Origin of the sequence: Acidiphilium iwatense, assembly GCF_021556475.1 — a bacterium.
Lineage (GTDB): Bacteria > Pseudomonadota > Alphaproteobacteria > Acetobacterales > Acetobacteraceae > Acidiphilium > Acidiphilium iwatense.
The window spans coordinates 1-169,102 of record NZ_JAKGBZ010000003.1; the positions used below are offsets into that span (position 1 = coordinate 1).

Genomic DNA, 169,102 nt, shown 5'->3' on the forward strand with positions numbered 1-169,102 from the left:
TCGAGGCTGAGCTTCACCACATACTTCTTTACGGCACTTTGTTTCGCGGTCACGAACCATCTCCGTCGTTGCGGAGTCATCGAATCGAAGGTCCGCCGCAAAATCAATGACGGAGGGTACTAGGGTGTGTATCCAATGGCGGCGTGAGCCACCATTGGATACACACCCTAACGGAGCGAAACGATGGCCAGCACCAGGGTCAGTCCCGCGATCGCCGCGGTTGCATGAGCGGCGACCACAAACCCGGCTGGCCGACGACCGCGCCACGCCATGCCGGCCATACTCAAGCCGAGGCACAGGGCAACGCCGAGCAGGATTTCGGCTCCGATGCCAAAACCTCCGAGCCCCATGGACGCGATCGGTCGGTGCCGACCAAGGACGACGATGAGTGCTGCAAAACCCGCGGCACCGATCGCACCATGGATCATTTTGGCGATCCAGACCCAGGCGAAGCCGCTCCCGGCCATTTCCGTCCCGCGCAAATGACCGATCGCCAGACACCCCCCGAACAGGGCGGCGACCGTCAGGGTAGCGAACACAATGGTCATCATCGGGGCAGAATGCCGTCCTTGCCGTTCGGATCAAGACACGAGATCGCGCGTTTCGCTTCGCAACACTTCGCAACCGGCGAAACGGCTATGGGTCGCACATGGACAGCGAAACCGCCCACGCCATGATCCGCTTCGGATTCGGCACTGCGCCAGACCAGCCGCCACCTGCCGATGCGAAAGCGTGGCTCCATGCGCAGCTCAAAGATCCCGATCCGGCCCTTGCCGACCCGAGCTTCGCCGGCCTGCCCGGTGGTGCGTCAGCCCTCGCCGCGCGGCGCGACGATTTCAGGGAACGCAAGCGCATCCTCGCGGAGGGTAAACCGCTCAAGGGCAATTTCAAGCCGCGATCCCGCGCGATTTTTCTGCGCGAGGCCAAAACCCAGCTTGATTGGACGGTCAGCACCTCCGCACCGTTCCGCGAGCGGCTCGTGTGGTTCTGGGCCAATCATTTCACCACCTCGATCCGCCAGGGCGGCATCCAGCCGCTGGTCGGCGCCTTCATGCGCGAGGCGATCCGCCCGCACGTGACCGGAAAATTCACCGACATGGTGCTCGCCGCCGAGCGCCATCCGGCGATGCTGCTCTATCTGTCCAACGCGTTCTCGGTGGGGCCGGACAGCCAGGTCGGGCTGCACACCCGTCGCGGGCTGAACGAGAATCTCGGCCGCGAATGCATGGAACTCCACACCGTCAGCCTGCGCGCGCATTACACCCAGGTGGACGTGACCAGCATGGCCAAGCTGCTCACCGGCTGGTCGATCAACCCGGCGAAACAGCCGACCGGCTTCATGTTCCGCCCGTTCGCCCATGAACCCGGCCCGCAGACCGTGCTGGGCCGGCGCTTCCCGCCCGGCGAGCAGGGCGGGTTCGATGCGCTGAAATTCCTGTCCACCCATCCCTCGACCTGGCAATCGCTCGCGACCAAGCTCGCCCGGCATTTCTGCTCCGATAACCCGCCGCAGAGTGCGGTTGACAAATTGACATCGGTGCTGGCCGACACGCAGGGCGATCTCGGCACCACATCGGCCGCGTTAGTGGACATGCCGGAAGCCTGGACGCCATTGACCAAGGTGAAAACCCCATTCGATTACGTTATTTCACTCCTGCGCGCTTCCAGCATGACGACCATGCCGGCCGGATTCTATCTCGGCAGCCTGCGCAAGCTCGGCCAGCCGCTCTGGGCGGCCCCTTTGCCCAATGGTTGGTCCGATTACGGTGCGGACTGGACCGGATCGGATGCGGTGCTCGCCCGTATCGATTTCGGCTATACGATCGCCGCGCGCAATCATCGCGCCGCGCCGATGGATATCGCCCAAGCTGCGCTCGGACCGCTGCTGCGCCCGGCGACCGCGACCGCGATCGGCACCGCCGGCTCGCCGCGCGAAGCCCTGGCGATGCTGTTCTCAGCACCCGAATTCCAACGGAGATAAGGTGATGCCGATCGCGCTGACCCGCCGTGCAAGCCTGCTGGGGCTCGCCACCATCGCCGCCGCCGGACGCGCCCGGCTTGCCCTTGCGTCGGCGCCGACCGAGCAGCGCTTCGTCGTCGTCCTGCTGCGCGGCGCGCTGGACGGCATGGCCGCGGTGGTGCCCTATGGCGATGCCAATCTTGCGCGCCTGCGCGCGCCGCTGATTCCGGCAAAGGATGCACTGCTCGATCTCGGTGGATTCTTCGCGTTTCATTCGGCTCTCACGAACCTGCACAGGCTATATCGGAAGGGCGATGTGCTGCCGGTCCATGCGATCGCCGGGCCGTACCGCACGCGCAGCCATTTCGAGGCGCAGGATTTACTGCAAACCGGCGTCGATCAGGCCGGCATCACCTCGGGTTGGCTGAACCGGCTGATTGCCGAATTGCCGGCGGGCGGTGTCGCCGGGCGCGGGCTCGCCATCGGCATGGGAATGCCGCTTCTGCTGCGCGGGGCGGCGCGTGTCGGCTCCTACGCGCCCGCCGGTTTCGCCAAGCCCTCGCCCGATCTCTATGCGCATATCGCCGCGCTGAACCGGCCCGATCCGGTATTCGGCCCGGCGATTGTCGAAGGGCTGCGCTCGGCGCATCTCGACCACGCGACCCTCGATAACGCGACGATGGATGAATCGGGCAGCGTGCCGCACGGCTACGGGTTTCCCGTGCTCGCCCGCGCCACCGGCGCGCTGCTCGCGGCCAAGGGCGGTCCGCGCATCGCCGCGTTCCAGCTCGAAGGCTGGGACACCCACGGCAATCAAGTGGCGCTGCTGCACGAACCGCTCGCAGATCTCGATGCCGGAATCGCCGCCCTGCGCATCTCCCTCGGCCCGGCTTGGCAAACCACCACAATCCTGATCATCACCGAATTCGGCCGCACAGCGCGGATCAATGGCACACAAGGCACCGACCACGGCACCGCGACAGTGGCCTTCCTCGCCGGCGGGCTTGTCGCGGGCGGCCGCGTGCGCGCGACCTGGCCCGGTCTTGCCGATCGGCAATTGTTCCAGAACCGCGACCTCGCCCCCACCGCCGATATCCGCAGCCTCGCCAAGGGCGTGATCGCAGCCCAGTTCGGCCTTGATGCGGCGGCGCTGGCACGGGTGTTCCCGAACAGCGCCGACGCCGCACCGATGACAGGACTGCTCCGGGCTTAACGATCCCGCCTTCGCCGCTGCTGGGCCGTGATCGCGCGCCAGTGCCTGTGCTGGGCGGCTTCGGCACGCTTGCGTGGGCCGCTGGTTCCGCGATTTCTCATCCCGACGGATATTCGGAGCCGGCGGTGGCCAAGACCAGCCATTCCAACCCTAAATTGCGCAATAGGCCTTGCCTTGAGCCGAGCGTACATTCTACCGATGCAAAAAAATCGCTTCCAAATCGACCTTTCGAAGACTACCCTCCTCCAACCGGGCGGATTGCAGTTCTGACCGGAAAATGCCGGATGTTTTGCTGGCACGCTGCCGCCCCCCGAGACAGTTGCCCACAACCCAGAAGGGAGGCGTTCTCATGCGATTTCTGGTCAAGATTTCGTTTCCGGTCGAGACGGCCAATGCAGCCATAAAGAAGAATGGCTTGGCGGTGATCCGGCAGATTCTCGAACAGCAGAAACCGGAAGCCGCCTACTTCATCGCCGATGGCGGCCAGCGTACCGCCGTCCTGATCGTCGACATCGCCGCCGCCTCGGACATCCCGGCACTCGCCGAGCCATGGTTTCTGGCGCTGAACGCCAGCATCGAAGCAGTGCCAGCGATGACGCCCGAGGATCTCGAAAAGGCCGGACCGGCGATCGAGCAGGCGGTGAAGACGTACGGATAAGCCCCCGGCGCCGACGCCGCACCGATGACAGGACTTCTTCGCGCTTAACGATCCCGCTTTCGCCGCTGGGAAACCGCGATCGACCTCCAATGGCGGCGCCGTGCCGCCTCGGCGCGTTTGTCGCCGCGGCGTTCCAGCCATGCCAGTTCCCGGTTCAGCTTGGCGAAATCGCGCAACCGCCGCTCGCCGAGCGTGCCAGCCCCGATCGCGGCCTGCACCGCACATCCCGGCTCGTTTTCGTGCCGGCAATCGGTAAACCGGCAGGATTGTGCCAGTTCCGCGATATCGGCGAAGGCGTCGTCCAGTCCCTCGGCCTGCCATTGGGTGATCGCGCGGATGCCGGGCGTATCCAGCACCATGCCGCCGCCGGAGAGCAAAATCAGGTCGCGGCTGGTGGTGGTGTGCCGGCCGCGCCCGTTGATGTCGGTGATCTGGGTCGCCTGACGGTCCGTGCCCAACAAGCGGTTGGCCAAACTCGATTTGCCCACCCCTGACGAGCCGACCAGAAGTGCCGTCTGCCCCGGCGCGATCAGCACGCGCAAGGCATCGATGCCCTCGCCGGTCGCGTTCGACACCGGATGCACGGTAACGCCGGGCGCTTCGACGGCAAGTTGGTCGATCATCGGGCCGGCCATGCCGAGATCGGTCTTGGTCAGCACCACGAACGGCACCGCGCCGCTGCCCCAGGCGGCACCGAGCAGCCGTTCGAGCCGGCGCACACTGAAATCGGCATCCGCCCCGGTGACGATGAACACGTAATCCATGTTGGCGGCGACGATCTGCTCGCCCTTCGCGACATCGATGCGGGTGAGATCGCCCACCGCGCGGGCGAACTTGGTGCGGCGCGGCAGCACCGCATCGATCGTGGCAGCACCGCCCACGATACGCGCGGCGACGAAATCGCCGGTTATCGGCAGGCCTGACTCGTCCGCCTGATGGCGCAGCCGGCCGGAGACGGTGGCGGAGACAACACCGCCGGCCCAGGCCATTCGGTAATGGTCGCGATGATGGGCGACGATGCGTCCGGGGATGGTTTCAGAGTCGAAATTGGTCGTAAAATGCCGGGCGAGCGCGTCGCTCCACCCGAGATGGCCGAGTTCGTCCATGACGATTCAGGCTCCGTTCGAGAGCTATGGAAAACGGGCCTGAAAACTCTGCGGCGAAAACCGGTGAAAAATCAGGCGCGTGCGGATGCGACGGCAAATCCGTCGCCGGGGTGATGCACAATCGCTGTCATGGTCACCTCCATCGGCCTGAGTGCGAGAATTCTATACTGGAGGATTCCGATGGTATTGTCGAGATCATTCGATAATCTGATGGAACTGCGTGTAGTCGATCGCAAAACTGCCATCTGGTGCGCGGTCGAAAATATCGGCGAAATGCACGCCGAATCGGACATCGCCGGCGCCATAGGCATTGCGCGCGACCACGGTGGCCAGCAGCGTGTCGTCGAGGCCGGTCAGCACGCAGAGAAAAATCATATTGCCCTGCTGCATCGCCGCGAGATCGACCCCGAACAGTGGGCTTGCCTCGGTGATCCGGTGCATCACCGTCCACGACAAGGCGAAAGCGGGCGAATACGCGCGTTCCAGCGCGAGGTCGATCAGCCGGCGCATGGTGTTGCCGTCCTCGTCCTCCTCGTCGCGCAGCAGCGTCACGCTGATCCGCGCATCGGTGAGCAGGTTGCGCCGCTGGTTGGCGACGCGGAACATCAGGGTCGGCACGCCCTGATAGGGATGCACGACGGCGATGCGCGAGAAGATCACCCGCGCCTGCGGGCGCGACAGGCGCGCGAACAACAGGCCGGTGGCAAGCGCCGTGGCCAGCAGGCCGAAAATGATCTCGATACTCGCAACGGAATTGGCGAGGACCGATTTCGGATACAGCGCGCCATAACCGGTCGTCGAAAACGTCTGCACCGAAAAGAATACGCCGTCGCCGAAATCGCCCGGCCGCGCGCCGGCGACGCCGCCGATGATGGTATAGATCGTGCCGAAAACCAGGTTGATCAGAACGATGGTCGCGGCCATCAGCCCGAGCAGGGCCGAAAGCCGCATCGTCATCAGCACGTGGAACAGGTCGCCGAAGCCCTGGCGCGCCAGGCCGCGCCGCTCGATACGCCGAAGCTGTTCGGCGGAAAACGGCGCCAGAGGCTTGCTCCGGCGCCGCCGTCTTGGTTTCGCTGTCAGGATTGCTGCCGGCGGAGGAAAGCCGGAATGTCGATCCCGATTTCCTCGTTTTGCGCGAGACGCACCGCCGGGCGCGGCTCGGGCTGCTGGATATGCGCGGGCTGCGTGTGCGGCATCGGCGCCTGCTGGTGCTGATGCATCGCCGGCGCGGGTGGCTGATAATGCGGCGCCGCCGGCTCCTGCGGCATAACATAGGCCGGTTGGGCGACCGCGCGCGGCTGCGGCTGCGGTTCGACCGGCTGCGGCGCCGCGGCATTGCGGAACCCCTGGGTCATCCGGCTGAACAGGCTGCCCTTGCGCGCGGGTTCGGCGGCCGGGGCGCGCACCGGCTCGCGATACGCCGCCGGCGCGGAGATCGGCGTGCGCATCACCGGTTCGGCCGGCGCCGTCACCGGTCCCTGCTGCAGCGGTTGTTGCAGCAGACCCTGGGGCGGCATCGGGTGATGCGATACCACATTGAGCATCGGCGGCTGTTGCGGCGCCTGTGCTGTGCTCATGCCGGCCACCGCGTCGATCATCGCATTGCCGCCGCCCACCGCGACCAGCTTCGGCCGCTCGGCCTGTGCCGGGCTCGCCGTGTCGATGCCGGTCGCGACGACGGAGATTCGCACACGGCCGCCCAGATTGTCATCGAGCGCCATGCCGACCATGATGTTCGCGTCCTCGTCCACTTCCTCACGGATGCGGTTCGCCGCCTGATCCAGTTCGAACAGCGTGAGGTCCGAGCCGCCGGTGATGTTGATCAGCAGCCCGCGCGCGCCCTTCATGTTGGTGTCTTCGAGCAGTGGGTTGGAAATCGCCGCCTCGGCGGCGCGGATCGCGCGATCCTCGCCATCGGCCTCGCCGGTGCCCATCATCGCCTTGCCCATTTCGGACATCACCGAGCGGATATCGGCGTAGTCGAGATTGACCATGCCCGGCACCACCATCAGGTCGGTCACGCCGCGCACCCCCATGTAGAGCACATGGTCGGCCATCTCGAAGGCTTCCTTCCAGCCGGTGCGCTCGTTCGCCACCTTGAACAGGTTCTGGTTCGGAATGACGATCAGGGTATCGACGTAGCTCTGCAATTCGTTGATGCCGTCCTCGGCCGATTTCAGCCGGCGCTTGCCTTCGAAGGCGAACGGCTTGGTGACCACACCGACGGTCAGGATGCCGCGTTCGCGCGCCATCCGCGCGATCACCGGCGCCGCCCCCGTGCCGGTGCCGCCGCCCATGCCGGCGGTGATGAACACCATGTGCGCGCCGTCGAGATGCCGGGCGAGATCGTCGGCGGCTTCCTCGGCCGAGGCCTTGCCGATTTCCGGCCGCCCGCCCGCGCCATTGCCCTGGGTGATGTGCGGCCCGAGCTGGATGCGCCGCTCGGCGCGCGAGAGCAGCAATTGCTGCGCATCGGTGTTGGCGACGACAAAATCCACCCCCGGAAGGTTGAGCGCGATCATGTTATTGACCGCGTTCGTGCCGCCGCCGCCCACGCCGATCACGGTGATCCTTGGGGTGAAGTCGGTATGGCTGGTCTTCTGGATCGTCAGGTTGAGGGTCATGACAGCGTCTCCTTGCAGGCGAGCGTGAAGCGTTTCGTGGATTTGCGGGGGCTGGGGCGCGCCATCACACGCGCTCCTTGAGGTAATTGAGAACGCGGCCGAACACGCCGCGCGGCGCCTCGGCGGTGAAGTCGATGTCGTGCATGGTCTGGCCATCGCCGCTGGCGAAGGCAAGCAGCCCGATCAGCGTCGCGAAATTCGATCCGGTCGCGGCATCCGGCAGGCCGATCACGCCGAACGGACGACCGAGTCGGACCTGACGGTTCAGGATATGCGCGGCCAGCTCCCGCGCGCCGACCAGTTGCGCGGCGCCACCGGTCAGCACCACGCGCGCCCCGGCGGCGCGGCCGAGGCCGGAGGTTTCGATCCGGTCGCGCACCAGTTCGAAAATCTCCTCAAGACGCGGGCGAATGATCGAGACCAGCGCGCTGCGCGGTACTTTCGCGATCTGATGCTCCGCCTCGCCCACCAGCGGCACCGGCAGCAATTCGCGCGCATCGTCCGGGCTTTCCTGGCAGGTGCCGTAAAGCGTCTTCAGCCGCTCGGCGTGAGCAACCTGGGTCGAAAGCAGCCGCGCGACATCGTTGGTGACGTGAATCCCGCCCACCGGCAACTGGGCGGTGTGCAGCACCTGGCCCTCGGCGAACACCGCGATCGTGGTGGTACCGCCGCCCATGTCGATCACCGTCGCACCCAGCTCGCGCTCGTCCTCCACCAGGGTGGCGAGACCCGAAGCAAACGGTGCCGACGCCATCGACGCGATATCGAGTTCGCAGCGCCCGAGGCAGGCGGTGATGCTCTTGATCGCGGTGGTCGCGGCATCGACCACGTGGAGCTGCGCGGTCAGCGTGTCGCAAAAGAGTCCGCGCGGATCGGCGATGCCCACGGTCTCGTCGGTCGCGAAATTGAGCGGCAGCGCGTGGATCGTGCCCCGCCCTTCCGAGGCCGCGCGCGCGCGCGCCTCGCGCACCACGCGGCGAATGTCGTCCTCGGTGACGGCGCGGCCGTCGATCGGCCATTGCACGTTGAACAGCCGGCTCTCCGGCTGACCACAGGACAGATTCACCACCACCGATTTGAGCCGCATATCGGCTTGGTCCTCGGCCGCGCCGACGGCGGCGCGAATCGCGCGCTCCGCCTCATCGAGATCGACGATGCCGCCGGATTTCACGCCCCTGCCCTTCTGCCAGCCGAAGCCGAGCGCGCGCAGCCGGCCGTCGCTTTCGGCGCGGCCGATCAGGCAGGCGATCTTGGTCGAGCCGATATCCAGCACGCCGAACGGGCCGGAGCGCGCCGGCCGGGGTCGCGCCTCGGCGGGCCTTGCCATGCCGTTCTGCGGCGGAAGCGCCCCGCGCCGCGACAAATCGTTCATGCCGCGCTCCTTTTCATGATTTATGCCCCGATGGCTTGGACTCCGCCCCGGTGACGAACCCGTTGGGATAGGGACGCACCACCAGTCGGTCGGCGAGTCGGAGGTCGATCGTTCTAACTGGGCGTTCGAGCAGCTTGATTCTGTCCTCCGCGCGCATCAGCGTGGCCATTGCCGCCGCGACATGCCGGTCCGGCAGTTTGATGGTGGCGTGGTCGCGCAGCAGAAGATTCCAGCGCAGATCGTCGATCCGCTCGGCGGCGACGACGCGTTTGCCGATCGTGGGAAACCGCGCGAGCAATGCGAGCAGCACCTTGGCATGGACGGGAACGCCGGCACCGACCAGCAACGGCAGTCCGGGGTCGCGCGCGCGCGCCGCCGCCGCGTCATGATCGGTCAGCACCGCGCCGTTCGCGCCGATCAGGGCGAAGCTGTTATCGGACCTCTGCCAGATCGCGACCGGCCTGCGCTCGACGATGGCGACGCGCACCGTGTCGGGCAACAGCCGCTCCACCACGGCACTTTTCACCGGACCGAGTGCCGCGACGCGCGAAGCGGCCGCCTCCGGCGAGAAGCCGAGAATCGGCGCGCCCCGGCGCACGCCGAGCGCAGCCTCGACGACATGATCCGGCGTGGTGGTGGCGCCTTCGATCTCAATATGCTCGACCCGGAATCCGATATCGGCAAGCCCGCGCGACGCCGCATCGCGCAGCGGCCGGGCGAGATCCGCGACGCCGCGCACCCCGAGCGGCACGGCAACCAGTGCTAACACGACAACGCCGATCAGGAGTGCTGGTTTGCCGGACTTGCGCAGCCGGCGCAGCAACAGGGTGCGCGGCCTTGGCCGGTCCTGGATTTTCGGCTTGCGGGATTTCACACGCGGCATGCGGCGTGCTCCACCATCCAGGCGCACAGCGCGGGAAAATCGATGCCGCACAACGCCGCCTGTTCGGGCAACAGCGAGGTCACGGTCATGCCCGGCTGGGTATTCACTTCTAACAATACCAACCGGTCCGCCGCGTCATCGTAACGAAAATCCGCGCGGGACGCACCCCGGCAGCCGAGCGCGCGATGCGCCGCGACCGCGACATCCTTGGCCCGCGCGGTGATATCGGGCTTGACGCGGGCCGGCACTTCATGGCGCGAACCGCCTTCGGCGTATTTGGCGTTGTAGTCGTAGAATCCATCGGCGATGATTTCGGTCACCGCCAACGCGCGATCGTCGAGCACGGCGACGGTGAGTTCGCGGCCCGCGATATATTCCTCGGCCATCGCGATATCGCCGAATCGCCAGTCGCGCGCGATGTCGGCACGGCGATTATCGCCGTTCCTGATGATGAACACGCCGACCGACGAGCCCTCGTTCACCGGCTTGATCACGTAGGGCCGCGGCAGCGGATCGGCCTCGGCCAGTTCGTCGATCGGCACGATGCGGTGCTGCGCCAGCGGCAATCCGGCGGCGGCGAAAACCGCCTTGGCGGCGGATTTGTCCATCGCCATCGAGGAGGCGCGCACGCCGGAATGGGTGTAGGGAATGCCCATATAGTCGAGCACGCCCTGGATCGTGCCGTCCTCGCCGAATCTGCCGTGCAGCGCGTTGAACACCGCATCCGGCGCGGGTGTCAGCGCGGCGATGACCGCGCCGAGATCGCGCCCGACTTCGACCGGAACGACATCGTAACCGGCAGTGCCGAGTGCGGCGATCACTTGCCGCCCGGTGGCAAGGCTGACTTCGCGCTCCGCCGAAATGCCGCCATGCAGGACCGCGACGCGCTTCATGGCGCACCCCGCCCAGGGATGCCGATGCGCTTGATTTCCCAGATCAGCGCAATGCCGGTCTCGGCGAGCACGCGGGCGCGCACCGCTTCGCCCAGGGATTCGAGATCGTCTGCCGTCGCGCCGCCGCGATTGATCAGGAAATTGCAGTGCATTTCCGAAACCTGCGCATTGCCGACCACCATGCCGCGGCACCCGGCCTGGTCGATGAGTTGCCACGCTTTATGACCTTCGGGATTGCGGAAGGTCGAACCGCCGGTGCGCGCGCGGACCGGCTGGGTTGCCTCACGGCTGGTCTTGATCTTGGCCATTGTCGCGGCGATCGCGGCCGGATCGCCGAGGCGGGCGTGCAGCCGCACCCGGACCACGACGCCGCCGGGCGGCAGGCTCGCATGGCGATAGGATAGCGCAAGATCGGCTTCGGTATAGCGGGCGATCGTGCCATCGCGACCGATGATCTCGGCCCAGTCGAGCACGGCGCGAATTTCGCTGCCATAGGCACCGGCATTCATCGCAACGGCACCACCCAGCGAGCCGGGAATTCCCGACAAAAATTCAAGTCCCGTTAGATTAGCCGATGCCGCGTGTTCGGCGATGGCGGCATCGAGCGAAGCCGCCCCTGCGATCACGCCGTCGGCTTCGACGACAACATCGCCGAAGCCGCGCGCAAGTTTCACCACGACGCCCGGAATCCCGCCGTCGCGGATGATCAGGTTCGATGCCGCGCCGATCACGGTAACCGGCAGTTCCGGCGGCACATCGCGCAGGAACGTCGCGAGATCCTCCGCATCGGCCGGACGGAACAGAACCTCGGCGGCACCGCCGACGCGGAACCATGTCGTCCGCCCTAACGTCGCGTCAAAGCCGATCCGGCCGCGCACGGCGGGCAGCGCATCGCGCCAGTCGGTGCGCGCTTCGACGGCCATCATCGGAAACCGCCGGCGCCGCGGCGGGTATTTTCGGCCAGCGCCTGCAACTGGTGCGGCAGCGCCTGCGCCCATTGGGTGATGTTGCCCGCGCCAAGGCAGACCACATAGTCGCCGGTGCGCGCAATTGCGTTGACCATTTCGGCGAGGTGATCCGGGCTCGCCAGCGGCACCACCGAACGATGCCCGCGCGCGCGCAACCCTTCGACCAGCGCGTCGCGATCCACTCCCTCGATCGGCTGTTCGCCCGCCGGATAGACATCGGCGACAATCACGGTCCCCGCATCGTTCATGCAGGTGCAGAATTCCTCGAACAGCGAGGCGAGCCGCGTATAGCGGTGCGGCTGCACCACCGCGATCACGTCCCGCGCGCCGGCCTGTCGCGCCGCCTTCAGCACGGCAGCGATCTCGACCGGATGATGGCCGTAATCGTCGATCACCGTGATCCCGTCAACCTCGCCAGTTTTGGTGAACCGCCGCTTCACGCCACGGAAACTCGCGAGGGCCGCGCGCATATGGACCTCGGGAACCTCCATCTCGACCCCGATGGCGATGGCGGCAAGCGCATTCTGCACGTTATGATTGCCCAGCATCGGCAGGCGGAACGGTCCCATCCGGCGCGACTTGCCTCCGACGCGGTCCGACAGGCGCACCTCGAACGTGGCACCGTTGCGGTCGGACATGATCCGCTCCGCGCGCACATCGGCCTGCGGGGAAAATCCGTAGGTAATCAGACGATGATCGGAAAGATCTGGGATCATCTGCTGCACCGAGGGATGGTCGATGCACAGCACCGCGAACCCGTAGAACGGGATGTTCGCGACGAACTGCCGATAGCCCGCCTCCATCGCGGCGCCAGTGCCCCAGTGGTCGAGATGCTCGGGGTCCATGTTGGTCACGACGGCGATCACCGAAGGCAGACGCAGGAAGGTTCCATCGCTCTCGTCGGCCTCGACGACCATCCAGTCGCCCGCGCCTAACCGCGTGTTGGTGCCGTAGGCGTTGATGATGCCGCCATTGATCACGGTGGGATCGAAGCCCGCCCCTTCGAGCACGGCGGCGACGAGGCTCGTCGTCGTCGTCTTGCCATGGGTGCCGCCGATCGCGACGGACCAGCGCAGCCGCATCAGCTCGGCGAGCATTTCCGCGCGCCGCACCACGGGAATCAGCTTGCTCCGCGCGGTCGCCACTTCGGGATTGTCGCGCGGCACGGCGGTCGAGACCACCACCACCTGCGCCGCGCCGAGATTGGCGGCATCGTGACCGATCGCGACCGGAACCCCGACATCGCGCAACCGCGCGACATTGGCATTCTCCGCCATGTCCGAACCCTGCACCGAATAACCGAGATTGTGCAGAACCTCGGCGATGCCGGACATGCCGATGCCGCCGATGCCGACGAAGTGGATCGTGCCGATGCTGAGCGGCATCGCCCTCATGACACGCGCTCCGCGATGCAAGCCTGCACGAGATCGGCAAGGCGCATGGCCGCATCGGCGATTCCGGCCTTGGCCGACGCCTCTGCCATCGCCACCAGACGGTCGGGCTCATCCAGCAAAGTCTCGATCGCGCGCGCCAGAATCGCCGGGGTCGCCGCCGCCTGATCCAGCCGGATCGCGCCGCCCGTGCGCGCCAGCGCATCGGCGTTATGGCGCTGATCGTCATTGATCGCGAGCGGGATGAAAATCGCCGGCCGGCCGATCACCGCAAGCTCGGCAACGGTCGATCCGCCCGCCCGCGCGATGACGAGATGCGCCGCCGCGATCCGTTCTGCGACATCGCTGAAGAACGGCGCCACCTCATGCACGATTCCGCTGCCATTGAGCACTTGCCGAGCCGCGTCGATTTCACCTTCGGGGCACTGCATTACGAGCTCGATGCGTCGGCGCAGCTCCTCCGGCAGCAATGCGAGCGATGCCGGGATCAGCGTCGCGAAAATCCGTGCCCCCAGCGACCCGCCCAGCACGAGCAGACGGATTTTTTGCTCCGGCGCTGCGTAGAATGCGCCCGCGAGCGCCGTCACTGAAGGACGCACCGGATTGCCGGTCAGCGTCGTTTTGATCTTTCTTGGAATCGTTGCGGTTGTTGCGAAACTCACCGCCAGACGATCGGCAAAGCGCGCGAGCAGCCGGTTGGCACGGCCGAGCACCGCGTTCTGGTCGTGCAGGATAACCACCGGCCGGTCGCGCAGCCCCAGCGTCGCGAGCACTGGCGGCACCGAGGGATAGCCGCCGAAGCCGACCAGCGCCGCGGCATCCAGACCCGCGAGTATCCGCCGCGCCACGCGCGTTCCCCGCGCGAGTTGTAGCATCCCGGAGGCCATGCGCGCCGGCCCGCGACCCGCGAGTCCCGCACCTTCGACGATATGGCGCTCGCAGGCGGCGAAAACCGGCGAGTCCGAAGCGCCCGAGCGCGCATCGGTCATCAGCACGACGCGTTCGCCGCGCGTCATCAGGGCATCGGCCAGCGCCTCGGCCGGGAACATATGCCCGCCCGTGCCGCCAGCCGCGATAACGATGGGTTTGAGCATCGGCGCCCTCATGAAGTGTGATCCTGTGCGCCAAAGCCGGTGCCGAATTCGGCGCTGCGTTCCGCATGATGCCGCTTGCGCGTCAGTGCCAGCAGAAATCCCATATGCAGCCCGACCGCGAGCACCGCCGAACCGCCATAGGAAATGAACGGCAAGGTCATCCCTTTGGTCGGAATCAGCGACAGCGACGACGCCATGTTGATAAAGGCCTGCAGCCCGAAACTCGCGAGCAACCCCGATGCCGCGAGCGCCACGAATAGATCGGTCTCGCGCAGCACGCGGGCGAGGCCGCGCAACACGATCACCGCGAACACCAGAACGATGCCGAGGCAGACGATGAGTCCGAATTCCTCGCCGGCCACCGCGAACACGAAATCCGCCCGCGCATCCGGCAGGTAATGCTTCACCTGCCCCTCGCCCGGACCACGCCCCCACAACCCGCCATTGCCGAACGCCGACAAGGCGGTGATCGCCTGATACGCCTTGTCCTTGGTGGGGTGCAGGAACAGCATCACCCGCATATGCACATGGGCGATGAACTCGAAGGCGGCGAAGCCGGCGGCTCCGAAGCCGATCACCGCGATGCCGACCCAGAACAGATCGAGCCCGTCGAGAAACAACTGCACGAAGAAGGTCGACGCCACCAGCGCGGTCGAGCCGACATCGGGCTGGCGCAGCAGAATCAGCAGAACCAGGCCGTTCAGGCCGAGTGCGGCGAACAGGCCGGGAAATCCGGGCGTGCGGCGGCGCTCGGCGAGCAGCCACGCCGTCGCGACGATAAGCGCCGGCTTGAGGAATTCCGAAGGCTGGATGGTGAAGCCGGGCAGCGAAATCCAGCGCCGCCCGCCGTCGATCGTCACGCCATGAACCAGCGTGAATCCGGTCAGGAGCAGAAAGACGATGCCGATGCCGAGTGCGGCGAGCTTGACCTGCTTCAAATCGAGCATCGAGGTGCCGACCATGAGGACGGCGCCGGTCGCGAGATAGACAATCTGCTTGATCATCACCAGGGTGCGCGGATCGGACAGTGCCAGATTGGTCGCCGGCGTCGCCGCGAGGGCGAGCACATAGCCGATGCCGACCAGGAGGATCAGCGCGGTGAGCATCACCCGGTCCACGCTCCACCACCAGCGCCCGACGATCGAGGTATCCGCGCGCGACAGAACCGGCATCAGCGCGCCTCCGCGAAATTGCCGAGGGCGCGCGCAAGTTCTGCGAATCGGTCGCCCCGCGCGCCGTAATTGGCGAACTGATCGAAGCTCGCCGCCGCCGGCGAAAGCAGAACCGTCTTCACCCCGCGCGCCCGCGCATGGCCGAACGCCGCCGGCACCGCGCGGTCGAGGGTTTCGGCGATATCGTAGGAAACGCCGTGCGCTTCGAGGGTTTTCGCGAATGCCAAGGCATCGCGGCCGATCAGCAGCGCGTGGTCAATGCGCGGAAACCATGGCGCCAGCGACTCGATTCCGCCTTCCTTGCCGATCCCGCCCGCGATCCAGACGATGCGGTCATGGCAATCGAACGCGCGGGCGGCGGCGTCCGCATTGGTCGCCTTGCTGTCGTCGATGAACGCCACGCCGTCGACGGTCGCGATCAGCGCCTGACGATGCGGCAGGCCGGGAAAACTCGCCAGCGCCAGCGCAATCGTCGCGCGCTTCACGCCGAGGAAAAGCGCTATCGCCGCCGCCGCCGCCGCGTTCTGCGCATTGTGCGAACCGGGCAATGCGTGTGCCCGCGCAAGATCGGCGATCACGCCCTGATGATCGCGCAGCACCCGTCCTTCGGCGCAAACATCGGCGTGAGCAGCACCCGAAATGCGGATCAGCCGCGCGGGCGATGCCGCGATGCGCGACGCCAGCGCGCGCGAGGGCTCGTCGTCGATTCCGATCACCGCGACATCGGCGCCGGTCTGGCGCGCAAAAATCGCTGCTTTTGCAGCTTCGTATCCGGCCATGTTGCCATGGCGGTCGAGGTGGTCTTGCGTAATGTTCAGCATCGCGGCTGCATCGAAGCGCATCGTCGCGATTCGCTCCAACATGTAGCTCGACATTTCGAGCACATAAATTCCGTGATCGGGCAGCAGCGGCAGCGCGAGTGCGGCGGGACCGAGATTGCCGCCGGCCGCAACCGGAATCCCCGCCGCGCCGATGATGTGCGCGAGCAGCGCCGTGGTCGTCGATTTGCCGTTGGTGCCGGTGATGCCGGCGAACCGCGCGCGGCTGCCGGCGGCGCGCGCCGCGCGATACAGCAGCTCGACGTCGGACAGGATCGGCACGCCGCGCGCGCTGGCCGCGGCCGCTTCGGGATGCGGCGCGGGCAGGCGATGCGGAATCCCCGGCGAGAGAACCAGCGCATCGAGCGTCGCCGATTCGCTTGGCGGTACCAGCACAATTCCGGCGGAAGCGGCGGCGTCCCGCTTGGCCGCATCGTCGTCCCACGCGGTCACATCGGCGCCCATCGTGGCGAGCGCGGTCGCCGCCGGCAAGCCATTCTGGCCAAGGCCAAGAACGGCGAAGCGTCGGCCCGCGAACACAAGCGGCCAGGATGTCGCGGCGCCGGTCATCGGATTTTCAGGGTCGCCAGCCCCGCCAGCGCCAGGATCATCGCGACGATCCAGAAGCGGATGACGATGGTGGGTTCGGCCCAGCCCTTCTTTTCGAAATGATGGTGCAGCGGCGCCATCAGGAACACCCGCCGCCCGGTGCGCTTGTACCAGAACACCTGGACGATCACCGATACGGTCTCGACCACGAACAGCCCGCCGGTGATCGCCAGCACGATCTCGTTCTTGGTCGCGACCGCGACCGAGCCGAGCGCGCCGCCTAGGGCGAGCGAGCCGGTATCGCCCATGAACACCGCCGCCGGCGGTGCATTGAACCACAAAAAGCCAAGCCCCGAGCCGATCAATGCCGCGCAGAACACCGCGAGTTCGCCGGTGCCGGGGACGAAATTGATCTGCAGATAATGCGCGAAAATCCGGTTGCCGACCAGATACGCAATCAAGGCAAATACACTGGCCGCGATGATGGTCGGCACGATGGCAAGCCCGTCCAGCCCGTCGGTGAGGTTCACCGCATTGGAGGCGCCCATCATCACGACCATGGCGATCAGCGGAAATGCCGCGCCGAACGGGATCATCAGATGCTTGAACACCGGCACGGCGAGATCGTCGGCGATCGCGGCGGGCATCAGCCGGGTGATCCACACCGCCGCACCCAGGCCGAGCAGCGCCTGCACGAACAATTTCACCCGCCCCGGCACGCCCTTGGTGTTGCGCTTGGTCAGCTTGCGGAAATCGTCGGCGAAACCGAGCGCCCCGTAGCCGATGGTGACCATCAGCACCGCCCAGACGTAGCCGTTCCGCAGATCGGCCCAGAGCAGAGTGGAAACCCCGAGCGCGATCAGAATCAGCACGCCGCCCATGGTGGGCGTGCCTTTCTTTTCGAGCAGATGGCGCTCCGGCCCGTCGAGCCGGATCGGCTGTCCCTGGCGCTGGAGCGATTTCAGCCAGCGGATCAGGCGTGGGCCGAGCAGAAAACTCACGATCAGCGCGGTGATGCAGGCGCCCCCCGCGCGGAACGTGATGTAGCGGAACAGATTGAGCGCGTGAAACGCGGCGACATGGGGGAGAAGCAGCGCGTAGAGCATCAGGTGTGCCCCTCCAGCGCCGCGACGATCGCGCGCATTCGCGACCCCAGGCTGCCCTTGATCAACACCGCATCGCCGTCGCGCAGAGCGGCGCGGACCAGTGGCGCCAAAGCCCCGGAATCCGGCGCCCACGCGCCCTGAATTCGCGCGGGCAGATCGTCGAACATCGTGCGCATATGCGGCCCGCAGGCAAACACCAGATCGGCGGTCTCGCCGACCGGCTGAGCAAGATCGCGATGCTCGGCTTCCGCGAAATCGCCGAGTTCCAGCATGTCGCCCAGCACCACCACGCGCCGCCCCGTTTGCAGGGCCAGCACGCCGAGCGCCGCGCGCACCGAAGCGCCGGAGGCGTTATAGCTTTCGTCGAGCATGGTGATCGTCGCGCCGCCGACGGCGACGGACCGGCGCGCGCCGCGCCCAGCGAGCGGCGCGAAACCGTCGAGCGCCGCAGCCGCCGGTTCGGCATCGAGCCCGAGCGCCGCAGCCGCCGCCAGCGCCGCGACCGCGTTCATCGCCATGTGTCGTCCGGGGGCGGCGAGCCGGAACCGCACCACGCGGCGCAGGATATTCGCGGTGACGTCCACGCCATCCGCATCGCTTTCGGCTTCGATCAGCCGTGCTTCGGCCAGCGCCTGGGTGCCGAAGGAAATGATCGTCGTCCCGTCCGGCGCGCGGCGGGCGAGGCGCGGCAGATGCGGCCCGCGCGGCAGCACCGCAGCGCCACCCGGCACCAGCCCGCGCAGCAGTTCGGCTTTCTCGTCGGCGATCGCCTCGATCGAGCCCATCAGCCCGATATGCGCGGCCTCGACCGTGGTGATCACGCCGACATGGGGACGCGCCATTTCGGCGAGCGGTGCGATTTCACCCGGATGGTTCATGCCGATCTCGACCACGGCGAACGCCGCGTCGCGCGGCAGGCGGGCCAGGGTCAGCGGCACGCCGATATGGTTGTTGAACGAGGCTTCGGCGGCATGAACAGGTCCGAATGCGCCGAGAATGCGCCGCAGCATTTCCTTGGTGGTCGATTTGCCGACGCTGCCGGTCACGGCGGCGACGCGGGCCGATGAACGCGCCCGCGCGAATTCGCCCATCCGCCCGAGTGCGACAAGCGTGTCCTCGACCACCAGCGCCGGTCCGGTACCGACGTCGCGCGACACCAGCGCGCCGGCAGCGCCCCTCTGCTCCGCATCGGCGACGAAATCATGCCCGTCGCGCGCGGCCTCCAGGGCGACGAATAGATCGCCTTGCGTCAGGGCGCGGGAATCGATCGCAATCCCATCCGCCGCGAAACCGCCGCGCAGGAAGTCGCCGCCTGTGGCGATCGCCAGATCCGCCTCGGTCCAGAGCGCGCTCATCCCACGAGTTCCCGGATGACCGAGGCATCGTCGAACGGAAGCACGGCATTGCCGACAATCTGCCCCTGCTCGTGCCCCTTGCCGGCAACGGCGAGCACATCGCCAGAGCACAGGAGCGAAATTCCGGCTTCGATCGCGATGCGCCGGTCACCGATTTCGATGGCATCCGGGCAAGCCGCCAGAATTGCCGAACGGATCGTGGCCGGGTCTTCGCCGCGCGGATTGTCGTCGGTGACGATGGCGATATCAGCCGCGCGCGCCGCGACCTCACCCATCAGCGGGCGCTTGCCGCGATCGCGATCGCCGCCGGCGCCGAACACCAGGATCAGCCGTCCCGAAGCGTGCGGGCGCAATGCGGCGAGCAGCCGCTCCAGCGCGTCCGGGGTATGGGCGTAATCGACATAGGCGGCAGCCCCGTTGGCCAGCACGGCGGCGCGTTCCAGCCGGCCGCGCACCGGCGCGAGTGCGGCCAGATGATCGAGCGCCGCATCAATGCCGGTCGCGCGCGCGAGGGCGGCCGCAAGCAGCGCGTTGTCCGCCTGGAACCGGCCGGGCAACGGCAGCACGATCTCGCGCACGGCGCCATTCGCCGCGATGGCCAGGGCCTGCCCCTCGGGCAGCGGGCGCGCTTGCATCAGCCGGATCGCGGTCCCGCCCTCGCCCACGGTCATGAGGTCGAGATGGCGGCGCCGCACGATATCGCGCAGTGCCGCGAGGGTTTCGGCATCCAGATCGGCCATCGCCGCGACCGGCGCGCCTTGTGCCAACAGTTCGGCGAACAGGCGCAATTTCGCCGCGCGATAGGCCGCCATGTCGCCGTGGTAGTCGAGATGGTCGCGGGTGAGGTTGGTGAAGGCGGCGCCGGCGAGGCGCAGCCCGTCCAGCCGGTGCTGATCGAGCCCGTGCGACGAGGCTTCCAGGGCGACATGCTCGATCCCCGCCGATTTCAGCCGCGCCATGGTCTCGGCCAGACTCACCGGATCGGGGGTGGTGAGGTTGGCACCGGGCGGAAACCCGTGCGCGATCAGCCCGAGCGTGCCGAGCGAGGCGGCGCTTCGCCCCGCCATGGTCATGATCTGGCGCAGGAAATCGACGGTCGAGGTCTTGCCGTTGGTGCCGGTCACCGCGAGGATGGTGCGCGGCATCGGCCCGGCGAGCAGGGCCGCGATCTCGGCCAGTCGCCGGCGCGGCTCGGGATCGGCCAGAAGCGGACGCGGCGGCGTGCAGGCCGGCCACGCCGTCCCCTCCGGCGCCAGCACGGCAGCGGCCCCGCGCGCCACCGCATCGGCGATGAAGGCGCGGCCATCCGCTCGCGCGCCAGGCAGGGCGGCGAAGATCATGCCGGGCCGCACCGCGCGGCTATCCGCCGTGATGCCGGTGATCTCGGCATCGGCACCGATAACCCAGTCGGGCGGCGACGGCGCTGCGCGGGCGAGCCGGGTCATCAGTTCATCCCCTCGCACGTCGCACCGGACGGTCGGTATTCATGGTCTGGTGCGACATCGCTCCCGCGCCGAGCAGCGGAACCGATCGCGGCGGCGCCGCATGGGTGCTGATCGTCTCCGGCGCCGGACCAAGCGGCTGCCAGAATTCGGTGCGCGCCAATGCGGCGTCGTGCGCCGCCGCGTCGATCGCGGCGGGCGGCTTCCGCCCCGCCAGGATATAGGCGTATTTGCTGGCACCGGGCGGGAACGGATGTCCCGGCCCCAGTGCCAACCGGCCCGGCGGCGCCGGAGGATCGAGCGGAATCGCGAGCTTATCCTGCGCCTCGGTAAGTGCCTCGCCCGAAAGCGGCATGATCCCCAGCATCGGCCCGATCCGCGCGATGATCCGCGCCACCGCCGGGGCGGCGACATAGCCGCCGGTGGTGAAGCCGTAGCAGAACGGCATCATCTTCTTGGTCGCGTGCGGGTGCAGCACCACCACATAGATCACGTAGCGCGGGTGGTTCATCGGGAAGGCCGCCATGAACGAGGCGTTGTTCAGATGCTTGCGATAGGCGCCGTTCTTGCCCACCACCTGCGCCGTTCCGGTCTTGCCGCCGACCAGATAGCCCGGCACCCTGGCATAGACGCCGGTGCCGTTCTTCGCCACCACCACGTTGCGCATCAGCTTGCGCATCAGCAGCGAGGCGCGCTGGCTCATCACCCGTACCCCTTCGGGCGGCGGCGCGCCGGGTTGCCCCGCGACCAGCGAGGGTGGATACCACACCCCGCCATTGACCACCGGCACCACCGAGGAAATCAGCTGCAGCGGCGACATGGCAATGCCGTTGCCGAAGCTCACCGTCATGGTGGTGAGCAGCTTCCAGCTCGATTTCGGGTGATAGATCGCCGGCTGCGCCTCGGGCAACTGGATGTCGGGCCTGCGGAAATAGCCGAGTTTCTTCAGCCACGCGCGCTGGATCTCCGGCCCCAGGATGGTCGCGATCCGCGAGGCGCCGATATTCGACGACACCGCCAGGATATGCGGCACCGCGAGCCAGATATGCACCGGTTCGAAATCGGTGACGGTGAAACGCCCGACATGTAGCGGATGGGACGTATCGAACCTGTCCCAGTAATGGATCATGCCGGAATTGAGCGCCATCGAGATCGTCATCAGCTTGAACACGCTGCCCGGCTCGTAATCGCCGGAAACGCAGCGGTTGAACCGCGCATCGGCCGGTGCCGAGCCAAGCTGGTTGGCGTTGTAGTCCGGCACGCTCGCCATCGCGAGCACCCGCCCGGTCCGCACCGACATCACGATGCCGCAGGCGCCGCGCGCATCCCAGTCGGTCATCGCCTTCATGATTTCCTGGCGGACGATTCCCTCGGCGCCGATATCGATCGACAGGCGCAGGGGCCGCGCCGGTTCGCCGGTCATGCGCGTGTTGTAATACGCCTCGATCCCGGCGATCCCGCGCTGATCCGGCGTCACCCCGCCCAGGATATGCGCGGCGAGATCGCCCTCGGGGTAGTGCCGGTGCTCGATATTCTCGAAATAGATGCCGGGAATGCCGAGCCGGTTGATCGCGAGTTCCTGTGCCGAGGTCAGCCCGCGATCGAGATAGACGAAATCGCGCTTGCGGTCGGCCATGCGGTGTTCGAGCCAGGCGGGATCGAGACCGGGAATCGTCCGCGCGATCAGCCGGGCGGCCAGCGCGGGATCGGCCACCTGCTTCGGATTGGCGTAAAGTGCGGCACCCGGCAGCGAGACCGCGAGGATCACGCCGTTGCGGTCGGTGATTTCCGCACGCGCCGGCGGCGGCAGGGCGATATTGGTACGCGGGGTTTGCGCCGCGATCGCCGCCGCATCGGGCTTCAGCGGATGGATCACCGACACATCGACCAGCCGCCCCGCCAGCACGGCGAACAGGAGCGAAAACCCGAGCAGGCCGATCATCAGCCGCTTCTGCAGCACGCCGAGCGCGGCGCGGCGGGCGAGATCGGGGGTGGTGATCCGCACATGCTCCATGCGCGGCGTCGCACCCTGCTCGGCCGCGCCGCGCCGCCGCGCGGCACCCCATGGTTCGGCACGGCGCAGCCCGTTGGGCGGTGGTTGGTCCGGCGATGGCGCCCTGGTCACGGAACGGTCCCGCCGGCCGGGCGCGGCGGCGGCAGATTGGCGGCGTAGCCGCCGAACACCGATTGCGGCGCCGAGGGCGCGGAGACCGGTTCCGAGCGCGGCACTGCCGGCTGGACCGGTGCAGGATGCGCGGTGATCGTCATGACCCGTGCGCCCATCGGGCGAACCGCCCGGCGCGGCGGCGCCAGGACCGACTGGCCGATGGGCATCGGGCGGTCAACCGCAACGCGGTGCATCGGGTTCGGGTGAACCGGCGGGTGGGCCGTCGTCGAATGGACAACCGGGCGCACGGTCCGCAGCGCGACGTGCCGGATCGAAGGCGCCGCGGCGCGATGCACAGCGGCGGGACTCGCCGCCGCCAGTTGGGCTGGTGCGGCGGATCGCGGCGCGGACGCCGGCGGCTGCGCCGAAGCGACCGGCCCGGCCGGCACGGCAACGTTCGGCACCTGATCCGGCAAAGGCGGCGGCAGCGGCAGGCTGGGCACCGCGGTTCCGGGCGGCGGCAGCCGATCCGCCAGCTGCGACCAGGTGACCAACTGGTCCGGCGCCATCGGCTTCAACGCCGGCAGGAACATCGCGGCGAGCCGCGCCAGCCGGTTCGGATCGGTCTCCAGTGCCCATTCGGCGCGGAGCACGCGAATCCGCTGCTCGGAGGCACGGATCTGCGCGGTCACCCCGCCGATCTGCCGGTCGAGCTGCTCGGCGCGGTGCTTGACCACGAACATCCACGCCCCGGAGGACAGAGCGAGCGCGAAGCTGACGAAGGTGACCGGGCGGATCATGCGGCGAGCCGTTCGATGGCGCGCAGCCGCGCCGAGCGCGCGCGGGGGTTGGCGGCGGCTTCGGCGGCGCCGGGTGTCACCACGCCCTTGGTCAGGGACCGGAACGCGGGTTTCGCGCGCGCCGTCAGACCCGAGGGATCGTGCCGCGATGGCGACGCGATCCGGCCGCAGGCCGCGTTCATGAAGCGCTTGACCACGCGATCCTCCAGCGAATGAAACGACACCGCGACCAGCCTGCCGCCCGGCGCCAGCAGCGTGGCCGCCTGGGCGAGGCCGCGTTCGATCTCGGCGAGTTCCTGGTTCACCTCGATGCGCAGCGCCTGAAAACTGCGCGTCGCCGGGTCAATGCCGGATTTGTCCTTCCGCACCACGCCGCGAATCACCGCGGCGAGATCGGCGGTGGTTGCGAATTTCGTCTCCGCCCGGCGTGCGACGATGGCGGCGGCGATCCGGCGCGAGGCGCGTTCCTCGCCGAATTGATAGAGAATATCCGCGAGTTCGGCTTCCGGCCGGGTGTTCACCACATCGGCGGCGGTCTCTCCGGCCGCCCCCATACGCATGTCGAGCGGTCCGTCGGCACGGAACGAGAAGCCGCGCGCGGGATCGTCGAGCTGGAACGACGACACGCCAAAATCGAACACCGCGCCGTCGAGCGACGCCACCCCCACGTCGCCCAGCAAGTCAAGCAGATCGCCGAACCGCCCTTCGATCAGATGCAGCCGGTCGGGATGGCGTGCGGCGAGCGCGGCACCGCGCGCGATCGCCGCCTTGTCGCGGTCGATCGCCCACACCGTGCAGCGTGCCGCCTCGAGAAGCGCAGCACTATAGCCGCCGCCGCCAAACGTGCCGTCGAGATAGGCGCCGCCGTCGCGCGGCGCGAGCAGGGCCACCGCCTCGCTGCGCAGCACGGGGATATGACCCGATGCCGGCCGGGTCATGGTGAAACCCCCGCCGGCAGAGTCAGGCCACGCGCACGGGCGCGCTCCCGCGCTTCCTCGCGCCGGCGCGTCGCCGCTTGCGGCTCCCAGATCTGAAAAATCCGGCCGAGCCCCATGAACACCACGCTATCGGCAAGTCCGGCATGGGCGACCAGCGGCTCGGGCAGCAGGATGCGGCCTTCCTTGTCGGCGTCCAACGGGTAGGCATCGGCGTAGATCGCGGCGGCCATGTCGTCATGGGCCTCGCTGAACAGGTCGAGACCCTGCAATTGTTCGGCCAAAGTCTCGAACACCGGCGCGGGCCAAGCCTCGATGCAGGCGTGCTTGTGGGACGGCCGCAGGATCAGCCCGGTTGCTTCACCGTCCTTGCGGAGCATCGCGCGGAACGTGGCCGGGACGGAAACCCGCCCCTTGGCGTCCAGCCGGTTCTGATGGGTGCCGAGAAACTGGCTCATCCGGCTCTGTCGCGGTCCCTTCGTCTCGCCTGTTGCGCCTCGCTGTCAGCGTCCCGATGCCAGGCCAAAACCTACGCACCCGAATCGCTATGGGTTGACATGGGATATCATGGGCGAACATGGGCGTCAAAGGGATTCGACCGTCGGGATCACGGTATTTGCAGATTAGCAGGGCAACAAATCGGAATCGTTAACGATCGGTAAGCAGACTCCTGCCCGCCTTTCAAATGTTGCCAATTTGTTCTGATGCGGCGCAAGCATCGGTCTGCTCCGATGCAGCGGAGGCCGTAACCGAAGGTTAGCGGATTTCGATCGGCGGCATCGACAGCCGGTGCAGATGCGCGAGCGCCACGAGAGCGCGCAGTTGCGGCGGCAGTTGCGCAAGGCCGAGCGGGCTCGCTTTCGAAAACGCCCTGACCAGCAGCGCGTGAATCCCCGGCTTCGCGTTGCCGTTGACGATGTCGAGCGGCGCATGGACCGGCAGTTTCAGCGCCGCGCGCACCGCGTCGAACGCGGTGTGATAGCCGCCGATCTCGTCGACCAGCCCGCGCTTCTTGGCCTGCACGCCGGTCCAGACCCGGCCCTGGCCGATCGCGTTCACCTGGGCCGCGCTCATGTGCCGGCCGGAGGCGACCCAGCCGACGAATTGCTGGTAGTTCTGGTTCAGCATGCCCTGGAGGCTGGCGAGCTGCGGCTTGGTCCAGGGCGTGGTCGGGCTGTCGAACAGCGCGTTCGCGCCGCGCGACGCGCCGGTGACGGTCACGCCGATCCGGTCGAGCAGCGTCCCGAAACTCAGCTTGCCGCCGAGCACGCCGATCGAGCCGGTCAGCGTCGCCGGATCGGCGACCAGCACCGCGCCATGGCTCGACACCCAGTACCCGCCCGAGGCGTCGAGCCCCCCCATTGAGACGATCAGCGGCTTATGCGCGGCGGCGGCACGCGCGACCTCGGCGCCGATCAGCGCCGAGCCGGTCACGGTGCCGCCCGGCGTGTCGAGCCGCAGCACGATCGCCTTGACATTCTTGTCGTCCAGCGCGGCGGCGATCTCGCGGGCGAGGCGGCGCGGGTCGATCGCGCCGGGATTGTCGCGCGCCGACGGTGCCGCGATATCGCCATGGGCGACGATCAGCGCGACCCTGGTTGCGTTCGCCGCCGGCGCCGGCGCCTCGGCGATGTAACGAGCAAGGCTCGCGGTCTTGCCCTTGAACTTGTCGATCCGCGCGTCCAGCGGCAGCACCGCATCGACCAGATGATCCTGTCTGGCCTGATCCGGGCTGAACGGCGCCTGATCGAGCATGGTTTTCACCTGCGCCCTGGTCTCGTGCAGCCGTGCCGCGATCGGCGCGAGGGACGAGGCGTAGAGCGAATGCGCCAGGCTGTTCAGCATCTCCAGATTCGCCTTGGAGGGCTGCGACCGGGTGTACATCTGCGGATAGGTCTTGTAGGCGCCGATATGCTCGAACTGGGCATCGACGCCGATCTTCTTGAGCAGCCCGGCGCCGAACGGCGTTTGCAGCGCGATGCCGGTGACGCCGAAATCCCCCGCCGCCGACAGCTCGATGCTGCTCGCGGCACTGGCGACAACATAGGCGCCGAGGCCGGAAACCCCGTCGAACGACATCGCCCGCGCGATCGCCGGTTTGCCGGTCTGGTCGCGGAACCGCTGGATGGCGTTGTGCAGCTCCTCGGCGGTGGTCAGCGAACAGCAATTACCGCCCAACTCGATATCGAGCCCGGTGACGCGCGGATCATGCGCCGCGCGGTCGATCGCGGCGATGGCATCGGCCAGGGTGGGGCGCGCGCTCGAACTGAGCCGCAGCCACGCGGGTTCCGCCGCTTCGTCCGGCGGCGCGCGGGTCAGGTTGAGCAGCAGCGCGAAATGCTCGGGCAGCGGCTTCTCCTCGGCGGTCTGGAAATGCCGGATCGCCCCGTAGGACAGCAGCAGCAACACGAGCAGAATGATGCCGAGCCCGAACACCACCACTTTCACGATGCCCCACAGCACGGCGAGCACGCGCAGCGGAAAGGATCGGGTGGGTCTGGTGTCGCTCATGCTGGCCTCTAGTGTGGTGGTTCTGAAGTTCCTATGCATTCGCGGCGGTGATTTTAGGAACTTCAGAACCAAAAACCACACTAGAATCATACGCTTGCTAGTGTCCTTCCGATTCGGAAGTTCGCAGGACGCCTTCACCAGCATCGACGAACCTCCGAATCGGGGCACCAAGTTCGGTTGCCCGATTATGCGGGCGCGCCGCGCGACCGACAATAGGCCGGACCGACCGCATGACCGAGGGTGCCGGCTCGGTTGCCAGCACCCTCGGCGATCGCTCGTCTACTCCGCCGGTTTCGCCACCGGCGCGCCGACGCGCGGCGCCACGTCGCGGACGGTCACCGTCATCATCACCAGCCCGGCGGCGAACAGCGAGACGGCGAACAGCACGGCGGTCGCGAAGAAATTATGCGTCATGTCCTGCAGATAGCCGCCAAGGAACGGGCCGAGATAGCCGCCGAGATTGCCGAGCGCGTTGATCAGCCCCATCGCGCCGCCGACCAGCGCCACCGGCAAGGTGCGCGAAGCCGCCGCCCAGAACGGTCCGTCATAGGACATCGCCCCACCCATCGCGAGACAGAGGAACAGGATGGACAGGACGACCATCGCCTCGCCGATCACCACCGACAGGATCAGGCTGACCGCAGCCAGCGTCATCGGCAGCAACACGTGGAACGAGTAGCGGCGATTGCGGTCCGCCATCCAGCCGTTGCACCACAGGAAGATCCCCGCAGTGATGTAAGGCAGCGCCGCGATCAGTCCGACCGCGCCGAACCCGTCATGGGTCATCGCCTTCAGCAGCGTCGGCATCCACATGTTCAGCCCGTAGAAACCGACCTGAATCAGGAAATAGACCAGAACCAGCTTCCACACCGTCGCGGATCTGAAAATATCCGAGAACGGGCCGGGAGCCGGTTCGTTGATGCGGTCCTGCGCGATCGAACGGTTGATGTAGTCGCGCTCGGGCTGGCTGCACCAGGATGCATCTTCCGGCCGGTCCTTGATGAACAGCAGCCACAGCGGCAGCGCGATGATGAAGGGCAGCGCGCCCTCGACGAAGAACAGCGTCCGCCAGTCCGAATTCACGACGATGAAGCCGGAGAGCGGCTGGGTGATAATCGAGGAAATCGCGAGATTCGCGATCCAGAACCCGTAGGCGCGGGCACGCTCCTGCACCGGGAACCAGTGGCTGAGCAGCACCAGGGTCGCCGGCCAGATGCCGCCTTCGGCGACGCCGAGAAAGAACCGCGCGATGATAAGCTGGGTAAAGTTTTCCGCGAGCCCGCAGGCCAGCGCCATCAAGCCCCAGAAAACGATCATGATGGCGACGAATTTCTTCGCCGACCAGTGTTCGGCGAGCCAGCCGCCGGGAATCTGCAGCAGCACGTAGCCGACGAAGAATATCCCGCCCGCCGTGCCTTCCTGCGCTTTCGTCACGTGGAAATCATGGCCGATGCCGGCAAAGGCGTAGGCGATATTGGTCCGGTCCATGAATGAAATGATATAGACGATCATCGCGATCGGGATCAGCCGGAACCAGCGGGTCATTCCCACTTGCGGCACAGCGGCGCTCGAACTCATGGCTTCTTCCTCCTTTATGATTCCGTCAGTCTCATTCTTATTGGTGCGGCGGCATGGAACCGCCGAGGCCAGGATTGAGCATTAAAGAACAGCGAGGGCGACCTTGACGATCTTGCGCGCGCCGAGCGGATTTTCCAGGGGCCGGCCGAAGCCTTCGGCGGAAATCCGCATGACATCGCCGGGGTCGAGCGCCACCCCATCCGCGCAGCTCAGCACCGACGTGCCCATGAAATGCACGTGCACGTCACCAGGGCGACGGAAGCCGGCATATTTGAAGTGGTGATGCTCCAGATTGGCGATGGAGTGCGACATGTTCGCCTCGCCGGTCGCAAACGGCTTGCCCCAGATTTTTGCTCCGTCGCGAAGGATGCTGCTCACACCACGAATGTCGGCCGGAACCTCGCCGATCAGCAGTTCCGGTCCAAAACTGCAATCGCGCAATTTTGAATGGGCAAGCCAGAGATAGTTGAACCGCTCGGTCACGTGGTCGGAATACTCGTTGCCGATCGCGAACCCGATGCGGGCAGGCGTGCCATCCTTCCCGACGATATAGAGCCCGACCAGTTCCGGCTCCTCGCCGCCATCCCGCGCGAAATCGGGAAAGCCGAGCGGCGCACCCGGTGCGACGATGCACGACCCGTTGCCCTTGTAGAACCATTCCGGCTGAAATCCCACCGCGCCAGGCGCGGGCTTGCCGTCGCGCACGCCGTGCTGGAACATCTTCATCGAGTCGCTGGCATGCTCGTCGATCGCCTGGTGCATCGAATCGCGGGTATCGGCGCTGCCGAAATGGGTCAGTCCGGTGCCGGAGACGAGGCAATGCGCCGGATCGGGATGCATCACCGGCGCCAACAATTGCCCCGCATCGATGATCGCCTGATAATCGACCGAAATGCCGGTACGGCGGCGCTCGACCGCGGCACCCATGCCGCCTTCAACCATCGCCGCCTGCGCCAGCGCGTAGGTTCCGCCGTCGATCGCCAGCGGCTCGATGGTTGCGCTGTCATGCGCGATGCCGGCGCGCACGCCCCCCGCTTCGCGATATTGCACCAGCCTCATCGTCCCCCCGTGGCGGCTATCGGTGATTATCGTTAAACCACAACGAGGGGAACGGCAATCGGGAAAGAATGATGGATCGTCTCGGGCGATCCTAACTATGCGCCATCGAGATATCCTTCGCCTCGCGGCCGAAGATCATCAGCACCACGATGATCGCGGCGACGATGCCGACCACGAGCGCCATCGCCAGCCCATAATTGTGGTTATGCGAAGCCGCGAAACTCGCCTGCAGGGTCGCGTTGTAGGAGGCGAGGAAGTTGCCGAGCTGATAGACGAAACCGGGAAAGGTCGCGCGGATTTCCTTGGGCGACAATTCGTTCAGATGCACCGGAATGATGCCCCATGCTCCCTGCACGCAGATCTGCATCAGGAAAGCACCGAGCCCGAGCATCAGCGGCGTCGACGAAAACGCCCAGAGCGGAATCAACGGCAGAGCGAGCCCGGCAGCGATGCCGATGGTCAGGCGCCGCCCGATCCTCTGCGATAGCGCCCCGAAGGCGATGCCGCCGATGATCGCACCGGCGTTGTAGATCAGTGCGATGGTGGTGATGGTCGCGTGGCTGAAATGGTGCTGCACGCCGAGGAACACGTTGGGATACAGATCCTGCGAACCGTGCGAGAAGAAGTTGAACGCCATCATCAGGATCACGGCATAGATCGTCAGGCCGAGATGCTTCCTGAGCACGGTCGAAACCGGCACGCGGGGCTGTTTCGCCATCTCGCGCCAGACCGGGCTTTCCGGCACCGAGGAACGGATATAGAGCACCAGCAGCGCCGGGAGCGCGCCGATCATGAACATCCCGCGCCAGCCGACATAGGGAAACGCAAGGCCGAACAGCACGGTCGCCAGGAAATATCCCGCCGGATAGCCCGATTGCAGCAGCCCCGAGACCCAGCCGCGCCAGCGCACCGGAATCGTCTCCATGGTCAGCGACGAGCCGAGCCCCCATTCGCCGCCCATGGCGATGCCGTAAAGTGCCCGCAGGATCATGAACGCCGTCAGGGTCGGCGCGAATCCGGTGGCGAGTTCGAGCACCGAGAACGCCAGGATGTTCACCATCAGCATCGGCCGGCGGCCGAACCGATCGGCGAGCCGGCCGAAAATCAGCGCCCCCACCGCGCGCATCGCGAGTGTCAGCGTGACTGCGACGGTGACCGCGGTGATGCCGACATGAAACGTCTTGGCGACCGCCGAAAAAGTGAAGATCAGGATGAAGAAATCGAACGCGTCGAGCGTCCAGCCCAGGAAGGCGGCGACCACCACCTTGCGCGCCACCGCGACATCCGGCTCGGCCATCGGGTCAACCCGTTCGGACATGCATTTTTTCCCTTCTCGATGATAACGGTGGTGGCCGCCCCGCCCGGCGGCGGCGCGTTTAGCCACAAAAAAGGCGGGCTCGCAAATCCGTGAGACGGCACCGCGCTCGCTTGACGGCGTCCACGAAAGCGTGAGGATGTGGGCCGGGCGGCGCCTTGCCGTGCCGCGAAAAAACATCGGGGAGCGCTGTCATGACCATCGGACGCAGATCGACATTCGCATTGCTCGCAGCCGGGCTCATCGTGCCGGCGACCGGCCTCGCCGGAACCGCGCCGGCGGACGCACTCTGGGCCAAGATCAGGAAGCGCGGCACGCTCAGGATCGGCATGGAAGGGACGTATCCGCCGTTCGATTACGAAACCAGCGCCGGCAAGCTGACCGGCTACGATGCCGATTTCGCCCGCGCGCTGTGCAAGACGCTGGGGGTGAAACCGGATTTCGTGCTGATCCCGTGGGACGGCCTGCTCGCCAGCCTGGAGACCGGACGCATCGACGCGGTCGTCAATCAGGTGACGATCACCAAGGCGCGCCAGCGGAAATATGCCTTCTCGCTGCCCTACACGATCTCGGGGATGCAGATCATCGTCCGCAAGGGAACCAAAGGGATCACCGGACCGAAAACGCTCGCGGGCAAGCGGGTGGGCGTGAATCTCGGCACCAACTACGAATCATGGCTCAAACACAACGTGCCGGCGGCGAAAATCGTGACCTACCAGGACGACCCGACGATGCTGCAGGATCTCCGGGTCGGCCGGATCGCCGCGGTGATCAACGACCGGCTGATGCTCTCCTACACGATCAAGCACGCGAACTGGCCGTTCGTCCCCGCCGGCAAGCCGTTCGCCAAGCAGGAAATGGGCGTCGCGCTGGAAAAGGACAACACGGTTCTTCTGGGCAAGATCGATCATGCGATCCGGCATCTGGAGGCGAACGGCACGCTCGCGCGCATCTCCGACCGCTGGTTCGGCACCAACGTCTCCTGACCGGGGTGCCCGAGCCGTTTCTCCTGATCTGGCGTTCGCTGCCGCAAATGCTGATCGGCGCCGGCTACACGATCGAACTCTCGGTCGGTGGCATGATTTTCGGCCTGGCCATCGGCTTCATCGTCGCGATGATGCGAATTTCCCCGGTAGGCCCGTTGGAACGGATCGCGCGGGCTTATGTCTCGTTCATCCGGGGCACACCGCTGCTCGTGCAGCTTTTCATCATCTATTACGGGCTGGCGCAGTACGGGCTCCGGCTCAACCCGATTCCGGCGGCGCTGATCGGCTTCTCGCTCAATGTCGGCGGCTATACCTCGGAGACGATCCGCGCCGCGATCGGCTCGATCGAGCGCGGCCAGTGGGAGGCGGCGTATTCGATCGGCATGTCGACCGCGCAGGCGATGCGCCGGGTGGTCATCCCGCAGGCGGCACGGGTGGCGCTTCCCTCGCTCGGCAACACCTTCATCAGCCTGGTCAAGGATACCGCGCTCGCCGCGACGATCCAGGTCCCCGAGTTGTTCCGCCAGGCTCAGCTCATCACCGCGCGGACGTTTCAGGTCTTCACCATGTATCTCATGGCGGCGGTGCTCTACTGGATCATCTCGAGCGTGCTCGCCTACGGGCAGGAGCGGATGGAACGGCAGGCCGCACTGCCGGGGCGGGCGGCATGAGCAACCCCGGCCCGATGATCGAGGTGCGCGGGCTGACCAAGCGCTTCGGCACGCAGGAGGTCTTGCGCGGAATCGATCTCGATGTCGCGCGCGGCGAGGTGGTGGCGATTATCGGGCCGAGCGGCTCGGGCAAGACGACTTTGCTGCGCTGTCTCAACTATCTCGAACAGCCGAGCGCCGGCCGGATCAGAATCGGCGATGTGGTGGTCGATGCCGACGATCCGCCGAAGCGCAAACGCCAGGCAACCCATGCGCTGCGGCTTCGCGTCAGCATGGTATTCCAGAGTTTCAATCTGTTCCCGCATCGCACGGCACTTGGCAACGTCATCGAAGGGCCGGTCGTGGTGAAGGGCGAGGCGCGCGATAAAGCGGTGTCGCGTGCCGCGGCGTTGCTCGCGAAAGTCGGGCTTGGGAACAAGGCCGACGAGTATCCGGGGCGACTCTCGGGCGGTCAGCAGCAGCGCGTCGCGATCGCGCGGGCACTCGCGATGGAACCCGACGTCATTCTGTTCGACGAGCCGACTTCGGCGCTCGATCCCGAACTGGTGGCCGAGGTGCTGGCGGTGATCCGCGATCTCGCCGGCGAACACCGGACCATGGTGATCGTCACCCACGAGATGAGCTTCGCGCGCGACGTCGCCGACCGCGCTCTGTTCATGGCGGATGGGGCGATCGTCGAGCAGGGCGAGGCCGCCGCGCTGTTCCGCGCGCCGAAAAGCGAGCGGACCCGGCAATTCCTGCAGAAATTCCTGCGCGAGAATGGGGCGTCCGACCGATTTTAGCCGCGAACGGGGGCGTTACGCCGCAGCGGCCCGTTTTACCGCCTCGGGATCGGCCTCGATAACCTTGAGAAGCAATCGTGCAGCGGGGTCTGGCTTGCGGCGGCCCTGTTCCCAATTGTTGATCGTCGAAGCCGGAATACCGAAACACGCCTCGAACTCCCGCGCGGACCGCGCCACCTTGCGGCGGATTGCCCGCACCCGTTCGGGCGGCATCGGATCGATATTCACGACCTCGAGCGCGGTCTCGCCCCGCTTCCATGCCGCCACCTCACGCAGCGCCTCAACCGGGGCATCACCAAAACTCTCATTCACCGTCGCCATCACGCATCTCCTTCAGGATTTCCAATGCAGCGGCGCGCTGTTCTTGGGTCATGTCTTCCCGCTCATTCTTCGCGTAGGCGAAGAGCATGAGGGCGGTATCGTCGGACAGCATCAGGAAATAGATCGCTCTGCCGCCTCCGCGCTTACCGCGATTGCCCAGCCGGAACCGCAGCTTACGGATACCCGCCAAGCCGGGGATCATGTCTCCGGCTTGCGGATGAGCCGCAAGCTCGGTCTCGATCGCGGCGATGTCGGCTTCCATCGCGCCCAGCCGCCGAAGATCTCTGTGATACCGCTTGATTCAAACGATGCGCAAGTCACAAAAATACGCCATTGGCGTATAATATCAAGCGAAATATGCGCCGTTGGCGTAAAATTATCGGCCGTAGCGGATTGGGTATGTTTTCTCGATGGTCGGAGTGAGAGGATTCGAACCTCCGGCCCCTGCGTCCCGAACACAGTGCTCTACCAGGCTGAGCTACACTCCGTTGCGCGGCCTATAGCCAAGCGGCGGGCTCTAAGCAAGGCAGGGGCCGCGTCGCTGATTTCGGTTCGGAGCCCGCGATCACTTTTCTTCGTCTTTTCAGTTCGCAGTGGCATATTTTGGAGAATCCATGGTAAGAGCGGCGCCGATGATCGCGCGACGCCGTCTTTTCCGTCTGCTCGCCGCCGGCGGCCTGACCGGGGCCGGTGCCCTCGCCGCACCGTCATCCGCCAGCGCGGAGCTGCGCCCCCTCATCATGATCGATCCCGGCCATGGCGGCCATGATCCGGGCGCGATCGGGGTCGGCGGGGTCATGGAAAAGACCATCACCCTCGCCACCGGGTTTGCGCTCCGCGCGGCGCTCGCGCGCGGCGGCCACCGAGTCGCGATGACCCGAACGCGCGACGTGTTCGTCTCCCTGCCCGACCGGGTCGCGATGGCGGTGCGCGCCCATGCCGATCTGTTCATTTCGCTGCATTGCAACCACCTGACCGATACGGCGATGCGCGGCGCCCTGGTGTTCACCTTGTCGCGCAAGCCGTCCGACGCGCTGGCCGCCAGCATCGCCCATGCCGAGAACAGCTACGATCGCGGCCCGCTCAGCCCGCAATATCGCGGGGTGAGCCCGCAAGTGGCCGGGATTCTCGCCAGCCTGACCACTCATGCGACCATGATCGGCTCGAAGCAGATCGCCCACGGCATCGTCGGCCAGTTCGAACGCCACATCCTGCTGCTGCCCGACCCCGACCGGGCGGCGAATTTCGCCGTGCTGCGCGACCCGCTGATCCCCTCCACCCTGATCGAGATGGGCTGCATCAGCAACGCGGCCGACGCGGCGCTGCTGCGAACGCCCGGCTACCGCGCCCTGCTCGCCGGACGCGTCGCGCTGGCCGCCGAACGCTGGCTGGCGCGCGGCCGGCTCGCCCGTATCGCCGGGTGAGTCCAACCACGTTTTCGATTCACGTGCGAGGAGCCGGCTCCAGATAAAGCCTAAACATTTCCAGGACCGGCCTGAGCTTGGGTTTTGAGCAATGCTGCAAAGCCGGGATCGGATACCAATTTCCTGATAAGCGCCTGTACCGCCGGTTCCAAGGCATCGGAAACATTGTGGCACGCCGCGTCTCCGACAAAGGAGGCTGCAAAATCATACTTGTTGCTTACGGATAACTTCGCTCCGTTTGAGGAAACAACCGTAATCGCAAGATTCCAGCTACCCTCCTCAAACATGCTGTCAAAGCTGAATTTGTCGATCCGTCCGGTTAACGTCACAGCCGGACCTGACCCCGAGGTAAGGCCGGCAAGCTCCAACTCATCGAAAAGTGCTTTCGTGATATATGCCTGAGGTGTCACGTTCCCAGGCAGATGAATCGGACCAACCAACCTGCACAGCATCGATGGATCGCTTGCTTCCGTGAACGGACGGACCGTGACGTTGGCGGGAGCAAAATGCTTGAGGATGACATCGTTACCCACGGAGACGCCGTAGGGAGCGGCAGTGTACGTGTCGCAGCCAGCCAAACCAAAGCATAAACATATCGCAAGAAATGGTTTGTATTTCGATTTCATGGAAGTTTGCCTTTTGCAAGTGAGCGTTTTTGAGAAACTTAACAGGCTTTCATGAAGCCGTAATGTAACAGTTATTGTAACGATATGTCTAGCCATCTTCATGCCGGACGCGTCGCGCTGGCCGCCGATCGCTGGCTGGCGAGCGGCCGGCTCGCCCGTATCGCCGGGTGATTTAACTATCTTTTTTGAGACGTGTTGCCAAGAATTAACCGTTGCACGATCGGTCGTGATGCTCGCCCAGGCGCATATTGGGTGCTAAGGAGCGCGCCATGCCTGGACCACTGAAAGCCGGCGACCGGCTCGCCAAAGAGAATAAAGCGCGTCGGAACACCGGAATGCCGCCCCAGCCGCGCAACTGCGCCCGCAAGCCCCGGCCCGGCATCGGGCGCATCGCCGGGGGCGTGCTCGCGCGCGGCATCTACCGTCTCGCCTTGCTCGGTGTGGTCGGCGCGCTCGTGGTCGGTGGCGGTCTGTTTCTCTATTTCAGCAGCGGCCTGCCCAGTGTCGCCAAATTGCGCCATTACGAACCGCCGCTGGAAACCCGGATCTATGCCGGCGATTTCCGCCTGATCGCGGCGCTCGGCACCCAGCACCGCATCTATGTGCCGTACGACCGGATTCCGCCGGTCGTCGCGCGGGCGTTCATTTCGGCGGAAGACCGCAATTTCTGGACCGAGCCGGGAATCGACCCGCTCGCCATCGTGCGCGCCGGCCTGGTCGATCTCACCCGCCTCGGCTCCGGCGAACGTCCGCTCGGCGCTTCGACCATCACGATGCAGGTGGTCAAGAACATGCTGCTCGACAACCGCATCAACTTCACCCGCAAGATCAAGGAAGCGATCCTCGCACTTCGGGTCAACCGGGCGCTGAGCAAGCAGCGCATCCTGACCCTCTATCTGAACGAGATCTATCTCGGCCAGAATTCCTGGGGTGTGGCCGCCGCGGCCGAGGCCTATTTCGACAAGCCGCTGTCCAGCCTGACCGTCGCCGAGGCGGCGATGCTCGGCGGCTTGCCCAAGGCGCCGACCAACTACAACCCGTTCATTCACCCCAAACGCGCGCTGCACCGGCGCAACTGGGTGATCAGGCGGATGCGCGATGACGGCGCGATCACCGAAGCCGAGGCGAAACAGGCGCTCGCCGCCCCGCTGCTGCCCAAGGCTGCCGCCGGCGCGCGGCCGGTGCCGGGGGCCGGTTATTTCGTCAACGCCGTCGAGTCGCAGCTCGTCCAGATGTTCGGCCGCAAAACCACGATGGAGGGCGGACTGATCGTCCGCACCAGCCTCGATCCCAGCCTGCAGGCGGCGGCGATGGACGCGATGCGCGACCGGCTGGAATCCTACGACCACGAATTCGGCGTCTATCACGGCCCGGTGGCGAAGCTTGATGTCGCCGATCTTGCCACCGGCTGGCCGAAGGCGCTGGCCAAGCAGGCGACCCCGCCGGGGCTGCGCCGGCGCTGGCGACTCGGCGTGGTGATCGACGAAACCCCCAGCCTCGCCCATATCGGCTGGCTGCAAGGCGACAATTCGGGGACGACCGATACCGGCACGCTCAGCCTCGCCGCGATTCAGTGGGGCAGGCCGATGATCAACGGCACGCCCGGCCCGCTGCTGCGCAGCATGAGCCAGATGCTCAAGCCGGGCGACGTAATCATGATCGACCCGCACAAGAAAACCAAGGGCGGCACGGTCGCGCTGGAGCAGATCCCGCATGTCGAAGGTTCGATGCTCAGCCTGGACCCGGAGACCGGACGGGTGCGGGTGATGGTCGGCGGCTGGAGCAACCGGATGAGCCCCTATAACCGGGCGATCCAGGCGCAGCGCCAGCCGGGATCGAGCGTCAAGCCGTTCGACTATCTCACCGCAATGCAGGCCGGCATCCAGCCGGACGCGACCATTCTGGACGCGCCGTTCACCCAGCGCATGGCCGACGGCCAGCTCTACCGGCCGGGCGACTACGAGACGAATTTCCTCGGCCCGGTGCCGGTGTTCTACGCGATCGAGCAGTCGCTCAATCTCGCCACGCTGCATCTGGTCCGCCGGGTCGGACTGGCCAACGTGGCGGCGAACTTCGAAAAATTCCGCATCGTGCATCACATGCCGCTGATCTACCCGGCGGCGATCGGCGCGCTCGACACCACGCTCTGGCGCATGGTGCGCGGCTATGCGGCGCTCGACGAATACGGGCGGCAGGTCGATCCCTCGCTGATCGACAGCGTGACCGCGCCGGACGGCCATGTCCTGTATCAGGCGCCCGATCAATCCTGCGCGAACTGCATGGACGGCTCGGCCGATCAGCCCCCGGTGCTGAACCGGCCCGGCGCTCAGCTCGCCGATCCCGCCAGCATCTATCAGGTCATCATGATGATGCGGAACGTGACCGAATACGGCACCGGCGTGCCGGCGGTCGCCGGCATCCATCGGCCGGTCGCGGGTAAGACCGGCACGACCAACAATTTCAACGATGCCTGGTTCATCGGCTTCGTGCCGCAAATGGTCACCGGCTGCTGGATCGGCTACGACACGCCGCGCAACCTCGGCAAGAACCAGACCGGCGGCAATGTCTGCGGCCCGGCCTGGAACCAGTTCATGAAAATCGCCCTCAAGGGCCAGCCGGTGATCGACTTCAAGACGCCGCAAGGGATGACGCTGCATCAGGTCTCGTTCGGCAATCAGACCGTCGCCGAGGCGTTCAAGCCGGGGCAGGTTCCCGGCGCGCAATCGAATCTCGGGTTAGTTGCGGATAATCCGCTCGGCCTCGGCGGCTCGCTGTCCAACAGTACCGGCCAGGGCGGCCAGCAGGATTTCAATCCGGCGAGCAGCACGTCCGGCAATGGCGGCAATCCGCAAGGCTCGGCGCCGCAACCGCCGCCGGCGCAGAGCGTGGACAAGACCCTGGGCGGATTGTATTAGCGCGCTCCGGTTCTCATGATGGATTGATCGACATGTCCGCCGAAACCCAAGCGCTCGCCGAGCAGATCACGCAAAGCGTGACCCTGCTGAGGAGGCATCTTTGACTGGGATGCCTCGCTCGACAAACTCGCCCGCCTGAACGCACAGGCCGAAGACCCGCAACTCTGGAACAATGCCGGGGAAGCGCAGGTGCTGCTGCGCGAGCGCACCCGCCTGATCACCCAGACCGACGCCGTGCGCGCGATCGAGCGCGACACCGAAGACGCCGTCGCCATCGCCGAACTCGCCGAAGCCGAGGGCGATCAGGCCGTGCTCGCCGAAGCTGAATCGGCGCTCCGGCGCATCGCCGACGAAGCAAAGCGTCGCGAGATCGAAAGCCTGCTCTCCGGCGAGGCCGACGCCAACGACGCCTATATGGAAATCAACGCCGGCGCGGGCGGCACCGAGGCGCAGGACTGGGCCGAAATGCTGATGCGCATGTACACGCGCTGGGCCGAGCAGCACGGCTACAAGGTGGCAATGCTCGATCAGTCGGAAGGCGAGCAGGCCGGCATCAAGTCGGCGACCCTGCAGATCACCGGGCTGAACGCCTATGGCTGGCTGAAAACCGAGGCCGGCGTGCATCGGCTGGTGCGGATTTCGCCGTTCGATGCCAATGCCCGCCGGCAGACCAGTTTCGCCAGCGTCTGGGTCTATCCGGTGATCGACGACACCATCGAGATCGAGATCGACCCATCGGATCTGAAGGTCGATACGTTCCGCGCCTCCGGCGCCGGCGGCCAGCACGTCAACAAGACCGAAAGCGCGATCCGCATCACCCATATCCCGTCCGGCATCATCGTCGCCTGCCAGACCGACCGCAGCCAGCACCGCAACCGCGCGACCGCGATGGCGATGCTGAAGGCAAGGCTCTACGAGGCGGAATTGCAGAAGCGCGAGGAAGCATCGGCCGCGACCGAAAGCCAGAAGCGCGATATCGGCTGGGGTCACCAGATCCGCTCCTACGTTCTCGCGCCGTATCAATTGGTGAAGGATCTGCGCACCAACCTCGAACGCGGCAACCCGGACGCGGTGCTGAACGGCGACCTCGACGATTTCATGGCCGCCTCGCTCGCCGCCCGCGTCGGCGCGACCCGCAGCGAGGCCTCGGCGCAGGCGGGGTAGGTGGTGAGCGATGAAGATAAGGCGTTTTTCAAGGCTAACTACCCGTCATCACATGGCAAAACCGAAGACGGCGCTGCCCGTTGTCGCTGACGACAAGACGTCCGAAGGAAGGAGCCGTTGATGCCTCGTATGCCGAAGCCATTTACGTTCACTCTTGAACCTGCCGAGATCGAGGAATTGATGCCGCCCTCCGGGCAGGGAGGGCATCAAAGCCTGCACAAACGTCTGAAGGACGAATTGGCCAATGGCCCGTTTGTCACCTTGGACGACAGCGAAATGGGTGAGTTGATCCGCTACATGTCGCAATATGGATCAGGCGGTTTCCAGGGCCGCTTGCGCAAGGCGTTTATCCGATCGCTTTGCGCTCAGATCGGTGCCAAGCCAATCTAACCGCCGGAATACCGTTACCACGCGGAAGCGGTGGTTGGTCGATTTGACCATGCCGATCACCGCATCAATGGCCCACTCGTCCTTGCGATACATCGGGAGAACCTGATCCAGCCACACGACATGCGCGCCTGATTGTAGCTGCGCCAACGCCCGCATGACGGCGTTCCGCTTGACCATGGTGGTCTGATACCGCTCCGCGTCCTCTACGCTGTAGGGCGGATCAGCCAGTACAAGGTCGTAGCGGCTCAGGGGCACGCGCTCCAATGTCTGTGCGTCATCGACGTAGGTGGGTGCCAAACCGGGGTTTACATCCACCGTGTCACCGGGCAATGCGGATAGATCAACCCGACCGCTGAACAGATGCAACACGCTCTTCTTCTCCGGGAAGAGTGCCCGCACTCGGCGCAGATATCCGGCGGGATAGCCACCATAATAGCCGGATTTTACCCGGTAGTCGTTACCCATGATCCAGGTGCCGACGACACGGCCATCTGCGGCGATGAATAGGCTGCGAGGAAATCGGGTTTCATGCACGTAATTGTCGATCCGATCCTGCCAATCCATCGATACCTCCCCATAAAAAGAAGATTATGGGCTTTGTTGGCGTCCGTACAAGTGGCATTCGTACATGGCTGGGTTGCGTGTCGTACGTGGCTCATGGCGGCGCGCTCAATCGACATTACTCGTTATTCCAACGGCCTTAATTTGTGACACATGCCGATGCGAACTTGTCATTGCGATACCGAGCGCAGCGAGGGAGAAGCAATCCATTTTTCCATGCACTATACTGCAACAAAATGGATTGCTTCGCCGGCGGAGCTGTCAAAGGTTCCATCGGCGTCAGCCGATGGAAAGACAGCGAAGGTTGACGCCGGCTCGCAATGACGGGACGGAAAGATCATTGTCAGAGGCAATTGGTATCATTCCACCACCACAGCCACATGTCCCTTTTCGCCGGCATAGCCGAGGTAGCGATAACGCCGGCCTGACGAGGCGCAAAATTCCTGGAACGCCTTGTATTCGTGCTGGCGCCAGCCGGGATAGTTGAAGTATTCGTCGAACACGATGACCGTGCCGGGCACGATGCGCGGCGCGAGCAGCGAAAATATTGTTGCGGTAGAGGAATATATATCGCAATCGATATGCAGGAGCGAAACGGGTTCGGTGGTTTCGGCAAGAAACGCCGGCAAGGTCGCGTCGAACCAGCCGACATGCAGGCGCACATTGGCGGGTACCTTGGGCAGCGCGCCGCGCCGGTTGAACGCGCCGCGCGTCTCCGCGGTCCCTACCCAGTCCTCGGGTAGTCCTTCAAACGAATCGAATCCATGCACCGTGCGTTTGGTGGCGTTGCCGAGGCAGGCGATCGACAACCCCTTCTCGACCCCGAACTCCAGAACCAGCCCCTGTTCCGGCGCGCGGACGAGCGCGAATCGCAGCAGATCGAACCGGTCGCGCAGCATCATCGCCGATTGCATGTTCTCGATGATGTAGGCCACGGCTTCGCGTTTCGCGGCCAAGCGCACATCGAAAGCGATGTCGTTCAGATACCAGGAGTGCAGGATCTTGCGATAGGCGCGGGCCAGCAACATGCCGCGCAAACCGCGTTTGAGGATCGTCATTGTTAGAGCGGCTTCGGCACGCCGGACGTGGCGAGCGCCTCGGCTTGTCGCGCATCGAGCGAGGCGGCGTCGAAATTGGCGACCGTTTCGACGAACAGTTCGTGCCAGTTCAACTCCGCCTTGAGGCGCAGAAACACGCTGCCCAGCCCGATCGCCGAGCGGTCCATCAGCACGAATTCGCGTGGTGGGCGCACCCCGCCGGTGCGTTGCAACCCCTCATGCACTTTTTCCGCCACGCTGCGGCCGAAGGTGACGTCGTGGGTTTCCTGAATCGGCCGCACCCGGTCCTGCATCAGCGGTTCGTATAGGAATTTCGCCCATTCATTGAGCACGTCGAGCTTGTCCTTGGTGATGTCGGTGAATCCCCACTCGGTATAGGCGTGATGCGCGCGCGCGTCATCATGGGTGCGGATCGCCTCGAACAATTCGATCACCCCGGCGACGAAGCGCGATTCGAACACCCGGATCGCGCCGAAATCGAGCAGGTTGATCCCGCCCTCCTGGTTGATCTGGTAATTGCCGAGATGCGGGTCACCGTGGATCACGCCATAACGATAAAACGGCACATACCACGCACGGAACAGCGCGCGCGCGACCCGGTTACGCGCCTCCTGATCGGGCTTGCCGTCGAGAAAATTCTGCATTCCGATGCCGTCGAGCCAGGACATGGTGAGCAGCCGCTTGGTGGAAAACCCGGCCACCGGCTCGGGGATCACGATATCCGGCTGGCCATCGAGCATGATGGAATAAAGCCGGGTTTGCGCCGCCTCGCGCTGGTAATCCAGTTCCTCGCGCAACCGCGTCGCCAACTCGACATAGATATCATCGTGATGGATCGCGTTATCCATCCGCTTATAGACCGCCATGGCCAGTTTCAACTGCCGCAGATCGGCTTCGACCGTACTCGGCATGTCGGGATATTGCAGCTTGCAGGCAACATCGCGCCCATCGGGCAGGGTCGCCCGATGCACCTGCCCGAGGCTCGCCGCCGCCGCCGCCTCATGGCCGAACCGGGCGAATTTTCGCTCCCAGTCCGGCCCGAGTTCGGCGGCCATGCGCCTGCGCACGAACACCCAGCCCATCGAGGGCGCGTTGGCCTGCAACTGGGCGAGTTCGCGGGCATATTCCTCGGGCAGCGCGTCGGGAATCGTGCTGAGAATTTGCGCGACCTTCATCATCGGGCCCTTCAGCCCGCCGAGAATCGTCCGCAAATCCTCGGCATGGCGCGAACGGTCGGTGCGGATGCCGAAGCGCGCGCCGGCCATCCGTGCCGCAATGCCCGACACCGCCCCCGATGTGCGCGCGAAGCGCCTGATCTCGCCGAACAGCGTGCCGCCGGTATCCGTTTCGTTGACCATTTTTCCTCAGTATTCCAGAATTTTGCGTGGCGGAGCAGGACTATCAGGCGAATTGGTATCGCTGGCGCGATTCCAGTCCGCCTGAATCTGCTCCAACTCGTCGATAAAGCCCTCGATCACGCCGAGCCCGCGCTGCCAAAACGCCGGATCGGACGCATCGAGCCCGAACGGCGCGAGCAAGTCGCCATGCCGCCTGGTGCCGCCCGCGCGCAGCATATCCAGGTAGCGCGCCGCGAAATCGCCGGCCCGGCCGCGTGCCTGCGCGCCCTGATAGACGGCATAAAGCGCGTTCACCAGACAATCGCCGAACGCATAGGCATAGACATAGAACGGCGAGTGGACGAAATGCGGCACATAGGCCCAGAACATCCGGTAATCGTCGGAAAAGTTGAAAACCGGCCCAAGGCTTTCGCGCTGCACGCCGAGCCAGATCGCGCCGATCTCCTCGGGCAGAAGCTCGCTTTCGCGCCTGCGCGCGTGCAGGCGCTGCTCGAACTGGTAGAAGGCGATCTGCCGCACCACCGTGTTCAGCATATCCTCGACCTTCTGCGCCAGCATCAGGCGGCGACGCGCCGGATCGGTCTCGGCATCCAGCAGCGCGCGGAAGGTGAGCATTTCGCCGAATACGCTGGCGGTTTCCGCCAGGGTGAGCGGGGTTTGCGCCATCAGATAGCCCTGTTCGGCGGCCAACACCTGATGCACGCCATGGCCGAGTTCGTGCGCCAAGGTCATCACGTCGCGCGCCCGGCCGTGATAGTTCAGCAGGATATAGGGATGCACGGACGGCACCGTGGGGTGCGCGAAGGCGCCGCCCGATTTGCCGGGACGCGGCGGCGCGTCGATCCAGGCGCGGTCGAAGAAGCGCGCGGCGATCTCCGCCATGTCCGGGCTGAAACCGGCATAGGCGCCGAGCACGAGCGAGCGCGCCGCGTCCCAGCGGATCGGCCGGTCGGCATCGCCGGGCAGCGGCGCGTTGCGGTCCCAGTGCTCCAGCCGGTCGAGCCCGAGCCAGCGCGCCTTCAGCGCGTAATAGCGGTGCGACAGGCGCGGATAGGCGCGGATAACCGCCGCGACCAGCGCATCCACCACCGCATCCTCGACCATGTTGGCGCGGTTGCGCGAAGAGGCCGGGGTCTCGTAGTGCCGCCAGCCATCCTCGATCTCCTTGTCCTTGGCGATCGTGTTGGTGACCAGGGTGAACAATTTGGCGTGACGCAGCAGGACCGCGCCGATCGCGCGTCCGGCGGTCTCGCGCACCGCGCGGTCCGGGTCCGACAGGCGGTTGAGCGCCGCCGCCAGAGTGATCTCCTCGCCGCCGACAGGCAGGCGCAGCCCGGCGATGGTCTCGTCGAACAGCCGCGCCCAGGCGCCGTGGCCGGTCACGTCCTTCTCGTGCAGCAGTTTTTCGAGATCGTCGGACAACTGGTGCGGCCGCAGCACGCGCAAATCGCGCAGCCAGGGCGCGTAGCGGGCAAGTGCCGGGTCGGCGGTGCGCGCATCCAGCGCCGCATCGTCGATCCGGTTGATCTCGAGCGCGAAGAACAGCAGATGCGTGCCGATCGCGGTCGCCCGCTCGGTGATGGTCTGAAAGAACTGGCCGGCGGCGGCGAATGTCGCATCGGCGCTGAACAGAAGCTGCGCGAAGGCGTGCAGCAGGCCCAACCCGTGCTGAATCGCCTCGTAGCGCGCGATCGCCGCAGCAAGCGCCGCGCCGTCCAGCCCGGCCACCTGGCCGCGATACTCCGCCTCGAACGCCGCCGCCTCGGCACTCAGCCGGGCAAAATCGGCGGCGATCGCCTTGTCTTCGGTGCCGGCATAGAGATCGGTGAGGTTCCATTCTGGAAGTGCTGTGCCGGGCGACCCGCCGGCCAGATCGTCAGGCGGGGCGGATGTCCTTGTTCTGGATGGCGCGGTCTTCATATCCCCTGCACATAGGCACAACTGGCGCGCCGTCAAATACTGGCGCCGCCGCGCGCGCTTCATTATCAGCGATGACCGATGAACTACCGTCACGCCTATCACGCCGGCAACGAAGCCGATTGCGTCAAGCACGCGCTGCTGATGCTGCTGCTGCGCGCGCTGATGCGCAAGAACAAGCCCCTGTTCGTGCTCGACACCCATGCCGGCACCGGCGCCTACGATCCCGCGAGCATCGAGGCGGCAAAAACCGGCGAATGGCGCCAGGGAATCGGCCGCCTGCTGGAGGCGAACCCGCCCGAGCTTGCCGATTATCTCGATCTGGTACGCGGACTCGGCCTGTATCCCGGCTCGCCCGCCCTCGCCCGCGCCATCCTGCGGCCCAGCGACCGGCTGGCCTTGTGCGAATTGCACCCGGAGGACGCGGCCCTGCTCAAACGCCGGTTTCGCACCGATCCGATGGTCCAGGTGCATCGCCGGGACGGCTATGAAGCGCTGGGCGCGCTGTTGCCGCCGCCGGAACGGCGCGCGCTCATCCTGATCGACCCGCCCTATGAACGCCCCGACGAATTCGCAACCCTCGCCGCCGCACTCGGCGCGGCACGGCAAAAATTCCCTTCCGGCGTGTTCGCCGCCTGGTATCCGGTGAAGCACCGCGCGCCGGTGCGCGATTTCCTCGCCGATCTCGCCGCACACCGCATCCCTGATATGATCGCCTGCGAATTGCTGCTCCGCCCGCCGCTCGACCCGGCGCGGCTCAACGGGTCCGGGCTACTGATCGTCAATCCGCCCTACGGATTCGAGGCCGAAGCGGTGCCGGTCCTGTCAGCGCTCCGCGCAACCCTCGCCGATGCGGACGGCGACGCCACCATCACGAGGCTCACCGATGAGTGACAGACCGGACATCGCCGTCATCGGCACCGGCGCCTGGGGCACCGCGCTGGCCGTGCTCTATGCCGGGCTCGGGCGGCGCACCGTGCTGGTCGCGCGCGACGCGGCTCGCGCCGAATTTCTGCTCCGAACCCGAACCAACCCGCGCCTGCCCGGCGTTCTGCTCCCCGAATCCCTCATGATCGGCGATGTGCCACCCGATGCCGCGATCACCCTGCTCTGCCCGCCGTTCCAGCATCTGCGCGAAACCCTTGCGCGTCTTCCTCAAGGCGACACGCCACTGGTGCTGTGCAGCAAGGGCGTGGAACGGAAAACCGGGCGTCTCGGCCCGGAAATCACCGCCGAATCGGCGCCCCACCGCGCGTCCGCCCTGCTCACCGGCCCGAATTTCGCCCATGAAATCGCCGCCGGTCTGCCCGCCGCCTCGGTGCTCGCGACCGAAGATGCCGCGCTGCGCCGGACACTGATCGAAGCCCTCGCGACGCCCAAAATCCGGCTTTACGGCAGTGCTGACATCATCGGCGCCGCACTCGGCGGGGCGGCGAAGAACGTCATCGCCATCGCGGCGGGCACCGTGATCGGCGCCGGACTCGGCGAGAATGCCCGCGCCGCGCTGATCACGCGGGGCCTCGCGGAAATCGCCCGACTCGCCATGGCGATCGGCGGCGCGGCGGAAACCGTCGCCGGCCTCGCCGGGCTGGGAGACCTGATCCTCACCGCGACCGGCGGGGCGAGCCGGAACTATCGCGCCGGACTGGCGCTCGGTCGCGGCGCGCTGGAGGCGGACCCGGATGCCGGGGTGATCGAGGGCATCGCCACCGCGCCGGCCTTGCTCGCCCGCGCGCGCGATACGGGCTGCGACATGCCGGTGACCGGGGCGGTGTGCGATCTGCTGTCCGGCCGCGCGACCCTGGCCGACAGCATGGCGCGCCTGCTCCGTCGTGACCTGAAAGACGAAACCGGGTAAAGAGCGACGATGAGCCTCACCGCCTGGATCGCCTTCACCCTGGCCTATACGCTGATGGCGGTCGCACCTGGGCCGGTTATTCTGCTCGTGGTGTCCTATGCGATCGCCCACGGGCGGCGCACCGCCCTGGCCGTCGTCACCGCCACGGTTCTGGGCGATGCGACCTGCCTCGCCGCCGCGGTCTTCGGCGTTGGCGCTCTGCTCGCCGCGTCGGCGACCGCCTTCACCATTCTGAAATTCACGGGCGCCGCCTATCTGGTCTTTCTCGGCGTGAAATTATGGCGGGCGCCGCCGGTCCCGGCGGTCGCGGAGCCCGGCGCGCCGCAGCGTTCGCTCGGCCGGGTGTTCGTCCATGCCTATCTGACCACCGTGCTGAACCCGAAATCGGTCCTGTTCTTCATGGTGTTCGTGCCGCAGTTCATGGCGCCGCGCGCCCCGCTGCTACCCCAGCTCGCGGCGATGGAGGCGAGCGTCCTGCTGTGCGGCGTGATGGTCGATGGCAGCTATTCCACCTTCGCCACCAATCTGCGGCGCTTCATCCGCGCCCCGAAAGCACGGCGGGCGGTGAACCGGCTGACCGGCGGAACCCTGGTCGCCGAAGGCGTCCTCACCGCCTTCTGGCGCAGCGTGGCGCTGTAGAGCCCCCCTGCCGGTTTGAATTCAGGCGCCCAACCGCGCCGCCAGGTCCTCGACCGAGCGCGCCACCAGCGTCCAGTCGCCGGTGGGCCGCGCCCGATCGCCGGTCGCGGTCCCGTGCTCGGCCGGACGGCTGATGAAGCCGGTGCGCAGCCCGCAGCTTTCCGCCGCCGCCAGATCGTCGTTATGCGCCGCCGCCAGCATCACCTCGTGCGGCGCCAGGCCGAGGAAATCGCAGGCACCGAGATAGACATCGGCATCCGGCTTGTAGTGGCGGAACAAATCCGCGCCGAACGTGACATCCCAAGGAAATCCGTTGCGCTTGGCGAGCGCGACCTGCAGCGCCAGGTGCCCGTTCGACAGCGGCCCGATGATCGCGATGCGCTTGATCCGTGCGAGCCCGGCAACCACGTCCGACCACGGGCTGAGCCGGTGCCAGAGCTTCACGAGGTGGTCGCACTCGTCGTCGTCGAGCGGCGCGAATCCGTGCCGGCGCGCCAGTTCCACCAGCGCGTCGCGGTGCAGATCGTCCAATATGGTCCAGGGAATCGCGCCGCGCCGCACCCGGTCCATCGCAGGGCGATAGGCGCGCCGCCAGCCATCGGCGACCTCCGCCCAGTCGGCGGCGATGCCGCGCGACGCCCCGAAAGCGGACAACCCGGCGATGACGCTGCCGCGCCAATCGACCAGCGTGCCGAACACGTCGAACAGCACCGCGCGCGGAGTGGTCATGGGCTTAGCGGCTGGACAGGAGCAGAATGACGACCAGCGCGATCGCGACTGCCTGTAACCCGACGCGCCAGCGCATCAGCCGGTTCTGCCGGCGCGGGTCGGCCCCGGTGGTCATGCCGAGCGCGCCGGTCAGCAGCACGGCCACCACGGCGATCATGTCGAGTCCGAGAAGAATGATCAGAAAATCGCGCATCCCCCGCATATAGAGGCACCGCACCGGCTCGGGTAGGGGCATCGGACCGGAGACGGCGCGCGGTTGACATCCCGCACCGGGGCGTTTTCACAGAACCATGCGCCCGATCCGCCGGTTTCTCCCTTTCGTGGCTTTCGCCATCCTCGTCCTCGGCGCGGCCTCGTCCGGCCATGCCGCCACCAATCCGCTGGCGGGCCTGATCCCCGGCGCCGCCACCGCGCAAACCGCGAAACAAGCCGCGAAACCGGCCTCACCCGCCCCGCTCGATACCGCGCAGATCGACGCGGCGGTGGCCGCCCTCAAGAACCCCCAGCAGCGCAATGCCCTGATCGCGACGCTGGAGGCGATGAAAACCGCCGCCGCCCACGCCAAGGCCGCCAAACCGCTCGGCGCCGGACTCGGCTTCGTCCAGGCCACCGAGGAAAAGATCGAACTCGTGCTGACCGATCTCGGCGGCGCGCTGCGGACGGCGACCAACATATCGCTGGTCTGGCACTGGCTGGTCTTCGTCGCGACGGATGCGTGGCTGCGCCAGACCGTGATCCGCGCGGCGTGGCGCCTCGCCGTGGTGCTGGCGACCGCGCTGGCCGGCGAATATCTCGCGATTTTCCTCCTGCGCCGCCCGCGCGCGGCGATATTGCGCCGCGCCGCACTGGCGCGCACCCGGCCGGGGATCAGCCCGGATGCGGCCGGCATCGAAGCCGCCGAAGCCGGCGAGACCGAGAAACTGCCACGCCGCCGCTCGATCCGGCGCTGGTTCCGCCGCCTGCCTTACGCGATCGGCCATTTCCTGCTGAGCTTGGCGCCCATCCTGGTCTTCGCGCTGATCGGCTTCCTCTGGGTCACCGGCGGCTTCGCGAACGAACGGGTCGCGAAGCTGGTGATCCTCGCGGTGGTGAACGCCTATCTGGTCTGCCGGCTGGTGCTCGAAGCGGCGCGCCTGCTGCTCGCCCCCGGCGCGCGCCAGATCCGGCTGATCCGCACCACCGACCGGCGGGCCGACTGGCTGGTGCGCTGGCTGCGCCGGCTGATCGGCACCATCGCGTTCGGCTATGCCGCGATCGCGACCGGCGGGCTGTTCGGCCTGTATCACGCGGCGAGCCTAGTGCTGGTGAAGCTGGTTTCGCTCGCCGTCCATGTCATGCTGGCGATCATGGTGCTGCAGGCGCGCCGTCCGATCGCCGCGATGATCCGGGGCGACGGGCACGGCAGCGGCTTCCTGGCGGCGCTGCGCGCCGGGCTCGCGCGCACCTGGCATATTTTCGCCCTGTTCTACATCGTCGCCCTCTGGATCGCCTGGGCGATCGGCGTGCCCAACGCCTTCCTCATCATGCTGCGCATCATGGCGGTGTTCATCGTGGTCACCGCCATCGCCCGCGTCCTTGCCACCTGGCTAGGCCACGGACTCGAAACCCTGTTCGACGAAAGCGCCGCATGGCGCGCGCACTATCCCGCGCTGTACGCACGCGGGCGGATGTACATGCCGGTGTTCAAGCTGATCGCCCGCGCGGTGCTCGGCGTGGCGGCGAGTCTGGTCATCCTGCAATTCTGGGGGCTCGGCGTGCTGGCCTGGCTCGCCGGCACCCATATCGGCCGCAGCGTCGTCTCGGCGGCGATCACCATCGGGCTCGCGGCATTCATCGCCCTGATCGTCTGGGAAGCCGCGAGCGCGGGCATGGAAGGCCATGCCGAACGGCTGATCCACCAGGGCAGGCCGGGCCGCGCCACGCGCTACCGCACGCTGCTGCCGATGCTGCGTTCGACCCTCCTGGTCATCATTCTCGTGGTCGCCGCCCTGGTGGTGCTGAGCGCCGTCGGGGTCAACGTCACCCTGCTGCTCGGCGGGCTGTCGATCTTCGGCCTCGCGATCGGCTTCGGCTCGCAGAAACTGGTGCAGGACATCATCACCGGCCTGTTCCTGCTGCTGGAGGACGCGATGCAGGTCGGCGACTGGGTGACGCTCGGCGGCATCGCCGGCACGGTGGAAAAACTCTCGATCCGCACCATCCGCCTGCGCGGCGGCGACGGCTCGCTGAACATCATCCCGTTCAGCTCGGTCACCACCGTCACCAACGCCTCGCGCGATTTCGGCTACGCGCCGATCACGATCGGCGTCGGCTATCGCGAGGATATCGACCGGGTGCAGGCGGTGATCCGCGAGATTTTCGACACCATGCGCGCCGAACCCGAATGGGCGGCACAGATCAGCAACGACCTGGAGCTGTGGGGACTCGACCAGTTCGGCGCGTCGTCGGTGAATATCGTCGGGCGGATCAAAACCCCGGCGGGCAAGCAATATGCGGTGCGCCGCGAGTTCAACCGAAGGGTGAAAATCCGCTTCGATGCCGAAAATATCGAAATGCCCTACAACTACCAGAAGATCACCATCGACCCCGCCGAATTCCGCGCCGCGTTCGGCAGGCCGAAGCCCGCCGACGGCGGCGCGCAGCCGGGCGAGGCGAATACCTGACTCACGCATGCGGCACGGTTCAATCGGCGCGAAACGATGCTATTGAGGACGCCAATGGACGCAGTCACCAAACGGCACGACGTGGCACTTCAACTGACCGAGGACGGCTTCGCCTTCCTCGAAGGCGCACAGCTCGACGCGATGCTGCCCGCCGAGGCGATCGCGCCCGAAGCCTGGAACGATTTCGCCGCGAGCTGGGACGGAATGCCGCTCGACACCTACATGGCCGATGGCGGACGCTACCGCAGGCGGCGCTTCGGCGTGTTCAGCGCGGTGCCGCACCACACGATCCGCCGCGCGCCGCATCAGCCGCACTACCAGGACCGCGACTACAACACGCTGAACGGCGGCATCGAGCGCTGGTTCGAACCGATCGACGCGCGGATTGCCGAGGGGCTGAGCTTCCAGGCGCTGCTCGGCTTCACCCGCTCGCTGTTCGAGGAACGCGCCGGCAGCATCGCCTGGCATATCGAGGCACATCAGTTCCGCATCGAAACCGGGCCGGACGGTGCCGGCCTGCCGACGCCGGAGGGGATGCACCGCGACGGGGTGGATTACGTCCTGGTGCTGATGGTGCGCCGCTCGAACATCGAGCAGGGCACCACCACGATCCACGATCTTGAGGGCCGCCCGCTGGGCAGCTTCACCCTGACCCGCCCGCGCGACGCCGCCCTGGTCGACGACCGGATGGTGTTCCACGGCGTCACCCCGGTCGTGCCGCTCGACCCCGTGCAACCCGCCTTCCGCGACGTTCTGGTGCTCACCTACCGCCGCGCCTGAAAATCATCCGCCCCGCCGCGCCATGATCACATGCACGGTCGCGCGCAGGCAGGCGTTGGGGTCGGCGTAACCGGGAAGTGCTGCGCGGAACGCGGCGCGCAGCTCGGCCCTGGTCGCGGCGTCGGCGGCCTTTTCGTCGAGCAGCCTGCCGGCCGGTCCCATGAACGCCGCGATCTCCGCCTCGTCGTCGAGCGAGCGGCCCAGAATGGTCGCCGGCTCGGCGGTCACCGAAATCGCGGCGAAGCCGGCCCGGCGCAGGATATCCTCGACATAGGCCGGATCGTCGAAGGCGAGCGGCCCAGGCGCGTGCGGCGGGCGCGGCCTGCCGGCGGCCAGCCGGCCGATCGCGATGGCGAGCGGAATCGCCCAATGCGGATTGGCGTCGAGCGGCGCCCAGGCGACGCAGCAGAGCCGCCCGCCCGGCCTGAGCGAAGCATGCAGATGGGCGAAGGCGGCAGCCGGGTCTTCGAAAAACATCACGCCGAAACGCGACGCGATGAGGTCGAACGACGTACCGAAATCGGCAGTGGCGGCATCCGCCTCGATCAGCGTCACGTTCTCCCGCCCCGCCAGCCGCGTGCGCGCTGCGTCCAGCATCGGTCGCGAGACATCGGCGGCGGTGACATGTCCCCGCTCGCCCACCAGCGCCGCGAGCCGTGCCGTGGTCGCGCCGGTGCCGCAGCCCACCTCCAGCACCGTCTCGCCGCGCTGCGGCGATGCGCGCTCGAGGAGCAGGGTTTCGATCGCGGCGAGCCGCGCCTCCATCGCTTCCTGCATGCGAATCCATTTCGGACCCGCGACCTCGTTCCAATAGGCGATCTGCCTGTCGTTGCCGCTCACGCGGTTTGCGCCACGCCGCGCCGCCGCTTCGGCATGAAGCGCAGTGCGGCGCGCACCAAAGTCGGCATGGTGGCCGGCCGCAGCAGCCGCGCATCATAGCCGGCAAACCGCCGGTCGTTCTCCTCGAGGCAGATGCGCATCAGCTCGGTCACGCCGATATCCTCCGCGCTGACCGATTTGCTGCCGCTCACCGTGAAATTATTGTCCTGCTTCTTGGCCTTGCCGTCGTCCATGCCGCGCGCGATGCCGATCCGCTCCCAGCCGAGGAACACCCACACCGCGGCGACCCGGAGTTCGAACCATACCCGCTTCCACCACGGCATGGTCGCGCGGTGCCAGGCGACCCAGTTGGCGAACAGCAGGATATGGCGGCATTCCTCCTGCATCACCGGCTCGAAGGTCTCCACCAGCTCGGCTGGAAAGAATCCCGACCGCTTGGCCAGCTCGAACAGGCCGAACGCGAAGAAACTGTCGATGCACTCGGAATAGCCGGTGACCATATAGGCCCATTCCGGGTCGCGCGGCTCGCGGTATTCCGGCTCGGGCTCAAGCGGAATCCCGTAGGCGGCGACGAGATGCGACAGCACCTCCTTGTGCCGGTTTTCCTCCCAGCCGTTCAGCGCGATGGTCTCGCGCATGTCGGGATCGGCGATGGTCCGCGCATAGGCCGCCATGCGCAGCCGCGCCTTGCCCTCTGTCTGCACCGCGATGTCCCAGATCGGCAGCGACGTCACCTTGTCCTGGGTCTCGGGGTCGAGCTTCGGCCATTCGATGACCGAGGGCTTATAGGGATTGAAGGTCTCGTGGAACATCCGGCAGACCGCGCGCTTATGCGCCTCCGACCCCGGCTTCAGCGGCCCGGTCTCGGGGCTGATCCAGTGCCGCGCGGCGCGGTCGGCGGCTTCGATCGTGGCTGCATCCATCGGTGGCCTGTCCTCGTTCTGTACCCGATATGTAGGTGCGATTTTAAGGCCGGGAGCCGGCGGTTCAAGATCGCGCATAACTCTGTTACTCTTCGCCGATGAATCGCACACCCCTCCTCGCCGAAGACCCCGACCTCGGAATCGTCAAACGCCTCGATCTTCCCGGCAATCCGTCCGCCCCCCTGGCCGGGCTCGATGTCGTGGTCAAGGACCTGTTCGATATCGCGGGCGAGGAAACCAGCTTCGGCAACCCCGACTGGGCGCGCCGCCACGGCCCCGCCCTCACCCATGCCTGGGTCGTCGCCCGGCTGCTCGATGCCGGCGCGCGAATCACCGCCAAGACCACCACGGTCGAGCTCGCCTTCGGGCTGGAGGGCCGCAACATCCATTACGGCACGCCGGTCAACCCCAAGGCACCCGACCGTCTGCCCGGCGGATCGTCCTGCGGGTCGGCCGCGATGGTCGCGGCGGGGCTCGCCCATGCCGGCATCGGCTCGGATACCGGCGGCTCGGTGCGCATCCCGGCGAGCTATTGCGGGATTTACGGGCTCAGGCCGAGCTTTGGGGCGATCAGCCTGTCCGGCGCCGCCGCCCTGTCCCCCAGCTTCGACACCGCGGGCTGGTTCGCCCGCGACGCCGCGACCATGCTACGCGTCGGCCGCGCGCTCCTGCCGTCCTCGCCGCCTCTGTCGGGCACGTTTCTCCGCGTTGGCCCGGCCTGGGACAATGCCGACGCGGCGGTCCGCGCGGCGCTGGAACCCGTTGCCGCGCAACTCGGCCCGATGCCCGATATCGACCCCGCGCCGGAAGGGCTCGATTCGCTGTTCGCCGCCCAGCGCGCGGTGCGCGACCGCGAAACCTGGTTGGCGCTCGGCGGCTTCATCGAAAAGGTGAAACCGACTCTCGACCCGATCACCGCGGCGCGCTGCGCCGCCACGAAACGGGCGAGCGCCGAAGCCGCCGAGGCCGGGCTCGCCATCCGCCGAACCTTCACCGCGCGGATGGCGGCCCTGCTCGAGGGCGGCGCGGTGCTGGTTCTGCCCACCTCACCCTGCCCGGCGCCGATGCGCGACGCCGATCAGCCGAGCCTCGACATTATCCGCACCCGCACCATTCGCGTCGGCATCATCTCGGCCTTCGCCGGCCTGCCGGAACTGACCATCCCGGTGGCGACGGTCGATGGTGCGCCGGTCGGCCTTTCGCTGATCGCCGGGCGCGGCCGCGATATCGCACTCCTGGAGCTTGCCGCGACCCTCAACCTCGCCTGAGATCGAACAGCCGGGTTTCACCGAAATCGAGGGTGACGAACCGCGCTGCATCGAGCCCGGCCGCCTCGCGCGCGGCGGCCAGATCGATCAGCGGGGCGTCGATCGCCTCGTCGGTGAGCTGGAACGTGCCGAAATGCATCCCCACCGCCTGTCTCGCGCCCAATTCCCGGAACGCCTGCACCGCGTCGGCGGGGTTCAGATGCACATTGCCCATGAACCAGCGCGGCTCATAGGCGCCGATCGGCAGCAGCGACAGATCGGGCGCACCCAGCCGTTCGCGGATCGCCCGGAAATAGCCGGTATAGCCGCTATCGCCCGCGATATAGACCGACTCCTCGCCATGCCGGATGAAAAACCCACCCCACAGCGTGGTGTTGCGGTCGAACGGGGTGCGCGCGGCGAAATGCCGCGCCGGGGTGAAGGTGATTTCCGCGCCGCCCCAGGCGATCATCTGCCACCAATCCAATTCCGTCACCGGCCCCAGCCCCTTGCGCTCCAGCCAGCCCCGATTGCCCAGTGGGGCGAAAATCGGCACCGCGCCGAACCGTTGGCTTATCGCCCGCAGGCCTGGGATGTCGCAATGATCGTAGTGGTTGTGCGATAGCAGGATCGCATCGGGCTTCGGCAGCGCGGCGATCGTCTGGCCCGGTGCCCGCGCCCGCTTCGGCCCGGCGAATTGCACCGGCGAGCACCGCTCGGAAAACACCGGATCGATCAGCAGCGTGAGGCCATCCTGCCGGAGCAGAAAGCTGGAATGGCCGATAAAGGTCAGCGCGGCATGCCCTGCCGGAACCTCGCCCGAGGGTGGGGCGTAACCTCGGTTCGCCACGTGATCCGGCCATTTGGCGCGACCGTTTCGCCGCATCATCCAGCGCAGCAGCGGAACCCGCCCTGCTCTTCGCCGCACGCCCTCGGGATTGAAGAACCGCGTGCCGTCGCAATGGTCGGAAATCGGAAAGCGCAAGACTCAGCCGAACGCCGCGTTGAACGCGCCGCCGTCGAGCAGCAGGTTCTGCCCCACGATGAAGCCGGACTGCGCCGCGCACAGAAAAGCGCAGGCATCGCCGAACTCCTCGGGCGCGCCGACCCGTCCGGCCGGATTCGTCTTCGCCCGCAGCGCGATTTCCTCCTCCGCGCTGCGCCCCGCCGTCCGCGCCGCCTCCTGCGCGTTGTCGCGCAGCCGGTCTGTCAGGAACGGGCCGGGAAGAATGTTGTTGATCGTCACGTTGTGCCGCGCCACCTGCCGCGCCAGCCCGGCGACGAATCCGGTCAGCCCGGCCCGCGCGCCGTTCGACAGGCCGAGCATCGGGATCGGCGATTTCACCGCCGCCGAGGTGATGTTCACGATCCGCCCGAAGCGCCGCGCGATCATGCCGTCGATCGTGGCACGGATCAGCGCGATCGGGGTAAGCATGTTCGCTTGCAGCGCCGCCTGCCAGTCGGCATCGGAAAAATTGCGGAAATCCCCCGCCGGCGGTCCGCCCGCGTTGGTGATCAGAATGTCGGGATCGGGACACAGGCTCAACGCCGCCGCGCGTCCCGCCTCGGTGGTGATATCCCCCGCCGCGATCGACACTTTTGCTCCGGTCGCCGCCGCGATCTGCACCGCGGTCTCGGCCAGCGCCGTCTCGCCGCGCGCGGTGATCACGACATCCACACCCTCGCGCGCCAGGGCGAACGCCGCCGCCCGTCCCAGCCCCTTGCTCGCCGCGCACACGATCGCCCGCCTGCCCCGCAACCCCAGATCCATGGTTCTGCTCCGCTCCACGCCTTGTCGATTCGGGCGCCCCCTTCGTTGCGCTTCCGGCGACCCGACGGATCGCCGGAAGCTTGCGCAACTCCGCCCGCTAATCCATGCATATCATCACATCGGCAGGAGACGAAAATCGCATGAGCCAGCGCGCATTATCCGGCCTCAAGGTGATCGACCTGACGCGGGTTCTCGGCGGCCCGTATTGCACCACGATCCTGGCCGATCACGGCGCCGAGGTGATCAAGATCGAGCCGCCCCAGGGCGACGAGGTGCGCGAATGGGGACCGCCCTTCCTCGATCGGGGCGAGGGTGTGCGCGACGCCAGCTACTATCTCGGCGCCAATCGCGGCAAGCGGGCGATGAGCCTCGATCTCGCCCAGGAATCCGGCCGCGCGGTGCTGCTCCGCCTGCTCGACGGCGCGGACGTGCTGGTCGAGAATTTCAAACCCGGCAGCCTTGAAAAATGGGGCATCGGCTATGAGACGCTCGGCGCGACATTTCCCGGCCTGATCCATTGCCGGGTGTCCGGCTTCGGCGCCGACGGCCCGCTCGGCGGCCTGCCCGGCTACGATGCGGTGGTGCAGGCGATGACCGGGCTGATGACCATCAACGGCGATCCTTCGAGCGGTCCGGTCCGCATGGGCACCCCGATCGTCGATCTCGGCACCGGGCTCTATGCCGCCATCGGCATATTGATGGCGCTGCACGAACGCGCCCGCTCCGGCCTCGGCCAGTTCATCGACATGACCCTGCACGACACCGCGCTCGCGCTGCTGCACCCGGCTGGGGCGAATTACCTGCTGTCCGGCAAGCGCCCGGCTGCCACCGGCAATGCCCATCCCAATATCGCGCCCTACGAAACCTTCGCCACCGCGACCTGCGACATCTTCATCGCCGCCGGCAATGACGGCCAGTTCCGCAAACTCTGCACGCTGCTGGACCGCCCGGACATTGCCGCCGATCCGCGCTTCGTCTCCAATTCCGACCGGCTCGCCCACCGTGCGGCGCTGAAATCCACCCTCGAATCCGCCCTCGCAAGCCATGACGGCGCGACGCTGGCGATCACCCTGATCCGCGCCGGGGTTCCAGCCGGCGCGGTCCGGCCGGTCGATGCCGCGCTCGAAAGCCCGCACGCCGCGCATCGCGCCATGGTCGCCGATCTCGACGGGGTGAAAACCCTCGGCACGCCGATCAAATTCTCCCGCACGCCGGGCGGCCCGGCCGCACCGCCGCCGCGCTTCGCCCAGGATCAGGACGCGATCCTCGCCGAACACGGGTTTTCGCCCGAAGAGATCGCGGCACTCGAAGCCGAAGGCGCGATCCGCCGCACCAGGCGTTCCTGAACAGACAGAACGTCATCGCGAGCCGAAGGCAAGCGATCCATCCTTGGGCATCCCTATCGGATCAGGATAAAATGCATCGTCGCGATGACGCGCTCGCTCTTCGCCGTCGAACCCGGCGGGAAGCGCGGCACGCGGACGCCGCGAAACAGCCCGTACCACGCCATATCCAGCAGCGGCGCACCCGAGCTGCGCAGAAGCCGCAGATCGATCACTTTCCCGTCGGGCAGCACGGTGAAGCTGATCGTCACCTTGCCGTCCTCGCCGTTTTCGGCGGCCGCTTTCGGGTAATATTTATGCTCGTTCACCCATTTGTTGAACGCGCTCTCCCAATCCGGCCCTGCATTCCCTTTGAAGGTGAGCTCGGGCGCCCGGCGCAGCAGATCCGACTGTGACGGGGCAAGATTGAGCGCACCCGGCGCGTGGTTGAGCACTGTCGTCGGATGCCGGCCGAACGACATTCCGTTCATCACCAGGAAACGCTGCTTCGGCGCGGACGGCGCATGGTGCGGCACAGCTTTGTGCTTCGGCGGCGCCGCCGGGACCGCCTGCTTCGGCAGATTGAACGGGATCGGCGCGGGCGAGGCGAGATTGACCTCGGATTGCGGGTTGGCCGGTCGCGGCGGCGGCGGGGGGGGTGGCGGAAGCTGCGCCAGTTCGGGCGGCCCGCGCCGTGCCGCTTTCGGTGCCGCGTTATGCAAGGCGCTATGCGGCAGGCCGGTATTCTGAAACACGACGGCGATGCCGGATTGCGGCATCGGCGGAATCAGCTTCTGCCGGTGCACCGCGTAGAGAAGCAGCAGAATGATCGCCGCGTGGAGAGCGAGCGAAACCGGCAGCGGAATCGTCCAGTCATCCCCCCGGTACCGCCGTCGCCGCCGCATCTGCGGCGCGCCGCCAAGGTTGCGCCCGGCGGCAGGGGTGGGATCAGTAACCCGGATACGCGTAATAGCCGGGCGGCGCGTAAGGCGGCGCGCCATAGCCATAGGAAGACCCGGAACCACCCGCATAGCCTTCCATCTTGTTGCCATGGCCTACCATACATTGCGCATAGGCCACGTTATACTGCGCCTGCAGCGAATCCGCGGCACCCTGGGCATTGCCGCCGGCGGCGGCGCTGCCGAGCAGCAGACCCGAACCCGCGCCGATCGCCGCCCCCGCGCCGGCATTGCCGCCCGCAGCCCCGAGCAGCGCGCCTGCCGCCGCCCCGAGCAGCGTGCCGCCGATCGCGGTGTTGGTCGAATTCTGGCTGGCCGCATAGGCCGGTCCGCCATTGCCGGTGCGCTGCGACGCATAATACCGGCAGTAATTGTCGTCCTGCCGAAACTGGCTGAAGGGTATGCCCTGCCCCGGCATGGCGACGACCGTGGGTGAGGTCGGCGGCGCCACCGTGCACCCGGCAAGGCCGAGGATCACCGCGCCGGCAGCGGCAACAGACAGAACTGGCTTCATCGTGAGAGTCCCGGAGCTGGAAAACATGAACCGCAGTTTGGCGCAAAATCCGCAAAACGCAACGCCTTGTCATACTTCGTAAAAATCAGACCCCCACACCGTCATCGCGAGACGCGCAGCTCGCACCTGTCATCGCGAGACGCGAAGCGTCGAAGCGTCGAAGCGATCCATCTAAAAGCCCATCCGCCGCCCTGGATGGCTTCGCTGCGCTCGCCATGACGGTTTCGAGCCATCGTCCCGTCACAACCCCTCGAAAAACTCCCGCACCTTGGTGAAAAACCCGTCATGCTCCGGGCTGGCGGAGGCGCTGCCGCCGCCCTCGCGCTCGAACTCCTCGAGCAGTTCGCGCTGCCGGCGGGTCAGGCTCTGCGGCGTCTCCACCGCGACCTGGATATACATGTCGCCGCGCTGCGCGCTGCGCAGCACCGAAAACCCCTTGTTGCGCAGCCTGAACTGATCGCCGGTCTGCGTCCCGGCGGGGATTTTCACCCGCGCCCGCGAGCCGTCGATCGCCGGAACCTCGATTTCGCCGCCCAGTGCCGCCTGGGCCATGCGCAGCGGCACCCGGCAGAAAATATTCGCTCCGTCGCGCTGGAAGATCGGATGCGGCCGGATCGCGACATGCACGTAAAGGTCGCCGGGCGGCGCCCCGCGCCCGCCGGCTTCGCCCTCGCCAGACAGGCGGATGCGCGTACCATCCTCCACCCCGGCGGGAATCGTGACCGAAAGCGTCCGCTCGCGCGGCACGGTGCCGGCGCCGCCGCACACCCGGCACGGATTGCGGATGCTCCGCCCCGCGCCGCCGCAGGTGGGACAGGTCCGCTCGACCACGAAAAATCCCTGCTGCGCACGCACCCGCCCCGCGCCGTTACAGGTCGGGCAGGTATCCGCCGCCGCCTGCTTGTCGGCCGAGCCGGTGCCGCTGCAGGCATCGCACGCAACCCGCGTCGGCACTCGCACATCCGCCTTGGTTCCGGCGAAGGCCTGGGTCAGCTCGATCTCGACCCCGGCGCGGATATCCGCACCCCCGCGTTCGGATCGGCCGCCACGCCGCCCGCCCATCGCCTCGCCGAACATCTGCTCGAAAATATCGCCGATGCCACCTTCGAAGCCGAAGCCGCCGAACCCGCCGCCGGAGCCCGGCCCGCCGTTTTCGAACGCGGCGTGGCCGAAACGGTCATAGGCAGCGCGCTTCTGCTCGTCCTTCAGGACGTCATAAGCTTCGTTGACGTCCTTGAATTTCTGCTCGGCGGCCTTGTCGCCCGGATTGCGGTCCGGGTGATATTGCATCGCCAGCTTGCGATAGGCTTTCTTCAACTCGTCCGCCGCGGCGCCGCGCTTCACGCCGAGCAGGTCGTAATAATCGGTCTTGGCCATCATCCTGGCTCAGTCTCGGGAAGTGTCGAAACAAGAATATCCCGGACCGCATACGGTCCGGGATACAGGTCGGCGAGTGATCTGCTTATCCCCGAAGTTCATGCAGGGAACTTCAGGGGCAGGACACCGGGCATTCATCACGGACGCGCCGCGATCACGCCGATTTCTTCTTCTCGTCGACTTCCTCGAACTCGGCATCGACCACTTTTTCACCGGGTTTGGCCTGCTCGCCGCCCGGCTCACCGCCGGCCGATGGACCGCCAGCCTGCGCTCCCGCATCGGCCTGTGCCTTGTACATCGCCTCGCCGATCCGCATGGCGACCTGGGTGAGCCGCTCGGTCGCCGACTTGATCGCCTCGATCTCGCCCGCTTCAAGCGCCGAGCGCGCCGCCGCGATCGCGGCTTCGGCCTCGCCCTTGTCCTGAGCCGAGACCTTGCCTTCGCTTTCCTTCAGCGTCTTCTCGGTCTGATGGACCAGGCTGTCCGCCTGATTGCGGGCATCGACCAGCTCGCGCTTGGCCTTGTCGGCCGCCGCATTCGCCTCGGCGTCCTTGACCATCCGCTCGATATCGGTGTCCGACAGGCCCCCCGAGGCCTGGATGCGGATCTGCTGCTCCTTGCCGGTCGCCTTATCCTTGGCGGACACCGAGACGATGCCGTTCGCGTCGATATCGAACGTCACCTCGATCTGCGGCACCCCGCGCGGCGCCGCCGGCAGGCCCATCAGGTCGAACTGGCCCAGCATCTTGTTGTCGGCGGCCATCTCGCGCTCGCCCTGGAACACCTTGATGGTCACCGCCGTCTGGTTGTCGTCGGCGGTCGAGAAGGTCTGGCTCTTCTTGGTCGGGATCGTGGTGTTGCGGTCGATCAGCCGGGTGAACACGCCGCCCAGCGTCTCGATCCCGAGCGACAGCGGCGTCACGTCGAGCAGCAGCACGTCCTTGACGTCGCCCTTGAGCACCGCGCCCTGGATCGCGGCACCGATCGCCACCACCTCGTCCGGGTTGACGTTGCGCGCCGGCTCGCGGCCGAAGAACTGCTTCACCGCCTCGATCACCTTGGGCATCCGGGTCATGCCGCCGACCAGGATCACCTCGTCGATCTCGCCCGCCGTCACCCCGGCATCCTTCAGCGCCGCGCGGCACGGCCCGAGGGTGCGCTCGATCAAATCATCGACCAGGGATTCCAGCTTCGCCCGCGTCAGCTTCATCACCATGTGCTTCGGCCCGGAGGCGTCGGCGGTGATGAACGGCAGGTTGATCTCGGTCTCCTTCGACGAGGACAGTTCGATCTTCGCCTTCTCGGCGGCTTCCTTGAGCCGCTGGAGCGCCAATTTGTCCTTGCGCAGGTCGATGCCCTGCTCGCGCTGGAATTCCGCCGCCAGATAATCGATCACCCGCTGGTCGAAATCCTCGCCGCCGAGGAAGGTATCGCCATTGGTCGATTTCACCTCGAACACGCCGTCGCCCAGTTCGAGCACCGAAATGTCGAAGGTGCCGCCACCAAGGTCATAGACCGCGACGGTGCCGGCCTGTTTCTTGTCCATGCCATAGGCAAGGGCAGCGGCGGTCGGCTCGTTGATGATACGCAGCACGTCGAGTCCGGCGATCTTGCCGGCATCCTTCGTCGCCTGCCGCTGGGCGTCGTTGAAGTAGGCGGGAACCGTGATCACAGCCTGGGTGACGGTCTCGCCCAGATACGCCTCGGCGGTCTCCTTCATCTTGGTCAGGATGTACGAACTGACCTGCGATGGCGCATAGCGCTGGCCGCGCGCCTCGACCCAGGCATCGCCATTGTCGCCGCGCACGATCGCATAGGGCACCAGCCCCTTGTCCTTCTCGACCGTCGGGTCGTCGTAGCGCCGGCCGATCAGGCGCTTGACCGCATACAGCGTGTTGGTCGGGTTGGTGACCGCCTGCCGCTTGGCCGACTGGCCGATCAGCCGTTCGCCGTTATCGGCGAAGGCGACCATCGACGGCGTGGTGCGCGCGCCCTCGCTGTTTTCGATCACGCGGACATCCTTGCCCTCCATGATCGCGACGCATGAATTGGTGGTTCCGAGGTCGATACCGATGACCTTGCTCATTGAAACTCTCCTTTCAGCGGGCATGCCGGACCCGAAGCATCGGGCAGGCCCCTTGTTTCACGGTGATAGATGTATTGAACCGACCCCCTGGGCACAAGGGCCGGTCCGATTTTCGCCTCGCGAAATTAGCGCGGCAGGGTTCAGGGTGTGTACCCAATGGCGGCGTGAGCCGCCATTGGGTACACACCCTAATTTCATGCTTCGATGTCCAGAGGCTTATCCGCCGGCGCCTTGGCGACCACCACCATTGCCGGCTTGAGCAGCCTGCCGTTCAGCGTCCAGGTGCGGCTCCAGGCCTGCAGCACGGTGCCGGGCGGCGCATCCGCACTTTCCTGCTCGGCCATCGCCTGATGCTTGTTGGCGTCGAACGCGGCGCCCGCCGGCTCCTCGGCCTTGATGCCGTGGCGTTCCAGCATCGCGAGGAAGCTGCGCTCCACCCCTTCGAACCCTTCCCGCAGCTTGCCGATCAGCTTCGGCTCGCCGGCCTCGGGTGCCGGCAGCGCTTCGAGGCCCCGGCGCAGATTTTCCGCCGTCTCGGCCACGTCGCCGGCGAATTTCTGCACGGCGTAGAGCCGCGCCTCCTCCACCTCGCGGCGGGTGCGCGCGCGCAGATTCTCCATCTCCGCCTGCGCGCGAATCCATTTGTCGCGCAGTTCGGCGGTCTCGGCTTCGAGTTTCGCGATCCGCTCCTGTGCCGCGGCGAGCAGATCGGTCTCGGATTCCGGCGCCGCTTCGTCGGCTTCGGCTCCGGTGGCGATCTCGGGTTCGGTTTTCAGCGTATCGTCGGTCATGGCGGGGAATTAGGATAGGCTCGCGCCGGGCACAAGTCTCAACTAAGCACCGCCTCGATCAGCAACGACGCATAGCGGCCCATCCCGCGCCGATCCAGGAAATCCGCCCGCGCCTCCGCAATTCCGGCACGGTCCTGCTCCAGCGCCCGGCCGATCGCCGTGGCGATCGTTCCGGCATCGGCATCGTCGGGCACCACCCGCACATAACCCGGCGGTTCGATCGCCTCGGCGAGCGTCGCGGCCGCGACCGATGGAATCCCCGCCGCGATCGCGTCCATCAGCGCCCCGGAAATGCTGCCCGGCGGCGCGCGGCGGAGCTGCACCGCGACATCGGCGGCGGCGAGATAGTCGCGATAGACCGGCTCCGGCACCTGATCCGCGTCGATCGCGAGATCGATGCCGAGCGATACGGCCTGCTCGCGCAGCCCCGCGATCAGAGTGGGATTCCCCGATCCGACCAGGGCGAACCGGCTGGCGTGCGCCGATCCAAGGGCGGCAAATGCTTCGATAAGCTGTTGTGGCTCCTTGTCGCCATGAATGTGCCCAAAGCTTGCGATCAGCCTCGGCTCCGGCCCGGTGCCGAGCCGTGCCCGCGCCGCCGCGCGCCCCGCCGGCGTCAGGCTCGCGGGGTCGGGCAGCCGATACGGCGCGAAAGGCAGGAAGCGCGCAGCAATCCCGTGGTGTGCCGCAATGAACTGCTGCGTCTCCCGCGCATGGACGATCAGCGGCGATGCGGCATCCGCGACCTCGCCCAGCAGGCGCACCGGCATGGCGGCCTGATCGCGGGTCCAGGCTTCGAGCTCCGCTTGAGTCACATCCCGGCCAAGCTCCGCCGCGGCGACCCCGCGTGCGCGCCCCTCGCCGAAGCACGACCGGTACAGATCGATCAGCCTGGCATCGTGCAGGATTGCCGCCGCGCCGTATTCCAGCAACAGCCGCGTTTCCGTCACATGAAACGGAGAATTGCCGAGCACGGCGATGATCGCGTCGAATTTCGGCGACCGCATGACCGGCGGATCGGCCCTGCCGCCGAACCCCACGCCGCCCGGCAGAATCGGATCGCGCGTATCGGAAAACGCGGTGATCTCGGCGCGCCGCGCAAGCTCGGCGAGCAGCGCCGCGCTGTGATCGGCGCAGCCGGATGGCGTCGGCGGCAGCGGCGACAGGAACGCGATGCGCGGCCGCGCGCCGCGCGCAACGAATGGCGGCCGCATCTCGGCAAGGGCTGCGATCGGCTCCCAGAACCGCGCCGCCACTTCATCGATGGTAAAGCGGCGCCAGACCTTGTCCTGCCGCGCCTGAACCTTCCGCCATTCGCCCTCGTCGGCGAGCAACGCGCGTGCCAGGCGGCCGAGCGCTGTGGCGTCGTCGGGCGCGAAACGATCCTCCGCCTCGGCGATCAACTCGGCCTGGGCCGGCTCGGCGGCGGCGAGAACCGGCGTGCCCTGCGCCATCGCCTCGACGATCGGCAGCGAGAACCCCTCGGCGCGCGACGGTGCGATCACCAGCCGCGCTTGCACATAGACTCCGGCGAGTTCGGCATCGGTCAACCTCGGCGCAAAGCGCAACGCATCGGCAGAACCACCCGCCGCTTCGTGCAGTGCCGCAAGTCGCGCGCGCGTCGCCGCATCGTGAATCCCGATGAAGAAGAGCGGTGCGCCGATCCCCGCGCACACCACGAGTTCCGGGTTCTTGCGCGGATCGTCGCCGGCCACCACGACGATGCCCGCGCGATCGGCGAAGCCCTGTAGCGATCTCTCGCGAATCAACCCAGGGCGCATCGCGACGCCGGTGACGTCGCTCCGCCCCACGCTCGCCGGGACCAACGCGTGCAGCCGCTTTTCGGTCGCGGCCGAAATCGGCAGAAATCGGTCATAGCGCCGCAGTGCGGCGAGCCCGGCCGCATAGTCGCGCCGCGCCCGTGATTCCCGCAAATACAGATCGGGCCAATCGAATGGGATGAAATCCAGCACCACGGCCACGCCGCGCACCGAAGCCGCACCAAGCAGACCGGCGATCCGCGCCGGCGGGAACGACATCGGCGCCGGCTGCAAAAATATGCCGCCATGCCGGGCGAATTCATACGGCGCCATGGTGACCGCCTCGCATAGCGCCGCGAAATCCGGCGCCAGCGGTGGCAATGCCGGATCGAGCAGGAACGTGACGGCGAAATCTTCCGCCTGCGGGGCCGCAAGCATGGCAGCAACGTGCTGACCAATACCCCGATGGGCGAAATCGGGATGCTGCAGGCAGCGCGAGTCAATCAAAAGTGGTATCTTTATTAGGTTTTGCACCTTATGATAGCAATTTCACATGGATTACCCCACAACCCTATCCGGCAAAATCGAAGGTGCATCGCCGCGCAGCATCGACGCGGTGCTGCGCCGGATGATCGCCGACCGGGAAGCGCTCGTCGCCGCCAGGGACGCCGAACTGGCCGCGCGCGACCACGCCATCGCCGCCCTGGAGCGCGACATCGCCACGCGCGACCAGGACATCGCCGCCAGAAACGACGCGATCAGTATGCGCGACCACGCCATTGCCGCCCTGGAGCGCGACATCGCGGCGCTGCGCCCGCAGGCCGAGCGGCTGACCCGCCTCGCGCTGGCGCTCGAATGGCGCGACGGCCCGCGCGCCCTGCTGGCCGTGCTGCCCGCGGCAAGGCTGCTCCGCCGGCTCACGCGCCGCTGAACGACACGTCGCGCTGCCGGCGCATCAGATGCTCGCCGGCATCGACCAGAAGCGTGGTGCCGGTGACCGACGGCGTCTCCAGGATGAACCGCACGGCCCGCGCGATATCCTCGGGCTCGCTGCCGCGCCGCAGCGGCGTCGTCGCGCGGCCCTGGGCGAACCGCGCCGCGCTCTGCTTCGGACCGATCATGGTCAGGCCCGGCGCGACGCCGCACACGCGGATGCGCGGCGCCAGTGCCATCGCGAGCATTTCGGTCGCCGCCGCGAGCGCCGCCTTGGACAGCGTATAGGCGAAAAAATCCGGGTTCAGATTGGCGAGTTTCTGATCGAGAATATTCACGATCACGCCGTCCCGTTCGCGGCACCGCGCCGCGAATTCCCGCGCCAGCAGCACCGGCGCGGTCAGGTTCGGCGCCATATGCGCCGCGATGCCGTCCGCCGTCACGCTCGCCGCCGAATCGAACACGAAATGCGACGCATTGTTCACCAGCACCGCAACCGGCCCGGCCAGCGCCTCGGCCCGCGCGATCAACCCCGCCGCCGCGTGCGGATCGGCGAGATCGGCATCGATGATGTGCGCGACACCCCCTCCCGCCGCGATCTCGGCGGCGAGCGCCCCGGCCTCGACCGAAGCGGTGCGATAATGGATCACCACAACCCTGCCGGTCGCCGCGACCGCGCGCACGATCGCCGCCCCGATGCGTTTCGCCCCGCCGGTGATGAGCGCCGCACCCTCCATCGCCCCGCTCATCCGAACAATGCCGCGCGCAACGCCGCCGGATCGTCGAGCAGCGCGGTGGAGCGCGGCGCCAGCTCATCGAACAGCCGGGCAGTGCCGAAATCGGCGAGATCGGCCGTCATCATGCTCTCCACCATCGCCGCGTAGCGCTCGTTCAGGCTGCGGCTGGCCGGGTCGAGCCGGGCAATCAGGATCAGCCCGGTGGGTGGCGCGTCGAACGCGATCATCGTCAGATCGGGGCGGTTGCGCTTGAGCAGCACCGGCAATTTCCACACATCCCCGGCCCACCAGCCCGGCACCACCGCCTCGGCGCGGAACTGCTCCGCCTGATCGCGATTGGTGATGCGCGGGTCGACCGGCAGGCAGTCATGCAGCACGATCACGCTGCGCGGATGGCATACCCGCTCGGTATTGGCGAAGTCGCGCAGCAGGAACTCGAACCGGTGCATCCCGTCGAGAAACGCGAGATCGACCGGACCGCCGAGAATCGCGACCGGATCGTGCCTGGCGAAAAACCCATCGCTCTCGCACTGGAAGAAATGGCATTCGGGCTTGCCGGAAAGCACGTCGAATTCCGGCTGCTGGAAATTCGGATCGACGGCGATCGACGCCGCCCGCGCCCGCGCCAGCGATTCGCCCTTCCACACCCCGATCTCGAGATACCGCGCCGGTTCGAGTGCCGCATGCAGCTTGGACAGGCAGTCGACATACTCGGCACCCGCGTGAAACGGCATCACCTCGACCCGCGGTGCCGCCTCGCTCATGGTCAGCGCGCCGCCGCGCCCAGCACGCTGTTCAGCTCGGCCTCGCTCATCTGGAATCCGACCAGCACCTGCTGATGTGCGCTGCGCGGCGCGCGCGGGAAGCTCAGCCGGATCGGCCTGGTCGTCGCCACCGCCTGATCCGCGCCGTTCCTGAAATCGAAATTCACCGGATAGACTTTCTTCGCGATGATCCGGTCGCCCTCGGTGATCGCGACGAAATAGGGCAGGGTCTGCTCGGTCAAGGTCGAGGCCGGGCCGTTGGTCGCGGCGAAGCCGATGCGGAACGTCACGCGCTCCGTCGCCTTTCCGGTCTTGGCGCAGGCGCCGGCGACCCCGGTGATCCGCGCATCGATGACCCGCGCCGCGACATCATCGGCATCCCCTTTCGCGCGCACCAGGTGGCTCGCCTGCTGCAATACCGCGACCTGCGGGCAATACAGGGTCGGCGCCTTGCTTCCGGCGCAGGCGGCGAGCCCGATCGGAGCCAGCAGAATTGCGATTCGGGCGGATCGGGTCACAGGCGTCTCCTTGTCGATTATCGAAGTCGGGCATCGAAACCCTCCCTTGCCATCAAAACCGCGATCGGTCATCTCCGGCCTCCATGGCAGTTTATACCGAGGTTACCGACGACGCGCTGGCGGAATTCCTGGAGCTCTACGAGATCGGCCGGCTGGTCGCGTTTCGCGGCATCGCCGAGGGGGTGGAGAACAGCAATTTCTCGCTCCGCACCACGGATGGCGATTTCATCCTCACCCTCTACGAAAAACGCGTCGATCCCGCCGATCTGCCCTGGTTTCTCGGGCTGATGGAGCATCTGGCGGCGAAATCCCTGCCCTGCCCGCTGCCGGTGCGCGCGCGCGACGGCGCCAATCTCAACAAGCTCGCCGGGAAAATCGCCGCGATCACCACCTTCCTGCCCGGAATCTGGCCGCGCCGCCCGGCGGTCGCGCATTGCGCGCCGCTCGGCGAAGCCCTGGCCCGCCTGCACCTTGCCGGCGCCGATTACGCCCCGACCCGCGCCAATGCGCTCGGCCCCGAGGGCTGGCGGCCCTTGTTCGCCCGCTGCGCCGGCAGCGCCGACACGGTGCAGGCCGGGCTCGGCGCGGCGCTCGATGCGTCGCTCGACGCGATTCTCGCCGCCTGGCCGGACAATCTGCCGCGCGGTCATATCCACGCCGATCTGTTCCCCGACAACGTGTTCTTTCTCGACGGCAAGATCTCCGGCCTGATCGATTTCTATTTCGCCGCGACCGATCTCTACGCCTACGACATCGCGGTCTGCCTCAACGCCTGGTGTTTCGAAAACGACTTCAGCTTCAACATCACCAAATCCCGCGCCCTGCTGCGCGGCTACCAATCGGTCCGCCCGCTCGCCGAAGCCGAACGCGCCACCCTGCCGGTTCTCTGCCAGGGTGCCGCGATCCGCTTCCTGCTCACCCGCCTCTATGACTGGATCAATACGCCGGACGGCGCGCTGGTGACGCGCAAGGACCCGCTCGCCTATTGGCGCCGGCTGCGCTTTCACGCCCAGGCCCGCTCGGAGGGTGACTATGGACTCTGAAGACCGCGCCATCGTCGACATCTGGACCGATGGCGGCTGCCGGCCGAATCCCGGCCCCGGCGGCTGGGCCGCGCTGCTGCGCTTCGGCGATCGCGAGCGCGAGCTGTCCGGTGCTGCGCAAAATACCACCAACAATCGCATGGAGCTCACCGCCGCGGCCGAAGCGCTCGAAGCGCTGAAACGCCCCTGCCGCGTGCGCCTGCACACCGACAGCGAATATCTCCGCAACGGCATCACGCGCTGGCATTCCGGCTGGGTGCGGCGCAACTGGCGCAACGCGAAGGGCGATCCAGTCGCCAATTACGACCTCTGGCAGCGCGTCCTCGCCGCCGCGAAACCGCACGAGATCGAATGGCTCTGGGTGCGCGGCCATGCCGGCGACGTCATGAACGAACGGGCCGATATTCTGGCGACCAAGGCCCGCGAGGCGCTGACCCCCCAGAGCAATATGGCTTTAAGTGGAATCGCGCGGCGATCCGCAAAGCCATGAAATTGCTCGCCCAAACAAAGAGTAGAGCGTGATCGACTGAAAGTCATCACGCTCTAAACCAGCCGCGCCGCCGTGTCGGCGACCAGCCCGATCATCCGGCCGAGACACGCCCGCACCTCGGCAAACCCGCCATTCGGCGCCACCGTCCGTTCATCCATGTAGAGTTGCTTGGCGATCTCGATCTGCAGCACATGCACCCGCTCGCGCGGCCTGCCGTAATGGCGGGTGACATAGCCGCCGGCATAGGGGTCGTTGCGCCGGACCACGAAACCCTCGCCGCGCAGCGCCGCCTCGACGAAGTGCACGACCGGCCGCGCGCAGGCCGCGCCATGGGCGTCGCCCAGCACGATATCCGGGCCTCTGCCGCCGCGAGACGGACCTGGCCCCGGCCCCGATTGACTTGGCCCCGATTGACTTGGCATCGAATGGACATCGAGCAGCAGGCAGGCGCCGAATGCCGCGCGGGTCTCGGCGATCAACGCCGCGAGTGCCGCGTGATACGGCAGCCAGCAGGTTTCGATCCGCGCCCGCGCCTCGGCGAAGCACAGCTTGCGGCGATAGATCGGCTCGCCGGAGGCGACCACGCGGGCGATGGTGCCGAGCCCGGCCACCACCCGCGCGCTCGCGCTGTTGACATGATCGGGCAGCGAATCCTCGAACATGGCGGGATCGAGTTCCCACGCCTCGCGATTGACATCGCAGAAGGCGCGCGGAAACCTGGCCGCGAGCAGCGGCACGCCGTGCTCGGGGGCGGCGGCGCATAAATCATCGACGAAACTGTCCTCGCTCTTGCGCAGCGCCAGCGCATCGAGCCGGGAAGCGGCGAGAAATCCGGCATCGTAGTCCCGGCCGGAATGCGGCGAGGCGACGACGACCGGCGCGCTCTGGCGCGGCGGGCGCAGCAGGGTGAACGCACAGGGCGCGACATCGGGCGCGTCCCGTGCGGCGGCGATTTCCGGCAAACCTGACGCGCTCACATCCATGGTCATTGGTGACTACCATAAAACCGATGCAACCGCGCGCGGTCAATGATGCGCGGCGCCGCGCCGCCGGATGACCGGGACGGGAGCGCGTCGATTTCGTTTGATTTCGACTGAGTTTAGATATATCTAAATAATATCTGAATGACGGAGACAGACACAAATGGACCTCTTTGAACGGCTGCGCGCGATCCATGACGACTATTATCGCGGCGCCTATTCGAACGGCTGCGGCGGTCGGCGCTTCGCCTTCGGCCGCCATAACCACCCCTTGCACGGCGCGGAGCGGTATGGACGGTTCGGACTGGGCGGGCGGCTGCGGCGCTGGCTGGACCATGGCGATCTCAGGATGCTGGTGCTGCATCTGATCGCGGAAAAGCCGCGCCACGGCTACGAGATCATCAAGGCGATCGAGGAGCTGGCGGGCGGCGCCTATGCGCCCAGCCCCGGCGTGATCTACCCGACGCTCACGCTGCTCGAAGAGCTTGGGCTGGTGACCAGCGAGGTCGAGGGCAGCCGCAAGAGTTTCAGCATCACCGAGGCGGGTTCCGAGGAACTGGCGGCGAACCGGAGCACGGTCGAGGCGATTCTGGCGCGGATCGCCGCCGCGCAGGTGCGGGAACCGGCGCTGCCGGTGATCCGGGCGATGAAGAATCTGCGGACCGCGCTGGGGCTGAAGCTGGCGGCGGGGATTTCGCCGGAGACGGCGCGCCGGATCGCCGACGCGCTGGACCAGGCGGCCCGTACGATCGAGGAATTGTAAAGCGCCGGCTTAAAACCGGTCGGCAGTGTCTCGATTTGAATTTCCGGTTTTCAAGAATTCTGCAAGTGTTACCAGCCGCCTCGGTATGCTATAGGTTGCGGGTATGAATGATGCAGAATCAGAGAAAGGCGCATTTATACGCCAGCGCCGCGCTGGCATGATTGCCATCGCGGTGGCTATGCCAGTCGCGCTCCTGCTTTGGCTGGCAATTGCTTATCTCGTGTCGCCGTTGCCGGGCATGGATAGCTTGGGCAGCAGGATGCTTTTTACGCTCAAATGCTGCTGCCTTGCGGTTCTGTTTTGCCTCGTGACGGGCGTAGAGGCCGTGGCTCATGAGCGGCTGTCTTCGCCCGCGTTTGATCCGCTTTCCGGATTTGAGACGTGGAGACTGCGAGTCAATCAACGCTATCTGCAAAACACATTGGAGCAAATCCTTGTGTTTATGGCCGCGCTTTTTGGTCTCGCAGCCTATTCCCCGGACGGCTCCGCGATGCGCGGCGTGCTAGCGACCACCGTTGTTTGGATACTGGCGCGTGCCGCCTTTTGGATCGGCTATCATCGGAGCGCCGCAATGCGGGGCTTGGGTGCGCCGGGGATGGCGCTCAGCATGATTGTCCTGCTCTATGTGGCCAGCCGGATCGGTTATGAAGTTGGCGGCTTTGTCGGGGCGGCTGTCCCAGTCGTGGCGTTTTTAGCGATTGAGGCTTTTTTGTTCAGGGCGACACGGCCTTTGCGGTCCGCCGATCCCCCCTAGCTGGGGCATCGTGCATATCTCAAGACTTATGCGGCGGACTCGTCCAATGCACCTGCGCCGTATCTGTCCATGCCGAGCCTAGCGGCTGCAACGACAACCAGGTCTCAACCAGCTTGCCCCCCTCGATCCGATAGGACTGCATACCGGCACGGCTCCGCGCCTCGCCGGTTTTGGTGTCAGTCCACTTGAAGGCAAAGCGAAACCAAGCCCGGTCGCTCTTGAACGAGTGGTCATAGACGACGACCCGGATATCGGGCCGCTCCTCTCGAATTTTGGCGATTTCCGCCGCATAGGCCTCGCGTGTCACCGTCCGGTCACCGGCTTCGTCGTGCCGGATGTAGTGCGACCCGACGCATTTCGGGACGAGGTCGTATTTACCCTCATGCCAAACGCGCTCCCATCGGTCGAACAGGTCGCGCAAGATAGACTCCTCAGACATCGATGACCTCCTTTAACTCATGCCTAGCCTGCACCTCTTTAGCGGTGCGGTAAAGAACAGAATGCGAACTGACAATCGCTGACCCCGCGCGCCGAAAATCAAAAACTTTCGGAAAATCAGGTCGATGTTGCGACTTTCTGATATTTGACGAGGTCGAACGCGAATGTGGGTGTCTCGACCGGCAGTCGGGTGAAACCGTGGTGAAGATAGAAAAAGCTTCGGCCGCCGGGGAGATGGCGTGGACGATGACGAGCCGGGCCGACACCTCGGCGGAGGCCCGCAGCGCCAGAGGCTTTGCTGTGACCGGATCGCCCGCCGCTTTGAAAGACGCGCTGTTTCGGTCGCTGGCCGAGCCGTGTTCCGTTGGCGATTTTTCGGCGAGGGCCTCCCTTCCGTCCGTGTGGCGATCGTGACGGTGGAGTGGCCAGGCGGTTACGACAGCCAATTGATCGGGACGCTTAGAGCGTCCGCGAGCTTCGCGATCGTCTCCGGTGTGCCGGCTCGGCGGCCGCTTTCGAGATCGGACAGATAGCCCTGACTGATTCCGGTCTTAAAGCTCAGGTGCAGTTGCGTGATATCCTTCCACTGCCGGATGGCTTTCAGCCGGCTATCGCCGTGCAAGATCGCGGCACTTACCTCCTTCGGCAGTGTAGCGACACCGGCCTCCGCGAGCTCGGCCTTGCGGGTGTCGTAGATCGCGATGTCTTCCTCGTCCTCGGCGGACTCGTCGGCGCGTGCAAGCAACTCTTCGTATTCGGCGCGAGGCAGCACCACCAGCTCCTCGCCGGAGGGGGGTGCGGATGATTTGCGGGGTGCTCATCGTTTCAGTTCCTCTTACAGGTCGTGGTGCACGGCGGCCGATATAGATCGCCAGGATGGTGGTCGCGTCTTCGTCGAAGATCACCCGGCATCTGCCGATGCGCAGCCGGTAGCCGTCGCGGCCTTGCAGCGCTTTCACGTCTCCCTGACCGGTCATGGCGTAGCGATGAAGTCCGGCTTCCACCTGCTCGCGGGCGTCGCGCGGGAGGAGGTCCAGATCCTTCGCGGCGCTCAGCGTCAGAATGATCATCTTCATGAGCGATAGTATCGCAAAATAAACCACTTCGTTAGCGATACTATCGCATCCATTCCATGAAGGCTGGTCGCGGATCTCCTATCCAGACGAGATGGGAACGCCTGTCTGCTTTCTCGTCCCTGTATCGCCCGACTCAGGGAAGCCTGCTTCCTGATTTTCCATAACACCCGTTCAGATTTCGGCCCGACCGGGCCATGATGAGAAGGCTGGCTTTTCAAAACTTTCCACCAAAACCAGTCGAACCGTTTCCTACCCGTCGCGGAAATTCAAACCGCGGCACAACCAACCGATCAAACCCGATGCAATCGCGCGCGGCCGATGCTATGTCGGGCGTCTCTGCTCTCTTTCCAGAAAAACGGACCCCGCCCGCATGGCCGATATCCTCGTCGTCACCGTCAACGAAGTCGCGGGCGCGCGCGTCACCCGTGTGATCGGGCCGGTCTACGGCACCTCGATCCGCAGCCGAACCATCGTCGGCAACATGCTGGGTGGTATCCGCGCCATTTTCGGAGGCTCGCAAGGCGGTTATGTCGCCATGGTCAACCGGACCCGCGACGAGGCGATCGAGACGCTGAAAGCCCATGCCGCCTCGCTCGGCGCCAACGCGGTGGTCGGAATGCGCTTCGATTCCGGCGAGTTCGACGCCGGCCAGGGTCAGGCGATGAACGAGGTGACCGCCTATGGCACGGCGGTCATCCTGCAGCCGATCCAATAACGCCTATAACGCTATCGCAACGTCATTGCGAGCGAAGCGAAGCAATCAGTTCTTCGCGGAAATCCCGGCCGCGCTGAGCAATTGCTGACGCATCGCCGGATTCTGCTCGGCCGAGGCGAGCACCTGATCATACTGTCCGACGGTCAGGCCCTGGCGGGTGATCGCGCCCATCGCCTTCTGCTTCGCGGTCGCGACCAGTCGCTGCTTCGCCGCCGGATCAGTCGTCTTGGCCAGCTTGTCGCCATACATCTTGTTGATCGCAACGACCTTGCGCAGCGCATGGCCGGCCTTGGCGATCGTCGCGTGGGACAGCGGGTGCGCCGGCATCATCCCGGTCGATTGCCGGGGCTGCGGTGCCGCCGGCGCCGTCATCTGCGCCAGGGCGGTGCCGGCCAGCATCGGGGTTGCGATCAATCCGGCAGCGAGCGCTGCAAACGGAAGGGTTCTCGTGCGGTGTGCCATCATGAAACCTCGCTTGATGGGACGACCCGGTGCGGGACGCCTTCATCACGGACAGATGAGGACCGTGCCGCACGATGCAAATGTCAATTCGGTCATCGCAGCGCAATGACGAAACCGAAATTATGCTGCTTTCGCCTGCCCGATTATTCGTTGTAAATTAGATATGATATCGCGCGCCGCCGCAAGCCGCGCATTCACGTCCATCTCGCGCGCCAGAACCAGTCTGTGGTCCGGGCGCAGCCGCAGCACGCCGGCCCTGGTCGCGAGCCAGGCGATCAGCCCGCCCGGATTGGCGAAACTGTTGCCCCGGAAGCCGATCACCATGCCCTTCGGCCCGGCCTCCAGTTTTTCCACCCCGGCATCGCGGCAGGCGCGCTTGAGCGACACCGTGGCGAGCAGATTTTCCACCTCTTCCGGCATCGGGCCGAACCGATCGACCAGTTCGGCCGCCAGGGCCTCGCTTTCGGCATCGGTGCCGAGCGCGCCGATCCGCCGGTACAGCCCCAGCCGCACCGGCAGGTCCGCCACATAGGTCTCGGGGATCAGCACCGGCAGACCGAGGCTGATATTCGGCGTCCAGTCGCGCGTCGCTTCGCGCGCTTCCTTGCCCGCCGCCGCACGCAGATCGGCGACCGCATCCTCCAGCATCTGCTGATACAGCTGGATGCCGACCTCGCGGATATGGCCCGATTGCTCGTCGCCCAACAGGTTTCCCGCGCCGCGCAGATCGAGATCGTGCGAGGCCAGGGTAAATCCGGCGCCCAGCGTATCCAGCGTCTGCATCACCTCCAGCCGCTTCTCGGCCGAAGCGGCAAGCCGATGCGCGGGCGGCCAGGTCAGATAGGCGTAGCCGCGCTGCTTGCCGCGCCCGACCCTCCCGCGCAACTGATACAACTGCCCGAGTCCGAACAGATCCGCCCGCCAGATCAGGATCGTGTTCACCGAGGGCATGTCGAGCCCGGATTCGACGATGTTGGTCGCCAGCAGAACGTCATGGCGCCCCTCGCTGAACTCGGTCATCACCCGCTCGATCTCGGTCGGCGCCAGCCGCCCATGCGCGACCGCGCAGCGCAGATCGGGTGCGATTTCGGCGAGCCGCTCGCGCATCCGGTCGATATCGTCGATATGTGGCACGACGCAGAACAACTGGCCGCCGCGGAACCGCTCGCGCGCGATCGCCTCGCGGATCACCAGCGCGTCCCATGGCATGATGAAGGTGCGCACCGCCAGCCGGTCGACCGGCGGGGTGGTGATGAGCGACAAATCCCGTACGCCGGTCAAAGCGAGTTGCAAGGTGCGCGGAATCGGCGTCGCGGTCAGGGTCAGCACATGGACATCGGCCTTGAGCTGCTTCAGCCGCTCCTTGTGCGCCACGCCGAAATGCTGCTCCTCATCGACGATCAGCAGCGCGAGATCGGCGAAGGCGATGGATTTGGCGAGCAGCGCATGGGTGCCGACCACGATATTGACGCTGCCATCGGCCAGCCCGGCCTTCACCCTGGTCGCATCCTTGGCGGTAACGAGCCTCGACAATTGCGCCACCTTGATCGGCAGCCCGGCAAACCGCTCGGAAAACAGCCGGAAATGCTGGCGCGCGAGCAGCGTGGTCGGCACCACCACGGCAACCTGGGTTCCCGCCATCGCGGCGACGAAGGCGGCGCGCAGCGCCACCTCGGTCTTGCCGAAGCCGACATCGCCGCACACCAGCCGGTCCATCGGCTTGCCGACGGCCAGATCCTCCAGCACGTCGCCGATCGCGCGCGCCTGATCCTCGGTCTCGGTATAGGGGAAACGGGCGCAGAACTCGGCGAAACTGCCCTCCTCGGCGGCGAGCAGGGGCGCATCGTGCAGCTTGCGCTCGGCGGCGATGCGAATCAGCCCCGCCGCCATGTCGCGGATACGGTTTTTCGCGCGGGCTTTCCGCGCCTGCCACGATGCGCCGCCGAGCTTGTCCAGCCCCACCCCGGCGGTCTCGGTGCCGAAGCGGGATAGAAGGTCGATATTCTCGACCGGGAGGAACAATTTGTCGCCGCCATCATACAGAAGCCGCAGGCAATCATGCGGCGCACTATCGACACTCAGCGTCACCAGCCCGTCATACCGGCCGATGCCGTGATCCTGATGCACCACCAGATCGCTCTCGGCGATCTCGGTGGCATCGGCGATGAACTGATCGGCTCGCTGGCGTTTGCGCGGCGGCCTGGCGATCCGCGCGCCCAGCAGATCCTGCTCGGCCACAATCGCGAGATCGTCCGCGACGAAACCCCGTTCCAGCCCGAGCACCGCCAGCAACACGGCATCGCCCTTGGCAATCCGAGCCTCCCGCGCGTTGTCGATCGGGATCGAGCGCATCCCGTGGTCGCGCAGCAGCGCCGCCAGCCGGTCGCGCGAGCCCGCACTCCAGGCGGCGAGCACCACGCGGCGCCCCGCCTCGCGCCAGCGCGCGGCGAGCAGGCGGAATTCGTCGAACACCGAAGCGCCCGCCGGTCCCTGCGCCAGGATCGCGCCGGGCCGGCCGCCGGCCTCGACGCCGGCAGCACCATCCGGCTTGGCGAACGGCGAAAACCCGGTCGCCTGCCGCTGGACAAGGATCGCGGCGAAGCTGTTGCGGTCGAGATAAAGCAGTTCGGGCGCGATCGGCCGATACGGCAAATCCCCCGCGCGCGGCGGCGCGCGGCGCGCCTGGTAATGGTCGGCGATCATCTCGAACCGCGCCGAAGCCGCGTCCTCCGCCTGATGATCGAGGCTCACGGCGGCGGCCGGCGCGTAGTCGAAAATCGTCTCCATTTCGCCGCAGAACAACGGTGCGTAATGCTCCATGCCCGGCTGGCGCCGATGGTCGGAAATCGCCTCGTAGAGCGGGTCGCGTACCGAATCGGCGCCGAACATCTCGCGGAACGCGCCGCGAAACCGGCTGACCGAGTCGGCATCGAGCGGAATTTCCGACGCCGGGCGGAAGATCAGCGCCGCCACCGAAGCCCCGCTGCGCTGGGTGCCCGGATCGAACCGGCGCAGGCTCTCCACCTGGTCGCCGAACAGATCCATCCGAGTCGGCGCGGCCTCGCCCGCCGGCCAGACATCGACGATCCCGCCCCTGATCGCGAAATCGCCCGGCTCCATCACCGTGCCGACCCGGTGATAGCCATGGGCTTCGAGAAATCGCGCCAGCGCGTCCGGCGCGATCGTCCCGCCCGGCGCGATGGCGAGGCTCGCGTTTTTGAACTGCCCGCGCGGCGGGGTGCACTGCACCGCCGCGTTCACCGTGGTCAGAATGATGCGCTTGCATAGCGCGGGTTCCAGCAGCCGGGCCAGGGACGCGACCCGCTCCGCCATGATCGCCGGGTTCGGCGACACCCGGTCATAGGGCAGGCAATCCCAGGCCGGGAATGTCACGATCTCGGCGTCCGGCGCGAAAAACCCCAGCGCATCGGCCAATCGCGCCAGCCTTGCATCGTCGCGCGCGATATGCAGGACCGACCCCGCCTCGGCGGCGCGGCGGGCGATCAGGGCGGCGTCGAACCCTTCAGGCGCGCCGTAGACACTCAGCAGACTCATCGTCCCTGCTTGCCCTGCGCGACCTCGGCGGCCTGTTCCTTGATCTCGCGCAGCATCGGACTGTCTGCATGATCGGGGATCGGCAACCGTCCGGTCAGCCAGTCGGCCAGCTCGGTATCCGGGTGTTCCATCACCGCCTCGAACGCGTCGAGCATGGCATCGTCCATCGTCGCGATATGCTTATGCGCGAACCCGCCGATCATCAGATCGTTCTCGTATGTCCCCCGATGGGTGGCCCGATACAGCAGCCGGCGGTGGCGGAGCGGAAGCGCGTCGTTCGAGTCAGCATTCATGATGGGTTGCGATATAGAGCGAGGCCGCGCCACTGTCAGCCCGTGACCCCCGAATCCATCGATTCGCTGCGCGCGCCTCTGACCAGCCTGCCCGGCATCGGGCCACGGCTCGCCGCCCTGCTCGCCCGCGCGGTGGGCGGCGACACGCTCCGCGACCTGCTGTTTCATCTCCCGGAACATTTTATCGACCGGCGCGAGCGGTTTTTGCTCCGCGACGCCAAACCGGGCAGCATCGGCACCTTCACCGTCGAAGTGGTCGGCCACGAGGCGCCGTCACGCAAATCCCAGCCGCACCGGGTCGTCATCCGCGATTCCAGCGGCTTCGGCGAGGTCGTGCTGTTCCATCCCGGCCGCCTCGTGCAATTCCCGGTCGGCGCGAAACTGCTCATCTCCGGCAAGGTCGAACGCTACGCCGACCGGATTACCCTGCCGCACCCCGATTACGTGGTTCCCGTCATGCAGGAAGCCGCGCTGCCGATGATCGAGCCGGTCTGGCGCCTCACCGCCGGGCTCTATCCGCGCGTGGTCGCCCGCGCGATGGCAGCCGCGCTCGCCCGCCTGCCCGATCTGCCGGAATGGCAAAACCCGTCCGTCCTGCGCCAGCGCCATTGGCCCGGCTTTGGCGACGCGTTGCGCGCGCTGCACGCCCCCGCCGCCATTCCTGACGACAAACCGGCGCGACGCCTCGCTTATGACGAATTGCTGGCGCGCCAGATCGCGTTCGCCCTGATCCGCCGCCGCAGCCGCAAGCGTCCCGGCCGCGCCTTCACCGGCAAGGGACATTTACGGGCGGCCGCCCTTGCCCGCTTCGGATTTCCGCCTACCAACGCCCAAGCGGCGGCCCTGGCGGAAATCGACGCCGATCTCGCCGCGCCGCACCGGATGCTGCGCCTGCTGCAGGGCGATGTCGGCTCCGGCAAAACACTCGTTGCGGCCCTCGCGATGCTTCGGGTGGTGGAAGCCGGCGCACAGGCCGCCCTGCTCGCCCCCACCGAATTGCTGGCACGCCAGCACCACGCCACGCTTTCGAAACTCTGCCCGGTTCCGGTCGCCCTGCTCACCGGCTCATTGAAGACCGCCGAACGGCGCAAAATCCTCGCCGGGCTCGCCGACGGCGCGATTCCCATCATCATCGGCACCCATTCGATCTTTCAGAAATCGGTCGAATTCCACGATCTCGGCCTCGCCGTCATCGACGAACAGCACCGCTTCGGCGTCGAACAGCGCTTCGCCCTCGGCGCCAAGGGCGAGGCCACCGACATGCTGGTGATGACCGCGACGCCGATCCCCCGCACCCTCCTCCTCTCGCACTGGGGCGAAATGACCGTCAGCCGGATCGCCGAAAAACCCGCCGGCCGCACACCGATCCGCACCACCCTGCACCCGCTCGACAAGATGGCCGATATCACCGACGCGATCGCGCGGATGATCGCGCGCGGCGGGCGGGTCTACTGGGTCTGCCCGCTGGTGTCGGAAAGCGAAATGCTCGACATCGCCGCCGCCGAATTGCGATTCGCAGCACTCGCCGAGCGTTTTTCCACCCGCGTCGCCTTGGCCCACGGCCGTCAACCCATAGACATCCGCGCCGCCGCCCTGGCCGGCTTCGCTTCGGGCAAGACCGACATCCTGGTCTCCACCACGGTCATCGAAGTCGGAGTCGATGTGCCAGAAGCCAATGTCATGGTGATCGAACACGCCGAACGCTTCGGCCTCGCTCAGCTTCACCAGTTGCGCGGGCGGGTCGGACGCGGTGCGGCGGCAAGCTACTGCCTGCTGCTGCAAGATGCGGATCTCACCAGAACCGCCCGCAAGCGCCTTGCCATCTTGCGCGAAACCGAAGACGGTTTCCGCATCGCCGACGAAGATTTCCGCCTCCGCGGCGGCGGTGACGTTCTGGGCGCCAGACAATCCGGCCTGCCCGGCTACCGCCTCGCCGACGCCGAACGCGATTCCGATCTCATCTCCATGGCCCATAAGGACGCCGCCATGCTGCTCGACTCCGACCCGACCCTGACAACGCCGCGCGGTCAGGCCGCCCGAACCCTGCTCCGCCTGTTCGATCAGGCCCGCGCCATCCGCGCCCTGGCGGCTGGCTGACGATGGTCTCGCCGGTTTCGCAGGGGCTCCGCCCCTGCACCCCGCTAAGGGCTGAGCCCTTAGAACCCGTTAGTTTCGGGCTTTGGTGGGCGGGGCTGGCAAGCACGACGAGCCCATTCTGGCCCCGCCCGCCAAAGCCCGCATTTATGGATTTCAAAGGCTCCGCCTTTGATGAGGGATGCAAGGGGGCAACGCCCCCTTGCGACATCAGCGGGGGTCAATCACCATGAGCCGCGAGTATCCTGATGCGCCGAGGGTCGGGGTAGGCGTGGTGGTGCTGCGCGGCGAATCCGTGCTGCTGGTGCGGCGCGGGCAGAAGCCGGCTCTGGGGGCGTGGAGCCTGCCGGGCGGCGGGCAGGAGCTGGGCGAGACGGCGGAAGCCACCGCGCGGCGGGAATTGCTGGAGGAAACCGGGCTCACGGTCGGGCCGCTGGTGCTGGCCGGAAATGTGGATTCGATCCATCGCGACGCCGGCGGAAGGGTGCAGTTTCATTACACCATTCTCGATTTCGCGGCGCGTTATGAGGGCGGCGCCGCACGCGCGGGCGGCGATGTGACCGATATCGCCTGGGTTTCGGAGCCGGAGTTCGACGCTTATGATTTATGGTCCGAGGCGCGGCGGATCATCGCCGCCGCGCGACTAACATTAGGTCAGAATAGATGACGTTTGTTTCACGTGAAACAAAGGCACCAGACCGGACCTAAATTCTTGAAAACTGGAAGTCATTGATTTGGCGCGCAGCCGCCACGCCAACCCTGCGCGCGATATCGTTCAGCCCTGCGGCCTTCCGGTATCACATGAACAATTTCTTGTCCTGCTTCATGCCGGCATAGAGCGAGGCGACCCATTTGCCGTAGCCGTTGTAGATTTGCGTCGGCGCGACCTGGCCGGTGCCGATGATGCGTTCGCGCGCCTGGCTCCAGCGCAAGGTCGGGTATTTCGGGTTCACGTTGGCCCAGAACCCATACATGTCCGGGCTGGTCTGCTGCCAGAAGGTTTTCGGCTGGTCCTTGACGAATTCGATCCGCACGATCGATTTCGCCGATTTGAAGCCATATTTCCACGGCAGCACCGCGCGGATCGGCGCGCCGTCCTGCTTGGGCATGGGCTGGTGATAGAGCCCGGTGCCGACGAAGGCGAGTTCGTTCGTCGCTTCCGCCATGGTCAGCCCCTCGTGATACGGCCAGGGAAAAAACGGAATGGCGAGGCCGGGCATCACCTTTTGATCGGCGAGCGTGGTGAAGCGGAGGAAATTCGCGGACGATAAGGGCTTGGCGATTTTGACCAGATCGCTCATCGCGAAGCCCTGCCAGGGCACGGTGATCGACCAGGCTTCGACGCAGCGATGGCGGTAGATGCGGGTTTCGGTTTTGACCTTTTTCATCAGGTCGTCGAACGAGATTGTGAAGGGTTTTTCCACCAGACCGTCGATTTTGACGGTCCAGGGTTCGGTGGGCAGTTTCTGCGCGGCGCGCCAGATGTCTTTCGAGAGGCCGAATTCGTAGAAATTATTGTAGGTTTCGACGTTTTTTTTCGGCGTGAGCGCGCGGCCGGGGTCGAAGCGCAGCGCTGAGGGCGAATAGCCCTGGGGCGGTGGTACATCGGCGGCGAGCGCATCGCCGATGCCGCCGAAACCGAGCGCGGCACCACCCATGACCGCGATCGCCGCGCGGCGGTTCAGGGCGAAGGCTTCCGGGGTTGCCGCCGCTTCGGGCAGATCCCAGTCGCGTTTGCGGATCAGGTGCATGGTTGTTCTCCTTGGCGGTTACTTTAGTCTATTCCGCGATGCCCGCGCATCACGCCGGCGTGTTCTCGCGCCGATGTCAATTGATCCTGAACGAGGCCGCATGACCGCTCCTTCAATCGCAAGGCTTATCGATGTCATGGCGATGCTGCGCGACCCTGTCGCTGGCTGTCCGTGGGATCGGGAGCAGGATTTCGCATCCATCGCCCCCTATACGGTCGAGGAGGCCTATGAGGTTGCAGATGCGATCGTGAAAAACGATCCATCCGCGCTGCGCGACGAGTTGGGCGACCTGCTGTTCCAGGTGGTGTATCACGCGCGGCTCGCCGAGGAGCGCGGCTGGTTCGATTTCGAGCGTGTGGCGGCAGGGATTGTCGGGAAAATGATCCGCCGGCATCCGCATGTGTTCGGCGATGCCGATGCGCGGGACGCGGCGGCGCAGACCAGCGCGTGGGAGGCGGACAAGGCGCGGGAACGCTCCCTGCGCGCCTTGCCCGGCGTGCTGGACGGCATCGCGACCACGATTCCCGCGCTGCTGCGGGCGAAGAAACTGACGGCGCGGGCGGCGCGGGTCGGGTTCGACTGGCCGGATGCCGAGGCGGTGCTCGACAAGCTCGACGAGGAGATCGCGGAACTGCGCGTCGAACTGCCGGGCGGCGATGCGGACCGGATCGAGGACGAACTGGGCGATCTGTTCTTCGTGATGGTCAATCTGGCGCGCAAGCTCGGGGTGGATGGCGAGGCGGCGCTGGCGCGGGCCAACGCGAAATTCGAGCGGCGGTTTCGCGGGGTCGAAGCAGCCTTGGCGGCGCAAGGGCGAACGCCGGATCAGGCCGGTCTCGATGAGATGGAGGGGTTGTGGCGGACGGTGAAGGCGGCGGAATGATGGGCAAGCTGGCGCGCTGCGGCTGGGCCGAGGGCGATGCGGTGATGGAAGCCTATCACGACCGCGAATGGGGTATTCCGGTGCGCGACGGCCGCGCGCTGTGGGAAATGCTCATGCTGGAAGGGTTTCAGGCCGGGCTGTCGTGGCGGACGATTTTGCACCGGCGGGAGGGGTTTCGCGCGGCGTTCGCGGGGTTCGAGCCGGAGATCGTCGCTCGGTTCGGACCGGACGATGTGGAGCGGTTGATGGGCGATGCGCGGATCATCCGCGCGCGGGCGAAGATCGAGGCGACGATCGGCGGGGCAAAAGCCTATCTGGCGATGCGGGATTCCGGCGAGGATTTCGCGGAATTCGTCTGGGGCATGGCGGGCGGCGCGGCGATAAGGGGCGACGGGGTCACGGCGCCGACAAACACGCCGTTATCGCACGCGATTTCGGCGGCGCTGAAGGCGCGCGGCTTCAAGTTTTGCGGGCCGGTGATCGTCTATGCGTGGATGCAGGCGGTGGGGATCGTTGACGACCACGCGGCGGGGTGCTTTCGCCGAAGCGCTACTCCTTGACGTAAATGCCGAGATTGAGCCGGTGGGACTGGGTTTTGTTGACGTAGATTCCGTAAAATATCGCGAGGATCAGGCCAAGCAGGGTGAGCCAGCCGAAGCTGTTATAGGGGGCGGGCTGGCCCGGCTCGACGATCGACCAGAGCGGGATGATATAGGCCAGGATGCCGAGAACCGGCAGAACCACGTGGGTAAAGACCGAGAATTCGGCGGGATATTCCCGCTTGAAGTAGATCGGCAGGCCGATATTCACCAGGATATAGACCAGGATGAGCGGGATGGTGCCGATGGTGCCGAGCCAGTTGAAGGCGTTGATCGGGCCGTAGACGCCGCCGAGAACGACGGCGACGATGGTACAGCCGATGCCGACGAACAGGATCGCGGCCGAGGGTGTCCGATGACGGGGGTGAATCCGGGCCATCCAGTCCGGGAACAGGCCCTCGCGGCCGAGATTGAAGAAAATCCGTGCGCCGGCATTGGTCGAGGCGAGCAGAAGGGCGAGCGTGCTGGTCAGACCGGCGAGATACATGACGAACACGAAGCCGCCGAAATTCAGCCCGACCGCCGAGATCATCGGGAAGTCGGTATGGGCGAGGGCTTTCGTGTCGAACCGGAATCCGACGACGGTTGACCAGGCGCAGAAGACATAGGCAAAGGTTGCGAAAATCGCCGCGGCGAACACGGCTTTTCGGATGGTCGCATGCGGGCGCTGAGCTTCCTCGGCCATTGCCGCCGCATTGCTCGCGCCGATGAACGGATAGACGGCGAGCGGAAAGGCGAGGCCGATGCCCTTGAGTCCCGAACTGAAGGAGGAGAACGAGAACGGACGGAAATTCACGAAATGCGGATTGAGGATCACCAGCGCGGCGCCGGAACCGAACAGGATCACGAGTTCGAAGATGAACAGCGAGATCGCCATTTTAGATGAAATCACCACGCCCCTTATGCAGAACAGGATGGTCAGCGCGGCGAAGATCAGGGTCAGCACGACGAAATTCACTTTGATGCCCATGAACTTGTCGAGCATGATCATGGTCCAGTTGCCGATGACGACATAGACCGAGGCGAGCGAGACGATCCAGGAAAACGCGAAGAAGACACCGATCGAGGCGCCGACGTAATCGCCGAAGGTGCGCGACACGAAGCAGGTGTAGGAGCCGGCGCTGGGGCATTTGCGCGAATATTCGGCGGTGCTGTTGACGTGAAAGATCGTCGCGACGCCGGCGATCACGAACAGCAGCGGCGCGCCGAGGCCGACGGTCGCGACGATGAGGCCGATCGTGGTGAAGGCGCTGTAAGCCGGCGCCATGTTGGCGAGCGACAGGCCGGTGAGTTCGACGAGGTTGAGGGAGCCCTTTTTCAGGGATTGCGCCGGCGCGGATGTTGCCTGCTCACTCATGACGATGTGCCTCCTGACTGAAGATTCCATCGACCCGTGCGGGTCGTTTGACGGTCGGTCAGGATTGGTGCGGGCTGTAGCCGATCCGGGCGCAGAGGATCAGCAATTCGCCCCTCCGGTCATGCACCGGGGGCGCGATCGGTCGTTCATGCAGCCTGCATCCGATCATCTGGCACCTGGAAAGCAGAAATTGCCGCAACTCGCGAAATAATTGTGCCAAGAGGAGCGATTCCCGTCAATAAAAATTCGCGGACGGGCGGTGATGGGGTTTGTGGGTCAGGCGTCGTCGCGGCGCAGGGCGCGAAGAGCGGCTTTCGGTTCGCGGGCGAGGATGCGTATCAGCGTGATCGCCGCGCGGTCCATCTGCACCCGGTTCTGCTCCCAGTTGCGCAGGATCGCGACCGGATCGAGCGATGCTTCAACAAATTGAAAAATAATCGCCGCATCGCAACCCGCTACGATCAAACATCAAGTAGTTTCCTCGGCTTCGCCTTGCTCTCATCCATCAAACTCTGGATTCGGTTTGTCCATGCGGCCTAACTCAAGTTCAACGGTAGAGTTCAGAACGTTGAGATACAAGAACGTCAAGCCGATGTTGCAAAATCGAAAAGATTAAGCCGCTTCGCTGTCGAACAGCGCCTCGCGGAGCAGGTGCCAGCTTTCCTCGTCTTGGGCGGCGAGGATGCCGCCGTCAAGCTCGGCGGGACGCCAGGGTTCGCCGTCGGGTTTGCGGACATGACCGCCGGCTTCGGCGACGATCAGGGCGCCGGCGGCGTGGTCCCACGGCAGGGTGCGGCGCGACAGGGTCGCGTGGATGTGGCCCATCGCGATGGCGCGGTAGGTGGCGGCGGCGCAGCGCAGATTGGGCGTCTGGCCGAGTCTGGCCAGGTTGCGCAGCACGCGCGAGCGCTCGGGTTCTGACATGTATTGCCAGGAGACCGAGGCGATCGTCCGGTCGAGCGGCACAGGGTCAGCGACGCGCAGGCGCGTTGTCGCGCCGTCCCGGAGCAGCAGAAACGCGCCGCCTCCGGCGCGGGCAACCACGGTGTCATCGCGCAGCGGGTCGTGGATCAGTCCGGCGGTGGTCGTGCCGTTTTCGATCAGCGCGATCATCACGCCGAACAAAGGCAGACCGGCGGCGTAGTTCTGGGTGCCGTCGATCGGGTCGATCGCGAAGACGGGTTTTGGCTCCCGCACGCGATCGATCAGGGCGGGATCGGCGGAAACGGCTTCCTCGCCGATGATGGCGGCGCCGGGGAACAGGCGTTCGAGCCCCGCGATCAGCGCGCGTTCGGCGGCTTCGTCGGCGATCGTCACCGGGTCGAGCGGGCCGGCTTTGGTCCGCAGATCGGCCGGACCGATGCGGCCGAAGCGCGGCATGATTTCGGCACATGCAACGTCGCGCATCAGCGCCGCGATGGCGCGGATGTCGGCATCGCCGAGACTCACGAAGCGGGGGCCAGAATGGCGGGCGCGAAATCGTTCTCGAAGCGGGCGCGGTCCTCGGGCCGCAGCCGGACCGAGACGGTGATGCGATCCCCATCGTCTTCGCGCGCGGTGACTTCGCCGTGGCGATACAGCCAGGCGAGGATCGCGCCATTGGACGAAGGCAGCGCATAGGTCATCAGATGCATCGAGCGGGCGAGCCGCGCGTCGATCGCCGCGCGCAGCGCCGGCAGGTTCTCGCCGGACAAAGCCGAGACGGCGATGGCGTCGGTTTCAGGCAGGTCGCGATGGTCCGGCGGCAGAAGGTCGATCTTGTTGAGAACCTCGAAGCTGCGGTTCTGCCAGCCGGCGTCCAGCATCCCCGACGCGGCCATGTTGTCGAGCACGGCGATGACATCGGCGCGCTGGGCGGCGCTGTCGGGGTGTGCGGCGTCGCGGACATGGAGAATGATGTCGGCGGCGGCGACTTCCTCCAGCGTGGCGCGGAAGGCGGCGACCAGTTCGGTCGGCAGGTCGGAGACGAAACCCACCGTGTCCGACAGGATCGCCTGCCGGCCGGACGGCAGGACGATCAGCCGCATGGTGGGATCGAGGGTGGCGAACAACTGGTCCTCGGCCTGCACGGCGGCGCCGGTGAGCGCGTTGAACAAAGTGGATTTGCCGGCATTGGTGTAGCCGACCAGGGCGACCACCGGATAGGGCACGCGGTTGCGCGCGGCGCGATGCAGGGCGCGGGTGCGGCGAACATCGTCGAGGTCGCGCTTGAGCCGGGCGATGCGATCGGTGATCAGCCGCCGGTCCGCCTCGATCTGGGTTTCGCCGGGGCCGCCGAGGAAGCCGAAGCCGCCGCGCTGGCGCTCAAGGTGAGTCCAGGAACGGACCAGGCGCGAGCGCTGATAGGCCAGATGCGCCAGTTCGACCTGCAGCACGCCCTCGGCGGTGCGGGCGCGTTCGCCGAAAATATCCAGGATCAGACCGGTGCGGTCGATCACCTTGCAGTTCCAGGCGCGTTCCAGGTTGCGCTGCTGCACCGGGCTGAGCGCGGAATCGACCACGGCGACGCCGACCTCGGCCTCGGCGATGGCGGCGCCGATGCGCGCGACCTGACCCTCGCCGAACAAGGTGGCGGGCCGCTGGGAGCGGATTTGCAGAATGTCCCGGTGGGCGATGACCAGCCCGATCGAGGCGGCGAGGCCGATGGCTTCGGCGAGCCGTGCCTCGGCCTCGCGCAGGCGGTCGCGCCGCGAACCATGCTCCCAGGGGAGCAGGATGGCGGCGCGCTGGGGCGTCGCCTCGGTCGGCGCGGTCAAGCCTGATTACTCATCGTCTCGCTCCGCGTCGCCGCCGCGCGCCAGGCTGAGCGTGGCGGGGTTCTGCGCCGGGGCGGCTCCGGTCTCGGCCTTGGTCGCGTCGAACAACTGGATCGGTGCGCCCGGCATCACGGTGGAGATCGCGTGCTTGTAGACGAGCTGGGTATGCCCGTCGCGCCGGAGCAGCACGGAGAAATTGTCGAACCAGGTGATGACGCCCTGAAGCTTGACGCCGTTCACCAGGAACACCGTCACGGGGGTTTTGCTCTTGCGAACGTGGTTGAGGAAAACGTCCTGCACGTTCTGAGATTTTTCGGTGGCCACGTCGGAATCCTTATGTTCTTGTCGTCGCCCGGGCAAGCCGGGGGACGATGGTTGCGTTGGACAGCGCCAAGGCCGGAAACCTCGGCACCGGGAGTTTCGCGCAATCGCTTGCGTGGCACGAAAGCGGCTGCGCTTCGCCATTATAGCCTGATGATCGGGCGAAACCAGCCTCGGCGGCACGGGGTGGCGCACAAAGCCTGGCGGCGTGGCGGAACGACGACAGTTGCGTCAGCGTTGCCGGCGCTGTCGCCCGGCGACCCTCTCGTCGCGGCGCCAGTGGCTGGCGATCGCGGCATAGGTCAGGACCAGTTCGCGCCCGGCGCGCGGCAGGGTGATCCATGCATCGCCGCGCGTCCAGACCGCCGCGTCGTGCGCGGCGCGCGGATGGCGCTGCGCCGGGGCGATCGCCCGTTCGATCGGGATGGATTTGCCGTCCAGCACGATGGCGGTGAGCGCGATGCCGAGCCGGCGATGGTCGGATGAGGCGGGATCGGTCTCGGCCGGGACGAAACTGCCGGTGACCAGCTCGACCCGGCGCACCGGACGCGGCAGGGTGAAGCGCAGCGTGCCGGTTCTGCGCTCCGCCGGGGCGAGAATGATCGAATCGGCGCGCAGCCAGGGGGTGGTTTCGACGAGGGCGTAGCCGAGCTCCGCCTTGCGCGCGGCGAGGCGCGCGCGGATCGGCGCGAGAGCCGTGCCGCCAGTGATCAGCGGAGCGCAACCTTGAATTTCGCGGACGATCTGCATCAGGTCGGGGTGCAGGGTGACGGGTTCGGCGGAATTCTCGAACAGGCCGCGATGGCCGGTGTCGAGAAAGCTTTCGGCGGCCGCACCCTCGGCGAGCAGAATGTCGTGGCGGTCGAGTTCGACATGGTAATAGGTGACGCGCGCGCAGTCGTGCTCCTGGGCGATCAGCACGCCATCGGCGATGTCCTTCGCCTGGACCAGGGCGCCGTCGAGGAACAAGGCGTGGTCGGGCGAGACCAGGAGATCGCGCGCGGGCACGCCATCCGCCAGGGCGCCCGCCGCGATGCGGATCGGCCGGGCGCGCTCGGGGTTCGGATGCCTGCGGAAATCGAGGCTGCGATGGCCGATCCAGACGATTTTTTTCTCCGCGCCGGAGGCGGTGCGGACGATATCGCCGGCGGCGAGGTGCTCCACCGGAATCTCGCCACGCGGGGTCGCGATGTTTGTGCCGGCCGCGAAACAGGGCGGGTTGATCGTGCCGCTGGCGGTGATGACGGCATCGACAACGGTGGTGCTGCCCGCCTCGAAGGTGGGGGTGATGGTGAGGGTGGCGTTCAGCGATTTGACGCCGAACAACGCCTCGTCGATCGATTCGAGATAGGGGCCGGCGAGCGACTGGAGCGTGGCGCCGAAAAGTGAATTGAAGAGCGGATTATTGGTCGTGATGGTGTTGCCCGGCTCGACGTAGACGATCACCCCGGCACTCGTCAGCGAGGCGATATCGGCGTCGAAGGTCGCGTTGTTCTGCACCGAACTCGGCGCCTTGTCGAAATTGGCGTAATCCTGTTCCAGATTGGCCAGGATGATCGTGTCGCCCGGCGCGAAATTGTCGATATTGCCGCCGAGATAGGTGGCGACGACATTCGTGGTCGACGGGCCGTAGTGCAGGGCGCCCGGCTCGATCAGCAGAACCCCGCTATCGGTGCCCTGATTGGTGAAGGTGATATTCCCGCTCAGCGACGTGGTCAGCGTAACGGTACCGCCCGGCGTAATCGTGGATCCCGACATCGCCCGTCTCCTCGGATTATGCCGGTTATTATCACGATCTCGCGACGATCCGTCAATGATTATAAAGAGACGAAATAGAAAAAATCAAGGCTGTAACAACCTAAACGATAAATCCACCGCCCAATACACGCGTGCCGTCATAGACCACGCAGGCCTGACCGGGGGCGGCGAGCGCGGAAGTGTCGAGAGTCGCCACGCCGCTCAGCGCGTCGATCGTCGCCGGCCGCGGGGTTTCGCGCGCGCGCAGCTTCACCGCGGCGCGGATCGGTGCCTCGGGTGGGTCGATCAGCCAGTTCGCCTCGGCGAAGCGGACGGCGCGCGACCCGGCATCGCGCGGACCGACCACGATGCGCCGGCGCTCCGCGTCGATATGCGTGACCACCTGGCCGGATGCGGCGCCCAGGCGCTTCGCCTGCCCCACCGTGTAGCGGGCGATGCCGTCGTGCCGGGCGAGGACGGTGCCCTCACCGTCGACGATATCGCCGGGAAACGTTGCTTCGGGGCGCAATTTTCCGACGATATCCGCATAGGAGCCGGAGGGGACGAAGCAGATATCCTGGCTGTCGGGCTTTTCGGCGACTGGCAGTCCCATCCGCGCGGCCTCGGCGCGGACCCGCGCCTTGTCCGGCATCGATCCCAGGGGGAAACGGGCAAACGCAAGCTGCGCTTGCGTCGTGGCAAACAAAAACCAGGACTGATCGCGCGCTTCGTCGGCGGCGCGGTGCAGTTCGGGGCCGTTTCGGCCATCCTCGCGGCGGACGTAATGGCCGGTCGCCAGCGCCTCGGCGCCGAGATCGCGCGCGAGGCCGAGAAGATCGCCGAATTTGAGGTGCTGGTTGCAGCGCACGCAGGGCACCGGGGTTCTGCCGCCGGCGTAGGACTCGGCGAAATCGCCGATCACCCGTTCGCGGAACGCGGCCTCGGCGTCGATCACGTAATGGGCGATGCCGAGCCGGTCGGCGACGTTGCGGGCGTCGTGGATGTCCTGGCCGGCGCAGCACGCGCCCTTGCGGCCCGACGCGGCGCCGTGGTCGTAGAGCTGGAGCGTGACGCCGATCACCTCGTGCCCGGCCTCGTGCATCAGCCCGGCGACCACCGAGCTGTCCACCCCGCCCGACATGGCGACGACGATACGCATGGTTCAGCCGAACTGGGCGTTGCGCACGCCGGCGGGCAGCCGCACGACCAGCCCGTCGAGCGCCGGGGACATCACGATCTGACAGCCGAGGCGCGAGGTCTTTTCCAGGCCGAAAGCGAGGTCGAGCATGTCCTCCTCGTCCTCGGACGCTTGCGAGAGCCTCGCGTACCAGTCGGGATCGACGATGACGTGGCAGGTCGAGCAGGCGAGCGAGCCTTCGCAGGCGCCTTCGATGTCGATGCCGTGCTTATGCGCGATCTCCAGCACCGACAGCCCGATCGGCGCATCCACGGTGCGGCGCGTGCCATCGCGCTCGATGAAACTCATGCTCGGCATCGACAATCCTTAAATGATGGCGGGCTCTGCGACCGCCCGTGCTTCGGGCGACGTAGAGAAACCCTCCCGCTTGCGCAAGGCGCGCGCGGCGAGGCGCCGATATGCGGCGAGAAAACGCGCCGGGGCGGTGTCGCTCGCGTTCCAGGGCAGGGAAACCCGGATCGCGCAGCCGGCCAGCGCGCCGAGCCCCATCGCGTCCAGGACATGGCTGCGCGCGACCTTGCCCGAGGAACAGGCCGAGCCGGCGGAGACGCAGATTCCGTCGAGATCGAGCGCGATCACCTGGGTTTCGGCGGAAAGCCCCGGCAGGGCAAGACAGGTCGTGTTGGGCAGGCGCGGCGCGTCGGCGCCGACCGCGATGGCGCCCGCCTCCCGCGCGCCCGCCTCGATCGCGTCGCGCAAGGCGGCGAGCCGGGCGACATTGCCGAGCTGGGCCGTGTCCAGGGCGGCGGCGAAACCGGCGATCGCCGGCAGATTCTGGGTACCGCCGCGCCGGCCCCGCTCCTGCCCGCCGCCCCGGATCAGCGGCGCCAGCGCATCGGCATGGGCGGGGGCGACCAGCAGGGCACCCGCGCCTTTCGGGCCGCCGAGCTTATGCGCCGAGATCGCCACACTTGCGGCGCCCAACGCGAGGTAGTCGTAATCGAGCCGGCAAGCCGCCTGCACCGCATCGACATGCAGGATCGCGCCATGGGCGGCGCAGAGTGACGCGGCCTCGGCGATCGGGTGGATCACTCCGGTCTCGTTGTTCGCCGCCATCAGGCAGACCAGGGCGCCGTTTTGCCGAGCAAGCAGGCGGTCGAGCGTGGCGAGGTCGATCGTGCCGTCGGCGTTGACCGGGATTGTCGTGGCATTGGGCGCGGCGGCGCGCACCGCGTCGTGCTCGGTGGCGCCGATCAGGATCGGGCGATTTGAGCCTAATCCATGGATCGCCATGGCATCGGCCTCGGTCGCCCCGGAGCAGAACACCACATCCTGGGGCCTTGCGCCGAAATGCCGAGCGATCGCCGCGCGCGACTTTTCCAGCAGACTCCGCGCCGCGCGGCCCTCGGCGTGGACCGAGGCCGGGTTGCCGACGCGATCGAGGGCGGCGATCAGCGCCGCGCGCGCCGCCGGGCGCAACGTCTCGGTAGCGTTGGCGTCGAGATAGAGCGGCTCAGCCCCGGCGAACGGCGTCATCGGCGCTCGATTCGCGCGATTCCGCGCTTCTATCTGATTTGCGCGATTCCGCGCGGGCAACCCGTGCCTCCAGATCGGTCAGTTCAGAGCGCAGCGTGTCGATTTCGTGCAGCAGCGGATCGAGGCAGGGGTCGCACGGCGTGCCGTAGGGGTCGAACCGCACCTTCGGCCGCTGGCCGGCCGGCGCACGCTCGATCGGGCGATCGACCGGCCGCGCCGGGATGCCGACCACCGTGGTGTTCGCCGGCACCTCGGCCACCACCACCGCATTGGCGCCGATCCGGGCGTTGTCGCCGATGCGGATCGCGCCCAGCACCTTCGCGCCGGCGCCGATGATGACGTTGTCGCCCACCGTGGGGTGGCGCTTGCCGGTTTCGCTCGACGTGCCGCCCAGGGTGACCTGATGATACAGATAGACATCGTCGCCCAGTTCGGCGGTCTCGCCGATCACCACGCCCATGCCGTGGTCGATGACGCAGCGCCGGCCGATCACCGCCCCCGGATGGATCTCGATCCCCGTCACCATCCGGCTGAAATGCGACACCATGCGGCCGAGCAGGCGCAGCCGCCTGGTCCAGAGCGCGTGGGCCAGGCGGTGCCACATGACCGCGTGCAGCCCCGGATAGCAGAGCAGAACCTCGATATCCGAACGCGCGGCAGGGTCGCGCTGGCGGTAGGTCTGGATGGTCTCACGCAAAAACATGCGGGTCATGCGACATTTCCGTAGGAAAACTCAGGACGATGCAGTATAGTTTGTGACCTTATCGTTGGTTGGCCGGCAAGGGCGGCGAAGCGGAACAAAGTTGCGCGCCGAGGGCGCGGCGGGCGTATCGATCGCCCGATGGCGGTTCGGCAGCGCCCTTTTTGGACGGATTGACGATACTGGTTCGAACGATACGGGTCCAGACGCATAGGATCACAGGAGAGTAGGTATGCAGGCCAGGCCGGTCAATAATGGGTCGATGATGATTATATGTCGAATCGAAAGACCGGCCACGGAGATGCACGGGATCTAGGAAACCGTGATCGAGGACATGATCGGCGGCAAGCCGGGCCGGTGGGGATGCGCCACGAGAGTCGATGGCGCGGGCCGGCGTTTCCGCCGTTGTCTATCCTGATATGTCGGGAGCATGGGACAGGGTGGTTGCCCTGGCCGATTTTCGTCAGTCGCGAGTGAGAAAGAGTTCAATAAGACGATGCCTGAAGTGATGTTTGCCGGGCCGGATGGCCGACTTGAAGGACGCTACCACCATGCCAAGGAGCGCGGCGCGCCGCTTGCGCTGGTGCTGCACCCGCATCCGCTGCATGGCGGGACGATGAACAACCGCGTCACCTATACGATGTATCAGGTGTTCCAGCGGCTCGGCTTTTCGGTGATGCGGTTCAATTTCCGCGGCGTCGGGCGCAGCCAAGGCAAATACGACGGCGGCATGGGCGAGATCAACGACGCCGCCGCCGCGCTGGACTGGATGCAGGCGCTCAACCCCGGCCATGGCGGGCTGTGGATTTCCGGCTATTCCTTCGGCGCCTTCGTCGGTATGCAATTGCTGATGCGCAGACCCGAGGTTTCCGGCTGGATCAGCGTGGCGCCGCCGGCGGCGCATTACGATTTCGGCTTTCTCGCCCCCTGCCCGTGCGGCGGGCTGATGATCCATGGCGACGCCGACGAGCTGGTGCCCGAAGCCTCGGTGCGCAAGCTGGTCGACAAGCTCAACACCCAGAAGGGCGTTTCGGTCGATTACCGGATTTTTGCGGGCGCCGACCACGTGTTCGCGCATCACGCGGACGCGATCGGCGCGGCGGTCGAATCCTATGTCAGCGGCGAGATCGCCCGCAAGCATATGGCGCTCGCCGCCGACTAACCGTTTTTCGGGCCGGATATTCCGTTTCAAGGCAAAACCCCGGCCGGATCGGCCGGGGTTTTTTGTGTCTCGCGCCAGATCTCTCTCGATGGCACGCAACCGGCAGCCTGCTGCTCGGCAGCGAAACCGTCGTCGCCGGGGCGTCGCGCGCGGCCAGAAACCTTGTGAAACCGCACGAGATGTCGGAAGCATGGGCGCGGTATCGGCAACAGGGGGCAAAAGGCTCATGCGGACGGCGTTGATTACCGGCGTGACCGGGCAGGACGGCGCGTATCTCAGCGAATTCCTGCTGAACCAGGGGTATCGGGTGGTGGGCGTGATGCGCCGCTCGGCCTCGTCGGACGTGATCGGCGAGCGGCTGCGCTGGCTCGGCGTGCTCGACAGGATCACCCTGGTCGAAGGCAACCTGACCGATCTGGGCAGCCTGATCCGCATCGTGCAGACCCATGAGCCGGATGAGGTGTATCATCTCGCGGCGCAGAGTTTCGTCGCGACATCGTGGCAGCAGCCGGCGCTGACCGGGCTGGTGACCGGCCTTGGGGCGGTGACCATGCTGGAGGCGGTGCGGATCGCGCGGCCGGACGCGCGGTTCTATCAGGCGTCGTCGTCCGAGATGTACGGCAAGGTGCAGGCAACCCCGCAATCGGAGACGACGCCGTTCTATCCGCGCAGCCCCTATGCCGCGGCGAAGCTCTACGCCCATTGGATGACGGTGAATTACCGCGAGAGCTTCGGGATGCACGCCTCCTCCGGCATATTGTTCAACCATGAAAGCCCGCTGCGCGGCATCGAATTCGTCACCCGCAGGATCACCCACGGCGTCGCGCGGATCGTGCTGGGGCTGACCGATCATCTGACCCTCGGCAATCTGGACGCGAAGCGCGACTGGGGCCATGCGCGCGACTATGTGCGCGCGATGTGGCTGATGTTGCAACAGGACCAGCCGGACGACTACGTGATCGCGACCGGGCGGACCGCGAGCGTGCGCGAATTCTGCGACCTGGCGTTCGGGGCCGCCGGGCTGCGTGCGGCGGACCATGTGCGCACCGATGCGGCACTGCTTCGCCCGGCCGAGGTCGAGATGCTGCTGGGCGATCCATCCAAGGCGCGCGAGGCGCTGGGCTGGCAGGCGGAAGTGACGCTCGAACAGCTTGCCGCCGAGATGGTAGAGGCGGATATCGCGCGGCTGAAGGCGCGCCGTTAATGGCGTCGCCCGCGCGCATTCTGGTCACCGGGGCGGACGGCTTCGTCGGGCAATATCTCACGGCGGAGCTGGAAGCGCGGTTTCCCGAGGCCGCGTTATGCGCCGACCGATTCGACGTCGCCGATCGCGCGGCGGTGGCGCAGGCGGTTGCATCGTTCAGGCCGGATGGCTGCGTGCATCTGGCGGGAGTCGCCGCCGTGCCGGACGCGCGGCGCGACCCCGACCGCACCTTCGCGGTCAATCTCGGCGGCACGCTCAACCTCGCGCGGGCGATTCTCGATGATGTGCCGGAATGCCGGCTGATCTATGTGAGCAGCGCCGAATGCTATGGCGCGAGTTTCCGCGCGGGCGCGGCGCTCGACGAGACGGCGCCGCTCGCGCCGCAGAACATCTATGCGGCGAGCAAGGCGGCGGCCGATCTCGCGCTCGGCGCGATGGCGGCGGAGCAGGGATTGCGGGTGATCCGGTTCCGGCCGTTCAACCATACCGGGCCGGGGCAGTCGGAAGCCTTCGTGATCCCGGCTTTCGCAGCACAGATCCGGCGCATCGAGCAGGGCGAGCAGGAACCGGTGGTGCGGGTCGGCAATCTGGAGCCGGAGCGCGACTTCCTTCACGTGGCCGATGTGGTGCGCGCCTATGCGCTCGGCCTCGCGCGGTTCGACGACTTGCCGAACGGCTCGGTGTTCAATCTCGCTTCCGGGACGCCGCGCCGGATCGGTGACATTCTGGCCGGGATGATCGCCCGCGCCTCGGTGCCGATCCGCGTCGAGGTCGATCCCGCGCGGCTGCGCCCGGTGGATATTCCCCGCGCGGTCGGCGATGCCTCGGCCGCACGGAAGGCGCTGGGCTGGCGGCCCGAGCACGGGCTCGATTTCGTCAGTCCGCCCGAATAGATCCGGTGGTCATGGCTTCTGCGAGCCTATCGGCGATCGCCTGATCTTCCCTGGACGTGAGCCCGCTGATGCCGATGGCGCCGATGATGTTTCCGTTGGCATTCCTGATGACATTGCCGCCGGGGAGAGCGGTGAGGCGCGCATCGCAGAAATATCCGGGCTGGATGTGTTCGCGATGGATGCGCTCCAGAAACGCCGCCGTGCTCACACCCATGCGCGCGGCGCTATAGGCTTTGCCCTGGGCGATATCGATGCTGCGCAGCGGCGCGCCGTCGGCACGCAGGAAAGCGATGAGAGTTCCATCGGCGTCGCAGACCGCAACGCAGATCGGCCGCTGCCGGTATTCGGCATGAGCCGTCTCGATCGCGGCGGTCGCCAGGGTCCGCGCCGTTCGAACATCGAGCCTATCCATGAGCGGGTGGCTGGCCGAGGCGGTCGATATCGGCGGTGGTGATCGTGTCCTTGACGATGAAAATATAGGACGCGGCGGAGACGATGCAGACCACGGCGCCGACCACCAAAGCGAGCACGAAGGATTTGGTGCCCTGGACGATCAGCCCTGTCACCGTCGGCGCCAGCGCGCCGCCGAGATAGCCGCCGAAATTCTGCATCGCACCGACCGAGGCGGTGAGATTCTGCGGAACCGCCACCGAACTCAGCGCCCATGAGCAGGTGCTCGTGATATAGAGCAGGAAGATCGCCGCCGAGATGAAAGCGATCGCGAGATTGTTGCTGGTGACGTAGGCGGCCGCCACGGTGAACCCCGCCGTGCCGATCAAGGCGAGGCCCGCGGGATATTTCCGGCTGTTGACCGCGGTGAGGCCGCGACGGACCAGGACATCGGCGAGGTAACCGCCGCACAGCGACCCGATAACGCCCCAGAGGAACGGAATCGCCGCGGCGATGCCGGTATATTCCACGCTCATGTGCCGCTGGATTTCGAAATATCCCGGCAGCCAGGCGAAATAGATCCAGGTCATGTAGATGCAGCCGAAGAAGCCCAGAATCATGCCCCAGGTGGTGCGGAAGCGGAACAGCATCCGCCATTCGCGGAAGGTCATGTGGGTGCGCTGGTTGGGTGGGTCGCCCTCGGTGCGGTAGGCGATCTCTTCGGGCGTTAGTTGAATGTCGCGCGGGTTGCGGTAGATCGTGAACCAGATCGCCGCGAGGAGCAGGCCGACGATTCCCATCAGGATGAACATCCAGCGCCAGCCGAAACTCAGCATCAGTGCGGTCAAAATCGGCACCCCGATCGCGGTGCCCAACGGTCCCGCCGTGTTCCAAATCCCTGAGGACAAGCCGCGATCGCGCGGATTGAACCAGTCGCGGGTGACCCGGCTTGCCGAGGGAAATTGCGGCGCCTCGCCGATGCCGAGCGCGATGCGCGCCACATAGAACTCGCCGAAATTCAGGACGAGCCCACTGACCACCTGGGCAAGCGACCATAGAGCGAGGCCGATCGCGAGCAGCCGGCGCGGGCGGAACTTGTCCACCATCGCGCCCATCGGCAATTGCGCGAAGGCGTAGGACCACAGAAACGCCGAAAGCAGATAGCCCATATCGGCGATCGACAAGCCGAGATCCTTGCGGATCAGCGGATTGGCGACCGCCAGCGTCGCCCGGTCGATGTAGTTCACGCAACCGGAAATCACCAGCATGGTCAGGGCGGTGCGCTGGATCGATTTTATCCTGGGGGTCGCCGTGGTCGCCTGCGTGGTCGTTAGTGAACCGGACATTGCGTTTCCTCCCATCTTCGGTGTTTGTGGCTACAGATTTTCCGCCCGGCCGGTGAGGCTATTCATCGCGGCGATCACTCCGCCCGGCGTGTACGGCACACCGGCGGCATCGAACCCCATTTCGACCCCGGCCAGCGTGCCCATCAATGTCAGATCGTTGAAGTGGCCGAGATGGCCGATCCGAAAGACCGTTCCTTTGAGTTTGGCAAGGCCGGTTCCCAGCGACATGTCGAATCGGTCGAGCACGACGCCGCGGTAATGGTCGGCGTCGTATCCTTGCGGCATCATCACGGCGGTCAGCGCGCTCGAATATTCCCGAGGATCCGCGCAGAGAATGTCCATGCCCCAGGCGCGCACCGCCGCCCGCGTCGCCGCCGCGTGACGGTCGTGCCGGGCAAATACGTTAGCCAGCCCTTCCTCTTCCAGCATGGCGAGCGCCTCGCGCAGGCCGTACAGCAGATTCGTGGCCGGCGTATAGGGCCAGTAGCCGGTTCGGTTCGCCGCGATGATTTCCTGCCAGTCCCAATAAGATCGCGGACTGGCATTGGCGCGCGATGCCGCCAGCGCCTTGTCGGACACCGCGTTGAATCCGAGCCCCGGCGGCAGCATCAACCCCTTCTGCGAGCCGGCGACCGTGACATCGACGCCCCATTCGTCGTGCCGGTAGTCGATCGAGCCCAGCGAGGAAATCGTATCGACCAGAAACAGCGCCGGGTGGTTCGCCTGATCGATCGCACGCCTGATTTCGGGAATCCGGCTGGTTACTCCAGTTGACGTTTCGTTATGAACGACCATGACCGCCTTGATCGCGTGCCCCCGATCGTCGGCAAGTCTTGCGCCGATCGTGGCGGGGTCGGCGCCGTGGCGCCAATCTCCCGGCTGAAACTCGACACCGAGTTTCAGTTTTTCCGCCATCTTGCGCCATAGCGTGGCGAAATGACCGGTTTCCGCCATCAGCACTCTGTCGCCCGGCGACAGCGTGTTGAGGATCGCCGCTTCCCATGCGCCGGTTCCCGATGATGGATAGATCACCACCGGTTGAGCGGTCTGAAACACCCGCTTGCACCCGTCGATCACCGCAAGGCCGAGCCGCGCGAATTCCGGGCCGCGATGGTCGATCGTCGGCATGTCGATCGCCCGCAAAACCCGGTCCGGGACGTTGGTGGGACCGGGGATTTGCAGGAAATGCCGTCCGGTATGCAGGGTTGCGGGGGCTTCGTTCATTCGTGATCTACTCCGCGCCGAATTGCTGCGATGCCGGTTTCATCGAAAGTCCATCATTGGCGAATTCGTCATCGACCGGCTTGCCGCCGAGATAGCTCGCGAGAATCGAACCGATGATCATGTTCAGCAGCGCGTTCATCAGACAGGGCAATGCCGCGAAGGGTCCGAAATTGATGTTGGCCAGCACCGCGCCGAGGCCGGAATTGTAGATTCCGACATCGAACATGATCGCGCGGGAATGCGCTTCGTCGATGCGCAGAAATTTCGCCAGCGCATAGGCCACCGCGAGATTGACCATGCAGATGATCGAGGTCGTGACGGCGATGATCGGAATCCAGGACAGATTCTTCGCGATCGCCGGAGCCGCTGCCGCGACCAGGCCGAGCGCCAGGATATAGAGCAAGATCGCCGAAAGCATCGGCAGCACCGGCTGCACGGCCTGGATTCGCCGCGCCCCCAGCGTGGCGCGTGCGCCGATTCCCACGATCAGCGGCAGCAGCACGATTACCAGCATCTGGTGGAACAATGCGAAAAAGCTGACATGGACGTATTTATGCGCGAAGGCCGCGGTGAAGGCGGGCGTCAGCAAAGGCGACAGCAGCGTGTGGATGAAGGTCAGGCTGATCGCCAAAGGCACCGCGCCATGCGAGAGAAAGGTGAACAGGTTGGAGGTGACGCCCGCCGGCGTCGCCCCGTCCAGGATGGTGCCGGCGGCGAGCTGCGGCTGGCTGCTATAGACCAGGTGTGCAGCGACGATCGCCGCCAGCGGCACGGTGATCCATTTGATCAGAAAACCGGCGATCAGGGTTTTCGGCCTGGTGAAGACCGGCTTGATCGACTCCACGCTCAGCGTCAGGCTCATCAGCAGAATGACGCCCGCCAGATCGTAGATCGTGTAGGGTGCCAGCCTGATGAAGAGATGCGGTGCAAGATAGCCGAGAATGCCGCAGACGACGAGCCAGACCGGCATCATCTTATTGAACAGGAAACGGGCGATATTCATGTTTCACTCCCATTGTTCTTTTATTCTTTTGTTCAGTCGACCGGACGGGCTGCGACGATGTTACCTGCCTCGCCAGTCCGGCTGTCGCTTGGTCAGGAACGCGTCCATCCCTTCGCGAAAATCCTCGCTCATGTAGCAGGTCAGAATGAGATCCTCCGCCGCGATGCGCGACAGACGGCCGATCCGGTCCAGTGCTTCCTTGGTGACGCGCAATGTCAGCGGTGCGTGGCCGGCGACGGTTTCGGCCAAGGCCGCTGCGCGTTCGAGCAGCTTTTCCCGGTTTTCCAGGACTTCGGATACGAGCCCGATCCGGCCAGCTTCCTCGGCGCCGATCAGGCGCGCGGTGAAAATCAGATCCTTCACGCGCGCCGGGCCGATCAGCGCCGCGAGCCGCGCGTAATTCGCGATCGACAGGCAATTGCCGAGCGTGCGCGCGATCGGAAAGCCGAACCGCGCATCCGCGCTCGCGATGCGCAGATCGCACACTGAAGCGATCGCCGCACCTCCCCCGGTGCAGGCGCCGCTGATCGCCGCGATCGTCGGCACCCGGCACGCTTCGAGCGCTTTCAGCACGTCATCGATGCGCTGCTCGTAGGCGATCGCGTCCTCGGGGGTTTTGAAGGCGCGGAACTGGTTGATGTCGGTGCCCGCGGCAAACGCCTTGTCGCCGGCGCCGGCCAGGACCAGCGCCCGGATATCGTCGCTTTCATTCAGGTGGGTACAGATCGCGGCGAGCCGCTCGTACATTGCGAAGGTCAGCGCGTTGCGCGCGGCCGGGCGGTTGAAGGTGACATAGCCGATCCGCCCGCGCACCTCGTAAAGCAGATCATCGTCCTGCTCCGTCGCCGCGCTCATTCGGCGGCCTCCCGCCGGTCCTTCGGTCCCGCCTGATGCGCGGCACCCGCCGCGATCATCGCCGCGATCTCGGCATCCGAAAAACCGAGTTCGTTCAGAACCTCGCCGGTATGTTCGCCATAGACCGGCGCGGGGTGCCGCACGCTGCCCGGCGTTGCCGAAAACTTCACCGGCAGGCCGAGCGCGCGGGTGCGCCCGGCAACCGCATGATCGGTCTCGACGATCATATCGCGCGCCTTGGCCTGCGCATCCTGCGCCACCTGCTGCACCGTCAGCACCGGGCCGGCCGGCACGCCGGCGGCATCGAGCTCCGCGAGCCAGGCCGCGGCGGGTTTTTGCCGGAATAACGTCTCCAGCCGTGCCGCCAGCTCCGGCAGATGCGCCATGCGGCCGGCATTGTCGGCAAAGCGCGGGTCGGTTGCGAGATCGTCGGCGTGCAGGACCGCCAGCAGCCGCTTCCAGTTGCCCTCGTTCGCGGCGCCGACGGTGATCGGGTCGTCCTGAGTGCGAAACGCCTGATACGGCGCCATCAGCGGATGTCCCGAACCGAGCGGACCTGGTGCCGTGCCGGTCGCGAAGCTGATCGCCGCATGCCAGTACATATAGGTGATACCGGCTTCGAACAGCGAGGTATCGACCATCTGGCCCCGGCCGCTGACATGCCGGTGATTGAGCGCCGCGAGAATCCCCATCGCCGCGATGATTCCGGCGCTGATATCGGTGATCGGCGGCCCGACCTTCACCGGCGCGCGGCCCGGCGTTTCGCCGGTTACGCTCATCACCCCGCTCATGCCCTGGGCGATCAGGTCGAACCCGCCGCGATCCGCATAGGGGCCGGTGCGGCCGAAACCGGAAATGCTGCAATAGATCAGTCCGCGATTGCGCGCGTGCAGTGCGTCGAACCCGAACCCCATGCGGTCGAGCGCGCCCTTGCGGTAGTTTTCGATCAGCACGTCGCTGCGGTCGAGCAGCCTGAGCAGCGCATCGCGGCCCTGGGGCGATTTCAGATTCAGCGCGATGCCGCGCTTGTTCCGGTTCATCATCATGAAAGCGGCCGATTCGCCCGCGACCGAAGGCGGCACCGAGCGCCGCGTATCGTCGCCGCCCGGCAGTTTTTCGACCTTGACGACCTCGGCACCCATATCCGCCAGCATCATGCCGCAGACCGGCCCGGCCATGACGTGCGAAAGATCGACCACTTTCAGCCCGGCGAGCGGCCCGGAGTTTGATGGCATTGGCCGCGATCCGGCTTTTTTCATATGCGGCTTTCCTCAATTATGAATGCAAAACTGCCTGAATGAGCGGACATGTCAAGCGAAACTACCACAGATAACCAATTTTGAATGCAATTTTGCTATTCCGCGCCGAACGGCAAGCGGGTAAACAGCGAGGATGCTGCATGACGAGGTCGTCGCCCGAATCCGTGACCAATTGATCGAGGGGCGGATCGCGCCCGGCGCGCGCATCCCGGAGCGCGAGCTGTGCCAGACGCTGGATATCTCCCGCACCCCGCTGCGCGAAGCGCTGAAGGTTCTGGCCGCCGAAGGCCATGTCGTGCTTCTGCCCAATCGCGGCGCCCGCGCGGCGAAACTCACCCTCGCCGATGTCCGCGACCTGTTCGAGGTCTCCGCCGCGCTCGAATCAGCCGGCGGCGAGCTTGCCTGCCAGCGCATCACCGACGCCGAATTGGCGTTCATCGCCGCCCGGCACGCCGAGATGGAAGCGCATTACACGGCGCGCGACATGCGGGCTTATTACGCCTGCAACCGCGCGATTCACGAGGCGATCATGCGCGCCTCGGGCAATGCCGTGCTGATCGGCATCTATGAGAGCGTCAGCGCCCGCATCCGGCGCGCCCGGTATGTCGCGCCGATGACCGAGCCGCATTGGCGATCGGCGCTTCAGGAACACGCGGCGATGCTGAACGCACTCGAACGGCGCGACGGCCCGATGCTCGCGATGATCCTGAAAACCCATCTCCGCCACAAAGGCAGCGAGGTCGAGCGCGCCGGTTTCGCGACGCTGTAGCCGAACCCAGATCAGCGATCGGCGAGCGGGTACGGTTTCGCGTCGGCCGGGCCGATGATTTCGCGCATCGCGATGAGAGTGCGGAACGCCCGGACATTCGGATCGTCGTGGAACACCTCGCGAGCGAAGGCTTCATATGCCGCCATGTCCGTCAGCCGGAGCAGGAGAATGAAATCGGTCTCGCCGGTGACGTACCAGGCCTGCCGGATTTCGGGCCGGATGCGCAGCTTGCGGACGAAGGCGTCGAGTTCCGCCGATCCCTCCCGTTCCAGCGAGACGAGCACATGGATGGTGAGCGGCAGGCCGAGCACCGCGGGATGCACGACCGAAATATCGGCGGCGATCACGCCCTCGCGCCGGAGCCGGCGCAGGCGGCGCAGCACGGCACTTTCCGACAATCCGACCCGCTCAGCGAGGATGCGGGCTGGGGGCTGGTTGTCTTTCTGCACCTGCTCCAGCAGGGCGCGGTCGAAGCGATCGAGAGTGACGGATTTAGGCATTGCAAACCGGATATGAGCGGAAAACCGGCGCAGAATAGCATGAATTCGGCGCCATCCATCCGGCGCATCGGGCACACTATCCGCCATGAACATAGATTTTCTTTCTCCGCAGAATGCGGACGACATCGCGGCGGAACTGCTCCGCCTTTCGCCGGATTACGCGGCAACGCCGCTGCACGACCTGCCCGCGCTCGCCGCGCGGCTCGGCGTCGCGCAGCTACTCGCCAAGGATGAAGGGCGGCGCCGGCTGGGCAGCTTCAAATCGCTCGGCGGCACCTATGCCGGGCTGCGGGCGCTTGCCCGCGCGGCGGGGCGGGATGTCGCGGGGCTTCTCGATCCGGGCAATCGCCCGGCCGGTCTGCCGGCCCTGGTCTGCGCCAGCGACGGCAATCACGGCCTCGCGGTCGCCTCGGCCGCGCGATTCGCGGGCGCGAAGGCGCGGATTTTCCTGCATGGCGGCGTTCCTGCGCTCCGGGCGCGCCGGATCGAAGCGCAGGGTGCCGAAATCGTGTGGATTGCCGGCACCTATGACGACGCGGTGGACGCGGCGGCCGAGGCGGCGCGGCGTGGGGACAACATTCTGGTGGCCGATGTCGCGGGCGATCTGACCGATCCGGTGGTGAACGACGTGATGGCCGGCTATGGCGTGATCGCCGCCGAACTCCGCCGTCAGGTCGGGGCTGCCGGCCATCGGCGTCCGACCCATCTGTTCGTGCAGGCGGGCGTGGGCGGTCTCGCCGCCGCATTGGCGGACGGGCTCAGGGATTGGCTGGCGGCGCCGGCCGGCGTCATCGTCGTCGAGCCGGAACAGGCGCCGTGCGTCGCCGCGGCGCTCGCCGCCGGCCATATCGTGCAGGTGCCGGGCAGGCTGGAGACCAGTGCCGAAATGCTCTCCTGCGGCACGGCCAGCGCCCCTGCCCTGGAAGTTCTGCGCAAGCACGGCGCCCGCGTCGTGACCGTTTCGGAAGACGCCCTGGCCGAAGCGCCGCGCCTGCTGCGCGACCATGGCGGCCCGGCGACCACGCCTTCGGGCGCGGCGGGCCTGGCGGGTGTCGCCGCGCGCGCGCTGGACCTCGCCCCCGACAGCCGGGTAATGGTCATCGTCACCGAAGCCGAACTTGATCGGAGTGCGCCGGAAGGCCGGCGGCACTCATAGACGGTCGGGCACTCGCAATGCGGGCAGACCGGCTTGCCGGCGGTAGCGGCCCAGCGGATGCGGCAGAATGTCGTCTCGGCTTCCTTGTCGCTCATGCGCATAACCATTGCCAGTGAGAAGCTACGGGCACGGGCGGAAAGGAGAAAATTCTGGGACATCGTTCATATCTGTTGCTAAGCCAACTAATATGTATGCCATCTCATTTGGGCTCGCCAACATAAAACGAACAAATATGATAGTTTTCGTTCTTTTGTGTATGGAGCCTAACGATGTCTGACGCTCAGAAGAAATGGGCCGATGTCGGCTACGCAGAATTAGCTCGCCGCCTCTCTGAAATAGGATTGCCTGAAACCGAGGGATCGGTAACGGTTAAGATCAACCGGGGGGGGCATTTCCAGCATGGTTCCTATTCGCCATCATGCGAGCAATTGGCGCACATACCTTACGTGTGGAGGATTGGGTTTAGCGGTCGCGACAGGTTTCGGTTGTCAGGCACGGGCACAGTTACTACACCCCCCGGGTAGTGGGCAGAACCATAGCCCACCACAAAAGCAAACATACCGCGCAAATGAACAACCCAAAACCGGTCAACGCGGAACGGTAAGCCGGCCGCTTATCGTGCGAACTCTCCCACCCGTGGAGACTGAGAAGGAAACCGAGCGGCACGCCAATAAGGAGTTCCGCGATGCGGCGACCGAATGGGGGGCTTTCATATTTACGGGCCTTAGTACCGTCATTTTTTTTCTTCAGTTGATTGTCTTTGGCAAGCAAGCGCAAAGGCTTAAGGAAACCATTTTGAAAATGGATCAGGTTTCTGCCGCTCAATCCACGGATATGTCGAACTCCATTAAGGAGGCAGCACGGGCTGCTGATGGAATGGAAAAATCTGCTGCTGCCATGACTATGGTGGCATCTACTTTGGAAAATACCGCCGAAAGGCAATTGCGCGCCTACCTTACGGTTATTAACGGCGGCGCCATATTCCAAGAAAAGAATCGGGAAAAAGGGGAAAACCTGCGGTTTGAAGCGAAGCCCATGATGGTCAATACGGGCCAAACTCCCGCTCGTAAGGTCACATACCAAGCAGTGGCCGCTATATTGCCGACACCTTTGCCTGACGACTTCAATTTCCCTCCCGGTATTCCGACTTCCGGACGCGGCGATTTGGGTTCTCAAGGACATTTCGTCATGAATGCTATCGTTTCCGAATTTGTTGATGACATCTCCGTGGAAGACATCAAAAATGGAAACCAACAATCTTTGTACGTGTGGGGTACGATTGTGTATGAAGACATATTCAATAAGCTTCGGCAAACCAAATTTTGCCTCAGATACCAGTGGTTACTCGATGGAACCGTAAACGCATTTTACGAAACCAAGTATAATGAAGCTGAATAGAATCAGCTCGCTGAATCCATCTCACCCACGTCACCACGCTCTACATGGTTGCCGCTCGCGTTCGTGCGCGTCGCGCCGTGGTGGCGGGTGCTGCATGATACCGAACTTGATGGTGATCGTACTTGATGACATCTCAGCTTGTTCGAAACAAGGTCATCTCCTGGCCATGCAGGCGGGCTGGATAACCCGGAGTGGCCGCCGAGGCGTTCCTCTACGCCGCTTCCATCATGCTGCTTTTCAGACATCTCGCTCGTTGCCGACACGATTCGGAATGGACTGTTAGATCATCGCAAAGGGCTGCTTGCGCCGGGGCGGTTTGTGGACCGCGTCGATTTCCGCGAGATCCTCGGCGCTGAGTCGGATGGATGCCGCCGCCGCGTTCTGCCGCACATGCTCGGGGGAAGCCGCCTTGGGAATCGAGACCGTGGCGCCGTCGCGCAGGCTCCAGGCGATGGCGATTTGCGCCGGCGTCGCATCGTGCCGGCGTGCGACCGCGGCGAGCGCGGGCGAGCGCAGCAGCTTGCCGCCCTGGCCGAGCGGCGAATAGGCCATGATCGGCATTCCGCGGGCGCGGCACCAGGGCAGCAGGTCGAATTCGATGCCGCGCGCATCGGGATGATACAGCACCTGATCGGTCGCGCAGATACCGCCGGCCGGCAGGGCGGCCAGCTCGGCCATGTCATCCGTATCGAAATTGGAGACGCCCCAGAAGCGGATATGCCCGGCCTCGCGCAGCCGCTCGAACGCCGTCGCCGTTTCGGTCAGAGGGTAGCGCCCGCGCCAATGCAGCAAATAGAGGTCGATCCGGTCGGTACCGAGGCGTTTCAGGCTGGCCGCGCAGGCCTTCGCCACGCCGGAAGCCGAGGCGTTGTGCGGGTAGACCTTGCTGACCACGAACACGCGCCCGCGCTGCCCGGCGATCGCCCGTGCGACCACGCGCTCGGCGCCGCCCTCGCCGTACATTTCGGCGGTGTCGATCAGGGTCAGGCCGCGCTCGATCCCCTCGCGCAATGCCGCCGCTTCGTCCGCCTCGCTCGCGCGGGCCTCGCCCATATACCAGGTGCCCTGGCCCAATGCGGGAACCATCGTGCCGTCCGGCAGGCGTACGGCCGGGATCATGACGAAATGAACTTACTGGCCATGCTCGATCGATATAGCGTCACGGGTTCGAAGCACCAACCGGGTGGTATGCACGATGGCGCCCTTCACGAGGCCGATGGTCGCTCGTAAGCTCGGCTATCGGTACGTTCTGACCGGCTTGAAACAGGAGCTCGGAATGCCTCAGAAGATCATTCTCAATATCAACGGCAAGGATCGCACGGTCGAGGCCGAGCCGGATAGCATGCTGCTCTACGCGCTGCGCGACAATCTCGGCCTGCACGGCCCAAAATTCGGCTGCGGCCTGTCGGAATGCGGCGCCTGCACGGTGATTCTGGGCGGTGCCGCAATCCATTCCTGCGTGACGCCGCTGGCGGCCGCGAAGGGGCAGAAGATCACCACGCTGGAGGGGCTGGCCAAGGACGGCAAGCCGAACGCTCTGCAGCAGGCTTTCATCGACGAGCAGGCGGCGCAATGCGGCTATTGCATCAACGGCATGATCATGACCGCGCAGGCGTTTCTCGACCAGCATCCGAAGCCGGACCGCGACCAGATCAAGCAGGCGCTGAACGGGAATCTGTGCCGCTGCGGCACCCATATGCGCATCATCCGCGCGGTCGAGCGCGTAGCCGGCCATGGCGCGACACAGGAGGCACAGTGATGAACAGCATCTCCCCCACGCTGAGCCGCCGCTCGGTGCTCAAGGCGTCGAGCGGCCTCGTCATCGCCTTCAGCCTGTTCGCGCCGGGCGAAGCGGCAGCGGCGCTGCCGCCGACCCCGGACGGTGTGCCGCCGGATGCCGCCAAGCTCTACGCCTGGCTCGCGGTGCACCCCGACGACACCGCGACACTGTTCACCGGCAAGGTCGAGGTCGGCACCGGGGCCGAAACCGCCCTCGCCCAGATCGCCGCGGAGGAACTCGATTTTCCGATCGACCGGATGGGCGTGGTCATGGGCACCACGTCGCTGACGGTGAACCAGGGCCCGACCTATGGCAGCATGACGATCCGCTACGCCGGGCCGCAGATCCGCCACGCCGCCGCCGCCGGGCGGCAGGCGCTGCTCGACCTCGCCGCCGCGCATTTCAAGGTCAAGGCGGACCGGCTGGTCGCGAAGGATGGCAGGATTTCGGTGCAAGGGGACGCCCATCGCGCGATCAGCTACGGCAGGCTGGTCGACGGCAAGCGGCTGGACATGACGATCGGCGCGGCCGGCAAGGGTTTCGGCATGAAGGTCGCGCCGAATGCCCGCGTCAAGAACCCCGCGACCTACACGGTGGTCGGCAAATCGGTGATGCGCAAGGATATCCCGGCCAAGATCACCGGGGCCTACACCTATATCCAGGACGTCAAGGTACCGGGCATGCTGCACGGGCGGGTGGTGCGGCCCTATGGCGTGCGATCGACGCTGATCAGCGTCGATGACGGCGGGCTCAAGGACATTCCCGGCTTCGTCCGACTGGTGCGGCGCGACAATTTCCTGGGCGTGGTCGCCGAAACCGAATGGGGTGCCATTCAAGCGGCGGAGAAACTGGGCTCGGTTCTGCACGCAAAAGGCCCGGCGGCAGGGCCGGTCAAATGGTCGGACTGGCAAGGTCTGCCGGCGATGGACGCGATCTGGCACACCGTGCGCGAGACCGCCGGCACCGACACCACGGTCGCCAAAACCGGCTCGGTCGACACCGCGCTGCACGGCGCCGCCAAGGTGCTGAAAGCAACCTACCGCACGCCGTTTCAGATGCACGCCTCGATCGGCCCGTCCTGCGCGATCGCCGAGGTCGGCAAGGATCGCGCCACGTTCTGGTCCTCCACCCAGATGCCGCACGAAGCGCGGCACGACATGGCCAAGCTGCTCGGAATTCCCGCCGACCGGATCGAGCTGAACTGGTTCGAAGGCTCCGGGGCCTATGGCCGCAACGGGTTCGACCACGTCAATGCGGATGCCGCCCTGATGTCGCAGGCGGTGGGCAAGCCGGTGCGCGTGCAATGGATGCGCTGGGACGAAAACGGCTGGGAGCCGAAAGGGCCGCCGATCGTGCAGGATCTGGCCGGTGCGGTCGACGCCCACGGCAACGTCACCGCCTGGCGGCATCATATGTGGATTCCGACCACGTCCGATACCGAGCTGATCGCGGCCGAGCTGATCGGCAAGCCGCGCATCGTCGGCAGCGTCGGGCGCGGCTCTCCCGCCATCACCTATGCCTATCATTTCTCCAATGCCGACGTGACCTCGCATGGCGAGGGGCGGGTCGGGCTGCTGACCGCCTGGCTGCGCTCGCCGGCCCAGTTCGAGACCACCTTCGCGATGGAAGCCTTCATCGACGAGCTGGCCGCCGCCTCGGGCCAGGACCCGCTGGCGCTCCGGCTCAAGCACCTGACCGACAAGCGAGCGGTCGATGTGCTGCAAGCCGCCGCCAAAGCCTATGGCTGGCAGGCCCGTCCGCCGCGCGGCAAGCCCGCATCCGGCGACGGCAATGCGCCGCTGCACGGGCGCGGCATCGCCTGGGCTAACCGCGACGACGTGCGGGTGGCCACCATCGTCGATGTCACGGTCGACCCGACGAGCGGTGCGATCAGGGTGACGCGGGCGGTGGTCGCGCACGATTGCGGCCTGGTGGTCAACCCGGACGGGCTGAAAAACCAGATCGAGGGCAATGTGATCCAGTCGATCAGCCGCACCCTGCACGAAGAAGTCACATTCGATCATTCCCGTGTCACCAGCCTCGACTGGATCGGCTATCCGATCCTGCGGTTCGAGGAGGTGCCGGACAGGATCGATATCGTGCTGGTCAACAACAGTCCAGAATACCCGTCCTACGGCGCGGGCGAACCCTCGACCTGCCCGACCGCCGCGGTGATCAGCAACGCGGTTTACGACGCAACCGGGGTGAGGCTGCGCCAGACACCGTTCCGGCCCAATCGGGTCAAGGCCGCGATGACCTGACGCTTCGCATGGCACGGCGCCTGCTCAGGAAGCGGGCGGCGCTGCCAGGCGGAGTCTGACATGGATGATCAGCGATATGACGTCGGGAATCAGCGTCCGGTCGGCGGTCATGCCAAAGTCGGACCGGCTTACCTGACCGGTTGCGACGAAATCCTCGACGATGCCTCCCGCCGGCGATTGATGAGCGTGCCTGGTCAGCACGGCGTCGAACGTCTCCGCGTGGTCGATGCCGCGGATCGTCAGAATGCCGTGGATCGCGAAGCGGCCCGCGGATCGGGGCACGACGGACGTGCTCCGAAAGACAATGATCGGGAATTGCACCGCATCGAAAAAAGCCTTGGAGCGCAGCAGCGTCGCGCCTTCCGCCCAGCCCATGTCGATGGCGCTGTCGTCCACCGCAACCGTAATGGTGCTCTTTTCCAGTGAGCCAGGATCCAGGCCCAGATGGCCACTGAACCGGGTAAAATAGCCATGGGTGCCGACCGTCCCAATTCCGCCGGTGCGAAACTCGATCGTCGCGAATCGCTGGTCGAGAGGATAGATCGTAGGAGATGCGGCCCTACTCGGGCAGGGCAATAGCACGCCGGCCAGCAAAGCCAGAACAACAGCCGCATTGGTATAGTGCCGCTTCATTTTCGTCCCCGACGTTTCGACCAAGAATCGCTGCGACTGGGCCTCTCGACATGCCACAGGCGAGCAGGAAGCATCCGAACCGCTAGTCGAAAGACGCGCCAGGGCGGGATTCATTCCGCCGCAACGATCATTCTGCGCGTGACTTTTCGTTACGCGAAGAATGCCGGAGCGCGCGGAATATGCCGCGCGGCGGGGCGTCGATCCTCATGAGGGAAAACGAACCCTGTTTTGGGGAACAGATCATGCGCACGATATTGAGAACAATGCCCCTGGCGGCCCTGGTGCTGGCCGGCTGCGCTACGGGACCAAGCCTGTCGGAACGGATGTCGGCCTATGTCGGACGGCCTGAATCAATTCTGGTGAAGCAACTCGGCGTGCCGAACCGGCGCATCAGAGTCGCGGGCGTCACCTATTTCGCCTATGTCCACCAGCATTTCCACTATACATCCGGCTCATACGGCTTCGGCATGGGCCCGATCTTCGATGCCGACGATGACGATGATGCCTTCTTTGGTCCCGCCTTCGGCGGCGGCTTCCCGGCACGAGCCTATACCGACACCTGCGTCGTGACGTTCACGCTGAAGGACAAAATAGTGCAGTCCTATACCATGCGCGGTAACGCCTGCTACTGATACCCAGCTTTCCGGCGGTTTTTACGCAGAAAACGCGCCGGAGGAGCGATGACCATGACGAACATTCGCACACCCGCACGCCATCTCTGGAAACTGCTCATACCGCTCGGGCTCGGCGTTGCCGGTCTCAGCCTTTCCGGCTGCGCGACCTATCCCGGATACTATGCCGGATATAATTCGGGATATGAATATCCCGCCTACGGCTCGCCCGGCTACCTGTTTGGCGGGGGGTTTTTCGGCGACGACGAGTTCGGCGATTTCGACGATATCCACCATCGCGACTTCGATCATGACGGCGATCACGATTTCGACCGCGACGGCGACCATGATTTCGATCACGCCAACGATCATGACAACGATCATTTTGTTAGTCATGGCTCTGGAAATGTCGTCGGCCATATCGCAGGTTTTGCTGCCGCTCACGCTATTGGCCCTGCCGGCGGTCATGTCGGTGGCCCTGCCGGCGGTCATATCGGTGGCCCTGCCGGCGGCCATGTCGGTGGCCCTGCCGGCGGCCATGTCGGCGGCCCTTCCGGCAGTCATTCCGGTGGTCATTCCGGTGGACACGTCGGCGGTCATGGCGGCGGCCGGCATTAGTGCCCTGATCGGAAGTTTTTAAAATCATCGCCACGGGCACTTAGAGCGTGATGACTTTCAGTCGATCACGCTCTACTCTTTGTTGGGGCGAGCAATTTCATGGCTTTGTGGATCGCTGCGCGATTCCACTTAAAGCCATATTGCTCTAGGAATTTCGGAACCGCCACTCCAGCGAACTCGCATTGCTGCGGCAGCATTCGCCTTTGGCCCGGAATAGAGACGTCCCGCCGGACGTCTCTGATGCAAGATCACGAAATCCTGCAACGGATAACGCAAGGAGATTTCCGATGGGTGGCTGCGCGGCGGATACCGTCATCGAGAACGAAACGACCCTTCGCGCGCTCTATCCGCCACCCCGATACCTTCAGATATGGGACCGGCTCGACCCGAAGGGCCGGCAGTTCATCGCACGGTCGCCGCTGTTGATCATCGGATCGGCGCGGCCCGATCGGGGCATCGATCTGAGTCCGCGGGGCGGTCCGCCTGGGTTTGTGCGCGTGCCTGACGCCCAGACGTTGATCATACCCGACCGGGCCGGCAACAACCGGCTCGACACGATGAGCAATCTCCTTGCCGATCGCCGGGTTGGAGTGCTGTTTCTTATCCCAGGCGTCGCAACAATACTCAGAATCAAGGGGGTGACGCGTCTCGAACGCGATCCGCAGGATTCGACCGGGGACCATGTGCATGATTCCGGCAAGCTGGCGATCGTGGTGACGATACGGTCCGCTTTCATCCACTGCCCCAGAGCGCTCCACCATTCCCGGCTGTGGGATGCGGATTATCGCGCCAGTTCCGACCCGGCCATGTCCTGACGAATATCTTCCATACCGAAACAATGTCCTGATGCGCATCGGTCGAGGCTTATTGCCACCGCTCGGGAATGGGTCTCTTGAAATAATCCAGGCAACGCGCGTAAACTCATGGAAGATCGGCGAGTCGCCCGGACAGGACCGAGCGCATCGCGGTCAAGACCAATCTCAGCCCCTATTCGCGCTCCATCTCGATCGTCATTGCCGTCACCAGAAGATTTTTGCCTGGCGAAAGCGGCGCATATGCTTGTACGATCCCGTCTCTCGGCTGGCGCGATTGTGCTTATGCCAGTCGAGCACAAGCGTGACCGCCCGGCGAATCGCGCCGTCATCCGTGGAATCGGCGAGTTCTCTCAGAACAATCCGGGCCGTACGAACGTCGTTGGCATAACCGAGATCGTTCAGCAGCAAACTGAGTCTCTTCAGATAGAAATCGGCTGCTCCCACATCGAACTGGCTGGCCAGAAATTCGATCGTATAGCGCAGTCTTTTCAATGCGATGCGCAATTCGTGCCGCTCGGGCGGCGAGAGGGTTCCAAAATTGCGGCTTCGCTGCTTCGCCTTCCGATGGCTCCGCGCGACGAGAATTCGTGCCACCTCCCCGACCGGACGGGCGAACCATGCCGCCTGCTCCGCCGATCCGGATTCACGCCAGGCATGGGTTTCGAACCAGTGCCCGAGGCTCAGGACCGTCGCGCGGCACGCGGATGTACCGATATCTTCCCCGAGCTTGCGATAGGCCGCCTGACGCTCGGATTCGACCATGGCGACGAGACGCCGCAGGTTTTCGTCACCCGGCACGGCATTGCAGACGGGAAGCAGGATTTCCTCGGCGAGGACGTCCCAGTTGCGCGGAGTTTCAAGCGTGCCGGAAAGCAGTTTCAACTGATTGTTGGCCAGCCGGTATTGCGCGGTCGCGATATTCGGCTTGAACGCCGCCAGGATCGAACGCAATCGTCTCAGCGCAACCCGCATCTGATGCACGGCCTCGGGCGTTTCGGCTGAAACCGCTTGCATGTTTCCGATGAAATGCGCGAGCCCGCTGCGGCCAATGTCGCGCAGCGCGGTATCGATCGGGATGCCGGATGCAAAGACCGGACGTTTGGCCCGAACAGGGCGCGCGAACAGGACCGGCACAGCATGCGGCCCATGCCGTTTCCCGAGCCGGCGTTCACCGTCCTCGCTCGTCCGTCCCGTCAACGAAGCGATACTCCGCCGATCGGGCGTCGCTATCGGACCAGGTTTGCTCGTCACAGTGCGGTGCCATCCTTGCGCCGGAACCATAGCGCGAAATCCATTATGACGGCGGAGTTTTGAAAGTCGCAATGCCCAGCTCGCTCCTTCGCGCAGGCCAAGGCATTTTATCCAGCCGAATCAATTTCTTGCGCCACTCGGCGGCCCGTTCGCCATAGGCGGCACCGCAGAGTTCCTCGGTCTGGACGCCGATCTTCCTCCGATGGGCCGCGATGCCTATGCTGCCCGGCATTCAGCAGGAGGAAGCCGATGTCTCTCGGAACCGTAAAGCCGCCATCGATGGACGCGCTGCGCGAGGTCGCGGCCGAACTGGGCATGACGATCGGCGATACCGACCTCGCCGATCATCACGCGGCACTCGCCGCGAGCGTCGCCGCCTACGACCTGATCGACCGGATGCCCGACGAATTGCCGGAAGTCCGGTATCCGCGCACGCCCGGCACGCGGCCGGCGGCGGAGGCGAACCCCTACGGCGCCTGGGCGGTCCAGACAACCATCGAGGGAGCGGCATCCGGCCCGCTCAAGGGCAAGACCATCGTGCTGAAAGACAATATCTGTCTCGCCGGCGTGCCGATGGCCAACGGCGCCTCGACCCTCGACGGCTATGTGCCGGATGTCGACGCGACGGTTGCGACAAGGATTCTCGACGCGGGGGGAACGATCGTCGGCAAGTCGGTCTGCGAGTATTTCTGCTTCTCGGGCGGCAGCCATACCAGCGCGAGCGGGCCGGTGCATAATCCGCACCGGCACGGCTATTCGGCGGGCGGATCGTCGTCGGGCAGCGCCGCGCTGGTCGCGGCCGGCGAGGTGCCGATGGCGCTCGGCGGCGATCAGGGCGGATCGATCAGGATTCCGTCGGCTTTCTGCGGCACATACGGGATGAAGCCGACCTATGGGCTCGTGCCGTATACGGGGATCATGCCGATCGAGACGACGCTGGACCATGTCGGTCCGATCACCGCGACGGTCGAGGACAATGCGCTTCTGCTCGAGGTGCTTGCCGGGCCGGACGGGCTCGATCCGCGCCAGTATGGCGGGCAGTCCAAGCCCTGGCACGAGGCGATCGGGCGCGGCGTTCAGGGATTGCGGATCGGCATGGTGCAGGAAGGCTTCGGCCATCCGCAATCGCAGGCGGCGAGCGATGCCGTGGTGCGCGCGGCGGCGGAGCGGTTCAAGGGATTCGGCGCGGCCGTCGAGGCCGTTTCCATCCCGATGCACAGTCTCGGCCCGGCGATCTGGCTGCCGGTCGCGGCCGAGGGGGCGACGATGCAGATGATGCTGGGCAACGGGTTCGGCTTCAACTGGCAGGGGCTTTACGTCACCTCGCTGCTCGACCGGCACGCCTCCTGGCGCGACCGGGCGGACGAACTGTCGGACACGCTCAAGAATACCATGCTGCTCGGGCATTACATGGTGACCCGGCATCGCGGACATTACTACGCCAAGGCCCAGAATCTGGTGCGGCGCCTGCGCGCGGCCTACGATGCCGCGCTCGCGCGGTACGACCTGCTGCTGATGCCCACCCTACCGATGGTCGCGACCAAGCTGCCGGCGCCGGATGCGCCGGTCTCGGAGATTCTTCAGCGCGGCTTCGAGATGATACCGAACACGGCGCCGTTCGACTGCACCCATCATCCGGCGATGAGCATTCCCTGCGGCAAGGTGGACGGGTTGCCGGTCGGCATGATGCTGATCGGCCGATCGCACGATGAGGAAACGATCTACCGGGCGGCGGGCGCCTTCGAGAGCGGCGTGGACTGGACGACGATGACCGGCTGAGCCGGCTGCCGCGTCGCGCGCGGAATCGCTAGAGCAAGGTAGGTGTTTGATCCCGGATTTTGATGGTGCGATCTTCTCACGGGAGTGGAAGGAGGCATTATGGTCCAGGTTTTACATGGGCGCGCCGCCAGGGCGTCGAACTCGGCTGAGGAGCGCGCGATGAACGACAGCCCATTCTCCCCCGTCCGCGTCGAGTCCGGCCTCGGCAAGGTGATCGCCCAGGTGGTGGGGGTTCTGGTCGGCACCCAGATCGCCGCCGGCACCATTCCGCGCTGCTGAGCCGGCAGATCACCGGGCGGATCGCCGTTCTGCTCGGCTGGGTCTTCAGTTTCGGCCTGTATTAAGGAGGGCGGGATTACCACCCTCGGCGACCGCGCCTGGGCCAAGGCGCAGGATCTCGGCCATCTCACCTTCAGCTTCAACGGTGCCGCCGTCGCGGAACGGCCCGGCGAGATCTGCGTCACCCCCCTGCCGGCGGCCTCGCTTCTGGAAATCCTGCACCCCGGCCAGACCATCGAGATCCTGCGCGGTTAGGCCGTCCGGCCGAGCGGATCGTTACGACCCGATCCGGTCGGCCACCGCGGTGCGGCGGCTCGGTGCAGGCGATGGCCGCGACGGAGCCTGACCAGGCAGATCGGCCGGATAGCTGATGGTCGCCAGGCACTGGGCCGCGATCGCGTCACGCCGGAAAAAAAACCCCATATCGTCGGTTTCGATGCATTTGATCGAGACGCGCCCTTGCGGGATGGACAGCAAGGATGCCGAGCGGGCCACCATGTCGGCGATGCTGTCCGTGATCTCCTCCCAATCGGTGATCAGGGTGAGGTCGATATGCTCGATCTTGCCGCCCGCCATCGCGACGATCGACACGGCTTTGCGGATGAGGACCTCCGAATTCTGGAACCGGATATTGCGGAAAGTGAAGCCGCTTATCGGCTCTTCCCTGAGCCCGCCGACCGTACCGAGCACGGCGCGCGTGATCGCGTTGAGCCCGATATCGGCGCGATCGGCCGTGTTCATGCCCGCTCGCGGCCTGAGCATGATCCCGCACATCGTCATATGGCCGCCTTGGCGCAAAGGCTGGGAATCGAATCCCCAGCCGGTATGGGTCTCCCGATGTCCGCGTTCCAGGATCGCTGTCGCGCGTTGAAGATCTTCCTCGGTGGTGATCTTGAAATTGTCGTCGGTACCCGGAACCACCTCGATCCGCATGCCGGCGTGTTCAGCGACCATCGCATCGTCGGTCATGTCGAGATTGAGCGGATTCGCCGCATGGATCTGACGGTGTGCCGCCAGGATGTCGTGATAACGAAACCCTTGAGGGGTCTGCGCGCGCACGATGCCGGTCCGGTCGATCGTTTTGACCCCCTCCGGCTGGCCGCACTGTTTCAGCGTGTCGGCGACCTTTAGGCCGGCAATCGCGCAAGGGACCCGGTCGAGCGCATTCAGGACCGCGGAAATCGTTTCCTGCTCCACGAAGGGTCGCACGGCATCGTGAATGATCACCTTGCGCGGATTGAGATCGATAATCCCCTCAAGGCCGAGCAGCACGGATTCCTGCCGCGTATTGCCGCCGATCAGAGGCGGCAGCAGATCGAGCCCGCTGGTCGCATCCGTGTAGAATTTGAGGTCGGATGGATGGATCAGGACCTGGACCGCATCGATTTGGGGATGGCGGCAGAAGGCGGCAATCGTGTAGCGAATGACCGGCGAGCCGGCGAGTTCGCGATACTGCTTCGGAATCGTGCCTCCAAAACGCGTACCCCGTCCTGCAGCCACGATAAGCGCTACGTTCATTGCAATCCTCGCATATGCCCTGCCGCGGCCTGGCTTCCCGTCTCGCCGGACCGCCAAGGCCGTTCGACCGCCACCGCGGCGTCAACCCACTTCCGGCCGGGACGACTCATCGCCGCGATACAGCCTTCCTGGCAAAAACGCCAGCATCCCGATTCGGAGGTTCGGTTGTGCCGATGGAGACGCCCGAAGGTGCAAACATTTTGACAATTTCTATTACATTTGTTTCATTCCCGTGACCTCATCGCGATCCGAACCCGAATGAGGCGACGCAGCGAGGAGGCGAAACATGGATTTTGCCGCCCACCGTGGATCGTTGGCATGACACTGCTCATGGAGCGCGACATCACCGTCCGGGTGCGCGAAGGCCTGCATGCGCGACCGGCCGCGCAGTTGGTGAAGCTCGCCAAGTCGTTCGACACGGCAGTGGAAATTCGCCGGGGCGCGGACGCGGCGAGCACGCGCAGTTCGGTCAAGCTGATGCTGCTGTCGATCAGGGAGGGCGACAGGATCACCGTCCGCGCCGAGGGTAGCGACGCCGAAGCCGCGATCGATGCGGTCAGCCGCCTCCTCGAGGATGACAGCGAGGCACCCAGACCCGAACAAATGTTTATGTCCGTTTCGGAAAGTCCGATCGGCGCCCTGCCGGGCATCGGGGCCAGCGACGGTAGCGCGCTCGGTCCCGCCTTTCCGTTCTTCATGGAACCGATCAGCGCCGAGCGGCTGGCGATCCCTGCCGCCGGACGGGCGGCGGAACTTGCGCGGCGACCGCGCATACGGCGATCATGGCCCGCACCCACGGCATTCCCGCCGTATTTGGCTGCGATTCCCTGCCGTATGTCACGGCCGGCACTCCGATCGGCGTGGATGGCCGTCTCGGGACGGTGTTCATCGATCCGGGTGCCGACATCATCGCCCGCCTCATCGCTGCGGCGCAGGCGGCCGGCGTCTGCGGCGAAGCCGCCGCGGAGCCGGATTTGATTCCGGTTCTGATCAAACTTGGCGTCACCGAACTCAGCATGAGCCCGGCCGCCATTCTGCACGGCAAGAAGACCATTTCCGAATGTTAGCGACGAGGCGCGGTGCATGACACGGGGTCATCGGGAACCCCGGCACGTCAGCGCGCGATCGCAAATGTCAGACAAAATGACCGAGCAGACATCTGGGCTGGCATGACGATCCCGAATCCGGGACGATGATCGGGTTCGGGATGCGCCGGCGGCAATCTTGAACTCGTGCGCCGGGAGCGCCACTATACGGCCGGAGACGGAAACGGCCGGACGTGGCAGCACGGTGCGGCAGGCAGCATGCCGTCCGCAAAAAGGAGCGTATATGCCGCCGATCCTATCGGTCCGTGCCGTCGCCAAGACATACAAAAACGGATTCACAGCTTTGCGGGCAGTCGATCTCGCGATCGAGAAAGGCGAGATCTTCGCGCTGCTCGGCCCCAACGGCGCCGGCAAGACGACGCTCATCAGCATCGTCTGCGGCACCGTCACGATGACGTCGGGGCAGGTGCTCGTCGATGGTCACGACATCGCGCGGGATTATCGCGCCGCCCGCTCGCGGATCGGGCTCGTGCCGCAGGAAATCGCGCTCGACATCTTCGCCACGGTCTGGAACACGGTCAGCTTCAGCCGCGGCCTGTTCGGCAAGCGGCCAAACCCCGCCTATATCGAATCCCTGCTGCGCGACCTCTCGCTCTGGGATAAGCGGAACAGCCGCGTCATCGAACTTTCGGGAGGGATGAAGCGGCGCGTGATGATCGCGAAAGCGCTCAGTCACGAGCCCGATATCCTGTTTCTCGACGAACCGACCGCCGGCGTGGATGTCGGGCTGCGGCGCGACATGTGGACGCTCGTGCGCAAGCTCCGGGACAAGGGCGTGACCGTGATCCTTACCACCCACTACATCGAGGAAGCCGAGGAAATGGCCGATCGCGTCGGCGTCATCGACGACGGCCGCCTTCTGCTGGTCGAGGAAACGACCCATCTGATGCGCAAGCTCGGCAAGCGGCGGCTGACCCTCGCGCTCCAGCATCCGATGGAGGCGATCCCGCCCGAACTCGCCGGCTGGTCTCTCGAGCTTGAGGCCGATGGCCAGCATCTCGTCTACAGCTTCGACGCCAATGCCGAGGATACCGGAATCCCCACGCTGCTCAGGCGGCTCGGCGAGAAAGGGATCGATTTCAAGGATCTCGACACGAGCCGGAGTTCGCTCGAGGACATTTTCGTCAGTCTGGTGGAGCGCGCGGCATGAGCGGACCATTTCTCAACGGTGCCGGCATGTGGGCGATCTACCGCACCGAAATGGCGCGGATGCGGCGCACCATCTGGCAAAGCGTGGCGACGCCGGTGATCACGACCGTGCTCTATTTCATCGTGTTCGGCGGCGCGATCGGCTCGCGGATACAGCATGTCGGCGGGGTCGGCTACGGTGCGTTCATCGTCCCCGGCCTCATCATGCTCACGCTGCTGACGCAGAGCATCTCGAACGCCTCGATCGGCATCTATTTTCCCAAGTTCACCAAGACGATTTTCGAGATCCTTTCGGCGCCGCTCTCCTTCACGGAAGCGGTCTTCGCTTATGTCGGCGCGGCGGCGACCAAGTCGATCCTGCTCGCACTCATCATTCTCGCGACGGCGACGTTCTTCGTGCCCGTACGCATCCTGCATCCCGGCTGGATGGTGGCGTTCCTGCTGCTGACCGCGATCGCGTTCAGCCTGTTCGGCTTCATCGTCGGCATCTGGGCCGAGAATTTCGAACAGCTCGCCATCATACCGGCGCTGGTGGTGACGCCGCTGACCTTCCTGGGCGGCGCTTTCTACTCGATCGACATGCTGCCGCAGCCCTGGCAGACGATCAACCTGCTGAATCCCGTCGTCTATCTCATCAGCGGCTTCCGCTGGAGCTTTTACGGAACCGGCGATATCGGGGTCGGGACCAGCCTGGCATTCACCGCGGCATTCATGGCGATATGCGTTGCCCTGCTCTGGTGGATATTCCGCACCGGGTATCGCCTGAAACCATGATTTCCGTGTCTTCTGCTGGTTTGGAGATCGCGTCGGCATTCTCGAGGCGGCGCTCCTGACCGTCTTCCCTATCCCTGCCCCGCCAGCCTGGTCGCGATCTGGTCGAGCACCGAAACATCCTCGATCGTCGGGGGCACCACCGGCGCCGTGCCATTCGCCATCTGCTTCATCGTCGCGCGCAGAATCTTGCCCGACCGGGTTTTCGGCAAGCGTGGCACCACGATCGCGGTCTTGAACGCGGCCACCGGCCCGATCCGCTCGCGCACCAGCGCCACCAATTCGCCCGCGATCGCCGCCTCATCCCGATCGACGCCGGATTTCAGCACGACGAGACCGAGCGGGACTTCGCCCTTCACCGGATCGTGCCGGGCGATCACCGCGCATTCGGCGACATCCCGGTGCGCGGCAAGCACTTCCTCCATCGCCCCGGTCGAAAGCCGGTGCCCGGCGACGTTGATGATGTCGTCGGTCCGTCCCATCACCCAGACATCGCCATCCGCATCGACCATGCCGGCATCCCCGGTGCGATACCACCCCGGAAACGCATCGAGATAGGCTCGGCGATACCCCTCGTCGTCCTGCCAGAGCGTCGGCGCGCAGCCGGGCGGCAACGGCAGTTTGATCGCCAGTGCCCCCACCTCGCCCGGCGTCATCGCGCCACCCTCGGCATCGAGCGCCTGCACGTCATAGCCCGGACACGCCCTGCCGCCCGAGCCCGGCTTGAACGGCGTGAGGCCGAGCCCGCGAAACCGCGCGGTGATCGGCCAGCCGGTCTCGGTCTGCCACCAATTGTCGATGACCGGCTTGCCCAGCAGCGCCGCGATCCATTCCGCGGTCGGTGGATCGCAGCGCTCGCCGGCCAGAAACAGCGCCTCCAGCCGCGACAGATCGTGAGCCTTGAGCAGCTTGCCGTCCGGATCCTGCTGCTTGATCGCGCGCAGCGCGGTTGGCGCGGTGAACAGGGTTTTCACGCCGTGCGCGTTGCAGACTCGCCAGAACGCCCCGGCATCCGGCGTGCCGACCGGCTTGCCTTCGTACATCACCGAGGTGACGCCCGCGAGCAGCGGCGCGTAGACGATATAGCTGTGCCCCACCACCCAGCCGACATCGGACGCCGTCCACATCACGTCGCTCGCCGCACCCTCGCCCGGATGCGCGTCGTAGATCAGCGGGATCGAGGCCGCGAGCGCGACCGCATGGCCGCCATTGTCGCGCACGATACCCTTGGGCCGTCCCGTCGTGCCCGAGGTATAGAGGATATAGAGCGGGTCGGTCGCGGCGACCGGCACCGGATCGTGCGGCGCGGCCTCTGCCTCGGCTTGCAGATAATCCTCGTCGCGGCCCGCCACCAACGCGGCGGGCGCGGCAGGACGCTGGAAAATCAGGCAGCCATCCGGCCGGTGCGATGCGCGGCCGAGCGCCGCATCGAGGATCGGCGTGTAGTCGACCACCCGCCCCGGTTCCAGTCCGCAGGACGCGGCGACGATCAGTTTCGGCTTTGCCCCGTCGATCCGGCTGGCGAGTTCGGGCGCGGCGAAACCGCCGAACACCACCGAATGAACCGCACCCAGGCGCGCGCAGGCGAGCATGGCGATCGCCGCTTCCGGCACCATCGGCATGTAGATCACCACCCGGTCGCCCTTCGCCACCCCGCGCGCGGCGAGCGCGCCTGCGAATTTGGCGACCCGGTCGCGCAATTCGCGATAGGTATGGCGCGTGACGCGGCCTTCCATCGCGCTGTCCCAGATCAGCGCGATCCGCTCGCCGGCCCCCTTGGCGACGTGGCGGTCGAGACAATTGGCGGCGGTATTGAGCCGGCCGCCGGGAAACCAGCTTCCAAACGGCCCGCGTTGTGGGTCGAACACCCGCTCATAGGGTGCGATCCAGTCGATCGACCGCGCCGCTTCCGCCCAGAAGCGTTCCGGGTCGGTCCGCCATCCGGCGTAACGCGCGGCATATGTGCTTTCCATGGCTGTCGCCCTCCCGAGGCTTGCCGTCACGCGATCCAGGGCGAAGCGTAGAAGGATGCGAAATGTCAGGCAATCGGCGCGCGCAAGATCGGGCGTGGAGGTCCGAGCCGGAATCGAACCGGCATACGCGGATTTGCAGTCCGCTGCATCACCACTCTGCCATCGGACCTCGGCTCTCGACGCGCACCCGGCTTATCGGGCCATCGCGGCCTGACGGTCAAGTGTCCCGCGGAACAACCATCACCGACCACACCCGCAACAGACAATCGCGAGACCGCGTGCGCGAAGGCGCGCATTCGCATGGCGCGTGGCAAATGAGTTCCATTCAGAGCGGTTCTGGATTGCTCATCCAGATTATACCATGTCTCGCTGATCGCGACCCATGGTATTCGCTCTTTATGTTCGCGCGCGCCGCCCGCCAACCAGCGCGCATACCAAATCTCATGAGTCGAGATTCATGAGATTTGGTATTATTCATTTTCCGCACATTGTCGTGCATGGAGCGATCTATCCCGCCCGATCGGTCTTGCGGCCCGGCTCGAAACCGGCCTCGCGCGCGAGATCGAGCATCGCGCGGCCGAAAACCCTTGGCACGGCGCCGAACCCTTCGACGGCGTGCGAAAATTGCTTCGGCATGTCGGGGATCGCGATATCGACCTTGCGCTTCAGCGCGTCTTCGATGTGCTTGCGGCGCAACCCGCCCGGCCGCCCCTCGCGATTGAGCAGAATCGTCGGGCGTTGCGGCTGGCCCGCCCCGTTCGGAATCGCGAGCAGGCGCAGCGTATCGCGCAGGCCCGCGACACTCGGATCGAGCACGATGACGCGATGATGGGCAAGTTCGAGCAATTCCCGGTGCGACGGAATCGGCAGGAACGGCAGATCCACGACGACGAAATTGAAGCGGAACCGCATCGCCTCGATCAGCCGCCGCGCGGCCCCGTCCGCAGCGGCCGGATTGCATCCCGGATCGGGCACCGCGCCGAGAACCGACAGCCGATTCCGGACCGGCTTGGCCGCTTCGGCGATCGCATCGGACCCGAGAGCCGGGTCGTCGGCGATCGGATCGAACAGCGCGGGCCCGGCCTCGATGCCGAACAGATCGGCCGTCACGCCGATGAAGGGATCGGCGTCCAGCAGCAATGTATGGCGATTCGCATCGACGCCGAGAAACCAGGCCAGAGCGCAGGCGATGCTGCTCGCGCCAACCCCGCCGCGCGCGCCGGTGATCGCAATCACCCGGCCGCCGCGCGCCTGATCGCCGATCGCCGCATCATGGGTGATCAACGGCGCGAAATAGCGGGCGACCATTTCGCGGGTGACCGGCTTGAAAATGTAATCGGCCGCGCCGATCCGCCGGCTGATCGCCCGGTACAGATCGACATCGTCGATATCGCCGAGCACCAGCACGGTCACCGAAGGTTCGATCACGTCGCAGAGTTCGGCCAGCGACTGCAGCGGCCGGTCGTCGCCGCCGATATCGACGACGAGGATCTGCGGCGCCGGCATCCGCATCATCGCCGAAATCGCCGCTTTCACCGAACCCCGCCTGATATCGCAGCTATTGGCGATGCCGTTCTGGGCGAGATCGCCGAGACCATCCTTCAGCACCGACTCGCTCGCCGCGTCGGTCACGAAGCCGAGGACAGTGAGCTGGTCCGGCCGGCCCAGGCGGTTCGGCGCCGGCACCGCGCCGCGCGGCGATGCCAGCTCGCTCATGGCGCTTCGCGTGCCGGTGCGGATCGTCCCGCGCGATCAGCCATGCGCGCGCGGCCAGAGCGTGAGGAGAGCGGCGAGCGAGATGGCGACGCCGTAGGGAATCGAGCCGCCGCGCCGGGCGCGCCAGGATTCGATGAGCGAGAGCCGCCGGAACAGCCGGTCTCCGGGCGCGACCGGGCGCGAAGAGCGGGCGAAGCGCCGCAACGCCAGATAGGCCATGGCGACGAAACCGCCGATCAGCAGAACGCGAAGCGAGAAAGCGACCTGAGCCACCCAGGCGGGCGGGACGAGCAGCGAACAGGCGGACCAGAGTTTCACATCCCCGCCGCCGAGCGCGCGCAAGGTCCAGGCGAGCGTCAGGGCGACAAAAACGACGGCAGCGACGATCAGCCCGGCCAGCAGGTTCCGGTCGATCAGCCGGACCGGCACCGCCAGCGCCGCCACGATCAGGCTGAGATGATCGGGAATCGACCGGGTCGCGATATCGCTCAGCGCCGCACCGAACAGGCAAAGCGTGATCGCGCCCGACCAGACGAGCATGACGATATGGGTCGTCACGCTCCGCTTCCCGCCGCCATGTCCGATGAACCGTCCATGGCGCCGAGACTACCGGCAAAAAGTTAAGAAACGCCTATCAGGCGACGGTAAACCTGCTCTCGACATTGCCGCGCGTGGCGTGCGCATAGGGGCAGACGATTTCCGCCTTCTTCACCAGGTCCTCGGCTTTCGCGCGCTCCATGCCGGGGATCGAGACCTTGAGATGGGCGGTAATGCCGAACCCCTTGCCGTCGTCGCGCGGGCCGATGCCGATATCGGCGCTCACCTTCGCGTCTTCCGGGATTTTCACCTTCTCCTGCCCGGCCGCGTATTTCAGCGCGCCGAGAAAACAGGCGGAATAGCCGAGGGAGAAAAGCTGCTCCGGGTTGGTGCCCGCGCCGCCGTCGCCGCCAAGCTCCTTCGGCGTGCTGAGGTCGATCTTGACCTTGCCGTCCTCGGTCTCGGCATGGCCGGTGCGGCCGCCGGTGGCGTGGCCGTGCGCGTGGTAAAGCGTTTTCATAACCGAAACCTCCTGAATAATTTGCGCCCCTCACATCATGCCGATCACGGCGCCTTGCAAGCCCCCGGCGCGGTCATAACCGCCGCATGGCCGAGCGGCCCCTGCCCGGCGCCGAAACCGGGCGCCGCAAGCAGAACTTTTTGCAGGAAATCCCGCGCCTGCCCGGTCGCCTCGCGCAGCCCCAGGCCGGCGCCGAGACCGAGCGCGATCGCCGAGGCGAGCGTACAGCCAGTGCCGTGGGTATGGCGCGAGACGATGCGCGGCTGTCGAAACTCCGTCACTTCGTCGCCGCTCACCAGAAAATCGACCGCCTCGTCGCCGGCGAAATGGCCACCCTTCACCAGCACCGCCCGCGCCCCGCGCCCGCACAGAATGCGCCCGGCGGCGACCGCATCGTCCGGCGTCTCGACCGCGTGGCCGCTCAGAATCGCCGCCTCGTCGCGATTGGGGGTGATCAGCGCCGCCATCGGCATCAGCCGGTCCAGCAGCACGGCGCGCGCATCCGCCGCGAGCAGCGCGGCGCCGCTGGTGGCGGCGATCACCGGGTCGATCACAATCGGCGTGTCCGGCGCGATTTCGGCAAGAATTCCGGCTACCGCCGCGACCATGGCGGCGCTGCCGAGCATTCCGGTCTTGACCGCATCGATCCCGAGATCGGCGGCGACCAGCCGGATCGACCGTGCGACGAATTCCGGCGCAATCGGCACGACATCATGCACGCCCAGCGTATCCTGCGCGGTGACGGCGGTGATCGCGGTCATCGCGTAGCCGCCGAGCGCGGTGATCGTCTTGATATCCGCCTCGATCCCCGCCCCGCCACCGCTGTCGGACCCGCCGATCGCCAGAATCCGGGGCAGAGTCATCCGGGGCGGGCTCATCGCCGGCGAACGGTCAGGGTGCGGCCGGCTCGGCGGCAACCCCGGCGATCATCGCGCACAACCCCTCGACGATCTCGGCGATCAGCCGCTCGTCCTCGCCCTCGGCCATCACGCGGATCAGCGGCTCGGTGCCGGAAGCGCGGATCAGCAGCCTGCCGGTTCCGGCAAGCCGCGCCTCCGCCTCGGTCATCGCGGCGAGCACCGGCGGCGCCTGCAGCGGCGTCGCCCCGGCATAGCGCACATTGCGCAGCAATTGCGGCAGCGGCTCGAACAGGCGGCACACCGCACTCGCTGGCCTGCCCTCGCGCACCAGCACGGCAAGCACCTGAAGCGCCGCGATCAAGCCATCGCCGGTGGTCGCGAAATCCGACAGGATGACGTGGCCGGACTGCTCGCCGCCGAGATTGAGCCCGTGCGCGCGCATCGTCTCGGCGACATAGCGGTCGCCCACCGGAGTGCGGTGCAGCGCGAGGCCGATCCCGGCGAGATAGCGCTCCAGCCCGAGATTCGACATCACGGTGGCGACCACCCCCGGCCCGGCGAGCCGGTCCTCGGCGAGGAAGGAGCGGGCGATAAGAGCGAGAACCTGGTCGCCGTCGATGATCGTGCCGTGCTCGTCGGCGAGGATCACCCGGTCGGCGTCGCCGTCGAGGGCGATGCCGAGATCGGCGCGGTGCTCCAGCATGGCGGCGGAGAGATGCGCCGGCACGGTCGAACCGCAGCCCTGGTTGATGTTGAACCCGTCCGGCGCGACCCCGAGCGGGATCACTTCGGCGCCGAGTTCCCACAGCGCGGCGGGGGCGACCTTGTAGGCCGCGCCGTTGGCGCAATCGAGCACCACGCGCAGCCCGTCGAGCCTGAGGCCGCGCGGCAGACTGGATTTCGCCGATTCGACATAGCGCCCGCCGGCATCGACCAGCCGCATCGCCCGCCCGAGCGACGCGGCGGCGGCGAGGCGGTCGCCGATATCCTCGGCCATCAGCGCCTCGATCTCGGCCTCGGTCGCGTCCGACAGCTTGGCGCCGTCCGGCCCGAACAGCTTGATGCCGTTATCCTCGAACGGGTTGTGCGAGGCGGAAATCACCACGCCGAGATCGGCGCGCAGGGAGCGCGTCAGCATCGCGATCGCCGGGGTCGGCAGCGGGCCGGCGAGGGTCACGTCCATGCCGGCGCCGATGAAGCCGGCGGTCAGCGCCGGTTCCAGCATGTAGCCGGAGAGCCGGGTATCCTTGCCGATGATGACCCGGTGGCGATGATCGCCCCTGGTGAACAGCAGCCCGGCGGCCTGGCCGAGGCGCAGCGCGGTCTCCGCCGTCATCGGTGCGACATTGGCGCGGCCGCGAATCCCGTCGGTGCCGAACAGGCGGCGCGAAGCCGGCTTTGGTGGAAAATGGTTCATGGCCTGCTTGAACCCCCGTTCGCGGATCGGATCAAGACCGCGGATGTGCGGGTTGTTTCAATTTACGTTTCCGTTCGTGACCCGAATCGTGCGGTGCCAGATGGACAACAACGTTTGACAACACTATAGTATCGAAAGGTAATACTTTTCGATATCGAGCGAGCCATGGCCACATCCGTCAAGATCGGCGACGAACTGAAAAACCGGGTCCAGCACCTTGCCGGCCTGCGCCGGAGATCGGCGCACTGGATCATGCGCGAAGCGATCCGGCAATATGTCGAACGCGAGGAACAGCGCGAAACGGTCAAGGAGGATGCGCTGCGCGCCTGGAACGACTATCGGGCCGACGGCCGGCATCTGACGCTCGACGAAGCCGATGCGTGGCTGGCGAAATTGGAAGCCAGCGAGGATGCGGAACCCCCTAAGTGCCACGGCTGATCTGGACGCCGCCGGCCCTGGCTGACGTTCAACGGCTCTACCGCTTTCTGGCTTCCAGGAATGCCGAGGCGGCACGCCGCGCCGTAAGGGCGATCCGGGCCGGAGCAAAAATTCTGGCGCACCAGCCGCAGATCGGCCGCCCCATCGAAGACATGGAACCGGAGTTCCGGGAATGGCTGATTGACTTCGGCGATAGCGGCTACGTCGTCCTGTACCGCTTCGACGGGGAAACCGCCGCCATCCTGGCGGTTCGTCACCAGAAGGAAGCCGGCTACTGAAGTGCCCGCTGTGCTCAGAATGCGAGCACGGATGAGATTCGTCGACCTACCGCAAAACCACCCAATCGGCGGGGTGTGGGACGGTTTACATTAGGCTTCGTCCCCTCTCGGACACCCCTCTGATCGGGGCCGAAGGGCAGGAACGGGCGCAGATCGGACGTTGGTGAATATCATTCAAAATGTCTGGCTTCATCCCCCAGCGCCCGCCACACAAGCAGGGCCTGGGCGGTGCCGGCGACGTCGTGGACGCGCAGGATCGCCGCACCCCGGTTCGCGGCGAACAGGGCGGCGGCGATCGATCCGGCATCGCGCCGCGCCGGATCGGCCTCGCCCGCGAGCGCGCCGATGAAGCGCTTGCGCGAAACGCCGGCCAGCAGCGGATGGCCGAGCGCGCGAAACCGCCCGAGGGCGCGGAGCAGAACCAAATTCTGCTCGCCCTGCTTGGCGAAACCGAAACCGGGATCGAGCGCGATCGCCTCGGGCGGGATGCCGGCCTGCAGCGCCGCATCCCGCCGCTGCGCGAGTTCATCGATCACCTCCCGCACCAGATCGGCGTAATGGGCGTGGCATCCCATCGTCGCCGGGGTGCCGCGCATATGCATCAGCACCACCGGGCAGCCCCGCGCCGCGACCAGGAACGCGGCCCGAGGATCATGCCGCAGCCCGGAGATGTCGTTGACGATGCGCGCCCCGGCATCGAGCGCTGCCGCCATCGTGGCCGCGTTGCGGGTGTCGATCGAGATCGCGATCCCGTCTTCAGCCAAAGCTCGAATCACCGGCACGACCCGCGCCGATTCTTCCTCCGACGTCACCGCTTCGGCGCCGGGCCGCGTGCTCTCGCCGCCGATATCGACGATGTCGGCGCCGGCATCGCGCATCGCCCGTCCGGCGGCGATCGCGGCCTCGGCCACGGCGAATCGCCCGCCATCGGAAAAACTGTCGGGCGTGACGTTGAGAATCCCCATCACCAGCGGCCGGGACAGGTCGAATCCGGCCCAGCGTCGCGGCGACAGCACTTCGTCGATCGGCATGGAAGGCGGATAGCCGGATTTCCGCCCGCCGCCAATGCGCCTGCCAGCACGACCGCCATCGCGAAACGCGTCACGCGATGACGACGCTCGAAAAAGTTCCGGTCAGAAAGATAAAATTACCCCAATTTCGGCGGCGCGATCGACCCTCCGGCATGATCGATCGCGGCGCCATGGCCGTGCTTATGTGCCTGATGAACCGCCAGCCCCGGCGCCGGCGCGGTCGCCTGCATCTGTGCCAGCATCGCGGTCAGCGCCGCGCCGAAACCGGGCTGGCTGGCGGGTTTCATGCCGCCGCCATAGGCGATGGGCTGGGCTCCGGCGCCCTGGGTGGGAATGATCATGATGTCCGCTCCGATCAGGCTGTTGGCGCATCGGGCGGTGCAGGGATCGTGCCAGGCACGCTGCGGCGGAAATGCCGCGATTTCCAGCGGGATTTGCCAAATCGGTCTTGCCGTGCCGGCAGCTATTGCCGGGCAAATTATGCCGGTCCTATGATGCGGCGATGATCGGGTTGCCATCGCGGATCGACCTGCTGAACGCCATCGCGCCGCGCTATGGCACCAGCGTCGTGCGCGGCCTCGCCTATGGCCCCGATCCGCGCCACCTGCTCGACATCTACCGCCCCACGCGGCAGCGCCAGGCTCTGCCGGTCGTGGTTTTCTTCTATGGCGGCGCCTGGCAGAGCGGCGAGCGGTCGGAATACCGGTTCGTCGGCGCCGCCCTGGCCCGGCTCGGCCTGATCGTCGCGATCGCCGATTACCGGCTCTATCCGGCGGTGCGCTACCCCGCTTTCATCCAGGACGCGGCACGGGCGACCGCCTGGATCGCCCGCGACATCGACGGCTATGGCGGCGATCCGCGCGCGATTTTCATCGCCGGGCATTCCGCCGGCGCCTATCTCGCGCTGATGCTGGCCCTGGCACCCGCCTATCTGGCCGAAGCTGGATATGACCGGGCCTCTCTCGCCGGCGCGATCGGGCTTGCCGGGCCCTACGATTTCCTGCCGCTCACCCGCCCCGCCTACCAGAAGATCTTCGCGCCCGAACCGGATCTCGCGAACACCCAGCCGGTCACCCATGCCGATTCCTCGGCGCCGCCCTGCCTGCTGCTGACCGGGGCGAAGGACCGGCGCGTATCCCCGGCAAATACCGCCCAGCTCGCCGAAAGGCTGCGCGCGGCGGGAGCGACCGTCGATACCCGCATCTATCCGGGGCTGGGCCATACCAGGATTCTGCTGTCGGTCCTGGCCTGGCCCGGCCTGTCCGCCCCGGTTCCGGCCGATATCGCGGGCTTCATCGCCCGCACGCTGGACTCGGAGGCGCGGGTCGATCGCCTCGCTCAGAGGCGCGATATGGCGGGACGCGCGAATCCAGGCTAACCATCGCGCATGACCCTTGAACCCGCGACTCTTTACATCGGCAACCGGCGCTATTCCTCCTGGTCGCTGCGCGGCTGGCTGGCGGTCCGGCTGTCCGGCCTTCCCGCCGAGGCCGAGGTGATTCCGCTCAAGGGCGGCGTCACGCCGGAAGTCCGCGCGGTCTCGCCCTCCGGTTTCGTGCCCTATCTGGAGCATGACGGCGCCAAAATCTGGGACAGCCTCGCCATTCTCGAATACTGCGCCGAGATCGCCCCCGCGCTCTGGCCGTCTGAGCGCATCGCCCGCGCCCATGCCCGCGCCATCGCGGCGGAAATGCATAGCGGGTTCCGCGAGCTGCGCCTCGCCATGCCGATGAATTGCTGCCGGACCTTTCCGGGGCACGGCCAAAACGACGGCAGCCTCGCGGATATCGCCCGGATCGAGGCGATCTGGACCGAAACCCGCGCGCGTTTCGGCGCGAACGGGCCGTTCCTGTTCGGTGCCGGTTTCACCGGCGCCGACGTGATGTTCGCGCCGGTGGCGTCGCGCTTCCTGACCTACGCCCCGCCGCTCTCGAAACCGGCACTAGCCTATGTGCAGGCAGTGCGTGCTCATTCGCTGGTCGCGGAATGGTATCGCCTCGCCGCCACCGAACCCGAATCCTGGCAGATCGAGAAATACGAAACGATTTCATGACCCATCTGAAACATCTCATCTTCGGCCTCGTTCTCGCCGCTCTCGCCGCGCTCGCCGCCCCTGCCTTCGCCCAGACCGCGGCGAACGTCATGCCCGGCATCACGGTCGGCCAGGGCTGGACCCGCGTGACCCGCGAGGCCGGCAAATCGACGCCCGGCTTCTTCACCATCCATAATGACGGGCTGACCCCCGATACCCTGGTCTCGACGAGCTGCCCGGTCGCGCACCGGACGGTTCTGCTCGACCGCACCGGCAAGGCGATCGGCGCGATCAGGATCAAGCCCGGCCAGACCGTCACGCTGGCGCCGGACGGGGCGCATCTGATGCTCGAACAGAACCGGTTCCGCTTCTACGCGAGCGGGCTGATCCCGTGCAGCATCGATTTCCTGGGCGCGGGCAAGATGATCCTGTATCTGCATGTCGAGCCCGACAATGCAAAAACCTATCACCCCGCCCATCGCGCCATCGTCAAGGATTGACGCGCTGATCGCCGAGGCGCGGGCCTGCACGGTCTGCGCCCCTGCACTTCCCCTCGGGCCAAGGCCGGTCGTCCGCGCCTCCGCCACCGCCCGTCTGCTGATCGTCGGCCAGGCACCGGGCACGCGGGTTCATGAAACCGGCATCCCGTGGAACGACAAGTCAGGCGACCGGCTGCGCGACTGGCTCGGCCTCGATCGCGCTTCGTTCTACGACACCAGCCGAATCGCCATCCTGCCCATCGGCTTCTGCTATCCGGGGCGCCTCCCGCGCGGCGGAGATGCGCCGCCGCGCCCCGAATGCGCGCCGCTCTGGCAGGCGCGGTTTTCCGCCGCGCTGCCCGCACTTCGCCTGACCCTTCTGGTGGGTAGCTACGCCCAGGCCTATTATCTCGGCAAGGGCAGGCTCGAAGCGCGGGTGCTCGGCTACCGGGATTTCCTGCCGGCCCGGTTTCCGCTGCCCCATCCGTCCTGGCGCACCCGTGCCTGGGCGGCGCGGCGGCCCTGGTTCGAGGCGGAGATCATCCCCGCGCTGCGCGAAGCCGTTACCGCGATTCTCAGTATTGAAGGAGCAAAAAAATGATCGCCAAGCTGACCGAGGCCGAGCGTGCCGCGCTGGTCGATCTTCTGCCGAACTGGATCCTGGCCAAGGGCCGCGACGCGATCGAGCGGTCGTTCAAGTTCCGGGATTTTTCCGAAGCATTCGGTTTCATGACCCGCGTTGCCTTGCTCGCCGAGAAGCACGACCACCACCCGGAATGGTCGAATGTGTGGAACCGGGTTTCGATCGCCCTGACCACCCACGACGCCGGCGGCCTGTCCGAGCGCGACATCAAACTCGCCGAGGCGATCGACCTGATCGCCTGAGCGCGTTCTCTATCGGCCGGCGCTACAAGATAAACCGGCTGAGATCGCCTTTGGCAGCGAGCGGCGCCACCTTCTCGCGCACCAGCGACGCATCCACCGTGATGCTCTCCCCGGCCTTGTCGGTCGCGGCGAAGCTGATCTCCTCCAGCATCCGCTCCAGCACGGTCGCCAGCCGCCGCGCGCCGATATTCTCGACCCGGTCGTTGATATCGGCGGCGAGGGTGGCGATCGCATCCACCGCATCGTCGGTGAAGTCGAGATGGACCTTCTCGGTGTCCATCAGCGCGACATACTGCTTGAGCAGCGAATGCTCGGGCTCGGTCAGAATCCGCCGGAAATCCTCCCGCGTCAGCGACGCCAGCTCGACGCGGATCGGCAGGCGCCCCTGCAATTCGGGCAGCAGATCCGCCGGCTTCGCCACATGGAACGCGCCCGAGGCGATGAACAGGATGTGGTCGGTCTTCACCGGCCCGTATTTGGTCGAAACCGTGGTGCCTTCGATCAGCGGCAGCAAATCGCGCTGCACCCCCTCGCGCGAGACATCGCCGCCGCGAAACCCGCCTTCGGTGCGGGCGCAGATCTTGTCGATCTCGTCGAGAAAGACGATGCCGTGATTCTCGGCGTGCGACCGCGCATCGGCGACGAGCTGTTCGGTGTCGAGCAGCCGGTCCGCCTCCTCGCGGTTCAGCGCCTGTCGCGCCGCCGCCACGCTCATCCGCTTGCGGCCCTGCTGGCGGCCGAACATCGACTTCATCATGTCGCCGAGATTGATCGCCCCACCCGGCGGCATACCGGGGATATCCATCTGGCCGATCACTCCGCCGGGGGCTTCGGCGATCTCGATGTCGATTTCCTTGTCTTCGAGTTCGCCGTCGCGCAGCATCCGGCGGAACCGGTTGCGGGTTTCCGCCGCGGCGCCCTCGCCCACCAGAGCGGTCACCAGCCGCTCCTCGGCGGCGAGTTCGGCGCGCGCCTGCACGCCCTTGCGGTTGAGTTCGCGCAGCATGTTGATCGACACCTCGACCAGATCGCGCACGATGCTCTCCACATCCCGCCCGACATAGCCGACTTCGGTGAACTTGGTCGCCTCGACCTTGATGAACGGCGCCTGCGCGAGCTTCGCCAGTCTGCGCGCGATCTCGGTCTTGCCGCAGCCGGTCGGGCCGATCATCAGGATGTTCTTCGGCACGACCTCCTCGCGCATGGCTTCCGGCAATTGCTGGCGGCGCCAGCGGTTGCGCAGCGCGATGGCGACGGCGCGTTTCGCGTCGTCCTGGCCGACGATGAACCGGTCGAGCTCGGAGACGATTTCGCGCGGGGTATAGGTGGGGCTGTCGATCACAGGGTTTCAACAATCACGTTATGGTTGGTGTAGATGCAGATGTCGCCGGCGATCGCCATTGCGCGGCGGGCGATCTCCTCAGCGGCGAGCCCATCGACGGTGAGCAGCGCGCGGGCGGCGGCGAGCGCGTAGTTGCCGCCCGAGCCGATCGCGATGATCCCGTCCTCCGGCTCCAGCACGTCGCCATTGCCGGTCAGCGTGTAGGAATGCACTTTATCGGCCACCGCCATCATCGCCTCCAGCCGGCGCAGATAGCGATCGGTCCGCCAGTCCTTCGCGAGCTCGACACAGGCCCGCTCGAGCTGGTTGGGAAACCGCTCCAGCTTGGCTTCCAGCCGTTCGAGCAGGGTAAAGGCGTCGGCGGTGGCGCCGGCGAACCCGGCGAGCACCGCGCCGCCGCCGATGCGCCGCACCTTGCGCGCATTGCCCTTCACCACGGTATTGCCCAGGCTCACCTGGCCGTCGCCGGCCATGGCGACCGAGCCGCCCGCCCGCACACAGAGAATGGTCGTGCCATGCCAGCCGACCGGATCGTTCGGATTCGTCATGAGCGCGGAGATGGCATCGCCCGACGCTTCCGGCAAGCGCGGCATGACTGCGATGCCGAATCCGGGGCCGGGGGATCGATTCCCTTGCCAATCGTCGCGGGTGCTGGCTTAACGATAAAGATCGAAAAATTGCTCGCCATTGGCGGGCGACTCGAAAGCGGGGAGCAAAAATGTCTGGACAGCAATCGGCTGACATCGCGGCGCGGCTCGATCGGCGCATTGGTCGTGTGGTTCCTGCAGCGCGGCATTCCCGAAAGCCCGCGCTGGCTCGCCCGCCACGGCCGGATCGCCGAGGCGGAGGCAATCGTCGCCGAGATCGAGCGGAAAGTCGCCGCGGAGAAAAAAATCGCCCTGCCGCCACCGCAGCCGGCAGCGCCCGAGGAAGCCGGCACCGGCTCGTTCGCCGAGATTTTCGGCCCGCTCTATCTGAAGCGCACGATCATCCTGTCGATCTTCAACATGGCCCAGGTGATCGGCTTCTACGGCTTCGCCGCCTGGGTGCCGACGCTGCTGATCCATCGCGGCATCCATGTCACCGCGAGTCTCGAATACGCGTTCATCATCGCCATCGCCAATCCGTTCGGCCCGCTGCTCGGCACCCTGTTCGCCGACAGGCTGGAACGCAAGACCCAGATCATCGGCGGACTGCTGGTGATGGGCATCGTGATCGCACTGTTCGCCCAGTCCTCCGCGCCGCCGGTGCTGATCGTGCTCGGCGTGCTGTTCACCCTCGCCTCCAACGTGATGTCCTTCGCCTATCACGGCTACCAGCCCGAGCTTTACCCCACGCGCATCCGCGCCCGCGCCGTCGGCTTCGTCTATTCCTGGAGCCGGATCGCCGCCGCCTTCGCCGGTCTCGCGATCGGCATCCTGCTCGCCGATTACGGCGTTCCCGGCGTCGCGGTGTTCATCGGCATCGCGATGATCGTCGGCATCGTCATGATCGCGCTCGGGCCCTCCACCAGGGGCTTGGCCCTCGAACAGATCAACCATTGAACCATTACTGCCCTCAGTCGCCGGATGGGCGGAGTTGCGCAAGGTTCCGGCAATCCGAAGGATCGCTGGAAGCGCAACGGAGGGGCATCCGCGCCATCGCGCCATAAGGCGCGTCCCGCGCCAGGGGCTTCGCGCCACAAGACGCGCGCCGCATTACGAGCTGACGCTACGTTTTGCTGAGTCAATTTCCTGATAACCGGCTCCGCATCATTGGCGGAGCGGGGGATTTGGGCTAGGCAGCCCCCATGGCCCGCACCGCAGAGATCACCCGCAAGACCTCCGAAACCGCGATCGAACTTGCCCTCGATCTCGACGGCACCGGCCGCACCGAAATCGCCACCGGCATCGGCTTTTTCGACCACATGCTCACCGCCTTCGGCCGCCACGCCATGCTCGACCTCGCGGTCCGCGCCGAGGGCGACCTGCATATCGACGCGCATCACACGATCGAGGACACCGGCATCGTGCTCGGCCAGGCGATCCGCCAGGCGCTGGGCGACAAATCCGGCATCACCCGCTTCGGCTTCGCGGCGACCCCGATGGACGAGGCGCTGTGCGAGGCGGCGATCGACCTGTCCGGGCGCGGCTTCCTGGTGTTCGACATGACGTTCGAACGCCCGATGCTCGGCGACATGGACACCCAGCTTGTCGAGGAATTCTTCCGCGCCCTGACCGTGAATGGCGGCTTCGCCCTGCATCTCACCCGCCGCGCCGGCAGCAATGCCCATCACGTCGCCGAAGCCGCGTTCAAGGCCGCTGCGCGCGCGCTCCGCGTGGCGGCCGAGCCCGACCCGCGCGCCCAGGGCGCTGTCCCCTCCACCAAGGGCGTGCTGTGAATCTCGCGGTCATCGACTATGGCAGCGGCAACCTCGCCTCCGCCGCACGCGGGCTCGAACTCGCGGCCTCGCGGCTCGGCATCGGCGCGCGGATCGCGATCACCGACGAACCGGATGCGGTGGCACGGGCCGACCGCATCGTCCTGCCCGGCCAGGGCGCCTTCGCCGATTGCGCGCGCGGCCTCGCGGCGAAACCGGGGCTCCGCGACGCCATGCTCAGCCGGGTCGAGAACGGCGCGCCGTTCCTCGGCATCTGTGTCGGCATGCAACTCATGGCCGCGCGCGGGCTGGAACACGAAATCACTCAGGGCTTCGGCTGGATCGAGGGCGACATCGCCCCGATCGCGGCGGACGGGCTGCGCCTGCCCCATATGGGCTGGAACGAGCTGTCCTTCACACCCGGCGCGCACCCGCTGCTGGAAGGCATCGAGCCCGGCGATCACGCCTATTTCGTTCACTCCTATGCGCTCGCGTCGAACACCAAGGACGTCATCGCCACCACCGATTATGGAACGCAAATCGTCGCCATGGTCGCCTCCGGCAATCGCGCCGGTACCCAGTTCCATGTCGAAAAGAGTCAGGAGGTGGGCCTGACCATTCTCGCCAATTTCCTGCGCTGGACCCCGCAATGAGCAAAGCCCAAACCCAGGATCTCCCCCCGCCGGACACGCTGGCGGTCGATCGCCTCGCCGAGATCGCCGACGACGACATGCAGGCGCTGTGCGAAGCGGCCGACGCCGCGATCATCGACGGCGGCGGCTTCGGCTGGCTTAAGCCACCCGGCCGCGCGGCGCTGGAACAGTATTTCCGCGGCGTGATCCTGGTGCCCGAGCGCGAGCTGTTCGTCGGGCGGATGGACGGCACGATCTACGGCGCCGCCCAGCTCGTCCGCCCGCCGCGCAACAACGAGGCGCAGGCGTTCGGCGCCACGCTCATGCATAATTTCGTCGCACCCTATGCGCGTGGCCACGGCCTCGCCCGGCTGATCGTGAGCCGGCTGGAAGACCGCGCCCGGTCGCTCGGCTATCAGGTGCTCAATCTCGATGTCCGGGAAACCCAGACTGCGGCGATCGCGCTTTACGAAGCCGCCGGCTTCATCCGCTGGGGCACCCATCCGGCCTATGCCCGCGCCGACGGCCGCACGGTCGCCGGGCATTACTACTACAAGCTGCTGCAAGCGGGCTCGTAGGGTGTGTCCCCCATGGCGCTGACCCTGTATCCCGCGATCGACCTCAAGGACGGCGCCTGCGTGCGGCTGAAGCGCGGCGCGATGGATCAGGCCACGATCTACGCCGAAGACCCGGCGGCGCAGGCGCGCGCCTTCGAGGCGGCAGGATTTCGCGCGCTCCACGTGGTCGATCTCGACGGCGCCTTCGAAGGCCGCCCGGTGAACGGGGATGCGGTGCGGGCGATTCTCCGCGCGGTCTCTGTCCCGGTGCAGCTCGGCGGCGGTATCCGCGACATGGTGGGGATCGAGGCGTGGCTCGCCCTCGGCATTTCCCGCGTCATCCTCGGCAGCGCCGCCGTCAAAAATCCCGGACTGGTCCGCGCAGCCGGCGCCAGATACCCCGGCCGCATCGTCGTCGGCATCGACGCGCGGGACGGCATGGTCGCGACCGAGGGCTGGGCGGAAACCTCGCGCCTCACCGCGACCGATCTCGCCCACCGGCTCGAAGACACCGGGATCGCCGCGATCATCCACACCGATATCGCGCGCGACGGCATGCTCGCCGGCCTCAATCTCGCCGCCACCGAGGCGCTGGCGGACACGATTGCCATCCCGGTCATCGCCTCCGGCGGCGTCGCCGGAATCGCTGATATTCTGCGCCTCCGCGAAGCCGCCGCCCGCACCAGAAACCTTACCGGCGCGATCATCGGCCGCGCGCTCTACGACGGCAGCCTCGATGCCGCATCCGCCCTGGCGGAAGCCGCCTGATGCTGAAACCGCCATGCTGAAGCTGCGCGTCATCCCCTGCCTGGACGTGAAGGATGGCCGCGTGGTGAAGGGCGTGAACTTCGTCGCGCTGCGCGATGCCGGCGACCCGGTCGAGCAGGCTTCGGTCTACGATTCGGCGGGCGCCGACGAACTGACCTTCCTGGACATCACCGCGAGCCACGAGAATCGCGACACCATTCTCGATGTCGTCTCGCGCACCGCCGCGCGCGTGTTCCTGCCGCTCACCGTCGGCGGCGGCATCAGGACGACCGAGGACATGCGCCGCCTGCTGCTCGCCGGGGCGGATAAATGCAGCATCAATTCCGCCGCCATCGCAAGGCCGGATTTCATCAACGAGGCGGCGCGCAAATTCGGCAGCCAATGCGTGGTCGTCGCGGTCGATGCCCGCGCCACCGGCAACGGCACCTGGGAAATCTTCACCCATGGCGGGCGGCGCGGCACCGGGATCGACGCCATCACCTGGTGCGCCGAGGCGGCCGCGCGCGGCGCCGGCGAAATCCTGCTCACCTCGATGGACCGGGACGGCACCGGCCAGGGCTTCGATATCCCGCTCCTCCGCGCGGCGACCGGTGCCGTCACCATTCCGGTGATCGCCTCCGGCGGCGTCGGCACGCTCGATCATTTCGTCGAGGGCGCGCGCGCCGGGGCGACCGGCCTGCTCGCCGCCAGCGTGTTCCATTTCGGCCAGTTCACCATCGCCGCGGTGAAAGCGGCGCTGGCCGGCGCCGGATTGCCGGTCCGCCCGATCCCGTCACCACGCCCGTCATTGCGAGCGCCGCGAAGCAATCCATCTCCGGGCACCGCAAACGGCAATAGGGCGCGTTGAAAGGAATTTCATGGCGAAAAAGCCCGTCAAACCCAAGGCGACCAAAACCAAAACCAAGGCAGCGGCCTCGCGCAAATCCAGGCCGGCAGCCCTGCCGCCGGTGCCGCACCTCAGGCCGGACGCGCCGGATGCGCGCGTGCTCGATCGTCTCTGGTCCACCATCATCGCGCGCAAATCGGCCGATCCGCTGATCAGCCATTCCGCCCGCCTGCTCTCGCGCGGCACCAACAAGGTGGCGCAGAAATTCGGCGAGGAAGCGATCGAATGCCTGATCGAGGCGGTCGCCGGCAACCGGGACGCGCTGATCGCCGAAAGCGCCGATGTGCTCTATCATCTCCTGGTGATGTGGGTCTCCACCGGCCTGCGCCCCGAGGATGTCTGGGCCGAACTGAAACGCCGCGAGGGAATTTCCGGCATCGCCGAAAAATCCGCCCGCCCCGTCATGCTCGCCATCGCCGAAACGAGGAAAATCCCATGACCGTCAATCCCAAGCCCGGCGTGTCCGGCAAACCGCCCTATGACGACAGCAACATCTTCGCCAGAATCCTGCGCGGCGAAATCCCTTGCCGCAAGGTCTATGAAGACCAATGGTGCCTCGCCTTTCACGACATCAACCCGCAGGCGCCGCACCATGTTCTGGTGATTCCCAAATCGCCCTACATCTCCTTCGCCGATTTTTCCGCCGGCGCGCCGGACGCGGAAATCGCCGGCTTCATCCGCGCCGTCGGCCATGTCGCGAACATGCTCGGCTTCGAGGAGAGCGGCTATCGGCTGCTCGCCAATATGGGGCCGGACAGCCACCAGGAAGTCCCGCATTTCCACGTCCATCTTTTCGCCGGCCGGCCGCTGGGACCAATGCTGGTCCGCTGATACCGAGACTCACCGAAAATGGCCGATGACCGGGCACGTCATTGCGAGGAGGCGGCGCGCGGCGCCGACGAAGCAATCCAGCACGCGGACAAGGCCATGACCCTGCCGCCGACCGAAACCGTGCGCGCGGAGCTCGGCGATCTCGATTGCCGGACCACCGGCGCCATCCTCGGCGCAATGCTCGACCAGGAGGTTCGCGCCCAGGCCGCGTTGCGCGATGCAGCCCCCGCCCTCGCCGCCCTGATCGACGCGGTGTTCGAAAAACTCGCGTCCGGCGGCCGGCTGTTCTATGCCGGCGCCGGCACCTCCGGCCGGCTCGCCGTGCTCGATGCGGTGGAATGCGGCCCCACCTTCTCGCTGCCGCCCGGCATCATCGTCCCGATCGTCGCCGGCGGCGATTCAGCAATCGCCGGCGCGGTCGAGGGCGCGGAGGACGATGTTGCGGCGCCCGCCGCCATCCTGGCCAGCCACGATATCGGCCCGAACGACGCTCTCGTCGGCATCGCCGCCTCGGGCGGCACGCGCTTCACCCGCGCTGCGATCGAAGCGGCGAAATCTCGCGGCGCGCTCGCCGGCTGCATCGTCAACAGCCCCGGCCCGATCGCGGATGAAGCCGATATCGCGGTGATCGTCGAAACCGGCGCCGAAATTCTCGCCGGCTCGACCCGGCTTTCCGCCGGCACCACCCAGAAAATCGCGCTCAACGCGCTGTCGACCATCGTGATGATCCGCCTCGGCAAGACCTTCGGCCCCTACATGGTCGATCTCAAGCCGACCAACGCCAAGCTGCGCGCCCGTGCGATTCGCATCGTCGCCGCGATCGCGCACTGCGATCCCCAAACCGCTGAGGCCGCCCTGCGCGACGCCGGCTTCGAAGCGAAAACCGCCATAATCATGCTCCGCCGCGGCCTTGACGCCCAATCCGCCCGCGCGCGCCTGTCCGATGCCAAGAACCGCCTCCGCGCCGCCCTCGATCCAGCCTCGCCCACGCAAAACGCAACCGCACCACCGCGCGGCTTCTGACACAATCCAGAATCGCCGCCGCTTCCGCCACCCTAATCGCCTGCATCACATCACGGCGAAATTTCGTAAATAACAACTATTGCCGGTTCAGGGATTCTTCCTCGCAGATGAGTTTCGCGAGATCCGTCATGCGCTGCCGATGATTCGCCATCTGCTCGTCGATTGCCGAATCCGGTTTTTCGTCGGAATTTTCACCATCATCAAGATAATGCTTCGCGAACAGTCCCATGACGTGTGCAACGCCGTCCGGCCTGATCGAACGCAAATCGGGTTCGAAATATGTGTTGCCGGCATGTTGCCCGGTAATGATTTCGAATGACGGAAAATAGGCGATGCTGTCGCTCTCGTTCGCGACGACATCGGCCGCCACGCGCAACACCGCTTTTGAATATGCCGTTGAAACAAGAACGCTTCGGTCTTCCATCGTGGCGACAAGAGGCACCGGAGACACGGTCAGAATAAAGCGGGCTCGGGGATTTCTGTCCTGGATGAAGTCTATCGCGTTCCGCAGATCGCTCGTTACATCGCTGACCGAAAAATTTCGATATTCGTACTTCGCTCCATCGAAAATACCGCCGGCGACGCCAGGGCAAAGGGGAAGAACCGCGCCATCGTCACGCCCAACCCACGCCTCCGTGAGACCCAGGGTGAATACAAATACGTCGAGTTCCTCGACCATGGTTCGAACCGCCGAAAAATGCTGTTTGCGATCGAGTTGTAGTTCCTTGATTGATGAAAACCCACCCGGCTGAATTTGCGGGCGAAACGGATCAACAAACCGGCCGCTTTCGTTCGTCCAGACATCCTCAAACGGACAGAAAAGCTGATACGCCCGTTCCAGAAGTTGCAGGAGCTGGCGGCTCGTATAAAGATTGCCAAACCGCGCGCTGAACGTGCCGTAATTGTAATCATCGGTGAACCATCCGGCGAACGCCGGGTGTGGCCGCTCGACCACGAAATAATTATACCCGGCAATTTGCAGATATCTTGCGATGTGCTGAGCAAAACAGCTTCCGGCGGTGGCAATTTTGTGATTTTTCCCGAGTTTGAATTTACCACGGACGACCGGATCGACCGTCCTGAAGTCGGTCGCCGCGATCGAGGGCCGCCAAAAGCAATAGTCAGGCCGATGCTTGTATGGATGATCGCCCATTTGTTTATTGCTCCGACGATTTGAACCGATCGAGAACCTGCTCTACGATGAGCCTGCCATAATCCGCATTGCCGTGAAATGCATCTGAAACAAATCGTTCGGAAAGCGATCCGTCTGTATCGAAGCAGGCTAGCGGCGGAGGCAGATAGATGGCGCCCGCCTTCGTCGCCTCCTGCTCCATCGCCTTCGTGTTGGTTTTCCAGAGCTTTCTGCGAAACGCCGGCGAATTCAGGCCGTTTTTCTCCATGTCCTCCCGCCACGATGGCGGGATGAACGCGGCGAGCCGCTCCTGCGACGCGATCGGCGGCGGCACCGAAGGCACGATCACTGGACCGCCGTAAAACGGCCGGACCCAGCCGATGAACTCCATCGCCAGCCGCTGGATGTGGGCGAAATGCTTCACCAGGATGTCATGCGGCACCAATTGCCCCGCCAACTCGCTTCCATCGCCGTCATCGTCGGGATCGACGAAATCGAACGGCGCCGGCATTTTTATCGCGCCGATCTCGAAATCGTTGCTGTTGCCGATCGCCGCGACAATGCAATCGGGCGGTCGCCGGGCGACTTCGTTCGCCAGAGCATCGACAAGTTTTTGATTATATACGAAGTGTCCATCCGAATAGACGACACCAGGCTGGAAATTCGGGTCGAAGAAGCTGAACGCCTTGACCGATATTTCACTCCCGACGAGTGGTGTGCCCCGCCCAATGGCCTCCAGGTGACTGCCGCCGGTGATGTAGATCGTGGTGCCATCGGCCACTGCCAGTTACCTCAACAAAGAGTTTTGTGACTTGGTTGCATTGTTTTCAGCGATTTTTGTCGGAGCACGAATACTGGATTTTCGATTTCAATTGATTTCGTTAATATGATTTTCTAACATTTGTCGTAAAACCGGCTCACCGAATTTTTCATACAGCCCATAACGCTCACGCCAATGGTTACCATGCGCTTCTAAACCTGTCGCGCCACGAAACGCTCTGCCGCCATTCAAAACTTTCTTCCGCACATGCTCAATCGATCGAAGCGGAAAGTGGCACATGTAAAAGTCATTGAGCGCCATGGATCTTACGCCGTTCGAATCGCCTTCATATTCTGCAACAAAATGATTGCCCATCATCGGTAACAAGCCCGATCCAACCCGGAGCGCGACTTTTGGCACCACAGGCAGGAGGCGGGAATTGAAACGCGTGAATATGGCGAACGGATCGGCATTTTCGGGCATCGCCTCGATCAAATCGGACGACGCGCCGTTGACCCAATGAAATACAAGAATTTTTGCCGCCGGATCATTCAGGATTGCATCGAACTCGGCAACGGCTCGGACGTCATCTTCGCCAGCAAACGCGATGAATTCATCGGCATCGACGAAAAACAGCCACTCCAGCACCGTGCCCGCGAGCTTTGCATATTGTGGCAGAATCGCCTGAAACATGGCCATTTTATCGGATTGATAATAACCGACAACCGGATCATGGACGTATAAAACGATGCTGTCGGCATGATTTTCGCGAAACCGGGCGATCAGTTTCGCGGTTTCGTCGGTGCTGGCGTTGTCGAGCACGCAAAAGGCACGGAACCCCAACGCATGATAGTGATCGAGATGCTGCGTGATGATATCGGCTTCATCCTTAACCATCATCACGAGCCCCGCACGGGCAAGCGCCGCCACCCGACCGGACATATGCGGGCGCCATCCCGGCCGGCCCCGCGTCTCGTTGAAGTGCCAATAGGCCCGCATTCCCGAGGCGTAGCGCGCGATCTCCGCCTTTCCGTCCGGCCGAAGTCCGGCGTAGTGCGCTTCGATCAGCGGCAGGCGCTCGGAATCGCGGCCTTCGGCGGCGTAGAGTTCCGCCATTGCCTGCACCGGCCAATGGCTGCCGGGATCATGCGCCATCGCCCGGCGAATCTCCGCCTCGGCCGCGCGAAAATCTCCCAGACGGCGCAGGCAATCCGCATGTTCCAGCAGGCCGCGAAATCGCAACACCCCGTCATTTGATTGAGTGAACGGCACGAACACGGCGGCGGCATCGGCGAACTGGCCCGCATCCTTGCATCGCCCGGCCAGAGCGAGCGCGATGTCGAAATCGTCCGGTTTCTGAAAAGCCTCGACCTGCAGAAACCTCAAGGCTTCGTCCGAAAGCCCGGCGGCATCGAATGCGGCGAGACGATCCTTCCAGCCCTGCCCAGCCATCTCATCCATCGAATGCCAGCCCCATCCGAAACGTCCACCCCAATTAGGTCCGGTTTGGTCCCTTTGTTTCACGTGAAACAAGCGACAGTTATCATGATTAACTTTTTGGATTTTCAGCTAACGTCATCGCCGCCAGCATCGCCCGCACCCCGGCGGCGGGGCCATCGGGATGATTCCACACCGCCCCGACCACCGCAAGAAAATCGGCCCCGGCCTCGACCAGGGGGGCGCAATTCTCCGGCGTGATCCCGCCGATCGCGACGCACGGCACCTCCATCACGTCCGCCCACCACGCGATGATATCCACTTCCGCGCGCGTCTTGGCCTGCTTGGTCGCGGTGGGAAAAAACGCACCGAACGCCACATAATCCGCGCCCGCCTCGGCGGCTTCCATCGCGAGATGCCGCGATGAATGGCACGTCACCCCGAGGCTGAGGCCGCCCAGCATCCGCCGCGCCGCCGCGACGCCGCCTGGGCCCAGATCTTCCTGGCCGAGATGGGCGCCGTCGCACCCTAGCTCCACCGCGAGATCGGCGCGGTCGTTCACCAGGAACGCCACATCCCGCGCCTGCGCGACCGGGCGCAGCGCGTCGATCGCCCGCCTGACCTCATCCTCCGCCGCATCCTTCAGCCGCAACTGAACGCAGGCGACCGGACCGGCATCGAGTGCCGCCGCCAGCGCATCGGGGAAGGTCGCCACCTCGATGCGCGGCGGCGTGACCAGATAAAGCTGGCTCAAGCCTTTCCTTGATAGATCGCGATAATCCGCGCGAGCAGCGCCAGCGCTTCGTCGCGCGGGCGGGTGAACGAATTGCGCCCGATGATCGAGCCCGTCGCGCCGCCTTCGTGCAGTCCCTTCACCGTCTCGATCAGCACGTCCGCAGTTCCGGCCTCGCCGCCCGAGAACACCACCAGCCGCCGCCCGGCGAAGCAGGACTGCACGACATGCTCGACCCGCTTTGCAAGGGTCGAAATATCGACCTTCTCATAGGCTTTTTTCGCCGCTTCCAGCCCGATATGCTCGGTCGGCGGCTTCACCTTGATGATATGTGCGCCCAGCAGTGCCGCCATATGCGCGGCATAGGCGCAGATATCGACGGCGGTTTCGGCCTTCTTGTCGAGGTTCGGCCCGCGCGGATACGACCACAAAACCACCGCCAGCCCCACCGATTTCGCTTCCTCGGCCAGCTCGCGGAACTCCTCCATCATCTCGAACTGATATTCGCTGCCCGGATAGATGGTGAAGCCGATCGCCGCACAACCCAGCCGCAGCGCGTCCGATACCGAGCCGGTCACCGCCTGGTCCTTCTCGGTCGCCAGGCTGTTCGACGAATTCAGCTTGAGAATGGTCGGAATCGACCCGGCATAGCTGCCCGCCGCCGCCTCGATCATGCCGAGCGGCGCCGCATAGGCCGACAGCCCGGCATCGAGGGCGAGCTGAAAATGATAATGCGGATCATAGGCGGCCGGGTTGCTCGCGAAGCTGCGGGCCGGCCCGTGCTCGAACCCCTGATCGACCGGGAGGATCACCAGCCTGCCCGTGCCGCCGAGCTTGCCCTGCATCAGGATGCGCGCGAGATTGCCCTTGCTGCCCGGATTGTCGCTCTCGTACCAGTCGAGAATTTTCCTCACCCGTTGCGTCACGCGCATGTCGATCTCCCTTGGAATGTCAGAGGCGTCAATGTGCTAGCCGAATTCGCCTGCGCCACCAAGCCAGCCGGCAAGACGCCGATCGGCGCCCCGCTGTGCCAGATCGAGCGACGGCGGCGGCTTATCAAGGAGAATGGCGCCGGATTCGGCGGCGATCGCCGCCACCCGCGCGAAAATGACCGGCTCCGCATCGAGCACGATACCGTGGAGACCAAGCCGCAACGCTTCGATCGCCCGGCCCGGCGCATCGGCGCAGTCGAGCAGCGAAAACCCGGTGAATCCGGCCTGTTCCAGCAGCGCCTGCCACCACAGACACCCGGCATACAGCGCGAATCCGGGCGGCGAGAGCAGCGTGACCGGCAACCCAACCGCCAGCGCCGCCGCCACATGCTCCCGATCGTGAACGATCACGGCAGGAGCAAAATCAGTCGTCGCGGCCCCCGGTAATCAGCACCTCGCGCTTGCCCACATGGTTGGCGGGGCCGACCACGCCCTCTTTCTCCATCTGCTCGATCAGCCGCGCCGCGCGATTGTAGCCGATCTGCAGATGGCGCTGAATGAAGGAGGTCGACGCCTTGCCCTCGCGCGCGACCAGCGAAACCGCCTGCTGATACAACCCGCCCTCCCCGGCTTCGGCGGCGGCGAGTCCGGGCATCACCGGCGCATCCTCCTCGATCGCTTCGGTCACCGCCTCGACATAGTCGGGCTCGCCCTGCTCACGCAGATAGGCGACCACGTCCTCGACCTCGCGGTCGGTGACGAACGGCCCATGGACGCGGGTGATCCGCCCGCCGCCGGCCATGTAGAGCATGTCGCCCTGGCCGAGGAGCTGTTCCGAACCCTGCTCGCCCAGAATGGTCCGGCTGTCGAACTTGGAAATCACCTGGAAACTGATCCGGGTCGGGAAATTCGCCTTGATCGTGCCGGTGATGACATCGACCGAGGGTCGCTGCGTCGCCATGATGACGTGAATGCCCGCCGCGCGCGCCATTTGCGCGAGGCGCTGCACCGCCGCCTCGATCTCTTTGCCGGCGACCATCATCAGATCGGCCATTTCGTCGATCACGACGACGATCAGCGGCAAGGCTTCGAGCGCCAGCGGCTGGTCCTCGAAAATCGGCCGCCCGGTCTCGCTGTCGAAGCCGGTCTGCACCCGCCGCGTCACCACCTCGCCGCGCGACAGCGCCTCGTTCACCCGGTCGTTATAGCCGGCGATGTTGCGCACCGAGAGCCCGCTCATCGCGCGGTAGCGGCGCTCCATCTCGCGCACCACCCATTTCAGCGCCGCGACCGCCTTCGCCGGTTCGGTGACGACCGGCGCCAATAGATGGGGGATGCCCTCATACACCGAGAGTTCCAGCATTTTCGGATCGATCAGGATCAGCCGGCACTGCTCGGGCGACAGCCGGTACAGCAGCGACAGAATCATCGCGTTGACGCCGACCGACTTGCCCGACCCGGTAGTGCCGGCGATCAGCAGATGCGGCATCCGCGCCAGATCGGCGATCACCGGCACGCCGCCGATATCCTTGCCGAGCGCCAGGGCGAGCTTGCCGGAATGGCCGCCCCACTCCGCGACTTCCATCAGTTCAGAGAGAAACACCGTCTCGCGCTTGGCGTTCGGCACCTCGATGCCGATCACGTTGCGGCCCTGCACGGTGGCGATGCGCACCGCGAGCACCGACAGGCTGCGCGCGATGTCGTCGGCGAGGCCGATCACCCGCGCGGAGCGGATTCCCGGCGCCGGCTCCAGTTCGTAGAGGGTCACGACCGGGCCGGGGCGAATTTCCACGATCCGCCCCTGCACGCCGTAATCGCCGAGCACGGTTTCCAGGAGCCGTGCGTTGGATTGCAGCGCCTCGGCCGAAGGGCCGGTGGTCGCGCGCTGCGGCGCCGGCTTGAGCAGTTCCATCGGCGGCAGCCGCCAGCCGGTTTCCGGCAAAGGCAGGCGCTCCTGCTTCGGCGGCGCCTTTTTCGCGGGCGCGGCCCTGGTCAATTTTGTCGGAGCCGCCACCAATCTTTCATGCCCCAGTCTTTCATGCCCTGGCCGGTCATGCAGCGGCACGAGCAGGGCCGCGCGTTCCTCGGGGTCGAGCGCCTCGGTCATCGGCGGGGTGTTGAGCACCGGGGCGAGCCAGGCCGAAACCGCGCCGGCGCCGCTGCGCGCGCCGCGCATCGCCCGGCCGCTCTGTCGGGCCGAAATCCGCGCCGCTTTGGCCGCACCCCGGCCCGCCGCGCGCCATTCCCCAGGGCTCAGCCCGAAGGCGTAGAGCGTGGAGGCAAGGCCAATCAGCGCCGAACTCGCCAGGGCGAGACCGCGCCCGATCACGCCGAGCGCGGAATGCGCGACCGAGGCGCCGAACCCGCCGAGCAGCGCACCCGCGGCACCGCCGAGGCCGGCGGGCACCGGCCAGTCGGGCATCAAGCGCGGGTCGATCGCATGGGCGGCGCCGAGCGCGGCGGCGAGCGCGGGCATCGCGACCAAAGTGGCGGCCAGCCGCATCCGCCAATGGCCGATGCCGCCCCGGTTCACTAGGCCATAGGCCCAGGCGAGCAGGACCAGGCCGGGCAGCACCGCGGCGACGCCGAAGCCCTGGAGCAGCGCATCGGCCAGACCGGCGCCGAACCTTCCGGCAAGATTGGCGGGCGGCAGGGTAGAGGCGGTATCGAAAGACGGATCGCCGGGATGATAGGTCGCGAGCGCGATCAGCACGGTCAGCCCGGCCAGCACCGCGAACAAGGCGGCGATCTCGGCGAAATGCCGGGCGAAGCGCGCTTTCAGGGCGGGCGAGAGGAAGCGGCGGGCATCGGTGGTCGCGGACATCGGTAAATCAGGCTCCGGCAATGCGGTTCGGATTGAACTGTAGCCCGAATCCGCCTGATTCGACAAAACAAAATGACCGGACACCCGGAACCGCCGGGCAGCGGGCGGTTTTCCGGCTGTAGATAAACCGTTTGCGAGCCGCCGGCACATAAGAAAAACCATCCAGGGTCGGCGACCCTGGATGGCTTGGCATCGCGTGGCGATGAGGTCGCGTGTCAGTCGCCCATCACCGGCACGCCGCGCTGGCCGTCGGCGAAGATCGCGTAGGCTTCCTCGCCATGGGCGGCTTCGTCGCCCATTTTCAGCATCTCCTCGTCCATCCGCAGCGGCACCACGAGGCGAATCAGGTTGAGCAGGATGACGGTGCCCACGATATTGACCGCGATGATGAAACCGGCGCCGATGAGCTGCAGGACGAACTGGTGAAAATTGCCGTAGAACCAGCCGGTCACGTTGACCGCGGTGTCCTTGCCGGTCGCGAGGTATTCGATCATTTTCGGGTCGGCGAGAATGCCGGTGCCGAGCCCGCCGACGATGGCGGCCACGCCATGGGTGTGAATCACGCCGAGCGTGTCGTCGACCTTGCGCATGAAGCCCATCTTGCCGACCTTGTTCCAGGTCAGCCAGGGCAGCGAGCCGGCGGCGAGACCGAGGATGATCGCGCCCGTGCCATTGACGTAGCCCGCCGCCGGCGTGATCGCGACGAGTCCGGCGATCATGCCGTTCACCGCGCCGAGCACCGAGGGTAGGCCGAAAGCGAACACATCGAGCACGATCCAGGTCAGCAGGGCGGTCGCCGCAGCGGTATGTGTGTTGAGAACGGCGGCCCCGGCATCGGCGTTGGCGAAATACGGGTCACCGCCATTGAAGCCCGACCAGCCGAGCCAGAGGATGCCGGCGCCGACCAGGGTGATCAGCAGCGAGTTCGGATGGAAGCTCTCGCGGTCGCGCGCGAGGCGCGGACCGATGATCGCCGCCGCGGTGAAGCCGGATACCGCCGAGGCGAGATGGATGACGTAGCCGCCCGAGTAGTCGACCACGCCCATCTGGCCGAGCCAGCCGCCGCCCCAGAGCGAATAGGCGCCGACCGAATAGATGAAGGTCGTCCAGAGCGGCACGAAAATCATCCAAGCCTTGAAATTCATCCGCCCGAGCACCGAGCCGCACAGAATGATCGGCGTGATCGCGGCGAACACGAACTGGAAGTAAACCAGGGTCGCCATGCCATAGCCGAGCGGCGGCATGCCGGCGGCGGCGGAGGGGATGATCGCCTGTTTTTCCTCGTTCCAGGCGGAGGTGATCTGACCCGGATGGCCGAGGAACGCCCCGAGACTGCCGATGTTCAGCCAGGGTTTGCCGAACGACATGTTGTAGGCCCACAGCATCCAGACGATCAGCACCGCCGCGAAGGCATAGAGCGCCATGAAGGCCGAGTTGATCGCCCATTTCTTCTTGACGATGCCGCCATAGAGAACGACCAGGCCGGGCATGCTCATCAGTCCGACAAGCGTTGCCGAGGTGAGCTGCCAGGCATTGTCGCCGGTATTGAGCCATGCGGGGGAAGGGATCAGTGCCATTGTCGTGTCGTCTCCATTGGGTCTCAGCGACCGTCATACGGCGCACCAGCGCCGCCCGGATCAATCGATGCAGATTCCATGCCAACGAGACTCGACGATCCAATCGCTTACAAAAGCTTCATTCTATTCGCCGGCCCAAAAATCAGCATAATTTTTAGACTTGAATTGGCGAATTTATATGCAATGATGTGGCGGTCGCGGCCATTTCATCCCATCGCACCGGGCTTGCCCGGCCAAGGCGGGCGTCATAACCTGCAACGAACGCGGTCCGGTCGTTTCCGGTTGGAGGGTATCGTGACGGTCACCGTCTATGTCTGGCGCTTTCGCAAACTGGGCGTGCTCGGCTTCGGCAATGTCGGCCACGCCTCGATCCAGGTCAGGTTTTCGGGTGCGGCGGATCGCGATTTCTATCTGAGCTGGTGGCCCGGCGGCGACGATGTGCATGGCCGGGCCCGGCAGGCGCTGCGCCATACCACCTCGCACAGTCTTCAGGTCGGCTACGGCAACAAGGCGCAGAAAGCCGCACGCGACGCGGTCGCCCACGCCACCGACGAGCGCGGCAATCTGCTGGTGCCCGACGACAAGCTGAAAGAGGTGCAAAGCCGGTTCGTCAGCGACAAGACCGCCGAGGGACGCAGCGCGGAGGCGAAATACAAGTTCAATCTCAACGGCACGAAACTGCTTAACGAAACCCGGATGGAGGCCGCGTTCCAGTCGATCCATCAGGGCCGGCAGACGCTTTCGGCGAAAGGCCACGCCAAGGCCGGCGAATACAGCCTGGTGCATCAGAATTGTTCGGACGCGGTGGCCTGGCTGCTGGAAGCCGGCGGCGCCGGCACCCTGGTGCCGAAACCGAAAATGCGGTTTTTCTGGACCCCGACCGACATCGCGAAATGGTGCGACCGGCTGGTTCTGGCCGCGAACGACAAGAAATCGGGTGCCGCGCAGCGGATTCGCGGCTTCACCAACAACGATATCGATTTCACCCCGCTCGACTGGAAGTTCAGCGCCCTCGCGACGGCGTCGTGACCGGAATGCGCGACACCGATATCGCGATCATCGGCGCCGGCCCGGTCGGCGCCGCGCTGGCGCTGCGGCTCGCGCAGGCAGGGCGCTCGGTCCTGCTGGTCGACCGGGCGGCGCTGCCGCCGATGGAGCACCCGGATTTCGACGGCCGCGCCTATGCCATCGCCCAGGGCTCGCGTCCGCTGCTCGACGAGACCGGATTATGGGACACCCTGCCCTTCGCGCCCCGCCCGATCGAGCAGATCCGCGTATCGGACGGCAAGCCGGGACGGCCCGCATCGCCGCTGTTCCTGAATTTCGATCATCGCGATGTCGGCGACGATCCGTTCGGCTGGATCGTCGAGGCGCGGTCACTGCGGATGGCGATCAATCGCCGGCTCGCCGAAGCGGAAAACCTGATCCTGCGCGCGCCGTCGGACGCTTCGGTGGTCCGGTCGGACGATCATGCCGCCATCACCCTCGCGGATGGCGAGGCGTTCCGGGCGCGGCTGGTGGTGGCCGCCGACGGGCGGGCGAGCCAGTTGCGGGCGGAGGCGAACATTCCGGTGACCCGCTTCGCCTATCGGCAGAGCGCGGTGGTCTGCGCGATCGCCCACGGGCGGCCGCATCGCGGCGTGGCGCTGGAGCATTTCCTGCCCGGCGGACCCTTCGCGCAACTGCCGATGAGCGACGCCGAGGATGGCGCGCATATCTCCGCCATCGTGTTCACCGACAGCCATGCGGTCGCATCCCGCCTCGGCACGCTGGACGATGCGCGGTTCACCGCCGAGGTCGCGCGCAGACTGGGCGATCATCTCGGCGCGATCCGGCTGGTCGGACGGCGCTGGACCTATCCGCTCTCTGCGCTGCACGCGCATCGCTATTTCGCGGCACGGCTCGCTTTGGTCGGCGATTCGGCGCACGGCATCCACCCGATCGCCGGACAGGGGCTCAATCTCGGCCTGCGCGACGCGATGGCGCTGGCGCGGTTGATCGACGCGGCGGACGATCCGGGCACGCCCGGTCTGCTCGCCCGCTACCAGCGTGCGCGCCGGCCGGACAATCTGCTGATGCTGCTCGCGACCGACGGGCTCGACCGGCTGTTCTCGACCGATCTGCCGCCGGTGCGACTCGCGCGCGATCTCGGCCTCGCCGCGGTCAACCGGATGCCCCGGCTGAAGCGCGCCTTCATGCGGACGGCGATGGGAATTTCTTAGCAGCCACCCCGAAACGGGGTGGGCATCGTTAAATTTTTCGTGCATATTATACATGCCATGCAAAAGCCCATTCTAAATTCGCGGCGAATGGCGCATCGTGTCACGATCAGGAGACGTTCCGATGGATGACACGCCCCAGTTGCCGCAGATCAAGGTCGAGCCGCTCGAAGCCAGCGTCGGGCTGCGCCGGCTCGCGACCGACGCGATCAAGCACGCGATTACCAATATGGATATCTACGACCACCCCGAGGAGGTCCGGCTCGACGAGCGCCAGCTCTCGCGCGATCTCGGGGTCAGCCGCACGCCGATCCGCGAGGCGCTGAGCCTGCTCGAGCAGGAGGGGTTCGTCCGCTCGGTGCCGCGCCGGGGTATTTATGTCGTGCGCAAGAACAAGCGCGAGATGATCGAGATGATCACCGTCTGGTCGGCGATCGAGGCCATGGCGGCGCGGCTCGCCTGCGAACGGGCGACGCCGGAGGAGCTTGCCGAGCTGCGCGCGATCGCCGAGTTCAGGAAGCAGAATCCCGCCACCCATATCAGCGAATATTCCCAGACCAACATGATCTTTCACAAGACGATCATTCGAATGAGCGGCTGCGTGCTGATGTCGGAGCTGGTCGAGAACCTGTTCATCCATATGCGGGCGATCCGCTCGGTGACGATGCGCCAGGGCGACCGGGCGCAGCGCTCGATCGTCGATCACATGAACATCGTGGCCGCGCTGGAAGCGCGGGACGCGGATCTGGCGGCGCGGCGGGTACGCGAGCACACGCTGGGGCTTGCCGCGCATATCGAGAAATACGGCGATTTTCTGGATCAGTTCCAGAGCACCGAAACCCGGAAGCGGCGCTACGCCTGACCGGCTCTATCCTGATACCGATGCCGGCAAATGACGCCCGCAAACAGCGTTTTGTCATTGGGATTCGGTTTAAGATCTGCCTATCGTTTGTAAACGCCACGCCGGTTGCCTGAGCGAACGACCAGGATGCACACCGCACCGTCCTGGATATCGGCGATAATGCGATAGTCGCCGACCCGGTATTTCCAGAATTCGCCAAGCTTCGAGCCTTTCAGAGCTTCGCCGAGGCTCCTTGGATCGTCGATCGCGGATAGTCGCTCGAACAGAAATTTCACGATCCGTCGGGCGGCCTGGCGGTCAAGTTTATCCAGTTCTTTCTTTGCAGCCGGATCGAACTCAATCCTCCAGGCCATATTGCTTCATCACATCGGCCAGCGGAATGGTTTTGGTTCGCCCGGCCCGGATGTCGATCAAGCGCTGTTCGGCCAAATAGAGGTCTTCCAGATCGGCCAAGTGCTCAAGGATCGCTTCGCGGGCATAGAAGGTCTTGGAACGACCGGTCGCCTTAGCCAGTGCGTCCAGCCGCTTTTCGATATCTTCCGGCAATCGGATAGCGAGCATGGCACCTCTCCTGAAGATCGTGCGCTATACAAATATAGCACATCGTTTCGCGAAAACCATACTGAATAAGCCACGACCAAACCTCGCACCGCCTTCGCTGACGAGGTTGGACCGGTATCCTCGAACGTCATCCCAACCGAGTTGCTACGGTGGTCGCTATTGATCCTCCCAAATCGAACAAAAGAGGCGTTCTCCTAACTTTCTTTCCCTGCAAATCTGCATTGAGAGGAGGACGACATGGACGCAGCGGCACGGGCGGCCCGGCAAGCGGCCGAGCGTGCCGCGGTTGGCGGAGGCTTTGGGCAGCGGGATTTGCGTCAGTGCCGGCGGGAGACGGCGTAGTCCGCCGCGTCCATCATCAAACTCCGTACCGGATCGTCGGGGAAGATCGCCAGGGCGGCCTTGGCCGCGTTCGCGAAGCCGTGGGCGCGGTCGATCGTCCGGCCGATCGCATCATGCCGGCCGATCAGGTCGAGGGCGGTCGCGAGATCGGCGCCGGTCTGCTCGCCAAGCTCGATCGTGCGGTGCCAGAAGGCGCGTTCGGCCGCGTCGCCAGCGGCGTAAGCGGTGAGCACCGGGTAGGTCAGCTTGCCCTCGCGGAAATCGTCGCCGACCGTCTTGCCGAGTTCGCCCTGGTCGGCGGCGTAATCGAGCGCATCGTCGACCAGTTGGAACGCCATGCCGAGCGCCGAGCCATAGGCGGCAAGGGCGGCGCAAAGCGCCGGATCGCGCTGCGCGACCACCGCCCCGACCTCGCACGCGGCGGCGAACAGGGCTGCCGTCTTGCCCTCGATCACCCTGAAATAGCGCGGGATATCGGTGCCGAGGTCGTTCTGGGTCGAGAGTTGCAGCACTTCGCCCTCGGCGATCGTGGCCGAGGCGCTGCTCAGGATGCGCAGCACCTCCAGCGAACCGTCGGCGACCATCAGCTCGAAGGCGCGGGCGAACAGGAAATCGCCCACCAGCACCGACGCCTTGTTGCCGAACACCGCATTCGCGCTGGCGAGGCCGCGGCGCAGATCGCTTTCGTCCACCACGTCGTCGTGCAGCAGGGTCGCGGTGTGGATGAATTCGACGCAGGCGGCGAGGCGGATATGGCGGTCGCCCTGATAGCCGCAGAGCCGGGCCGCGGCCAGGGTGAGCAGCGGGCGCAGCCGCTTGCCGCCGGCGGCGATGAGATGGGCGGCCAGTTGCGGGATCAGATCGACCTCGCTGGCCATGCGCGCCACGATCGTGTCGTTGGTGGCGGCGAGATCGGCATCGAGCAAGGCGGCGAGCCGGTGCAGGGCATCCCCGCCGGCAGGCGCGATCACGGTTACGGCATCGTGCTCCGACGTCAGCAAGCCATCCACAGCCGGGTTCAACCTTGTCATATTGTTGCGACGGATACAGCATATCGGCCTGCCGCGACGAGGGTCAAGGCGAGAGGGAGCAAGCCGCGCATGGAAGTCATCGTCGCCTCGACCGATACGATCCGCCTGAGTTTCCTGATGGCGCTGCTGCGCGACGCCGGGCTGGCGCCGGTTCTGCTCGATCAGAACATCGCGGCGGTGGAGGGCAATATCGGCATGTTTCCGCGCCGGATCGCGGTGAGTGCCGCCGATGCCGAGCGGGCGCGCCGGGTGCTGCGCGAAGCCGGCGAAGAGTGATCGTCACCGAAGGGACGCTGCTCGGTGGCAGGCTGCGCTATCGCCAGAGCGCGTCGGGCCACCGAACCGGGATCGAACCGGTGCTGCTCGCCGCCGCGATACCGGCCCGGCCGGGCGAGCGGGTGATCGAGGCCGGAACCGGCGCCGGCGCCGGTCTGCTCTGCCTCGGCCATCGGGTGGCGGGGCTTGCCGGCGTGGGAGTCGAGCGCGATCCCGCGCTTGCCGGTCTCGCGGCGGCGAATTTCCATGCCAACGGGCTTGACGGGATCGGCGCCGTCGCCGCCGATATCGCGCGACTGCCGCTCGCCGTCGGGTTCCACCACGCCTTCGCCAACCCGCCCTGGCGCGATGTCGCCGATACCGCCTCGCCCGATCCGGGCCGCCGGCTCGCTCATCGCGCGCCGGCAGGGCTGCTCGCCGCCTGGGTTGGCGCACTCGCCGCCGTTCTGCGTGCGCGCGGGAGCATCACCCTGATCCTGCCGGCTTCATCGCTGAGCGATACCTGCGCGGTTCTGCGGGACGCGGGCTGCGGCGCCTGCCGCGTTCTGCCGCTCTGGCCGCGCGCCGGACGAGCGGCGAAGCTGGTCATCGTCCAGGCGCGCAAAGGCGCGCGCGGGCCGGACGCGCTGCTGCCCGGCCTGATTCTGCATGGAGCAACGGGCTACACGGGGGAAGCCGAGGCGATTTTACGCGACGGCACGGCGCTGGTGCTGTAATGCCGGCCCAGATCAGACGATGCCGTGATAGCGGAACTCCATCATCATTCCCGTCATCATGTGATAGAGATTGTGGCAGTGGAACGCCCATCGGCCGAGATTGTCGGCATCGAACGCGATCCGCACGCTGCCCATCCTCGGTTGCACCAGAACCGTGTCGCGCACCGCGCCGGCGATCGGTTTACCGTCGAGCGCGATCACCTGGAAAGCGTGGCCGTGCAGATGCATCGGGTGCGCCATCATCGAGCGGTTGACCAGTTCGATTTCCACCCGCTGGCCTTTGGTCAGCATCAGCGGTTCGATCTTCGGCCAGTATTGCCCGTTCAGCGCCCAGGCGAAGGGCGTCATGCGGCCCGACAGCACGATGCGGTGCACGCGATCGGGCCGGCGCGGCCGGATCGGGCGCATGGCCGAAAGCCGTGCTTCCAGCGTGTTATCGACCGGCTTGGCCGGGTGCGGCGCGAGCGCGGCAATGCGCCCGATCCGCGCGCCCTGGGTTGCGAGGACGATGCCGGCGCGGTCCCGCCTGCCCTCGACCTGGGCCAGAACCGGGAATGCCCCGTGACGCGGCAAATCGATCAGGATATCGAGCCGCTGGGCGATCGCGATCGGGAAGCGTGAGCCGGGCACCGGGTGAACCGGATGGCCGTCGGCGGCGACCACCCTGCCCGCGAGGCTGCCGAGATCGATCCAGAACTGACTCGCCGAAGCGCCGTTGATGATCCTGAGCCGGAGCCGGCCGCCCTTCCCCACCCGGACGATCTCGGGGTCCGACAATGTGCGGTCGTTGGCGAGATAGGCGTCGTAGGCGATGTCGTTCAGGTCCATCGCCATGCCGGAGCCCATGTGCATGCCGTTCATGGGCATGGCCGTCATGCCGGATTGGCCGGCCGATCGTGACGGCGGTTGCGGCGAGGACAGGTTTTCGATTTGCCGCGCCATTGCGTGCGCCTGTTCCGGTGTGGTTCGGATCAGGCCGGCAAGCAGTTCATCCGGCGCGCGGAAGCTGAAATCGTGCAGCAGCAGCACGATGTCCTGCCGGTCCTCGCGCAATTCCGCCGCATCGCGGACGATCAGTGGCGCGGCCATCAGGCCCTGCTCCTGCAATCCCTGATGCGAATGCATCCAGAACGTGCCGGGGATCGGCGCGAAATCGTAACTTTTGGTGGCACCCGGCGCGATCGGCGGGGTTTGCGGCCAGGGGAAACCATCGTCGGTCCAGGGCGGCAACTGGCCGTGCCAGTGGATGATGGTGCGGCCCCCGGCCTGATTGACCAGATCGACGGCGAAACGCTCGCCCGGTTCGAGGGTGATGCCGGGGCGTCCATCTGGCCCGGTGAGGCGAAACACGCGGGCGGGTTTTCCATCCACCTCAAGGCTGCCGGTTCCGGCGACGAGGCGTTTTGGCGCGGTCTCGGCGCGGACGGTTGCAGGGAGAAGCGGCACCGCGCCGAGAGCGGCGCCGGATGCCAGAAGCCAGCGACGGGAGGTGGGCAGGTTCATGCGGATCGTCCTCAGCCGTGATGGTGATGGTGGTGATGGCCGTGATTCTGCCCTTCGGCGGGCGCGGACATCATGCGCAGCATGCCGGGCCCGCCGGTGCGGAGAAACCGCAGGGTCAGGATGCAAGACAGGAGCAGAAACAGAATGTCCAGAATCGTCGTGTAGTTCCAGCCGATATGGCCCGCGCCGAACCGGGTGTGCCGCCCGACGGGGATCAGCCCGGCGGCGCCGAAGCCGAGTTCGACGATATAGCCGGTCGCGACCATGACGGCGTAGAACACCGCGGCGAGCAGGGCGGCGACCTTCAGGCCGTAATATTTGCGGTAGATGTCGAGGATCGGCAGGATCAGCAGATCGGCGAACAGGAAGGCGACCACGCCGCCGAAGCTGATGCCGCCATTCCACAGCACGGCGGCGAGCGGCACGTTGCCGACCGAGCAGACGAAGGAAATCACCGCGACCAGCGGGCCGGCCAGGGGACCGATCAGCTTGGAAGCGATCGGATCGTGGACCAGAAACAGCGATTGCCAGGCGTGGTGCGGAACCCACGCCGCGAGCGCGCCCGCGATGAGCAGTCCGGCCGCGATATCGACCCACACGCTCGCCCAATCCATCACGTAGAAATGGCTGATCGCGGTGAAACCCTTGGGCGAAACCGCCCTTGCCAGAATCGATAGGTCGCCGCCGACCGACATGTCCATCGCCGCGTGACCCTCCATGCGGCCCTGCCGGCCGTGCTCGGCCTCGGCGCGGGCCATCTCGATCCGGCGCGCGGTCATGACCTGGCGCAGCAGAAAGACCATGAGCGCGATCATGACCGGGCCGCCGATGAATTCGGCGAGGGTGAATTGCCAGCCGATCAGCACCGCGAGGATGATGCCGAGTTCGATGACCAGATTGGTCGAGGCGAACTGGAACGCCATCGCCGCGTTGAAATCGCCGCCCTTGCGGAAAATCGAGCGCGCGAGGGCCACCGCGGCATAGGAACAGGATGACGAGGCGGCGCCGAGGAGCGAGGCGGTCACGACGGTGCGCGGCCGCGAATCGGGCAGCAACCGGCTCATTTCGCCCTTGGTCACCACCGCCTGGACCACGCCCGACAGGAAAAACCCCAGGATCAGGGCCCAAAGAATGTCCCAGCCCATCGACAAGGCGTCACCGAGCGCCCGGAGGACGGCGAGTGCGAGATGATGCGCCATGCCGGCACGGTCTCCTTTCAATCCACCGGGATATGGGCATAAAGATTGCCCCTGCGGGAGGGTCAATGCTTCGGCGGTTTCGCCGGCACCGGGGCGAGCGCCGCGCCGGCGCGCTCGATCGCGGCGATCTGGTGCAGTGCCGCCGACAAGGCGATTCCCCGCACGAGCGGCGGCGCCGTGATCGTATCGAACAAGGCGGCGTCTCGCCCCGGTGGCAGACGTGACTGATAGGCCGCGCGCAACCGTGCCAGCGTCCGTGCATCGCCGGCCTGGGACGCGGCGCTGGCCCATTGGGTCACGATGCGGGACGTATGGGTATCGAGCGGTCCGGCCGGCGGTATCTCGATGGCGGCAAGCCGCCGCAAGGCGGCCTGCGCCGCCTTCCAGTCATGCCGCGCGGCGGCGATCCGCGCGGAAAGCGCGAGCGCGCGGGGGTTGCCCGATTTGACCAGGAACGCGAGCGAAGCCGATCCGCCCTGCCGCGCGGCGATCTCGTCGGCGACCAAACGGCGCGCCGCAACCAGCTTGGGGTCGATATCGCTGGCGTTAGTCGAATCGAGCGCGGTTTGGGCTTGTTTCAGATGCCCCGCGTCGATCTCGATCCGTGCGAGGGCGAGGCCGAGACGGGCACGGTTCGCATCGCCGGATGCGCGGGCGATCAACTGGCGCATGACCGGCGCCGCGGTATCGGGCAGGTCGAGCGCGACCAGATGGCGGGACAGGATGCGCAGGATCGCGGAGCCGGCGCTGCCTTGCGGGATCAGGCCGGTATCGTTCTGGATCACCGCGATCGCGGCGAGCGGTTCCAGCCGATCCAGCGCGCCGGTGGTGACCAGTTCGCCGAACAGGGCGCGGCGAACGTGCTGGATGCGGGACCGACCGGCCGGAAACAACCGCTCGGCCCGGCGCAACCCCATCAGGGCACGCGGCCATTCGGCCGCCTTGGCGCGCAATCGTGCCAGGGCGATGCGCATGTCGAGTTCATGACGGGTGCCGCGCCAGTCATAGATGTGACGGGCGAGCGACGCCGCGGCATCATGCGCGCCGATCTGGTGCAGGCGGTAGCGCAGCAGGATCGACCGCGATCGCGCGATCCCGGCTGTGCGCTGATCCGGCCCGTGGATCAGCACATCGAAGGCGGCGAGCGCGGCGCGGGGATGCTGCGCCGCCTGAAGCGCTTCGGCGCGTGCCAGCGCGAGCCTGCGTTCGTGCGGCAAGGCCGCGAACAGCGACTGCGCCGCGGCAAGCCTGCCGCCGGCGACCAGCGCCTCCGCCGCGAGCGGCGCGATTTGCGCGCGCGGCAATGGTGGTTGGTCGAGCAATCGAGACACCGCGCGAGAGAGCAACCGGGCCGCGCGATTCGTCTTGCCGCGCTCGGCTTCCGCCAGGCCGCGCCAGAGATCCGTCCGATCGATAGTCGGCTGATCCTTGGGCCATGCGGCCAGTGCCGCGACCGGCCGGAACGACAGAACATCGGCGACGGCAAGCAGAGCGCGGCGATGCGGATCGTCGATCGCCGCCGGATCGTGCCGCAGCAGATCGGTGAGCACGCCATGCGCTTCGGGCCCGAGCCCGAGTGCCAGGAGAATGCGCGCGAGGCGCAGCGCCGCCGCGAGACGATCGAGCGGGGGCGCCGCCGCCAGACGCCGCTGCGCCGATTCCATCCGCCGGCGCAGGGCAACCACGGTAGCGCGCGGCAAACCGAGACCGCCTGTCGCCGCGGGCACGCTGTCGAGCAGCGACGCGGGGACCGGCGGCGTGCCGATCGGCAGAGGTGGCGCCGATGCGGCGGCGCGCAGCACGAACCCGGCTTGCCCCCTGACAAGACGCAATTCATCGGACGCGGCGGCGACGACAACGCCACGCCATGCCGGAATGACCGCGTAGCCTGGCCCTTGCAATCGGCGGCGGAGGGCCCCGCGATCGGTCACGGTGCCGACAAGAATTGGCGTGCCGGTGCGCGGATTTGCGAGCACGATCGTTGGACCCGCCGCCGTGGCCGGCAAACCGATCTGCCCATGACTGATCGAGGGCGCGATAAGGGCGGTCCGAGCCGATGCGTCGATCAGAATACGAAACGATCTTTTGCCTGCTTCGATACCGATTCTCTGCCCGCGTGCGAGCGGCAGGCGCAACACAGTGGCGTCGGGGAGATGAATTACTTCGGCGTCCGGCGATTTGGCGGCCTGTCGCAATGCCGACCGACCGACCGGCAGTTTCGCGGCAAATACCAGCACCGCATCCGGCCCAAGGCGAAACGCGGCCCGCCCGATGGTCGCGGGGGACTGATCGGCCGGGAGCAGAATCCTGAACCAGACCGGCTGGACCGTTCGAGCATGAGCGAATCCGGTCGCGACCAGCAAGAAGGCGAAAGCGACCCGTGCACGCCATGATCGAGAGAGGCGCCGGGATGTCACGGTGCGCCATCGGGGAGCAGGACGGCGGCTTTCATCGTGGTCGTTGCCGGGGACATGCCGGCCATTTTTTCGGTGATGACGCGGGCTTTCCGAGGCACCATGACGGCCAGAATCGATGCGGATTTGCGGCTATTCATTCGGCGAAGCACATTGAGGACCACCGCGGGATCGAGCCCGTCGAAAATACGCGCGGCGCTGCGCGGCTCCATCGCCGCGTAGGTCGCGACCAGGGCATTCCAGCGCGCAGTATCGACCGATCGGTGCTGTGCCTTGGTCGCCGCGAGTTTGGCGGCGAGCGGTTTCAGCGAAGCGATCTGCCGGCGCAATGCCGCCTTCGTCGCCGCAAGTTCCTGCTCCTGCCGGTCAAGCGCGGCGGCCCACGCATCGAGTGCCGCTTCCCGACGCTTCAGATCGAGCAGGATCTTGCGTTCTCCGGTTTCGGCCAACGGATTCGGCTTGCATATTGGCGGCGGTGGCGGCCGGTCGGTCCAGTTGGTCACGCGCATCGACGGCGGCGATACGCCTTGCGCGGGAGCGCTCGGCAACGCGGCCATGGCCGCCGGCTTATCGGGTACATTCTGCGCCACCGCCGCGCGCACCAGGCCTGCCGACTTCAAAACGATGGCGGCTCCAAGGCAGAAAATCGCAATCGGCAACAATCGGAACCGGCCGGCTCCGGTTCCGCGCCCTAGCCATTCTTTCATGCGGCTAGTGTCCCGATCCGAAAGTTCGTTATCATCAAAACCCGGCACAATGCGAACTTCCGAATCGAGAGGGCGCCAGAAAATATATGATTCCAGTGTGGTTTTTGGTTTTGAAATTCCTGAAATCGTCGCCGCGCGTGCGCAGGACCTTCAGAACCACCACACTAGGATAACGAGACATCGGCCAGCATCCGGGCGAGATCGCGCTCGGTCCGGCTCTTCAACCCGGCAGCCGATTGTTCTGTCGTGCATGACGCGGAGGGCGAACGGCTCCTCTCCCGCGATTGCGGCTTTCCGACTTGGACTGCGCGATCGATAAGTTGTTCGAGCATTTCACTGGTTCGGTCGGCAGCGGCGCAGGCGGACGCGATTCTGGCGGATGTTTCGCCGGACTGGATCTTCAAGCGGTCGGTCGCGGCAACGGCGGCGGCAATCGACACGCCGATCTGTTCGAGCAATGTTTGCAAGGCGGCCCGATCGCCACGAATCTGCCGCAACAGGCGATCGAGCCGCTTCGCGTAAATGATGGTCGCGATCATGACCGCGAGCAGCACGCATTCGAAAATCCATTCCGCTGCGCCAAGAATTTCGCCGGTCATCGTACCACCCGGTCGAGCCTGTGATCGATCTCGGCGGCGATTCGCCCGTTGCGGACGCCGGCATAAGCGGTAAACAGGCCGACATCGCCGCAGCGAAGCAGGATCGCCGAGCCTTTCGGACGGCCGATCGGCATCACATCCCCCTCCCGCATCGCCATCACGGCGCCCAGCGACATCGTTTGTTCATCGAGCATCGCTTCGAGTTCGACATCGGTGTGCCAGAGCTCTTCGGCGAGATGCGATTCCCAAATCGAATCGCGGCCGAATTTTTCGCCCATGAATTGCTGAAGCAGCAACTCGCGCACCGGCTCAAGCGTGGCGTAGGGCAGGATGATACCGATCGAGCCACTGCGATTGGCGAGGGACAGCGATATCCGCGCCGTGAGCGTGGCACCCGAGGCGCGGCCGATCGTCGCGAAGCGCGGGTCTGTCTCGGTCCGCTCGAAATCGAAAGATACCGTGCAGAGCGGCGCGAAACTCGCGGCCAGATCGTGCAGAATGAGACGGACCAGACGCTCGGCGACGTTGCGTTCGATCGACGTCAACGGTTTGCGGGATGCCGGTTCCCCGGCCCCGGCACGCCGGCCGCCGAGCATGATCTCGACCAGACTGTAGATCATGTCCGATTCGATGACGATAACGCCGAGATTGTCCCACTCGCGGGCACGAAAGACCGCGAGAAGCGCGGGATTCGCGATCGCGGCGAAACTGTCGGCGAGACGCTGCGAAGCAAGGCTGGCAAGCCTGACCTCGACATTGTCCTGGATGAAATTGCGTAGGCTGCCGCCAAGGATTCGCGCGAGATGCTCGAACACGATATCAGCCATCGGCAGACGCTCATAGCTCACCGCGTTGCCATGGATCAGCCGGTCGACGGTGATCGGTGCGCCGGCACCGGAGTCGCGGCCGGCTTCGAGAATGGCGTCGATCTCGTCGCGCCCGAGCAGCGGCATTGCTGCAGGCGGTTCGGACTCGGGACGTTCGCTCATTGCACGATCAACTCCTCGAACAGAACGTCGCGGACGATGTTTGGCGCAGCGGCAATTCGAACCCGGTCGATCAGCGCTTCGCGCAGCCGATAGGTGCCGGATGCGCCGCGCAATTCGCTGGGATGCATCGCGCGCAAATAGGTCTGGAACACATCGACGATGCGCGGCATGTCGTGCATCACCGCCTGGGCGGAGGCACCGTTCGGCAATTCCAGGGTCGCCTTCAGTTTCGCATAGGAATCCTGACCGGCCTGGACGTTCAGATTGGCGACGATTTCCGGGACCTTGACGAAGACCGGGCCAGAAAACAGCGCCGGCTTATGATGGTAGAACAGGTGCGGAATGATTCCGCTGAAAAACAACCCTCCGCCGACAAGCAGCAGAACGAGGGCAGGCGCTCCGAACAGCAGAGGAGTGCTGCGGCGGCGCGGCGGCGCGGGTTCGGCCGCACCCTCGGTTTGCGGGTTGGCCGTTTCCTGATTCGGTTTGGACCTCGTTGCGGTTTTCGCCATCGCTCGCTCTCTCGTTCGTCACGCGGAGTATCGGAGCCATTGGTTAATGTTTGATTACGATGAGTGTGTTCTTTCGCGAAAAATCGCCGGGCGCAGGACACGGAGCCATCAAATTATGTTTGTAAAATTTAGTCGATCGTTAAGATTTTGATGTCATTCCATTTCGGCCAGCAGAGGCAGGATTCGTCCCAAAACGGCGACAGGACAGGAATGAACAACACCACCAGCATCATTCTTTCGCGCATGATCACGGCGTCCCGCACGCTGGACGTGATCGCGAACAACATCGCCAATGTCTCGACCCCTGGCTATGAGGCGACGCATATCGAGTCCGGCGCGTGGATCGACCGGATGCGCGGGATCAGCGCACCGCCCGGCGGCCATAGCCTCGCCTATACCCAGGCGCTCGGCACCTGGCGCGATGCGCGCCCCGGTCCGATTCATCGCACCGGCAATCCGCTCGACCTCGCGATTTCAGGCGGCGGATATTTCACGGTTCAGACGCCGAATGGCCCGCGCCTTACCCGCGACGGGAAATTCGGCCTGCTGCCGAACGGCACGATTGCCGACACCGCCGGCAATCCCCTGCTCGACACCGGAGGACAGAAGATCACCGTTCCGCCGCAAAGCGGCGCCCTGACCATCGCGGCGGACGGCACGATCAGCACGGCGCGGGGGATCATCGGTCAGGTCGGCGTCGTCACCGTCACCAATCCGCAATCGCTGAAGGCGGAGGGCGGCAATCTGTTCCGGGCGACGACCGCGCCACTTCCCGCGCCGGACCCGCGGATCGTGCAAGGCGCGCTGGAAGGCTCGAACGTCAAGCCGATCGTCGAAATCACCCGGATGATGGAAGCGAGCCAGAATTTCCAGATGATCGCGCAATTCGTCTCGGCCGAGCAGGCGCGCGATCAGACGGCGATGAGCCAATTGCTTGGCGCGACAACGAGTTGATCGATCACCACTAAAATTAGGAAATCACGGATGCGCGCACTCGATGTCGCGGCCACCGGCATGCAGGCTCAGCAGACCAATGTGGAAGTCATCGCGAACAACATCGCCAATATGACGACCACGGGATTCAAGCGCCAGCGCGTCGAGTTTCAGGACCTGCTCTATCAGGATCTCAGGCGCGCCGGATCGAACAGTTCCGATGCCGGCACCATCGTGCCGTCGGGAACCCAGATCGGCCTCGGCGTCAAGACCGCCGGAATCTACCGGATCGATCAACAGGGCAATCTGCAGCAGACCGGCAATACGCTCGATCTCGCGATATCCGGCAATGGCTGGTTCCAGGTTACCCTGCCCTCGGGTCAGACCGCCTATACGCGGGACGGCACGTTCGGCCTTGCCCCCGACGGCACGATCGTCACCGCCGACGGCTATGTGGTGCAGCCCGGCATCCAGGTGCCGGCCAATGCGACCAATGTGACGATCAATGCCTCCGGCCAGGTACAGGCCAGCCTGTCCGGGCAAACCGCGCCGCAAACCGTGGGGCAACTGCAACTCGCGGCGTTTCCCAACGATGCCGGGCTGTCGGCGCAGGGCGGCAATCTGTTCGTGCAGACCGCGGCTTCCGGTGATCCGGTCAACGGCGTGCCGGGCGCTCCCGGTTTCGGCACGGTGCTGCAGGGATTCGTCGAAAATTCGAATGTCAACGTGGTCAGCGAGATCACCGATCTGATCACCGCGCAGCGCGCCTACGAAATGAACAGCCAGGTCATCACGGCCGCGAATCAGATGATGTCCACCCTCACCCATCTGTGATCGCATGATGCGCAAGCGGTTTCCGGCCCTGGTTCTGTTCGCCGCTGTTCTGACGGTGAATGCGGTGGCTTGTGCCGAGGTAACGGCGGCGCCCGTTCCACGCGGGCTGGTGTCGATCGACCGGCCGGTGGTGAAGCTCAAGGACCTGTTCCGCAACGCCGGCCGGCAAGCCGATGCGGTGCTTGGTCCGGCTCCGATGCCCGGCACGCGCATCCTGATCGCCACGCGGCAACTCGCGGCGATCGCGGTGCAGTTCGGGGTCCGCTGGGCGCCGGGGAACGCGGCGGCATCGGTCGTGATCGAGCGGCCGGGCACGCCGATCGGCCGCGCGCGGCTTGTCGCGGCGCTGCGGCGGGCGCTGCGGCTTGCCGGTGCGCCGAATCATGTCGCGATCCAGATCGGCGATAACAATCTGCCGATGATTCCCCCCGCCGCGCAGCCGGCGATTCTGGTGAACCGCATCGCCTATCACCGGATGAGCGGGAATTTTCGAGCACGACTGCTCGTCGATGCACCGGGCATGAGCGCCGCGAGCGCGCGGATCGCCGGGCTGGCCGAGCCTGCGGTCCAGGCTGTCGTTGCCGCTCACGGGCTGTTGCCCGGAGCGGTGCTCGGCAGCGGCGATGTCAGGCTGGCATGGATTCCGCGCAGCGACGTGCCGCCGGGCGCGATCACCGACCCCGCCCATGCGGTTGGCATGCAGATCGACCGTGCCATCGCCGCCGGCACGCCGCTATCCGGGCGCATGGTCGGCACCCCGGAACTGATCGCGCGCGGCGCGACAGTCGGCCTCGCCGTCGAGATGCCTGGGCTGGAGGTTACGGCGCGGGGTGTGGCATTGGCGGCGGGCGGCGGCGGCGCGGTGATCCCGGTGCTCAATCCGTCCTCGCATGAAATCGTCCAGGCGGTCATCGACGGTCCCGATCACGCGCATGTGGTGCCGGGAAGCACGCCGGCGCGGGCGCGCAACGCCATTCCCTATTACGGCCTGACCGGCGATCGGCCGTGACCGGCCGGCCGGCCCCTGCCGAAGCGGCGTGGATCGTTCTCCGCATCGCGACCCTGTCGATAACGGCGATGCTCGGCGGATGCGGGGTATTTTCCAATCTCGCCTATGTCGGCCATGCGCCGCCGATGTCGCCGATCGAAAACCCGACACAGGCGCCGAACTGGCGGCCGGTCAGTATGCCGATGCCGGCGCTGCACCGGGCGCCGACGGCCGCCGATAGCCTGTGGCGACGGGGGGCGCGCGCCTTCTTCAAGGACCAGCGGGCGTCGCGCGCCGGCGATATCATCACGATCCTGGTCAATATCAATGACGATGCAACGCTGAAGGATCAGACGACGCTGGGCCGCACCGGCTCGGAATCCATGGGCATTCCCAATCTGTTCGGGCTTGAGGGGCTGATTCCGCGCGTACTGGGCAAGGCGGTCAATCCATCGAGCCTCGTTTCGGTCTCGGGTGCCGGGAACTCGACGGGCACCGGCCAGATTCAGCGCAATGAAGCCGTCACCCTGTCGCTCGCCGGCGAGATCACCCAGGTTCTTCCCGACGGAAACCTTGTGGTGATGGCGCGCCAGGAAATGCGGGTGAACGACGAATTGCGCGTCATGACCGTTGCGGGAATCTGCCGGCCGCAGGATATCGCGAGCAACAATACGATTCAGGCCGATCAACTCGCCGAGGCGCGGATATCCTATGGCGGGCGCGGCCTGATCAGCGCCGAGCAATCCCCGCGCGTCGGCCAGCAGGTTCTCGACGATCTGGTGCCGTTCTGACGCGAGCACGGAGCGGCGGGTTATTTCCGCCGAACCGGGCTACCAGATAGTTACCAAAAATGTCCGCGCAGCCAAGACTAGGGTGTGTCGTCAATTAAGCCAGATAGCGGTGGCGGTGAGGTGGACGCCTGCGAGGAAGTTTCTGGCGGTTTTGTCGTAGCGCGTTGCAATGGCGCGGAATTGCTTGAGTTTGGCAAAGA

General features: G+C 65.9%; 171 protein-coding genes, 2 tRNA genes and 4 pseudogenes. 70 read left to right on the forward strand and 107 right to left on the reverse strand.

Annotated features, from left to right (window positions below):
* Nucleotides 1–167: 167 nt before the first annotated feature.
* Nucleotides 168–551, reverse strand: a complete 384-nt coding sequence (locus L2A60_RS02355) for a hypothetical protein (protein ID WP_235702768.1) — start codon at nucleotides 549–551, stop codon at nucleotides 168–170.
* Nucleotides 552–649: 98 nt separating this feature from the next.
* On the opposite strand from L2A60_RS02355, the gene L2A60_RS02360 reads away from it, so the two are divergent.
* From L2A60_RS02360 to L2A60_RS02370, 3 genes are all read left to right on the forward strand, one after another.
* Nucleotides 650–1,981: a DUF1800 domain-containing protein gene (locus L2A60_RS02360; RefSeq protein WP_235702769.1), complete on the forward strand. Its 1,332-nt coding sequence runs from the start codon at nucleotides 650–652 to the stop codon at nucleotides 1,979–1,981.
* A 10-nt stretch (nucleotides 1,982–1,991) separates the two neighbouring features.
* On the forward strand, nucleotides 1,992–3,173 hold the full coding sequence (locus tag L2A60_RS02365) for a DUF1501 domain-containing protein (RefSeq protein ID WP_407932509.1): 1,182 nt from the start codon (nucleotides 1,992–1,994) through the stop codon (nucleotides 3,171–3,173).
* Between the two features lie 349 nt (nucleotides 3,174–3,522).
* Entirely contained in the window at nucleotides 3,523–3,831 is a 309-nt protein-coding gene (locus L2A60_RS02370) for a DUF3303 family protein (RefSeq protein WP_235702771.1), read from the forward strand.
* A 44-nt stretch (nucleotides 3,832–3,875) separates the two neighbouring features.
* Here L2A60_RS02370 and rsgA read toward each other — a convergent pair whose 3' ends face one another.
* The 22 genes from rsgA to L2A60_RS02480 form a co-directional block, all read right to left on the reverse strand.
* Nucleotides 3,876–4,937: a ribosome small subunit-dependent GTPase A gene (gene rsgA / locus L2A60_RS02375; RefSeq protein ID WP_235702772.1), complete on the reverse strand. Its 1,062-nt coding sequence runs from the start codon at nucleotides 4,935–4,937 to the stop codon at nucleotides 3,876–3,878.
* 195 nt (nucleotides 4,938–5,132) lie between these two features.
* On the reverse strand, nucleotides 5,133–5,894 hold the full coding sequence (locus tag L2A60_RS02380; protein ID WP_235702931.1) for an ion channel: 762 nt from the start codon (nucleotides 5,892–5,894) through the stop codon (nucleotides 5,133–5,135).
* Nucleotides 5,895–6,016: 122 nt separating this feature from the next.
* Complete coding sequence (ftsZ, locus tag L2A60_RS02385; protein WP_235702773.1) at nucleotides 6,017–7,564, reverse strand: cell division protein FtsZ; 1,548 nt, start codon at nucleotides 7,562–7,564, stop codon at nucleotides 6,017–6,019.
* Nucleotides 7,565–7,628: 64 nt separating this feature from the next.
* Entirely contained in the window at nucleotides 7,629–8,936 is a 1,308-nt protein-coding gene (ftsA, locus tag L2A60_RS02390; RefSeq protein WP_407932505.1) for a cell division protein FtsA, read from the reverse strand.
* Between the two features lie 13 nt (nucleotides 8,937–8,949).
* A complete protein-coding gene (locus tag L2A60_RS02395; protein WP_235702774.1) occupies nucleotides 8,950–9,819 on the reverse strand; it encodes a cell division protein FtsQ/DivIB in 870 nt (289 codons plus the stop codon).
* The gene (locus L2A60_RS02400) at nucleotides 9,807–10,712 is read right to left on the reverse strand and encodes a D-alanine--D-alanine ligase (protein ID WP_235702775.1); all 906 of its coding nucleotides are present in this window, start codon (nucleotides 10,710–10,712) and stop codon (nucleotides 9,807–9,809) included. The genes L2A60_RS02395 and L2A60_RS02400 overlap by 13 nt, the downstream gene beginning before the upstream one ends.
* A complete protein-coding gene (gene murB / locus L2A60_RS02405) occupies nucleotides 10,709–11,638 on the reverse strand; it encodes a UDP-N-acetylmuramate dehydrogenase (protein ID WP_407932506.1) in 930 nt (309 codons plus the stop codon). The genes L2A60_RS02400 and murB overlap by 4 nt, the downstream gene beginning before the upstream one ends.
* Entirely contained in the window at nucleotides 11,635–13,074 is a 1,440-nt protein-coding gene (gene murC, locus L2A60_RS02410) for a UDP-N-acetylmuramate--L-alanine ligase (protein ID WP_235702777.1), read from the reverse strand. The genes murB and murC overlap by 4 nt, the downstream gene beginning before the upstream one ends.
* A complete protein-coding gene (murG, locus tag L2A60_RS02415) occupies nucleotides 13,071–14,177 on the reverse strand; it encodes an undecaprenyldiphospho-muramoylpentapeptide beta-N-acetylglucosaminyltransferase (RefSeq protein ID WP_235702778.1) in 1,107 nt (368 codons plus the stop codon). The genes murC and murG overlap by 4 nt, the downstream gene beginning before the upstream one ends.
* Nucleotides 14,174–15,337 (reverse strand): FtsW/RodA/SpoVE family cell cycle protein, encoded by a 1,164-nt coding sequence (locus L2A60_RS02420; protein ID WP_235702779.1) that lies wholly within the window; start codon nucleotides 15,335–15,337, stop codon nucleotides 14,174–14,176. The genes murG and L2A60_RS02420 overlap by 4 nt, the downstream gene beginning before the upstream one ends.
* Nucleotides 15,337–16,725 carry a UDP-N-acetylmuramoyl-L-alanine--D-glutamate ligase gene (gene murD, locus L2A60_RS02425; RefSeq protein ID WP_235702780.1) on the reverse strand — a complete coding sequence of 463 codons (1,389 nt, stop codon included), beginning with the start codon at nucleotides 16,723–16,725 and terminating at the stop codon, nucleotides 15,337–15,339. The genes L2A60_RS02420 and murD overlap by 1 nt, the downstream gene beginning before the upstream one ends.
* Nucleotides 16,722–17,810, reverse strand: coding sequence for a phospho-N-acetylmuramoyl-pentapeptide-transferase (gene mraY, locus L2A60_RS02430; RefSeq protein WP_235702781.1), 1,089 nt, complete (start codon nucleotides 17,808–17,810; stop codon nucleotides 16,722–16,724). The genes murD and mraY overlap by 4 nt, the downstream gene beginning before the upstream one ends.
* Nucleotides 17,810–19,165 carry a UDP-N-acetylmuramoyl-tripeptide--D-alanyl-D-alanine ligase gene (locus L2A60_RS02435; protein WP_235702782.1) on the reverse strand — a complete coding sequence of 452 codons (1,356 nt, stop codon included), beginning with the start codon at nucleotides 19,163–19,165 and terminating at the stop codon, nucleotides 17,810–17,812. Before L2A60_RS02435 ends, mraY begins: the two co-directional genes overlap by 1 nt.
* Nucleotides 19,162–20,610 (reverse strand): UDP-N-acetylmuramoyl-L-alanyl-D-glutamate--2,6-diaminopimelate ligase, encoded by a 1,449-nt coding sequence (locus L2A60_RS02440; protein ID WP_235702783.1) that lies wholly within the window; start codon nucleotides 20,608–20,610, stop codon nucleotides 19,162–19,164. The genes L2A60_RS02435 and L2A60_RS02440 overlap by 4 nt, the downstream gene beginning before the upstream one ends.
* Before the next feature lie 4 nt (nucleotides 20,611–20,614).
* On the reverse strand, nucleotides 20,615–22,732 hold the full coding sequence (locus L2A60_RS02445) for a peptidoglycan D,D-transpeptidase FtsI family protein (protein ID WP_235702784.1): 2,118 nt from the start codon (nucleotides 22,730–22,732) through the stop codon (nucleotides 20,615–20,617).
* Nucleotides 22,729–23,514, reverse strand: a complete 786-nt coding sequence (gene ftsL, locus L2A60_RS02450) for a cell division protein FtsL (RefSeq protein ID WP_235702785.1) — start codon at nucleotides 23,512–23,514, stop codon at nucleotides 22,729–22,731. Before ftsL ends, L2A60_RS02445 begins: the two co-directional genes overlap by 4 nt.
* The gene (rsmH, locus tag L2A60_RS02455; protein WP_235702786.1) at nucleotides 23,511–24,452 is read right to left on the reverse strand and encodes a 16S rRNA (cytosine(1402)-N(4))-methyltransferase RsmH; all 942 of its coding nucleotides are present in this window, start codon (nucleotides 24,450–24,452) and stop codon (nucleotides 23,511–23,513) included. The genes ftsL and rsmH overlap by 4 nt, the downstream gene beginning before the upstream one ends.
* The gene (mraZ, locus tag L2A60_RS02460) at nucleotides 24,449–24,907 is read right to left on the reverse strand and encodes a division/cell wall cluster transcriptional repressor MraZ (RefSeq protein WP_235702787.1); all 459 of its coding nucleotides are present in this window, start codon (nucleotides 24,905–24,907) and stop codon (nucleotides 24,449–24,451) included. Before mraZ ends, rsmH begins: the two co-directional genes overlap by 4 nt.
* A 298-nt stretch (nucleotides 24,908–25,205) precedes the next feature.
* The gene (locus L2A60_RS02465) at nucleotides 25,206–26,960 is read right to left on the reverse strand and encodes a S49 family peptidase (protein ID WP_235702788.1); all 1,755 of its coding nucleotides are present in this window, start codon (nucleotides 26,958–26,960) and stop codon (nucleotides 25,206–25,208) included.
* Nucleotides 26,961–27,239: 279 nt separating this feature from the next.
* Nucleotides 27,240–28,538 carry an MFS transporter gene (locus L2A60_RS02470; RefSeq protein WP_235702789.1) on the reverse strand — a complete coding sequence of 433 codons (1,299 nt, stop codon included), beginning with the start codon at nucleotides 28,536–28,538 and terminating at the stop codon, nucleotides 27,240–27,242.
* A gap of 81 nt (nucleotides 28,539–28,619) precedes the next feature.
* Nucleotides 28,620–29,597, reverse strand: coding sequence for an AraD1 family protein (araD1, locus tag L2A60_RS02475; RefSeq protein WP_235702790.1), 978 nt, complete (start codon nucleotides 29,595–29,597; stop codon nucleotides 28,620–28,622).
* A gap of 91 nt (nucleotides 29,598–29,688) precedes the next feature.
* Nucleotides 29,689–30,915, reverse strand: a complete 1,227-nt coding sequence (locus L2A60_RS02480) for an MFS transporter (protein WP_235702791.1) — start codon at nucleotides 30,913–30,915, stop codon at nucleotides 29,689–29,691.
* A 191-nt stretch (nucleotides 30,916–31,106) separates the two neighbouring features.
* On the opposite strand from L2A60_RS02480, the gene tcyJ reads away from it, so the two are divergent.
* From tcyJ to tcyN, 3 genes are read left to right on the forward strand one after another with little or no spacing between them, the layout of a single operon-like run.
* On the forward strand, nucleotides 31,107–31,898 hold the full coding sequence (tcyJ, locus tag L2A60_RS02485; RefSeq protein ID WP_235702792.1) for a cystine ABC transporter substrate-binding protein: 792 nt from the start codon (nucleotides 31,107–31,109) through the stop codon (nucleotides 31,896–31,898).
* A 5-nt stretch (nucleotides 31,899–31,903) separates the two neighbouring features.
* Nucleotides 31,904–32,569, forward strand: a complete 666-nt coding sequence (gene tcyL, locus L2A60_RS02490) for a cystine ABC transporter permease (RefSeq protein ID WP_235702793.1) — start codon at nucleotides 31,904–31,906, stop codon at nucleotides 32,567–32,569.
* A complete protein-coding gene (gene tcyN / locus L2A60_RS02495; protein WP_316044765.1) occupies nucleotides 32,566–33,351 on the forward strand; it encodes an L-cystine ABC transporter ATP-binding protein TcyN in 786 nt (261 codons plus the stop codon). The genes tcyL and tcyN overlap by 4 nt, the downstream gene beginning before the upstream one ends.
* A 15-nt stretch (nucleotides 33,352–33,366) precedes the next feature.
* Here tcyN and L2A60_RS02500 read toward each other — a convergent pair whose 3' ends face one another.
* The 3 genes from L2A60_RS02500 to L2A60_RS02510 all read right to left on the reverse strand — a co-directional run bounded on the left by L2A60_RS02500 (nucleotide 33,367) and on the right by L2A60_RS02510 (nucleotide 34,160).
* Nucleotides 33,367–33,672, reverse strand: coding sequence for a helix-turn-helix domain-containing protein (locus L2A60_RS02500; RefSeq protein WP_235702794.1), 306 nt, complete (start codon nucleotides 33,670–33,672; stop codon nucleotides 33,367–33,369).
* A complete protein-coding gene (locus tag L2A60_RS02505) occupies nucleotides 33,656–33,934 on the reverse strand; it encodes an addiction module toxin RelE (RefSeq protein WP_235702795.1) in 279 nt (92 codons plus the stop codon). The genes L2A60_RS02500 and L2A60_RS02505 overlap by 17 nt, the downstream gene beginning before the upstream one ends.
* 149 nt (nucleotides 33,935–34,083) lie before the next feature.
* A tRNA-Pro gene (locus L2A60_RS02510) sits at nucleotides 34,084–34,160 on the reverse strand.
* A gap of 144 nt (nucleotides 34,161–34,304) precedes the next feature.
* On the opposite strand from L2A60_RS02510, the gene L2A60_RS02515 reads away from it, so the two are divergent.
* Nucleotides 34,305–35,096, forward strand: coding sequence for an N-acetylmuramoyl-L-alanine amidase family protein (locus tag L2A60_RS02515; protein ID WP_235702796.1), 792 nt, complete (start codon nucleotides 34,305–34,307; stop codon nucleotides 35,094–35,096).
* 50 nt (nucleotides 35,097–35,146) lie between these two features.
* Here L2A60_RS02515 and L2A60_RS02520 read toward each other — a convergent pair whose 3' ends face one another.
* On the reverse strand, nucleotides 35,147–35,722 hold the full coding sequence (locus tag L2A60_RS02520; RefSeq protein ID WP_235702797.1) for a type 2 periplasmic-binding domain-containing protein: 576 nt from the start codon (nucleotides 35,720–35,722) through the stop codon (nucleotides 35,147–35,149).
* Between the two features lie 269 nt (nucleotides 35,723–35,991).
* Here L2A60_RS02520 and L2A60_RS02525 point away from each other — a divergent pair, with 269 nt between their 5' ends.
* Together L2A60_RS02525 and prfB are read left to right on the forward strand one after the other, a co-directional pair.
* Nucleotides 35,992–38,637, forward strand: a complete 2,646-nt coding sequence (locus tag L2A60_RS02525) for a penicillin-binding protein 1A (RefSeq protein WP_235702798.1) — start codon at nucleotides 35,992–35,994, stop codon at nucleotides 38,635–38,637.
* Nucleotides 38,638–38,669: 32 nt separating this feature from the next.
* A protein-coding gene (gene prfB, locus L2A60_RS02530; protein WP_235702799.1) for a peptide chain release factor 2 occupies nucleotides 38,670–39,801 on the forward strand; the annotation gives its coding sequence in 2 pieces (ribosomal slippage) (nucleotides 38,670–38,738 and nucleotides 38,740–39,801; 1,131 coding nt in all).
* Nucleotides 39,802–40,113: 312 nt separating this feature from the next.
* Here prfB and L2A60_RS02535 read toward each other — a convergent pair.
* The 4 genes from L2A60_RS02535 to L2A60_RS02550 all read right to left on the reverse strand — a co-directional run bounded on the left by L2A60_RS02535 (nucleotide 40,114) and on the right by L2A60_RS02550 (nucleotide 45,088).
* Complete coding sequence (locus tag L2A60_RS02535) at nucleotides 40,114–40,755, reverse strand: hypothetical protein (protein ID WP_235702800.1); 642 nt, start codon at nucleotides 40,753–40,755, stop codon at nucleotides 40,114–40,116.
* Nucleotides 40,756–41,111: 356 nt separating this feature from the next.
* Nucleotides 41,112–41,810 (reverse strand): class I SAM-dependent methyltransferase, encoded by a 699-nt coding sequence (locus L2A60_RS02540; RefSeq protein ID WP_235702801.1) that lies wholly within the window; start codon nucleotides 41,808–41,810, stop codon nucleotides 41,112–41,114.
* 2 nt (nucleotides 41,811–41,812) lie between these two features.
* On the reverse strand, nucleotides 41,813–43,168 hold the full coding sequence (locus L2A60_RS02545; RefSeq protein WP_235702802.1) for an ABC1 kinase family protein: 1,356 nt from the start codon (nucleotides 43,166–43,168) through the stop codon (nucleotides 41,813–41,815).
* A 6-nt stretch (nucleotides 43,169–43,174) separates the two neighbouring features.
* Complete coding sequence (locus L2A60_RS02550; RefSeq protein ID WP_235702803.1) at nucleotides 43,175–45,088, reverse strand: M3 family oligoendopeptidase; 1,914 nt, start codon at nucleotides 45,086–45,088, stop codon at nucleotides 43,175–43,177.
* Between the two features lie 78 nt (nucleotides 45,089–45,166).
* Here L2A60_RS02550 and L2A60_RS02555 point away from each other — a divergent pair, with 78 nt between their 5' ends.
* From L2A60_RS02555 to L2A60_RS02565, 3 genes are read left to right on the forward strand one after another with little or no spacing between them, the layout of a single operon-like run.
* On the forward strand, nucleotides 45,167–45,979 hold the full coding sequence (locus L2A60_RS02555; protein ID WP_235702804.1) for a 23S rRNA (adenine(2030)-N(6))-methyltransferase RlmJ: 813 nt from the start codon (nucleotides 45,167–45,169) through the stop codon (nucleotides 45,977–45,979).
* Nucleotides 45,972–46,943, forward strand: coding sequence for an NAD(P)H-dependent glycerol-3-phosphate dehydrogenase (locus L2A60_RS02560; RefSeq protein ID WP_235702805.1), 972 nt, complete (start codon nucleotides 45,972–45,974; stop codon nucleotides 46,941–46,943). Before L2A60_RS02555 ends, L2A60_RS02560 begins: the two co-directional genes overlap by 8 nt.
* Before the next feature lie 9 nt (nucleotides 46,944–46,952).
* Entirely contained in the window at nucleotides 46,953–47,582 is a 630-nt protein-coding gene (locus L2A60_RS02565) for a LysE family translocator (protein ID WP_235702806.1), read from the forward strand.
* Between the two features lie 21 nt (nucleotides 47,583–47,603).
* Here L2A60_RS02565 and L2A60_RS02570 read toward each other — a convergent pair whose 3' ends face one another.
* The gene (locus L2A60_RS02570; RefSeq protein WP_235702807.1) at nucleotides 47,604–48,311 is read right to left on the reverse strand and encodes a haloacid dehalogenase type II; all 708 of its coding nucleotides are present in this window, start codon (nucleotides 48,309–48,311) and stop codon (nucleotides 47,604–47,606) included.
* Between the two features lie 4 nt (nucleotides 48,312–48,315).
* Nucleotides 48,316–48,546 (reverse strand): twin transmembrane helix small protein, encoded by a 231-nt coding sequence (locus L2A60_RS02575; RefSeq protein WP_235702808.1) that lies wholly within the window; start codon nucleotides 48,544–48,546, stop codon nucleotides 48,316–48,318.
* A gap of 55 nt (nucleotides 48,547–48,601) precedes the next feature.
* Here L2A60_RS02575 and L2A60_RS02580 point away from each other — a divergent pair, with 55 nt between their 5' ends.
* Together L2A60_RS02580 and L2A60_RS02585 are read left to right on the forward strand one after the other, a co-directional pair.
* Entirely contained in the window at nucleotides 48,602–50,974 is a 2,373-nt protein-coding gene (locus L2A60_RS02580) for a mechanosensitive ion channel domain-containing protein (protein ID WP_235702809.1), read from the forward strand.
* 54 nt (nucleotides 50,975–51,028) lie between these two features.
* Nucleotides 51,029–51,754 carry a 2OG-Fe dioxygenase family protein gene (locus L2A60_RS02585; RefSeq protein WP_235702810.1) on the forward strand — a complete coding sequence of 242 codons (726 nt, stop codon included), beginning with the start codon at nucleotides 51,029–51,031 and terminating at the stop codon, nucleotides 51,752–51,754.
* Nucleotides 51,755–51,757: 3 nt separating this feature from the next.
* On the opposite strand, the gene L2A60_RS02590 is transcribed toward L2A60_RS02585, so the two are convergent.
* Complete coding sequence (locus tag L2A60_RS02590; RefSeq protein ID WP_235702811.1) at nucleotides 51,758–52,594, reverse strand: class I SAM-dependent methyltransferase; 837 nt, start codon at nucleotides 52,592–52,594, stop codon at nucleotides 51,758–51,760.
* Nucleotides 52,591–53,517, reverse strand: coding sequence for a ferritin-like domain-containing protein (locus L2A60_RS02595; protein WP_235702812.1), 927 nt, complete (start codon nucleotides 53,515–53,517; stop codon nucleotides 52,591–52,593). The genes L2A60_RS02590 and L2A60_RS02595 overlap by 4 nt, the downstream gene beginning before the upstream one ends.
* Nucleotides 53,518–53,615: 98 nt before the next feature.
* On the opposite strand from L2A60_RS02595, the gene L2A60_RS02600 reads away from it, so the two are divergent.
* Nucleotides 53,616–54,785, forward strand: a complete 1,170-nt coding sequence (locus L2A60_RS02600) for an amidase (RefSeq protein ID WP_235702813.1) — start codon at nucleotides 53,616–53,618, stop codon at nucleotides 54,783–54,785.
* Here the strand turns inward: L2A60_RS02600 and L2A60_RS02605 are convergent.
* Nucleotides 54,772–55,749 carry an MBL fold metallo-hydrolase gene (locus tag L2A60_RS02605; protein ID WP_235702814.1) on the reverse strand — a complete coding sequence of 326 codons (978 nt, stop codon included), beginning with the start codon at nucleotides 55,747–55,749 and terminating at the stop codon, nucleotides 54,772–54,774. The genes L2A60_RS02600 and L2A60_RS02605 overlap by 14 nt on opposite strands.
* A gap of 3 nt (nucleotides 55,750–55,752) precedes the next feature.
* Nucleotides 55,753–56,535 (reverse strand): SDR family oxidoreductase, encoded by a 783-nt coding sequence (locus L2A60_RS02610; RefSeq protein ID WP_235702815.1) that lies wholly within the window; start codon nucleotides 56,533–56,535, stop codon nucleotides 55,753–55,755.
* A 140-nt stretch (nucleotides 56,536–56,675) separates the two neighbouring features.
* Here L2A60_RS02610 and L2A60_RS02615 point away from each other — a divergent pair, with 140 nt between their 5' ends.
* The gene (locus L2A60_RS02615; protein ID WP_235702816.1) at nucleotides 56,676–57,881 is read left to right on the forward strand and encodes a CaiB/BaiF CoA transferase family protein; all 1,206 of its coding nucleotides are present in this window, start codon (nucleotides 56,676–56,678) and stop codon (nucleotides 57,879–57,881) included.
* Between the two features lie 53 nt (nucleotides 57,882–57,934).
* On the opposite strand, the gene L2A60_RS02620 is transcribed toward L2A60_RS02615, so the two are convergent.
* The 6 genes from L2A60_RS02620 to L2A60_RS02645 all read right to left on the reverse strand — a co-directional run bounded on the left by L2A60_RS02620 (nucleotide 57,935) and on the right by L2A60_RS02645 (nucleotide 65,782).
* Nucleotides 57,935–58,762: an energy transducer TonB gene (locus tag L2A60_RS02620; RefSeq protein WP_235702817.1), complete on the reverse strand. Its 828-nt coding sequence runs from the start codon at nucleotides 58,760–58,762 to the stop codon at nucleotides 57,935–57,937.
* A 43-nt stretch (nucleotides 58,763–58,805) separates the two neighbouring features.
* Complete coding sequence (locus L2A60_RS02625; protein WP_235702818.1) at nucleotides 58,806–59,330, reverse strand: glycine zipper family protein; 525 nt, start codon at nucleotides 59,328–59,330, stop codon at nucleotides 58,806–58,808.
* 240 nt (nucleotides 59,331–59,570) lie between these two features.
* Entirely contained in the window at nucleotides 59,571–60,710 is a 1,140-nt protein-coding gene (gene dnaJ / locus L2A60_RS02630) for a molecular chaperone DnaJ (protein WP_235702819.1), read from the reverse strand.
* Nucleotides 60,711–60,861: 151 nt separating this feature from the next.
* Nucleotides 60,862–62,793, reverse strand: a complete 1,932-nt coding sequence (dnaK, locus tag L2A60_RS02635; protein ID WP_235702820.1) for a molecular chaperone DnaK — start codon at nucleotides 62,791–62,793, stop codon at nucleotides 60,862–60,864.
* A 194-nt stretch (nucleotides 62,794–62,987) separates the two neighbouring features.
* A complete protein-coding gene (locus L2A60_RS02640) occupies nucleotides 62,988–63,584 on the reverse strand; it encodes a nucleotide exchange factor GrpE (RefSeq protein ID WP_235702821.1) in 597 nt (198 codons plus the stop codon).
* Between the two features lie 38 nt (nucleotides 63,585–63,622).
* Nucleotides 63,623–65,782, reverse strand: a complete 2,160-nt coding sequence (locus L2A60_RS02645; protein WP_235702822.1) for a glycosyltransferase — start codon at nucleotides 65,780–65,782, stop codon at nucleotides 63,623–63,625.
* 115 nt (nucleotides 65,783–65,897) lie between these two features.
* Between L2A60_RS02645 and L2A60_RS02650 the strand changes: the two genes are divergently transcribed.
* Nucleotides 65,898–66,275 (forward strand): hypothetical protein, encoded by a 378-nt coding sequence (locus L2A60_RS02650; protein ID WP_235702823.1) that lies wholly within the window; start codon nucleotides 65,898–65,900, stop codon nucleotides 66,273–66,275.
* On the opposite strand, the gene L2A60_RS02655 is transcribed toward L2A60_RS02650, so the two are convergent.
* Genes L2A60_RS02655 through L2A60_RS02665 form a run of 3 tightly spaced genes read right to left on the reverse strand, consistent with a single transcriptional unit; the run spans nucleotide 66,262 to nucleotide 68,296 of the window.
* Nucleotides 66,262–67,026: an SDR family oxidoreductase gene (locus tag L2A60_RS02655; protein WP_235702824.1), complete on the reverse strand. Its 765-nt coding sequence runs from the start codon at nucleotides 67,024–67,026 to the stop codon at nucleotides 66,262–66,264. The genes L2A60_RS02650 and L2A60_RS02655 overlap by 14 nt on opposite strands.
* Nucleotides 67,023–67,778, reverse strand: coding sequence for a class I SAM-dependent methyltransferase (locus L2A60_RS02660; protein WP_235702825.1), 756 nt, complete (start codon nucleotides 67,776–67,778; stop codon nucleotides 67,023–67,025). Before L2A60_RS02660 ends, L2A60_RS02655 begins: the two co-directional genes overlap by 4 nt.
* Nucleotides 67,779–67,780: 2 nt before the next feature.
* Nucleotides 67,781–68,296, reverse strand: a complete 516-nt coding sequence (locus L2A60_RS02665) for a hypothetical protein (RefSeq protein WP_235702826.1) — start codon at nucleotides 68,294–68,296, stop codon at nucleotides 67,781–67,783.
* An 83-nt stretch (nucleotides 68,297–68,379) separates the two neighbouring features.
* On the opposite strand from L2A60_RS02665, the gene L2A60_RS02670 reads away from it, so the two are divergent.
* Complete coding sequence (locus L2A60_RS02670) at nucleotides 68,380–69,339, forward strand: homoserine kinase (RefSeq protein WP_235702827.1); 960 nt, start codon at nucleotides 68,380–68,382, stop codon at nucleotides 69,337–69,339.
* Entirely contained in the window at nucleotides 69,329–69,829 is a 501-nt protein-coding gene (rnhA, locus tag L2A60_RS02675) for a ribonuclease HI (RefSeq protein ID WP_235702828.1), read from the forward strand. The genes L2A60_RS02670 and rnhA overlap by 11 nt, the downstream gene beginning before the upstream one ends.
* Nucleotides 69,830–69,882: 53 nt before the next feature.
* Here rnhA and L2A60_RS02680 read toward each other — a convergent pair whose 3' ends face one another.
* The gene (locus L2A60_RS02680) at nucleotides 69,883–70,812 is read right to left on the reverse strand and encodes an N-formylglutamate amidohydrolase (protein WP_235702934.1); all 930 of its coding nucleotides are present in this window, start codon (nucleotides 70,810–70,812) and stop codon (nucleotides 69,883–69,885) included.
* A 160-nt stretch (nucleotides 70,813–70,972) separates the two neighbouring features.
* Between L2A60_RS02680 and L2A60_RS02685 the strand changes: the two genes are divergently transcribed.
* Nucleotides 70,973–71,572 carry a PadR family transcriptional regulator gene (locus L2A60_RS02685; RefSeq protein WP_235702829.1) on the forward strand — a complete coding sequence of 200 codons (600 nt, stop codon included), beginning with the start codon at nucleotides 70,973–70,975 and terminating at the stop codon, nucleotides 71,570–71,572.
* Nucleotides 71,573–71,729: 157 nt separating this feature from the next.
* A complete protein-coding gene (locus tag L2A60_RS02690; protein ID WP_235702830.1) occupies nucleotides 71,730–72,326 on the forward strand; it encodes an MAPEG family protein in 597 nt (198 codons plus the stop codon).
* A gap of 19 nt (nucleotides 72,327–72,345) precedes the next feature.
* Here L2A60_RS02690 and L2A60_RS02695 read toward each other — a convergent pair whose 3' ends face one another.
* The 3 genes from L2A60_RS02695 to L2A60_RS02705 are packed head-to-tail and all read right to left on the reverse strand — an operon-like array spanning nucleotide 72,346 to nucleotide 73,536.
* Nucleotides 72,346–72,747 (reverse strand): ester cyclase, encoded by a 402-nt coding sequence (locus L2A60_RS02695; RefSeq protein ID WP_235702831.1) that lies wholly within the window; start codon nucleotides 72,745–72,747, stop codon nucleotides 72,346–72,348.
* A gap of 10 nt (nucleotides 72,748–72,757) precedes the next feature.
* The gene (locus tag L2A60_RS02700; RefSeq protein ID WP_235702832.1) at nucleotides 72,758–73,210 is read right to left on the reverse strand and encodes a hypothetical protein; all 453 of its coding nucleotides are present in this window, start codon (nucleotides 73,208–73,210) and stop codon (nucleotides 72,758–72,760) included.
* Nucleotides 73,198–73,536 (reverse strand): helix-turn-helix domain-containing protein, encoded by a 339-nt coding sequence (locus tag L2A60_RS02705; protein WP_235702833.1) that lies wholly within the window; start codon nucleotides 73,534–73,536, stop codon nucleotides 73,198–73,200. The genes L2A60_RS02700 and L2A60_RS02705 overlap by 13 nt, the downstream gene beginning before the upstream one ends.
* Nucleotides 73,537–74,210: 674 nt before the next feature.
* Here L2A60_RS02705 and L2A60_RS02710 point away from each other — a divergent pair.
* Nucleotides 74,211–74,555, forward strand: a complete 345-nt coding sequence (locus L2A60_RS02710; protein ID WP_235702834.1) for a YbjQ family protein — start codon at nucleotides 74,211–74,213, stop codon at nucleotides 74,553–74,555.
* A 45-nt stretch (nucleotides 74,556–74,600) separates the two neighbouring features.
* Here L2A60_RS02710 and L2A60_RS02715 read toward each other — a convergent pair whose 3' ends face one another.
* The 3 genes from L2A60_RS02715 to L2A60_RS02725 form a co-directional block, all read right to left on the reverse strand.
* On the reverse strand, nucleotides 74,601–75,017 hold the full coding sequence (locus tag L2A60_RS02715; protein ID WP_235702835.1) for a DUF4168 domain-containing protein: 417 nt from the start codon (nucleotides 75,015–75,017) through the stop codon (nucleotides 74,601–74,603).
* Nucleotides 75,018–75,137: 120 nt separating this feature from the next.
* Complete coding sequence (mfd, locus tag L2A60_RS02720) at nucleotides 75,138–78,572, reverse strand: transcription-repair coupling factor (RefSeq protein ID WP_235702836.1); 3,435 nt, start codon at nucleotides 78,570–78,572, stop codon at nucleotides 75,138–75,140.
* Nucleotides 78,569–78,865 (reverse strand): succinate dehydrogenase assembly factor 2, encoded by a 297-nt coding sequence (locus L2A60_RS02725; RefSeq protein ID WP_235702837.1) that lies wholly within the window; start codon nucleotides 78,863–78,865, stop codon nucleotides 78,569–78,571. Before L2A60_RS02725 ends, mfd begins: the two co-directional genes overlap by 4 nt.
* Between L2A60_RS02725 and recG the strand changes: the two genes are divergently transcribed.
* Together recG and L2A60_RS02735 are read left to right on the forward strand one after the other, a co-directional pair.
* A complete protein-coding gene (gene recG / locus L2A60_RS02730) occupies nucleotides 78,800–80,962 on the forward strand; it encodes an ATP-dependent DNA helicase RecG (RefSeq protein ID WP_235702838.1) in 2,163 nt (720 codons plus the stop codon). The genes L2A60_RS02725 and recG overlap by 66 nt on opposite strands.
* Nucleotides 80,963–81,188: 226 nt before the next feature.
* On the forward strand, nucleotides 81,189–81,626 hold the full coding sequence (locus L2A60_RS02735; RefSeq protein WP_235702839.1) for an NUDIX hydrolase: 438 nt from the start codon (nucleotides 81,189–81,191) through the stop codon (nucleotides 81,624–81,626).
* 130 nt (nucleotides 81,627–81,756) lie between these two features.
* On the opposite strand, the gene msrP is transcribed toward L2A60_RS02735, so the two are convergent.
* Nucleotides 81,757–82,710: a protein-methionine-sulfoxide reductase catalytic subunit MsrP gene (gene msrP, locus L2A60_RS02740; RefSeq protein WP_235702840.1), complete on the reverse strand. Its 954-nt coding sequence runs from the start codon at nucleotides 82,708–82,710 to the stop codon at nucleotides 81,757–81,759.
* A gap of 100 nt (nucleotides 82,711–82,810) precedes the next feature.
* Here msrP and mazG point away from each other — a divergent pair, with 100 nt between their 5' ends.
* The gene (gene mazG, locus L2A60_RS02745) at nucleotides 82,811–83,593 is read left to right on the forward strand and encodes a nucleoside triphosphate pyrophosphohydrolase (RefSeq protein ID WP_235702841.1); all 783 of its coding nucleotides are present in this window, start codon (nucleotides 82,811–82,813) and stop codon (nucleotides 83,591–83,593) included.
* Nucleotides 83,590–84,153 carry a DNA-3-methyladenine glycosylase I gene (locus tag L2A60_RS02750; RefSeq protein ID WP_235702842.1) on the forward strand — a complete coding sequence of 188 codons (564 nt, stop codon included), beginning with the start codon at nucleotides 83,590–83,592 and terminating at the stop codon, nucleotides 84,151–84,153. The genes mazG and L2A60_RS02750 overlap by 4 nt, the downstream gene beginning before the upstream one ends.
* On the opposite strand, the gene L2A60_RS02755 is transcribed toward L2A60_RS02750, so the two are convergent.
* The 10 genes from L2A60_RS02755 to cysE all read right to left on the reverse strand — a co-directional run bounded on the left by L2A60_RS02755 (nucleotide 84,143) and on the right by cysE (nucleotide 93,749).
* On the reverse strand, nucleotides 84,143–85,549 hold the full coding sequence (locus L2A60_RS02755; protein WP_235702843.1) for an APC family permease: 1,407 nt from the start codon (nucleotides 85,547–85,549) through the stop codon (nucleotides 84,143–84,145). The two genes, L2A60_RS02750 and L2A60_RS02755, sit on opposite strands and share 11 nt — an antisense overlap.
* A gap of 276 nt (nucleotides 85,550–85,825) precedes the next feature.
* Nucleotides 85,826–86,014: a helix-turn-helix domain-containing protein gene (locus L2A60_RS02760; protein ID WP_235702938.1), complete on the reverse strand. Its 189-nt coding sequence runs from the start codon at nucleotides 86,012–86,014 to the stop codon at nucleotides 85,826–85,828.
* A gap of 147 nt (nucleotides 86,015–86,161) precedes the next feature.
* Nucleotides 86,162–86,998 (reverse strand): inositol monophosphatase family protein, encoded by an 837-nt coding sequence (locus L2A60_RS02765; protein ID WP_235702844.1) that lies wholly within the window; start codon nucleotides 86,996–86,998, stop codon nucleotides 86,162–86,164.
* Nucleotides 86,995–88,305 (reverse strand): GTPase HflX, encoded by a 1,311-nt coding sequence (gene hflX, locus L2A60_RS02770; protein ID WP_235702845.1) that lies wholly within the window; start codon nucleotides 88,303–88,305, stop codon nucleotides 86,995–86,997. Before hflX ends, L2A60_RS02765 begins: the two co-directional genes overlap by 4 nt.
* Nucleotides 88,306–88,311: 6 nt before the next feature.
* The gene (gene hfq, locus L2A60_RS02775; RefSeq protein WP_235702846.1) at nucleotides 88,312–88,629 is read right to left on the reverse strand and encodes an RNA chaperone Hfq; all 318 of its coding nucleotides are present in this window, start codon (nucleotides 88,627–88,629) and stop codon (nucleotides 88,312–88,314) included.
* A 228-nt stretch (nucleotides 88,630–88,857) separates the two neighbouring features.
* Complete coding sequence (locus tag L2A60_RS02780; RefSeq protein WP_235702847.1) at nucleotides 88,858–90,384, reverse strand: Hint domain-containing protein; 1,527 nt, start codon at nucleotides 90,382–90,384, stop codon at nucleotides 88,858–88,860.
* A 100-nt stretch (nucleotides 90,385–90,484) separates the two neighbouring features.
* Nucleotides 90,485–91,522: a tRNA 2-thiouridine(34) synthase MnmA gene (gene mnmA, locus L2A60_RS02785; RefSeq protein WP_235702848.1), complete on the reverse strand. Its 1,038-nt coding sequence runs from the start codon at nucleotides 91,520–91,522 to the stop codon at nucleotides 90,485–90,487.
* Nucleotides 91,523–91,525: 3 nt separating this feature from the next.
* Complete coding sequence (locus tag L2A60_RS02790) at nucleotides 91,526–91,858, reverse strand: ferredoxin family 2Fe-2S iron-sulfur cluster binding protein (protein WP_235702849.1); 333 nt, start codon at nucleotides 91,856–91,858, stop codon at nucleotides 91,526–91,528.
* 9 nt (nucleotides 91,859–91,867) lie between these two features.
* The gene (locus L2A60_RS02795) at nucleotides 91,868–93,037 is read right to left on the reverse strand and encodes a cysteine desulfurase family protein (RefSeq protein ID WP_235702850.1); all 1,170 of its coding nucleotides are present in this window, start codon (nucleotides 93,035–93,037) and stop codon (nucleotides 91,868–91,870) included.
* Complete coding sequence (cysE, locus tag L2A60_RS02800; protein WP_235702851.1) at nucleotides 93,015–93,749, reverse strand: serine O-acetyltransferase; 735 nt, start codon at nucleotides 93,747–93,749, stop codon at nucleotides 93,015–93,017. Before cysE ends, L2A60_RS02795 begins: the two co-directional genes overlap by 23 nt.
* A 484-nt stretch (nucleotides 93,750–94,233) precedes the next feature.
* Between cysE and L2A60_RS02805 the strand changes: the two genes are divergently transcribed.
* From L2A60_RS02805 to L2A60_RS02815, 3 genes are all read left to right on the forward strand, one after another.
* Nucleotides 94,234–94,899 (forward strand): alpha/beta hydrolase, encoded by a 666-nt coding sequence (locus tag L2A60_RS02805; protein ID WP_235702852.1) that lies wholly within the window; start codon nucleotides 94,234–94,236, stop codon nucleotides 94,897–94,899.
* A gap of 226 nt (nucleotides 94,900–95,125) precedes the next feature.
* On the forward strand, nucleotides 95,126–96,103 hold the full coding sequence (gene gmd, locus L2A60_RS02810) for a GDP-mannose 4,6-dehydratase (RefSeq protein ID WP_235702853.1): 978 nt from the start codon (nucleotides 95,126–95,128) through the stop codon (nucleotides 96,101–96,103).
* Nucleotides 96,103–96,996: a GDP-mannose 4,6-dehydratase gene (locus tag L2A60_RS02815; RefSeq protein ID WP_235702854.1), complete on the forward strand. Its 894-nt coding sequence runs from the start codon at nucleotides 96,103–96,105 to the stop codon at nucleotides 96,994–96,996. Before gmd ends, L2A60_RS02815 begins: the two co-directional genes overlap by 1 nt.
* Here the strand turns inward: L2A60_RS02815 and L2A60_RS02820 are convergent.
* Genes L2A60_RS02820 through L2A60_RS02845 form a run of 6 tightly spaced genes read right to left on the reverse strand, consistent with a single transcriptional unit; the run spans nucleotide 96,980 to nucleotide 103,049 of the window.
* The gene (locus L2A60_RS02820) at nucleotides 96,980–97,408 is read right to left on the reverse strand and encodes a GlcG/HbpS family heme-binding protein (RefSeq protein WP_235702855.1); all 429 of its coding nucleotides are present in this window, start codon (nucleotides 97,406–97,408) and stop codon (nucleotides 96,980–96,982) included. The two genes, L2A60_RS02815 and L2A60_RS02820, sit on opposite strands and share 17 nt — an antisense overlap.
* On the reverse strand, nucleotides 97,401–98,732 hold the full coding sequence (locus L2A60_RS02825) for an MFS transporter (RefSeq protein WP_235702856.1): 1,332 nt from the start codon (nucleotides 98,730–98,732) through the stop codon (nucleotides 97,401–97,403). The genes L2A60_RS02820 and L2A60_RS02825 overlap by 8 nt, the downstream gene beginning before the upstream one ends.
* A gap of 30 nt (nucleotides 98,733–98,762) precedes the next feature.
* On the reverse strand, nucleotides 98,763–99,956 hold the full coding sequence (locus L2A60_RS02830) for a pyridoxal-phosphate-dependent aminotransferase family protein (protein ID WP_235702857.1): 1,194 nt from the start codon (nucleotides 99,954–99,956) through the stop codon (nucleotides 98,763–98,765).
* 7 nt (nucleotides 99,957–99,963) lie between these two features.
* The gene (locus L2A60_RS02835) at nucleotides 99,964–100,959 is read right to left on the reverse strand and encodes a bile acid:sodium symporter family protein (RefSeq protein ID WP_235702858.1); all 996 of its coding nucleotides are present in this window, start codon (nucleotides 100,957–100,959) and stop codon (nucleotides 99,964–99,966) included.
* 60 nt (nucleotides 100,960–101,019) lie between these two features.
* Nucleotides 101,020–101,814, reverse strand: coding sequence for an enoyl-CoA hydratase/isomerase family protein (locus L2A60_RS02840; RefSeq protein WP_235702859.1), 795 nt, complete (start codon nucleotides 101,812–101,814; stop codon nucleotides 101,020–101,022).
* Nucleotides 101,811–103,049: a CaiB/BaiF CoA transferase family protein gene (locus L2A60_RS02845; RefSeq protein ID WP_235702860.1), complete on the reverse strand. Its 1,239-nt coding sequence runs from the start codon at nucleotides 103,047–103,049 to the stop codon at nucleotides 101,811–101,813. Before L2A60_RS02845 ends, L2A60_RS02840 begins: the two co-directional genes overlap by 4 nt.
* A 157-nt stretch (nucleotides 103,050–103,206) precedes the next feature.
* On the opposite strand from L2A60_RS02845, the gene L2A60_RS02850 reads away from it, so the two are divergent.
* On the forward strand, nucleotides 103,207–103,842 hold the full coding sequence (locus L2A60_RS02850; protein ID WP_235702861.1) for a GntR family transcriptional regulator: 636 nt from the start codon (nucleotides 103,207–103,209) through the stop codon (nucleotides 103,840–103,842).
* An 11-nt stretch (nucleotides 103,843–103,853) separates the two neighbouring features.
* Here L2A60_RS02850 and L2A60_RS02855 read toward each other — a convergent pair whose 3' ends face one another.
* Complete coding sequence (locus tag L2A60_RS02855; RefSeq protein WP_235702862.1) at nucleotides 103,854–104,342, reverse strand: Lrp/AsnC family transcriptional regulator; 489 nt, start codon at nucleotides 104,340–104,342, stop codon at nucleotides 103,854–103,856.
* An 85-nt stretch (nucleotides 104,343–104,427) separates the two neighbouring features.
* Here L2A60_RS02855 and L2A60_RS02860 point away from each other — a divergent pair, with 85 nt between their 5' ends.
* On the forward strand, nucleotides 104,428–105,498 hold the full coding sequence (locus L2A60_RS02860) for a pyridoxal-phosphate dependent enzyme (RefSeq protein ID WP_235702863.1): 1,071 nt from the start codon (nucleotides 104,428–104,430) through the stop codon (nucleotides 105,496–105,498).
* On the opposite strand, the pseudogene L2A60_RS02865 reads toward L2A60_RS02860, so the two are convergent.
* Nucleotides 105,495–105,656: pseudogene (locus L2A60_RS02865) on the reverse strand (transposase); the annotation flags it as partial. The gene L2A60_RS02860 and the pseudogene L2A60_RS02865 overlap by 4 nt on opposite strands.
* A gap of 111 nt (nucleotides 105,657–105,767) precedes the next feature.
* On the opposite strand from L2A60_RS02865, the gene L2A60_RS20840 reads away from it, so the two are divergent.
* Together L2A60_RS20840 and L2A60_RS02870 are read left to right on the forward strand one after the other, a co-directional pair.
* Nucleotides 105,768–106,022 (forward strand): DUF6471 domain-containing protein, encoded by a 255-nt coding sequence (locus L2A60_RS20840; RefSeq protein WP_407932507.1) that lies wholly within the window; start codon nucleotides 105,768–105,770, stop codon nucleotides 106,020–106,022.
* A 112-nt stretch (nucleotides 106,023–106,134) separates the two neighbouring features.
* A complete protein-coding gene (locus L2A60_RS02870; protein WP_235702864.1) occupies nucleotides 106,135–106,896 on the forward strand; it encodes a hypothetical protein in 762 nt (253 codons plus the stop codon).
* Between the two features lie 279 nt (nucleotides 106,897–107,175).
* Here the strand turns inward: L2A60_RS02870 and L2A60_RS02875 are convergent, their stop codons facing one another.
* Entirely contained in the window at nucleotides 107,176–108,015 is an 840-nt protein-coding gene (locus L2A60_RS02875; protein WP_235702865.1) for an aldo/keto reductase, read from the reverse strand.
* Between the two features lie 157 nt (nucleotides 108,016–108,172).
* Here L2A60_RS02875 and L2A60_RS02880 point away from each other — a divergent pair, with 157 nt between their 5' ends.
* Together L2A60_RS02880 and L2A60_RS02885 are read left to right on the forward strand one after the other, a co-directional pair.
* Nucleotides 108,173–108,655 (forward strand): (2Fe-2S)-binding protein, encoded by a 483-nt coding sequence (locus tag L2A60_RS02880; RefSeq protein ID WP_235702866.1) that lies wholly within the window; start codon nucleotides 108,173–108,175, stop codon nucleotides 108,653–108,655.
* Nucleotides 108,655–110,937 carry a xanthine dehydrogenase family protein molybdopterin-binding subunit gene (locus L2A60_RS02885; protein ID WP_235702867.1) on the forward strand — a complete coding sequence of 761 codons (2,283 nt, stop codon included), beginning with the start codon at nucleotides 108,655–108,657 and terminating at the stop codon, nucleotides 110,935–110,937. Before L2A60_RS02880 ends, L2A60_RS02885 begins: the two co-directional genes overlap by 1 nt.
* A 24-nt stretch (nucleotides 110,938–110,961) precedes the next feature.
* Here the strand turns inward: L2A60_RS02885 and L2A60_RS02890 are convergent, their stop codons facing one another.
* On the reverse strand, nucleotides 110,962–111,570 hold the full coding sequence (locus L2A60_RS02890; RefSeq protein ID WP_235702868.1) for a YceI family protein: 609 nt from the start codon (nucleotides 111,568–111,570) through the stop codon (nucleotides 110,962–110,964).
* Between the two features lie 179 nt (nucleotides 111,571–111,749).
* Between L2A60_RS02890 and L2A60_RS02895 the strand changes: the two genes are divergently transcribed.
* Nucleotides 111,750–112,202: a hypothetical protein gene (locus L2A60_RS02895; RefSeq protein WP_235702869.1), complete on the forward strand. Its 453-nt coding sequence runs from the start codon at nucleotides 111,750–111,752 to the stop codon at nucleotides 112,200–112,202.
* A gap of 21 nt (nucleotides 112,203–112,223) precedes the next feature.
* On the opposite strand, the gene L2A60_RS02900 is transcribed toward L2A60_RS02895, so the two are convergent.
* The gene (locus L2A60_RS02900; protein WP_235702870.1) at nucleotides 112,224–112,796 is read right to left on the reverse strand and encodes a hypothetical protein; all 573 of its coding nucleotides are present in this window, start codon (nucleotides 112,794–112,796) and stop codon (nucleotides 112,224–112,226) included.
* 290 nt (nucleotides 112,797–113,086) lie between these two features.
* Between L2A60_RS02900 and L2A60_RS02905 the strand changes: the two genes are divergently transcribed.
* A complete protein-coding gene (locus tag L2A60_RS02905) occupies nucleotides 113,087–113,614 on the forward strand; it encodes a pyridoxamine 5'-phosphate oxidase family protein (protein ID WP_235702871.1) in 528 nt (175 codons plus the stop codon).
* Nucleotides 113,615–113,818: 204 nt separating this feature from the next.
* Here L2A60_RS02905 and L2A60_RS02910 read toward each other — a convergent pair whose 3' ends face one another.
* Nucleotides 113,819–114,811, reverse strand: coding sequence for a CHAD domain-containing protein (locus L2A60_RS02910; RefSeq protein WP_235702872.1), 993 nt, complete (start codon nucleotides 114,809–114,811; stop codon nucleotides 113,819–113,821).
* Between the two features lie 303 nt (nucleotides 114,812–115,114).
* Here L2A60_RS02910 and L2A60_RS02915 point away from each other — a divergent pair, with 303 nt between their 5' ends.
* From L2A60_RS02915 to L2A60_RS20845, 3 genes and pseudogenes are all read left to right on the forward strand, one after another.
* Nucleotides 115,115–116,644 (forward strand): amidase, encoded by a 1,530-nt coding sequence (locus L2A60_RS02915; RefSeq protein ID WP_235702873.1) that lies wholly within the window; start codon nucleotides 115,115–115,117, stop codon nucleotides 116,642–116,644.
* A gap of 159 nt (nucleotides 116,645–116,803) precedes the next feature.
* Complete coding sequence (locus tag L2A60_RS02920; protein ID WP_235702874.1) at nucleotides 116,804–116,923, forward strand: hypothetical protein; 120 nt, start codon at nucleotides 116,804–116,806, stop codon at nucleotides 116,921–116,923.
* A 51-nt stretch (nucleotides 116,924–116,974) separates the two neighbouring features.
* Nucleotides 116,975–117,178, forward strand: a pseudogene (locus L2A60_RS20845) (PTS glucitol/sorbitol transporter subunit IIA); the annotation flags it as partial.
* 21 nt (nucleotides 117,179–117,199) lie between these two features.
* Here L2A60_RS20845 and ispD read toward each other — a convergent pair.
* On the reverse strand, nucleotides 117,200–118,441 hold the full coding sequence (gene ispD, locus L2A60_RS02925) for a 2-C-methyl-D-erythritol 4-phosphate cytidylyltransferase (protein ID WP_235702875.1): 1,242 nt from the start codon (nucleotides 118,439–118,441) through the stop codon (nucleotides 117,200–117,202).
* 330 nt (nucleotides 118,442–118,771) lie between these two features.
* Here ispD and L2A60_RS20850 point away from each other — a divergent pair.
* From L2A60_RS20850 to L2A60_RS02945, 4 genes and pseudogenes are all read left to right on the forward strand, one after another.
* A pseudogene (locus L2A60_RS20850) lies at nucleotides 118,772–118,954 on the forward strand (HPr family phosphocarrier protein); the annotation flags it as partial.
* A gap of 269 nt (nucleotides 118,955–119,223) precedes the next feature.
* Nucleotides 119,224–119,508, forward strand: a complete 285-nt coding sequence (locus tag L2A60_RS02935; protein WP_235702877.1) for a putative PEP-binding protein — start codon at nucleotides 119,224–119,226, stop codon at nucleotides 119,506–119,508.
* Nucleotides 119,509–119,770: 262 nt separating this feature from the next.
* Nucleotides 119,771–120,697, forward strand: a complete 927-nt coding sequence (locus L2A60_RS02940) for an ABC transporter ATP-binding protein (protein ID WP_235702878.1) — start codon at nucleotides 119,771–119,773, stop codon at nucleotides 120,695–120,697.
* Nucleotides 120,694–121,470 carry an ABC transporter permease gene (locus L2A60_RS02945; RefSeq protein ID WP_235702879.1) on the forward strand — a complete coding sequence of 259 codons (777 nt, stop codon included), beginning with the start codon at nucleotides 120,694–120,696 and terminating at the stop codon, nucleotides 121,468–121,470. Before L2A60_RS02940 ends, L2A60_RS02945 begins: the two co-directional genes overlap by 4 nt.
* Nucleotides 121,471–121,538: 68 nt before the next feature.
* Here the strand turns inward: L2A60_RS02945 and L2A60_RS02950 are convergent, their stop codons facing one another.
* From L2A60_RS02950 to glmM, 7 genes are all read right to left on the reverse strand, one after another.
* Nucleotides 121,539–123,440, reverse strand: coding sequence for an AMP-binding protein (locus tag L2A60_RS02950; RefSeq protein ID WP_235702880.1), 1,902 nt, complete (start codon nucleotides 123,438–123,440; stop codon nucleotides 121,539–121,541).
* A 95-nt stretch (nucleotides 123,441–123,535) separates the two neighbouring features.
* Nucleotides 123,536–123,609 (reverse strand) — tRNA-Cys (locus tag L2A60_RS02955).
* 338 nt (nucleotides 123,610–123,947) lie between these two features.
* Nucleotides 123,948–125,156, reverse strand: a complete 1,209-nt coding sequence (locus tag L2A60_RS02960; RefSeq protein ID WP_235702881.1) for an AAA family ATPase — start codon at nucleotides 125,154–125,156, stop codon at nucleotides 123,948–123,950.
* 36 nt (nucleotides 125,157–125,192) lie between these two features.
* Nucleotides 125,193–125,714 (reverse strand): A24 family peptidase, encoded by a 522-nt coding sequence (locus L2A60_RS02965; RefSeq protein ID WP_235702882.1) that lies wholly within the window; start codon nucleotides 125,712–125,714, stop codon nucleotides 125,193–125,195.
* 76 nt (nucleotides 125,715–125,790) lie between these two features.
* Nucleotides 125,791–126,213 carry an organic hydroperoxide resistance protein gene (locus L2A60_RS02970; RefSeq protein WP_235702883.1) on the reverse strand — a complete coding sequence of 141 codons (423 nt, stop codon included), beginning with the start codon at nucleotides 126,211–126,213 and terminating at the stop codon, nucleotides 125,791–125,793.
* 44 nt (nucleotides 126,214–126,257) lie between these two features.
* Complete coding sequence (gene thiD, locus L2A60_RS02975; RefSeq protein ID WP_235702884.1) at nucleotides 126,258–127,076, reverse strand: bifunctional hydroxymethylpyrimidine kinase/phosphomethylpyrimidine kinase; 819 nt, start codon at nucleotides 127,074–127,076, stop codon at nucleotides 126,258–126,260.
* Nucleotides 127,077–127,104: 28 nt separating this feature from the next.
* The gene (glmM, locus tag L2A60_RS02980; RefSeq protein ID WP_235702885.1) at nucleotides 127,105–128,490 is read right to left on the reverse strand and encodes a phosphoglucosamine mutase; all 1,386 of its coding nucleotides are present in this window, start codon (nucleotides 128,488–128,490) and stop codon (nucleotides 127,105–127,107) included.
* Nucleotides 128,491–128,655: 165 nt separating this feature from the next.
* On the opposite strand from glmM, the gene L2A60_RS02985 reads away from it, so the two are divergent.
* Together L2A60_RS02985 and L2A60_RS02990 are read left to right on the forward strand one after the other, a co-directional pair.
* Nucleotides 128,656–128,928: a CopG family ribbon-helix-helix protein gene (locus L2A60_RS02985; protein ID WP_235702886.1), complete on the forward strand. Its 273-nt coding sequence runs from the start codon at nucleotides 128,656–128,658 to the stop codon at nucleotides 128,926–128,928.
* Nucleotides 128,916–129,206, forward strand: coding sequence for a type II toxin-antitoxin system RelE/ParE family toxin (locus L2A60_RS02990; RefSeq protein ID WP_235702887.1), 291 nt, complete (start codon nucleotides 128,916–128,918; stop codon nucleotides 129,204–129,206). The genes L2A60_RS02985 and L2A60_RS02990 overlap by 13 nt, the downstream gene beginning before the upstream one ends.
* 170 nt (nucleotides 129,207–129,376) lie before the next feature.
* Here the strand turns inward: L2A60_RS02990 and folP are convergent, their stop codons facing one another.
* Nucleotides 129,377–130,237, reverse strand: coding sequence for a dihydropteroate synthase (gene folP / locus L2A60_RS02995; RefSeq protein ID WP_235702888.1), 861 nt, complete (start codon nucleotides 130,235–130,237; stop codon nucleotides 129,377–129,379).
* A 116-nt stretch (nucleotides 130,238–130,353) separates the two neighbouring features.
* Nucleotides 130,354–130,578: a hypothetical protein gene (locus L2A60_RS03000; RefSeq protein WP_235702889.1), complete on the reverse strand. Its 225-nt coding sequence runs from the start codon at nucleotides 130,576–130,578 to the stop codon at nucleotides 130,354–130,356.
* A gap of 161 nt (nucleotides 130,579–130,739) precedes the next feature.
* Between L2A60_RS03000 and L2A60_RS03005 the strand changes: the two genes are divergently transcribed.
* Genes L2A60_RS03005 through L2A60_RS03025 form a run of 5 tightly spaced genes read left to right on the forward strand, consistent with a single transcriptional unit; the run spans nucleotide 130,740 to nucleotide 133,633 of the window.
* Nucleotides 130,740–131,615: an alpha/beta hydrolase gene (locus L2A60_RS03005; RefSeq protein WP_235702890.1), complete on the forward strand. Its 876-nt coding sequence runs from the start codon at nucleotides 130,740–130,742 to the stop codon at nucleotides 131,613–131,615.
* A 9-nt stretch (nucleotides 131,616–131,624) separates the two neighbouring features.
* Nucleotides 131,625–132,290, forward strand: coding sequence for a glutathione S-transferase family protein (locus tag L2A60_RS03010; RefSeq protein WP_235702891.1), 666 nt, complete (start codon nucleotides 131,625–131,627; stop codon nucleotides 132,288–132,290).
* Nucleotides 132,287–132,769: a copper chaperone PCu(A)C gene (locus L2A60_RS03015; protein ID WP_235702892.1), complete on the forward strand. Its 483-nt coding sequence runs from the start codon at nucleotides 132,287–132,289 to the stop codon at nucleotides 132,767–132,769. Before L2A60_RS03010 ends, L2A60_RS03015 begins: the two co-directional genes overlap by 4 nt.
* Nucleotides 132,723–133,349: a uracil-DNA glycosylase family protein gene (locus tag L2A60_RS03020; RefSeq protein WP_235702893.1), complete on the forward strand. Its 627-nt coding sequence runs from the start codon at nucleotides 132,723–132,725 to the stop codon at nucleotides 133,347–133,349. The genes L2A60_RS03015 and L2A60_RS03020 overlap by 47 nt, the downstream gene beginning before the upstream one ends.
* On the forward strand, nucleotides 133,346–133,633 hold the full coding sequence (locus tag L2A60_RS03025) for a 4a-hydroxytetrahydrobiopterin dehydratase (RefSeq protein ID WP_235702894.1): 288 nt from the start codon (nucleotides 133,346–133,348) through the stop codon (nucleotides 133,631–133,633). Before L2A60_RS03020 ends, L2A60_RS03025 begins: the two co-directional genes overlap by 4 nt.
* Before the next feature lie 22 nt (nucleotides 133,634–133,655).
* Here L2A60_RS03025 and hslU read toward each other — a convergent pair whose 3' ends face one another.
* Together hslU and hslV are read right to left on the reverse strand one after the other, a co-directional pair.
* Complete coding sequence (gene hslU, locus L2A60_RS03030; RefSeq protein WP_407932508.1) at nucleotides 133,656–134,975, reverse strand: ATP-dependent protease ATPase subunit HslU; 1,320 nt, start codon at nucleotides 134,973–134,975, stop codon at nucleotides 133,656–133,658.
* Nucleotides 134,972–135,523: an ATP-dependent protease subunit HslV gene (hslV, locus tag L2A60_RS03035; protein ID WP_235702936.1), complete on the reverse strand. Its 552-nt coding sequence runs from the start codon at nucleotides 135,521–135,523 to the stop codon at nucleotides 134,972–134,974. Before hslV ends, hslU begins: the two co-directional genes overlap by 4 nt.
* Nucleotides 135,524–135,607: 84 nt before the next feature.
* Here hslV and L2A60_RS03040 point away from each other — a divergent pair, with 84 nt between their 5' ends.
* From L2A60_RS03040 to L2A60_RS03080, 9 genes are all read left to right on the forward strand, one after another.
* On the forward strand, nucleotides 135,608–136,519 hold the full coding sequence (locus L2A60_RS03040) for an MFS transporter (RefSeq protein ID WP_235702895.1): 912 nt from the start codon (nucleotides 135,608–135,610) through the stop codon (nucleotides 136,517–136,519).
* A 245-nt stretch (nucleotides 136,520–136,764) separates the two neighbouring features.
* On the forward strand, nucleotides 136,765–137,355 hold the full coding sequence (gene hisB, locus L2A60_RS03045) for an imidazoleglycerol-phosphate dehydratase HisB (protein WP_235702896.1): 591 nt from the start codon (nucleotides 136,765–136,767) through the stop codon (nucleotides 137,353–137,355).
* Entirely contained in the window at nucleotides 137,352–137,987 is a 636-nt protein-coding gene (hisH, locus tag L2A60_RS03050; protein ID WP_235702897.1) for an imidazole glycerol phosphate synthase subunit HisH, read from the forward strand. The genes hisB and hisH overlap by 4 nt, the downstream gene beginning before the upstream one ends.
* A complete protein-coding gene (locus tag L2A60_RS03055; protein ID WP_235702898.1) occupies nucleotides 137,984–138,544 on the forward strand; it encodes a GNAT family N-acetyltransferase in 561 nt (186 codons plus the stop codon). Before hisH ends, L2A60_RS03055 begins: the two co-directional genes overlap by 4 nt.
* A gap of 12 nt (nucleotides 138,545–138,556) precedes the next feature.
* Nucleotides 138,557–139,291 carry a 1-(5-phosphoribosyl)-5-[(5-phosphoribosylamino)methylideneamino]imidazole-4-carboxamide isomerase gene (gene hisA, locus L2A60_RS03060; RefSeq protein ID WP_235702899.1) on the forward strand — a complete coding sequence of 245 codons (735 nt, stop codon included), beginning with the start codon at nucleotides 138,557–138,559 and terminating at the stop codon, nucleotides 139,289–139,291.
* A gap of 13 nt (nucleotides 139,292–139,304) precedes the next feature.
* A complete protein-coding gene (gene hisF, locus L2A60_RS03065) occupies nucleotides 139,305–140,138 on the forward strand; it encodes an imidazole glycerol phosphate synthase subunit HisF (protein ID WP_235702900.1) in 834 nt (277 codons plus the stop codon).
* Between the two features lie 10 nt (nucleotides 140,139–140,148).
* The gene (locus L2A60_RS03070) at nucleotides 140,149–140,616 is read left to right on the forward strand and encodes a phosphoribosyl-ATP diphosphatase (RefSeq protein WP_235702901.1); all 468 of its coding nucleotides are present in this window, start codon (nucleotides 140,149–140,151) and stop codon (nucleotides 140,614–140,616) included.
* Nucleotides 140,613–141,008, forward strand: coding sequence for a histidine triad nucleotide-binding protein (locus L2A60_RS03075; protein WP_235702902.1), 396 nt, complete (start codon nucleotides 140,613–140,615; stop codon nucleotides 141,006–141,008). The genes L2A60_RS03070 and L2A60_RS03075 overlap by 4 nt, the downstream gene beginning before the upstream one ends.
* Before the next feature lie 18 nt (nucleotides 141,009–141,026).
* Nucleotides 141,027–142,031, forward strand: a complete 1,005-nt coding sequence (locus tag L2A60_RS03080; protein WP_235702903.1) for an N-acetylmuramic acid 6-phosphate etherase — start codon at nucleotides 141,027–141,029, stop codon at nucleotides 142,029–142,031.
* Between the two features lie 76 nt (nucleotides 142,032–142,107).
* On the opposite strand, the gene L2A60_RS03085 is transcribed toward L2A60_RS03080, so the two are convergent.
* Complete coding sequence (locus tag L2A60_RS03085; RefSeq protein ID WP_235702904.1) at nucleotides 142,108–143,184, reverse strand: GSCFA domain-containing protein; 1,077 nt, start codon at nucleotides 143,182–143,184, stop codon at nucleotides 142,108–142,110.
* A gap of 4 nt (nucleotides 143,185–143,188) precedes the next feature.
* A complete protein-coding gene (locus L2A60_RS03090; protein ID WP_235702905.1) occupies nucleotides 143,189–143,554 on the reverse strand; it encodes a hypothetical protein in 366 nt (121 codons plus the stop codon).
* 15 nt (nucleotides 143,555–143,569) lie between these two features.
* On the opposite strand from L2A60_RS03090, the gene L2A60_RS03095 reads away from it, so the two are divergent.
* The gene (locus tag L2A60_RS03095; RefSeq protein WP_235702906.1) at nucleotides 143,570–143,974 is read left to right on the forward strand and encodes a hypothetical protein; all 405 of its coding nucleotides are present in this window, start codon (nucleotides 143,570–143,572) and stop codon (nucleotides 143,972–143,974) included.
* Between the two features lie 57 nt (nucleotides 143,975–144,031).
* On the opposite strand, the gene L2A60_RS03100 is transcribed toward L2A60_RS03095, so the two are convergent.
* From L2A60_RS03100 to L2A60_RS03125, 6 genes are all read right to left on the reverse strand, one after another.
* Nucleotides 144,032–145,384 (reverse strand): glycosyltransferase family 2 protein, encoded by a 1,353-nt coding sequence (locus tag L2A60_RS03100; protein ID WP_235702907.1) that lies wholly within the window; start codon nucleotides 145,382–145,384, stop codon nucleotides 144,032–144,034.
* Nucleotides 145,385–145,472: 88 nt separating this feature from the next.
* Nucleotides 145,473–146,114 carry a thiamine phosphate synthase gene (gene thiE, locus L2A60_RS03105; protein ID WP_235702908.1) on the reverse strand — a complete coding sequence of 214 codons (642 nt, stop codon included), beginning with the start codon at nucleotides 146,112–146,114 and terminating at the stop codon, nucleotides 145,473–145,475.
* Nucleotides 146,111–147,025 carry a class I fructose-bisphosphate aldolase gene (locus L2A60_RS03110; RefSeq protein ID WP_235702909.1) on the reverse strand — a complete coding sequence of 305 codons (915 nt, stop codon included), beginning with the start codon at nucleotides 147,023–147,025 and terminating at the stop codon, nucleotides 146,111–146,113. Before L2A60_RS03110 ends, thiE begins: the two co-directional genes overlap by 4 nt.
* Nucleotides 147,026–147,061: 36 nt before the next feature.
* The gene (locus tag L2A60_RS03115) at nucleotides 147,062–147,436 is read right to left on the reverse strand and encodes a hypothetical protein (protein ID WP_235702910.1); all 375 of its coding nucleotides are present in this window, start codon (nucleotides 147,434–147,436) and stop codon (nucleotides 147,062–147,064) included.
* Nucleotides 147,437–147,449: 13 nt separating this feature from the next.
* Nucleotides 147,450–149,849 (reverse strand): DNA translocase FtsK, encoded by a 2,400-nt coding sequence (locus L2A60_RS03120; protein ID WP_235702911.1) that lies wholly within the window; start codon nucleotides 149,847–149,849, stop codon nucleotides 147,450–147,452.
* Between the two features lie 215 nt (nucleotides 149,850–150,064).
* The gene (locus L2A60_RS03125) at nucleotides 150,065–151,426 is read right to left on the reverse strand and encodes an ammonium transporter (RefSeq protein ID WP_235702912.1); all 1,362 of its coding nucleotides are present in this window, start codon (nucleotides 151,424–151,426) and stop codon (nucleotides 150,065–150,067) included.
* A 294-nt stretch (nucleotides 151,427–151,720) separates the two neighbouring features.
* On the opposite strand from L2A60_RS03125, the gene L2A60_RS03130 reads away from it, so the two are divergent.
* The 3 genes from L2A60_RS03130 to L2A60_RS03140 all read left to right on the forward strand — a co-directional run bounded on the left by L2A60_RS03130 (nucleotide 151,721) and on the right by L2A60_RS03140 (nucleotide 154,507).
* Entirely contained in the window at nucleotides 151,721–152,455 is a 735-nt protein-coding gene (locus L2A60_RS03130; RefSeq protein ID WP_235702913.1) for a hypothetical protein, read from the forward strand.
* A 5-nt stretch (nucleotides 152,456–152,460) separates the two neighbouring features.
* Nucleotides 152,461–153,648, forward strand: a complete 1,188-nt coding sequence (locus tag L2A60_RS03135) for a UbiH/UbiF/VisC/COQ6 family ubiquinone biosynthesis hydroxylase (protein WP_235702914.1) — start codon at nucleotides 152,461–152,463, stop codon at nucleotides 153,646–153,648.
* Nucleotides 153,649–153,769: 121 nt separating this feature from the next.
* Nucleotides 153,770–154,507 carry a GntR family transcriptional regulator gene (locus tag L2A60_RS03140; protein ID WP_235702915.1) on the forward strand — a complete coding sequence of 246 codons (738 nt, stop codon included), beginning with the start codon at nucleotides 153,770–153,772 and terminating at the stop codon, nucleotides 154,505–154,507.
* Nucleotides 154,508–154,587: 80 nt separating this feature from the next.
* Here the strand turns inward: L2A60_RS03140 and L2A60_RS03145 are convergent, their stop codons facing one another.
* The 3 genes from L2A60_RS03145 to L2A60_RS03155 all read right to left on the reverse strand — a co-directional run bounded on the left by L2A60_RS03145 (nucleotide 154,588) and on the right by L2A60_RS03155 (nucleotide 156,420).
* Nucleotides 154,588–154,860 (reverse strand): type II toxin-antitoxin system RelE family toxin, encoded by a 273-nt coding sequence (locus L2A60_RS03145; protein WP_235702916.1) that lies wholly within the window; start codon nucleotides 154,858–154,860, stop codon nucleotides 154,588–154,590.
* Nucleotides 154,844–155,068, reverse strand: coding sequence for a type II toxin-antitoxin system RelB family antitoxin (gene relB / locus L2A60_RS03150; RefSeq protein WP_235702917.1), 225 nt, complete (start codon nucleotides 155,066–155,068; stop codon nucleotides 154,844–154,846). The genes L2A60_RS03145 and relB overlap by 17 nt, the downstream gene beginning before the upstream one ends.
* A 317-nt stretch (nucleotides 155,069–155,385) precedes the next feature.
* A complete protein-coding gene (locus L2A60_RS03155) occupies nucleotides 155,386–156,420 on the reverse strand; it encodes a polyprenyl synthetase family protein (protein ID WP_235702937.1) in 1,035 nt (344 codons plus the stop codon).
* A gap of 90 nt (nucleotides 156,421–156,510) precedes the next feature.
* Here L2A60_RS03155 and L2A60_RS03160 point away from each other — a divergent pair, with 90 nt between their 5' ends.
* Entirely contained in the window at nucleotides 156,511–156,717 is a 207-nt protein-coding gene (locus L2A60_RS03160; RefSeq protein WP_235702918.1) for a putative signal transducing protein, read from the forward strand.
* The gene (locus tag L2A60_RS03165; protein WP_235702919.1) at nucleotides 156,714–157,433 is read left to right on the forward strand and encodes a tRNA1(Val) (adenine(37)-N6)-methyltransferase; all 720 of its coding nucleotides are present in this window, start codon (nucleotides 156,714–156,716) and stop codon (nucleotides 157,431–157,433) included. Before L2A60_RS03160 ends, L2A60_RS03165 begins: the two co-directional genes overlap by 4 nt.
* A 12-nt stretch (nucleotides 157,434–157,445) precedes the next feature.
* Here L2A60_RS03165 and L2A60_RS03170 read toward each other — a convergent pair whose 3' ends face one another.
* The 7 genes from L2A60_RS03170 to L2A60_RS03200 all read right to left on the reverse strand — a co-directional run bounded on the left by L2A60_RS03170 (nucleotide 157,446) and on the right by L2A60_RS03200 (nucleotide 165,356).
* Entirely contained in the window at nucleotides 157,446–158,936 is a 1,491-nt protein-coding gene (locus tag L2A60_RS03170; RefSeq protein WP_235702920.1) for a multicopper oxidase family protein, read from the reverse strand.
* An 11-nt stretch (nucleotides 158,937–158,947) separates the two neighbouring features.
* Nucleotides 158,948–160,135: a permease gene (locus L2A60_RS03175; RefSeq protein WP_235702921.1), complete on the reverse strand. Its 1,188-nt coding sequence runs from the start codon at nucleotides 160,133–160,135 to the stop codon at nucleotides 158,948–158,950.
* Nucleotides 160,136–160,197: 62 nt separating this feature from the next.
* Entirely contained in the window at nucleotides 160,198–162,498 is a 2,301-nt protein-coding gene (locus tag L2A60_RS03180; protein ID WP_235702922.1) for a hypothetical protein, read from the reverse strand.
* A 50-nt stretch (nucleotides 162,499–162,548) separates the two neighbouring features.
* Nucleotides 162,549–163,256, reverse strand: coding sequence for a MotE family protein (locus L2A60_RS03185; RefSeq protein WP_235702923.1), 708 nt, complete (start codon nucleotides 163,254–163,256; stop codon nucleotides 162,549–162,551).
* A gap of 164 nt (nucleotides 163,257–163,420) precedes the next feature.
* Nucleotides 163,421–163,855, reverse strand: a complete 435-nt coding sequence (locus L2A60_RS03190; RefSeq protein ID WP_235702924.1) for a hypothetical protein — start codon at nucleotides 163,853–163,855, stop codon at nucleotides 163,421–163,423.
* Nucleotides 163,852–164,844, reverse strand: a complete 993-nt coding sequence (locus L2A60_RS03195; RefSeq protein ID WP_235702925.1) for a FliM/FliN family flagellar motor switch protein — start codon at nucleotides 164,842–164,844, stop codon at nucleotides 163,852–163,854. The genes L2A60_RS03190 and L2A60_RS03195 overlap by 4 nt, the downstream gene beginning before the upstream one ends.
* On the reverse strand, nucleotides 164,841–165,356 hold the full coding sequence (locus tag L2A60_RS03200; RefSeq protein WP_235702926.1) for a flagellar basal body-associated FliL family protein: 516 nt from the start codon (nucleotides 165,354–165,356) through the stop codon (nucleotides 164,841–164,843). Before L2A60_RS03200 ends, L2A60_RS03195 begins: the two co-directional genes overlap by 4 nt.
* 210 nt (nucleotides 165,357–165,566) lie before the next feature.
* Between L2A60_RS03200 and L2A60_RS03205 the strand changes: the two genes are divergently transcribed.
* From L2A60_RS03205 to flgH, 4 genes are read left to right on the forward strand one after another with little or no spacing between them, the layout of a single operon-like run.
* Nucleotides 165,567–166,310: a flagellar hook-basal body complex protein gene (locus L2A60_RS03205; protein WP_235702927.1), complete on the forward strand. Its 744-nt coding sequence runs from the start codon at nucleotides 165,567–165,569 to the stop codon at nucleotides 166,308–166,310.
* 30 nt (nucleotides 166,311–166,340) lie between these two features.
* Nucleotides 166,341–167,123 carry a flagellar basal-body rod protein FlgG gene (gene flgG / locus L2A60_RS03210; protein ID WP_235702928.1) on the forward strand — a complete coding sequence of 261 codons (783 nt, stop codon included), beginning with the start codon at nucleotides 166,341–166,343 and terminating at the stop codon, nucleotides 167,121–167,123.
* Nucleotides 167,124–167,130: 7 nt separating this feature from the next.
* Nucleotides 167,131–168,132 carry a flagellar basal body P-ring formation chaperone FlgA gene (gene flgA / locus L2A60_RS03215; protein ID WP_235702929.1) on the forward strand — a complete coding sequence of 334 codons (1,002 nt, stop codon included), beginning with the start codon at nucleotides 167,131–167,133 and terminating at the stop codon, nucleotides 168,130–168,132.
* The gene (gene flgH, locus L2A60_RS03220) at nucleotides 168,129–168,902 is read left to right on the forward strand and encodes a flagellar basal body L-ring protein FlgH (RefSeq protein WP_235702930.1); all 774 of its coding nucleotides are present in this window, start codon (nucleotides 168,129–168,131) and stop codon (nucleotides 168,900–168,902) included. The genes flgA and flgH overlap by 4 nt, the downstream gene beginning before the upstream one ends.
* 90 nt (nucleotides 168,903–168,992) lie before the next feature.
* Here the strand turns inward: flgH and L2A60_RS03225 are convergent.
* A pseudogene (locus L2A60_RS03225) lies at nucleotides 168,993–169,102 on the reverse strand (IS5/IS1182 family transposase); the annotation flags it as partial.

Coding starts and splice junctions, on each gene's coding strand:
- L2A60_RS02830 (WP_235702857.1), bottom strand. CDS start 99,956: ATGAACGAAGCCCCCGCAACCCTGCATACCGGACGGCATTTCCTGCAA.
- flgA (WP_235702929.1), top strand. CDS start 167,131: ATGCGCAAGCGGTTTCCGGCCCTGGTTCTGTTCGCCGCTGTTCTGACG.
- L2A60_RS02860 (WP_235702863.1), top strand. CDS start 104,428: ATGAACATAGATTTTCTTTCTCCGCAGAATGCGGACGACATCGCGGCG.
- L2A60_RS02560 (WP_235702805.1), top strand. CDS start 45,972: ATGAGTGACAGACCGGACATCGCCGTCATCGGCACCGGCGCCTGGGGC.
- ftsZ (WP_235702773.1), bottom strand. CDS start 7,564: ATGACCCTCAACCTGACGATCCAGAAGACCAGCCATACCGACTTCACC.
- L2A60_RS02515 (WP_235702796.1), top strand. CDS start 34,305: ATGATCGCGCGACGCCGTCTTTTCCGTCTGCTCGCCGCCGGCGGCCTG.
- L2A60_RS02680 (WP_235702934.1), bottom strand. CDS start 70,812: ATGGATGTGAGCGCGTCAGGTTTGCCGGAAATCGCCGCCGCACGGGAC.
- L2A60_RS02650 (WP_235702823.1), top strand. CDS start 65,898: ATGGATTACCCCACAACCCTATCCGGCAAAATCGAAGGTGCATCGCCG.
- L2A60_RS03120 (WP_235702911.1), bottom strand. CDS start 149,849: ATGTCCGCGACCACCGATGCCCGCCGCTTCCTCTCGCCCGCCCTGAAA.
- ftsL (WP_235702785.1), bottom strand. CDS start 23,514: ATGATCCGCCCGGTCACCTTCGTCAGCTTCGCGCTCGCTCTGTCCTCC.
- L2A60_RS02625 (WP_235702818.1), bottom strand. CDS start 59,330: ATGAAGCCAGTTCTGTCTGTTGCCGCTGCCGGCGCGGTGATCCTCGGC.
- L2A60_RS02710 (WP_235702834.1), top strand. CDS start 74,211: ATGGCCGATATCCTCGTCGTCACCGTCAACGAAGTCGCGGGCGCGCGC.
- L2A60_RS03080 (WP_235702903.1), top strand. CDS start 141,027: ATGGCCGATGACCGGGCACGTCATTGCGAGGAGGCGGCGCGCGGCGCC.
- cysE (WP_235702851.1), bottom strand. CDS start 93,749: ATGACCCGCATGTTTTTGCGTGAGACCATCCAGACCTACCGCCAGCGC.
- L2A60_RS02435 (WP_235702782.1), bottom strand. CDS start 19,165: ATGAGCGCGCTCTGGACCGAGGCGGATCTGGCGATCGCCACAGGCGGC.
- L2A60_RS02845 (WP_235702860.1), bottom strand. CDS start 103,049: ATGCCATCAAACTCCGGGCCGCTCGCCGGGCTGAAAGTGGTCGATCTT.
- L2A60_RS02715 (WP_235702835.1), bottom strand. CDS start 75,017: ATGGCACACCGCACGAGAACCCTTCCGTTTGCAGCGCTCGCTGCCGGA.
- L2A60_RS03110 (WP_235702909.1), bottom strand. CDS start 147,025: ATGCGCGTGACGCAACGGGTGAGGAAAATTCTCGACTGGTACGAGAGC.
- L2A60_RS03090 (WP_235702905.1), bottom strand. CDS start 143,554: ATGGAGTTCATCGGCTGGGTCCGGCCGTTTTACGGCGGTCCAGTGATC.
- L2A60_RS03005 (WP_235702890.1), top strand. CDS start 130,740: ATGATCGGGTTGCCATCGCGGATCGACCTGCTGAACGCCATCGCGCCG.
- L2A60_RS02610 (WP_235702815.1), bottom strand. CDS start 56,535: ATGGATCTGGGGTTGCGGGGCAGGCGGGCGATCGTGTGCGCGGCGAGC.
- L2A60_RS03125 (WP_235702912.1), bottom strand. CDS start 151,426: ATGGCACTGATCCCTTCCCCCGCATGGCTCAATACCGGCGACAATGCC.
- L2A60_RS02615 (WP_235702816.1), top strand. CDS start 56,676: ATGAGCCAGCGCGCATTATCCGGCCTCAAGGTGATCGACCTGACGCGG.
- L2A60_RS02985 (WP_235702886.1), top strand. CDS start 128,656: ATGGCCACATCCGTCAAGATCGGCGACGAACTGAAAAACCGGGTCCAG.
- L2A60_RS02755 (WP_235702843.1), bottom strand. CDS start 85,549: ATGAGTGAGCAGGCAACATCCGCGCCGGCGCAATCCCTGAAAAAGGGC.
- L2A60_RS03055 (WP_235702898.1), top strand. CDS start 137,984: ATGAGCAAAGCCCAAACCCAGGATCTCCCCCCGCCGGACACGCTGGCG.
- L2A60_RS20840 (WP_407932507.1), top strand. CDS start 105,768: ATGTCTGACGCTCAGAAGAAATGGGCCGATGTCGGCTACGCAGAATTA.
- L2A60_RS03170 (WP_235702920.1), bottom strand. CDS start 158,936: ATGAACCTGCCCACCTCCCGTCGCTGGCTTCTGGCATCCGGCGCCGCT.
- L2A60_RS02400 (WP_235702775.1), bottom strand. CDS start 10,712: ATGAAGCGCGTCGCGGTCCTGCATGGCGGCATTTCGGCGGAGCGCGAA.
- L2A60_RS02370 (WP_235702771.1), top strand. CDS start 3,523: ATGCGATTTCTGGTCAAGATTTCGTTTCCGGTCGAGACGGCCAATGCA.
- L2A60_RS02470 (WP_235702789.1), bottom strand. CDS start 28,538: ATGAGTTCGAGCGCCGCTGTGCCGCAAGTGGGAATGACCCGCTGGTTC.
- L2A60_RS02725 (WP_235702837.1), bottom strand. CDS start 78,865: ATGAATGCTGACTCGAACGACGCGCTTCCGCTCCGCCACCGCCGGCTG.
- L2A60_RS03015 (WP_235702892.1), top strand. CDS start 132,287: ATGACCCATCTGAAACATCTCATCTTCGGCCTCGTTCTCGCCGCTCTC.
- tcyJ (WP_235702792.1), top strand. CDS start 31,107: ATGACCATCGGACGCAGATCGACATTCGCATTGCTCGCAGCCGGGCTC.
- L2A60_RS02880 (WP_235702866.1), top strand. CDS start 108,173: ATGCCTCAGAAGATCATTCTCAATATCAACGGCAAGGATCGCACGGTC.
- L2A60_RS02550 (WP_235702803.1), bottom strand. CDS start 45,088: ATGAAGACCGCGCCATCCAGAACAAGGACATCCGCCCCGCCTGACGAT.
- L2A60_RS02480 (WP_235702791.1), bottom strand. CDS start 30,915: ATGTCCGAACGGGTTGACCCGATGGCCGAGCCGGATGTCGCGGTGGCG.
- L2A60_RS03185 (WP_235702923.1), bottom strand. CDS start 163,256: ATGAAAGAATGGCTAGGGCGCGGAACCGGAGCCGGCCGGTTCCGATTG.
- L2A60_RS02815 (WP_235702854.1), top strand. CDS start 96,103: ATGGCGTCGCCCGCGCGCATTCTGGTCACCGGGGCGGACGGCTTCGTC.
- mraY (WP_235702781.1), bottom strand. CDS start 17,810: ATGCTCTACGCGCTGCTTCTCCCCCATGTCGCCGCGTTTCACGCGCTC.
- L2A60_RS02780 (WP_235702847.1), bottom strand. CDS start 90,384: ATGTCGGGATCCACGATTACGCCGGGCGGTACCGTTACGCTGACCACG.
- L2A60_RS03000 (WP_235702889.1), bottom strand. CDS start 130,578: ATGATCATTCCCACCCAGGGCGCCGGAGCCCAGCCCATCGCCTATGGC.
- L2A60_RS03075 (WP_235702902.1), top strand. CDS start 140,613: ATGACCGTCAATCCCAAGCCCGGCGTGTCCGGCAAACCGCCCTATGAC.
- L2A60_RS02525 (WP_235702798.1), top strand. CDS start 35,992: ATGCCTGGACCACTGAAAGCCGGCGACCGGCTCGCCAAAGAGAATAAA.
- L2A60_RS02820 (WP_235702855.1), bottom strand. CDS start 97,408: ATGGATAGGCTCGATGTTCGAACGGCGCGGACCCTGGCGACCGCCGCG.
- rsgA (WP_235702772.1), bottom strand. CDS start 4,937: ATGGACGAACTCGGCCATCTCGGGTGGAGCGACGCGCTCGCCCGGCAT.
- L2A60_RS02875 (WP_235702865.1), bottom strand. CDS start 108,015: ATGATCCCGGCCGTACGCCTGCCGGACGGCACGATGGTTCCCGCATTG.
- L2A60_RS03160 (WP_235702918.1), top strand. CDS start 156,511: ATGGAAGTCATCGTCGCCTCGACCGATACGATCCGCCTGAGTTTCCTG.
- L2A60_RS02685 (WP_235702829.1), top strand. CDS start 70,973: ATGGACCTCTTTGAACGGCTGCGCGCGATCCATGACGACTATTATCGC.
- L2A60_RS02520 (WP_235702797.1), bottom strand. CDS start 35,722: ATGAAATCGAAATACAAACCATTTCTTGCGATATGTTTATGCTTTGGT.
- L2A60_RS03020 (WP_235702893.1), top strand. CDS start 132,723: ATGCAAAAACCTATCACCCCGCCCATCGCGCCATCGTCAAGGATTGAC.
- L2A60_RS03070 (WP_235702901.1), top strand. CDS start 140,149: ATGGCGAAAAAGCCCGTCAAACCCAAGGCGACCAAAACCAAAACCAAG.
- hisA (WP_235702899.1), top strand. CDS start 138,557: ATGGCGCTGACCCTGTATCCCGCGATCGACCTCAAGGACGGCGCCTGC.
- murC (WP_235702777.1), bottom strand. CDS start 13,074: ATGAGGGCGATGCCGCTCAGCATCGGCACGATCCACTTCGTCGGCATC.
- L2A60_RS02915 (WP_235702873.1), top strand. CDS start 115,115: ATGTCTCTCGGAACCGTAAAGCCGCCATCGATGGACGCGCTGCGCGAG.
- L2A60_RS02465 (WP_235702788.1), bottom strand. CDS start 26,960: ATGAGCGACACCAGACCCACCCGATCCTTTCCGCTGCGCGTGCTCGCC.
- L2A60_RS02395 (WP_235702774.1), bottom strand. CDS start 9,819: ATGCCGCGTGTGAAATCCCGCAAGCCGAAAATCCAGGACCGGCCAAGG.
- L2A60_RS03175 (WP_235702921.1), bottom strand. CDS start 160,135: ATGGCGCATCATCTCGCACTCGCCGTCCTCCGGGCGCTCGGTGACGCC.
- glmM (WP_235702885.1), bottom strand. CDS start 128,490: ATGAACCATTTTCCACCAAAGCCGGCTTCGCGCCGCCTGTTCGGCACC.
- L2A60_RS02900 (WP_235702870.1), bottom strand. CDS start 112,796: ATGCCGGCCGCCGCCATGACCGCCGACGTGTCCACCGGAATGACCACC.
- L2A60_RS02960 (WP_235702881.1), bottom strand. CDS start 125,156: ATGAGCGAGCTGGCATCGCCGCGCGGCGCGGTGCCGGCGCCGAACCGC.
- L2A60_RS03195 (WP_235702925.1), bottom strand. CDS start 164,844: ATGAGCGAACGTCCCGAGTCCGAACCGCCTGCAGCAATGCCGCTGCTC.
- L2A60_RS02970 (WP_235702883.1), bottom strand. CDS start 126,213: ATGAAAACGCTTTACCACGCGCACGGCCACGCCACCGGCGGCCGCACC.
- L2A60_RS02580 (WP_235702809.1), top strand. CDS start 48,602: ATGCGCCCGATCCGCCGGTTTCTCCCTTTCGTGGCTTTCGCCATCCTC.
- L2A60_RS02585 (WP_235702810.1), top strand. CDS start 51,029: ATGGACGCAGTCACCAAACGGCACGACGTGGCACTTCAACTGACCGAG.
- ispD (WP_235702875.1), bottom strand. CDS start 118,441: ATGAACGTAGCGCTTATCGTGGCTGCAGGACGGGGTACGCGTTTTGGA.
- L2A60_RS02750 (WP_235702842.1), top strand. CDS start 83,590: ATGATGGGCAAGCTGGCGCGCTGCGGCTGGGCCGAGGGCGATGCGGTG.
- L2A60_RS02440 (WP_235702783.1), bottom strand. CDS start 20,610: ATGACCCGGCTCGCCCGCGCAGCGCCGTCGCCGCCCGACTGGGTTATC.
- mraZ (WP_235702787.1), bottom strand. CDS start 24,907: ATGAGCCAGTTTCTCGGCACCCATCAGAACCGGCTGGACGCCAAGGGG.
- L2A60_RS02890 (WP_235702868.1), bottom strand. CDS start 111,570: ATGAAGCGGCACTATACCAATGCGGCTGTTGTTCTGGCTTTGCTGGCC.
- L2A60_RS02640 (WP_235702821.1), bottom strand. CDS start 63,584: ATGACCGACGATACGCTGAAAACCGAACCCGAGATCGCCACCGGAGCC.
- L2A60_RS03200 (WP_235702926.1), bottom strand. CDS start 165,356: ATGGCGAAAACCGCAACGAGGTCCAAACCGAATCAGGAAACGGCCAAC.
- relB (WP_235702917.1), bottom strand. CDS start 155,068: ATGCTCGCTATCCGATTGCCGGAAGATATCGAAAAGCGGCTGGACGCA.
- L2A60_RS02670 (WP_235702827.1), top strand. CDS start 68,380: ATGGCAGTTTATACCGAGGTTACCGACGACGCGCTGGCGGAATTCCTG.
- L2A60_RS02940 (WP_235702878.1), top strand. CDS start 119,771: ATGCCGCCGATCCTATCGGTCCGTGCCGTCGCCAAGACATACAAAAAC.
- L2A60_RS02645 (WP_235702822.1), bottom strand. CDS start 65,782: ATGCTTGCGGCCCCGCAGGCGGAAGATTTCGCCGTCACGTTCCTGCTC.
- L2A60_RS02835 (WP_235702858.1), bottom strand. CDS start 100,959: ATGAATATCGCCCGTTTCCTGTTCAATAAGATGATGCCGGTCTGGCTC.
- L2A60_RS02505 (WP_235702795.1), bottom strand. CDS start 33,934: ATGGAAGCCGACATCGCCGCGATCGAGACCGAGCTTGCGGCTCATCCG.
- tcyN (WP_316044765.1), top strand. CDS start 32,566: ATGAGCAACCCCGGCCCGATGATCGAGGTGCGCGGGCTGACCAAGCGC.
- L2A60_RS02935 (WP_235702877.1), top strand. CDS start 119,224: ATGGCCCGCACCCACGGCATTCCCGCCGTATTTGGCTGCGATTCCCTG.
- murB (WP_407932506.1), bottom strand. CDS start 11,638: ATGATGGCCGTCGAAGCGCGCACCGACTGGCGCGATGCGCTGCCCGCC.
- L2A60_RS03145 (WP_235702916.1), bottom strand. CDS start 154,860: ATGGCCTGGAGGATTGAGTTCGATCCGGCTGCAAAGAAAGAACTGGAT.
- L2A60_RS03190 (WP_235702924.1), bottom strand. CDS start 163,855: ATGACCGGCGAAATTCTTGGCGCAGCGGAATGGATTTTCGAATGCGTG.
- L2A60_RS03010 (WP_235702891.1), top strand. CDS start 131,625: ATGACCCTTGAACCCGCGACTCTTTACATCGGCAACCGGCGCTATTCC.
- hslV (WP_235702936.1), bottom strand. CDS start 135,523: ATGACGAATCCGAACGATCCGGTCGGCTGGCATGGCACGACCATTCTC.
- thiD (WP_235702884.1), bottom strand. CDS start 127,076: ATGACTCTGCCCCGGATTCTGGCGATCGGCGGGTCCGACAGCGGTGGC.
- L2A60_RS02500 (WP_235702794.1), bottom strand. CDS start 33,672: ATGGCGACGGTGAATGAGAGTTTTGGTGATGCCCCGGTTGAGGCGCTG.
- L2A60_RS03205 (WP_235702927.1), top strand. CDS start 165,567: ATGAACAACACCACCAGCATCATTCTTTCGCGCATGATCACGGCGTCC.
- L2A60_RS02600 (WP_235702813.1), top strand. CDS start 53,616: ATGAATCGCACACCCCTCCTCGCCGAAGACCCCGACCTCGGAATCGTC.
- L2A60_RS02535 (WP_235702800.1), bottom strand. CDS start 40,755: ATGGATTGGCAGGATCGGATCGACAATTACGTGCATGAAACCCGATTT.
- L2A60_RS02850 (WP_235702861.1), top strand. CDS start 103,207: ATGCTGCATGACGAGGTCGTCGCCCGAATCCGTGACCAATTGATCGAG.
- L2A60_RS02885 (WP_235702867.1), top strand. CDS start 108,655: ATGAACAGCATCTCCCCCACGCTGAGCCGCCGCTCGGTGCTCAAGGCG.
- rnhA (WP_235702828.1), top strand. CDS start 69,329: ATGGACTCTGAAGACCGCGCCATCGTCGACATCTGGACCGATGGCGGC.
- L2A60_RS03100 (WP_235702907.1), bottom strand. CDS start 145,384: ATGGATGAGATGGCTGGGCAGGGCTGGAAGGATCGTCTCGCCGCATTC.
- L2A60_RS02805 (WP_235702852.1), top strand. CDS start 94,234: ATGCCTGAAGTGATGTTTGCCGGGCCGGATGGCCGACTTGAAGGACGC.
- L2A60_RS02895 (WP_235702869.1), top strand. CDS start 111,750: ATGCCGCGCGGCGGGGCGTCGATCCTCATGAGGGAAAACGAACCCTGT.
- L2A60_RS02655 (WP_235702824.1), bottom strand. CDS start 67,026: ATGAGCGGGGCGATGGAGGGTGCGGCGCTCATCACCGGCGGGGCGAAA.
- L2A60_RS02735 (WP_235702839.1), top strand. CDS start 81,189: ATGAGCCGCGAGTATCCTGATGCGCCGAGGGTCGGGGTAGGCGTGGTG.
- murD (WP_235702780.1), bottom strand. CDS start 16,725: ATGACCGGCGCCGCGACATCCTGGCCGCTTGTGTTCGCGGGCCGACGC.
- L2A60_RS02355 (WP_235702768.1), bottom strand. CDS start 551: ATGATGACCATTGTGTTCGCTACCCTGACGGTCGCCGCCCTGTTCGGG.
- L2A60_RS03135 (WP_235702914.1), top strand. CDS start 152,461: ATGCGCGACACCGATATCGCGATCATCGGCGCCGGCCCGGTCGGCGCC.
- hisB (WP_235702896.1), top strand. CDS start 136,765: ATGGCCCGCACCGCAGAGATCACCCGCAAGACCTCCGAAACCGCGATC.
- hisF (WP_235702900.1), top strand. CDS start 139,305: ATGCTGAAGCTGCGCGTCATCCCCTGCCTGGACGTGAAGGATGGCCGC.
- L2A60_RS02360 (WP_235702769.1), top strand. CDS start 650: ATGGACAGCGAAACCGCCCACGCCATGATCCGCTTCGGATTCGGCACT.
- L2A60_RS02855 (WP_235702862.1), bottom strand. CDS start 104,342: ATGCCTAAATCCGTCACTCTCGATCGCTTCGACCGCGCCCTGCTGGAG.
- mfd (WP_235702836.1), bottom strand. CDS start 78,572: ATGAGTCTGCTGAGTGTCTACGGCGCGCCTGAAGGGTTCGACGCCGCC.
- dnaJ (WP_235702819.1), bottom strand. CDS start 60,710: ATGATGGCCAAGACCGATTATTACGACCTGCTCGGCGTGAAGCGCGGC.
- rsmH (WP_235702786.1), bottom strand. CDS start 24,452: ATGACCCGGCCGGCATCGGGTCATATCCCCGTGCTGCGCAGCGAGGCG.
- L2A60_RS02540 (WP_235702801.1), bottom strand. CDS start 41,810: ATGACGATCCTCAAACGCGGTTTGCGCGGCATGTTGCTGGCCCGCGCC.
- L2A60_RS02795 (WP_235702850.1), bottom strand. CDS start 93,037: ATGACGCCGTTCGCCGGGGCTGAGCCGCTCTATCTCGACGCCAACGCT.
- L2A60_RS02595 (WP_235702812.1), bottom strand. CDS start 53,517: ATGGATGCAGCCACGATCGAAGCCGCCGACCGCGCCGCGCGGCACTGG.
- L2A60_RS02380 (WP_235702931.1), bottom strand. CDS start 5,894: ATGACGATGCGGCTTTCGGCCCTGCTCGGGCTGATGGCCGCGACCATC.
- L2A60_RS02620 (WP_235702817.1), bottom strand. CDS start 58,762: ATGCGGCGGCGACGGCGGTACCGGGGGGATGACTGGACGATTCCGCTG.
- L2A60_RS02790 (WP_235702849.1), bottom strand. CDS start 91,858: ATGCCGAGCATGAGTTTCATCGAGCGCGATGGCACGCGCCGCACCGTG.
- L2A60_RS02565 (WP_235702806.1), top strand. CDS start 46,953: ATGAGCCTCACCGCCTGGATCGCCTTCACCCTGGCCTATACGCTGATG.
- L2A60_RS02570 (WP_235702807.1), bottom strand. CDS start 48,311: ATGACCACTCCGCGCGCGGTGCTGTTCGACGTGTTCGGCACGCTGGTC.
- L2A60_RS02690 (WP_235702830.1), top strand. CDS start 71,730: ATGATTGCCATCGCGGTGGCTATGCCAGTCGCGCTCCTGCTTTGGCTG.
- mnmA (WP_235702848.1), bottom strand. CDS start 91,522: ATGCGTATCGTCGTCGCCATGTCGGGCGGGGTGGACAGCTCGGTGGTC.
- folP (WP_235702888.1), bottom strand. CDS start 130,237: ATGCCGATCGACGAAGTGCTGTCGCCGCGACGCTGGGCCGGATTCGAC.
- L2A60_RS03025 (WP_235702894.1), top strand. CDS start 133,346: ATGATCGCCAAGCTGACCGAGGCCGAGCGTGCCGCGCTGGTCGATCTT.
- L2A60_RS02825 (WP_235702856.1), bottom strand. CDS start 98,732: ATGTCCGGTTCACTAACGACCACGCAGGCGACCACGGCGACCCCCAGG.
- gmd (WP_235702853.1), top strand. CDS start 95,126: ATGCGGACGGCGTTGATTACCGGCGTGACCGGGCAGGACGGCGCGTAT.
- L2A60_RS02950 (WP_235702880.1), bottom strand. CDS start 123,440: ATGGAAAGCACATATGCCGCGCGTTACGCCGGATGGCGGACCGACCCG.
- araD1 (WP_235702790.1), bottom strand. CDS start 29,597: ATGAGGCTGGTGCAATATCGCGAAGCGGGGGGCGTGCGCGCCGGCATC.
- L2A60_RS02660 (WP_235702825.1), bottom strand. CDS start 67,778: ATGAGCGAGGCGGCACCGCGGGTCGAGGTGATGCCGTTTCACGCGGGT.
- L2A60_RS02920 (WP_235702874.1), top strand. CDS start 116,804: ATGAACGACAGCCCATTCTCCCCCGTCCGCGTCGAGTCCGGCCTCGGC.
- mazG (WP_235702841.1), top strand. CDS start 82,811: ATGACCGCTCCTTCAATCGCAAGGCTTATCGATGTCATGGCGATGCTG.
- flgG (WP_235702928.1), top strand. CDS start 166,341: ATGCGCGCACTCGATGTCGCGGCCACCGGCATGCAGGCTCAGCAGACC.
- L2A60_RS02905 (WP_235702871.1), top strand. CDS start 113,087: ATGGGTGGCTGCGCGGCGGATACCGTCATCGAGAACGAAACGACCCTT.
- L2A60_RS02555 (WP_235702804.1), top strand. CDS start 45,167: ATGAACTACCGTCACGCCTATCACGCCGGCAACGAAGCCGATTGCGTC.
- L2A60_RS02545 (WP_235702802.1), bottom strand. CDS start 43,168: ATGGTCAACGAAACGGATACCGGCGGCACGCTGTTCGGCGAGATCAGG.
- L2A60_RS03085 (WP_235702904.1), bottom strand. CDS start 143,184: ATGGGCGATCATCCATACAAGCATCGGCCTGACTATTGCTTTTGGCGG.
- L2A60_RS02420 (WP_235702779.1), bottom strand. CDS start 15,337: ATGCCGGTTCTGTCGCGCGCGGATACCTCGATCGTCGGGCGCTGGTGG.
- L2A60_RS03140 (WP_235702915.1), top strand. CDS start 153,770: ATGGATGACACGCCCCAGTTGCCGCAGATCAAGGTCGAGCCGCTCGAA.
- msrP (WP_235702840.1), bottom strand. CDS start 82,710: ATGCACCTGATCCGCAAACGCGACTGGGATCTGCCCGAAGCGGCGGCA.
- L2A60_RS02945 (WP_235702879.1), top strand. CDS start 120,694: ATGAGCGGACCATTTCTCAACGGTGCCGGCATGTGGGCGATCTACCGC.
- recG (WP_235702838.1), top strand. CDS start 78,800: ATGGGTGGCCCGATACAGCAGCCGGCGGTGGCGGAGCGGAAGCGCGTC.
- L2A60_RS02840 (WP_235702859.1), bottom strand. CDS start 101,814: ATGAGCGCGGCGACGGAGCAGGACGATGATCTGCTTTACGAGGTGCGC.
- dnaK (WP_235702820.1), bottom strand. CDS start 62,793: ATGAGCAAGGTCATCGGTATCGACCTCGGAACCACCAATTCATGCGTC.
- ftsA (WP_407932505.1), bottom strand. CDS start 8,936: ATGAACGATTTGTCGCGGCGCGGGGCGCTTCCGCCGCAGAACGGCATG.
- murG (WP_235702778.1), bottom strand. CDS start 14,177: ATGAGGGCGCCGATGCTCAAACCCATCGTTATCGCGGCTGGCGGCACG.
- L2A60_RS02575 (WP_235702808.1), bottom strand. CDS start 48,546: ATGCCCCTACCCGAGCCGGTGCGGTGCCTCTATATGCGGGGGATGCGC.